Genomic DNA, 228,261 nt, shown 5'->3' with positions numbered 1-228,261 from the left:
CCGGAGGACCTGACGTACGACATCGACGTACTCCCGGGTCGCGGTCAGCGGAGACTTCGGGAACGGACGCCCGTACCAGCCCTCCACGACCTGTGGCCCCGACAGCCCGAGGCCGAGCATCATGCGCCCGCCCGAGAGGTGGTCGAGGGTGAGCGCGTGCATCGCGGTGGTGGTGGGGGAGCGGGCGGCCATCTGCGCGACGGCCGTGCCGAGCCGGATACGGGTCGTGTGCGCGGCGATCCAGGTCAGCGGGGTGAAGACGTCCGAGCCCCAGGACTCGGCGGTCCACACGGAGTGATAGCCGAGCCGCTCCGCCTCCTGGGCGAGCGGCAGATGGTCCGCGGAGGGGCCGCGCCCCCAGTAGCCGAGTGCGAGGCCGAGCCGCATGAACCCTCCTGGTGTGCGGTTCTGACGGGACGTCAGTCACGTTCGGGCCAGGCGACTGTACGGCAACGGCCCCCCGCCCGGAAGGACGAGGGGCCGTCGGAGGCCGTACGGGAGCGGACGAGGCGGTCAGCCGCGCTGGATCCCGGAGGTGTCCTGCAGCACGCCGCGACGGCCGTCCTGCGTCTGGGCCACCAGGTTCGCGCCGCGCTGCTCCACGGCCAGGTACCAGGTACCCGGCGCGAGTTCGGCGATCGGCGTCTGTGAACCGTCCTCCGCGAACAGCGGGCGCGGCACCGGTACGGCGAACCAGAACGGCGAGAAGTCACCGGCGGGCGGCTGCGGTTGCGGGGTCGGCGCCTGCTGCGGCTGGCTGGGCTGACCGCCGAACGCCTGCCCCTGCTGCGGCTGACCGCCGAAGGCCTGACCCGGCTGCTGGGCACCGGGGTAGCCGTAACCCCCGGGCGGCTGGGCGCCGTAGGGCTGGGGCGCGGCGGGCTTGGGGGCGGGGACGAGCGCGGCCTGCAGGGCCGGGACGAGCGGGGTGGCGATGGCGCCGGCGGCCATGATCAGCGTCGCGATGAACGCGAGGATGAGGCCGGTGCCGGCGCTGACGCCCGCGTCCGAGGCGCTGCCGACGTTGTCGACGCCGCCCATCGGGTCGAAGACGTTCCCGAGCGCGCTCCACGCGGCGAAGACCGTGAAGGCGACACCGAACTGGCCGAGGTCGAGTCCGACGATCTTGGGCACCTGCGGCAGGCCGTGGGAGACGACGACCAGCGCGGCCCCGATGATGCCGGCCAGGACCACGCTCAGCAGCAGCGGTCCGCTCGACCAGGCGCTGGGGATGCTGGCACCGCTAGAGGCCCCGTCGATCGAAAAAATGTCGAGGAACGACGCGATGAACAGCAATACCGCTGCTCCGATCACCACGCCGTCGCCTCGAGTGAGGGAGCGGATATTCACTTCAGGTCCTTCGTCAGTCGTCTCGTCGTCGGTGGAGGCGTCGCTGACACCATGTCGCCGTAAGGCCCTGGTGTGAAGCGCGGGGGTGGCCCCTCATCGTAGGGACGACACTATCGCCCGTCCGATCAGGGTGTCCGTCGGGTTCGATCCGCCGATCACTACCCGCGCAGGAAACTCACGATTCCCTCAGAGATCCCACGCGCCGCCTTCTGCCGCCATGCGCCACTGGTCAGCAACGCAGCGTCCTTGCTATCGCGCATGTTGCCGCACTCGATGAACACCTTGGGAACCGTTGACAGATTGAGACCGCCGAGATCACTGCGGACGTCGAGTCCGGTGCCGCCGCCGATGTAGTTGGAGGGCGCGCTGCCGGTGTCGCGGACGAAGTTGCCCGCGATGCGCTCGCCGAGATCGCGGGAGGGGGCGACGATCGCGCGGGTGTCGGCGCCGCCGGAGTGGACGGACGCGGGAAGGATGACGTGGAAGCCGCGGTTGCCGGCCGCGGAGCCGTCCGCGTGGACGGAGACGACCGCGTCGGCGTGCGCGTCGTTGCCGATGCGGGCCCGCTCGTCGACGCACGGGCCCCAGGAACGGTCGCCGTCCTGGGTGAACTTCACCGTGGCGCCCTCCTGTTGCAGGAGCGTACGCAGCCGGCGGGCGACGTCGAGCGTGAACCGGGCTTCCGTGTAACCCGCGTTGGTCGACGTGCCGGTCGTGTCGCACTCCTTCCAGTTGGTGCCGATGTCCACCTTGCGGTTGATGTCGGCCGAGTGCTGGAAGTTGCCGGGGTTGTGGCCCGGGTCGATGACGACGACCTTGCCCTTGAGGGGTCCCGCGGCGGCGGGCAGGTCCGAGGCCGAGGGAGTGGCGGGGCCGGAGAAGGTCGAGCTCGGCGGCTTCCCGTCGTCCGTCCCGGACGCGCTCGGTGTCCGCGCCGCGGCGGAGGCGGATCCGGGTGCCGCGGAGGAAGCCCCGGGTGCGCCGGAGGAGGTCGTCGACGTGGCGGACGTACTGCCCCCGCCGCCCGAGTCACCCACCGCCTGCCACACCAGCCACCCCACCAGCGCACCCGGCACCAGCGCGGCGACCGCCACCGTCATCGGTCCACGCCGGGAGCGGCGAGGGCCGGGAGGATCGAAGTCAGGACCTACGTACGACACGTCAGCGACTCTAACCGCGCGCTCAGATCCCCGCTCCCGTTCGCCGCAGGACGCGCAGTGAGTCGGTCGCCGAGACCTCGGTGAACGCGCCGGACTCCAGGGCCCGGAGGTAGACGCGGTAGGGGGCCTGGCCGGTGAACTCGTCGGCCGGGTCGGGGAACACGTCGTGGATGAGGAGCAGGCCACCCTCGGCGACGTGCGGCGCCCAGCCCTCGTAGTCGCCGGAGGCGTGCTCGTCCGTGTGGCCGCCGTCGATGAAGACGAGACCGAGGGGCGTGCGCCAGAAGGCGGCGATCTGCGGTGAACGGCCGACCATCGCGACCACCTGGTCCTCCAGACCCGCATTGTGGAGGGTGCGGCGGAAGGTGGGAAGGGTGTCCATCCGGCCGATCTCGGGGTCGACCGTGGCCGGGTCGTGGTACTCCCACCCGGGCTGCTGCTCCTCGCTGCCCCGGTGGTGGTCGACGGTGATCGCCGTCACCCCGGCCGCGCGCGCCGCGTCCGCGAGCAGGATCGTGGAGCGCCCGCAGTACGTGCCGACCTCCAGCAGGGGCAGTCCGAGCCGGCCCGCCTCGGCCGCGGCGTCGTACAGCGCGAGTCCCTCACGGAGCGGCATGAACCCCTTCGCGGCCTCGAAGGCGGCCAGGATCTCCGGCTTGGGTGCCGCGGGCGTGGGGTCCTGCATCGGGGGTCCTCCATCGGGTGCGAACGGCAGCCGCACGTCTGCCTGTGCGGGTCCGCGCGTACGTGCCTGTGAGCGCCCCATGGTGCACCACACCCCCGTCGCGTCGGGGACGGGGGTGTGGTGCGGTGGGGCCGGGCCCCAGGAACTGTCGTTCGGGTCAGGCCTGGGCCGGGACGGTCTCGCTCGGCAGTGCGAGGTCCAGCTCCACGGGGCGGTCGTCGCCGGAGTGGGTCGCCGAGGAGGCGAGCGGGCCGTGGCCCGGTGCCCTGGCGGCGAGGACGTACGCGCCCTCGGCGGGCACGGCGAGCACATAGCTGCCGTCCGCCTCGGAGAGCGTGGCGCCCGCCTGGCGACCGCGCCGGTCGATCAGGGTGACCTTGGCGCGGGCGACCGTGCCGCCGTCGGCGTCCAGCACCCGGCCGCGGAAGCCGCGGAGCACCTCCTGGGCGCGCTCCAGGGCCGCGTCCTCCTCGCTGCTCGCGCGCAGCTGCGGCTTGGTCGCCGGGCGCCGGCCCGGCAGCAGCAGGGCGAAGAGCAGACCGATGGCGACCGCGCCGGTGGCGATCAGGAAGGAGACCCGGAAACCGTGCATGGTGGGGACCTCGAGGCCGCCGACGTTGTTCGCGGTGTTGGCGAGCACCATGCCGATGACGGCGCTGGAGACCGACGTGCCGATCGAGCGCATCAGGGTGTTGAGGCCGTTGGCCGCGCCCGTCTCCGAGGCCGGGACGGAGCCGACGATCAGCGCGGGCAGCGAGGAGTAGGCGAGGCCGATGCCCGCGCCCAGGACCACCGAGATCACGATGGTCTGCCAGGCGGCGCTCATCAGACCGAGGCCGGCGCCGTAGCCGATCGCGATGATCAGCATGCCGAGGATCAGGGTGACCTTGGGGCCGTACTTCGCGGAGATCCGGGCGTAGACCGGCGCGGTGAACATCATCGTCAGGCCGAGCGGCGCCACGCACAGACCCGCGACCACCATCGACTGGCCGAGGCCGTAGCCGGTGGCCTTCGGCAGCTGGAGCAGCTGCGGCAGGACGAGCGAGACGACGTAGAAGGAGACGCCGACCATGATCGAGGCGAGGTTGGTGAAGAGCACCGAGCGGCGGGCGGTGGTGCGCAGGTCGACCAGCGGCGCCTTCACGCGCAGTTCCATCACGCCCCACAGGAGCAGGACGACGGCCGACGCGGCGAACAGGCCGAGCGTGGTGGTCGAGGTCCAGCCCCAGTCGCTGCCCTTGGTGATCGGCAGCAGGAAGAGGACGAGGCCCGCGGACAGGCCCGCCGCGCCCAGTCCGTCGAAGGTGCCCTCGGCGCGCATCGGGGACTCCGGGACGGCGACGAGGGTCAGGACGATCGCGACGGCGCCGAGACCGGCGGCGAGGAAGAAGAGGGCGTGCCAGTCGGCGTGCTGCGCGACCAGGGCCGCGACCGGCAGCGCGAGTCCGCCGCCGACGCCGATGGAGGAGCTCATGAGGGCCATCGCCTCGCCGAGCTTCTCGCGGGGCAGCATGTCCCGCATCAGGCCGATGCCGAGCGGGATCGCGCCCATGGCGAAGCCCTGCAGGGCGCGGCCGACGATCATCACCAGCAGTGTGCTGGTGAAACCGGCTATGAGCGAGCCGACGACCATCACGGACAGGCTCGCGAGCAGCATCCGCCGCTTGCCGTAGAGGTCACCGAGCCGACCCATGATCGGCGTGGCCACGGCTCCCGCGAGCAGCGTCGAGGTCATCACCCAGGTGGCGTTGCTGGGTGCGGTGCCCAGCAGCTCCGGCAGGTCCTTGATGACCGGAACGAGCAGGGTCTGCATCACCGCGACAACGATGCCCGCGAAGGCCAGCACCGGCACGATCGCGCCGCCGGGCCTCCGGGTGGGCTGGTCGGTCGTCGTGTGCGTCATTGCGTGAGGCCTCCAGGCCAAAAGAGAGAGGGAGGAAGGAGGAGTGGAGCGGTGGGCGATCCGTGCGGGATTCCGTGCGGGACCGCGCGGGAGTGCGTGCGGGATACGTGCATCAGGAACCCGGTGCGCCTGGGCAACTATTCCGATGCTTCGGCGTACTAACAAAATCTTGACCTTCCCATGAAGAACTGACCCGGCATCAGACCTGGCGGATAAATGGAACGTGTTCTAATCTGACGCGCCATGAAGGCCTATGTCGCCGGGGTCGGGATGACCAGGTTCGAGAAGCCCGAGACCCGTGATTGGCAGTACTGGGACATGGCGAGAGAGGCGGGCGGTGCCGCGCTCGCGGACGCCGGGATCACGTACGCCGAGGTGGAACAGGTTCCTGTCGGCTACTGCTTCCAGCCCTCGACCGCCGGCCAGCGCGCCGCGTACGAACTCGGCCTGACCGGCGTCCCCGTCTACAACGTCAACAACAACTGCGCCACCGGATCGAGCGCGCTGATGCTGGCCCGGCAGTTCGTCGAGGGCGGGGTCGCGGACTGTGTGCTCGCGCTGGGCTTCGAGAAGATGAAGCGCGGGGCGCTGGGGGGCGGTGCGGACGGGGGAGACTTCTCGACGTCTCCGGTGGCCCGCCACTACGGCGTCATGGCCGCCCGGCACGGCTTCGAGATGTCCCCGCCCACCGCGCAGATCTTCGGCGACGCGGCGCGCGAGCACATGGAGAAGTACGGCACCACCGAGGCACAGCTCGCCGCCGTCGGTGCCAAGAACCACCGCCACTCGGCGAACAATCCCTACGCCCAGTTCCAGGACGTGTACGGCGTCGACGAGATCCTCGCCGCCCGGGTCGTGCACCGGCCGCTGACGAAACTCCAGTGCTCGCCCACCTCGGACGGGGCCGCCGCCGCGGTCGTCGTGTCCGAACGGTTCCTGGAGCGGCACGAGCCGGCGCGCCAGGTCGTCGAGATCGTCGCGCAGGCCATGACCACCGACACCGAGGAGTCCTTCGCGTCCGGCTCCTGCGTCGACGTCGTCGGACAGCCGATGTCGCGGGAGGCCGCGCGCCAGGTGTACGAGCGGTCGGGACTCGGCATCGACGACGTGGACGTCGTGGAACTGCACGACTGCTTCTCCATCAACGAGCTGCTGACCTACGAGGCGCTCGGGATGTGCGAGGAGGGGGAGTCCGGCAAACTCGTCGAGTCGGGGGCCACGACGTACGGCGGGCGGTGGGTCGTGAACCCGTCCGGCGGGCTGATCTCCAAGGGGCATCCGCTGGGGGCGACCGGGATCGCCCAAGTGGCCGAGCTGGTGTGGCAGTTGAGGGGCGAGGCGGGGCCCCGGCAGGTGCCGGGCGCGCGGGTCGGGCTCGCCCACAACATCGGGCTGGGCGGCGCGGCGGTGGTCACGCTGCTGCGGGCGGCGGGCTGATCACCAGAGCTCCGCTCGAGGCTGCCGCGATGTTCGGGCTGCCTCGATGTTCGAGGCCGCCTCGATGCCGGGTGCACGGGTGGCCCTAGGACCTGTGGCCCAGGGCGAGTGCGGCGAAATCCCGATGCAAGGACCGTAGGGCGGTTGAGAGCATGACCCTCATGCTTCGAGCCGCGGAAGACACCCGAATATCAGCTCGCGTCGCGCCGCCCACCTGGCTGGTGGTGGCGCTCGCCTGCGCCGGACAGTTCCTCGTCGTGCTCGACGTGTCCGTCGTGAACGTGGCGCTGCCGTCCATGCGGACCGACCTGGGGCTGAGCGCGCCGGGGCTGCAGTGGGTGGTCAACGCGTACGCGATCGCCTTCGCCGGGTTCATGCTGCTCGGCGGGCGGGCCGGTGACCTGTACGGGCGCAAGCGGATGTTCCTGGTGGGGCTCGCGCTGTTCACGGTGGCCTCGCTGGGCGGCGGGCTCGCCCAGGCGGGCTGGCAGTTGCTGGTCGCGCGGGCCGCGCAGGGGCTCGGAGCGGCGGTGCTCGCGCCCTCGACGCTGACGATCCTCACCTCGGCGGTCCCGGAGGGCGCCGCCCGCGCGCGGGCCATCGCGACCTGGACGGCGGTCGGCGCCGGGGGCGGGGCGGCCGGCGGTCTGGTCGGCGGCCTGCTGGTGGACGGGCTGTCGTGGCGGTGGGTGCTGCTGATCAACGTGCCGGTGGGCGCGGTGGTGCTGGCGGGCGCCGCACGGTGGCTCGTGGAGAGCCGGGCCGGGGACGGGCGGCGGCTCGACCTGCCGGGCGCGCTGCTGGTGACGGCGGGGCTCGCGACCCTCGCGTACGGGATCGTGCAGACCGAGGCGGAGGGGTGGGCGGCGGCCGCGACCCTCGTACCGCTGTGTGCCGGGCTCGCGCTGATCGGCCTGTTCCTCCTGGTCGAGGCGCGGACGCGGGTGCCGCTGATGCCGCTGCGCCTGCTCGGTGTGCGGGCGGTGGCGTCGGCGAACGCGGCCATGTTCGTGTGCGGCTCCGCGATGTTCTGCATGTGGTTCTTCATGACGCTGTACGCGCAGAACGTGCTCGGCTACTCGCCGCTGGGTGCCGGGCTCGCGCTGGTGCCGAGCTCACTGGCGGTGGTCCTGGGCTCGAAACTCGCACCGCGGCTCATGCCGGTGGTCGGGGCGCGCAACGTCGCCGTCATCGGGTCGCTGGTCGCCGCGGCGGGCTTCGGCTGGCAGTCGACGATGACGGCCGACGGCTCCTACCTGACGGCGATCATGTTCCCCGGGGTCCTGATGATGGCGGGCGCGGGGCTGGCCGCCACCCCGCTCGCCTCGCTCGCGACCTCGGGGGCGGCGCCGGGGGACGCCGGTCTGGTGTCCGGGCTGGTCAACACCTCCCGCACGATGGGCGGTTCGCTCGGTCTCGCCGTCATGTCGACCATCGCGGCCTCGCGTACGGGGAGCGACTCGTCGGCACAGGCACTGACCGCGGGATACGCGCTGGCCTTCCGTACGGGCGGTTACGTGCTGCTCGGCGGGGCGGTGCTGATGCTGCTGTGGCTGCCCTCGAAGATCTCCGCTCGCTGAGGCCGCCGAAGATCTCCTGCCGTCGGGGCAACGAAATCCGGTCCTCGTGGACTCCTTTGTACATCTAGGAGGTGCCCATGGGGGATCGGAAGCAGGCTCGGGACGAGGAGTTCCAGCGCTTTGTCATCGGCCGCTGGCCGCGGTTGATGCGTACGGCATTTCTCCTTACGGGGGAGCAGCACGCCGCCGAGGACCTGGTCCAGACGACGCTGGAGCAGGTCTATGTGGCCTGGCGCAGGGTCGGCGCGGCCGACGATCCGGAGGCCTACGTACGGCGCGTGATGATCAACGCGCATGCCCGCAAACACCGCAGAAGGCTCAAGGAGTTCCTGGCGCCGAAGGACGACTCGGGGCTCACGCACGAACTGCCGGACCAAGGTGACCGGATCGCCCAGGCCGACGACCGCAGCGCCCTGCTGACGGCGCTCGTCCAACTGCCGCCGCGCCAGCGCGAGGCGGTGGTCCTGCGGTACTGGGAGGACCTGAGCGAGAGCCAGGCGGCGGAGGCGATGGGCTGTTCGGTGGGCGCGGTGAAGAGCAACGCGGCGAAGGGGATCGCGAAGCTGCGCGCCATACCGGGCCTGGCGGACATGGTGACGCACGGAGGGCGGAAGTGATGAGCGCGGACCGGGAGACGAACCACGACATGACACACAGGGACATCGCCTTCCTGCTGGCCGACGCCGCGGACGAGGCGGAGATCGGCACAGCCCCCTACCAGGCGGTGGTCCGTGGTGGCCGCCGCCGCAAGGCCCGCCGCTGGGCACTGGCGGCAGCGGCGGCGCTGGTGATCGCCGGTTCGACGGGGACGCTGGCGCTGGCCGGGGTGACGGGCGGCGACGCGCAGAAGGTCGCGCCGGCGGCGACACGGCCGCCGGTGGGCGACGAGCGGCATGTGTACGAGCCGCAGCGCAGCGATCTGGCCAGGGGAACCGAGCACGGCAAGAAGTGGAAGGTCGTCATCGACGTCTGGGGGGCGCCCCGGAACAAGGCGGAGGCGCAGGGGCAACGGGACGCGATGACCGGGTCCGGGCTCGGCAAGCCGTGGGTGAACGTGCGCGACGCCTCCGAGCTCATCGGCAAGAGCTCGTACTTCGTCCGCCTGACCTTGGACGGCAAGACGTCGATCAAGTTGCTGGGAGCGTTCGAGAAGGGCGACACCATGGCGGGCACGGACCTCACGTCCGGCGCGATGCCGCTGGACACCAGTGGGACGGCGACGAGCAGGACCGACCAGCGGCTCGTGGTCGGTCAGGTCGCCACCACCGCCCAGGAGGTCACCTGCACCTGGGACGACGGCTCGACGACCGAGGCGTCGAGGCCCTCCCCGGGCACGGGCATCGTCGGGGACTTCGAGGATGCGATCCGCCCGGCGGACGGTTCCCGGTCCGACTGGTTCGTCTGCCTGGGACCGGAGGGAAGGACCTACAAGGCGGCGGCGGTGACGAAGTAGGGCCCTCGCGCGCGGTGCGGCGGGCGGCCGGAGGTCAGAGCCAGCCCTGTTGGCGGGCCTCCCGCATCGCCTCCATGCGGTTGCGGGTGCTCGTCTTGCCGATCGCGGAGGAGAGGTAGTTGCGGACGGTCGACTCGGAGAGATGGAGCTTGGAGGCGATGTCGGCGACGGTGGCGCCGTCCGCCGAGGCCTTCAGGACGTCGCACTCACGGGCGGTGAGCGGATTGGGTCCGGCGCTCAACGCGGCGGCGGCGAGCGCCGGGTCGATGACCGTCTCGCCGGTCAGCACCCGCCGGATCGCCTCGGCCAGGTCCTCCACGGGGCCGTCCTTGACCAGGAAACCGGCGGCGCCCGCCTCCATCGCGCGCCGCAGATACCCGGGCCGGCCGAAGGTGGTGAGGATCAACACGCGGCAGTCCGGCGCCTGTTCGCGCAGTACGGCGGCGGCGTCCAGACCGCTCATCCCGGGCAGCTCGATGTCCAGCAGGGCCACGTCCGGGCGGTGGGTCAGCGCCGCGTCCACGATGGCGTCTCCCGCCGCGACCTGGGCGACGACCTCGATGTCCGGCTCCATCCCCAGCAACAGGGCGAGCGCGCCCCGCATCATTCCCTGATCCTCGGCAAGCAGGACACGCACGGACTTCGTGGGCCGGTGGTCCCGGGGCATCTCGTTCACGGGGCCAAGCGTAAGGCGGGGGAGGCGCGTGACCTGTCGTGGTGCGCACTTCGCCGGAAACTAAAAACTCTCCATGGTTCGACTCCGCGCGTCTTGACGGCCCTTGACTCCGGGCAAACAATCGCCTCGACATTCCGTGATCGCCTTTGCCGATCCTGTGCCGAGCCGATATTCGCAAACGTTCGACATTTCGACCGGGAATGGTTCGGCATTTCGATCGAACGATGTCCGGTATTTCGACCAGGTACCCGCACTGTCCTACCAGGAACGGAAGAGGTGCATTGTGTTACCAAGATCGTCGCGCCCGAGAAGCGCCGTGCTGGCCGTGCTGTCGGTGTTGGCGGCCGTCGTCGCGCTCGCCGTCGGCGCCCCGGCGGCCACCGCCGCGGGATCGCTGCCCTGTGACGTCTACGCCGCCGCGGGCACGCCCTGTGTCGCCGCGCACAGCCTCGTCAGAGCGCTCTACTCGTCGTACAACGGCTCGCTCTACCAGGTGCAGCGCGCCTCCGACAGCGCCACCGCGAACATCGGTCTCCTGGCGGCCGGCGGGTACGCGAACGCGGCGGCACAGGACTCCTTCTGCTCCGGTACCACCTGCATCATCACCAAGCTCTACGACCAGTCCGCGCGCCACAACGACCTCACCGTCGAGGGCGCGGGCGGGGCGGGCGCGGCCGACGTCGGGGCGCCCGCGGACGCGCTGCCGGTGACCGTCGGCGGCCACCAGGTCTACGGCCTGGAGATCTCGGCCGGCATGGGCTACCGGGACAACTACACCTCGGGCGTGGCCACCAACGGGGCGGCCGAGGGGATGTACATGGTGACCTCCGGCACTCATGTCAACGGCAGCTGCTGCTTCGACTACGGCAACGCCGAGACCAACAACAAGGACACCGGCAACGGCCACATGGACGCGATCAACTTCGGCACCGAGTGCTGGTTCTCGCCCTGTTACGGCCAGGGCCCCTGGGTGCAGGCCGACCTGGAGAACGGCCTGTTCCAGTCGGACTCCGGCTACAGCAAGAACACGTCGAACACCGGCACCGGATCGATGCCGTTCGTGACCGCTTTGCTGAAGAACAACGGTCAGGACCATTTCGCGCTGAAATACGGCAATGCCCAATCGGGCGGTCTCACGACCACTTATTCCGGAGGTGAACCCACCACCAGTGGTTACTCGCCCATGCATCAGGAGGGCGCGATCGTCCTGGGCACCGGCGGCGACAACAGCAACGGTTCCATCGGGTCCTTCTTCGAGGGCGTCATGACCTCGGGCATCCCGACGGACGCCGCCGACGACTCCGTCCAGGCCAACATCGTCTCCGTCGGCTATGGCGGTGCGACCGGCAGCACCGGCTCGCTGACGGCCGGGTCGGAGATCTCGCTGCGCGCGACCACCTCGTGCTGCACGACCGACTACATCCGCCACCAGAACAACGCGGCGGTCATCTCGGCCATCACGTCGAGCAGTTCGACGCTCGACAAGGGCGACGCCACCTGGGTCGTCCGCAGGGGCCTCGCCGACAGCTCCTGCTACTCCTTCGAGTCACGGAACTACCCGGGCGACTTCCTGCGGCACTTCAACTACCAGCTCTACCGACAACCCATGGTCGGCACCACGCAGTTCAGACAGGACGCCACGTTCTGCGCCGGGACCGGCAAGAGCGGGACGGGGACCTCGTTCGCTTCGTACAACTACCCGACGAGATACCTCCGGCACTACAACTACAACGTCTACATAGCGAGTGACGGCGGCTCGAACACCTTCGACAGCGCCACCTCGTGGACGGACGACGTGAGCTGGGCGGTCACGGCTCCCTGGGCGCCGTAGCCACCGAAGAGGACGCCAAGTCCGCCGCGTCCACCGGAAGTTCGGCGGTCACCGTGAAGCCGCCGCGTGGCGACGGGCCGGCCGTGAGCGACCCGCCCGCCGCCGCGAGGCGTTCCGTCAGGCCCTTCAGACCGGTGCCGCCGATGCCCTCGGCGGGACCGGTCACGAAGGCGCCCGTGCCGGTGCCGTCGTCCGTGACGGTCAGGCGGACATGGCCGCCCGGTACGCCCTCGACGGTGATCTCGCAGCGGGTCGCGCCGCTGTGCCGTACGACGTTCGTCACCGCCTCCCGCACCACCCAGCCCAGCAGGGCCTCGTTCTGCGGGGTCAGCGGGGCGCCGGACTGGCGGACCACGGGGTCGACGCTCGCCGCGGACAGGGCGGAGCGGGCCCGGTCCAGTTCCGTGGTGAGGCTGCCCTCGCGATAGCCGGTCACCGCCTCGCGGATCTCGGTCAGCGCCTGCCGGCCCACGGACTCGATGTCCGTGATCTGCGTGAGGGCCGCGTCCAGGTCGCGCGGGGCCAGCCGGCGGGCCGCCTCCGACTTCACCACGATGACGGAGAGCGTGTGGCCGAGCAGGTCGTGCAGATCGCGGGAGAAGCGCAGGCGCTCCTTCTCCACGGCACGTCGGGCCAGCTCCTCGCGGGCGGCGCGCAGCTCCCGTACGGCCTCGGAGAGGGAGAGGATCGCCGCCGTCACCATGGTGGACAGGAAGGTGCCGTACGCGACGTTCACCGCGTCCCAGCCCGCCCGGACGAAGGAGATCACGGCCGCGAGCGCGGTCAGGCCGAGACCGATCTGACCGAGCCGCGGGCCCCGCAGCACCGCGCCGGTGGCCAGGCCGAGGAGCGGGAAGAAGTACAGCCAGCTGCCGCCGTACCCGAGGGCCAGCGCACAGGTGACCAGGCCCATCAGGACGAGCGCCACCTTGGTGGAGCGGGCCTCGCGCGCCTCCTTCACGAAGGCGCGGAACGTCACGTAGATGTAGAGGGAGTTGAAGGTGAACAGACCCAGGCCACCGATCCAGGGGTTCGCGGTCCTGCCCTGGAGGAGGTTGGAGAAGGCGCCCATCCCCATCAGCAGCCACGGCAGCAGCGCGAAGCCGGTGGGCGGCGGTCCCGGGTCCTCGGGCATCTTCCCGCCGTTCCTGCGGGCGGCCCGCTGCTCGGCCTTGAAGCGCTCCATGTCGGACCGCCAGCGCGCCCGCGCCGCGCGCCACTCCCTCACCTGACAGGCGACCCCTCGCATCCAGGACATGTCCCCGTTCCCCCTTCGGACGGTCCGCTTCAGATGGTCCGCGCGGCCCTGCGGTACGAGACCACAGCGTACGAACCGAAGGCCAGTAGCCAAGCCGTGAGAACCACCACCGCGCCGAGCGCCGGTGCGTCGCCGTCGGCGACGGAGGTGCCGAGCTGGGCGATGCGGTTCGTGGGTGTGAAGCCGGACAGGGACCGGAGCCAGCCCGGGAAGAGCGTGAGCGGGAACCACAGACCGCCGACCACCGAGAGCCCCAGGTTGCACACCATGTTCGCGACCCCGGTCGTCTGCGCGGTGAGCCGGTAGCCGTTGCCGAGGCCGAGCAGGGTGAAGGGTATCGAGCCGAGCCACAGCAGCACCGCGACCGCGGCCCACTGCCAGACCCCCAGCCGTACGCCGTTGACCAGTCCGCCCGCCGCCAGCACCACGGCGATCGCGGGCAGCACCGTCACCGAGCCGGTCAGCGTCCGCCCGAGCACCACCTCGCGCGGGGTCATCGGGGTCACCCGCAGCTGCCGCAACCATCCGGTCACCCTGTCCTCGGCGACCCCGCCACCGGTGTTCAGGGCCGAGCCCACCGCCCCGTACGCGGCCATGCCGATCATCGAGCCGGTCTTCCAGCCGCCGTCACCGCCGTCGCCGAGGTTGGTGAACAGGAGGTACATCATCACGGGCATCGCGATGCCGCCGATGACGAAGCCGGTGTCGCGCAGCGTCCGGCGCACTTCGAGGCGCAGATAGTCCAGCATCACACCGTCTCCAGAACATGCGAGGTGAGCGCCATGAACGCGTCGTCCAGGGACGCGGGAACGACCTCCAGACCGCGGATCGCACCGAGCTCCGCCAGCGCGAGCACCGTCGCGTCCGAGTCGTCCGTGCGCAGCCGGGCCCGGTCCCCGCGCACCTCCACCGACACCACACCGGGCAGCAGGATCAGCCCCTCGGTGCCGCGGCCCGCGAGGTCGAAGGAGACCAGGTTGCCGCCCACCGACCGCTTGAGCTGCTCGCCGGTCCCGTCGGCGACGAGCCGGCCGTGGTCGATGACGAGGATCCGGTCGGCGTGCGCGTCGGCCTCCTCCAGGTAGTGCGTCGAGAACAGGACGGTGTGACCACGCCGCGCGTAGGACCGCATCGAGTCCCAGAACGCGCGCCGCGCCTCCACGTCCAGCGCGGCGGTCGGCTCGTCGAGCACGATCAGGTCGGGGTTCCCGGCGAGCGCCACCGCGAACCGCACCCGCTGCGCCTGTCCGCCGGAGAGCCGGTCGACGCGCCGCCCGGCCAGATCCCCGATCCCCGCGAGCTCCAGCGCGTCGGCGACAGGGAGCGGCGCGGGATAGCGGCCCGCGACGAAGGAGACCAGCTCACGGACGGTCACGCGGGGCACCGGCCGGGTCTCCTGAAGCATCGCGCCGACCCGCCCGGCACGCACCGCCGCCTCCGGGGGGCCGCCGAAGAGCGCGACCGTCCCCTCGTCCGGCTCGTTCAGACCGAGCAGCAGGGAGATCGTGGTCGACTTCCCCGCGCCGTTGCGCCCCAGCAGCGCCACCGTCTCGCCGCGGCCGATCTCCAGATCCACCCCGTCCACCGCGCGCACCGCGCCGAACGCCTTGACCGCCCCCGTGAAGGACACGGCACGCTCTGTCCCACCTGTCTGTGTCATGCCTGAGACGGTACGAATCCGCGGCCCCCGCCCGGCAGATGCGCTTGTACGGACTCCGGCAGGACAAATGTCACGGCCGGACGGACGGACCGTTGACCTGACAGGGCGTCAGGAGCCTTCACAACTGCCGAGTGCTGGGCTATACAAGGGTCGCCGGACTGGAACGCGTTCTAGATCGGCCAGTGTCGACCTCGGTGCGGCCGACGGTGCGGACGGCCGCACCGAGGTCTTTCGCGCTACTGATCAGGAGCCCCATGCCCATCGACGCCGCCAAGGCCCTCGCCGCCGAACCCCGCAGCGGTGAGATCACCTGGGACCGCAAGGACGTCCAGCTCTACCACCTCGGCCTCGGAGCGGGCGTCCCGGCGACGGATCCCGACGAGCTGCGTTACACCCTCGAATCGAAGCTGCACGTCCTGCCGAGCTTCGCCACCGTCGCGGGCGCCGGTTCCCCCGGAGTGATCAGCGGCCTGTCCATGCCCGGCGTCGACGTCGACCTCGCCCGCGTCCTGCACGGCGGCCAGACCATCGCACTGCACCGTCCGATCCCGGTCGAGGGCAAGGCCCTGGCCACCGGGCGGATCGCCGCCGTGTACGACAAGGGCAAGGCGGCCGTCCTGGTCATGCGCACCGAGGTCGCCGACGCCGAGGGACCGTTGTGGACGAACGACGCCCAGATCTTCGTACGGGGAGAGGGCGGCTGGGGCGGCGACCGCGGCCCCGCCACCCGCCTCGAGGAGCCCACCGGTGCGCCGGACCGGACCGTCGAGCGCCCGGTCCGCGAGGAGCAGGCGCTGCTCTACCGGCTCTCCGGCGACTGGAACCCGCTGCACGCCGACCCCGAGTTCGCCAAGCTCGCCGGGTTCGACCGGCCGATCCTGCACGGGCTGTGCACGTACGGGATGACGCTCAAGGCGGTCGTCGACACGCTGCTCGGCGGGGACGTGGCGCGCGTCCGCTCGTACACCACGCGCTTCGCCGGGGTCGTGTACCCGGGGGAGACCCTGCGCATCCGTATGTGGCGGCGGGAAGGCGGCGTCCGGGTGGCCGTGAGCGCCGTCGAGCGTGACGACGCGCCTGTCCTCGCCGACACCGTCGTCACACACTCCTGAGCCCAGCCCGTCAGTGATCAGCCCGTTGTCGAGGGGAGCCGCACCATGCGCGCAGCCGTACAGCACGAGATAGGCCAGGACAAGCTGGAAGTCCTCGACGACATCGAGGCGGTGGGCTTCGGTCCGGGCAAGGTGCGGATCCGGGTACGGGCCACCGGGCTGTGCCACTCCGACCTGTCCGCCATGAGCGGCGTACTGCCGCAGCCCGCGCCGTTCGTGCCCGGCCACGAGGGCGCCGGGGAGATCGTCGAGGTCGGCGAGGGCGTCACCCATCTCAAGCCCGGCGACCGGGTCGTCGTCTGCTGGCTGCCCGCCTGCGGCGTCTGTCCCGCCTGCAAGCGCGGCCAGAGCCAGCTGTGCCTGGCCGGGTTCATGAACGCCGGCACGCCCAACTTCCGGCGGCCCGGCCAAGACGTCTTCGGCTTCGCCGGGACGGGCACCTTCACCGAGGAGGTCGTGGTCGACGCGGGCTCCGCCGTTCCGATCCCGGACGACGTGCCCTTCGACATCGCGGCCCTCATCGGCTGCGGAGTGACGACCGGCCTCGGCGCCGCCCTCAACACCGCGGACGTGGCCGCCGGTTCCTCGGTCGCCGTGATCGGCTGCGGGGGCGTCGGCATCTCCGCGATCCAGGGCGCGCGCCTCAAGGGCGCCGCCGAGATCGTCGCCGTCGACCCGGTCGCCTCGCGCCGGGAGGCCGCGCTGCGGTTCGGCGCGACGAAGGCGGTCTCGCCCGACGAACTCCCGGGCGCGAAGCAGTCGGTGACCGGCGGCGAGGGCTTCGACTACGTCTTCGAGGTCGTCGGCCGCTCCGCCACCGCCCGCACCGCGTACGAGAACACCCGCCGCGGCGGCACCCTCGTCATCGTCGGCGCGGGCGCCATGGACGACTTCCTGCAGCTCAACATGTTCGAGCTGTTCTTCGACGAGAAGCGGATCCTGCCGTCCATGTACGGCGGCGGGGACGTCCTGCGGTCGTACGAGCGGACGGTCGCCCTGTGGCGCGCGGGCCGCATCGACCTGGAGAGCCTGATCACCCACCGGGTGCCGCTGTCCGGGATCAACGAGGCGCTGGACCAGATGCGGACGGGAACCGCGCTGCGTACGTGCATCGAGATCTGACCCCCACGGCTGCCGCCACCCGGCCCCCACGATTGCACCACGACCGCCGCCACGATTGCTGAGGACTTCGATGTCACTGCCACTTGAAGGGCGCGCCGCGATCGTCACCGGCGCGGGGCGCGGGCTCGGCCGGACCGAAGCGCTGGAACTGGCCCGCCTGGGTGCCGCCGTCGTCGTCAACGACTACGGGCAGCCCGGACGGGACGGCTCCGGCGCGGCCTCGGCCACCCCCGCCGAGGAGGTCGCCGCCGAGATCCGCGCCGCGGGCGGCCGCGCCCTCGCCCACACCGGGGACGTCTCCGACCGCGAACGGGCCCGTGAGCTGGTCGACCTGGCGATCGGCGAGTTCGGGAAGCTCGACATCCTCGTCAACAACGCGGGCATCCTGCGCGACCGGATGGTCTTCTCGATGTCCGAGGACGAGTGGGACTCCGTCATCCGCGTGCATCTGAAGGGGCACTTCAACACGACCCACTTCGCGTCCGCGCACTGGCGGGCGCGGTCCAAGGCGGCGAACGGGCCGGTGTACGGGCGGATCGTGAACACCTCCTCGGAGGCGTTCCTCGCGGGCTCGGCGGGACAGCCCAACTACGCGGCGGCCAAGGGCGGCATCGTCGGGCTGACGACCTCGACCGCGCTGGCGCTCGCGAAGTACGGCGCGACGGCCAACGTCATCTGCCCGCGCGCCCGGACCCGGATGACCGAGGACGTGTTCCACGGGTTCGAGGTGCCCGAGCAGGGCCTCGATCCCCTCGCCCCCGAGCATGTCGCGCCCCTCGTCGGCTACTTGGCCTCACCCGCCGCCGCGCACGTCAACGGACAGCTGCTCGTGGTGCACGGCGGCATGGTCGCGGTCGTCGAACGGCCGCGGGTGGCCGCCAAGTTCGACACCAAGCAGGACGCCTTCACCTACGACGAACTCGACGCACTGCTCGGCCCGTACTACGCGCAGCGGCCACCGGGGGAGACGTTCGCGGCGACGGAGGTACTGGGACTCAAGCACACCTAGCTCGCCCGACATCCCCGAGTCCGCCCGGCCGTTCCGCCTAGCCGTCGTGCTCCGGGCCGAGCAGTCGGCCGTCGGTCGACAGGGGCGGGTGTGCCAGCTGGGGCAAGTAGTGCCGGACCGACAAGAGGACGTCACCCACGCGTGGCGCCCGGGGAGCCCCGCATGAAACGGCCCCGCTCGCGCCGAGCACGAGCGGGGCCGTATCGCTGGTCCTGCTTACCGTCAGGCCGACGTGTTCTGCTGGCCGGACGGCTTGCGGTGGCGGCCGTGAGGGGTCGCCTCGTCGTCCCGGCCGGAGACCGGGCCGCGGTGCTTGCCGTGGCCTTCGTCCTGGACCGTCGCCTCGCGGGCGTCGGTGGCCGGCGGTTCCATGGTGCTGGTTTCGCTCATGTGGAAGTGTTCACCCCGTCAACAAGATCCTTCTTTGTAGCCGGGGGATTCTAACCGGTCGCTCACGCGGGAACGGGGGCGGGTGACCTGTTCTCGCCCCCGGGCCCCCCGTCGGTCCGGAAGGCCTCGTCCTCGGGTACCGGGCGGGCGAAGAGGGGCCGCCTCTTCACGGGGGACCGCCCGCTCAGCGGCGCCTGTTGGAGGGGGACCGGGCGCGCCGCGGGCCGTTCCGGCGGAGGGGGCGCCTCCGCCGTCACCGCGACGGCGGGCGCCGTCACCTTCGCCACCCCGCACGGCACCGCCCCCGTCGTGTACGGCAGGTGGAGGACCCCCTCCCTGGTCCACAGGCCCGCGCCCGCCAACCAGCCCTCCGGGGCCGCGAGATGGTGGACCTGGCGTTCGAACGGCCGCCACACGCCCACCCAGCTGCCGGCCGGCCCGTCGATGCGCAGGGCCACCGCGCAGGCCTCCGGCGTCAGTACCTGCCCCGGCTGGATCGCGAACGGCGTCACCGCGCAGTCGGTGGCGCGCAGACAGTCGGGGAAGCGGATCGGCAGGGTGCTGCCGAGGACCCCCCAGCCGAGGCGGTCGTGGCCCGGGGACGGCGCGTCGGAGCGGACCAGCAGCAGTCCGCTGTCGGCGTCCGCGAGCAGCAGCCGGTCGTCGCTGTCCTCGGCGATCTGCAGCAGTGGCGTTACTTCACCGCCGCGCCCCAGGTCGACGACCACCGTCTTGGTGCGGCCGTCCTGGTGGCGGTCCAGGGCCAGCAGGCGCCCCGTGTCGTCCAGCCAGACCCCGCCCGAACAGGGGCCCGGCACCTCGGCCAGGTGCTCGGGCCCGAACGCCCCGCCCGCCACCAGCCACACCGCCGTGGAGTCACGGCCCGCGGCGAGGGCGTACGCGTGCTCCCCGTCCGGCGCGGGCGGCAGCAGCCACAGCCGGGTGTCCTCGTCGTGGCACTCCACCGCGCCGAGAAGCAGTTCCCCGGTGCCGGGCCCGGTCGGGTACAGCAGCGAGAACGTGTGCCGCCCGTCCGCGACGCGGTGGATCAGCACCCGCCCGTCGGACATCGGCAGCACCTCGGTGCCGGGCTCCTCCGGCTGGTGGGACGGCAGCGGTACGGCGTAGGGCTCGGGGCCGTCCAGCGTCCAGCGCTCCGGGAACCAGCACTCGCCGTCGAGGGCGAGGCGGGCCGCGTAGGTTCCGTCCGCGGCGATCACGCAGGTGGGGCGGGCGGTCGTATCCGTGGTGCGGGCGATCGCATCCGTGGTGCGGGCGGTCGTATCCGCGGGGCGAGTGGCCCGCTCGTCCCCGGGTTCCGCCGCAGGCTCGGTTGCACAGGCCGTCATCGTTCGGTCACCTCCGGCGACGAAGCTAGTTTTCGCACGCACAGACGTGGGATCGGCGGGCGGGCGCTTCACACATAAGGGTGGCCGTGCCGCGATTCGCCTGAGGGAACGGGGATGCGTGTGCTGAACGGTGCGGGGAGAAGGGGGTGGGGCCCGGATCATCAAGGGCCGCCCGCGGCCGGGACCCCTGGTCGCGCACCCCGGGACCGGCCCGCGACCGGTGGGGCACCGGCCCAAGCCAGGTAGCCTTTCCCCGTGCCCCGTCTGTCTGAAGTCATCGCCGCGCTCGACACCCTCTGGCCCCCCGAGAGGGCCGAGGGATGGGACGCGGTCGGCACCGTGTGCGGCGAGCCGGACCAGGAGATCACCCGCGTCCTGTTCGCCGTCGACCCCGTTCGGGAAATCGTCGACGAAGCGGTGAAGCTGGGCGCGAACCTGCTGGTCACCCACCATCCGCTCTATCTGCGCGGGACGACGACGGTCGCGGCCGACACCTTCAAGGGCCGGGTCGTGCACACCCTCATCAAGAACGACATCGCGCTGCACGTCGCCCACACCAACGCCGACCGCGCCGACCCGGGAGTCAGCGACGCCCTCGCCGGCGCGCTCGACCTCCGGGTCGTACGGCCACTCGTGCCGGACCCCACCGACCCCGAGGGCCGCCGCGGCCTCGGCCGCGTCTGTGAGCTGGACCACCCGCTGACCGTCCGCGAACTCGCCGCGCGCGCCGCCGGGCGACTGCCCGCCACCGCGCAGGGCATCCGCGTCGCCGGTGACCTGGAGGCGGTCGTACGGACCGTCGCGGTCAGCGGCGGCTCCGGCGACAGCCTCTTCGACGACGTGCGCGCCGCCGGCGTCGACGCCTTCCTCACCGCGGACCTGCGCCACCACCCGGCGTCGGAGGCCCGCGCCCACAGTCCTCTCGCGCTGCTCGACGCGGCGCACTGGGCCACCGAGTGGCCCTGGTGCGAGCTGGCCGCCGCCCAGCTCGACGAGATCTCCGACCGCAAGGGATGGGGCCTGCGGGTCCACGTCTCCAAGACGGTCACCGACCCCTGGACCGCCCACGCGGCGTCCACCGAAACACCTAACGCAATGGGAGCCCCCAACTGAACGCCGCGCCCGCCGACCAGATCCGACTTCTCGACGTCCAGGCCTTCGACGTACGCCTGCAGCAGCTCGCGCACAAGCGCAGGTCCCTTCCCGAGCACGCCGAGATCGAGTCGCTGAACAAGGACCTCACGCAGCTGCGCGACCTGCTCGTCGCCGCGCAGACCGAGGAGAGCGACTGCGCCCGCGAGCAGACCAAGGCCGAGCAGGACGTGGACCAGGTGCGCCAGCGCGCCAACCGCGACCAGCAGCGCCTGGACTCCGGTGCCGTCACCTCCCCCAAGGACCTGGAGAACCTCCAGCGCGAGATCACCTCCCTCGCCAAGCGGCAGGGCGACCTGGAGGACGTCGTCCTCGAGGTCATGGAGCGCCGCGAGTCCGCGCAGGAGCGGGTCGCCGAGCTGACCGAGCGGACCTCCTCCGTGCAGTCGAAGATCGACGACGCGACCAGCCGTCGGGACGCCGCCTTCGAGTCCCTCGACGGCGAGGCCGCCTCGGTGACGAAGGAGCGCGAGGTCGTCGCGGCCTCCGTCCCCGCCGACCTGCTGAAGCTCTACGACAAGCTGCGCCAGCAGCAGGGCGGCGTCGGCGCCGCGCGGCTCTACCAGCGCCGTTGCGAGGGCTGCCGCCTCGAGCTCAACATCACCGAGGTCAACGACGTGAAGGCGGCCTCCCCGGACACCGTGCTGCGCTGCGAGAACTGCCGTCGCATCCTGGTGCGTACGTCCGAGTCCGGTCTGTAAGGGGCGCGGGGCGTGCGGGAGTTCATCGTCGAGGCCGACGGCGGTTCCCGGGGCAACCCGGGACCCGCGGGCTACGGCGCCGTGGTCATCGACGCGGTCACGGGGGAGACGCTGGCGGAGCGTGCCGAGTACATCGGCATCGCCACCAACAACGTCGCCGAGTACCGGGGCCTGGTGGCGGGCCTGCGCGCCGCCCACGAACTGGACCCGGCCGCGCGCGTCCGGGTCCGGATGGACTCCAAGCTCGTCGTCGAGCAGCTGTCCGGCCGCTGGAAGATCAAGCACCCGGACATGAAGCCCCTGGCCGCGGAGGCGGCCCGCGTCTTCCCGCCCGACCGGATCACCTACGAGTGGATGCCGCGCGAACAGAACAAGCACGCGGACCGACTGGCCAACGAGGCGATGGACGCGGGGCGGCGCGGCGAACAGTGGTCCCCGTCCGCATCGACGGCGGAACTGCTGACGCCGGGTTCTGCGGCGCCCCTTCAGGGGCGCGAGGAACTGCGCGACCAGCCCCCACAGCCCCGCACTCCGACGACTCCCGGCTCCGCCCGGTCACCCCGCGGCGAAGCCGCGAAGTCCGAGGACGACGCACGGGCCGCCCGCAACGTGGCCACAACGGCCCCGTCGACCGGCTGGGGCTCGACCCCCGACATGGGTGCCCCCACCACCTTCGTGCTCCTGCGCCACGGTGAGACCCCCCTCACCCCCAGAAGCGTTTCTCCGGCAGCGGCGGCACCGACCCGTCGCTCTCGGACGTGGGCCGGGAGCAGGCCGAGCGCGTCGCCGCCGCGCTGGCCGCACGCGGCACCGTCCAGGCGATCGTGGCGTCGCCACTCACCCGTACCCGCCAGACCGCCGCCGCCGTCGCCGCCCGCCTGGGACTGGACGTCGCCATCGAGGACGGCCTGCGCGAGACGGACTTCGGCGCCTGGGAAGGCCTCACCTTCGCCGAGGTGCAGGAGCGCTACCCCGAGGACCTGAAGACCTGGCTCGCCTCCCCGAAGGCCGAACCGACCGGCGGCGGCGAGAGCTTCGCGGCGACCGCCCGCCGTATCGCCACCACCCGCGACAAGCTCATCGCCTCCTACGCGGGCCGCACCGTCCTGCTCGTCAGCCACGTCACCCCGATCAAGAGCCTCGTACGGCTCGCGATCGGTGCCCCGCCGGAGTCCCTGTACCGGATGGAGCTGTCCGCGGCCTCCCTGTCGGCGGTGGCGTACTACGCGGACGGCAACGCCAGCCTGCGCCTCTTCAACGACACCTCTCACCTGCGCTGAGCGACCCGGGCCCGTAGGTCACCCGCGCCGAGCGGCCCGGGCCCGCAGGAGCTCGGCGGTCTCCCGGTCCGCCGGCAGGAACGCCTCCAGGTGGAGCTCGGCGAGCGTCACGTCGACCGCGGTCGCGAACGACGTCAGCGTGGTGAGCAGTCTCAACTCGCCCTCCGCGCACCGCAGTCGCAGCGGCACGGCGAACCCGAGATAGTCGGCGCCGGGCTCACTCGCCGGTACGTAGTCCGCCAACTCCTCGGCCAGGGAGGCGAGTCGGGGATCGGGACTGCGCACGGCACGGGCCCGCAGGTTCTCCACGATGTGCTGCCCCCACGCGTCCAGGTTCACCACCCGCGAGCCCATCCCGCGCGGATGCAGCGCGAGCCGCAGCACATTGACGGGCGGCGCGAGCAGCGCGGGGTCCGCGCCCTCGGTGAGCACGTCGAACGCCTCGTTCGCCGCGACCAGTTCACCCCGCGGCCCCGCCACCACCGCCGGATACGGCAGATGCCCTTCGAGGATGCTGTCCAACGCCTCCCGTACGGGCTTCAGCGCGACCGCGTCGAGCGGTGACTCCGCGAACGCGGGCGCGTAACCGGCCGCCAGCAGCAGCGAGTTGCGCTCCCTCAACGTCAGGCCGAGCGACTCGGCGAGCCGGATCACGATCTCCCTGCCGGGCACCGACCGTCCGCGCTCGATGAAACTGACGTACCGCTGGGTCGTCCCCGCCCGCGAGGCGAGCTCCAGCTGACTGACCCGGCGGGCGGTGCGCCAGCGCAGCAGCTCCCGGGCGAAGGGCGGGGGTTCGGTCACCGAGGCGGCTGCGGTGCTGAGGGTCATGGCTCAGTTGTACGTCACGGGTACGACAGTCCGGCCATACCTCACGGGGAATTGAGCGGCGTACCCCGTCCGAGCAGCATGGACGCATCCACGGAGCACACCCCAGGGAGCCGACATGCGCGCCTACCACCTCGAAACGCCCGGCACCGTCGACGGCATCGCCCCGCGTCGGACGGACCGCCCCGAGCCCGGCCCCCGCGACATCCTCGTCCGCGTCCGCGCCGTCTCCCTCAACAAGCGCGATCTGCTGATCCTGAACGGTACCTATCCGCTGAAGGCCGTGCCGGACGTGATCCCGCTGAGTGACGGAGCGGGCGAAGTCGTCGCGGTGGGCGCGGAGGTGACCCGGTTCGCGGTCGGGGACCGGGTGGCGAGCACGTACTTCCCGAAGTGGATCGACGGCAGGATCACCCCCGCGCAGATCGACCAGCCCGGCGCCACCCTGCCCGGCATGCTCACCGAGTACGCGCGCCTCGACGAGAACGCGGCGGTGCGGGTGCCCGACCACCTCGGCTGGGAGGAGGCCGCCTGCCTGCCCTGCGCGGGCGTCACGGCCTGGCACGCGCTGACCGGCGGGGAGGCGGTGGCCCCCGGCGAGACGGTGCTGACACTCGGCACGGGCGCGCTCTCGCTGTTCGCCGTGCAGTTCGCGAAGCTGCTGGGCGCCGAGGTCGTCGCCACGACGTCGAGCCCGGAGAAGGCCGAGCGGCTCAAGGCCCTGGGCGCCGACCACATCGTGCGGTACGCCGACCACCCCGCGTGGGCACAGACGGTCCGCGACCTCACGGGCGGGCGTGGCGTGGACCTCGTCGTCGAGACCGTGGGCCCGGAGACGATCGAGCAGTCGGTCCGCGCCTCGGCGCTCTACGGCAGGATCGTCCTGGTCAGTGCCAACAGCCCGCGCAAGGCCTCTCTGGAGATCACGACGGACGCGCTCGCGTCGAGCCTGGTGACGATGCGGCGGCTCTTCGTCGGCAGCCGTACTCACTTCGAGTCCATGAACCGGGCCCTCACCCTGCACGGCACCCGCCCGGTCGTCGACCGGACCTTCGGCTTCGACGAGGTCCACGAGGCGTTCCGCCACTACGAGTCCGGCGTGGCCTTCGGCAAGGTCGTCATCCGCGTGGCCTGAGCGCGGCCGCCTCGCGCGCCAGGCTCTCCACCCGCCCCCAGTCCTTCGCGGCGATCGCGTCCTCGGGAAGCATCCATGTCCCGCCCACGCAGCCGACGTTGGGGAGGGCGAGGTAGTCCGGCGCGTAGGTGGGGCCGATGCCGCCCGTCGGGCAGAACCTGGCCTGCGGCAGCGGTCCGGCGAGCGACCTGAGGTACGCCGTGCCGCCCGCGGCCTGCGCCGGGAAGAACTTCATCTCCCGCACCCCGCGCTCCAGCAGCGCCACCACCTCCGAGGTCGTGGACACCCCCGGCAGGAACGGCACCCCGGACGCCTTCATGGCATCGAGCAGTACGTCGGTCCAGCCGGGGCTGACCAGGAAGCGGGCGCCCGCGGCCACGCACTCCGTCACCTGCGTCGGCGTGATGACGGTGCCCGCGCCGACCACCGCGCCCGGCACCCCGTCCGCGATCGCCCGGATGGCGTCGAGCGCGCACGGCGTCCGCAGGGTCACCTCTATCGCGGGCAGCCCACCCGCGACGAGTGCCGTGGCCAGGGGCACGGCGTCCGCGACCTCGTTCACCACGACGACGGGTACCACGGGGGCGAGATCCAGCACGGAGGCGGCGGGAACCGAGGGCAGCGGTGAGCTCATGGGCTCATCGTGCCCTCGCCGCGCAGCATGCGCAAAGAGCGTTGCATATGCTGCAACGACCCCTGCTCCGGTGCACCGGGCCGCTCCAGTGCACCTCGTGCGGCTCTAGTGCACCTCGTTCACCAGCACATCCAGCGCCCAGGCCGTCCCCGCCCGCGCGGGCGCCTGCACCTCCACCTCGTACCCCAGGTCCCGCAAGGTCTCCACCAGCTCCGCCGGATCGGCGGGCGCGGCCCCGGCCGCCAGCAGACTCCGTACGATCCGCCCCTTCGTCGCCTTGTTGAAGTGGCTGACCACCTTCCGGGTGGGCGCGTGCAGCACCCGTACCGTCGCCGTCCGCCCGGCCACCTCGCCCTTCGGCTTCCACGCGCCCGTGTACGCCGAGGACCGCAGGTCGAGCACCAGCCCGTCGCCGGCCGCCTCGGGGAGCGCGGCGGCCATCGGCGTACGCCAGTGCGCGCCCAGCGCCCCGAGCCCCGGCAGCCTCACCCCCATCGAGCAGCGGTACGACGGGATCCGGTCCGTCACCCGGAGCGCGCCCCACAGCCCGGAGAAGACCAGCAGCGAGCGGCTGGCGCGCCGCTTGGCCGCCGTGTCCAGCGAGGCCAGGTCCAGGGCGTCGTACAGCACCCCCGTGTAGATCTCCCCGGCCGGGCGCGCGCCCGCGCTGCGCAGCTGCGTGTTCTTGGCGATCTCGCCGCGCAGGCCCTCGCTCAGCCCGAGCACCTCGCGGGCCTTCTCCTCGTCGCCGGCGCACAGCTCGGCCAGCTCGTCGAGGACCGCCCGACGCGCCTCGGTGAGCCCGGGCAGGGACAGCGACTCCAGCTTCAGCGCGGTTCCCCGGCCGGAGGGTGCCTTGCCCTCGGAAGGCGGCAGCAGCACGAGCACGGTGGTGTTCTCCTAACGGTGGGTATGGCCCGGCGCCAGCCTAAGGGGTGCGGTCGGGGTGCCCGCCGCGTGCGCGCGACCTACGCTCGACCCATGCCGTGCCGCCACATCCGCGCCATCTGCGCACCGGGGGCTCCTCTGCAGGCCGCCCTGTGCGCCCTGCGGACCGAGCTCGGCGTGCCCGGGAGCTTCCCGCCCGGCGTACTGGAGGAGGCCGCCCGGCCACCCCGCCTGCCTCCCCACGACGCGACGGGCATCCCCTTCCTCACCATCGACCCGCCGACGTCCTCCGACCTCGACCAGGCGATGCACCTGTCCCGCCGCGAGAACGGCCGCGGCTACCGCGTCCGGTACGCGATCGCCGACGTCGCCGCCTTCGTCGCCCCCGGTGGCGCCCTGGACGCCGAGGCGCACCGCCGCGTGACGACCCTCTACTTCCCGGACGAGAAGGTCCCCCTTCATCCGACCCGGCTCTCCGAAGGCACCGCGAGCCTCCTGCCCGACCAGACCTGCCCGGCCGTGCTCTGGACGATCGACCTGGACGCGGACGGCCGCACGGAGGGCGTCGACGTACGCCGTGCCCTCGTCCGCAGCCGCGCCAAGCTCGACTACGCGCACGTACAGAAGTGGATCGACGACGGCACGGCGGAGGAACCGCTCGCCCTCCTCAAGGAGATCGGGACGCTGCGCGAGCGTCTGGAGGTGGAGCGAGGAGGGATCTCCCTCAACGTCCCCGAGCAGGAGATCGTCGAGAAGGACGGGACGTACGAACTCGGCTACCGCGCCCCGCTTCCCGCCGACGCCTGGAACGCGCAGATCTCCCTGCTCACCGGGATGGCGGCGGCCGACCTGATGCTCGCGCACGGCACCGGCGTCCTGCGCACGCTGCCCGCCGCCCCCGACGGCGCCGTCGGCCGCCTTCGCCGCACGGCCAGGGCCCTGCACATCGACTGGCCGCACCACGTCTCGTACGCGCATCTCGTCCGCTCCCTCGACCCGCACCTGCCGCGCCACGCGGCCTTCCTCCAGGAGTGCACGACGCTGCTGCGCGGCGCGGGCTACACGGTGTTCCGGGGCGGCGCCCTCCCGGACGTCACCTCGCACGCCGCCGTGGCCGCGCCCTACGCCCACTGCACGGCCCCCCTGCGCCGTCTCGTCGACCGCTACGCCTCGGAACTCTGCCTGGCCGCCGCCGCGGACGAACCGCCCCCCGACTGGGTCCTCACCGCCCTCGACACCCTCCCCAAGGAGATGGCCGAGGGCTCCCGACGCGCGGGCACCGTGGAACGCGAGTGCGTCGACATCGTGGAGGCCGCGCTCCTCAAGGACCGGGTCGGGGACATCTTCGACGGATGTGTGGTGGACGTGATGGAGCGTCAACCCACGGTCGGCACCGTCCAGTTGGAGTCTCCCGCGGTCGTCGCACGCATCGAGGGCGGCACCCGGACGCTGCCGCTGGGGGAGCGGTTGCGGGTCCGCCTCACCCAGGCCGACCTGGGGACGGCGAAGGTGCGGTTCGCGCCCGCGTGAGGGCCCGTGCGTCCCGCACCTCGGCGAGCCCCAGTCCCAGCTCGGTCGGCCGCCTGGTCCGGGCGAGCCGGACGGCGTGACGTAGCGTGTATTCCCGGCAGCCGTTGGGGCGACGCTCGGGCTCCGGCAACAGCCCGAGATGGTGGTAATGCGGCACCGCCCGCGTGGTGACTCCGACGGTGACGGCGAGTTCTCCGATCCGCATGCCCTCAGGAGAAACGTTGACGCCGCGGCAAGGTCAAGCGAGAAGATCCTTGGCGGCATGGAAACGCGGGCCGCCGGCGTTGCACCCCTGACGAGGCGAGCGGGGAGGCGGCCATGGGTGCACGACGTGAAGAGGCCCGCTGGACCCGGGCCACTCTCGGCCGCGACGGTCCGCCCCTCGACCTCCTGACCGCGCACTTCGACCAGCACCGCTACGCTCCCCACGCCCACGACGAGTTCACCATCGGAGTCTGCGTCGGCGGCTCCGAGATCATCGACTACCGGGGCGGCCGCATCCACACCGGCCCCGGCTCGATCGTCGTCCTGGCTCCGGGCGAGATGCACACCGGCGGCCCGGCCGCTTCCGACGGCTACGCCTACCGGGCCCTGTACGCCGAGCCCTCCCTGCTCACCGAGGGAATTCTGGGCAGCCCCCCGCACTTCCGGGACCCCGTCCTCGACGACCCCGAACTGGCCGCCGCCCTGCGCACCGCCCACACCGACCTGAGCGCCTGCCCCGACCCCCTGGAGGCCGAGTCCCGCCTCCCCTGGCTGCTGGCCGCCCTCGCCCGTCGCCACTCCACGGCCCGCCCGGCGTGCGACACGGTGCCGGGAGCGGCCCACATGGCCCACGCCGTACGCGACCGCCTCGCCGACGAACTCCAGGCACCCCCGTCACTCGCCTCCCTCGCCACCGACCTGGGCCTCTCCCGCTACCAGCTCCTGCGCGCCTTCCGTACGACGATGGGGATACCGCCGTACGCCTGGCTGGCCCAGTACCGGGTGAACCGGGCCCGCGCCCTGCTGGAGAGCGGCCTGCGCCCCGCCGAGGTCGCCCCGCTCGTGGGCTTCGCGGACCAGGCGCACCTGACGCGCTGGTTCCGCAGGGTGCTCGGGGTGACACCGGCGGCGTACCGGACCAGCGTGTCGCCGACGGCGTAGCGCAACAACGTTCAAGACAGCCGACCGCCGGGCAGCCGAGACTCCCCCCATGACTGCACGCGGCTGGTTCCTGTTCTCCCTGATGGGAGTGGTCTGGGGCATCCCCTACCTGATGATCAAAGTGGCGGTGGACGGCGTGTCCCCGTCGACGGTGGTGTTCACGCGCTGCGCGGTGGGCGCGGCGCTGCTGCTCCCCTTCGCGATCCGTCAAGGGGGCCTTGCTCGGACCGTACGAACGTACTGGCGCCCGATGCTGGCCTTCGCGTGCATCGAGATCATGGTCCCGTGGTGGACCCTCACGGACGCCGAGCGCCACCTCTCCAGCTCCACGGCGGGCCTGCTGATCGCCGGGGTGCCGATCGTCGGCGTGGCCGCGGCCCGCCTCTTCGGCGACACCGAACGCCTCGGCGCCCGCAGGATGACCGGGCTGGCCCTCGGCCTGTCCGGCGTCGCGGTCCTCACCGTCCCGCACCTGACCGGCGGCGACGCCCGCTCGCTGGCCGAGGTACTGCTGACGGTGATCGGGTACGCGACCGCCCCCGTCATAGCCGCCCGCCACCTCAAGAACGTCCCCTCGCTCCACCTCACGGCCGCCTGCCTGACCCTGGCGGCCCTGGTCTACGCCCCCGCGGCGGCCGTCACCCACCCCTCCGGGCTCCCCTCCCCGCAGATCCTGGCCGCCCTCGCCGGCCTCGGCGTCATCTGCACCGCGGTCGCCTTCGTGGCCTTCCTGGAACTGATCAAGGAGGCGGGCCCGACGCGGGCGACGGTGATCACGTACGTCAACCCGGCCGTCGCGGTCGCCGCGGGCGCCCTCTTCCTCGACGAACGCCTGACCCCCGGCGTCCTCGCCGCGTTCGCTCTCATCCTGGCCGGCTCTGTGCTCGCCACGGCCGGCCCGAGGCGCACCCCACGCCCGGTACCATGGTCCACACGGCAGACGAGCCGGGCGGACGGCCGCGTGGAGGTCCTTGTGGACCTTCCCGAGGAACGTCCGGGCTCCACAGGGCAAGGTGGTGGCTAACGGCCACCCGGGGTGACCCGCGGGACAGTGCCACAGAAAACAGACCGCCGGGGATCTCGGTCCTCGGTAAGGGTGAAACGGTGGTGTAAGAGACCACCAGCGCCTGAGGTGACTCAGGCGGCTAGGTAAACCCCACCTGGAGCAAGGTCAAAAGGAAACACCTCGGTGTTTCTGCGCGGACGTTCGAGGGCTGCCCGCCCGAGTCCGCGGGTAGACCGCACGAGACCGGCGGCAACGTCGGTCCTAGATGGATGGCCGTCTCCCCGGCCGCCGCGAGGCGACCGGGCGACAGAACCCGGCGTACAGCCCGACTCGTCTGCCGTTTAGGGGCTCTGATCAGCGAACGAGCTGGTCAGGGGCCCTTTTCGGGCTTGAGTTGAGAACGCTGGAGGCGTTCGTATTGGCTGCCGCCCCGTCCCAGTACGCCGCTTCGATCTCCCACCGCACCGGCTCCAACAGTGCGAGCAACTTCTCCTCGGCCCGTGCCCTGCCGAGGCTGCCCAGCCGGTGGCCTGGTCGGTCGAGGATCCGGCGCCGCTGGCCCAACCACCCGGAAGGAAGACATGAACTAGCAAGCAAGAAACGGGAGTTCGATCGTAGGATGTGCCGCGATTGATCCCCGCCCCGGTTGAAGGACGTACACGACTCATGAGTGACCCTGTGACGACGCCCGAGCCGGCGGAGCAGCAGAAGATCGACACGTCGGTGCCGCACTCCGCCCGTATCTGGAACTACTGGCTCGGCGGCAAGGACAACTACCCCGTCGACGAGGCGGCCGGTGACGCGTACACCGAGGTGTTTCCCGGGATCGTCACCATCGCCCGCTCCAGCCGTGGCTTCCTGCGTCGCAACATCGCGTATCTCGTCTCCGAGGCGGGCATCCGGCAGTTCCTGGACGTCGGCACCGGCCTTCCGACCGCCCAGAACACCCACGAGGTCGCCCAAGGGCTCGCTCCCGAGGCGCGAATCGTCTACGTCGACAACGATCCGATGGTGCTCGCCCACGCCCGTGCGCTGCTCTCCTCCACCGAGGAGGGTGCGACCGCCTACATCGACGCGAACGTGACGGACCCGGATCGCATTCTTGAAGTCGCCGCCGAGACGCTGGACTTCGGTCGTCCCACCGCGCTCATCCTCAGCAACATCCTGGGGCACGTCGCCGACTACGATCAGGCCCGTTCCATCGTCACCCGGCTGATGGAAGCCCTGCCCTCGGGCAGTTACCTCTCCATCAACGACGGGTCGCGCGGCATCGACCCTGTCTTCGAGCAGGCCCAGGACGCCTACAACAACAGCGGCGCCGTTCCGTACAACCTGCGCTCCGTTGATGAGATCACCGCGTTCTTCGACGGTCTGGAGCTTGTCGAGCCCGGTGTCGTCTCGGTGACGGAGTGGCGTCCAAACCCCGGTTCGGACGTCCCGGAGGTCGTCGCCGAGCACGGTGGACTTGCGCGTAAGCCGTAACGACAGGAGGGGCGCGGTCAGGCCGACGGTACCGGGTCGGCCTGCCGAAGGCGGTGGCCGATGCGGTCGATGTCGAGCGCACCTCACGCGATGCCCACGCCGAGATAGAACGGCAGGAAGAACAGCACCAGGCGGCGGTGCCCGCGGAGAACGCTGAGGTCTCACGGGGCACCTGGTGCTGGAAGGGCCCCTGCGCCGCAATGGGCTGCTCCACTACGCACAACCTTCCGGAAGGCCGCCGGTCTGAACAGACACACACCTACGCGAGCTACCGGGGGGTAGTCATGCGACGGATAGGTACTGCACTGGCCGCGATGATGCTGGCGGGCGGCGGTCTGTTGGCCGGCACGGTTCCGGCGGTGGCCGCGCCGACGGCCGTGGACTGCGCCGTGACGTGGGGGAGCCTGGACAAGACCGGTGACTCCACTGCCTCCAGGCGACTGGTCGACGTGAGGGCCGGACAGCACGACTGCTTCGACCGTCTGGTCTTCGACGCCCAGGGCACGGCGGCCGACCCCATCGGCTACACGGTCCGCTACGTCGACGTACTGCACCAGGACCCGAGCGACGTCGTGGTTCCGATCAAGGGCGGAGCCATTCTGGAGATCTCGCTGTTCTCCTCGCGCTACGACCCGGCGACCGGACAGCCCTACCCGCCGCTTCCCTCCGTCGACGTCACCGGGTACCGGACCTTCCGGGAGTTCAAGTTCACAGGTGGCTCCGAGGGCTACACCCAGGCCGGACTGGGCGTCCGCGCGAGGCTGCCGTTCCGGGTCTTCCAGACGGCCAACCATCTCGTGGTGGACGTGGCGCACACCTGGTGATCCCGTACGGCCGGGGGTGCGCCCGCCTCCTGTCGAGCGATACGTCGAATACGTCGATGCCCGCGCCTACGCCGACCAGGCCGGGCAGGCGGGGTCCGCGATCGGGGCCTCCCAGCCCCTGGAAGAAGCAGAGGTCAGAGCGCGTCGACCCCGCTCACCCTCCAGCCGTCGGACGTCAGGGCCACCGTCATCCGCACCCGGTTCAGGTCCACGCGGGAGCCCGAGACCTGGGTGCTCGTGGTCACCTGGTTGACGAAGAGGAGGACCACGGCCCGGTCGGCCGAGGCCGAGATCACGGAGGCCGCCGGGGAGCCGCCGGTGGGCTGCGCCACCGTGGCCTTCACCACCCCGTGGTACTTCCTGGCCGTCGGCCCGACCACCGTCGTGGTGGTCTTCCGGTACTCGTCGCGGAAGTGCCCGGTGAGCCGGGCGCGGGCCGCGGCGAAGTCGCGGTCCAGGTGCCTGTAGTCGTACGACAGCACGACCGGCGCCGCCTGGCGTGCGGCCGCGAGTGCCTGACCGCGTGCCTGTTCGGCCCGCACGCCCGCCCGGTAGCGCCACCCGAGCAAGGTGGCCGCGACCAGGCCCGCCAGGAGCAGGACACACAGGGCGGCGATGAGCAGCCGCCGCCGACCGCGCCGCGTAGCCGTACCGGGGCCGGGCTCGCCCTCCTCCTGCGGTGCGTCCTCCTCGAAGCCCTCCGGCGAGGGCTCGGGCGGGTCGTCCCAGCCGTCCTCATCGGGGGCCTCGATGAGCACGGTGCGGCCGGCGGTCGGTGCCCCGGGCCGTCCCGGGGCCACCTCGTCGATGGACGCCGGCTCCGGTTCGAGGTGGCCGCGCTCCGCGCGCTTGGCCGCCGCGCGGGCGGCCGCGGTCATGGTGTGCCGGGTGCCGGATCCGGAACCGGAGCCGCGGCTTCGGGTGGTCGTCTTCGCCACGGTCTTACTCCTCATGTCCTCATGGGTCGTATGGCGGGGAGGGGCGCGGTCAGCCGACGAACTCGACGTCGGAGGTCAGCCAGCGGCCGTTTCGGTGCACCAGGTCGAGCTGGAGGCGGTAGGTGCGCGCCTCGCCCTTGGGGGCGGCCGTGTTGGTCACCGTGCTGTCGGCGACCACCAGGACGCGGGCCGAATGCTCGTCGGAGCGGACGATGCCCGCGTCGAGGATCTGGCCCTCGGACACGGACTCGTTCGCGGCGACGAGCTTGGTCAGCTGCTCGGTCTGCGCGGCGAACTGTTTCTTGAAGTCACCGGTGGCGCCCTGGAGGACGTTCGCGCTGTCCCGGTCGTAGTGCCGGTAGTCGAGCGAGGTGAAGTTCAGCGCCGACTGGCGGGCCGCGGCCAGGATGTCCTGGCGCCGCTGCGCCCTGTCGTGCTGGCCGTAGAGCCCAAGGACCAGCCAGATCGTCAGCGCCGTCGTGAGGACGGTCGCCACGGCGAGCGCCACCGACGACGCCCTGCCCGACCAGGCCCTGCCCGACCAGGCCCTGCCCGACCACGCCCTGCTCGACAGGATCTTGCCCGACACGGTCACGCTCAAGGTCCTGTTCATGGTCTCGCTCATGCCATCGGCCCTACCAGCAGCCATTGCCACGACTCCTTTCCGAACACCGCCTGTTGGCCGCCCGTCGAGCCGATCTCGACCGGTCTGCCGTCCGGGCCGGTCGCGATGCCGGTCTCCGGGTCGTAAGGCGTGACGTACGGCGTCACGTACGCCGCCTGGTTCGCATCGCCGGAAGCGGCCGACGCGCCGGGGGCGTTCTGCGCGCCCCGTACCGAGGTCTTGCTTCCGCGCGGGGCCGTGCAGCGCGCGTCGGTGTTCGCCTCGCGCGGGCTGGTGTCCGAGGGGTCGCGCCGTGCCGTGCCGTACCCCTGGGTGCACGGCGGCGGGTCGTCGGCGTTCACCACCAGGCCGAAGTGGGTGGTGCCGTCGCCCGGGACCACCGTGTAGCTGCCCGCGACCAGCGCCGGGAAGGTGACCAGGGACTGCTCCACGCCGGGCAGGTTGGCCAGCGTGACCTGGCCGCCGCTGATCAGATTGGCCAGCAGGACCGACAGGCGCGGTGAGATGTTCTTCAGCAGCGAGTTCACCTGCTGCGCGGCCGGTGTCGCGTTGCCGATCAGCTTGCGCAGGTCTCCGTCGCTCGACTTCAGCTGCGCGGTGAGAGCCGCCAGGTCGTGCGCGAACGACGTGATGGACGAGCCCTGGTCGGACTGCGTCTTGAGGACCTTTCGCGAGTCCTCGATCAGCGAGATCGTCTGGGGGAGCGACTCGGAGGCCGACTCCACGAGCGCGTTGCCCGAGTCCACCAGTCGGCTCAGATTCGGGCCGGTGCCCGAGAAGGCCTTGCCCAACTCGTCCACGGTGACCCGTAGATCGTCCTTGCCGACCGAGTTCACCAGCCGGTCCAGGCTCAGGACCAGGTCCGTCGTGGGCAGTGGCACGCGCGTGCTGCCGCGCGGGATGGCGCTGCCGTCGAGGAGGTACGGGCCGTGCGATGTCCGCGGCTGCAGGTCGACGTACTGCTCGCCCACCGCCGAGCGGTTCGCCACCACGGCGAGGGTGTCCGCCGGGATGCGTGGCGTGCCGTCCTTGATGTCGAGAGCGACCGAGACGCCGTCGGAGCCGGTCAGCCGCAGCGCGCCGACGCGACCCACCGGCACCCCGCGATAGGTGACCTCGGCACCGGGGAAGATGCCCCCGGAGTCGGCGAAGTCCGCTCGCACGGTGTAACCGCGGCCCAGGACGTCGTCCACCAGACCGGTGTACTCGGCGCCGACGTACGACACCCCGACGGCGGTGACGGTGGCGAAGGCCAGGAGCTGGGCCTTGACCGTACGGGTGATCACGGCTGAACCCCCTTCAGCATCAGCTCCGCGAGCGCGAGGTTGATCCCCTCGGGCAGCCCGCGTTGGGTGGTGTAGCCGCTGGTGCACACCGGCGGGCACAGCGGCCCGCCCCCGCCCGAGGGGGCCGACGGCACCGAGGGGGACGACGGCAGGCTCGGTGTGCTCGGCAGCGCCGTGGGCGTCGGCACGCTCGGCAGATCGGGGAGACCGGGGAGATCCGGTACGTCGGGAGTGCGGGGCTTGTGGGAATCGCCCTTGCCACGGCCGGAGTCGCCGTCCGTCAGGTTTCCGTAGAGGTCGGACAGATCGAGGTCGGCCGTGATGTCGAGGTTGACGTAGTCCCCCTTGACGGCGTCCACCGCGTTGCGCGGGAACGGGTAAGTGGTCAGCAACTCAAGGGAGTTGGGCAGATCGTCGCCCGCCTTGTTCAGCCGCTGCAGGATGGGCCGCAGCTGTTCGAGGTTCGCGACCGTGTCGTCGTGCGAGGCGTTGACCACCTTGGTGCCCGCCTTGCCCAGCTTCGACAGGGCGGTGAGCATCCTCGTCAGATCGCGGCGCTGGTCGGCCAGGACCTTCAGCGCGGGTGGCATCGTGTCGACGGCCTGGGCGATCGTCTTCTTCTCCTTGCCGAGCCGCCCCGCGAGCCGGTCGACGGCCTCGAGGGCGTGGACGATGTCCTTGCGCTGGTCGTCCAGGCCGCCGATGAAGGTGTTCAGCTCCTTGAGCAGCGATCTGACCCGGTTCTCCCGGCCGTCCAGGGCCTTGTTCAGCTCCACGGTGATCGTCTTGAGCTGGGCCACCCCGCCGCCGTTGAGCAGCGCGGACAGTGCGGAGAGCACCTCCTCGATCTCCGGGTCGCGGCCGCTGCGGGACAGCGGGACGCGGTCGCCGTCGCCGAGCCGGCCCATGGGGGCCGTGCCGGTCGGGGCGGAGAGCGCGACGTACTTCTCGCCGAGCATGCTGGTCTGCCGCAGCTCGGCGACCGCGTTGGCGGGCAGCTTCACCGAGTCGGCGACCCGCAGCCGTACGCGCGCGTGCCACCCGTCCAGTTCCACCTTCTCGACCGCGCCCACGGTGACGTCGTTGACCTTCACGGCCGACTGCGGCACCAGGTCGAGGACGTCGCGGAACTCGACGGTGACGTGGTACGCGTGGCCGTCGGCGGCGGCTCCGCCGGGCAGCTGGACGTCGTACCAGCCGTTGAACTCGCAGCCGGACAGCAGCAGCGAGCCGACCGCGGCCCACGCGACCGCCGCGACCTTGCGCAGTGCGCTCATGCGCTCGCCCCCAGAATTCCGCCGAGCGTCCGGTCGACCGTGCCCGTCACCGCGGGGCCCTGAGGCACCTTCGGCAGGGAGTCGAAGAGGCCTTTGAGCTCCTTGCAGTCGGGGTTCTTGCCGCCTTCGTCGCCGGTCGTCCTCAGTACGGAGCACAGCAGTGAGGCCGGATCCTGTGCCTGCTGCGCGTTGTTGCGGGTGTCGAGGGTGCCCGAGGACGGGTTGTAGGCGTTGTTCAGGTTCGACAGACCCGTGGGAGCGACCTCCAACAGCTCGGCCAGCGCGGCTCGCTGGGTGACGAGCACCTTGGTCACCTTGCTGAGGCCCCGCACGTTCGAGGTCAGCGACTTCTTGTTGTTCCTCACGAAGGCGGACACGTCGCCGAGCGCCGTCCCCAGGTTCTTGAGTGCGTCCGCGAGGTCCTTGCGCTCGCCCGCGAGCTGTCCGGCGACCTCGGCGAGGCTGGTGTCGAAGGACCGCACGCTCTTGTCGTCGGCGGCCAGCGCGGCCGTGAACACCTGCAGGTTCCGCACCGTGCCGAACAGGTCCGTGCGGCCGTCGGACAGCGTGGTGACGGCCTGCGAGAGGTCTTCGACCGTCTGGTTGAGGTTCTCGCCCTGGCCGTCGAGGTTGTCCGCGCTCACCCCGAGCAGCCGCGACAGCGAGCCGTCCTTGTTGGCGCCCTGGGGGCCGAGCGCGTCGGCCGTCGTGTGCAGGCTGTCGAAGACGCGGTCCAGCTCGACCGGTACCGCCGTCCGCGTCTCGGGGATGACGGCGCCGTTCCGCAGTACCGGTCCCCTTCGGTACACCGGCAGCAGTTGTACGTAACGGTCGCTGACCACCGAGGAGTTGATGACGGCGGCCTTGGCGTCCGCCGGCACCTTGCGGCCTTCGTCGTACTTCAGTTCCACCCGCACCCGGTCGCCCTCCGGCGTGATCTTCTCGACCTCGCCGATCCGTACGCCGAGGACGCGGACGTCCGAGCCGGGGTAGATGCCGACGGTGCGTGGGAAGTACGCGGTGACGTGCACGGACTCGGAGCGCGGCCACAGCACGTAGGTGAGCGCGGCGACGAGGGCGAGTGCGGTGACCACGGCCACGCGCCTCTTCAGGTTCTTCACCGGGCGCCTCCCGTGCGCGGCACCACTGGAGCGGCGACCAGGTTCTGGACGTAGCTGTCGAACCAGCGGCCGTTGCCGAGGGCGTTGCTGAAGACCCGGACGTAGGGCGCGAGCAGCTTGACGCTCCGGTCGAGGCTGGATTGGTTCCGTTCGAGCATCCGCACCACGGTGTTCAGGCCCTTGAGGGCGGGCCCGATCTCCTTGTCGTTGTCCTCGACCAGGCCGGAGAGCTCGATGCCGAGCGCGGCGGAGGTCTTCAGCAGCTTGTGGATCGCCTCGCGGCGCTTGCTGATCTCCTTGAACAGCTGGTCGCCGTCCTTGACCAGCGCGGTGAAGTCCTCGGAGTGCTCGGCCAGTACGCCCGTGACACCGTTCGCGTGGTCGAGGAGCTCGCCCAGCGCCTTGTCGCGCGAGGCGACCGTACGGGAGATCTTCGACAGGCCCTTGATGGATGCCCGTACCTCGGCGGGCGAGTCCTGGAACGTGGTGGAGATGGTGTCCAGGGCCTTCGCCAACTGGTCGGTGTCGACCTTCTCCGTCGTGGTGGTGAGATCGCTGAACGCCTGCACGACGTCGTACGCCGGAACCGTCCTCTTCAGCGGTATCTCGCTCCCGGGCTTCAGCTGTCCCGGTCCCTTGGGATGCAGCGCGAGGTACTTCGCGCCGAGGATCGTCTTGACCCGGATCGAGGCGCCGGTCTCGGTGCCGAACCCCGGATCGCCCTTGATCTTGAAGGTGACCCTGACGTGGTCGCCGTCCAGATCGACGTCCTCGACCTTGCCGACCTTGACGCCTGCGATCCGCACCTCGTCGCCGGGCTTGAGGCCGCCCGCCTCCGAGAAGGCCGCGCTATACGTCTCGCCGCCACCGATCAGCGGCAGGCTGTCGGCGTTGAACGCGGCCACGGTCAGCAGCGCGAGAAGGGTGAGGCCGACGGCGCCGATCACCACGGGGTTTCGCTCACGGAACGGGGTGAGGCGCGGACGGCGGATCCGTGGAAGCCGTATCCGAGGCGGGTCGATGCGGACTTTCACTAGGGGTTCGGGGCGGCGGGGGCGGGGTGCCCGGCGCGGCAGGAGCCGTATTTTCGGCAGCTTCGGTGGGTCGATGCGGACTTTCACCAGGGGTTCGGGGCGGCGGGGGCGGGGTGCCCGGCGCGGCAGGAGCCGTATTTTCGGCAGCTTCGGCGGGTCGATACGGACCTTGACCAGCGGCTCCGGGCGGCGCTCACGGGTCCTGCGCGGAAGGAAGTGCTTTGTCATGCGCCGCACCTCGCCCTCGCCACGTGCAGTTCGGGAGTGAGCACCTGCTTCGTCTTCGGCAGCACGATCCGGCCGTCGAAGTCGCAGAGGTAGAAGTTGAACCACGAGCCGTAGGACGCCGTCCCCGTCAGCTCGCCCAGCTTGTTCGGCAGCCGCTTCAGCACGCCCTCCACGGTGTTCTCGTTCTTGTTCAGCGTTCCGGTGAGATCGGTCAGCTCGGCGATGTCGTCCTTCAGGGGCGGACGCGCGTCCTTGAGCAGCCCCGAGGTGGCGTCCGTCAGATCGCCGATCCCCACCAGGGACTGCCCGATGGGCTTGCGGTCGGCGGACAGCCCCGAGATCACCCGACGCAGCTGCTTGAGCAGCCCGGAGAAACGGGCGCCGCGCTTGTCCAGCGTCCCCAGCACGGTGTTCAGGTGGTCGATCACCGAGCCGATCAGCTGGTCGCGGCCGGCCAGCGTCGTGGTGAGCGACGCCGTGTGCGCGAGCAGGCTGTTGACGGTGCCGCCCTCGCCCTGGAGGGTCCGGATGATCTCGGTGGCGAGCTGATTGACGTCCTGCGGGCTGAGCGCCGCGAACAGTGGCTTGAAGCCGTTCAGCAGCGCGTTGAGGTCCAGCGCGGGCCGGGTGCGCGACAGCGGGATCGTGGCGCCGGGCTTCAGCCGGGTGCCGTCTCCCGCGCCCTCGGTCAGGGCGACGTAACGCTGTCCGACCAGGTTCCGGTAGCGGATGACCGCGCCGGTGCTGTTCAGCAGCGGGCGGTCCTCACCGACAGTGAAGGTGACCTCCGCCCACGTCCGGTCCTTGATCCGGATGCCCTCGACCTCGCCGACCCGCACCCCGGCCACCCGGATGTCGTCGCCCTTCTCCAGACCCGTCACGTCGCTGAACACCGCGCGATAGGTGTGCTCGGGGGTGAGGGAGATGTTGACGATGGTGGCGGCGAGCAGGGCCGTCGCCAGGATCGTCACCAGGGCGAAGAGGCTGAACTTGATCAGCGGGGCGGCGGCCTGCCGGGCTCCTGACGTCCTCGTGGACCTCGTAGTCTTCGCGGTCTTCATGATCCTCGTGATCCTCATGCGACGCTCACCGCCGTCCCGCGCGCCATCGGCCCGAACAGCAGCGTCGCGACCGGCGGTACCTCGTCGGCGGGCACGCCCATGACGGGCGCGACGAGCGAGCCGACGGCGCGCTGCTCGGCCCGGGTGGCGGAGACGCCGCCCGGCCCGGACGAACCGCCCTTCGCCGAACCGTCGTTGAGGTGGACGCCGGGCGCGGGCACCGGCGGATGGGGCAGATCGCGGCAGTTGGGCCCCGACCGATCGTCGTAGCGCGGATACTCACCGGGTTCGTACGCCCCCTGCGGGCGGACGACTTCGAGCGTGATGTGCATCCTGCCGCCCCGGAAAGCCTGCTCGGATGCCTGCTCCTCGCGCACCAGGCCGGCGAAGAGGCAGGGGTACTCGGGCGAGTAGCGGGCGAAGAGGTCGAGCGTGGGGCGGGAGACCCGGCCCAGGGTGATCAGCCGGTCGCCGTTCGCGTCGAGGAAGTCGTCCGCGGTGCCCGCGGCAGTGGCCGTCGTGGTGAGCGCGGACGCGAGCCGGTCCCGCTGCTCGACCAGGGTGCGGCTGGTGGTGACGGTGTTGCGCAGGATCTCCATCAGGTCGGGAGCCGCGTCGCCGTACACCTCGGCGACGTCGGCCAGGCGGGCGAAGTCCTCGGTGAGGGACGGCAGGTGCGGATCGAGCCGGTGCAGATAGTCCTCCACACGCGTGAGGTTGTCGCCGATCCGGTCGCCGCGCCCCTCGAGGGCGGTGGCGAACGCGGAGAGCGTGGCGTTGAGCTTGCCGGGCTGCACGGTCCGCAGCAGCGGCAGCAGGTCGTTCATCAGCTGCTGGAGCTCGATGCCGACGCGGGTGCGGTCCTGGGTGATGACATCCCCGGCGCGGATGGGCCTGGCCGAGGAGCGCGCGGGCGCGACCAGGTCGACGTACTTCTCGCCGAACAGGGTCTTGGGCAACAGGCGTGCGTGTACGTCGGACGGGATGGACGCGACGTACTCCGGCTTGAGCGCGATGTCGAGTGTCGCCTTCGTCCCGTCGGCGTGGACCGCGCGCACCTCGCCGACCAGCAGTCCGCGCAGCTTGACGTCGGCGCGGGGATCGAGTTGGTTGCCGATGCTGTCGGCCTCCAGCTCGATCCGTACGGCCGGGGTGAACACCTGTTGGTACACGGCGACGGACAGGGACAGCAGCAGCGCGAGCACGGCGAGGAACACGACGCCGTACAACCGCAGTCTCAGCACTCTCATCCGGCTCACCCCGCAATCCGTACGGTCGTGTTGGCGCCCCAGATCGCGAGCGACAGGAAGAAGTCCAGGACGTTGATCGCGACGATCGAGGTGCGCACGGCGCGGCCCACTGCGACGCCGACGCCCGCCGGGCCGCCGCTCGCGTAGTAGCCGTAGAAGCAGTGCACCAGGATGATCAGGACGGCGAAGACGAGCACCTTCCCGAAGGACCACAGCACGTCGACCGGCGGCAGGTACTGCTGGAAGTAGTGGTCGTAGGTGCCCGCCGACTGCCCGTAGTAGCCCGTGGTGATGGTGCGGGCGGCAAAGTACGAGGACAGCAGGCCGACCACGTACAGCGGGATCACCGCGACGAAACCGGCGATCATCCTGGTGGTCACCAGGAACGGCAGCGAGGGCACGCCCATGACTTCCAGGGCGTCCGTCTCCTCGCTGATCCGCATCGCGCCCAGCTGCGCCGTGAACCCGGCCCCCACCGTCGCGGACAGCGCGAGCCCCGCCACCAGTGGCGCGATCTCCCGGGTGTTGAAGTACGCCGAGAGGAACGCCACGAAGTTCGAGGTGCCGAGCTGGTTGAGCGCGGCGTAGCCCTGGAGGCCCACCTCCGTGCCGGTGAAGAACGACAGGAAGGCGATGACGCCGACCGTGCCGCCGACGACGGCGAGGGCGCCGCGTCCGAAGCTCACCTCGGCGAGCAGCCGCAGGATCTCCTTCTTGTAGCGGCGTACGGTGCGGCCCGTCCACGCCAACGAGCGGCCGTAGAAGGACAGCTGGCTGCCCAGTTCCTCCAGACGATTCAGCAGCGCCACGACTCAGCCCCTCTGCGGAACGACTTGGAAGTACACGGCGGTCATCACGAAGTTCGTCACGAACAGCAACATGAAGGTGATCACCACCGACTGGTTCACCGCGTCGCCCACGCCCTTCGGGCCGCCCTTCGCGTTGAGTCCCTTGTACGAGGCGACGATCGCGGCGATCGCGCCGAACACCAGCGCCTTGATCTCCGCCGCCCACAGGTCGGAGAGCTGGGCGAGCGTGGTGAAGGAGGCGAGATACGCGCCCGGCGTGCCGTTCTGCAGGACGACGTTGAAGAAGTAGCCGCCCGCGACGCCCACCACCGACACCAGGCCGTTGAGCAGCACCGCCACCACCATCGACGCCAGGACCCGCGGGACGACCAGCCGGTGGATGGGGTCGATGCCCAGCACCTGCATCGCGTCGATCTCCTCGCGGATCTTCCGCGCCCCGAGATCCGCGCAGATCGCCGTGCCGCCGGCGCCCGCGATCAGCAGCGCGGTGACGATCGGCGAGGCCTCCCGCAGCACCGCGAGGACCGAGGCGGCCCCGGAGAAGGACTGGGCGCCGAGCTGCCGGGTCAGGCTGCCGATCTGCAGCGCGATGACCGCGCCGAAGGGGATGGACACCAGGGCCGTCGGCAGGATGGTGACGCTCGCGACGAACCAGGCCTGCTGGATGAACTCCCGTGCCTGGAACGGCCGTCGGGGGATGGTCCGGACGACGTCCAGCGCCATCGCGAAGAGGTTCCCCGAGTGCCTCAGCGCCCCGGTGGGTGACAGTCTCATGCGCCGGTCACCGCCTTCCGGTGCAGCTCGGCCTCGCGTCTCGCGATCGCCTCCCAGCGGGGCGGACGGGCGATGCCGGGGCCCGGCATCAGGCGCGGCGTCATGTCGTTGCCGACGTGGCGGGGTTTCCGGTCCGCGTCGCCGAGCCGCGCCAGCTCCTGCTCGACCTGCGCGGCGTCCTTCTCTTCCGCCATCCCGATCGGCCCCTGCATCCGGCCGTTCAGAAACTGCCGTACGACGGGCTCATCGCTGGTCAGCAGCTCCTCGCGGGGCCCGAACATGACCAGCTCACGGCGGAACAACAGCCCGATGTTGTCCGGCACCTGGCGGGCCGAGGCGATGTCGTGCGTGACGATCAGGAACGTCGCGTTGATCTGCGCGTTGAGGTCGACGATGAGTTGGTTGAGGTACGCGACGCGCACCGGGTCGAGGCCCGAGTCCGGTTCGTCGAACAGGATGATCTCCGGATCGAGGACCAACGCACGTGCCAGCCCGGCCCGTTTGCGCATCCCACCGGAGATCTCGCCGGGCAGCTTCCCCTCCGAACCGATCAGCCCGACCATGTCCATCTTCTCCAGCACGATGCGCCGGATCTGGCTCTCGGACTTGCGGGTGTGCTCGCGCAGCGGGAAAGCGATGTTGTCGTACAGGCTCATCGAGCCGAACAGCGCGCCGTCCTGGAACAACACCCCGAACAGCTTCCGCACCTCGTACAGCTCGTGCTCGCGCAGCCTGGTGACGTCCCGGCCCGCGACCTTCACGGAACCCCGGTCCGGCTTCAGCAGTCCGACGAGCGTCTTGAGGAACACCGACTTGCCCGTGCCCGAGGGGCCGAGCATGACCGAGACCTCCCCGGCGGGCAGCGTCAGCGAGACGTCCTGCCAGACGACCTGGTGACCGAAGGACTTGGTCAGCCCTTCCACACAGATCTCGACACCCATCCGGTCCACCCTTCGGCCGTGGAGCAGCTCCGACATCTGCTCTACGGGGAGGGGCCGGGCGTCCGTCGCGACGGGGGCGGTTTTTTTTCGGGGGTCTTGCGGCCGGGTTTCCGGCGGCTCGACGGCCGCGCGTTCTCCGCTGGTTCTACGGCAGTCCTTTTCCCGGCGGTTCTGCGGCAGCTTTCCGGCGGTTCTACGGCAGCGCGGTCGGGGTCGGTACGTCGACCGGGGCGGAGGACGTGGCGGAGGCCTCCGGGAGGGCCGGAGGCGTCGTCGGGACCGTGGACGTGGCCGGCAGATCGGGGAGGCCGGGCACGCTCGGCAGGTCGGACACGCCGGGGACGTCGGGGACGGACGGCACGGGTGACAGCGAGGCGTCCGGCAGCGGTGGCACCGACAGAGGCAGCAACGACCGGTCGCCATCGCCGGGCGGCACCGTCGGCGTCGCCGCGTGGGACGCCGAGACGGCCGACAGATCACGGGCGTTCGGGGCGGCCACCCGGCCGACGCCGTCGGGCCGGACGGTCTGCTTGGTCACCTGGGCCATGCGGGACACGGAGGGGCGGGGAGCCGTGCCCTGGCTGTCCCCGCCGTGGACGTACGGCAACACGAACCCCGCCACCACCAGGGTCGCGGCCGTCGAGGTCACCGCCACGGCCTGCGCGTGTCCGCCCGCGCGCAGCTTGCCGCGCCCCCACAGGAACAGGGCGAGGCCCAGCGTTCCGGCCAGCGAGTTGCGCAGCGTGCGCCGGGCCCGGGCGAGCAGCGACTCGACGGTGCGATAGCTCAGCCCCATGCGCACGGCGACCTGTCCGACGTCGAGGCCGTCGGACTTCAGCCGGAGCGCCTCGGCCTGGCGCGCGGGCAGCTCCCCGCTCCGCACGGCCAGCCACTTGGCCTCGGCCCGGTCGCACACCGCCTCCTCGACGGGCACCGGACCCGGCGCGGCGAGCGTCGGGCTGCGGTGTACCTCGGCCTCACGGTTGACCTGGCGATGCCGATCGACGCACAGCCGCATGGTCACGGTCGTCAGCCAGCCGCCGAGGCGCTCGTCGTCCAGGTCGGGGCGCTCCGCGGCGCGCAGCATGGCCTCGTGCACCGCGTCCTCGGCGTCCTCCGGGCTCATCGACCTGCGCCGGGCCACCTTGAGCAGTTGCTCGCGGTGGCTCCACATGCGCTGCCAACGGTCGTGGGCCGCCTGTATCTCCGCAGGCATGTCCGGCATGTGCGTCGCCATGAGGGCCCCTTTGCGCTCACCCGCCGGTCCTGTGCCGTCCGGCGGGTGGTGACATTACCGCCCGGTAGTCGCGGTTGTGGAGGGGGCGGAGGTCGTCGAGTCCCCGCTGTTACTGGTCAGCGGACCGCCGCTGGGCAGCAGGTCGTCGCCGGGCAGTTCGATGTCCGTGCCGGGCGAGGGGAGTTGGGGCTTCTCCGTCGGAGTGGCCCCGCCCGCCGGACGGGACGGGCCGGGGGTCGGCGAGGGACGTGCGGACGGTTTCGGGGAGGGGGCGGCGCCCGGACGGGCGGACGGTGTCGGTGAGGGCTTCGGCGTGGACGGCGGCCGCGACGGCTCCGGGTGCGCCGAGGACTCCGCGGAGCTGTCCGGCACCACCCGGTAGCCTTCCAGGAAGTACGTGTACCAGGCCCTGACCGTGCGCAGATACGCCTCCGCGTGGTTGTAGCCGAGGACCGCCCGGTCCAGCTCGGCCGGGTCGGAGAGGTCTCGTCCGCCCGCACACAGGTAGCGCCCGGCGGCGAGCGCCGCGTCGAAGACGTTGTCCGGGTCGGCCCGCCCGTCGCCATTGCCGTCCGTGCCCCAGCGGGCCCAGGTCGACGGGATGAACTGCATCGGTCCGACCGCCCGGTCGTAGGCCGCGTCCCCGTCGTACGCGCCGCCGTCGGTGTCCCGCACGACGGCGAAGGCGCCGCCGTCCAGCCGCGGCCCGAGGATGGGCGCCACGGTCGTACCGTCCGCCGTCACCCGACCGCCGCGCGCCTGCCCGGACTCGACCTGGCCGATCGCGGCCAGCAACTGCCACCGCAGCCGGCAGCCGGGCGCGGCGCGTGCGAGTTCCGCCTCGGCGTGCCGGTAGGCGGCGAACACGCTCGCCGGCAGCGCGGCGCCCGCCACCGACGCCTCGCCCTCGCGTTCCCGGGTCCGCAGCAGCGGAAGGTCGGTGCGGTACCGCGTGTCGCCCGACACGCTCGGCCCCTGCTCGGCGGGCGCCTGCCGCGGGGGTACGGAAGCCCGTGCCGGGACCGCCCCCGGCGCCTGTGACGCGGTCAGCGCCGCCATGGCCGCCGCCGCGACCGCCGTACCCCTGGCGCCTCTGACTCTGTGCCCTGCCACGTCGCGCTCCCCTCGCTGTGAGCTGATGTCGTCTGCTCTACGGGGCGGGGCGGCGGGTCCGTCGCACGGAGCCGGGCGATTTCGGGAAACGGGGTCCGCACGCGCCTCCGCCAAGATCTCCCCGAGCGGCCGGGGCGGTGCGGTCGCGAGGACCCGGCGGACGCGTGGGTGCCGACGCGAGCGCTTCGCGGTGTCAGGCCAGTGTTTGCGCGGCCCGGCGGAGGACTTGACCCCCGCAAGCCGCACCGAGCCCGGTTTGCTCGATGAGCTCCTCGGCCGCGCGTCCTTGATCGCGGATCCGCCCTCGTCTCGTCGGTGGAACTCGCGGTACGACGGGCCCATGATTCCCGGCGCCGAACAGAAGTAGTTGATACAGCCATCGATCTGCTGCATACCAACTGTTCAGTTTGGCCAGAGCCTGGCGCAGGTCCATACCTGCTGGGTAGCGTGCGCCCACCCCCCGCTTCCCTTCGGTCCCGTATGGGTCCATGAGTCGCATGAGGAGAATCGGGATGCCAGAGCCGTTCCCTTATCCCGCATACCAGCCGCGCCGGTCAGGAGCGCCGTACCGCCCCGCGCCTCATTTCGCCTCTTCCGATGTCATCTACGCGTGGCAGCAGCATCAGGAGTTCGACAGTGGGGCGACGTCGCCCGATACGGGGCTCGGTCACCACAGCGACCTACGTGTGTTGCGCCGCGCCTACCGCACCCAGCGGCGCGTGGCGACGTTCACGGCGCTCGGGTACTTCACGCTCTTTCTTGTGCTGTCCGCGTTCGCGCCGTCGTTGATGACGGGCACTGTCTCGGGCGGCCTGTCCACGGGGCTGCTTCTCGGGCTGCTCCAGGTACCCGTCACCTGCCTGTCGGTCGGGCTCTACGAGCACGCCGCGCGCCGCAGGGTCGACCCGATTGCGGACCGCATTCGCAAGCACGCCGAGCTGGACGTGAAGCGGGGAGCGGCTCGGTGAGCGGCTTCAGCAGTTCCACGCAAGCAATGTCTTTGGTGGCATTCACGGCGGTCGCTACGATCATCCTGCTGCTGTGCGTGATGACAGGACCTGACGGTGACGACCTCGACGAGTTCTACACCGGGTACGGGTCGCTGTCGCCGATGCGCAACGGCCTTGCCATCGCCGGGGATTACATTTCCGCGGCGACGGTCCTGTCCACAGGCGGGGTGATCGCGCTCGACGGGTACGACGGCGTCGTCCTGGCACTGAGCATCGCCCTCTCCCTCATGCTGCTGATGTTCCTGCTGGCCGAACCGTTGCGCAACGCGGGCCGGTTCACCATGGGCGACGTGCTTGCGCGGCGGATGCCCGGCCGCAAGGTGCGCATCGCCGCGTGTGTGGCGACGATCGCGGCCCTGCTGCCGATGATGCTCATCCAGCTCGCCGGCACCGGTGATCTGCTGGCGTTCATCCTTGGCTTTTCCAGTGACTCGCTGAAGACCGGATGCATCGTCGGGATCGGCGCACTGATGATCACTTACGCGGTGATCGGTGGTATGAAGGGCACAGCCCTCATCCAGGTCTTGAAGATCGTGATGCTGTTCGGCTCCGGCGCGGTCGTGGCCGCGCTGATTCTGCGGCAGTTCGACTGGGACCTGGGCAAGCTGTTCTCCGCCGCGGCAGCGCACAGCGGCGTGGGGTCGGCCTTCCTGCACTCCGGTCTCCAGTTCGCCGGTGGCCCCAGCCCTCGGCTCGACATGATCAGCTCGGAGCTCACCGTCATCCTCGGGGGCGCCTGCCTGCCGCACGTCACCATGCGCATGTACACCGCGACCAGTGCCCGTCAGGTGCGCCGGTCGATGTCCTGGGCTGTGTCGTGCGTCGCACTGTTCATGCTGATCTGCACGGTCGTCAGCATCGGGGCAGCGGCGCTGATCGGGCGCACGACGATCGCCGGTGCCGACCCGACGGGCAGGACCGCGTATCTGCTGGGCTCACGGGCCGCGCTCGGAACGAGTGTTTCGACGTCCGAAACGTTCCTGTTCACCATGGTCACAACGGCGCTTTTCCTCACCCTGCTCGCATCGGTCGCCAGCATGATCCTGGCCTGTGCCAACACCCTCGCGCACGACCTGCTCGCGCACCGTGATACGACTCCCCGCCGCGAGATGACCATCGCCCGGGTCTCCGCCCTGGCGGTGGGCGCCCCCACCATCCTGCTGGCCACCCTCGTCCAGCATCACAATCTGCAGCCGTTGGCTCTGCTGTCGGCCTCCATCGGTGCATCCGCACTCGCACCGGCACTGGTCTACAGCCTCTTCTGGCGCCGCTACACCCGCACGGGTCTGCTGTGGACCCTGATCGGCGGCACACTCGCCACCCTCGTCCTCATGACCGGCACCAACCTCGTCTCCGGTTCCCCCTTCTCCGCCTTCCCGCACTCCGACTTCAACTGGTTCCCGTTCACCACCACCGGCCTTGTCTCCATACCCCTGGGCTTCGCTCTCGGCTGGACAGGGACAAAGATCTCCGGGCGGCAGAAGGCGGAGGAACAGCGCCAGCAGTACGAGGCGGTCGAAGCATGGATTCTGGCGGGAGCGGCAAGACGAGGAAGCTGAATTGCGCCTAGGGCTCGTGTCCTGCCCATCCCTGAGCTGACGGCACATCACGTACGTAACCTGGTCAGGGTGGATAGAAGTAGGCGCGGCCTCACCGAGGCGAACCTCAAAGCGCTGGCCGGCGGCCGCTCCTTCGAGCGCGGGCTCGGATACCTCGACGCGGTGTCCATCTCGACGCGTGCCGTGTGGCGCGCCCCGACCCGGAGGAGTTGGCCCGCTGGCTGGTCGGCCGTGTGCTCGGCGAGTGTGACGGCATCACCGATATCGATCCGCTCGACTACGCGGATGTCCTCGGCGAAGGAGGGATGACCGTCCTGCGGGAGCTGGTGACCCGGGCGTGGCGGCGCAAGCGCACCGGCTGGGCGGAGAAGTACCTCATGGAGCGGTTGGCCGAGGCGGGAGGCGACGTCGACGCGGTGATCGCCGTGCACGCGGCCGACCTCGCGGCGAACGGTCACACGCATCTGGTCATCGCCCGCGAGCTGGACGTCGCGGGACGCTCCGACGAGGCGCTGCGCTGGGCGGAACGCGGCATCCAGGAAGTCCGGGACCTCGGCGCCGTCGACACCGCCCTCGTCGACGATCTCTGTGAGCGTTACGCGCGGGCGGCCCGGCTCCCCGACGCCGTCAGCCTGCGCCGCGACCACTTCGGCGCTCGCCACACCCTGCCGGCTTACCAGCAGTTGCGCGCCGCCGCGCGGGCCGCCGACTGCTGGCCGGCCGAACGCGCGGGTGCCCTGGCGCTGTTGCGCGAGGACGCGGGGCGGCGGCACGGGGGCTGGTACGGCGGGCCCGTCCTGGTCGACGCCCTGCTCGACGACAAGGATGTCGAGGCCGCCTGGCAGGCCGCGACCGAAGCCGGTGCTCACGACCGACAGTGGCTCGCACTCGCCGACCAGGCCTGCGCAGCCCGTCCCGCCGACGCACTCGGCGTCTACCTGCGCCTGGCCGAGCCGCTTACGCAGCAGACCGGCAACGCGATATACGAGCAGCTCGTCAGCATGCTGCTCGGCATGCGCGACTGCCACCGCCGTCTGGGCACACCGGACGAGTTCAGCGCGTACGTCACCGCTCTGCGCGCCACCCAGAAACGCAAGCGGAACCTCATGCGCCTGATGGAGCAACACGGTCCGTGAGCAGGGACGGCGGCAGCCACACGCCCCAGCTCACCCATCAGGCCCGGGGTGGTTTCAACCCTAGGTGCCCCGCCCGGCCTCCCGGCCCCCCGCCGCCCACGACGCGAGGAACCGCAGCCCCTCCTGGGTGGGGGTGTCGGGGGCGGCCGTCCAGATGATGAGTTGTTGGTCGGGGTCGGTGGTGGCGGTGAGGGTGTCCCATTCGAGGACGAGGGTGCCGGCGATCGGATGGTTGAGGGTCTTGGTGCCGGTGGTGCGCGCGGCCACGTGGTGGGCGGCCCACCAGCGGCGGAAGTCGGGGTCCTGCTCGGAGAGGTCGTTCACGAGGGTGGTGAGGCGGGGGAGCCGGCGTTGTGGGCGGCCTCCATGCGGAGTTGGGCGACCGTCGTGCGGGCCGTGGTCTCCCAGTCCGCGTACAGCTCGCGCATGGCGGGGGAGAAGACCATCCGGGCGTAGTTGCGTTCCTCCGCCGGGAGCTGGGCGAAGTCGCCCACCAGGGCTGCGGCCAGGGGGTTCCACGCCAGTACGTCCATCTGGCGGCCCAGGACCATGGCGGGGAGGGAGGCGAGGTCGTCGAGCAGCCGCCGCAACTGCGGCTGGACCTTCTGCACGCCTTGCGGGCGCGGGCGCGCGGGCTCCTTGCCGGCCAGCTCGAACACGTAGGCGCGCTGGTCCTCGTCCAGGTCCAGGACGCGGGTGATGGCGTCCAGGACGGGCTCGGACGCCTGGACGCGGCCCTGTTCCAGGCGGGTGTAGTGGTCGGTGCTGATCGCGGCCAGCATGGCCACTTCCTCCCGGCGCAGACCCGGCACCCGCCGCCGGACGGTCCCGCCGGGCAGTCCCACGGAACGGGGGGTGAGCTCCGCGCGCCGGGCCCTGAGGAATTCGCCCAGTTCGGTGGATGCGTTGCGCGTCATGGCCCCTATTTTCGCAACTCTCGCAGGAAACGGGGTGGTTCACCCCGGAGGGGGCTTCAGGAGTGGTGTTCGGACAGCGCGTGTGTCGCGGTGGTCAGGAAGTCGTTCAGGAGTCCGTCGCGGCGGCCCTCGAGTACGGCGAGGCAGATCTCGGTCGGTGGGACGTCGGTCACCGGTCGGTTCACGAGGTCGGGGCGTGAGTAGGAGCGGGCGACGCTGCGTGGCAGAACTGCTATGCCGCGCCCGGCCGCGACCAGTTCGAGTTTCTCCTCCACCGTCGCGGTGCGGCGCGCCTGGAAGTCCAGGATCGTCTCGCCGTCGAGGGCGGCCAGGGTCAGCCGGCGGCGGGACGCCAGGGGGTGCGTGGTGGGGAGGCATACGACCTTCGGTTCGCTGCCCACCGGGATGGTGTGGATCCCCTCCGCGTCGAAGGGGTGGCGCAGGAAGCCGACGTCGGCCCGGCCGTCCCGGAGCGCCTCGCCCTTCTCGTACCAGTTCAGGTGGAGCAGCTCGATCTCGACGTCGGCGTGGGTCCGGGTGAACGCGAGGATCGCGGGGGAGACGCTCAGACCGGGGGCGAAGCCGACGACCAGACGGTCGGCGCGGGCGGCGCCGTGCACCCGGCGGGTGGCGGCCTGCGCGGCGGCGAGTACGCCCGGCGCGTCTTCGTAGAGTTGCCGGCCGGCCGGGGTCAGACGCACGCTGCGGGTCGTGCGCACCAGCAGCGCGCAGCCCAACTCCTGTTCCAGCGCGCGGATCTGACGGCTCAGTACGGGCTGTGCGATGTGCAGTTGCCGGGCGGCGCGGCCGAAGTGCTCGTGCTGCGCGACGGCCGTGAAGTACCGCAGTTTGCGCAGGTCCAGATCCATGCCCTGAGGGTATCAATGTGCCCGAAGAGGTATTGGACGCGTGATGTGCGGCGAGCGCAGAGTGACTGGGTGTGGTGTTCGGGCATCCCGTTCGCCGTTCCTCAGGAGGTTCCTTTTCGTGATCGTCATCACTACGCCCACCGGGCAGATCGGCCGCCAGGTCCTCGACATCGTCCTGGGCGACGTCCTCGACGGCGGGGAGTCGGTTCGGGTGATCGCGCGCGATCCCTCCCGGCTCGCGCCGCGGGTGCGCGAGCGGGTCGAGGTCGTGGTCGGCTCGCACGGCGACCCCGACGTCGTCGACGCGGCGTTCGCCGGAGCGGACAGCGTCTTTTGGCTGGCGCCGCCGAATCCGCGGGCCGCGCGGGTCGAGGACGTCTATGTGGACTTCAGTAGGCCCGCTTGCGACGCCTTCAAGCGGCGGGGGGTTCGGCGGGTCGTGGGGATCTCGGCCCTGGGGCGCGGGGTGCCCGGCAATGCCGGGCTGGTGTCGGCCTCCCTGGCGATGGACGACCTGATCGCGGGGACGGGGGTGGGCTATCGGGCGCTGACGTTGCCCTCGTTCATGGACAACCTGCTGCGCCAGGTCGAGGCGATCGGGAGCGAGGGCGTGTTCTTCCAGCCCGTCGCCGGCGACCTCAAGGCGCCGACCTGTGCCACCCGCGACATCGCCGCCGTGGCCGCCGGGCTGCTGCTCGACCGCTCCTGGAGCGGGCAGGGCGAGGTGCCGGTGCTCGGGCCCGAGGACCTGTCCTTCGAGGACATGGCGCGGATCATGTCCGAGGTGTTGGGGAGGCCGGTGCGGTTCCAGTACGTCCCCGTCGAGTCGTTCAGGGACACGCTGAAGCAGCGGGGGATGTCCGAGGCGATGGCGCAGGGCATGGCGGACATGGCGACGGCCAAGGACCGTGGCCTCGACAACGCCGAGCCGCGCACCCCGGAGGCCACCACCCCCACCACGTTCCGGCAGTGGTGCGAGGAGATCCTCAAGCCGGCTGTTCTCGCCTGACGGCCGCGACGTCTGACGGCCGCACCGCCTGACGGCCGCACCGCACGACGGCCGCGACGCACGAGGGCCCCGGACGGCGGCCCCGGGTCTTCGGGCGCGCCGACCGGCCCCGCCGCGTCCGGCGGTCAGGCCTCGCGTACCTCCTCCAGGCGTACGGGCCGGTGCTCGGCCAGCGAAAGGGCGCAGGCCTCGGCGATCCAGCCGGCCTCGATGGCGTCGGCGACCGTGCACGGCGAGGTGGCGCGGCCCGCGACGACCTCCGTGAAGGCGGTGAGTTCGGCGCGGTAGGCGGGGGCGAACCGGTCCATGAAGAAGTCGTGCGGCGGACCCGCCGGGAAGGTGGCGCCCGGCTCGACGGAACGCAGCGGCAGCTTGTCCTCCAGGCCCACGGCGATGCTGTCGCGCATGCCGTGCAGCTCCAGGCGGACGTCGTAACCCCGCGCGTTGTGGCGGGAGTTGGAGACCAGAGCGATGGTGCCGTCGTCGAGGGTGAGGATCGCGGACGCGGTGTCGACGTCACCCGCCTCGGCGATGTACTCGGCACCCCGGTTGCCACCGGCCGCGTACACCTCGACCACCTCGCGGCCCGTGACCCAGCGCACGATGTCGAAGTCGTGCACGCTGCAGTCGCGGAAGATGCCCCCGGAGACCGCGACGTACGCGGCGGGCGGCGGCGCCGGGTCCAGCGTGGTGGACCGTACGGTGTGCAGCTTGCCGAGTTCGCCGCTCACCACGGCCTTGCGGGCGGCCACACAGCCCGCGTCGAAACGCCGGTTGTAGCCGATCTGCACCTCGACACCGCTGTCCCGGACGCTTTCCAGCACGTCGAGGCTCTCCTCGACGGTCCGCGCCACCGGCTTCTCGCAGAACACCGGGACACCCGCCTTGACCGCGGCGAGGATGAGCGCGGGGTGCGCGTCGGTGGCGGCCGCGATGACGATGCCGTCGACCCCGGCGGCGAGCACCGCCTCGGGGGAGTCCACCGCCGTCGCCCCGAACCGCTCCACCGCGGCCGCGGTGGCCGCCGCCACCGGGTCGCTGACGACCAGGGTGTCCACCGCGTCGAGCCCGGCGAGGGTCGCCGCGTGGAAGGCGCCGATCCGGCCCAGTCCCAGGATGCCGATACGCATGAGATTGCTCCTAAAGCCAGTGAGGGTGTGCCCGCCGAGGGGGGAGGGGCGAGAGGGGAGGAGGGAGAGAGGGAGTGCGGCGAGGGACGGGGGATCAGTCGAGTCCGCCGAAGACGATCTGGTCCCAGTCGATCACCGAGCCCGTGACCACGCCACTGCGGTCGGAGAGCAGGAAGACGACGAAGTCGGCGATCTCGTCGACCTGGCCCAGCTTGCCCATCGGCTGGGTCTTCGCCGCCTTCTCCCGCCAGTCGTCGCCCGCGCCGTGGAAGGCGCGCTGGATCTCCTCCTCGCCCTCGGTGTCCGTCCAGCCGATGTTGAGGCCGTTGATCCGGACCCGGTCCCAGCGGTGCGCGTGGGCGGCGTTGCGGGTGAGGCCCATGAGCCCGGACTTGGCGGCGACGTACGGGGCGAGGAAGGACTGCCCGCCGTGGGCGGAGGACGTGATGATGTTGACGACGGTGCCCGGCGCCCCGCGCTCCACCAGATGCTGGACGGCGGCCTGCATCGCGAAGAACGGCGCCCGCAGATTGATCGCCACGTGCGCGTCGAACAGTTCCGGCGTGGTGTTCAGGAGCGTGCCGCGCGACGTCAGCCCCGCCGCGTTCACCAGGCAGTCGATCCGCCCGTGGGCGGCCACGACCTGCTCGACACTGCCACGCGCCCGCGCGGGATCGGTCAGATCGGCCCGTACGAACGTGGCCCCGGTCTCAGCGGCGAACTTCTCGCCGAGCTCGGTGCGCCGCCCGGTGAAGGCGACCGTGGCGCCCTCGCGCAGCGCCGCACGCACGATGCCCGCGCCGACGCCCTGGCTGCCGCCGTTGACGAGGACGACCTTGTCCTCGAGCAGTTGGTTCATGAGTGTGCTGCCGCCTTCCGGCGCGGTGACATTTCTGCCAGTCTCATGAGGCCGGGACCGTCAATCAATCCGCAGAGAACCATCAAAAACCCCTCATCGATCTCCGCGATCACGGGACGCAGCGAAGGAAGCCATGGGACATCCGTATACGATCCGCGAGATCGCCCGGCAGGCCGGCCTGAGCGAGGCGACGGTCGACCGGGTCCTCAACCATCGCGGCGGCGTGCGCGAGAGCACGGCGCGGGAGGTGCAGCAGGCCATCAAGGACCTGGACCGGCAGCGCACCCAGGTCCGCATCGGCGGCCGCACGTTCATGATCGACATCGTGATGCAGACCCCGGAGCGGTTCTCCTCGGCGGTACGGGACGCCCTGGAGGCCGAACTGCCGTCCCTGCACCCGGCGATCGTCCGCTCACGGTTCCACTTCCGCGAGACGGACCCCGCGGCGGAGCTGGTGAAGGACCTGGACAGGATCGCCGCGCGCGGTTCTCAGGGAGTGATCCTCAAGGCCCCGGAGGTCCCCGAGGTCACCGCCGCGGTCGGCCGGCTGGTGGCGGCCGGCATCCCGGTGGTCACGCTGGTGACGGATCTGCCCAGCAGCCCGCGACTCGCGTACGTCGGCATCGACAACCGGGCCGCCGGAGCCACCGCCGCCTACCTGATACGCCAGTGGCTCGCCGACCGTCCGGGCCATGTGCTCGTCACGATCAGCCGGGGGTCCTTCCGCAACGAGGAGGAGCGCGAGATGGGTTTCCGCAGCGGGATGCGCGGCGGCGGCCCCGTGCGCCGACTGGTCGAGGTCACGGACAGCGACGGGCTGGACTCCACCCAGCGGGCCCTGGTCCTGGCGGCTCTGGAGCGGGATCCGGAGATCAACGCCGTCTACTCCATCGGCGGCGGCAACACCGCGACCATCGACGCCTTCGCGACGCTCGGCCGGGGAGTGCTGGCCTTCGTCGCGCACGACCTGGACCACGACAACACCCGGCTGCTGGCGGAGGGGAAACTGTCCGCGGTACTCCACCACGACCTGCGCCAGGACATGCGGCGCGCCTGCCAGACGATCATGCGAGCCCAGCAGGCGCTGCCGGACGAGGGTCCGTTCCTGCCGTCGGCGATCCAGGTGGTGACGCCGTACAACATGCCGCCGTACAACGTGCCGCCGGTGTGAGAATCCCCTAGCCGCGGGGACGGATCCCGCATCCGCGGCGGACTGATCCCGTACCCGTGGGGCGACGGATCCCGTACCCGCGGGGACCGGCGGACGTCTACGTGGTCGGGTCCAGCGGCTGTCCCGCAGGGCCGCTCTCCCGCGCGTGCGCCGCGCCGCCGATGTCCGTGCCCGCCCAGGACAGCGCCGTCCAGCCCTCCTCGGGGGAGCCTTCCAGGATCACGATGTCGGTGTTGTCCAGCCGGTGTTCGGTCGCGAAGGACATGTCGACGTTGTGCGCCCGAGCCGCCGTCCACACCCGTATCGCGGCGCCGTGGCTGACCATGGCGACACTGCCCACGCCGGTCGCCGCGGCCTCAGCGACCACTGCGTCGAAGCGGCCCAGCGCCTCGATGCCGTTCTCGCCGCCCGGCATCCGCAGCGCGGTGTCCCCGGCCACCCAGGCGAACGCCGTCGTGAAGTACGTCCTGGCCGCCTCGGTGTCGCCGCGCATCATCTCCAGGTCCCCGGCCTCCAGCTCACGGATGCCGTCGCGTACGACCACCTCGAGCCCGCGGGCGGCCGCCAGCGGGGCGGCCGTCAGCTGGGTACGGGTCAGCGTGGAGACGTACAGCAGGTCGATGTCCACGTCCGCGAGCGTATGGGGCAGCGCGGCGGCCTGCTTCTCACCGAGGTCGGTCAGACCCGGGCCGGGGACGGCGGTGTCCAGGAGGAAGGCCACGTTGGACGGGGTCTGGCCGTGGCGGATGAGGATCAGGCGCATACGGTCACCTTCTCAGACGGCGCTACGACGGATGCGGCGACCCGGGCGGACGCGGCGGCCCTGGCGGGTGGGGCCGCCCTGCGGGGCAGAGTCGCCCTGCGGGGCAGAGTCGCCCTGCGGGGCAGAGTCGCCCTGCGGAGCAGAGTCGCCCCGCAGGGAAGAGCAGCCCCCAGGCCGGAGCAGCCCCGTGCCCCGGCCGCCCGCCCCGTGCCTCAGCCGCCGATCGTGAACCAGGTCGCCCGGGACTTCTTCCACTCGGGGTGGGTGAGGTCCTTGGCCTCCGTGCCGTCGCCGTACAGGTCGGCGGAGCCGTCGTCGGTGATCAGCTGGGCGCGGGCGCCGGGAACGGTGAGGTCCGGGACGTCGACGACCGACTCCCAGCCGCCCGGGTCCGAGGTGGGCAGGTCGCCCCGCTTGACCGGGGCGTGCGCCGGGTCGCCGTCCCAGGAGTAGAGGGCGTACGGGTCGGAGTTGTCGTCGGCGGCCCAGGAGCCCGCGACGATCAGGTACTGGTTCGCGGCGTTCTTGCGCAGGTCGCGCACGGAGAGGCCGCCGAGGTCCAGCTCGATCGGCGTCCCGAAGACGGCCGTGGCGCCGCTGCCGACCACCTTGTCCATGTTCGTGACGGGCACGAGGAGCGCCTTGCCGCCGGCGACCGCCGGGGCGAGCGGCGCGCGGAAGCCGAGGTACGCGGTCGTCGTCGACCCGGGCGCGAACTCCAGCCCCTCCACGTTGAACCCGTCGATCTGCTGGGGGACCTGGCCGTCGGCGGTGCCCGCCGCGAAGCCGTAACGGTCGCCGTGGGCCACGTCCCAGGCGACGAGGTCGTCGCGGAGCTTCCCGTACGAGCCGCCGTACGACAGCACGGTCGCCGCGCCCGAACCGCTGACCTTGGTGGTGAAGACGGTGTTGCGGGCGGACTTGTACTCGCCGTCCTTGTTGTTGCCCAGCGAGCCCGTCCAGTAGATCGTGTCGCCGACGCGCGTGGCGCCCTCGATGTCGATCTCCTTCGAGACACCGATGTTCGAGCTGAAGTCCCAGGTCTTCATGGGCGCGCCCGAGGCCGAACGGTCGTACAGGCGAAGGGTGTTGGACTCGTCGTCCGCCACCACCGCATAGCCGCCCCCGACGTCCACGGCGGCGGAGGCGTCGCTGGAACCCGTGAAGTACCTGCTGTCCGCGGCCTGTTGGACGGCGGCCGAGGCGGCGTAGTGCAGGGTCTTGGTGGCGGTGTCGCCGTCCACGCCGGTGACCTTCACGGTCAGGTCGGTGTAGCCCCGGCCGCGCGCGGCGATGGCGACCTGGCGGGTGGCGCCGGTGCCGGTGACCGTGACGTCGGCGGTGGTCGCGACGGAGGTCTTGCTGTTCTTGGTCACCGTGACCGTGAGCGCACCGGCGTCCGCGCCGCTCTGCGCGACCGTCACCTTCACGACCGGATCCCCGCTCGCCCCCACCGCGCCGGACAGATAGGCCGCCGACAGCGACAGTGTCGGCGTCCCGTGACTCGCCGCTCCGGCCTGGCTTCCCAGCCCCGTGACGGCGAGCGCGAGCGCCCCACTGGCAACGGCGAGCGTCCTGCGGCCACGGGGGAGAAGGTAGTCCTGCACGGGGACCCTTTCGTCGGCGTGATGTCGACGAGAAGGCTCGGCCGTCCCCACCAACTGCCGACGGCCCGCACCCGTCCACGGGGTGAACAAGTGCGGGCGCGGCTCACGGAGTTGGATCCGCCCCGAGCGAGCGCTGCGTGACGCCCGCCAGACGGTCCATGAAGACCTCGCGCGCGTCCGGCGTCAGCGTGCGCAGGGCGACCAGGGCCGTGATGACGACGTCGCAGAGCTCGGACCGCACGTCGTCCCAGGTGTGACTGGCGCCCTTGCGCGGGTTCTGGCCGGTCGCGCCGATCACCGCCTCGGCGACCTCGCCGACCTCCTCCGACAGTTTCAGGATGCGCAGCAGCAGGCCCTCCTGACCGCCGTGCGTGCGGTGGGCGTCCAGCCAGGTGCACAGACGGTCGATGGATTCCCAGACGTCGTCATCAGCCATGGGGCAAGCTTCCCGCACCGGCCGCGGGTCCCACGCCATCTGGACGGCCACGGGTACGCCCACGCCCACCCCCTCATGCGCCTACTCCTCGAACTCTTCGAACAGGGCCTCCTGCTTGCCCTCGGCAGTCTCGCGCACCCTCTTGTTCCGGGCGCCCACCACGGCCAGCGTGGCCGCCGCCGTCACGCCGAGCGCCACGGGGACCATCCAGCCGCGGTTCACGGCGTGGCCGAGGGCGTGGTCCAGCGAGAGGCGGCCGGGGCCCGCCACCGCGAGGCCCGCCGCCGTCAGGGCCAGCGACGCCGCGTGCTCGTAGCCGCCGTTCATCGCGAAGAACCCGTTGGGCAGATGGACCGCGGCCGCGCCCACCATCGCCCCGGCCGCCGCCGCGCCCGCCGCGGGGGTCGCGAGGCCCAGCGCCAGCAGGGTGCCCCCGCCGGCCTCGGCCAGCCCCGCCGCCGTCGCGCTCGCCTTCCCGGGCAGGTAGCCCATGGCCTCCATGGCGGTCCCGGTCCCCTCCAGACCGCCCCCGCCGAACCAGCCGAACAGCTTCTGCGCCCCGTGCGCGGCCAGCACTCCGCCCGTGCCCAGACGGAGCAACAGCAGTCCCAGATCACTTCGGTCGTAACAGGTCACGGTGGCTCCCAGAGCAGACGGCCGGCGGCAACGGTGAACGGTCCCTCCCGTGTCTCCACTGTCGCACCGATCACGCGTGACCGACGTGTTCGGGGTGTCGTTCGGGTGGCGGGCGTCCGGGACCGGTGTGAAGGTGACTCCCATGACGATTCAGGTAGCGAAACTCAGCGACCCGGCCGTCCGGGCCTTCGTCACCGCTGTGAACGCCCATGACCGTGCCGCCTTCGAGGCCGTCCTCGCACCCGACGCGACCATGTCCGACGACGGTGCCGACCGCGACCTGGCCGACTGGACCGATCGGGAGATCTTCTCCTCCCGCGGCCACATGGAGGTCGACAACGAGTCGAACGGCGGCCGTGCCCTCATCGCCCGCTACAGCAACGACACTTGGGGCGAGATGAAGACGAGGTGGAGCTTCACCGTCGACGACGGCGGCAGGATCATCCGCTTCGAGACCGGCCAGGCGTAGCCGGAACCGTCCGGGGGTCTTGCCTTCGTGTGCGCTCCAACTCCTAGCGTCCAGGGGCATGGAGAGCATCGGGAACAGGACGCTGGGACGGACCGGTATCGAGGTGAGCGCCCTCGGCTTCGGCTGCTGGGCCATCGGAGGCGAGTGGGCGACGCCCGGCGGGCAGCCGCTCGGCTGGGGCAAGGTCGACGACGAGGAGTCCGTACGAGCCGTCCGGCGGGCCCTCGACCTCGGCGTGACGTTCTTCGACACGGCGGACGCGTACGGGACGGGGCACAGCGAACGCGTCCTCGCGCGGGCACTGGGCAAGCGGCGCGCGGACGTGGTCGTCGCCACCAAGTGGGGCAACGTCATCGACGAGGACCGCCGCCTGTGCACCGGCTCCGACGACTCCCCCGCGTACGTCCGCCGTGCGCTGACCGCCTCACTGCGGCGCCTCGACACCGACCATGTCGACCTCTACCAGCTGCACCTCTCCGACGCCGACCCGGAGCGGGCCGCCCAACTCCGCGACACCTGCGAGGAGTTGGTTCGGGAGGGGCTGATCCGCTCGTACGCCTGGAGCACCGACGACCCGGCGCGGGCCGCCGTGTTCGCGCGGGGCCCGCACTGCGCGGCCGTACAGCACCGTCTCAACGTCCTCCAGGACGCGCCGGAACTCCTCGCGCTCTGCGAGGAGTCGAACCTCGCGAGCATCAACCGCAGCCCGCTCGCCATGGGGCTGCTCACCGGCGGGCGGAGCGCCGGGCGGGCGCTGGAGGCCGGGGACATCCGCAGCGCGCCGCCCGCCTGGCTGCCCGGCTTCCGGCGCGACAGCGGCGCCGACCCGGACTGGCTCGCCCGGGTCGACGCCCTCCGGGACATCCTCACCAGCGGCGGCCGTACCCTCGCGCAGGGCGCCCTCGCCTGGCTGTGGGCCCGCAGCCCGCGCACCGTCCCGATCCCCGGCTTCCGCTCGGTCGCCCAGGCCGAGGAGAACGCCGGCGCGATCGCGCGAGGGCCGCTCACCGCCGCGCAGTTGGCCGAGGCCGACCGCGTGCTGGGACGGTGAGCGGCCCCGGGCCGCGTCTACTGCTGGACGTACTGCTGGGCCAGGGGGCGTCGGCCCCCCTGCTCGGTCAGTGTGATCTGCCCGGCCTCGATGGTCGCGAGGCGCGGCGCCCGGCGGGCGATCGACGAGTCGTGGGTGACCATGATGAAGGTCAGCCCGTACTCGTGCCACAGCCCTTCCAGCAGACCCATGATGTCGTCGCGGGTGCCCTCGTCGAGGTTGCCGGTCGGCTCGTCCGCGAGGAGCACCTTCGGCTTCTTGACCAGCGCGCGGGCGATGGCGACACGCTGCTGCTGGCCGCCCGACAGCTCGGACGGCGCATGCGTCAGCCGCTCGCCGAGACCGACGGAACGCAGCGCCTCGGCGGCCCGCTCGCGCCGCTCCGCGGGCTTCACCCCGAGCGGTACGAGCGCGGTCTCGACGTTCTCCTGCGCGGTCAGCGTCGGGATGAGGTTGAAGGACTGGAAGATGATGCCGATCTTCTCGGCGCGCAGCCGGGTCAGCTTGGCCTCGCTGATGGAGGCGAGGTCGACGCCGTCCAGCTCGACGCTGCCGGCGGAGGGACGGTCCAGGCCGCCGATCATCTGGAGCAGGGTGGACTTGCCGCCGCCCGTGGGGCCCTGGATGACGAGCTGGTCGCCGTCCTCGATGGTGAGGTCGATGCCACGCAGCGCCTCCACCGTGTCCTTGCCCCGTGTGTAGCGCTTGGTGACGCCGGTGAGCTTGTACATGAGGTTCTCCGAAGATGAAGCAGGCGTTGAAGTGGGAGGGGAGAGAGGAGGAGGGGAGAGAGGAGGAGGGGAAGGGGCAGGGCGCGGACGGGATCGCCCGAAGGGGCTAGGCGACGCTGCGCAGCGCGTCCGCCGGGCGCATCCGCGAGGCGCGCCAGCCGCCCATCGCACCGGCGATCAGACCGCCCGCGATGGCCAGGCCCGCGGCGAGCGCGATGGTGGTCACCGAGACCGGCGCGGAGAGCGCGATCTCCATCGTGTTCTTGACCGCCTGCTGCCCGGGACCGCCACCGCCGGGGCCACCGCCCATTCCGCCACCGCCACCACCGGTGTTGCCAAGCTCCGCGGTCAGCTTCGGGCTGATCGCCGTCACCGCGTACGCCGCGCCGAGGCCGATGGCGATGCCGAGCGCGCCGCCGATCAGACCGTTCACGATGGACTCGCCGACGACCTGCCGGGTGACCTTGCGGGAGGGCCAGCCGAGCGCCTTGAGGGTGCCGAACTCACGCACCCGGCGGGACACGGCGGAGGAGGTCAGCAGCGCCGCCACCAGGAACGCGGCCACGAGCACCGCGATGGACAGCCACTTGCCGACGCTGGTCGCCAGGTTCGAGGCGGTCGACAGGGAGCCGGAGACGGTGGAGGCGAGGTCGGCGGAGGTGGTGACCGTCGTACCCGAGATGTTCTTCTGGATGGTCGCCTTGACCGTGGTGATCTGCTTGGAGTCGGTCGCCTTGACGTAGATCGTGGTGACCTTGTTCTTCGCGTCGCCCAGCGTCTGCGCCTGCTTCAGCGGCAGGTAGACGTCGGTCGTCGATTCACTGCTGTCCGGCGTCGCGATCCCGATGACCGTGTACTTGGTGCCGGAGATCTTGAAGGTCTTGCCGACCGTGTACTTGTTCTCCTTGGCGTACGACTTGCTGACCACCGCGACCTTCGCATCGGTCTGCGTCGCCGTGAAGGTCTTGCCCGAGGTGATCTTCGAGGTGGCGAGCGGGCCGAGGCCCTGGTCGGTGACGTCGACGCCTGCGACGGAGTACGAGTTCACGTCGAAGGAGGCGCCGCCGCCCTGCACCTGGGGCGCTCCCGTGCTGCTGCCGCCGGGGCCGCCCTGCCGGGAGGAGCCGCCGGACGTCGAGGACTTCGCGGTGCCCTGGGTGAAGGAGCCGTCGACCTTGGTGACGTTCAGGCTCAGCGCGCCCACCGCGCTCGCCACGCCTTTCTGCGTGGAGACCTTGGTGACCAGGGAGGAGGCCAGGGACTGTCCGCCCTGCGTCATCACGCGGTCCGAACTCTGCTTGGTGGAGCTGCTCGACTTGGCGTTGAAGTCGAACTTCGGTCTGCCGGACGAGGTGCCCGAAGGCGCCGCCTGGGCCTTGGTCACCGTCATGTCGGTGCCGAGCCCGTACAGCGACTTCAGGACCTTGTCCTGAGCCTGCTGCATGCCGGCCGACACCGAGTTGACGGTGATGACCAGCGCGATACCGAGCGCCAGACCCATGGCGATCACCAGGGCCGCTTTCTTGCGCCGGCTCAGCTCACGCTTGAGATAGATGCCAAACATCCCGTTCCCCAAAGGTTCTTGGCGCCCGCTGTGGGCGCGGCCACAAGCTATGGAGAAACCTTTGAGCGGGGCTGAGTAAGAGATGGGTGAGAGCTGAGAAAGTAGGGTCCGGAATCAATATTCCGTAAGACAGCTGATTCCTGAGGTCCGGAGGGGCTGTTGCCAGGAAACCCCTGTGGGGTGGGGTGCTGAGGGCAGGAGTCGGCCGGACGTACGGGCGGGGGGTGTTCCTTCGCCCTGCCTTTGGGTGCGCTGTGCCCTTTCTTCGGGGGCCCGACGCGTGGCGACTTCGAGACCCCGGCGTACGGACCCGCGAACTTCTTTTGTACGGTCCCGGGATGCGTGATTCCTCTCCCGTCCCTCCGCGTGCCGCTCGGCTGTCCCGCCGTGCCGCCCTCGGCCTCGTCGCGGCGCTCCCGCTGGCCGCGGCCTCCCCGGCGTCGGCCGCCACGCCCGTGATCGGCGGTGAGCGGCTCGCTCGCGCCGGCGTCCAGGTGCGCGGTGCCGCGGGACTGCCGAAGCGGCTCACCGCCCGCTCCTGGCTCGTCGCCGACCACCAGAGCGGCGAGGTGCTCGCCTCGTACCACGCGCACACGCACCTGGCGCCCGCCTCCACGCTGAAGATGCTCTTCGCGGACACCGTGCTGAAGAACTTCGAGCGGACCGAGCGGCACCGGGTGACCGACGCCGACCTCGCCGACATCCCCGCGGGCTCGAGCATGGTCGGCGTCAAGCCCGGCATCACCTACACCGTCGAGCAGTTGTGGCTCGGCGTCTTCCTGCGCTCCGGCAACGACGCGGTGCACGTCCTCAGCCACATGAACGGGGGTGTCGCCAGGACGGTCGCCCAGATGCAGGCCAAGGCCCAGGACCTGCAGGCCCTGGACACCCATGTGGTCAGCCCCGACGGCTTCGACCACAAGGGGCAGGTGTCGTCCGCGTACGACCTGACGCTCTTCGCCCGCCACGGCCTCGCCGACGCCGACTTCCGCGCCTACTGCCACACGAAGACCGCGAACTTCCCGGCGGGCGGCAAGAAGACCTTCCAGATCCAGAACACCGACCGCCTGCTGACGGGCGCGTGGGGTGTGCCGACGTACGACGGACTCATCGGCGTGAAGAACGGCTACACCAGCAACGCCGGCAACACCTTCACCGGCGCCGCGACCCGTGGCGGGCGGACCCTCCTCGTCACCGTGATGCACCCCAAGAGCGGCGGCAGCGGCGTCTACGAGGAGACGGCCGCGCTGCTCGACTGGGGGTTCAAGGAGGGCGCGAAGGCCCAGCCCGTGGGCGCCCTCGTCGATCCGCTCAGCGAGGGCGGCGCCTCCGCGGCCCCCACCCGGAAGGCGGCGACGGCGGCGGCCGGAGCTCCCGCGACGGCCGCGGGCGACGGCGGCTCGTCGTCGTGGGGGCTGGTCGGCGGGGCCGGGGGAGCGGTCGCGCTGCTCGCGGGCGGGGCGTACGCGTGGCGCAGGCGGCGGCGTGTGGTGGGGGACGAGGCCCCCGAGGGACGCCAGGACGGTCAGGACGGTCAGCAGGGCTGACCGCGGTGGCCGCTGGGGGGCGGCCGTCATTGGGACAGCCGTTCCGAGGCTCGGAGCTCACCTCGCGGTCCCGCGCGAGGTCCGCCCCCCACCCAGGCCGCGGAACGGCTGCCACCACCCCCCTCGGTGTGGACCGTGGTCGTACCGAAGTCCTCCACTCCAAGTGTGAAGCTCTGGTGGAGAAGGCACGAGCATAAGCCTGCCACCGGCCCGAACGGTACGGAGGTTCAGCTTCCGTTTGTGTAGGTTGAGCCGTTGACGAGCCGTTGACGAGCCGTCGACGAGCTGTCCGGGGCCCGTCAACCGCGCCCGACATACGGCATCGCGGTGGCCAGTACCGTCGCGAACTGCACATTCGCCTCCAACGGCAGCTCGGCCATGTGCCGCACCGTGCGTGCCACGTCCGCCACGTCCATCACCGGCTCGACCGCCGTTTCCCCGTTCGCCTGCAACGCTCCCGTCCGCATGCGCTCGGTCATGTCGGTCGCCGCGTTGCCGATGTCGATCTGACCGCAGGCGATCCGGTACGGACGCCCGTCCAGGGACAGCGACTTGGTCAGCCCCGTCAGCGCGTGCTTGGTCGCCGTGTACGCCACCGACCGTGGGCGGGGCGTGTGCGCCGAGATCGAGCCATTGTTGATGATCCGGCCGCCCTGCGGGTCCTGCTCCTTCATCTGCCGATAAGCGGCCTGCGCGCACAGGAACGCGCCGTTGAGGTTCGTGTTCACGACGTGCAGCCATGCCTCGTACGGCAGTTCCTCGACCGGGACACCGCCGGGTCCGAACGTCCCCGCGTTGTTGAAGAGCAGGTCCAGCCGCCCGAAGCGCTCGCGCGCGGCGTCGAACAGAGCCGCCACGTCGTCGGGGCGCGAGACGTCGGTGCGTACGACGAGGGAGGGCGCCTCAAGGACGAGGGCGGCCGTCTCCTCCAGCGTCTCCGTCTTGCGTCCGGCGAGCGCCACCGACCAGCCGGTGCGCAGCAGTTCGACGGCCACCGCACGGCCGATGCCGGAGCCCGCGCCGGTCACCACCGCGATCTTCGCCTGCGAGGCGGGCAGGGCGTTCGAGTCGTTGAGGGCATTCATGGGCCCGCAGCGTAATCGGGAGGGGCTGCCGTGCGGTGTCGGCGTCCTGGTCGGACCGTCCTGGTGCGATTGTTTTGGTGGGACCGTCCTGGTGGGACCGTCCTAGTCGGTCTCTCCGGGGTAGCGGACGCCGATCTGGGTGCGGATCGTGTCGAGCGTCCGCATCACGGCGAGGCTGCCGTCCAGGGGGACGAGCTGTGACTCCTTCTCGCCGGCCCGCAGGGCGCGCATCACCTCGGCGGCCTCGTGCCTGAGGCTGGTGCGCGGGCCGTGCGCCGGGTCGGCCGTGAACTCCTCGGGGTCGCGGCCGTCGCGGTGCAGCACGAGCCGGTCCGGGAAGAAGAAACCGCCCGGGATGTCGATGCGGCCCTGGGAGCCGGTGACGGAGGCGGAGACGGGGGTGCCCCCGTTGACGGAGCAGTGCACCGAAGCGAGAGCGCCGCTCTCCCAGGTGAGCAGTGCTCCGGTCTGGAGATCGACGCCCTCGTCGGAGAGCACCGCTCTCGCGGTGACGCCCGAGGGCTCCCCCAGCAACAACTGCGCGAACGACACCGGATAGACGCCGAGATCCAGCAGCGCGCCACCGCCCTGGGCGGGGTCCCGCAGCCGGTGCGACGGCGGGAACGGGCCATTGATCCCGAAGTCGGCCTGAATCGTGCGGACTTCACCGATCACGCCGTCGTCGACGAGGCCCTTGAGCCGCCGGACCAGCGGATTGCAGTACATCCACATGGCCTCCATCAGGAAGCGGTCGTGCTCCTTGGCGAGCGCGACCAGTTCCTCCGCCTCGCGCAGGTTCAGTGTGAACGCCTTCTCGCACAGCACATGGCGCCCCGCCTCCAGACACATCCCGGCGGCGGCCCGGTGCGCCGAGTGCGGAGTGGCGACGTACACGACGTCGACGTCCTCGTCCGCAGCGAGCGAGGCCCAGTCCCCGTACGCCCTCGGTATCCCGAACCGCTCGGCGAACGCCTTCGCCGAGGCGTCGGTCCGCGAGGCCACGGCCACGACCTCGGCGTCCGGCATGTCCACCAGATCCGCCGTGAAGGCCGCCGCGATCCCGCCGGTCGCCAGAATCCCCCACCGCACCCGCTCGCCCACGCCCGTCATTCCCGGCCCTTCGCTCTGCCACTCGCTCAGCCACTTGACGTTCTGTGACCCCGAACACTCCGTTCGAACTGAGAGCATAGGTGGCGGATTACTCGAAGAGGGAGGGGCTCATGCCCGAGCGCGGGCACACCAGGCGGGACCCGAAGGGCCCGGAGGCCCCGGAGGGGCACATACCGAACACGGCGGTGGCCGACGGACCGGCGACCCCCGACGCACCGGCGACGCCCGAAGCGCCGGACCGCGGTGCCCTGCGCCGCACCGGACTCCTCGTCACCCTGATCCTCGGCGGACTCACCGCCACGCCCCCGCTGTCGATGGACATGTACCTCCCGGCCCTGCCGGAGGTCACCCGCGCACTGCACGCCCCCGCTGCCACCGTCCAGCTCACGCTGACCGCCTGCCTCGCCGGGATGGCGCTCGGCCAGCTCGTCGTCGGACCGATGAGCGACAAATGGGGCCGCAGACGCCCGCTCCTCGTCGGCCTCGTCGTCTACGTCCTCGCCACCGCCCTGTGCGCCCTCGCCCCGAACGTCGAACTCCTCGTCGCCTTCCGCCTCGCGCAGGGCCTCGCGGGCGCGGCCGGCATCGTGATCGCGCGAGCCGTCGTACGCGACCTGTACGACGGCATGGCGATGGCCCGCTTCTTCTCCACCCTCATGCTGATCTCCGGCGTCGCCCCCGTCGTCGCGCCCCTCATCGGCGGCCAGATCCTGCGCGCCACCGACTGGCGGGGCGTGTTCGTCCTCCTCACGGCGGTCGGCATCGCACTCACCGCGCTCGTCTGGACCAGGCTCCCCGAGACCCTCGAGCCCGCGCAGCGCCACGGCGGCGGCGTCGGTGCGGCGCTGCGCGCCATGCGCGGACTGCTCGCCGACCGCGTCTTCACCGGCTACACGCTGGCGGGCGGCTTCGCCTTCGCGGCACTGTTCGCATACATCAGCGCCTCTCCTTTCGTGATCCAGGAGATCTACGGCGCGTCCCCGCAGACCTTCAGCCTGCTCTTCGGGATCAACTCCGTCGGCCTGGTGATCGTCGGCCAGATCAACGGCAAGATCCTCGTCGGCCGGGTCAGCCTCGACAAGGTCCTCGCCGTCGGCCTCGCCCTCATCGCCCTCGCCGCGACGGCGCTGCTCCTGCTCTCCACCGGAGTCTTCGGCGAGGCAGGCCTCGTCCCGGTGGCCGCGGCCCTCTTCGTCCTCATGTCCGCCATGGGCCTCGCCATGCCCAACACCCAGGCGCTGGCCCTGATGCGGGTACGGCACGCGGCCGGTTCCGCGTCCGCACTGCTCGGCACCTCCTCCTTCCTCATCGGCGCGATCGCCTCCCCGCTCGTCGGCATCGCCGGGGAGCACACCGCGGTCCCGATGGCCGTCGTCCAACTGGCGGCGGTACTGGTGGCCATCGTCTTCTTCGTGGGACTGTGCCGTCCCTGGCAGACGGGACACACCGTGGACGGAAAGGCGGCGGGCAGCTGAGCGCACCGAGACTGCGCGTGGACACCCCGGAACGGGCCGGACTCGACCCGACGGAACTGCGCCACCTCGTACGGGACGTCCGCATCCTCACCCGTGGGCCGCGCCCCTGGGCGGCGGGCGTCGTGCTGGTCGCGGGCCGCGGCCCGGTCATCGCCGTCGAGGAGGCGGCGGGCTGGGCCGTGCGCTACTCCTCGTACGACGAGAAGACCGACGCCGGGGTCGAACTGCCGCCCGGGGACCGGCGGCCGATGACCGTCCACACCCCCTTCGACCTGGCCTCCCTCACCAAGCTGTTCACGGCGGTCGCCGCGGTGCAGCAGCTGGAGCGGGGCACGTTGGGGATCGACGCGCGGGTGGGGGCCTATCTGCCGGAGTTCCGCGCGGCCTGCGCCCACGACATCACCGTACGACAGCTGCTCACGCACACCTCCGGGCTGCGCCCCGAACTCCCGCTGTACGACTGCCCGGACGACGCGGCGCGCCTCGCCCTGCTGCGGGCCGAGGCCCCCTCGTCCCGGCCGGGGGAGTACGTCTACTCCGACCTGAACCTGATCCTCCTCCAACACGTCCTGGAACGCGTCACCGGCCGCACGCTCGACGTCCTCGTCCGCGACGGGATCACCCGGCCGCTCGGGATGACCGCCACGTCCTTCGGGCCGTGCGAGGGGGCGGCGGCGACCGAGGACCAGCGGCGGCCGTGGGGCAAGGTGGACCGGGGGATGCTGCGGGGGGTCGTGCACGACGAGAACGCGTGGGCGCTCGGTGGGGTGGCCGGGCACGCGGGCCTCTTCTCCACGGCCCACGACCTCGCGATCTTCTGCCGGACCCTCCTCGCGGGCGGCTCCTACGGCCCCGCCCGCATCCTCGGCCCCGACTTCGTCGAGCTGATGCTCGCCCCGCCGGGCCTCGGCTTCGCCGTCGACCAGCCCTGGTTCATGGGTGCGCTGGCCGGGCGGGGCGCCGCGGGGCACACCGGTTTCACCGGTACGTCCCTTGTACTGGCCCCCGCGACGGACACGTTCCTGGTGCTCCTCGCGAACACCGTGCATCCCCGCCGACGCCCTCCGGACAGCGCGCCCCGGGCAGAGGCGGCGACGCGGCTCGCGCGGGCGGTACGGGGTGCGTGAGCGGGGGTTCTGTTCGCCTGCGGGTGCGTCGTGGCTGGTCGCGCAGTTCCCCGCGCCCCTACGGGATCGGGGCTGGGCCCCGGATCCCCGGACGCGCGGGGTTCTTCGGCTGCGGCCCGGTGGGGGCTGGTCGCGCAGTTCCCCGCGTTCCTGAAAGCCCTGGGTCGTCCGGCGTTGCAGGGCGAGGTCGGGGGCCGCACCCCACCCACCCCGGCCCGCATCTTCAGCCCGTCCGGCGTGTGAGGACGAGGCCGTTCAGGCCGATCGGGGGTTTGGGGGCGGAGCCCCCATGTGGGGAGGGGACGGGTAGGGGCGGCGGGGGCGAGGAAGCCGGCGCGGCGACCGTAGAATCGGTGGGTGAACGTCCCCGTACCTCCCGCCGAGACCCTGCGTACCGCCCTCGCCGGACTCCTCGACGGCCTCCCGCCGAAGGCGGCCACACAGGCGGTCGACCGGCTGATCGCGAACTACCGGGGAACGACCCCCACCCACACCCCGGTCCTCCGCGACCGCTCGGACGTGGTCGCGTACGCCGCCTACCGCATGCCGGCGACGTTCGAGGCGGTGCGATCGGCGCTGGAGGCGTTCGCGGACGCGGTCCCGCAGTGGACGCCGGCGAGCCACGTGGACGTCGGCGGCGGCACGGGCGCCGCGACCTGGGCGGTGAACGCGACCTGGGCGGGCGCCCGCCCCGTGACCGTCCTCGACTGGGCCGAGCCCGCCCTCGCGCTGGGCCGCGAGATCGCCGCGGCGAACCCGGAACTGAAGTCCGCCGAATGGCACCGCTCTCGTATCGGATCGGCGCTCACCATCGAGAGCACTGATCTCGTCACCGTCTCCTACGTCCTCGGCGAGCTCACCGACGCCGACCGCGCCTCCGTCGTGACCGCCGCCGCGACCGCCGCCCAGGCCGTCGTGATCATCGAGCCCGGTACGCCCGACGGCTACGCGCGCGTCATCGAGGCGCGGGACCGTCTGATCACCGCCGGGTTCCACGTCGCCGCCCCCTGCCCGCACAGCGCGGCCTGCCCGATCGTCCCCGGCGAGGACTGGTGCCACTTCTCCGCCCGGGTCGCGCGTTCCTCCCTGCACCGTCAGGTCAAGGGCGGCTCCCTGCCCTACGAGGACGAGAAGTTCAGCTACGTCGCCGCCACCCGCCTCGCGCCGACCCCGGCCCCCTCCCGCGTCGTACGCAAGCCGCAGATCCGCAAGGGCCAGGTACTCCTGGACCTGTGCGGCCCCGACGAGGCCCTGCACCGCGAGACGGTGACCAAGCGTCACGGGCCGCTGTACCGGGCGGCCCGCGACGCGGACTGGGGCGACGCCTGGCCACCGCCGCCCGCGGAGGACCAGCAGCCGGGGCTCAGCTCCTCGGCACCTCCGCTCCTCAACACCTCAGCTCCTGTGTGCAGCACTTCACGCTGCCGCCGCCCTTGAGAAGCTCGCTCAGGTCGATGCCGACGGGCTCGAAGCCACGTTCCCGCAGCGGACCGAGGAGCCCCGTGGCGGCCTGCGGCAGCAGCACGTGCAGGCCGTCCGAGACCGCGTTGAGGCCGAACGCGGCGGCGTCCTCGGCACCGGCGATCAGCGCGTCGGGGAACAGTCGCCGCAGTACCTCCCGGCTACCGGGGGAGAAGGCGGGCGGGTAGTACATGACCTCGTCCGTCGTGTCGTCGAGGACGGCGAGGGCGGTGTCGAGGTGGTAGTAGCGGGGGTCGACCAGGTCGAGCCCGATCACCGGTCGCGCGAAGAACTCCTGGGCCTCGCCGTGCGAGAGGGGGCTCGCGCGAAAGCCACGGCCGGCGAGTACGTAGGAGGCGGTGACCGCGAAGTCGCCCTCGCCCTCGTTGACGTGGACCGGCTCCTGGACGTGCGGGAAGCCGTGTGCGCGGAACCACTCCAGGTGGGCCGCCGCCTCCGGTTCACGCTCGCGGTGCGCGAACCGGGCGCCCAGCACCCGACCGTCGACGACCGTCGCCCCGTTCGCGGCGAAGACCATGTCCGGCAGGCCGGGGCGCGGGGTGAGTTCCTCGACCGTGTGGCCGAGCGCGAGGTAACGGCTGCGCAGGTCCTCCCACTGGGCGACGGCGAGCGGCACGTCGACCGGCTTGGCGGGGTTCATCCACGGGTTGATGGCGTAGGTGACGTCGAAGTGTGCGGGTGGGCACATCAGATAGCGCCGGGGTGTGGCGCGGCGGGGAGGCTGCAAGGAGGGCTCCTCACGTACCGCAGGGGCAGGTGATGCCCATGGTGCGGTCCGCGGGGCCCGTCGGCCCGCTGGCGAACGGGTGGACTTCGCAGGGCCACGACGGTTCCCGCCCCCGCCGCCCCAACCCTCCCCCAAGCTCTCGACTTCGCTCGAGCAGGGGGGACCCCCGTCATCCCTGGGGGCTACGCCCCCAGACCCCCTGTCGGGCTGAACGGCCTCGTCCTCACACGCCGGACGGGCTGAAAGATGCGCGCCGGCGTCCTTGAGGGGCGCGGGGAACCGCGCGACCAGCCCCCACCGGTCCGCAGCCGGCCACGAGACGCCCCGTCTTGTCATCCTGTTAGATTCGCCCCATGGCTCACACGCCCCGCCCCTCCGCCGAACCCGCCCCTGCCAAACCCACCCCCGACTCCACCCGCCGCAGCGAGAAGTCCCGGCGTGCGATCTTCGACGCCGCTCTCGCCCTCGTCGGCGAGGTCGGCTATCCCAAGACCACGATCGAGGGCATCGCCGCCCGCGCCGGCGTCGGCAAGCAGACGATCTACCGGTGGTGGTCGTCGAAGGCGGACGTCCTGCTGGAGGCGTTCATCGATCTGAGCGCCCAGGCGGCGGAGGCGGCGGACCGGTCGGAGGTGCTGGGGGAGCGCGCGGAGTACGTCATCCCGGACACCGGCGATCTCGCGGCCGACCTCAAGCTGGTCCTGCGCGCCACCGTCGACGAACTCCAGAACCCCACGTTCGAGATCCCCTCGCGCGCCCTGGCCGCGGAGGGCGTCGTGAACGAGGCACTCGGCGTCGAGTTCGTGACCAAGCTCCTCGAACCCCAGCTCCAGCTCTACGTGAAGCGGCTGCGGTCCGCCCAGGACAAGGGCGACCTGCGCCCGGACATCGACCCCCGCATCGCCCTGGAACTCTTCGTCTCCCCGCTCGCGCAGCGCTGGCTCCAGCACACCGGCCCCATCTCGTACGCGTATACGGACACTCTCGTCGACTACGCGTTGTACGGCCTCGCTCCACGGGGATGAATCATGCCAAAGCGCCCCGGATGGGGGGCTCTGTCCATTCGGGGCGCGGGAGGGTGGGACCATAGAGGTTGTTGAAGGCGTTCGTCGGCACGATTGACCGACGTGAACGTGAACCACGTGAACGTGATGGACATGGACGCCGCGACACGACCGCTGTCGGCACAACTGCTTGGCGAGGGGATTGATGAGCGCAGAGTTCGGCCGCCGCTCCGGCGCGCAGGGCAGGATCTCCCAGTGGCTGCGTGGTCGCCGTCCGAAGGGTGCGACAGAGATCGCTGCCGACGGCGGGCGCGAGGCCCTGCTGATCGCCGCTGCCGCCGCGGGGCTGCCGCTCGCGCAGGCCGCGTACCCCTCCGGCTACCGCTGTTCCTGTGACCGCGTCGGCTGCCCCACCCCCGCGCGCCATCCCGTCTCCTTCGCCTGGCAGACCCAGTCGACGACCGACCGCGCCCAGATCGAGCGGTGGGTCCGGCATCAGCCGCAGGCCAACTTCATCACCGCGACCGGCATGGTGCACGACGTCCTCGACGTGCCCGTGGACGCGGGCCGCGAGGCGCTCGAGCGGCTGCTCGCCTCCGGTGTGGAGGTGGGGCCCGTCGCGCAGAGCGGCGACGGCCGCATGTTCTTCTTCACACTCACCCGCGGTACGCCCGAGGACGAGGACGAGTGGTGGCCGTGCGAGCTGGACTCGCACCCCGAGACGACGGACGAGCACCCCGGTCTGCGCTGGCACTGTCGAGGCTCGTACGTCCTGGTGCCGCCGGCCCAGCTCCCCGGTGGCCTGACGGTCGACTGGGTACGGGGCCCGGAACACCCCCTCCCCGACCCCCTGAGCCTGCTCGAGGCGCTGACGGACGCCTGTGCCCGTTACGTGGGCGAGAACGAGTCGGACGACCATCTGGCAGCCTGGCCCCACCGCAACTAGCCCACCGGAACCGGCCGAGCCCCCGGCTAGCCGCCCTTCGCCGCCGTCAGCCCCTCGATCCGCCCCAGCACCGCCACCTGTTGCTTCTGCGCGCTCTTCCCGGGGTCCAGGACCGCCTGGTTGGAGACGAACTCCAGGGTGAGGGACTGCTTGATGTCACCGGTGGTCAGGGCCTTGACGTCCGCACTGAGGGCCGGGATCTCGGTGCCCTGCGCGGCGGTCTGCTTCTCGTAGCGGCGGGTGACGAAGAAGACCAGCGCGCCGCCGTCCGCGGTGCGCAGCCCCACCGGGGCGTAGTCGCCCGAGGTCAGCGGCTCGTCGATGTATTGCCGGGCGAGACCGGGCTTGACGGCGTTCTTGGCGCGCTGGGTCCGCCACTGCGAGGTGTGGAGGCCCGGTGCGAAGGTGTCACCGCCGCTCTTCAGATACGTGGTGTACGACTGGCTCAGTTTGTTCGGCTCGACGGCGAGAGCCGTGTCGTCCCCGGTGACGGGCTGCGCCCAACCGTCCTTGTCCTGCTGGAACTTCGGTACGTCGGTGGCGGCGAGGACGGTCAGGTACGAGGCCTGCCACACGTCGTTCGCGCTGCCCCGGGTGAAGACGAGCAGCCAACGGTAGCCCGCCACGCCCTTGTTGGCCGCGGCGTCGGCCACGAACCAGCGCGGCCAGCCGGCCTTCGCCGGTATCGAGAACTTCGCGTCGGTCAGCGACAGCGGCGAATAGGACGGGTTGCCGCCCGGATTGTTCTTCTGCCCGGCCGTCAGCTTCGCCCCGTCGATGGCGCCCAGGGCGCCGGTGACGCGGTCCGCGTCCAGGGAGCTGTCGTTCGCCTTGTCCGCCTTGTTGTAGGCGGCGGTGAAGTCCTTGAGCGCACGCGCGGCCTCGGTCCGGGTCGCCGTCGGTACGACCTCCCGCTCCCCGTGCACCACCACGCAGCCGCTCGCCGTCAAGGACAGAACGGTCACCGCCCCCGCTGTCAGGGCGAACCGGTTGAGACTACGAAGCCTTCGTGGGCTGCGACCCGCGCGATCCCTGCTCATCAGGTACCTTCACCTTCCCCTTCCCGGAGGCGAACCCTACCGGGGCGAGGAAGATCGCGAGTGTCGGGACCAGGTACAGCGCCCACACCGTGACCTGAAGGACCGTCGGGTCGGGCTGGAAGTTCAACACGCCCTTGAGGAGCGTGCCGTACCAGCTGTCCGGCGGGATCGTGCCACTGATGTCGAAGGCGAGATTCCGCAGCCCCGGGATCCAGTCGGCCTCCTGCAGGTCGTGGACGCCGTACGCGAGCACACCCGCCGCGACCACGACCAGCATGCCGCCGGTCCAGGTGAAGAACTTCGCGAGGTTGATCTTCAGGGCGCCCCGGTAGAAGAGCCAGCCGAGGAAGACCGCGGTGGCCAGGCCCAGGGCGACACCGATCAGCGGGCGCGGGGTGCCGTCGCTCGCCGCGTGCACCGACGCCCACACGAACAGCGCCGTCTCCAGACCCTCCCGGCCGACGGCCAGGAACGCGGTCGCGACCAGCGCGCCCGTGCCCATCGCCAGCGCCGCGTCCAGCCTGCCGTGCAGTTCGGACTTCAGATGCCGGGCGGTGCGCCGCATCCAGAAGACCATCCACGTCACCAGGCCGACCGCGACGATCGACAGCGAACCGCCGAGCGCCTCCTGTGCCTCGAACGTCAGCTCCTGGGAGCCGAACTCGAGCGCGCAGCCGAAGCCGAGCGCGAGCGCGAGCGCGACGCCGATGCCCATCCAGATGGGCTTCAGGGCGTCCTTGCGATCGGTCTTCACCAGGTAGGCGATGAGGATGCAGACGACGAGGCTGGCTTCCAGCCCCTCGCGCAGGCCGATCAGATAGTTGCCGAACACGGGCTACGCCTCCTTGGAGAACAGCGCGCGCCCCCACCAGTCGTCCTTGTCGAGGACGCCGGGCGGGACGGCGAAGACCGCCGAACTCACGTGCTGGATGTACTCGTTGAGCGCGTCGGAGCGCGCCAGACTGCGCTGCACCGGGATGAACCCCTTGCGCACGTCACGCTGGTAGGCGAGGAAGAACAGCCCGGCCTCCAGCCTGCCGAGGCCGTCCGTGCCGTCCGTGAAGGAGTAGCCGCGGCGCAGCAGGGTGACCCCGTCGTTGGAGTCGGGATGCGCGAGCCGTACGTGCGCGTCGGGCTTCATCGCCTTCAGGAACGGCTCGTCGCGCTCCTGGGCCTTGCCGACCGGCGCGCCCTCGCCCTTGTCCCGGCCGAAGACGTCCTCCTGCTCCTGCAGCGAGGTCCGGTCCCAGGTCTCGATGTTCATCCGGATGCGGCGCGCCACGAGGTACGAGCCGCCGGTCATCCAGGCGGGACCCTCGCCCTCGCCCACCCACACGAACTTCTTCAGCCGGTCCGGCTCGGTGCCCGCGATGTTGCGGGTGCCGTCCTTGAACCCCATGAGGTTGCGGGGGGTCTGGGCGTCGGGGGTCGTCGAGGAGGTCTTGCCGAAACCGAGCTGCGACCAGCGGATGGCGACCTTGCCGAAGCCGATCCGGGCCAGGTTGCGGATCGCGTGCACCGCGACCTGCGGGTCGTCCGCGCAGGCCTGGACGCACAGGTCGCCGTCGCTGCGCGTCTTCTCCAGGTTGTCACCGGGGAACGGCGGCAGGTCGACGAGGGCCTCCGGCCGCTGCCCCGTCAGCCCGAACTTCTCGCCGTACTTCTCGAACAGCGAGGGCCCGAAACCGATGGTCAGGGTCAGCCGGGACGGCCTGAGGCCCAGGGCCTCGCCGGTGTCGTCCGGTGGTGCCTCGGCCAGTCCGCCGTACGCGCCCTCACCGACCGCGTGCCCCGCGGTCATCCGGCGCGCGGCGGCCGTCCAGTCCTTCAGCATCTGGACGAACGCGGCGCGGTCGTCCGTCTTCACGTCGAACGAGGCGAAGTGCAGCCGGTCCTGCACCGGCGTCGCGATGCCCGCCTGGTGCGCGCCGTGGAAGGCGACCGCGGCGCCGGTCTCGGCACCCGCCGGGTCCGCGTCGCTGCCGGTACGGGTCATCGCCACCGCGCCGCCGGCCGCGGCGGCCCCGAGCGCGAGCCCGGCACCGCCCCAGCCGATCAGCGAACGCCGGGAGGGCGAAGGTCCGCCCGCTGCCTGTGTGGTGTCGTTCGTCATGACGCGCCCCGCCTACTTCACAACAGCCGCGGCGAGCTTGGACAGCGGCTCGGCGAGCGCGTTGACCGCGTCCGAGAGCTCCTTGCGCTGGTCCTTGGTGACTTTGTCGTACGACACGAAGCCGTTCTGCGCCTTCTCCTGCGGATCGTCCGTGCGGTACTTGTCCAGCAGCGTGTTCAGCGCCGAGAACTGCTTGTCGAGCTCGGTGGTCAGCGTCTTGTCGTTCTGCTGTGCGACCGGCTTGAGCAGCTCGTACGACTTCTGCGCGCCCTCGACGTTGCCCTTGAAGTCGCTGAGGTCGGTGTGCGAGTAACGGTCCTCCTCGCCGGTGACCTTGCCGGTGGCGACCTCGTCGAGCAGTTCCTTGGCGCCGTTGGCCATGGAGGTCGGGGTGATCTCGGCCGTGCCGACCCGCTTCTGCCAGCCCTTCAGGTCGGTGACCAGCTCATCGGCGAGGGCCTTCTGCTCGGCGCCGATCTTCTTGTCCTGCCAGAGGGCCTTCTCCAGCGCGTGCCAGCCGGTCCACTTCTGGCCCTTCTCCAGGTCGTTGACGCGGGTGTCGGTCTTGGGGTCGATGTCCCCGAAGGACTCCGCGATCGGCTCGGTGCTCTCCCAGCCGAAGCGGGAGGGGGCGTAGGCCTGCTTGGCGGCCTCGATGTCGCCGGCCTTGATGGCGTTGGCGAACGTCTCCACCTTCGGGATCGTCGCGTCGGCCTGCTCCTGCGCGTACTCGCGGTAGGCGGCGACGGCCTTGTCGAGGCGCGGGTCGCGCTTGGCGACCGTGCCACCGGTCACGGCGAGCTTCTGGCGGACGCCGAGGCCCTTCATGCCGGGGCGGCAGGCTATCTCGTACGAACCGGCCTTGACCTCGGCGGTCAGCGTGTACTTGGTGCCCGGGCCGATGTTCTCCTTCTCGGAGACGATCCGGTCGTCCGGGAAGAGGATCTCGACCTCGGTGGCCTTCGAGCCCTTGTTCTCGATGTTCAAGGTGACCTGGCCGGCCGGGACGGACTTCGAGGAGGTCTCGCACTTGGAGTCGGCGGCGGTCACCTGAATCGCGTCGCCGGACCCGGCGTCGCTCTTCTCGGTGCAGCCCGTGACGGCGGCCAGAGCGGCCGCGGTCGCGGCGGCGGTGACAACTGAGAGTCGGACGGCTCGCATTCAGGCTCCAAGGGAACGACGGACAGGCCAGGCGGAAGATCCCCGCCGGCATGGTGAGGCTGCCCTAACTTACCTGAGGCTTACCTCACTCTTACCCCTCCCTGCGGTGATTCAGCTCTCACGGTTGGGGCACGGGCACGGCCTGATCGCGGTGACTCAAAATTGGAACCCATGAAAAGGTCAAGCGATGGTCAAGTATCTCGTTCGGTGGTCACGGCGCCCCGTTCGGGAGTCACCAGGACGGCACCCGTCCGGGGGTGCGGGATCACTTCGACGGGCCGGTGGTAGACCTCGCTCAGCAACGCGCCCGTGAAAACCTCGGCCGGCGGTCCCTCGGCGGCGACACGACCGGCGCACAGAATCGCCACCCGGTGCGCGTACGTCGCCGCGAGCCCCGGATCGTGCAACACCACGACCACCGCGTCACCGGCGTGCGCCCTTGGCGTCGGCACGGGGACGAGTGTGGTGGTCGCGGTACGCGGCGGCGCACGGCGTGGAACGGGTGATGTTTGAATGCTCGGGTGACAGATTTCGACGTACTGCGCGTCTTCTGCGGGCCCGGTGGTGACCACGGCAACGAGCTCGGTGTGGTGCGCGAGGGTTCGGTGATGCCGGATCCGGAGGAGCGGCAGGCGTTCGCCGCGAAGCTCGGGTTCAGCGAGACCGTGTTCGTCGACGACCCCGAGCGCGGGGTCGTCGACATCTACACCCCGACCCTGCGGCTGCCGTTCGCCGGGCATCCCTGTGTCGGGGTGGGGTGGCTGCTCGACATTCCCGAACTGGTCACGCCCGCCGGGGTGGTGGGGGTGCGGCTGGACGGGGAGTTCAGCTGGATCGAGGCGCGGGCGGAGTGGGCGCCGGGGCGTACGTTGCGGCAGTACGGGTCCGCCGACGAGGTCGACGCGCTGGCCGTGCCGGAGCCGGGCGAGTGGGTGTACGCCTGGGCCTGGGAGGACGAGTTGGCCGGGCGCGTGCGGGCCCGAGGCTTTCCCGGACGGGACGACGGCATCGTGGAGGACGAGGCGACGGGGGCGGCGGCGCTGCTGCTCACCGACCGGCTGGGCCGCGCCCTGAACATCGTCCAGGGCGCCGGCTCCCAGATCCTCACCGCGCCGCAGCCGGGTGGGTGGGTGGAGGTGGGAGGCCGCGTACGACTGCTCCGAACCTGAACGCCCAGGGGGGTCTGGGGGGCGTAGCCCCCAGGGATGGGGCGGAGGAAGTCGTCGGGTGCCGGCTCAGGCGGTGAGGGGGAACTCCTCGCCCAGGGCGTGGAAGACCGCCGTGTTGAGGGCGAACGCCCGCCTGCACTCGGCGATGATCCGCTGCCGCTCCAACTCGTCCGCCCGCACCCCGTCCAGCAATTCGCGATACCCCCGCTTGAACGCGGCCGGATTACCGATGTCCTCGAAGACGTAGAAGCGGACGCCGTCACCCTTCCGAGCGAAGCCCCAGGTCTGTTCCGCCTTGCCCCGGATGATCTGACCGCCGGAGAGGTCGCCGAGGTAGCGGGTGTAGTGGTGGGCGACGTACCCGCCGGGCCACTCGCGCGCGCACTCGGCGACCCGCGCCGCGTACGCCTCGGTGGCGGGCAGCGCGGTGAGCGTCGCCCGCCAGTCCGCACCCCGCAGATGCGTGAGGTCACGCTCCAGCGCACCGCGACGCAGCAACTCCGGCCGGATGAACGGCCCGGCCACCGGATCGGACGCCAACCGCTCGGCGTCCGCCTCCAGCGCCTCGTACACGAACCACAACTGCTCGGTGTAGCGCCCGTACGCCTCGACACCGAGCCTGCCGCCGAGCAGGTCGCTCATGAACGTCGAGGTCTCAGCCTCCCTGTGCTGCTCGTGCGACGCGGTGCGGATCTGCGTCGAGAACGCCGTGTTCATGGGACCTCCGGTGCCGAAGAGGACGAGAACCAGTCAGAATCTTGTAAGGTTAGGCTTACCTAATTGAACGGCTCTGGATGGGTTCCCGACATCCTGTCGGTAAAAACGTACCCCCCGGGCGACAAAGAAAGCCCGCCCTGTGATCAGGGCGGGCTTTGTGCGACGAGCGATGAACCGCGGGCTACGGGCTATGAACACGCGGCTACGGCAGCGTGAGGATCTCCGTACCGCTCTCCGTGACGACCAGCGTGTGCTCGAACTGCGCCGTCCGCCTGCGGTCCTTCGTCACGACGGTCCACCCGTCGTCCCACATGTCGTAGTCGTGCGTACCGAGCGTGAGCATCGGCTCGATCGTGAAGGTCATCCCGGGCTGGATGACGGTCGTCGCGTGCGGGCTGTCGTAGTGCGGGATGATCAGTCCTGAGTGGAACGAGGAGTTGATCCCGTGCCCCGTGAAGTCCCGCACGACCCCGTATCCGAACCGCTTGGCGTACGACTCGATCACACGGCCGATGACGTTGATCTGGCGGCCCGGCTTGACCGCCTTGATCGCGCGGTCGAGGGATTCACGGGTCCGCTCGACGAGGAGCCTGGACTCGTCGTCCACGTCCCCGACCAGGTACGTCGCGTTGTTGTCGCCGTGGACACCACCGATGTACGCCGTCACGTCGAGGTTGATGATGTCGCCGTCCCGCAGCACCGTGGAGTCGGGGATGCCGTGGCAGATGACCTCGTTGACCGAGGTGCACAGGGACTTGGGGAAACCGCGGTAACCGAGGGTGGACGGGTAGGCGCCGTGGTCGCACATGTACGCGTGCGCGACCCGGTCCAGCTCGTCCGTCGTCACACCCGGCGCGATGAGCTTCGCCGCCTCGGCCATCGCCTGCGCGGCGATCCGCCCGGCGATCCGCATCGCCTCGATGGTCTCGGGGGTCTGCACCTCCGGACCGGTGTACGGCGTGGGGGCGGGCTTGCCCACGTACTCGGGGCGCCTGATGTTTCCCGGAACGGGACGGGTGGGAGAGAGCTCTCCTGGTACGAGCAGCGACTGGCCAGACATGCCAGCGAGTCTAACCAGCGGGCATGGGGGCACTATGTCCGTGGCGAAAGGAGCAGGTCATGGCCCTCTTCAAGAAGCGGACCGCAGGGAAGCCGGGCGAGTGGTACTACTGCCTCGTCCACCAGAAGGTGGAGGAGGGCCCCGAGTGCCCCGCGAAGGACCGCTTCGGCCCGTACACCAGCCGTGAGGAGGCCGAACACGCGATGGAGACCGCCCAGGAGCGCAACCTCGAGTGGGAAACGGACCCCAAGTGGCACGACGCAACGGGCCCGGCCCCAGAAGACGACTGACGAGCCCCGAGCCACTGGCCGGCGTAAGGCCACCGAGCCGCCGGGCGGCATGAGGGCGTTGTGCCAGGGTGGCGCGCGGACCCGCGGGTGCGGACGGTGGCCGGCCCCCGCGGGCGACCCGCACCACCCGGGCGACCGTCACGGGTGGTGCGGGTGGGAAGGCGCAGCCTGGCTCCGAGCGGAGCGCATCCGTAGGGCGTGGTCGTTCGTCCGTACGTCGTACCTCATCAGCTGCGGCAGGCACCACGCCAACACCCCCACCGCTCCCACGCAGACCACACCCCCGGCCCAGATCGACGCCCGCACCCCCGTCCAGGCCGCCGTCCCGCCCGCCCGTACCTGCCCCAGCTGGGGCCCGACGGAGTACGAGAGCAGCTCGATGCCGGCGAGTCGCCCCCGTAGCTCGTCCGGAATCGTCTGGTCCCACATCGCGCCCCGGAAGATCCCGCTCACCATGTCGCAACAGCCGCCGAGGACCAGGAACAGCAGCACCAGCCACACGTCGTGCACGGCCCCCGCCCCCACCATCGCAAGCCCCCAGCATGCCGCCGCGAACGCCACCATCCGCCCGTGCCGGTGCACACGCGAGGTCCACCCGCTGGTCAGCGTCACCAGCATCGCCCCGGCGGGCAGCGCGGCGTACATCAGCCCGAGCGACCACGCGGCGTGGAGCTCGTCGGCGAGGAACGGCAGCACCGCGAGCGGCATCGCGAAGAACATCGCGGCCAGGTCGATCACGTACGTGCCGAGGAGCTCCTTGCGGTTCCACGCGTACCGCGCGCCCTGGGCGATGGAGGCGAGCGACGGCTTCGCGGCCTCGTGCGCGGCCGGTGACGCGGCGAGTCCGACGATCAGTACGACCGACACCACGAAGGTCACCAGGTCCACGGCGTACGCCCAGCCGAGCCCGGCGTACGCCACCACGACGCCCGCGAGCGCCGGCCCCGCGACCCCGCCGACCGACCAGCGCAGGGAGTTGAGGGAGGCTGCGGCGGGCAGGTGCTCGTGCGCCACGATCCGGGGGACGAGCGAGTCGAGCGCGGGCCGCTGCACCGACCCGAGCGCGGAGGACAGCGCCGCGACCAGGTACAGCGGCCACACCGCCGGACGCGGCATCAGCGCGTTGACGAGCAGTCCGCCGCACAGCAGCCCCTGCCCGGCCTCGGTGTAGAGGATCAGCTTCCGTTTGTCGAGGGCGTCGGCGAGCGCCCCGCCGTACAGCCCGAACACGATCAGCGGTACGAGTTCCACGGCCCCGATCGCCCCCACGGCCACCGCCGACCCGGTCAGCACCTTCATCTGCACCGGCAGTGCGACGAAGGTCAGGAAGCTGCCGAAGTTGGTGATCAGTCCGGCCAGCCACAGCCGCCGGAAGTCGGCCGACGCCCGCCAGGGCGCGAGATCGGGCAACAGCGACCGCAGTCGCGCACCGGCACCGGCACCGGTACCGGCCTCGGCACCGGCGGGTTCGGCGTGCGCCGCCGGCAGCGCGGCGGGGGATACGGGGGCGTCGTCGGTCACGACGGCTCATGCTGAGCGGGCGCCCACCACGGCGGCAACTGCTTTTCAGCCGCCCCGCCGCCCCGCTGCCCTGCCGCCCCTCCGCCCGCTGTGTCCTGCCACCGCCCCGCCGCCCGCCGACTCGTCGGCCGCCCTCGTCCTTCCCGTCAGGTCATCGCCCGCCGCGGTCTACCACCGCGCCGCCGGCGGAGCCGTCAGCTGGTCCGCGAGGCGGGAGAGCCGGTCGCGGAACCGGCGCCGCCCCCGCGGTGAGGGCAGGGAGTTCTCCCCGGCCGCCGCGCTGACGAGGTGCTGCACGGTGTCGAGGTCGAGCTCCTGCTCCGGCGGCACGGTCAGCGACTCGTGCGCCATCGCCCCCAGCTCCCGGTCACCGGCGTCGAGCGCGAGCACGGTCGCCCCGGCCCGCCGCGCGTCGTGGACCCGCTCCAGGAGCGGCGCCCCGGGTGCGGCGGGCGACACCACGAGCAGCGTCTCGCCGCGTCGCGCCGCCTCGATACGGCCGAGGCCCACGGCGAGATGGGCCGGGTCCGAGGCCCGCGCCCCGTGCCGCACCAGTGTCGGCGACAGCTCCGGCGTCCCCGACCAGGCCGCCTCGTCCACCAGATGCGCGGCCAGGTGCCACGGCTCGTACTCCGCCGTGCCCACGAGGAGCAGCCCGCCCCCGTACGACACCACGGACCCTCGCAGGCCCTCCGCGAACCGACGCGTGGCACCCAACCACTCGGTCCCGGCGAGGACTTCGCGCAGCAACGCGACCCGTACGGCATCCATGCGCACGCATCCTGCCGCAATCGGCAACTGATCAGGCGGAGTTCACCATGAATTCGCCCAAGTGGGGCAGATCCCGGCGCATGACGGAGACAACCGGAACCACCACGGCAACAACAGTGGTCACCAGTACCCCCTTCCACGCGGGCCGCGAAGGCTACGCGAGCTTCCGCATCCCCGCTGTCGTCACCACCCGTACACCCACCACACCTGTCACCACACCCGCCCCCACCCTGCTCGCCTTCTGCGAGGGCCGGGTCGACTCCGCCGCCGACCACGGCCACATCGACATCGTCCTGAAGCGGTCGACGGACGGCGGCCGCACCTGGGGCCCGCTCCAGGCCGTCGCCCGGAACGGGAACGACCTCGCGGGCAACCCCGCTCCCGTCGTCCTCGACACCGGCCGGATCCTGCTCGTGCACGTCCGCGCCGCCGCCGGCGCGACCGAGGACGCCATCCTGCGCGGCAGGGTGAAGCCCGCCGACGGGCGCCGCGTCTGGGTGCAGCACAGCGACGACGACGGCGTCACCTGGTCCGCCCCGAAGGAGATCACCGGGCAGGTGAAGAAGGCGGGCTGGCGGTGGTACGCGACCGCACCCGGGCACGCCGTCCAGCTCGGCACCGGCCGGGTCGTCGTCCCCGGCAACCACACCCTGCCGCCCACCGGTACGGACACCGGCACCGAGACGAAGTACAACAGCGGCCACTGCCTGCTCAGCGACGACCGCGGCGAGACCTGGTCCCTCGGGTACGTCGACGAGAACACCGACGGACACGTCAACGCCAATGAGACGACCGCCGCCGAACTCCCCGACGGGCGCGTCTACTTCAACACCCGCAACGACTCCCCGTCCCCCGGCAACCGTGCCGACGCCCACTCCGCGGACGGCGGCAGGACCCTGGTCAAACCCTTCCGGCCGCAGGCGGGCCTGGTCACCCCCCGTCGTCCAGGGCAGCCTGCTCCAGCTCCGCGACCCGGACCTGCTGCTGTACTCGGGGCCGGCCGACCCCGCCGCCCGCGCCCTCATGACCGTCCGGGTCTCCGCCGACGGCGGCACCACCTGGCGGCCCGCGTACACGGTCGACGGACTGCCCGCCGCCTACTCCGACCTCGTCCGTGTCGACGGGGCGACGGTGGGGCTCCTCTACGAGACGGGCGACTTCGGGCCGTACGAGACGATCACCTTCCGCCGGATCCCCGTGACGGCCCTCACCTGAGCCCCCGCAGCCCCCGGGGCGGGAACCGCGACACGTAAAGTCGGCCCATGACCTCTACTGACAGTGCACAGAAGGCCCCCGCGAAGGACCCCTGGGACCTTCCCGACGTGTCCGGGCTCGTCGTCGGCGTCCTCGGCGGCACCGGCCCCCAGGGCAAGGGCCTGGCCTACCGGCTCGCCAGGGCCGGCCAGAAGGTGATCATCGGCTCGCGTGCCGCGGAACGCGCGCAGACCGCCGCCGAGGAGCTGGGCCACGGTGTCGAGGGCGCCGACAACGCCGAGTGCGCGCGACGCAGCGACATCGTGATCGTCGCCGTGCCGTGGGAGGGGCACGGCAAGACTCTGGAATCGCTGCGCGAGGAGCTGGCCGGCAAGCTCGTCGTCGACTGTGTCAATCCGCTCGGCTTCGACAAGAAGGGCGCCTACGCCCTGAAGCCGGAGGAGGGCAGCGCCGCCGAGCAGGCCGCCGCCCTGCTGCCGGACTCCCGGGTCGCGGCCGCCTTCCACCACCTGTCGGCCGTCCTCCTCCAGGACCCGGAGGTCGACGAGATCGACACCGACGTGATGGTCCTCGGCGAGGAGCGCGCGGACGTCGAGATCGTGCAGGCGCTGGCCGGCCGCATCCCCGGCATGCGTGGTGTCTTCTCCGGCCGGCTGCGCAACGCCCATCAGGTCGAGGCACTGGTGGCGAACCTGATCTCCGTGAACCGCCGCTACAAGGCCCACGCGGGCCTCCGGGTGACGGACGTATAGCGGTCGCACGGGCATGGGGGACACTGGACGCCGTACGACCTCGTAGACCTCGTACGACCTGGTAGGTCGCGTACGACCTCGTCCGAACCGTCCCGACAGGAGCCGACCCCCATGCCCCGCCTCGCCCTCTACGCCCTCGCCGTCTGCGTCCTGTCCGTCGCCGCGGCCGTCGTCTCTTTCGTCCAGGGCAGCTGGCTGGGGATCGTGTGGGTGCTGCTGGCCGGACTGTCGTCCAACATGACGTGGTACTACGCGCGGCGCGGCAGGTCCGTCAGCTGACCGAGCAGAACTCGTTCGTGCCCTGCCAGAAGCGGTAGAACTCCTGACCGCAGTACGTCTGGATCTCGTTGATCCCCAGGCTGTTCAGGATCGAGTGGATCACGTCGAAGAAAGCCGTGTTCACCGACGGGATCCACAGCACCGCGAACACGAACAGCAGGCCGAACGGGGCGAACGGCTCCACCTGGCGCTTGACGTTGTACGACAGCCAGGGCTCGATCACGCCGTAGCCGTCCAGGCCCGGGACCGGCAGGAAGTTCAGGAGCGCGGCCGTGACCTGGAGCAGCGCGAGGAACGCCAGCGCGAACTGGAAGTCCCGCGGCACGCCGTCCAGGGCGTGCAGCCAGAACGGCGCCGTGCACACGACGGCGAACAGCACGTTCGTCAGCGGACCCGCCGCCGAGATCAGACTGTGCTTCCAGCGGCCCCGGATCCTGTTCCGCTCGATGAAGACCGCCCCGCCCGGCAGACCGATCCCGCCCATGATCACGAAGATCACCGGCAGCACGATGCTCAGCAGCGCATGCGTGTACTTCAGCGGGTTGAGCGTCAGATAGCCCTTCGCGCCGATCGAGATGTCGCCGCTGTGCAGGGCGGTGCGCGCGTGCGCGTACTCGTGCAGGCACAGGGAGACGATCCAGGCGGCCGTCACGAAGAGGAACACGGCCACACCGGGCTGCTCGGCGAACCCGGTCCATGTCGCCCACCCGGTCACCGCCATCACGGCCACGATCCCGACGAAGACGGGGCTGATCCTCCGGTCGCTGCTGCGACGGGAAGCGGCGGTGGTCATGGGGCTCCTCTGACTGGTACGCATGGTGCTGGGCCTGCCCGACCGTACCGGGCTCGCAGGGAAAACGTCTCGCGATCGGTCATTGGTTCCGGAGAGGGTGGGGGCCCGAGAACGTCACACCACCGGAGACAATGGACCCCGTGCGCTACCGGATCCTTGGCACCACCCAGGCACTCCGCCCCGACGGCACGCCCGTCGTGCTCGGCGGGGCGCGGCTGCGCGCCCTCCTGACCGTGCTCGCGCTGCGGCCCGGACGGACCGTGCCCGCGGCCGTTCTGGTGGACGAGGTGTGGGACGGCGATCCGCCCGCCGACGCACCGGGCGCGCTCCAGGCCCTGGTGGGACGGCTGCGCAGGGCGCTCGGGCCGCAGGCGGTGGACTCGGGGGACGGCGGCTACCGGCTGGCCGCGGGCGCCGACGACATCGACCTGCACCGTTTCGAGCGGCTCGCGGGCGAGGGCGTACGCGCGCTCGCCGACCGCGACCCCACGAAGGCGGCCGAGGCCCTCGACGACGCCCTCGCCCTGTGGCGCGGGCCGGCCCTCACGGACCTCCCGGACCGGGCCGCCGAGTCGGCCCGCTGGGAGACCCGCCGCCTCGACGTACGGCGCGCCCGGTTCGCGGCGGCCCTCGCCCTCGGCCACGCCGAACAGTCCCTGCCCGAGCTCACCGCCCTGTGTGACCTCCACCCCCTGGACGAGCCCCTGCACGTCCTGCGTCTGCGCGCCCTGCGCGACGCCGGCCGTCCCGCCGAGGCCCTCGCCGCCTACGAGTCCGTACGGGAGCTGCTGGCCGACCGGCTCGGCTCCGACCCCGGCCCCGAACTGCGCGCCCTGCACGAGGAGTTGCTCAGCCCGGCCGACGACGGCGGCAGGGCGCACGCCCGGCGCCCGCGACCCCGCTCCGCGGACCTGACCGGGGACCGGGCCGCACCGGCCGAACATGGCCGCTCCGCATCGCCGCCCCCCGGCAACCTCCGCGCCCGGCTGACCTCCTTCGTCGGGCGGGCGGCGGACATCGACACGATCCGGGAGGATCTGGCGGCGGCTCGGCTCGTGACGTTGCTCGGGCCCGGTGGGGCCGGCAAGACCCGGCTGTCGCAGGAGGCGGCGGAGACGGTGGCGGACACCGCGCCGGACGGGGTGTGGCTGGCCGAACTCGCGCCGGTCGACGACCCGAAGGCCGTGCCCGAGGCCGTGCTCACCGCCGTCGGAGCCCGCGAGACCGTGCTGCGCGGCGCCGGTGCCGAGGAGATGCGGGCCGCCGCCGAACGGCACGACGACCCCCTCCAGCGGCTCGCCGAGTACTGCGCCAAGCGGTGCATGCTGATCGTCCTCGACAACTGCGAGCACGTCGTGGACGCCGCCGCGCGTCTCGTCGAGGAGCTCCTGGAGCGGTGCCCCGGCCTGACGGTGCTGGCCACCAGCCGCGAACCCCTCGGCGTACCGGGGGAGTTGCTGCGCCCCGTGGAGCCGCTGCCGGAACCGTTCGCGCTGCGGCTGCTGGCCGACCGGGGGGCCGCCGCCCGCCCGGGTTTCCGGGTCGAGGACGACCCCGCGGCCACCGCCGAGATCTGCCGCCGCCTCGACGGACTGCCGCTCGCCATCGAACTCGCCGCCGCCCGGCTGCGGATGCTCACCCCGCGTCAGATCGCCGACCGGCTCGACGACCGGTTCCGTCTGCTGACCTCCGGCAGCCGTACCGTCCTGCCGCGCCAGCAGACCCTGCGCGCCGTGGTCGACTGGTCCTGGGACCTCCTCGACGAGGACGAACGGGACGTGCTGCGGCGGCTGTCCGTCTTCGCGGGCGGCTGCGACCTCGCCGCCGCCGAGGCCGTCTGCGGACCGGCCGCCCTGGAAGCGCTCGGCTCGCTCGTCGACAAGTCCCTCGTCGTGGCCGCTCCTTGGGGGGACGACGAGATGCGCTACCGGCTCCTGGAGACCGTCGGCGAGTACGCGGGCGAGCGACTCGACGAGTCGGGGCAGCGCCCCGCCGCCGAGCGCGCCCACCTCACGCACTACCGCGAAGTGGCCCGCACCACCGACCGCCGGCTGCGCGGCCCGGGCCAGCGCGCCGCCATCGCACGGCTGGAGACCGAGTCGGAGAACATCCGCGCCGCCCTCCAGCACGCCGTCGCCGCCCGCGACGAGCAGGAGGCGCTCTGCCTGGTCCTCTCCCTGACCTGGTACTGGCAGATGCGCGATCTGCGGCTGATGGCCCGCCACTGGTCCCGTGAGGTCATGGCCCTCGGCCCGGACCCCTTCGCCGAGCCCGTGCGGCCGGCCGCCCCGCTGCTGGAGAGCTGCACCGACACCCCGCCGCCGATGCGCCCCGAGGTCCTCGAAGAGGCCCGCCGCGGTGTCCACCTCGTCCATCTCTCCTGCATGGACATGGACATGGCGGCCTGGGACACCCCGCAGGCCAAGCGGAAACTGCGCGTCATCAGCGAGACCTATTGCCCGGGCCAGCCGCAGACCTGCCGCACCCCCGGCAACCTCTGGTTCTACGCCGTGATCCTGACCGCCGACATCGAGCGGATGCGCTCCGTCATCGACGCGACCGTCCAGACCTGTCGCGAACTCGGCTACGAGTGGGAACTCGCCGTCGCCCTCCAGATGCGCGCCAACATCCTCGCCAACCGGGCCACCTGGGCGGGCGACGCGACCCGGGACGCCGACGAGGCACTGGAACTCTTCACCCGGCTCGGGGACGCCTGGGGCGCCGCCGAGGCGCTGTCCGCACGCGGTGAGGCCCACGAGCGCCGGGGCGAGTTCACGCTCGCCGCCGCGGACTACACGGAGGCCATGACCCACGCCGCGGGGCTCGGCGCACACGCCCAGACGGCCGTCCTGAGCACCCGGCTCGGCGGTGTGCTCATCGAGTCCGGTGACACGGAACGCGGCGAGCGGTTGCTGCGGCAGGTCCTGGAGCGCGGCGACGGCGCCTACAACGAGGCCATGCCCGCCTCCCGGCTGTTCCTGGCGATGTGGATGGCCCGCAGCGGCCGGGTCGCCGAGGCACGCGAACACATGCGGGTCCTGCGCGAGAACTTCGAAGCGGTCACCTTCGTGGTCTTCGAGGGGTTCGTGGTGGGCGTCGAGGCCTGGCTGGACGCGCTCGAGGGGCTGCACGAGTCCGCCCTGGAGAAGGTGCGGCAGGCGCTGGCGCGGGCGGGCGACCCGTTGTCGCAGATGATCGCCCCGCACATGCCCTCCGCGCATCTGACCACCGCAGCCATCGCCCTCACCGGTCTGGACGAGGGCCGCCGCGTCCGCGACGCGGCCGTGCTGCTCGGGGCCGCCGACCAGCTGCTGCCGCCCGGGCACTTCGTGGGCCCGATGGAGGACGAGGTGCGCGCACGGGCGGAGGCCGACGTACGGGCCGTGCTGGACGACGCGACGTACGAGGCCGCGTACGCCGAGGGCGGCGGGCTCTCCCTGGAGGAGGCCGCCGCCCTCGTGTGACGCGGACCGGGGGACGCGCACCGGGGTTTTCGTGGTCCTGTGCGCGAACGTCAGCTCTTGGTGCGGAACTTGTGGATCGCGATCGGCGCCATGACCAAGGTGAGCCCTGCCGTCCAGGCGAGGGTCACCCACAGGCTGTGCGTGACCGGGCCGCCGACCATCAGGCCGCGCGTGGTGTCCGCGAGCGCGGACAGCGGGTTGTAGTCGGTGAAGTTCTGCAGCCAGCCGGGCATGGTCCGGGTCGGCGAGAAGATGGACGAGCCGAACTGCAGGGGCATCAGCACCAGGAAACCCATCGCCTGCACGGACTGCGCGTTCTTCATCGTCACCCCGAGGACCAGGAAGATCCACATCAGGGACGAGCCGAAGAGGACGGAGAGCCCCACGGAGGCGAACAGACCCGGCCAGTTCGTGATGTCGAAGCCGACCAGCACGCCGACGATCATGAGGATCGTCGTCGCGACGAGCATCCGCATCAGCTCCACCACGATCTTGGCGAAGAGCACGGAGCCCTGGCCGATCGGCAGGGTGCGGAAGCGGTCCATCACCCCCTTCTGGAAGTCCTCGTTGAAGCCGGTGCCGACGGCCGTGGCGATGTTCATCGCCGTCATGGCCATCAGACCGGGCACCACGTACTGCACGTACCTGTCCTGCCCGCCGCCGAGCGACTGCCCGATGGAGCCGCCGAAGACGTACACGAACAGCAGGGTGAAGACGACCGGCATCAGGACGGCGTCGAACATCGACTCCGGGTCCTGGCGGATCCACAGCAGGTTGCGGCGGACGAGGGCACCGATGTGGCGCGCGTGCGCGCGGGGCGAGATGCGGGGGTCGCCCTTCGCGGCGAGGGGGGCTTCGACAACGGCGGTACTCATGCGGAGACCTCCTCGTAGGCGCGGGCGGGGGCGGCGTCCTGCGGGGCACTGGCCTTGTGGCCGGTGAGGGACAGGAACACCTCGTCCAGGCTGGGCAGTTCGGTGGAGATGGAGCCGATGGTGATGCCGCGCGCGGTGACCGCGCCGACCACGGCGGTGAGCTGTTCGTCGCTGAGGATCGGGACCAGCACGGTGGCGGTCTCGGTGTCCACGACCGAGGCGGCGAGGCCGGTGAGCCCCAGTTCGTCGAAGAGGGAGGCCAGCGGGCGCAGCTCCAGCGGGTCCACCGGGCGGATGCGCAGCGTGCGGCCGCCGACCCGGGCCTTCAGCTCGTCGATCCGGCCGCTGGCGATGACCTTGCCGCGGTCGATGACCGTCAGCTCGGAGGCCAGCTGCTCGGCCTCCTCCATGTACTGGGTGGTGAGCAGCACGGTGGCGCCGTCCGCGACCATCCGCTTGACCTCCTTCCACACCTCGTTGCGGGTGCGCGGGTCGAGCCCGGTGGTCGGCTCGTCCAGATAGAGGACGGACGGGTGGCCGATCATGGAGGCGGCGAGGTCGAGACGGCGGCGCATACCGCCGGAGTACGTCGATGCCGGGCGCTTGGCCGCCTCGGTGAGCGAGAAGCGCTCCAGGAGCTCGTCGGCGCGCCGGCGGGCGTCCTTGCGGGGCAGGTCGAGCAGCCGCCCGATCATGTACAGGTTCTCCCAGCCGGGGAGCTTCTCGTCGACCGAGGCGTACTGACCGGTCAGGCCTATCACGCGGCGCAGCTGGCGGGGCTGCGTGAGCACGTCGTAGCCCGCGACGGTGGCCCGGCCGGCGTCGGGGGTGATGAGGGTGGACAGGATACGGACGAGGGTGGTCTTGCCGGCACCGTTGGGACCGAGCACCCCGAGGACGGTTCCCTCGCGGACGTCCAGGTCCACGCCGTCCAGAGCCTTGGTCTCGCCGTAGTGCTTGACCAGCCCCCGCACGGATACGGCGCTGCGGGCGCCGCTGTCGGGGTTCTTGTCGATTCGCGTCATGCCCATCAAGGTGCCAGCGCCCACCGACAAACCACCTACAGCTCGCCTACAGCGGCAAGGGGCCGACCGACAGCGCCGATATCTGCCCGACAACCACCGCGACCATCGATTGAGGAACCCCCGCGGCGAGCGATTTGGTCCGCGAGAGCGACGCGGGTTCAGGCGCAAAAAGGGGCAACAGCCCGCCGACGGGGGAAATCGGCGGGCTGTCTTGGTGCCGCAGTGGCTCAGTGGGCTTGGTGTTCCTCGGGTGTTCGTGAGCCCCAGGTCCAGGTGCTCAGTGGACCGAGTGCTCCTCGAGAGGGAACGTTCCGCCGACGACGTCGTCCGCGAACGCGCGCGCCGCGTTGCCCATGACCTCGCGCAGATCGGCGTACTTCTTCACGAACTTCGGCATCCTGCCACCGGTGAGGCCGAGCATGTCGGTCCACACCAGGACCTGCGCGTCGGTCTCCGGACCCGCGCCGATGCCGACGGTCGGGATGTGCAGGGTGCGCGTGACCTCGGCGGCGAGTTCCGCCGGGACCAGCTCCAGGACGACCGCGAACGCGCCCGCGTCCTGGACCGCCTTGGCGTCGCGCAGCAGCTGCTGGGCGGCCTCCTCGCCGCGGCCCTGGACGCGGTAGCCCATGGAGTTCACGGACTGCGGGGTCAGGCCGATGTGCGCCATCACGGGGATGCCGGACTCCACGAGCAGCTCGATCTGGCGGTGCGAGCGCTCACCGCCCTCCAGCTTCACCGCGCCGACCCCGGCCTCCTTGACCAGGCGGGTGGCGGAGCGCAGGGCCTGGACGGGGCCCTCCTGGTACGACCCGAAGGGCAGGTCGCCGACGATCAGGGCGCGGCTGGTGCCGCGCACGACCGCGGCGGACAGCATCGTCATCTCGTCGAGGGTGACGGGGACGGTCGTCTCGTACCCCAGGTGGCAGTTGCCCGCCGAGTCGCCGACGAGCATGACCGGGATGCCGGCCTCGTCGAAGACGGACGCGGTCATCGCGTCGTAGGCGGTGAGCATCGGCCACTTCTCGCCGCGCTCCTTGGCTGTGGTGATGTCGCGGACCGTGATGCGGCGGGTGCTCTTGCCTCCGTACAGCGCCTTGCTGCTGTCGGTGGTCGCCCGCGCACCCTCCACGGGCTGCTTCGGGGCAGCCGAAAGCTGCGTCATCGCAACGGCTCCTTCTGTCATCTCGAGGCGCCCTGACGGCGTCCCCGGACCCCCTACATGGTGGCACCTCGTGCCACCGGGGGCCAGACCGGGTCGAGCGATGTACGTCTCCGGTCCACCCGCGATGTGCGTCTCGGGTGGACCGGAGACCCATCTCTTCGTAAGGTCTCTGTAAAGGATTTACGATACGAGACGGTCCCGTATCGAAAATCGCTAGGCTCGGGCCCATGACAACTCCCGCAGTCCACGTCGAACGGCGCGTGCCCGAAGCGGTTCATCGGCGCCGCTGGGCCATTCTCGGCGTGCTCATGCTCAGCCTGTTGATAGTGGTGCTGGACAACTCCATCCTCAACGTCGCGATCAAGACGATCTCGACGCCGGCGCCCACCGGACTCGGCGCCACCCAGAGCGAGCTGGAGTGGGCCATCAACGCCTACACGCTCGTCTTCGCGGGGCTGCTGTTCACCGCGGGCCTCTTCGGCGACCGGTTCGGCCGCAAGAAGGTCCTGCTCGCCGGACTCGCCGTCTTCGGCACCGGCTCCGCGCTGGCCGCGGAGGCCGGCTCACCCGTCCAGCTCATCGTCTTCCGCGCACTGATGGGCTTCGGCGCCGCCTTCGTGATGCCGGCCACCCTCGCCGTCCTCATGAACGTCTTCGAGCGCGAGGAGCAGCCCAAGGCCATCGGCATCTGGGCCGGCGGAGTCGGCATCGCCATCGCCATCGGCCCGATCACCGGCGGCGTGCTCCTCGCCCACTTCTGGTGGGGCTCGGTCTTCCTGATCAACGTGCCGATCGTGCTGCTGGCGCTCGGCCTGATGTTCTGGCTGGTCCCGGACTCCCGCGACCCGAACCCCGGCCGCATCGACCTCGTCGGCGTCGTCCTGTCGGTCATAGGGCTCGTCCTGCTCGTCTACGGCATCATCAAGGGCGGCCAGCTCGCCTCCTTCACCGACGCGGCGGTCCTCGCGACCATCGGCGCCGGAATCGCCGTCCTCGCCTGCTTCGTCATCTACGAGAAGCGCAGCGACCATCCGTCCATCGACATCACCTACTTCAAGAACAAGGTCTTCTCGGCCGCCATCGCCGCCATCGCGCTCGTCTTCTTCGCGATGATGGGCGTGACCTTCTTCTCCGTCTTCTACACCCAGAGCGTGCGGGGCTACTCGCCGCTGAAGACCGGTGTGCTGCTGCTGCCGCTCGCCGCGGCCCAGCTCTTCTTCGCACCGCGCGCCCGCCTCGTCGTCGACCGCTTCGGCAACCGCGCCACCTGCACCGCGGGCCTGGTGCTGCTCGCCGCGATGCTCGGCGCCTTCGCGACCCTGGACGCGGACACGCCGATCTGGCTCCTCGAGGTCATCTTCTTCCTCATGGGCACCGGCATGGCGCACATCATGACCCCGACCAGCGTCGTCATCATGCAGGCCCTGCCGCGGGAGAAGGCCGGCTCCGCCTCCGCCCTGAGCAACGTCTTCCGTCAGGTCGGCGGCGCCCTCGGCATCGCGGTCCTCGGCTCGGTCCTCTCCTCGGCCTACCGCACCGGCATCGAGGACAAACTCACCCTCCTGCCGGCCGGCCTGCGGCACACCGCGGGCGAGTCCATCGAGGCCACCCTCGGCGTCGCCGCGAAGCTCGGCCCCCGGGGCGACGCCCTCATCACCCCGGCCAACGACGCCTTCCTGCACGCCATGCACGTCACCGCCCTGTGCGGTGCGAGCATCGCGCTGGTCGGCGCCGTGATCGTGGCCCTGTTCCTGCCGGGCCGCAGTTCGACCCCGCAACAGGGCAAGGAGGAGACGGAGTTGGTGGCCGCCGAGCGCTGACAGGGCGCGGCAGGGAGAATTGCGCCAGTACCACCAAGGAAAGGAGCGACACGTGAGCCTCGCGGACAGCCCAGCCAGGCAAGAGGGGTCCCCCCGGGGCGTCCCCGCAGCGAGGCCGTGGAGCGCTCCATCATCGAGGGCGCGATAAGACTCCTGGAGGACGGCGTCCCCCTCGCGGAGATCTCCATCGAACGCCTGGCCAGGACCGCGGGCGTCGGCAAGGCGACCATCTACCGCCGTTGGAGCGGCAAGGAGGAACTCTTCGTCGACGTCATGCGCGCCACCGAGCCCCCGGACACCGAACTCCCCGGCACCTCGATGCGCGACGACCTGATAGCCCTTCTGGAGCCGCTGCGCCAGCGGGGCCTGGCCAGCCGCTCCTCGGCGCTCCTGCACAACGTCTACGCCCAGATCAAGTCCAGCCCCAAGATCTGGGCCGCGTACCAGGCGATCGTCATCGAACCGCGGCGTCTGACCACCTTCGAGGTCCTGCGCCGTGGACAGCGGGACGGCGAGCTCCGCGACGACGTGGACATCGAGGTCATCAACGACCTCTTCGTCGGCCCCATGCTGGTACGCGCCGTCATGCGCCCGGACGCCGAACTCCCCGAGGACCTGGCCGAACAGATCGTCGACACGGTACTCGCGGGACTGCGTCCCGACCGGCCCTAGTTCGTCCTCTCGTTCATCCTCGTATTCATCCTCTCGGCCGATGCGCCGAATGTGCGCGTTTCGTCACAGAGGCCGCGCTCCGCCCCGTATTCGGAACTCCGAACGCCGAGTTGTTCGTCCTCGTGCCCGTACGGCCGTCCCCGGACGGCGAGATCGATGCCGATCATCCCCTAGGGTCGTAGCCGAGGGGCTGACGGTGTGCACGGCAGGTTGTGAGGCGACGGTATGGCGCAGGCGTACGTGACCGAGACGGGCAGCGACGGCTCGGGGCCCGAGCGTCGGGGTCCCCGGCTCCGGCGCCTGCTGGACAGACTCAGGCGCTCGCTGGGTTCATGGCGCGGCGACCGCGGCATCTGGCGCCGTGGACTGATCCTGGCCGCGCTCGCCCTGATCCTCGCCCTGGTGATGCTGCTGCACGCGCAGATCCCCAACACGATCGGCAACCTCGGCAGTCTCACCGAGACGTTCCTGCCGTGGCTCGGCATCCTCATCCCGGTCCTGCTGGTCCTCGGCCTCGTACGGAAGTCCGCGACCGCCCTGATCGCCGTCGTGCTGCCCGCGATCGTCTGGCTGAACCTGTTCGGCGGACTGCTCACCGACCGGACCGGTGCCGGAGGCGACCTGACCGTCGCCACGCACAACGTCAACGCGGAGAACCCGGACCCCTCCGGCACCGCCCGTGACGTGGCCGCGTCCGGCGCCGACGTGGTGGCCCTGGAGGAGTTGAAGGCCACAGCGGTCCCCACGTACGAGAAGGCGCTCGCCCCGACGTACAAGTACCACTCCGTGCAGGGCACCGTCGGCCTGTGGAGCAAGTACCCGATGACCGGAGCCAAGCCCGTCGACATCAAGCTCGGCTGGACGCGTGCGATGCGCGCCACGGTGACGACCCCGAACGGCCAGGTCGCGGTGTACGTCGCTCATCTGCCCTCGGTCCGGGTGAAGCTGCAGGCGGGGTTCACCGCCCGTCAGCGCGACCGGAGCGCCGACGCGCTCGGCGAGGCGATCGCCACCGAGTCACTGCAGAAGGTCGTCCTGCTCGGCGACCTCAACGGCACGATGAACGACCGCGCGCTGAACGCCGTCACCTCGCAGATGCGCTCCACCCAGGGCGCGGCGGGCAGCGGCTTCGGGTTCAGCTGGCCCGCGACGTTCCCGATGGCCCGGATCGACCAGATCATGGTCAAGGGCATCGAGCCGGTGACCTCCTGGACCCTGCCCAGGACCGGCAGCGACCACCTCCCGATCGCCGCCAGGGTCAAGCTCGCGGCAGCCGGTTCTTAACCTCCTGGAATACTGGGCCTGCGCGACTTTGTTCCACAGGTGAACTTATGGAGCCCGTGCACACCGGTGTGCACGGGCGCGTCCGTGCGCGCATGCGCCCCCAGACCGCTGGGGCGCACGCCCACGAACCCGGGCAGGTCCCCGCCCGTCCCGTTCTCCTCTTTGCACTCCGCTCCTCTGAAAGGCCCCTCATGCCTCTGGCCCTGCTCGCCCTAGCCGTGGGCGCCTTCGGCATCGGTACCACCGAGTTCGTGATGATGGGCCTGCTGCCCGACGTCGCGGACGACCTCCACATATCCATCCCCAGCGCCGGACACCTCGTCTCGGCCTACGCCCTCGGCGTGGTGATCGGCGCCCCGCTGCTCGCCGCGGCCACCGCCCGGATGTCCCGCCGCAAGGTCCTCATCGCCCTGATGGGGCTCTTCGTGGCCGGCAACGCGCTCTCCGCCTTCGCCCCCGACTACCACTGGCTGCTCGCGGCCCGCTTCGTCAGCGGTCTGCCGCACGGCGCCTTCTTCGGCGTCGGCGCCGTCGTCGCCACCAACCTCGTCGCCCCCGAGCGCAAGGCGCGCTCCGTCTCGCTGATGTTCCTCGGCCTGACCGTCGCGAACATCGCGGGTGTCCCCGTCGCCACCTTCATCGGCCAGCACTTCGGCTGGCGGGCCACCTTCCTCGGCGTGAGCGCGATCGGTCTGGCGGCGATAGCCTCGCTCGCGTTCCTCATCCCGCGCGACCACACGCACGGCCCCACGGGCGGCCTGCGCGGCGAGTTGGCCGCCCTGCGCTCGCTCCCCGTCTGGCTGGCCCTCGGTACGACGGTCGCGGGCTTCGGCGCCCTCTTCTCCGCGTACAGCTACATCACGCCGATGCTCACGGACTCCGCCGGGTACGCCGACTCCAGTGTCACGCTGCTGCTCGCGCTGTTCGGTGTCGGAGCGACGGTCGGCAACCTCGTGGGCGGCCGCCTCGCGGACCACTCCCTGCGCGGCACCCTCTTCGGCGGACTCGTCTCGCTGGTCACGGTCCTCGCCCTCTTCCCCGTCCTCATGAGCGCCCAGTGGAGTGCGGCCGTCGCGGTCACCCTCCTCGGTGCCGCCGCCTTCATCACCGGCTCGCCCCTCCAGCTGATGGTCATGGAGAAGGCCTCCGCGGCGCCGTCCCTGGCGTCCTCCGCCAACCAGGCCGCGTTCAACCTCGCGAACGCCGGTGGTGCGTGGATCGGCGGCATCGCGCTGGCCGCGGGCTTCGGCACGACGTCGCCCGCGCTGGCGGGGGCTCTGCTCGCCGTCCTCGGCCTCGCGGTCGCCGCGACGGCGTACGCCGTGGACCGCCGCCGCGCCGAGGTCTCCGCCCCCACACCGGGCCGCCTGGTCGCGACCCACGTCCCCCCGCACCCGGAACACGCCCATCACTGACGCAAGGACCCGTGCCCAAGGGGCGCGAGGAACTGCGCGCCCAGCCCCCACGGGCCCGTGGCCGAAGAACTCACCCGGGGGCCCGGGGGCGGAGCCCCCAGGGACGGGACGGGCAGGGGCGGCGGGGGTGAGCAGAACTCACCCCCGCCGCCCCTACGGCGTCACGCGTGCTCGCGCCACCGATTGGTGATCGGAAGCCGCCGGTCCTTCCCGAACCCCTTGGCGGAGATCTTCGTGCCCGGCGGATACTGCCGGCGCTTGTACTCCGCCGTGTCCACCATCCGCAGCGTCTTCACCACCAGCTCCCGGTCGAACCCGGCCGCGACGATCCCGTCCGCCCCCTCGTCCCGGTCCACATACCGCTCGAGGATCGCGTCCAGCACGGGATAGTCGGGGAGGGAGTCCGTGTCGACCTGGTCGGGCCGGAGTTCCGCGCTCGGCGGCTTGGTGATCGAGTTCTCGGGGATCGGCGGGGTCTGCCCCCGCTCGGCCGCCGCCCGGTTGCGCCACTCCGCCAGCCGGAAGATCGACGTCTTGTACACGTCCTTGATGGGCCCGTACGCGCCCACGGAGTCGCCGTACAGCGTCGAATACCCCACCGCCAGCTCGGACTTGTTCCCCGGCGCCAGCACGATGTGCCCCTCCTGGTTGGAGATGGCCATCAGCATGGTGCCCCGCAGGCGCGACTGGAGGTTCTCCTCGGCCAGCCCGGTCAGCCCCAGCGACGACATATACGCGTCGAACATCGGCTCGATCGCCACCGTCCGGAAGTTCAGCCCCGTCCGCCGCGCCAGCTCCGCCGCGTCCCCCTTGGAGTGGTCGGAGGAGTACTTCGACGGCATCGACACCCCGTACACGTTCTGCGCGCCCAGCGCGTCGCACGCGATCGCCGCGACCAGCGCCGAGTCGATGCCGCCGGACAGTCCGATCAGCACGGACCGGAACCCGTTCTTCGCGACGTACGCCCGCAGTCCGACGACCAGCGCCGAGTAGACCTCCTCGTCGGCGTCGAGCCGCTCCGCGTACCCGCCGGCGAGCTCCGCCTCGTACGCGGGCAGCGGTTCCTCCGACAGCACCAGCCGCTCGATCCGCAGCCCGTCGTCGACGACACCCGTCACCGGCTCGGCGGCACCCGCCGGCAGTTCCAGGTCCAGTACGACGCACCCCTCCGCGAACTGCGGCGCGCGTGCGACGACCTCCCCGTCCCGGTCGACCACGATGGAGTCGCCGTCGAAGACCAGCTCGTCCTGTCCGCCGATCATGGCGAGGTAGGCGGTGGTGCAGCCGGCCTCCTGGGCCCGCTTGCGCACCAGTTCGAGACGGGTGTCGTCCTTGTCGCGCTCGTACGGCGAGGCGTTGATGGACAGCAGCAGCCCGGCCCCGGCGGACCGGGCCGCCGGCACGCGCCCGCCGTCCTGCCAGAGGTCCTCGCAGATGGCGAGGGCCACGTCGACCCCGTGCACCCGCACGACCGGCATGGTGTCGCCGGGCACGAAGTAGCGGAACTCGTCGAACACGCCGTAGTTCGGGAGGTGGTGCTTGGCGAAGGTCAGCGCCACCCGGCCCCCGTACAGCACGGCGGCGGCGTTCTGCGGGGCGCCGGCCGGCTGCCCGTACTTCGGCTGGGCGGTCTCGGACCGGTCGAGGTAGCCGACGATCACCGGCAGCTCCCCGAAGCCCTCGTCGGCCAGCCGTGCGGCCAGCGCGCGCAGCGCCGCGCGGGAGGCCTCGACGAAGGACGACCGCAGGGCCAGGTCCTCGACGGGATACCCGGTCAGCACCATCTCGGGGAACGCCACCAGATGCGCTCCCTGCTCGGCGGAGTGCCGGGTCCAACGGACGATCGCCTCGGCGTTGGCGGCGAGATCGCCGACGGTCGAGTCGATCTGATTCAGGGCGAGGCGTAGTTGAGGCACGCGCCCAGTGTAATCGTCAGAGCGACACAATGGGGTGTGGGGCGCCCCACGTGGAGGCGCCCGGGCCTCCGGCGCGGCAGTGCGGTGAACGGCGGCGGCCGCCCCCACCGCGCCCGGCTCCCCGTCATCATGGCACCTTACCCCTACGGGGTATGCGGCACCGCCGGGCTGCCCGCCCGGAAACGCCGACGCCCGCCCCTCGACGAGGGGCGGGCGCGGTGGAGATGTGACGGAGGACCGTCAGTGACCGTGCTGGGAGCGGTACGACTCGATGTAGCCCGAGGTGGGCGTGCCCACACCGGTGACGTCGTCGTAGCCGCGCACGGCCTTCAGGGAGCTGTCCTTGCCGAGGCTGCGGACGGAGGTGAGCAGACCGCCCGACGCGTCGAAGGAGTTGGCGAAGTCCACGCGCGCCACGGCGAGTTCGGAGCCCGTGGGGGTGTCCGTCACGTCGTGGTACGCCTTGGAGCCGTACTTCGCGTAGATCGACGGGTTGGCGAAACCGATCGCCTTGCCGCCGCGTGCCTCCTGGGCCAGGGCCTGGACGGCCGCGATCACCGGCGCGGCGAGCGAGGTGCCGCCGATCCGGTACTCGCTGTACTGCTGGGACCCGTCCGGGAAGGTCTGCGTCTGGCCGACCTTGAAACCGGTGTTGGGGTCGGCGACCGCCGCGATGTCCGGCACGGTGCGCATGGCCGTCGTGCCGTTGGCCTTGGCGAGCGCGCCGGGCACGACACCCTTCTGGTAGAAGGGCTGCGCCACGGTCTTGCTGGTGCCGCCGCCCGCGCCCGAGGTGAACGCGCCCGGGAAGCCGGTCCAGCTCTTGCCGTCGGCCGCGAGCGCGGCCTTCTCGGTGCCCCAGCCGGTCTCGAACTGGTACTTGTCGCCCTTGCCGACCGCCAGCGACGTACCGCCGACCGCCGTCACCCACGCCGAGTTGGCCGGGGTGTCGACCTGCTTCGTGCCGGTGTTGGCGACCTCGTCACCGTTGTCACCGGAGGAGAAGTAGAAGCCGATGCCCTCGACCGCGCCGAACTGGAAGGTCTGGTCGTAGGCGGCCGCGAGGTCCGGCGTCTGGTTGGCCTCGATGTCGCCCCACGAGTTGGAGACGATGTCGGCCAGGTGGTTGTCGACGACCTTGTTCAGCGAGTCGAGCAGATCGTTGTCGAAGCAGGACGCGGCACCCACGTAGGTGATGCTCGCGTCCGGCGCGACGGCGTGCACGGCCTCGACGTCGAGGGTCTCCTCGCCGTACCAGCCCGCCGCCCCGCACGCCTCGGTCTGCGTGTAGGTGCCGGGCAGCACCTGACGCAGCTGGCTGCTGCTGTACGCCGAGTCACCATGCTTCTTGGCGTACGTGGCCGCGTCGAACGCGATGGTCGGCGAGGCGTACGCGTCGGTGATGGCGACCCGCACGCCCTTGCCGGTGCGCTTGCCCGCGCCGTAGGCGGCGCGCAGCTGCTTGCCCGTGTAGCCCTCGATCGCGTACGGGATCTTCTTGCCGTACGCGTCCGGCAGGGTGCTCGCGGTGTTCGAGCCGAAGTACGAGGAGAACGGCCCGGAGTTCTTGAACACTGCGTCCGGGGGCGGCAGCGTGTCGTCGTGCGTCGCCTTGTGCGGGGCGTTGTCCAGGCCGGTGACGGTCAGGACGGCGCCGTTGAGGGCGGCCGGCGCGGAGGCTGTCTTCGACGGCGCGCGGTAGGTCTTCTTGCCCTTGGCGTAGTTGTGCAGCTGGGTGCCGAACGCCTTCTCGGCGGCGGCCACGTCACCGGTGACGGAGACGTAGTGCTGCGTGGTGCCGGTGACCTTCAGGCCCGCCGACTTCAGCCACGAGGTCACCGCGGCGACCTGCGCCTTGGTGGCACCGAAGCGGGCCTGCGTCTGCTTGGTGCTGAGGTACTTGCCGTACGAGGCCGAGTTCGGGTCGGACACGGCCTTGGCGTACGCGGCGAGACCGGCGGCGTTCCGGCCGGCCAGGTAGACCCGGGCGGAGACCTGGGAGTTGTCGGACGCGGCCCCCTTGTCCGCCTTCGCCGTGGCCCACGCGGGCTTGGTGCCCGTGAGGGTGTCCCGGCTGGGACCGTCCGCGGCGTTGGCCGTGGGTATACCGAGCGCCAGCGCACCGGCGAGCAGCGGCAGTGTCGCTGCCATGCTCACTCCGGCGCGCATGGTGGCGCGATTGGATCTCATAAAACCCCCTGCGATGCGGTTCGTCGCATGTGTGGTCGTTCGTGATGTTCGAAACCGTGTGCCGGAATTGAGGACGCACGGAATGGATCACGCTGGGGGTCACTCTGGCGATGAACCGTTCATGCCAGGGGAATGAGAAGGCCAAGGAAACACCAAGTGGCCGCGAATGAAGGGTGTTTGGGACGGTATGACGTCACCCTCGCCCCGGATGTAGGGATATCCCTCGTTTCCTTGTAAAGGGGTTCCCAACTTCTGTGAGCGTATTGCGACATCGGCGGGTTCATGATTCGTCCCGGCGACGGTAAGCGCTTCGCGGCCCGGGGCGCGCAGGGGCTTTGAGGCGGCCGGAGTCCGAAGAGTCCCACCGCTGTGGCCACGCCCACCCGCACCCGGCTGACCGGCGTGGTCGGTCACCCGGCGGGAGAGACGGACGGGCCCGGGGTTCGACACCCCGGACCCGTTCACGCACAGCCGCTCACCCCTGGCCGTCCTCGGCCTAGTCGCGGGCCTTCGTGCCCCGCTCCTTGAGCATGTCCGCCATCAGCTGGATCTCCGACTGCTGCGCGTCGACCATGCCCTGCGCGAGCTTCTTCTCCACGCCGACCGTGCACTTCGCGACGCAGCCCTCGGCCATGTGGATGCCGCCCTTGTGGTGGTCGGTCATCAACTGCAGGTAGAAGACCTCCGCCTGCTTGCCGTTCAGCGTGTTCAGCTTCTTCATCTCGGTGTTGGTCGCCATGCCGGGCATCAGCGCGCCGTCCTTGCCGGACGCCATGTCGCCCATGCCCATCCACGTCATGGGCGCGTCCGCCGACACCTTCGGCAGCTCCCACAGGTCGAGCCAGCCCAGCAGCATGCCGCGCTGATTGGCCTGCGTCTGCGCGATGTCGTACGCGAGCCGCCGTACCTCCACGTTGTCCGTACGGTCGCGCACGATGTACGACATCTCGACGGCCTGCTGGTGATGGACCGCCATGTCCCGCGCGAAACCCGCGTCCGCCGAGTCGGCCGGCGGCACCTTCGTCCCCGAGGACCCCGAGCCGTCGCTCTCGGCGACCGCGTACGTGATCGCCCCGGCGGCCACCAGCACCGCCGCCGTGGTCCCCGCGATCCAGCCCACCTGGCGCATCTGGCTCACTGCGACAGGCCGTTGGTGCAGGCGGCGCCCGGCTCGGGCGTCTGCTTGCCCTGCACGAACTCCGAGAAGAACTTGTCGACGTTCGGGTCGCTCGCGCTCGTCACCGTGCGCTGCTTGCCCCACGCGCTCAGCATGATCGGGTCCTTCTGGTCCTCGACGGGGCTCATCAGGGTGTACGGCGTCTTCTTGACCTTCGCTTCGAGCGCCTTCACGTCGGCGTCGGAGGCCTTGCTGTTGTACGTCACCCACACCGCGCCGTGCTCCAGCGAGTGCACGGCGTTCATGTTGTTGATCGCCTTGCCGTAGACGTCGCCGTTGCAGTTCATCCATACCGGGTTGTGGTTGCCGCCGACCGGGGGCTCCATCGGGTACTTCACGGTCTTGGTGACGTGGTTGCGGGACAGCGTCCCCGACCAGGTCTCCACGCCGTCCTTGCCCGTGACGAAGTGCCCCGAGCCACCCTTCGAGTCGCTCGCCGAGGTGCTGCTGCCGTCGGACTGCGACTTGACCAGGACGACACCGCCGACGACAAGACCGGCAACTATGACCGTGCTGGCCGTGATCGTGAGGATCCGGTTACGACGCTCCCGGGCACGCTCGGCCTTGCGCATCTCTTCTATGCGCGCCTTGCGCTGCGCGGAGGTGGTGTTCTTGGCGGAACCCATGGCGAGTCCTTATGGGGATGGGACGGTCGGGTCCGCTGATCGTAATGGGACGAGGGTGCTCAGTACGAAGGGAGGTCACAGAATGTCCAAAGGAGACACCCTGTGGCGCAGCCCCGCAAAGGTGGGAGGCGGTGCTGTTCGGATGATCCGTGGATAATTTGAGCGGCAGATGCGTATTAACTACGCTGGCGGCATGAGGCTGCTGCGCTCCACCGATCTGGCCCTGCGTGTCCTGATGCGGCTCGCCGTCGCCGACGGGTCGACCCCCACCACCCGCGAGGTCGCCGCGGACATGGACGTCCCCTATACCCATGCCGCGAAGGTCGTCGCCGAACTCCAGCACCTCGGACTGCTCGCGGCCCGCCGCGGCCGCGGCGGCGGCCTCGGCCTCACCGAAGCGGGGCGTACGGCCTCGGTCGGCGCGATCGTCCGCACCTTCGAGGGCGACGGTGACGTGGTCGACTGTGAGGGGGCCGCGCCCTGCCCGCTCCACACCGGCTGCCGACTGCGGGGTGCGCTGCGGCGGGCTCAGGAGGCGTTCTTCGCCTCGCTGGACCCGCTGACGGTGGCGGACGTGGTCGCCGCGCCTACGGGGCCGCTGCTGCTGGGGATCTCCGGCAGGCCGACCTCGGGTCTGGCATCCGATGGCGACTGACACCTGACGAAATCTGTCATCTGTCATCTGTCATCTGTCAGCTGACGTCTGATATCTGAGGTCCACCGCCCGCTATCTGCCGTCTGCCATCCGTCATCCGTCATTTGTCATCCGTCATCCGTCATCCGCCTCAGCCCTGCGCAAGCCAGAGATCCGGCCCGAACACCTCGTAGTGAATGTCGGCCGGAGCCACCCCCTTGTCGATGAGTTGTCCCCGCACCGCCCGCATGAAGGGCAGCGGCCCGCACAGGTACGCGCGCGTGCCCGACGCGACGGCCACGGAGGAGAGGTCCGCGCGTCCGGGGCGGCCGGCGCCCTCGGCGTCCTGCTCGTACCAGAAGTGGACGGCGGCGTCCGCGAGCTTCGCCGCGTACGCCTCGTGGTCGGCGCGCAGCGCGTGGTCGGCGGGGGAGCCATCGGCGTGGACGACCGTGACGGGGGCGTGGTGTCCGGTGAGCGCGAGCTGTTCCAGCATCGCGATCATCGGGGTGACGCCGATGCCGGCGGAGGCGAGCAGCACCGGCGCCTCCGTGTCGTCGAGCACCAGATCGCCGTACGGCGCGGAGAGCTCGATCGTGCTGCCGACGTGCACACGCGTGTGGAGGTGGTTGGACACCTCGCCGTCGGGGCCCGAGGCCTCGCCGTGCACCCGCTTGACGCCGATCTGCCGTACCGGGGAGCCGGGGGCGCTGGAGAGGCTGTACTGCCGTATCTGGTGGGCGCCGTCCGGCAGCTCGACGCGTACGGACACGTACTGGCCCGCCCGGAAGTCCGGCAGCGGCCCCCCGTCGGCCGGGCGCAGCCGGAAGGTGGCGACGTCGGCGGTCTCCTCGACGCGTTCCACGACCTCCCAGGGCCGCCACCCGCCCCTCCCGTCGCCGTGCTGTGCGTACAGCCGCCGCTCGATGGCGATGAGGGAGTTCGCCATCAGCCAGTAGACCTCGTCCCAGGCGGCCTCGACCTCGGGCGTGACCGCGTCGCCGAGGACCTCGGCGATCGCCGCGAAGAGGTGCTCGCGCACGGTCGCGTACTGCTCGGGGGCGATCCCCAGGGAGGCGTGTTTGTGCGCGATGCGGTTCAGCAGCACGTCGGGGCGCTCGTCCGGCCGCTCGACGAGGTGGGTGGCGAAGGCCGCGATGGATCCCGCGAGGGCCCGGCGCTGGGTGCCGGAGGCCTGGTTGCCGCGGTTGAAGAGGTCCCGGAGCAGTTCCGGGTGGGCGGCGAAAAGCCTTTCGTAGAAGCGGTCGGCGATCTCGCCGATGGCGGCGCCGACGGCGGGGAGGGTGGCGCGCACCGTGGCGGCGGACGGCTCGGACAGCATGGGGACTCCTCAAGTGCCTGGGGCGGAACGTCAAGTGCCTGGGAAGGAAGGGGGGTTGCGATCCCCGTTTCTGCCCCGCACAGTAATAAAACTTGCATCTAAGATGCAAATTAAAGCTCATGAGGAGAGAGTCTGGGGGTCGGCCATTACAGACAGGCGGATGAGCAGGCAGTATGGGCACCAGAGCAGGACACCTGCCGTACGCGAGGCGTTCAGACCGCGGTCGCCCGGGCGATCATGGTCCGCAACGCGCACGAAATGGTGTTGTGGTGGGATGCTCAGGTGCCCCGACCGTCCCCGAGGCGTGGGAGCAGGCGGCCTGACCAGCAAGGATGGGTGGAAGCGGAAGATGGACAAGCAGCAGGAGTTCGTGCTCCGGACACTGGAGGAGCGGGACATCCGGTTCGTTCGGCTGTGGTTCACGGACGTGCTGGGCTTCCTCAAGTCGGTAGCCGTGGCTCCGGCCGAGCTGGAGCAGGCCTTCGACGAGGGCATCGGCTTCGACGGCTCGGCCATCGAGGGCTTCGCCCGTGTATACGAGTCCGACATGATCGCCAAGCCGGACCCGTCGACGTTCCAGGTGCTGCCGTGGCGCGCGGAGGCCCCCGGCACGGCCCGCATGTTCTGCGACATCCTGATGCCGGACGGCTCCCCGTCCTTCGCGGACCCGCGCTACGTCCTCAAGCGCGCCCTCGCGAAGACCTCCGACCTGGGCTTCACCTTCTACACCCACCCGGAGATCGAGTTCTTCCTGCTGAAGGACCGCCCGCTGGACGGCTCGCGCCCGACCCCGGCCGACAACTCCGGCTACTTCGACCACACCCCGCAGAACGTCGGCATGGACTTCCGCCGCCAGGCGATCACCATGCTGGAGTCGATGGGCATCTCGGTCGAGTTCTCCCACCACGAGGGCGCCCCCGGCCAGCAGGAGATCGACCTGCGCTACGCCGACGCGCTCTCCACGGCCGACAACATCATGACGTTCCGCCTGGTCATGAAGCAGGTCGCGCTGGAGCAGGGCGTCCAGGCGACGTTCATGCCCAAGCCCTTCTCCGAGCACCCCGGCTCCGGCATGCACACGCACCTCTCCCTCTTCGAGGGCGACCGCAACGCGTTCTACGAGTCGGGCTCGGAGTACCAGCTGTCGAAGGTCGGCCGCTCCTTCATCGCGGGCCTGCTGAAGCACGCGGCGGAGATCTCCGCCGTCACCAACCAGTGGGTCAACTCCTACAAGCGCATCTGGGGCGGCTCGGAGCGCACCGCGGGCGCCGGCGGCGAGGCCCCCTCGTACATCTGCTGGGGCCACAACAACCGCTCCGCGCTCGTCCGCGTCCCGATGTACAAGCCCGGCAAGACCGGCTCGGCACGCGTCGAGGTCCGCTCCATCGACTCGGGCGCGAACCCGTACCTGGCCTACGCCCTGCTCCTGGCCGCCGGCCTGAAGGGCATCGAGGAGGGCTACGAGCTCCCGCCCGGCGCCGACGACGACGTCTGGGCCCTCTCCGACGCCGAGCGCCGCGCGATGGGCATCGAGCCCCTGCCCCAGAACCTCGGCGAGGCCCTCACCCTCATGCAGCGCAGCGAACTGGTCGCCGAGACCCTCGGCGAACACGTCTTCGACTTCTTCCTGCGCAACAAGAAGTCGGAGTGGGAGGAGTACCGCTCCGAGGTCACCGCCTTCGAGCTCCGCAAGAACCTGCCGGTGCTGTAGGCGCGGGGCAGAGCGATATCGCTGATCCAAGAGTCTCCGGGGAGACGGCCGCAAGGTTGTCTCCCCGGAGCCGTTCCGCGGCCCAGGGCCGTGTGCGGGCCGTGGTGAGAGAAATGAGCCGGCCTGGGCCGTCGGTCCCGCTGGCTCTTGGTGAGGCGTAGGCCTACGGCGCGTCGCTACTGACGTCGTCGGGCTCCTCACCCCTCACCGCCGTGAAAGAGGTAAAGCCGAGCTCGCGGCCTGGAAAGAGGCGCACAACCGCTCGCACGAGCAAGTCCGCGCCCGTGCCGAGCATGTCTTCGCCCGCATGAAGCACTGGAAGATCCTGCGCGACCGCCGGCGCGAGCCCGGCATCCGGCATGACGGCCAAGACGCTCTGGACGGCACCGGCAAGACGTGCCGGAAAGGCTGCCACAAGGACATGTGTGACGTTCGACGGTCCCGGGCGCAGATTTTGGCTGCGGTGTCGCCCGGGCTGGGCACGGGGAACGCGCTGAGCTGCTGGTGCAGCTCGGGGTGGTGGCGGTGACGGGGCTGCCGAATCTGCGGCCGCCCCGGGTGGTCAGCTGAGACGCGGGTGGTCGGCCGGGAGCGGAGCGGGACCGACCGCGCCCGCTACGGCAGCAGGGCCCCGATACGGCAGCAGGGCCCGGACCGCGCGTCGCGGTCCGGGCCCTGCCCCGTGCGGTGCCGCCCTGCGGCGGCGGTGCGTCAGCTCTGTGCGGTGTTGTCGCCCGCCTGCCCGGCGCCCTCAGCTGCGCCTGTCTTCTCGCGCATCTTGCGCACCAGCTCCGCCTTCTGGTCGGCCGCACCCTGGCGGTCGAGGTTGCGGTACGGACCGTTGTTCTGCCGTTCGGCGCGGGACAGCTTCTTGCGCTGGCCGCCGCCCATGCCCACGGGGTTGTTGATGTTCTTGCTCACGGTCACGGGTTCTCCCGGTGATGATTTGAAGTGATCTACGGATTCATCGGTGGAGGACGGGCGGCGACGTCGAAGGACGTCAGCAGGGGCCCATCACGCTCTCACTCGTAAATCGGCGTCTGGAAGAACATGACAAAGACGTTACCCGCTTCCGTCGGCCCCGCACACCAACCTTTTCGCCGCCCCGTCAACGGCCGGGCCTTCGGCGAGCGCCCGGGGTCAGCCGTTTCCTTCCGGGAATCTCAGCACCGCCGGCACCCGCCGGTGGTCCCCGCCCGCCCGGGCAGGTCCAGATGGGCGTCAAAGCCCGGAACGGTGTGCCCCAGGTACGTGGCGCGTGCCGTCGCGGTCGAGATGCTGCGCTTGCGCACGGTGATGTGGCCCCCACAGAAGAAGCCCGGTGCTCGCCGGCGAGACGAACAGGCCGCACGCCCCTCGCGCACACGGGATACATGGTGGCTGCCCGCTAGGTGGTTATGTAGCTTGCTCCCATGACCGACAACGCAAGGGGCAATGCCGCGTAGGCGCTCGGCCAACGCTCTAGGCCAACAAGGGTGTGGTTTTGGCGGTGACCCGGGCGCGTAGCGTCTCGCGGACGGTGGGCCATTCGTCGGCGAGCAGGCTGTAGTACAGGGAGTCGCGGCGGGTGCCGTCCGGGCGGCGCATATGGCTGCGCAGGGTTCCTTCGTGGACCAGGCCGAGGCGGGCCAGGGCCTGCTGGGACCGCACGTTGAGGTTGTCGGTGCGCAGGGCGAGCCGAGCCAGGCGCAGGTCTTCGAAGGCGTGGGTGAACAGCAGCAGTTTGGACTCGACGTTGTAGGGGCCGCCCCAGCAGGAACGGTCGAACCAGGTCGCGCCGATCTCGGTGCGGCTCTCGGCCAGGTCGAGGTCGTACATGCTGGTCGAACCGATCACGGTGCCGTCGTCACGGCGCTGCACGGCGAAGCAGCGCCGCGTCGGGTCGGCGGTCATCTCGCCGAGCCACTCGCGCAGTTGCTCGACGGTCTCGGGTCGTGCCCGGGGCATCCACCGCCAGACCTCGGGGTCGGACGCCGACGGGAAGAGAGCCTCGGCGTGGTCGGGAGACAGACGGACGAGGCGGACGACAGTGCCCTCAAGCGGCTGGTTGGTCACCGGAGCAGAATAGATCCGGTGACCAGCGGCGATCTTCTTCTTACGGGCCTTCTTGCGGGTCTTCTCACGGGTCTTCTCACAAGCCTCCTCGCTGGAGCGCGGCAGGTGTCGTACGCCGTCAAGCCGACACCTTCGTGAGGAACGCCGTCAGGTTCGTCACCGTTCGTTGGATCTTCTCCTCCAGCGTGAGCGACTCGTGGAGGCGGGCGCCGGCGCCCGCGTCCTTCTTGCCTCGTACGTACAGGGAGCAGGAGAGGTCGCTGCATATGTAGGCGCCGACCGAGTTGCCCTGCTGGCCGGCCTTGCCCGCCTTCGGGGCGACCATCAGGGAGACGCCGCCGGTGTGGGTGGTCAGGCACATTGAGCACATGCTGCGCCGGGTCTGCCAGGAGGTGGGGCTGGGGCTGCGCAGGACCAGGGCCTTCGGGTGGCCGTTCAGTTCGAGGACGAGGTAGGCGCGTTCGGGGGACTGGGGATCTCGCCAGCCGAGGTAGTCCAGGTCGTCCCAGGGGTGGTCGGCCAGGTCGCGCGGGACGGACAGGCGCTTCGCCTCGCCCTTGGTGCAGTTCACGAACGCGGCGCGGATCTCTTGTTCGGTCAGCGGCTTCATGAGGGCCATGGTAAATTGCCTAAAGGTGTTAGGCAAATGAATGAGCTGTTATGGCGAATGGGAGGAAGGTTATGGTGCGTGTCGGGTTGACCACGGAACGTCTGGTTCTTGCCGGGGCCGAGCTGGCCGACGAGGTCGGCTTCGATCAGGTGACCGTCTCGGAGCTCGCCAGGCGCTTCGACGTGAAGGTCGCGAGCCTGTACTCGCACGTGAAGAACTCCCAGGACCTCAAGACCCGGATCGCCCTGCTCGCCCTGGAGGAACTCGCCGACCGGGGCGCCGCCGCGCTGGCCGGACGGGCCGGCAAGGACGCCCTGGCCGCTCTCGCGAACGTCTACCGCGACTACGCCCGGGAGCATCCCGGCCGCTATGCCGCCGCCCAGTTCAGGCTCGATCCGGCAACGGCCGCCGCCAGCGCCGGTGGGCGGCACGCGCAGATGACGCGGGCGATCCTGCGTGGCTACGCGCTGACGGAGCCGGACCAGACACACGCCGTGCGGCTGCTGGGCAGCTTCTTCCACGGCTACGTCAGCCTGGAGATGGGGGAGGGTTCAGCCACAGCGCCCCCGACACGCAGGAGACCTGGGTGCGGATGCTGGACGCCCTCGACGCGCTGCTGCGGAACTGGCCCGCGAGCGCGGCGGCGACATCGGCGACAACAGCGACAGCGACCGAGCCCGCATCCGCCCCCTGATCGTCCCGCCGGAATCGTCCCCTCCTGCCGATTCCGGCACCCGAGAGTTCTGACGGAGACACCGAGGCCATGACCACCGACCACGACTGGATCACCACACCCGTCACCGCCGACCTCCTGCGCGGTGCCCTCGACCTGGAGCCCACCGAACGCGGTGTCCTCCCGCACCGGCTGCCCGCCCGGGCCCGCGGGCAGATCCCCGACGGACAGCTGGCCATGGCCGAGGCCCAGCCCTCCGGTGTACGGCTGGTCTTCCGTACCCGGGCCACCGCCGTCGAGCTGGACACGTTGCCCACCAAGCTCGTCTACGTGGGTGCGCCGACCCGTCCGGACGGGGTGTACGAGTTGGTCGTCGACGGCCGGGCGGCGGGGCGGGCGAGTGTGATCGGCGGCAATACGATGACCGTCGACATGGCCACCGGCGCGGCCTCGACCCGGCCGGGAGCGGTCGGTACCCTCCGTTTCGACGGTCTGTCCGACGGCGTCAAGGACGTCGAGATCTGGCTGCCGTACGACGAGACCACCGAACTCGTCGCCCTGCGCACCGACGCCCCCGTCGAGCCCGCGCCGGACCGGGGACGCAGGGTGTGGCTGCATCACGGCAGCTCGATCAGTCACGGTTCCACCGCCGCCGGGCCCACCTCCACCTGGCCCGCGCTCGCCGCCTCCCTCGCCGGTGTGGAACTGATCAACCTGGGGCTGAGCGGGAGCGCTCTGCTCGATCCGTTCACCGCGCGGGCCATGAGGGACACCGCCGCCGACCTGATCAGCGTCAAGATCGGGATCAATCTGGTCAACGCCGACGCGATGCGGTTGCGTGCCTTCGGCCCGGCGGTGCACGGCTTTCTCGACACCGTCCGTGACGGGCATCCCACCACGCCGCTGCTGGTCGTCTCGCCTCTTCTCTGCCCCATCCATGAGGACACGCCCGGGCCCACCGCCCCGGACCTCTCCGACATCGGGGCGGGGCGGCTGCGGTTCCTGGCCGTGGGGGATCCGGCGGAGCGCGCGAGCGGGAAACTGACGTTGCGTGTCATCCGCGACGAGCTGGCCCGGATCGTGGAGCAGCGGGCGGCCGAGGATCCGAACCTGCACCACCTGGACGGCCTGGACCTCTACGGTGAGGCCGACTTCGCCGAGTTGCCGCTGCCCGACCAGCTCCACCCGGACGCCGCCACCCATCGCCGTATCGGCGAACGCTTCGCCGAGCTGGCCTTCACCGCCCAGGGCGCCTTCGCCTAGTTCACGTACGCCGTCGGCTGGTTCACGTACGCCGTCGGCTAGTTCACGTACGCGGGAGACACCGCCGCGGTGCTGATGCGCCGCGGCGTTCCCGTGCCGTCGGACGGGACGGTGTAGAGGTCGGCTCCGTAGTCGCCGGGGAGGGCGTAGACGATCGTGCGGTCGTCGCGCCAGACCACCTGGTCGTCGACGCTGCGGGACTCGGCCAGCGGGGTTTCGCGCATCGTGCGCAGGTCGAGGACGTACAGGTGCCAGGGGGCGTCCTTCGACAGGCCCGGCACGCGCTTCTTGTAGGCGACGCGCGTGCCGTCGGGGGAGAGCGAGGGGCACTCGACGTTGGTGTGGAGGGTCGTGAGGGTGCGGGCCCGGAGGTCTCCTCGGATCAGATACGTCCTGCCCTTCGTCGCCAGCGTCGCGTAGAACGTGCGGTCGTCGGCCGCGAACGTGACGCCCCAGAAGTTGACGTCCGCCGCGTGGTACGTCCTGCCGTCCTTCACGAGGCGGAACGCCTCCAAGGAGGGGGTCAGTTTCCCCGTTCTCGTGTCCACGATCGCCGCGCGCGTGGAGAAGTTCGTACCCGCGTACGAGTCGCCGCCGACGAAGGCCGTCCACGCGGCGTACCTGCCGCTGGGGGAGACGCGGGCGCGGGACGGGATGCCGGGGACGTCGTAGCGGGCCGTCTCGCGCAGGCGCGTGTCGAGGAGGACGGCCCGGTAGGTGTCCTGGACCGGGCCGTGCACCGACTGGAGGCAGACGCCGGTGCCCGCGGACGCGTAGAAGCGGAGGCATTTGACCTTCGACGCCGTGCGGGGTCCCGAGGGGTTCGATGCCGGGACCGTCGTCAGTTCGTCGCGGTGCGGGCCCCAGGCCATGTTCCGGAAGATCATGCGGCTCCCGGACCCGGTGGCGAGCGCGACCGTGCCCGCGGTGATGCTCGGGCCGCCGGGCTGGGTCTGGTTCTTGCGGTCCGCGCGGGCCGAGGCGTGCAGGACGGAGGCCGTGGCCACGCCCGCCAGGACGACCAGCGCCGAGATCAGGACCAGGATGCGGGTACGGAGGGTCATGCGAGGCCTTCTGAAGGGGCGGAGGGGGTGGGACGGCGGAGTGTGAGCGCGAACAGGGCGCAGAGCGCCAGCGCCACCGTCGACGCCGTGAGCGCCGTACGGTCGCCCCATGCCGTCCATGCCGCGCCGAAGCCGAGCGAGCAGACGAAACGGGCCAGGGCCTGGCCGGTCTGGACGAGGGCGAGACCGGACGAGCGCAGTTCCTCGGGCACGCTCTCCGAGGCCACCGCCATCAGTACGCCGTCGGTGGCGGCGTAGAAGCAGCCGTGCAGGAGCAGGACGGCGTACGGCAGTGCCGTTCCGTGCCAGGAGGCGAGCAGGAGGGCGTACGCGAGGAGCAGGGCGCCGTGGCCGGCCAGGAACACCCGCCAGCGGCCGACCCGGTCCGCGAGGCGGCCGAGCGGGACGGCCAGGAGCAGGAAGGCCGCCGCCGTGCCGAGGGGCAGCAGCGCGAACCAGCGGTCCGGTACGCCCAGGCGCCGCTGGAGAAGCAGGTAGACGAAGGAGTCGCTGACCGTCGCGAGGCCCAGGAGGAGCGCGCAGAGGGTGACGCGGCGCAGGTCGGGGCGGCCGAGGAGGGCGAGGGCCGCGCGCAGGGTGGGACGGGGTGCGGTGTCCCCGGAGATTGCCCGCGGTGCCGTCCCTGTCGCCGGCGAACGAGCGCCGTCGGGAGCGGACTTGGTGCGAGCGCCGTCGGGAGCGGACTTGGTGCGAGCGCCGTCGGGACCGGACTTCGTACGAGCCCCGTCCGGATCGGACTTCGTACGAGCGCCGTTCACACTGTTCGGCACGAACAGCACCAGGACCAGTACGCCCACCACCGCCACGCAGAAGCTCACCGTGAACACCGCGTCGTACCCGTCGACCGTGGCCCGCAGGATCAGGAAGGCCACGAGGGGACCGAACAGCGCGCCCGCCGTGTCCATCGCCCGGTGCACGCCGAACGCGCGCCCCCGTGTCTCCGGCGTGCTCGACAGTGAGATCAGCGCGTCGCGCGGGGCCGTGCGCAGGCCCTTGCCGGTGCGGTCGGCGGCCAGGATCAGGCCGATCGGGGTGAGCGTGTGGGCCAGGAGCAGCAGGGGCTTGCAGGCCGCCGAGAGGGCGTAGCCGAAGCCCGCCACCCCCTTGTGGCGGCCGCCGCCGCGGTCGGCCAGGTGGCCCCCGATCAGCCGGACGAGAGCCGAGAAGCCGTTGTAGATGCCGTCCAGGAGGCCGAAGCCCAGCGGGGACAGGCCGAGGCCCGTCACCAGGTACAGGGGCAGTACCGCCGTGACCATCTCCGAGGAGACGTCGGTGATGAGACTGACCGCGCCGAGCGCCAGCACCGTGGGCGCGACCGCGGCACGGCGCCGTCCGGCACGAGGCCGGACGGCGCCTTCCGCGGACGCCGCACTCGTGGAGGCGCGGCTGTCCGCCACGTACATCTCAGGACGTCCAGATACCGGTGATGTCCTTGCCGGAGGCGGCGTTGCCCGCGTGTGTCGACAGGCCCTGCGAGTCCTCCAGGGTGCGCAGCAGGTCGTAGTGGTTGTAGGTGGTCGAGCTGGTGGATCCCGCGGTCACCTGCTGGCCGTAGAACACGGTCGGGATCTTGTTGCCGCTGAGCCGGTTGTCCTCGTCGAAGGTGACGACGAGCAGGCTGTTGTGGGTCTTGGCCCAGGTCGCGTACGCGCCCAGGTTGTTCTTCAGCCAGGTGTCACCGGTCGACACCGAGCAGTCGTGCATGTCGCTGCACAGGTTGGGGACCACGAAGGAGACCTGCGGAAGCGTCGTGTAGTCCGTCGGGAACTGGGTGAAGGTCTTCGCGGACGACGTCGGTACGTTGCTGAAGCCGAACCACGGGTTGTGCTTCTGCGCGTAGTTGCCGCTGCTGCACGTCGTGGAGCCCTGGCTCGGCAGCGTCTCGTTGTAGCTGGCCCAGGTCCTGCCCGCCGCGATCACCTCGGAGGCGAGGTTCGCGGCGGAGGAGAAGCCGGGGGTGACACAGCTGTCGTCGGTGACGCCCTGGGTGGAGCCGGAGAAGAGGGCGTAGTAGTTGGGCTGGCTCGGGTGCGTCTCGGCGTACGACGAGGTGAGGTTGGCGCCGCCGGTCTTGAGCGAGTTGATGTACGGGGCGCTGGAGGAGCCGATCACCTGGCTGTACGCGTGGTTCTCGAAGACCACGACGACCACGTGATCCGGGGTCGGTACCCCGGCCGCGGCGTGCGCGGTCGTGGAGCCGCCGAGGCCGGTCCACAGACCCACCGCGGCTGCGGTGAAGGCGAGGGCGGACGCCACGACGGCACGACTGCGGCGGTACACGTTTCTGCCGGACACTTCAGACCTCCGGTGGGGGTGGGGGAAGACGACGGTGGCGGTGCGGACAGAGCATGCACACGCCAACATTCCCCTGCGTCAAGCCACCCAACCGGCGGGGTGAAGACCTGATGAACTGCTTACCTCTCGGCCGCGCGGTCGTCGCCACCGCGCTCGCCTTCTTACTTTTCTTGCCTTCCTCGCCGCTCGCGCGGGCCGCATCCAAGCACACCTCCTACGGAAGCCGATTCCGGCGCGGGGCGCCACCGCGGGGACCGGGGTTAGGCTCAGGCTCGTACGACCTTGATCGGACCGGTCGTGCGACCTGATCCGACGGGAGGGCCCAGGATGATGGCGCCGGGGCGCAGGAGCAGTACCTTCACGCGGCTGCTGCGACACGGCTTCACCGATCCGTCGGCCGCCGAGCGGCTCCTGGACGGCGCGGAGCTCGAGCCCGTACGGTCCGATCCGGTGCTCCTCGACGCGCTCGGCGCCACCGCCGATCCCGATCTCGCACTGCTCGGGCTCGTGCGGCTCGTAGAGGCGCAGGACGGTCACATCGCCGAGCGGGAACTCCTCGACACCCTGATCGCGGCCAAGCCGCTGCGCGACCGGCTGCTCGGCGTCCTCGGTGCCTCCGCCGCCCTCGCCGACCACCTCGCCCGGCACCCGCGCGACTGGCATGAGCTCGTGACGTACGAGCCGCAGGACCTCCACCCCGGGGTACGGGATTTCGAGCGGGGGCTCGCGGAGGCGACCGATCCCGTCGCCCTGCGCGTCGCCTACCGGCGCTGCCTGCTGTCCATCGCCGCACGTGACGTGTGCGGCACCACCGACCTCGCCCAGACCGCCGCCGAACTCGCCGACCTCGCCACGGCCACCCTGCGCGCCGCGCTCGCCATCGCCGGCAGGGCCGCGCCCGACGACGCCGCGCTGTGCCGACTCGCGGTGGTCGCGATGGGGAAGTGCGGGGGGCACGAGCTGAACTACGTGTCCGACGTCGACGTCATCTTCGTGGGGGAGGCGGTGGACGGGGCTGACGAGCGCAAGGCGCTGCAGGCCGCCACCCGGCTCGCCTCCCACATGATGCGGATCTGTTCCGAGACCACCGTCGAGGGCAGCATCTGGCCCGTCGACGCGAATCTGCGGCCCGAGGGGCGGAGCGGGCCCCTGGTACGGACCCTGAGCAGTCACCTCGCCTACTACCAGCGGTGGGCCAAGACCTGGGAGTTCCAGGCGCTGTTGAAGGCACGGCCCGTGGCCGGGGACCTCGGACTCGGCGAGGAGTACGTGGCCACGCTGGCGCCCCTGGTGTGGCACGCCGCCGAGCGGGAGAACTTCGTCGCCGACGTACAGAAGATGCGGCGGCGGGTCGTGGAGAACATCCCCGTCGCCGAGATCGAGCGCGAGCTGAAACTCGGACCGGGAGGACTGCGCGATGTCGAATTCGCCGTGCAGCTGCTCCAGTTGGTGCATGGGCGGGCCGACACCTCGTTGCGCAGCGGCACCACACTGGACGCGTTGAAGGCGCTCGCGGCCGGCGGGTATGTCGGGCGGGCCGACGGCGTGCAGCTCGACGAGGCCTATCGGTTCCTGCGGTCCATGGAGCACCGGATACAGCTCTACCGGCTGCGGCGGACCCATCTGGTGCCCGAGGACGATGCCGATCTGCGGCGCATCGGGCGGTCGCTCGGGCTGCGGGCCGATCCCGTCGTCGAGCTGAACCGTGAGTGGAAGCGGCACGCGGCTGTCGTACGGCGGCTGCACGAGAAGTTGTTCTACCGGCCGCTGCTGGATGCCGTGGCCCAACTCGCCCCGGGCGAGAGCCGGCTGAGTCCGAACGCGGCGCGGGAGCGGCTCGTCGCCCTCGGGTACGCCGACCCGGCCGCGGCGTTGCGGCATTTGGAGGCGCTGGCCTCCGGGGTCTCGCGGAAGGCCGCGATCCAGCGGACCCTGCTGCCCGTGCTGTTGGGGTGGTTCGCGGATTCCGCCGACCCCGACGCCGGGTTGCTGAACTTCCGCAAGGTGTCGGACGCCCTGGGCAAGACCCCCTGGTATCTGCGGCTGTTGAGGGACGAAGGTGCCGCGGCGGAGAACCTGGCGCGGGTGTTGTCGGCCGGCCGGCTCGCCCCGGACCTGCTGATGCGGGCGCCGGAGGCCGTCGCGCTGCTCGGCGACGGGGACGGGGGCGGGCTCGAACCGCGCGGCCGTGCCCATCTGGAGCAGGAGATCCTCGCCGCGGTGAGGCGCGCCGACGGGGGCGAGCAGGCGGTGACCGCCGCGCGTGGCGTACGACGGCGGGAGCTGTTCCGCACGGCCGCCGCGGACATCGTCGCCTCGTACGGTACCGAGGAGACGCCGGCCGTCGCCGATCAGGGCGCGCTGGTGGATCAGGTGGGCGGGGCCGTGTCCGACCTGACGGCGGCGACGCTGGCGGGGACCCTGCGGGCCGTGGTGCGGGACAAGTGGGGGGACACGCTGCCCACGCGGTTCGCCGTCATCGGGATGGGGCGGTTCGGGGGGCACGAACTCGGTTACGGGTCCGACGCGGACGTGCTGTTCGTGCATGAGCCCCGCCAGGGTGTCGACGAGCAGGAAGCATCCCGGGCGGCCAACGCGGTTGTCTCGGAGATGCGGCGGTTGCTTCAGGTCTCCAGCGCGGATCCGCCCTTGCTGATCGACGCCGATCTGCGGCCCGAGGGGAAGTCCGGGCCTTTGGTGCGGACGCTGAACTCCTACGCGGCCTACTACCGGCGGTGGTCGTTGGTGTGGGAGTCGCAGGCCCTCTTGCGGGCCGAGATCGTCGCGGGGGACGAGGACCTGGGGCGGCGGTTCATCGAACTGGTCGATCCGTTGCGGTATCCAGCGGAGGGGCTCGGTGACGACGCCGTACGGGAGATCCGGCGGCTGAAGGCCCGGATGGAGTCGGAGCGGATGCCCCGCGGGGCCGATCCGACGCTGCACACCAAGCTGGGGCGGGGCGGGCTGTCCGACGTGGAGTGGACCGTGCAGCTGTTCCAGTTGCAGCACGGGTGGGTGGAGCCGGGGCTGCGGACCACTCGGACACGGGAGGCGCTGGGCGCGGCGTGCGCGGCGGGACTGGTGTCCGGGGAGGACGCGGCGATCCTGGACGAGGCATGGGTGCTGGCCACGCGGGTGCGCAACGCGGTGATGCTGGTGCGGGGGCGGGCCGGGGACACGTTTCCCTCCGACGGGCGTGAACTCGCCGCGGTCGGGCGGTACCTGGGGTACGGGCCCGGTCATGTCGGCGACATGCTCGAGGACTACCGGCGGATCACTCGGCGGGCTCGGGCCGTCGTGGAGGTGCTGTTCTACGGGGCCTGAGCCCCGGCACGGCCCCTTCCGTTCGGGGACGGGTGCGGGTGGCCGCCACTCCGGCCAGGACCACCGCCATGCCCGCCAGGGTGCGGGGGCCGAGCGTCTCGTTCAGGACCAGGGCGCCGAGCGTCACCGAGACCACGGGGAGCAGGTAGCCGACCGTGGCCGCGCTGGTGGGGCCCTCTTCGGCGATCATGCGGTAGTTGAGGTAGAAGGTCAGGCCGGTGGAGAAGACGCCGAGGACGGTGACCGCCAGCAGGGCCGTGCTGTCGGGGTGGGTGGGGGCAGCCGAGGGGAGGGCCAGGGTCGTCCACGCCGTGGCCATGAGGAGTTGGGCCGCCGACACGGCCAGGGGGGCGCCGCGGGGTGTGAGATGGCGGGCCATGTAGGTGAAGGCGATCGCATAGCTCGCCGCGGCGGCCAGGAGGGCTCCGGCGCCCCACCCGGTCAGGCCGTCGTGCTGCCAGGGGGCGAAGATCAGCAGGACGCCCGCGAAGCCGAGGAACAGCCCGGTCAGGCGGCGGGGGTGGAGGGCGCGGTCCGTGCCGAGAACCGCGCCCAGGAGGAGCGACCAGAGGGGAGTGGTCGCGTTCATGACCCCCGCGATCCCCGAGTCGACCGTCTGCTCGCCGAGCGCGAAGAGGGCGAAGGGGACCGCGTTGCAGAACAGCGCCGCGACGGTCACATGGAGCCAGAGTGCGAGGGAGCGGGGGAGGCGCTGGTGCGCCCCGCGGGCCAGGAGCAGGAGGACCGCCGTGCCCAGGACGCAGCGCGTGACGGTGAGGTGGGCGGGGGACAGGCCGTGATCCAGGGCCACCTTGATCCAGAGGAAGCCGGAGCCCCAGAGGAGCGCCAGGGTGGCCATGCGGAGAGAGGAACGGAGGGGGGAGGCGGCTTGGGGGCTTGGCATGCGTCCTACGGTCCTTGGGTTTTGAGTTGAGAACAAGTGAAGTGTTTTGCACGCACTGTTAAGGTGTGCTTCATGCTTGATGTGCGGCGTATGCAGGTGCTGCGGGCTGTGGTCAGCAGCGGGTCGGTGACGGCGGCCGCGGCGGATCTGGGGTACACGCCGTCCGCCGTCAGTCAGCAGATCGGGGCGCTGGAGAAGCAGGCGGGGACCGAGCTCCTGGAGCGGGTCGGGCGCGGGGTGCGGCCCACCGCGGCGGGGCTGCTGCTGACCGAGTACGCGGACGCCATCGGCCGGCAGGTCGCCGAGGCGGAGACCGCCCTCGCGGATCTGCGGGCGGGGCGGACGGGGCGGCTCGCGGTGCGGTACTTCGCCACGGCCGGGGCCGCGCTGGTCGCTCCCGCCGTCGCGCGGTTTCGGCGTGAGCACCCCGGCGTACGGGTGGAGCTGAAGCTGATCGATGTGGAGGATCCGCTGCCCGACGTGAAGGAGGGGCGGGCGGATCTCGCCCTCGTGGTGCGGGCCGACGGAACCGGTCCCGAGGGCATACGGCTCGTACGTCTGCTCGACGATCCGTACCGGGTCGTGCTGCCCAGGGGGCATCGCCTCGCGGGGCGGCGGCTGCTCGAACTGGCGGAGCTGGCGGATGAGGCGTGGGTCGGGAGCGAGTGGCCGGGGCCCTGTCTCGACGCCCAGCTGGACGCCTGTGCGGCTGCCGGGTTCAGGCCCTCGTTCGCGGTGCAGAGCGAGGACTACGCCACCGCTCAGGGATTCGTGGCGGCCGGGCTCGGAGTGAGTCTGGTTCCCCGGCTCGGGCTGGGGAGCCGGCACCCTGGCGTGGTGGTGCGGAAGGTGCGCGCTCCTGAGCCGGTGCGGGTCCTCCACGCGGCGGTGCGGGAGGCGGGTCCCGGCGCGGCCGAACGGCCGGCGTTGCGCGGACTGCTGGACGCGCTCCGTGGCGCGGCCCACCCCGACCGGTGACGGCTCATGCCGACCCCCGGAGGCCGGTGTCGTGGTCGTCCTCGGCGGGCTCCAGGCGCTGGAGGGTCGCGAGACGGGACGTATCGCACCGGCGGACGGCGAACGGGCCCGTCGGTCACCGACGGGCCCGTTCGACGACAGCTCCGGGTGTCAGGTCTCCAGCGGCACCAGGGGCGCGCCACGCGTCCCGGGAACCCAGCGGGGCAGGGCGTAGGGCAGAGCGCCGTACCAGAGGCGGGCGACCGTGAAGCCGAAGGCCAGGCACAGCATGCCGCCCACCGCGTCCAGCCAGAAGTGGTTGGCGGTGGAGACGATGACCAGCAGCGTGGCCGCCGGATAGAGCAGGCCCAGGACGCGCACCCACGGCACCGAGGCCAGGGCGAAGATGGTCAGACCGCACCACAGGGACCAGCCGATGTGCATCGACGGCATCGCGGCGTACTGGTTCGACATGTGCTTGAGGTCCCCGGAGGCCATGGAACCCCACGTGTGGTGGACGACCACCGTGTCGACGAAGTCGCCGCCGTTCATCAGGCGGGGCGGGGCCAGCGGGAAGAAGTAGTAGCCGAGCAGGGCCACCGCAGTGGTGGCGAAGAGCGCGAGGCGCGCCGCCGCGTACCGGCCGGGGTGGCTGCGATAGAGCCACACCAGGACACCGAGCGTCACGACGAAGTGCAGCGTCGCGTAGTAGTAGTTCATCCCGATGATCAGCCATGTCACCGAGTTCACGGCGTGGTTGACCGACTGCTCGACGGCGATTCCGAGATGGTGCTCCACGCGCCACAGCCAGTCGGCGTTGCGCAGCGCCTCCTGCTTCTGCTCGGGCACGGCGTTGCGGATCAGTGAGTACGTCCAGTAACTCACGGCGATGAGCAGGATCTCGAACCAGAAGCGGGGGCGACGCGGGGTGCGCAGCCGGCGCACGAACGCCTTCCCCGCGTTCTCCTCCGCGACGGGGCGTGGAGCGGCCCGGTCCTGGCCTTCCAGTGTCGTCACGGTCGTCTCACCCATAGGCACAAAGTCTGCCAGAAAAGCGTTCCGCGACCGATCATCCCTTGGTTGGGTCCTGGCCGCACGTTCTACGACAGGAGGAGTCCTACGCGCAACGTAGGTGCTCCTCCTTAGGGACGATTCCGGTCCCCAGGGGCCGAAGCGGTCGAACCGCGCACCACCAGCTCCGGCATGAACACGAATTCACTGTGCGGCGCGGGTGTTCCACCGATCTCCTCCAGCAACGTCCGCACGGCTGCCTGCCCCATGGCCGGGACCGGCTTGCGGATCGTCGTCAGGGGTGGGTCGGTGAAGGCGATCAGAGGGGAGTCGTCGAAGCCGACGACCGATATGTCCTTCGGCACCTCCAGGCCCCGCTGCCGCGCCGCCCTTATCGCGCCGAGGGCCATCATGTCGCTCGCGCAGACCACCGCCGTGCACCCCCGGTCCATCAGGGCGGTGGCCGCGGCCTGACCGCCCTCCAGGGTGTACAACGAGTGCTGGACCAGTCGCTCCTCGATGTCGGCCGGGCTCAGCCCCAACTGCTCCTGCATCGTGCGTACGAAGCCCTCGATCTTCCGCTGCACGGGCACGAACCGCTTCGGACCCAGGGCGAGTCCGATGTTGGTGTGCCCGAGCGAGACGAGGTGCGTGACCGCGAGGGCCATCGCCGCGCGGTCGTCCGGGGAGATGAAGGGCGCCTGGACCTTCGGCGAGAAACCGTCGACCAGGACGAACGGGACGCCCTGGGCGCGCAGCTGCTCGTAGCGCTGCATGTCCGCCGAGGTGTCGGCGTGCAGACCGGAGACGAAGATGATGCCGGCGACGCCCCGGTCCACCAGCATCTCCGTCAGCTCGTCCTCGGTGGAGCCGCCCGGCGTCTGGGTGGCGAGGACCGGGGTGTAGCCCTGGCGGGTCAGGGCCTGGCCGATGACCTGCGCCAGGGCCGGGAATATGGGGTTCTCCAGCTCCGGGGTGATCAGGCCCACCAGTCCCTCGCTGCGCTGCCGCAGTCGGACCGGGCGCTCGTAGCCCAGGACGTCGAGCGCGGCCAGAACGGACTGGCGGGTGGTCGCGGCGACGCCCGGCTTCCCGTTCAGGACGCGGCTGACAGTCGCCTCGCTGACCCCCGCCTGGGCTGCGATGTCGGCAAGCCGTGTGGTCACAGGGTTGGACTGTACCGGTCGCATCTCAGACTGCCCACCAGACCGTTGAATCCGCGGGCAGTTCGGTCGTTTCGGTACCCGGCTCGACGTTCGCGCTGGCGAGCAGCAGGGTGCCCGGGGTGGGCAGCGGGAGGGGGGTCGCGGTGAGGTTCACCGTGCAGACGAAGGAGCCCTCGGCGGTGTCCCGGCGGAAGGCGAGGACCCCGTCGGGCGTCGACAGCCAGGTCACCTGGCGGCCCGCGCCGAGCGCCGGGTGCTCGCGGCGCACGGCGAGCGCGCTGCGGTAGAACTCCAGCGTCGAGGTGGGGTCGCCCTCCTGTGCCTCGACCGTGAGGTTCTTCCAGGAGGCCGGCTGCGGCAGCCAGCTCGGGCCGCCCTCGACGGGGCCGAAGCCGAACGGCGCGACCTCGCCGGACCACGGCAGCGGCACCCGGCAGCCGTCGCGGGTGCCGTCCTGGCCCGCGCTGCGGAAGAACGCCGGGTCCTGGCGGACCTCGTCGGGCAGGTCGACGACCTCGGGCAGCCCGAGCTCCTCGCCCTGGTAGAGGTACGCCGAGCCGGGCAGCGCCAGCATGAGCAGGGTCGCCGCCCGGGCCCGGCGCAGACCACGCGCCTCGTTCCCTTCCGCGAGACGCGTGGAGTGCCGTACCACGTCGTGGTTGGAGAGGACCCAGGTCGCGGGCGCGTGTACGGCGTTCATGGCGCCGAGCGAGCGGTCGATGACCTCGCGCAGGTCCGCCGAGTTCCAACCGGTGGTCAGGTAGGAGAAGTTGAAGGCCTGGTGCAGCTCGTCCGGGCGCAGGTACAGCGCGCTGCGCTCGACGGTCGGCGTCCACGCCTCCGCCACCGCGATGCGCTCGCCGGTGTACTCGTCGAGGATCCGCCGCCAGCTGCGGTAGATCTCGTGCACGCCGTCCTGGTCGAAGTACGGCACGGCCTCGGTGCCGAGCAGCTTGACCTGCTCGTCGTGGCCGATGTCGGGCAGACCCGCCGCCTTGACGAGGCCGTGGGCGACGTCGATGCGGAAGCCGTCGATGCCGAGGTCCAGCCAGAAGCGCAGGATGGAGCGGAACTCGTCGTGGACCGCCGGGTGGTCCCAGTTGAAGTCGGGCTGCTCGGGCGCGAACAGGTGCAGGTACCACTCGCCGTCCTCGACGCGCGTCCAGGCAGGCCCGCCGAAGATGGACTCCCAGTCGTTGGGGGGAAGTTCGCCGTTCTTCCCCTTGCCGGGACGGAAGTGGAAGCGCTCCCGGATCGGCGAACCCGGGCCCTCGCGCAGCGCCTGCTTGAACCACTCGTGCTGGTCCGAGCAGTGGTTGGGCACCAGGTCGACGATCACCCGCAGTCCCAGGCCGTGCGCGTCCCGCACCAGGTCGTCGGCGTCCGTGAGGTTGCCGAACATCGGGTCCACCGCGCGGTAGTCGGCCACGTCGTAGCCCGCGTCCGCCTGTGGGGAGGCGTAGAAGGGGGACAGCCACACCGCGTCGACGCCGAGTTCCTTCAGGTACGGGAGCCGGGCCCGGACGCCGGGCAGGTCACCCATGCCGTCGCCGTTGCCGTCCGCGAAGCTGCGCGGATAGACCTGGTAGATGACCGCGTCGCGCCACCACTCCCGACGCCCGGAGGCGGCGGAGGAGGCGTCGGTGGGGAGTGCGTCGGTGACGTGCTGGGTCATGGATTCCCTTAGGGGTGCGGGGGGAACGACGGAGGCGCTTGCTGAGTACGAGGGGTCCGCTAAGTGCGGGCGGGCCGTCAGGATTTCGTGCCTCCGGCCGTCAGACCGGAGACCAGGCTGCGCTGCACCAGCATGAAGACGAGGGCCGCCGGAAGGGTGATGATGATCGCCGTGGCCGAGGTCCACGCCCAGTCGGGCCGCTGGTCCTGCGCGAAGGTGCGGATGCCGACGGCGAGCGTGTAGTGGTCGGACTGCATGAACTGCGTGGCGTACGCGACCTCGCCCCAGGCGGTGAGGAAGCTGTAGAACGCGGTCACGGCGAGGCCCGGCTTGGCCAGCGGCACGATCAGCCGCCAGAACGTGCCGAACGGGGTGAGCCCGTCGACCCGGCCCGCCTCGTCTATCTCCTTGGGGATGGTGTCGAAGTACCCCTTCATCATCCAGGCGCAGAACGGCACCGCCGTCGTCGCGTACGCCAGGATCAGACCGAGGTAGTTGTCCAGCAGGTTCAGCTCGGACATAAGGAGATACAGCGGCACGATCAGCACGATACTGGGGAACATCTGCGTGACCAGGAAGGTCCACATCAGCTGCCGGCTGCCGGGGAACTTCATCCGGGACACCGCGTATCCGGCGGTCGCCGCGAGGAAGACGCCGAGCACGGTGGTGCCGCCCGCCACGACGACGGTGTTCAGGAACCACTTCGGCAGGTCCGTCTGGGACAGCACATCGCTGTAGTTGTGCAGGCTGAGGTGCGAGAACACCTCGCTCGGCTGTTGCCAGGCGTTCTTCGGGCCGAGTGAGATGAACAGGATCCACATCACCGGGAAGGCCGCGATCACCGTGGCGACGATCAGCGTGCCGTGCAGGGCGATCGAGGAGCCGAGGCTGCGCTCCTCGCGGCCGCGCACCTTGCGGGGGGTGGCCACGGCGGACCGGCCGGCGGTGGCGGTCGCGGAGGACTCGTGGGTTGCTGCGGTCATGGCGAGGGCTCCTTACGCCTGCTCGGACTTCAGGGTGCTGCGGCGGTAGAAGGTCGAGAAGGCCAGCAGGAGGGCGAGGATGATGATCCCGTACGTCGCCGCGCCCGCGTAGTCCGAGATGCCGGTGAACGCCTTGCGGAAGGCGAAGGTGACGAGGATGTCGGCGTCGCCGCTCGTGTTGTTGCCCAGCAGCAGATAGATGACGTTGAACATGTTGAACGTCCAGATGCAGCCGAGCAGGATCACGGTGTTCGACACCGGGCGCAGACCGGGCAGCGTCACGTTGACGAAGCGCTGCCAGGGGAGGCGCCGTCCATCTCGGCGGCCTCGTACAGCTCCTTGGGGATGGACTGGAGTCCGCCGAGCACCGCGACCATGTTGAAGGGGATGCCGATCCAGACGTTCACCATGACGACGGCGATCTTCTGGGCGAGTGGGGTGCCGAGCCAGTCCTGGGCCGGCAGGCCGAGCGCGGTGATGATCTCGTTGAAGACGCCGTACTGGGAGTTGAGCATCAGGCGCCAGGCGAAGACGCCGATGAACGAGGGGACGGCCCAGGGCAGGATCAGCATGGCGCGGTAGAAACCGCGGAAGCGGACCTTGCGGTTGAGCAGCACCGCGAGGCCCATGCCGATGCCCACCTGGAGGGTCACGCAGGACACCGTCCAGATGACCGTCCACAGCAGGCGCGGGTAGAAGTCGCTGTCCGCGCCCGACAGCACGTGCCAGTAGTTGTCGAGGCCGACGAACTTGTAGGTGGCCGGGCGGTGGAAGGCGCCGATGGTGGACGCCACGTTCGACTCGTTGGCGTCGGTCAGCGACTGGTAGATGCCGTACCCGAGCGGATACAGGACGAGGACGGTGAGGACGATGGCGACCGGGGTCACCATGGCCCAGGCGTACCAGTACTTGTCCCAGGACCGCCGGAGCGCCGAAACGCGTGGGGGGCGCGCGGCGTTCTTGCCGGGCGCGGGCAGGTCGGTCTTCTCGGTGCTCGCTGCGGTCGTCATCCTCATCGGCTCTTTCGCGGCGGAAATGCGGAGGTCTGGGGCTCGGGAGATCTGGTGACCCGGGGTCCGTGGCCCCGTGGACCCGTGGGTCTGGTGGATCCGGGGTTCGGTGGGCTCGGGGTCCGTGGGCCGGTGGGCCCGGATCCAGGGATCCGGTGGGTGCGGGGTTCAGGGTCCGGTGGACCAGGGATCCGGGACCCGGGATCTGGTCAACCCCTGGGGCCAGTGCCCCGGGGGTCTGGTGGGTCCGGGGTCCGATGGCCAGGGGTCTGGTGGGTCCGGGGTCCGGTGGGTCCGGTGATCCTGGGGGAACCGGTGACCGCAGCCCCGGGGGAGCCCCGTTCGGGGCGGCAGCGGGGAAAACGTTCCCCGGGGCTGCGCGTTCTTCGGTTACCGGTGGATCAGGGGTTGCCCGGTCAGCCGATGGTGTAGCCGGGCAGGAGCTTCTGGAACTCCTTGGCGGTGGCGTCGAGACCGGCCTTGACGTCCTCGCTGCCCTGCAGGATCTTCACGTAGTTCTGCGCGAGCGGCGTGAAGAGCGAGCCGACCTGCGGCAGCGCGACGCGCGGACGGGCGGTCTGCTCCAGGATCGGCTTGAAGCCGGCGATCTTGGCGTCGGACGTGACCTCGGCCGTGTACGCCGACTTGCGGGTCGGTAGCGTGCCGGTGCCCTTGGCGATCTCGACCTGGCTGTCGGTCGAGGTCATGAACTGGGTGAAGAGGTACCCGGCGTCCAGGTTCTTGGAGCCCTGGTAGACCGCGAGGTTGTGACCGCCGGTCGGCGCCTGGGCCTTGCCACCGGGGCCGGCCGGGACGGGCGCGTAGCCGAGGTTGCTCTCCTTGCCCTTGAAGGCGCTGCCGGCCAGGTCCTCGCTGACCGACCAGGGCCCCTGGACCAGCATGGCGACCTTGCCGGTCTTGAACGCCGTCTGCATGTTCTGGTAGGCGTTGGCGTAGTCGACCTTCATCGACGCCTCGTCCTGGATCTTCTTCGCCGTGGTGATCGCGGTGACGGCGTTGGCGTCGGAGATGGTGATCTTCTTGGCCGAGGTGTCGGCCATGTCCGCGTTGTTGCTGTAGAGCAGCGGGAGCAGGAAGTACGAGTCGGGGTTCAGGTAGGTGCCGTACGCCCCGGTCTTCTTCTTGATCGTCTTCGAGTCGGCGATGAACTCGTCCCAGGTGGTCGGCGGCTGCGCGATGCCGGCCTTCTTCAGGAGGTCCTTGTTGTAGAGGAGACCCAGGGTGTCGGTGACCGAGGGGACGCCGTACGTCTTGCCGTTGTACTTGGTGGTGTTCAGCGGGCCCGAGTTGAAGTCCGAGGTGTCCTTCAGCGCGCTCGTGCCGTCGAGGGGGGCGATGTAACCGAGCGAGGCGTACTCGGCCATCAGACCGACGTCGGTGCGGACGACGTCCGGGGCGCCCTTGCCACTCTTCGCCGCCGACTTGAACTTCTGCTCGACGTCGCTGAACGGGACGCTCTGGTAGTTCACCTTGATCTTCGGGTACTTGGCCTCGAACTTCTTGATGAGAGCCTTGTACGTCGGGGCTTCGGTCGCCGCGTCCGATGTGTCCCAGTACGTGATCGTCCCGGAAATGTCGCCGGCGGCCTTCGGCTTGCTCGACGAGTTGCCGTCGGAACCACCACAGGCAGTCGCGCTCAGCGCGATGACGGTCACCGCGGCGGCGATCGATATGCCACGTCGCATATGAACTCCTAGAAGAGGGTTTGCCCGGATCTTCCCTTGGGAGGACCGCGGGTGCCGTCTGTCCCATCGACGGCCGCCGGGCTGGGGAGGAAACTAACAGCGCTGCAAGTCCTTGCGAAAGACGTTGCAAGGAAATTTCCGCAAGATCCCTCAAGCGTGACGTTCCCGTTACCGCAAGGTGTCGCAAAGAGGTCGCAAAAAGGAAAGCGCCGTATCGGGTATGTCCGATACGGCGCTTTCGGTACGGGTTCCCGCGGGGGTCCCACGGACTCCGTACGGCCTTCTGTGCAGGCTTCCGCGCGGCTCGCGGAAGCCGCTCAGCAACTGGTCTTGCCCGCGTACAGCGCCAGCGCCGTGTTCGCGCCGAGGGTCGCCGTGAACTGCCCGGAGCCGTTCACCGTGACGCTGGTGTTGTTCTGGACATTGCAGTACGTCCCCGCCGCGAGGGATGTCTGATAGGTCCGGGTCAGCGAGCCCGACTCGTGGTTGATGGCGACGTACCCCTTGGCGCCGCGGCCGAAGGCGATCGCGTCGTTTCCGTCGTCCCACCAGTCGGTGACCGACTGGCCCCGGGTGGCGTTGCGGAAGGCGACCATCGACTTGATCTCCGGCCAGGCGTGCTGGCACTTCCAGCCGTCCTGCCAGCAGGCGTTGACCGTGCCGCCGCCCGGCGGGCCGGCGTCCACGTCCGACCACTCGTAGCCGGAGTTGATGTCCGGGGCGCCGTACGGGTAGGCGAGCATGAAGACGTTGGCGAGGGTGTAGTTCGCCCCGTCCTTGTAGTTGAGCGTCGAGCCGTTGCGCTCGGTGTCGTGGTTGTCGACGAACACGCCCGCGACGGAGCTGCTCATATAGCCCCAGCCCTCGCCGTAGTTCTTGAGGTAGGCGAGGTTCTCGTTGTTGAAGACCCGCTTGAGGTCGTAGGCGTACCGGAACTCCTGCACGTCGCCGTTGCCGGTGTACTCGGTCGGCTGGACCGCCTCCCCGGCGCCGTAGATGACCTCCTGCTTCCAGTACACCGACGGATTGGTCAGCCGCGACTTGATGTTGGCGAGATCGGTCGCCGGGATGTGCTTGGCCGCGTCGATGCGGAAGCCGTCCACGCCGTACCCGAGCAGGCTGTTCATGTATCCGGCGATGGCCTTGCGGACGTACTCCTCGCCGGTGTCCAGGTCGGCGAGCCCGACGAGCTCGCAGTTCTGCACGTTCGCGCGGTTGGTGTAGTCGCTGACCGTCGCCGTGCAGTCGTCCATGTCGTACGAGGAGTACAGGCCCGGATAGTTGTACTTCGTGTACGAAGAGCCGCCGGTACCGGTGCCGGAACCCGCTGCCATGTGGTTGACGACCGTGTCCGCCACGACCTTCACGCCGGCCGCGTGACAGGTGTTGATCATGTTCTGGAAGGCGGTCGCGTCACCGAGCCGCCCGGCGATCCTGTAACTCACGGGCTGGTACGAGGTCCACCACTGCGAGCCCTGTATGTGCTCGGCGGGTGGCGAGACCTGGACGTAGCCGTAACCGGCCGGGCCCAGCGTGTTGGTGCATTCCTTGGCGACCGAGTCGAACTTCCACTCGAACAGAACGGCGGTGACGTCCTTCGTGCCCGGCGGGGAAGCCGCCGCGACACCCGGGGGGAGGGCCACCGAGACCGCCAGGCCCGCCGCGAGGGCGAACGAGGCGGCAAGTGTCTTCCTGGCCATGTTTCTTGCCATGTGGGTGCTCCTGCACTTCGTCGTGCGGGTGGGGGGAACGGAAGCTATCCGTTGGTTCAGGTTTCAGCAAGATGTCGAAAGAACTTCCAACACGTGTATTGACGGGGCCCCTTGACCGCGCCCACTCTCGCACCGCGGTCAACTTGCCTCCCCAGCAACCCAGTTGACCACGTTCCCGCACCTCCGTCCCCCGCAAGGAGTTGCCGTCATGCGCTGGATCAGATCACGGGTGTTACCCCTGGCCACAGCCGGACTGCTGGCCCTCGGCGGAGCCGCCGCGCTGCCCGCCCCGGCCGCCCACGCCGCCGTCTCCGACACCGGCATCCCCAACGGCGATGTGATCGCCAACCTGTGGGAGTGGAACTGGAAGTCGGTCGCCGCCGAGTGCACGAACGTGCTCGACCCGGCCGGCTACGGGGCGGTCCAGGTCGCCCCGCCCGCGGAGTCGTTGAAACAGACGAACTACTACTGGTGGGACGTCTACCAGCCCTACGCCTACAACCTGAACAGCCGCTTCGGCACCGCGGCCCAGTTCAAGACCATGGTCGACACGTGTCACGCGGCCGGCATCAAAGTCTACACGGACGCCGTGATCAACCACACCGCCGCCCAGACCGGCACCGGCTACAACGGCACGGTCGTCACCAACAAGTACGACACCCCCGACTACGACCCCGCCGACAGCGACGACTGCACGAAGACGATCTCCAACTGGTCCGACCGGTACGAGGTCCAGCACTGCGAACTGCTCGGCCTGCCCGACCTGGACACCGCCGAGAGCGGCGTCCGCACGAAGATCACCGGCTTCCTCAACCAGCAGATCGACCTGGGTGTCGACGGCTTCCGTGTCGACGCGGCCAAGCACATCGACGCCGCCGACCTGAGCGCCATCGTCTCCGGACTGCACACCACGACCTCCGGCGCGGCGCCGTACATCACCCAGGAGATCTACCCCGGCACCCCGCCCGCGCAGGACGAGTACTACGGCACCGGTGACGTCCTCGACTTCACCTTCGCCGCGCAGATGAAGTCCCAGTTCCAGGGCGACATCGCCAACCTGTCGAGTTTCGGCAGCAGTTGGGGTCTGACGGCCGAGGCGAACTCCAACACCTTCGTCACCAACCACGACACCGAGCGCAACGGCTACTCGCTCAGCTACAAGGACGGCGACACCGCGGTCCTCGCCAACGTCTTCCAGCTGGCCCGCGGCTACGGCCGCCCGTCCGTCTACTCCGGCTGGACCTTCAGCCAGAGCGACGAGGCCCCGCCGAACTCCGCCGGTTTCGTCACCGACACCAACTGCGCGAGCGGCTGGTACTGCCTCGACCGCAACACCGCGGTCTCCGGCATGATCGGCTGGCACAACGCGGCGAGCGGCTACGCGGTCGCCAACTGGCAGTCCCCGTCCTCGAACGTCATCGGCTTCGGCAGGGGTGGCGCGGGCTTCGTCGCCCTCAACAACAGCTCCGGCGCCAGCACGCACACGTACACGACGGGCCTGGCCGACGGAACGTACCCGAACGTGATCGACGGTGGCGCGACCACCGTCACCGTCGCGGGCGGCAAGGCCTCCCTGACCGTGCCCGCGAAGTCGGCGGTCGCCTTCTACGACCCGAACTACATCTGCACGGTGAACTGCGGCGGAGGCAGTGGGGGCGCAGGCGGCGGTGGTTCCACCAGCGTCACCGCGACCTTCGACGCGTACGCCTCCACCACCACCGGCTCCGATGTGTACGTGGTCGGTTCGGTCGCCGCGCTCGGCAGCTGGAACACGGCGAACGCGGTGAAGCTGTCGTCGTCGGGCTACCCGATCTGGAAGGCCGACGTCTCCGTCCCGGCGAGCACGAGCATCGAGTACAAGTACATGAAGAAGGACTCGTCCGGAAACGTCACGTGGGAGTCCAACGCCAACCGGTCGCTCACGACGGGTACTTCGGCGGTCGAGGTCGACAACTCCTGGAACGTGGCCGACGCCGACGCGACGGACGTGACCTTCGGAGTCGACGCCACCACCGACTACGGCACCAACGTGTACGTCGTCGGTTCCATCCCCTCTCTCGGCTCCTGGAACACCACCGACGCCGTCCCGCTGTCCTCGGCGTCGTACCCGTACTGGGGCCGACTGGTCATCGTGCCCAAGTCGACGTCGTTCGCGTACAAGTACATCAAGAAGGACTCCTCCGGAAACGTGACGTGGGAGTCCGGCGCCAACCGCGCCTACAGCACCGGCGCGGGAACGGGTTACGGCGTCAGCGACACCTGGCACTGAAAGTTCTTGCTCAGAGTTTCAAGACTCTTGCTGTAAGGCTTGCGTGGGCGATACCGTCGCGCCGGTCGCCCGGCATCGAGGCCGTGTCTCGGCTTGAAGCCGGTCCGGACGAGCTGTTCGAGCCGTAGCCGTACTGAGCCGTATTCACTAGGAGTTCACGCCTGTGGCCCTGATACCGAGATGGCCGGCGCCCGGGGCGCGCCGCCGTACCCCACCCCAGCGAAGAATCGCGGCCGTCGCCGTGGCCGCCCTCGCGGCAGCTTTTCTTCAGCCGATCGCGGCGCGGGCGCAGACCCCGCCCGCGCCGCCTTCGGACGCGAAGCTCGCCGCCGAACCGGCCCGGCACGACGACACGCGCGAGCAGTTCTACTTCGTGATGCCGGATCGTTTCGCCAATGGCGACACGTCCAACGACCGGGGCGGGCTGACCGGTTCGCGCCTCGCCACCGGGTACGACCCCACGGACAAGGGCTTCTACCAGGGCGGCGACCTGAAGGGGCTGACCAACAAGCTCGACTACATCAAGGGGCTCGGCACCACCGCCATCTGGATGGCGCCGATCTTCAAGAACCAGCCCGTGCAGGGCGAGGGCAGCAGCGCCTCGGCCGGGTACCACGGTTACTGGATCACGGACTTCACCCAGGTCGACCCGCACTTCGGCACCAACAAGGACCTCGCGACCCTCATCTCCAAGGCGCACGCCAAGGGCATGAAGGTCTTCTTCGACGTCATCACCAACCACACCGCCGACGTCGTCGACTATGAGCAGAAGTCCTACGACTACCTCTCCAAGGGTGCCTTCCCGTATCTGACCGAGGACGGGAAGCCCTTCGACGACGCCGACTACGCGGCGGGAGGCGCCGGGTTCCCGTCCGTGGGCGCCGGGTCCTTCCCCCGTACGCCCGTCGTGCCCGCCGCCAAGAAGAACGCCAAGGTGCCGTCCTGGCTCAACGACCCGACGATGTACCACAACCGGGGCGATTCCACCTATGCCGGCGAGTCCACCACCTACGGCGACTTCTCCGGCCTCGACGACCTGTGGACCGAGCGTCCCGAGGTCGTCAGCGGCATGGAGAAGATCTACGAGAAGTGGGTCGAGGACTTCGGCGTCGACGGCTTCCGGATCGACACCGTGAAGCACGTGGACATGGAGTTCTGGACGCAGTGGGCCACCGCGCTCGACGCGTACGCCGCCGAGCGGGGCCGGAAGAACTTCTTCATGTTCGGCGAGGTCTACTCCGCCGACACGTCGATCACCTCCCCGTACGTCACCCAGGGCCGACTCGACGCCACCCTCGACTTCCCCTTCCAGGACGCGGCACGCTCGTACGCCTCCCAGGGGGGCAGCGCCAAGAAGCTCGCCTCGGTCTTCGGTGACGACTACAAGTACACGACCGACAAGGCCAACGCGTACGAGCAGGTCACCTTCCTCGGCAACCACGACATGGGCCGCATCGGGTACTTCCTGAACCAGGACAACCCGAAGGCCACCGACGCCGAGCTGGTGAAGAAGGACGAGCTCGCCAACGAGCTGATGTTCCTCAGCCGCGGCAACCCGGTCGTCTACTACGGGGACGAGCAGGGCTTCACCGGCGCGGGCGGCGACAAGGACGCCCGCCAGACGATGTTCGCCTCCAAGGTCGCCGACTACCTCGACGACGACGAGCTCGGCACCGACCGCACACACGCGAGCGACGCCTACGACACGAGCGCACCGCTCTACAAGGAGATCGCCGCTCTCTCGAAGCTCCGCAAGGACAACCCGGCTCTCGCGGACGGGGTGCAGACCGAGCGGTACGCGGCCGACGGGGCGGGCGTCTACGCCTTCTCCCGTACGGGCGGCAACAGGACCGAGTACCTCGTCGCCCTCAACAACGCGGGCGAGGCGAAGACGGCGACCTTCGCGACCGGCTCCGCCGACATGACCTTCCAGGGGATCTACGGGACCTCGTCCCGGCTGACGAGCGACGCCGACAAGAACGTCACCGTCACCGTCCCGGCGGGTTCCGCCGTCGTCCTCAAGGCGGCCCGCCCGCTCGGCACCCCCGCCGCGAAGCCCTCGCTCACCCTGAAGGCGCCGGGCGCGGGCGCCACCGGCACCGTCGAGCTCGGCGCCGACGTCACCGGCGGTCAGCTCGACCGCGTCGTCTTCGCCGCCCAGGTCGGCAACGGGAAGTGGCGGACGCTCGGCTCCGCCGACCACGCCCCGTACAAGGTCACCCAGGTCATCGGCAAGGACGTACCCGCCGGAACCGCCCTGCGCTACAAGGCGGTGGTCGTCGACTCGGCCGGGCGGACCGCGAGTGCGACGGCCACGAGCACCACCGGGACCCCGCCCGCCCCCGAAGTCCCCACCGCCTCCTCGCGCGACTACGCGATCGTCCACTACAAGCGCACCGACGGCGACTACACCGACTGGCGGCTGTACGCCTGGGGCGACCTCGCCGACGGCGAGTCGACGACCTGGCCCGCGGGCCACGACTTCATCGGCCGCGACGCCTACGGGGCCTTCGCCTACGTGAAGTTGAAGCCGGGCGCCTCCAGTGTCGGCTTCCTCGTCATCGACAAGGACGGCAACAAGGACGTCGCCACCGACCGCACGATCGACGTCACCAAGACGGGCGAGGTCTGGGTCGAGCAGGGCAAGGAGGCCGTACAGACCCAGCGGCCCGACTACCCGGCGCAGGACACGACCAAGGCCGTACTGCACTACCACCGCGCCGACGGCGACTACTCCGGCTGGGGACTGCACGTCTGGACCGGGGCCGCGACGCCCACGGACTGGTCCAAGCCCCTGGAGCCGGTCAGGACCGACGCCTATGGCGCCGTCTTCGAGGTGCCGCTCGCCGCGGGTGCCACCAGCCTCAGTTACATCCTCCACAAGGGCGACGAGAAGGACCTCCCGACCGACCAGTCGCTCGACCTCACCGCGAACGGCCACGAGGTGTGGCTGGTGAACGGGCAGGAGAAGTACCTGCTCCCGCAGCCCGCGGGCAGCGCGGCCGCGCTCGACCTGACCACCTCCAAGGCGGTCTGGATCGACCGGAACACGGTTGCCTGGAACGGCTCCGAGGGCGCGGCCTCCACCCAGTTGCTGTACTCCCACGACGGCTCGATCGCCGTCAAGGACGGGACGCTGACCAGCGACGACGAGCGGTGGCTCCGGCTTTCCAGGACCACCCTCACCGACGCCCAGAAGGCCGCCTTCCCGTACCTCAAGGACTACACCGCCTGGTCCGTCGACCCGCGCGACCGGAGCCGGGTGAAGAAGGCCCTGAACGGTCAGGTCGTCGCCTCGCAACGGGCCGCGAACGGCGCCGTGCTCGCGGCGACCGGCGTCCAGATCGCCGGCGTACTGGACGATCTGTACGACGCGACCAAGGCACAGCTGGGTCCGACGTTCCGTGACGGTCGTCCCACGTTGGCCGTGTGGGCGCCGACCGCGCAGAGCGTGGCACTGGAACTCGACGGCTCCACGGTCGCCATGAAGAGGAACGACACCACCGGCGTGTGGTCCGTCACCGGCGCGAAGTCCTGGCGGAACAAGCCCTACCGGTACGTCGTGAAGGTGTGGGCGCCCACCGTCCGCAAGGTCGTCACCAACAAGGTCACCGACCCGTACTCGCTCGCCCTCACCGCCGACTCCGAGCGCAGTCTCGTCGTCGACCTGAAGGACAGGTCCCTCGCCCCGAGCGGCTGGTCCTCCCTGAAGAAGCCCAAGGCCGTGCCACTGCGGGACGCCCAGATCCAGGAGCTGCACATCCGGGACTTCTCGGTGGCGGACAAGACCGTCCCCGCGAAGGACCGGGGCACCTACCTCGCCTTCACCGACAAGAACAGCGACGGGTCCAGGCACCTGCGGGCCCTCGCCGCGGCGGGCACCTCGTACGTCCACCTCCTGCCCGCCTTCGACATCGCCACCATCCCCGAGAAGAAGTCCGAGCAGGCCACCACCGGCTGCGACCTCGCCTCCTACCCCGCCGACTCCCAGAAGCAGCAGGAGTGCGTCGCCGCGATCGCCGCGAAGGACGCCTACAACTGGGGCTACGACCCGTACCACTACACGGTCCCGGAGGGCTCGTACGCGAGCGACCCGGACGGCACCGGCCGAACGGTCGAGTTCCGCCGCATGGTCAAGTCGCTGAACGAGGACGGCCTGCGGGTCGTCATGGACGTGGTCTACAACCACACGGCCGCCAGTGGCCAGGCGGACACCTCCGTGCTCGACAGGATCGTGCCCGGCTACTACCAGCGGCTCCTCGCCGACGGGTCCGTCGCCACCTCCACCTGCTGCGCGAACACGGCCACCGAGAACGCCATGATGGGCAAGCTGGTGGTGGACTCGATCGTCACCTGGGCCAAGGAGTACAAGGTCGACGGCTTCCGCTTCGACCTCATGGGACACCACCCCAAGGCCAACATCCTGGCCGTTCGCAAGGCCCTCGACGCGCTGACCCCGGCGAAGGACGGGGTCGACGGAAAGAAGATCATCCTGTACGGGGAGGGCTGGAACTTCGGTGAGGTCGCCGACGACGCCCGTTTCGTCCAGGCCACCCAGAAGAACATGGCGGGGACCGGCGTCGCGACCTTCTCCGACCGGGCGCGCGACGCGGTGCGCGGCGGCAGCCCCTTCGACTCCGACCCCGGCGTCCAGGGCTTCGCCTCGGGGCTGTACACCGACCCCAACTCCTCGACCGCCAACGGCACTTCGGCCGAGCAGAAGGCCCGGCTGCTGCACTACCAGGACCTCATCAAGATCGGGCTCAGCGGCAACCTCGCCACCTACCGCTTCACCGACACCGACGGCAAGGAGGTCAAGGGCTCCGAGGTCGACTACAACGGTCAGCCCGCCGGATACGCGGCGGCACCGGGCGACGCCCTCGCGTACGCCGACGCGCACGACAACGAGTCCCTGTACGACGCCCTCACCTACAAGCTGCCCGCCACGACCGGCGCGGACGACCGGGCGCGGATGCAGGTCCTCGCCATGGCGACCGCCGCCCTCTCCCAGGGCCCGTCGCTCTCCCAGGCGGGCTCCGACCTGCTGCGCTCCAAGTCCCTCGACCGCAACTCCTTCGACAGCGGCGACTGGTTCAACGCCATCCACTGGGACTGCCGGGACGGCAACGGCTTCGGACGCGGACTGCCGATGGCGACCGACAACGCGTCCAAGTGGCCCTACGCCACGCCCCTGTTGAGCACCGTCAAGGTGGGATGCCCGCAGATCGAGGGCAGCTCGGCCGCGTACCAGGACCTGGAGCGGATCCGTACGACCGAGAGCGTCTTCTCGCTGTCCACCGCCGGGCAGGTGCAGTCGAAGCTCTCCTTCCCGCTGTCCGGCAAGGACGAGACGCCCGGCGTGATCACGATGGAGCTCGGCGACCTCGTCGTCGTCTTCAACGCGACACCCAAGGCACAGGAGCAGACGGTCGGCGCCCTGGCCGGGACGGCGTACGCGCTGCACCCGGTGCAGGCGGCGGGCGCCGACCCTATCGTCAAATCCTCCTCTTACGAGGCGAAAACGGGCACGTTCGCCGTTCCGGGGCGCACTGTGGCGGTATTCTCCCGGATCTCCTGAAAGGGCATTACCTTGGTGGGGCAGACCTCGAACCCGGTCTGCCCCACCGGTGTGTCCAAAGGCTGGTAGATGGACGTCAACGGCAAGCGGACAGACACGACCGTGCTGGTCGTGGACGATGTGACGGCCAGTCGGTACGCCATGAGCGCCGTGCTGCGCCGCGCCGGTCACCAGGTCGTCCCGGTCGCCAGCGGCTCCGAGGCGCTCGTCGAACTCGACGTACGGCTGCGCAAGGGCGCCCTGCCCGACGTGGCGCTCATCGATGTGGACCTGCCGGACATGAGCGGCTTCGAACTGTGCCGTCGGCTCAAGGCCCGGCCCCACATGGCCGGCCTGCCCGTCGTGCACTTCTCGGCCGCCGCCGTGGACGCGGGTGACCGCTGCCGAGGCCTCGACGTGGGCGGCGAGGCGTATCTGACGGTGCCCGCCGAGCCGGAGGAGATCGACGCGGTGGTCCGGGCCGCGGTGCGCGCCGCCCGGCTCAGGGCCGACGACCAGGCGCTGGCACGGCGGCTGACCCGGCTGGCGGAGACGGTCGTCGCCATCCAGACGGCGCGCTCCCCGCAGGAACTCGCCGGCGCCGCCGCCGACGGCGCCGCCCGGCTCACCGGCTCTCCCGCCGCCGTCTTCGTCCTCGGCCCGGACGACGAGCTCTACCGCGGCACCTCACGGGACCGTACCTCGCTCGCGATGCCCGACGAGGGCGCCCACCAGGCCGTGGCCGGACTGCTCCGACGGCTCACCCGGGGGCAGTCGGGCGTCCAGATCACCACGGTGCCCGCGCCGCTGTGGCCGGCCGGGTTCTTCCGGCCGGGCGTGCAGCACGACGCCCGCCTGGCGCTGATCCCCATCCAGGAAGGCCGGGCCTCGGTGTGCCTCGCCACGCCCACCCGCGGGGTGCGCCGGGTCAGTCCCGAGGACGAGGCCCTGCTGGCCCGGCTCGCCGAGGCCACCGGGCTCGCCGCCGAACCGCTGCTCATGTACCAGGTCGAACGGCACGTCGCCCTCACCCTCCAGCACAGCTTCCTGCCCCAGCCGCACCGGCTGCCCGAACTGCCGGGCGTCGACGTCGTGGTCCGGTACGTGCCCGCGTCCGCGGAGACCGAGATCGGCGGCGACTTCTACGCGGCCCTGCGCACCGGCGAGGGCGTGCTCACCGCGGTCGGCGACGTCGTCGGGCACTCGCTGGAGGCGGCCACCGTCATGGTCGAGATCAGGCACGCGCTGCGCGCCTACAGCGTCGAGGAGAGCGACCCGGCCGTGCTCGCCGAGCGCCTCGACCGGATGCTCCAGCGCTACCACCCCGGCATCACCACGACCGTCTGCCTGGTCCTGGTCGACCCCGCCACCGGACGCACCCGTATCGCCAACGCCGGCCACATCCCGCCGCTGATCATCCGGGACACCGGGGGCGCCGACTACTCCAAGGCCGCCGGCCCGCTGCTCGGTGTGGGTCTGCCCCACCCGCGGCCCACGGAGCTGTTCCTCGAACCCACCGACCGACTCCTCATGGTCACCGATGGCCTGATCGAGACCCGGGGCACCGATCTGGCCGTCTCGATGGAGCACCTCCGCGCCGCCGCCGGCGGTGCCCTCCCCGGCCTGGACGCCCTCTGCGACACCCTGCTCGACTGCTTCGGCCGGGACCGCGAGGACGACATCGCACTGCTGGCGCTGCGGCTAGGGTGACCGGGAATCCCTAGAACAGGAGTGCCCATGCCGAACATCACCGTCGAGCATTCCCCGGCTCTCGACCACGTCGACTGGCGCGCCTTCGCCCTCGCGCTGCACCCGGTGGTCGTCGAGACCGCCGCCGCGAAGATCGAGGCGTGCAAGACGCGGACGCTGCGCACCGAGGACGAGGTGGTGGGAGCGGAGACGGACCCGGACGCGCACGCCATCGTGCATGTCACGCTCGCCCTGCTGGCCGGCCGCACCGAGGAGACCAAGGCGAAGCTCACCGAGGCCACCCTCGAGCTGCTGCGCAAGCACGTCGAGCCCACCGAAGGGCGCACGCTGCACATCTCCGCCGAAGTGCGCGAGCTCGACCCGTCGTACCGGAAGTACGTGCAGTAACCGCTATGAGGCGGCCGGGGGCGAGGCCAGCGCGATCAACCGGACGGCGAGGTCGGTGAACGGCCCGTCGCCCGGGTCGCCCTTGAGCGCCCGGCGCAGCAGCGCGCCCAGTTCCTCGTCGTGCGTGGCGCTCACCGCCGCCAGCGCCGCGAAGTCCTGCACGAGCTGCACCTCCAGCTCGCCGCGCGGAATCCGCCGCCCGTCCAGCCAGATCAGCGCCGTCGACTCGACGAGCGAGATCCAGGAGCGGATCACCAGCTCCAGGCGGGCGGGCGGGTCCTCGACCTTCAGATGCGACAGGATCTGGACATAGGCGGCCTGCCGCACCGCGTCGACGAGCGCGTTGGTCTTCGAGGAGCCGACCGCGGGACCGCCGCGCATCAACGCCGAGAAACCGGGGCCGTGGTCGTCCACGAAGTCGAAGAAGCGGCGCATGACCCGCAGCAGCCGCGAGCCCAGCGGGCCCTCGTGCGGCTCCACGAAGCGGCCCGCGAGATCGTCCGAGGCGCGCTGCAACGCCGCCTCGTACAGGCTGATTTTGCCGGGGAAGTAGTGGTAGACCAACGGCCGTGAGATACCCGCGGCCGAGGCTATCTCGTCGATCGAGACCTCGTCGGGTGAGCGTCGGCTGAAGAGGTCGAGGGCGACGCCGATCAACTGTTGCCGCCGCTCCTCGACACCCATCCTGCGGCGTACCCCGGTTGTCATACGAACACCTTACCGATCGGATCCGGCCCCGAATGGGCCGGTCCGGCCATGGTCGTTCACATGTCCAACACGATGCGATCACCGAGCGCCCGCGAAACACAGATCAGCATCGAGTCACCACGCTCCGTGTCGGTGAGCAGTTCGTCGCGGTGCTCGATCTCCCCTTCCAGCACCCGCTGTTGGCAGGTTCCGCAGAATCCCTGCTCGCAGGAGTAGGCGGTGTCGGGCAGTTCGGTGCGTACGGCGGCGAGCACGGTGGTGTCGGCGGCGACGCTCACCGTACGTCCGCTGCGGCGCAGTTCGACCTCGAAGGCACCGTTGCCCTCGGCGGAGGTGCTCGGCGTGAACCGCTCCAGGTGCAGCGCCGCACCGTCGGGGAGTCGGCGTCCGACCGCCTCCATCAGCCCCTCGGGACCACAGCAGTGGACGGCCGCGCCCGCCGGCACGTCCGCGAACAGCGCGTCGAGATCGGGCCGTCCGTCCTCGTCCTCGGCCACGACGGTGACCCGGCCGCCGCGCAGCTTCCCGATCTCCTCCAGGAACGGCATCGACGCGCGCGTCCGGCCGCCGTACAGCAGCCGCCATTCCGCGCGGTCCTGGACCGCCCGCAGCATCGGCAGGATCGGTGTGATCCCGATGCCGCCCGCGACGAAGACATACGCGGGCGCCGGTGCGAGGGGGAACCGGTTGCGCGGCCCCCGCACCTCGACCTCCATGCCCTCCCGGAGCTGTTCGTGGACCTCGCGCGACCCGCCCCGCCCGTCCTCGACCAGCCGGGTCGCGACGGTGTACGACGAGGTGTCCTCCGGGTCCCCGCACAGCGAGTACTGCCGTACGAGACCCGAGGGCAGGACGAGGTCGAGGTGGGCGCCGGGCTCCCAGCGCGGCAGGCCGTGTCCCTCCAGACGCAGTTGTACGACCCCGTCGGCGACCCGCTCGTGCCGGGTGACCAGCAGTCGCAGCGCCCGGGAGCGCGGCCGGCCGGAGATCGGCTCCTCGAGGGCGGGCAGCGGCCACAGCGGCGAGACCTCGATCCGGCGGCGCAGCGCCCGCCGGGCGAGCAGGGCCGCACCGGCGACGGCGACGACGGTCCGCAGCCGGGGCGTCACCCGGCTCTCCTCTCGGCAGCCGTCGCCGCCGGTGACGAGGCGAGATAGGCGACCGCCTGCTCGGTCGACCCCTCCTGGGAGGGGTGGTAGGTGCGGCTGAGATAGCGGGGAATGGACTTGAGCATGTCCCCGGTCGACGGCAGTACACCCCGCTTCCCGCTCAGGTAGAAGTCCTTGAAGCTCGCCCTGCCCGCCGTGAGGGTCGGGTCGTTCTCCATGAAGAACCGCGCCCCGCGCTGCCACAGGAAGACCAGGGCGGTGAAGGCCGTGGCCCAGGTCCGGGCGCGGCGCCGGTAGCTCCCGTCGACGTGGAGGAAGAGTTCGAAGGCCACGGACCGGTGCTCGACCTCCTCCGCGCCGTGCCAGCGCATCAGGTCCAGCATGGTGGGATCGGCGCCGCGCCGGTCCAACTCCTCGGCGTTCAGGATCCAGTCGCCGAGGAAGGCGGTGTAGTGCTCGATCGCCGCGATGATCGCGACCCGCTCCATCAGCCACCACCTGCGGGCCCTGCCCGGCGGCAGGGTGCGGTCGCCGAGCAGCTTCTCGAAGAACCAGTCGACCTGGGCGGTGTACGGCGTCGGGTCGAGCCCGAGTTCCCTGAGGTGGGGGAGTACCTCGTCGTGGGCCTGCGCATGGATCGCCTCCTGCCCGATGAACCCGATGACGTCCGCGCGCAACCGCTCGTCCCGGATGTAGGGCAGTACCTGCTTGTACACGTGCACGAACCAGCGCTCACCGGCCGGCAGCAACAGGTGCAGCACGTTCATCGTGTGGGTGGCGAACGGCTCCCCCGGTACCCAGTGCAGCGGTGTGTCCTCCCAGGAGAACGACACCTTCCGCGCCTTGAGCGGTATCCGCTCGGACTCGACCGGCCGGGGCAGCCGGGCGGCATGCTTGTTAGACATGCCGTCAATGTACTGACGGGTAGGTGCCGGGAGAACCCCCGTGCGCCCACTTGTTGACGCGAAGGCCGGTCGTGCCACCCGAGGCCGGGCCGGGCAGGACCTAGCGCAGCCCGTCGACCGTTCGTCCGTCCGTCAGGGTGCCCTTCAACCCGGCCTGATCCCCCTGCTTCGTCCGTACGGCGAGCAGCGCGCCCCGGGCCGACCCGCTCACCCTGCCCGTCGTACTGATCGAGGCGGTGTCCTTGCTGCCCGCCGCGAGCAGGTACCAGTCGCCCGTGCTCGACTTCCACAGCACGCCCGCGAGCACATGGGGGTCACGGCTGCCGCACGCGGGCGAGTTCTCGGCCTTCGCCGCGATGGCACCGTACGCTCCGCCCGGGGTGTGGAACTGGGCCAGGACCCGGGTGCCGTAGCCCCGCCAGGTGTCGGCCCGGGTGCACACCCAGACGGCCTGCCCGCTCGCGTCGGGCAGCGGCTGCTGCGCGTACTGCCAGGCGTTCACGGACCGCACGCCCTGGGAGCGCACGGCGGCCAGGGAGCAGGCGAACGGCGCCCAGTTCCGCAGCGCCGCCGGGCCCGCGGCCTCGTGGGGTGCCGCGGGCGGCCCCGAGGTGAGATGGGCCGGGATCAGCTCGCCGAGATCGGTCAGCAGGTGCGGGCCCGAGGTGTCGGTCACCTCCATGACGTTCCACGAGGTGCAGGTGCCGGTCGGGGCGGGGCCAGCCAGTGGCGTGCTGACACCCTCGGCCGAGAGGGTGAGGGGCGTCGGGCCCGCGGCCGGCTTCATCAGGTCGCGCTCGGCGGCCCTGGTCACCCAGGGGGCGGTCAGATAGCGGACGTTGCCGTCGGCCCGGTCCAGGACCAGCGCTTCCGCCTCGGCCCCGGTCGCGCCGTCGACCCGGGCGAAGTCGAGGGCCGCGCCGCCCGCGCCGGCGCGCGGCTCGGCGTACCGGGCGATGCGCAGTCCGTCGTAGAAGAGCACCACGCGCGCCTGGTCCACGTCACCGGCGTACAGCAGCTGCGGCGGTCCGGCCGGGGCACCCGAGGGGGTGCCGGGCGTCGCCGAGACCTGCACGGACTCGCCGGGCCGGGCCCAGACGGCGAGCGCGCGGCGCAGCAGCGCGCTGTCCCCGGCGAGGTTGCCGCGCGCGGGCCACACGGAGAAGTCGGTGCGCGCGGACGACCGCCACGTCGTCGGGGCGACCCGCGTCACCTTCCCGGGGTCGAGGGCGGCCTCGGCGGCCGGGTTCTGCGCGTACGACGGGGCGGCGGCGCCGTCGGGTCCCCAGCCGCCGTTGGGCAGGGCGAGCAGCGCGCCGCAGACGGCCGCCGCGACGCCCGCGGCGAGCGCGGCCTTCATGTGCTGTCTGCGCCGCATCAGGTCGGTGGGCCGGGCGTGCAGCGAACAGGGGTCGAACTCGGGGGACAGGAGCAGGGCGTCCCTGGCCTCGACACCGCCCGCCTCCTTGAGCGCCGCGCCCGGGTCGTCGACGCCCGCCGCCGTCAGCACCTTGCGTACGTCGGGGTCGGGCAGCTTCTCCAGGCCGCGCAGGACGTACGCCGCGCGGGCGGGACCGGACAGGGCCGACAGCCGCTGGTCCAGGGCGAGTTCGTCGGCTCCGCCCGAGTGCGGGAAGAGCCTCAGGCCCCACACCTGGGGCAGGAACGGGGGCAGTTGGGACCGCCTGGGCCAGGCCGCGCGCCGCAGCGGCACCCCGGCCTCCAGCGCCGTACGCACGACCTTGAGGCGTACGAGGGCGTAGCCGGGGTCGCCGTCGCGGCCGGTGGCCTGGGCCGGGATCAGGGTGGCGGTCGTGCGTCCCCGGGGCAGGGCGCGCTGGGTGAGGGCGTGCGCGGTCAGTACTCGTCGGTTGCGGCCGAGACTCGGCGGCAGTACCAGATAGGCGAGCCGGACGAGCCGCGGGTAGTGCTCGACGAGAGCGGCCTCGGCCTGCTCGACGTCGACGACCGGTCCTGGGGAGGCTGCGGAGCGCTGGGCTACATCCTGTGACTGCACGTTCAGCAAAACGAGCGAATCGGTGGATGGTCACCCCGGGGGCCGGAAGCCCGGAGGGGGCGTGTTCCGCCTCGGGGTCCGGCACAGGCATGACTTTCCGCCCGTCCGGCGGTAGGTCCGCCGGCTGTGCTGATCGGACAACGTGACCGTAGCGCGAGTGGATCGACTCCGGAGCCTACGGGCCTACGCGTGTGCCGGGTTCCGCTCCAGGGCGTGACGCGGTGGGTTTACGTTCGACTGAACTGTCCGTCCGTGACGGGGGAGATTGAGCACTGGGCGCGCCGCAGCCGTATCGGAGGCCAGGGCCCTCGCCGGGGCTCTCGACGGCGTGGGCGCCGACAGGCACCGGAGGAACGTATGAGGTTGACACGCGAAACGCTGAGCGGGCACGGCCTTGCGGTCGTCGCGGCCGCGGCCCTGCTGGCGCTGACCGGCTGCGGCGGGTCGGGCGGGGGAGGAACCAAGAGCGACTCGGCCGACCGGGTCCCGGCCACCGCGACCGGCAGTCTGGAGGATCTGGCGGCCGAGGTGAAGTGCAAGCCGGACATCCAGACGGATGCCGACGAGATCCGTCAGGCGATCTGCAAGAACACCGACGGCAAGTTCGTCCTCGCGACCTTCGCCACCGACCGCGGCCAGCGTGAATGGATCAACGACGCGAAGGACTACGGGGGGTTCTACCTCGTCGGCGCGAAGTGGGTCGCCGTCGCCGACCAGAAGGTGGTCACGGCGCTGCGCGGCACGCTCGGCGGTGACATGGAGGTCGGGACCGACCACCACCAGCATTCCCACAGCGGCTGAGCCGCACGTACGGCACACACGCAGAAGGCCGGTGGCGGGATCTCCCGCCACCGGCCTTCTCAGTGCCTTGCTAGTTCTTCGGTGAAGCGACTACTGCCTTCGGCGAAGGGGCTGTTACCTGCACTGCTGACCGGTGTTGATGCAGTTGGCGATCTTGTTCGCCAGGCCACCGGTGGTGACGCTGATGAAGTCGTCGTGGTCGGTCGCCGACTTGTGGAGCTGCTCCGGGAAGCCGTCCACCGCGTACGCGTTCTTCACCACGCCGTTCTGGAGGACCGGCGGCGCGATCTTGTAGACCAGGCGCATCGTCAGCTGCGGGATCGCCTTGAAGCCGTTGCCGCAGACGCCGCTCGCCGGATCGGCGAAGGCCACGTGCGTGCGGTGGTTGGCGCTGTCGATGTTCTGGCCGTCCCAGCAGCTCTGGAAGGCGAACGTGCGGACCACGTTGCTGCCCTGCGGGCAGATCGGGTACTGCGTCGTCAGCTGGACCTTGTTCTCGAAGCCGGTGCAGCTCCAGTGCGCGTTGGCGTTCGCCAGACCGTTGGTGGTGGTCTTGGCGTCACCGGTGATGATGCGCAGGAACTGCGGCATCGCGACGACCTTGCTGGCCGGGCTGCCGACGTACTTGATCTGCGCCTGTACGGGCGTCAGGATCTTGCCGACGTTGCCTTCCTTGCCACCACCGTCCGCGTTCTGGTCGAAGTCCTGCGTGCCGTTCTGGAGACGGACCACCGGCCAGTAGTACGAGGACAGGTCGTTCTTGTTCTGGCAGCTGGTCCCGCCCTGCAGGAACGTCTGGTTGCTGGAGAACGCGTTGACCTTCTGGTTGCCGACGTAGTCGTGCAGGTGGTGCGCGCCGTTGGTCACACCGGGCGCCACGATCACGTTGTCGGTGTTGTGGTTCTTGTTCGCGTTCACGCCGCACTGGGTGGTGAACGTACCCCGAGAGGCGTTGGCGCCCTTCTGCGGCTTGCCCTGGACGTTCGCCGCGACCTTCGTGATGTCGACGAAGTCGGCGGCGACGGGACCGTTTCCGGCCTGGCCACCGATGTTGGCCGGCGCGCTCGCGCTCGGAGCCGCGCTGGCCGAGGCACCGCCGTTGTTCTGCTGGCCACCGTTGTTCTGCTGGCCGTTGTTCTGACCCCCGTTGTTCTGCTGGCCGTTGTTCTGGCCACCGGCGGTGGTCTGGGCCTGGTCGGCGGTGGTGCCGGTGCAGGTGGCGAGACCGTCCAGCGTGGTCGGCGCGGCGGCGCCCACCCGGGTGAAGTCGATCTTGATTCGGCCGATGACCGCGGTCCGCTTGTCCTTGAGCGGCGACAGGATCGCGTTCTGGACGAAGCCCGCGTCATTGGCCTGAGCCTGACGCGACGAGGCCAGCCGGGCGTAAGCCTCGGTGATCTGCTTGTCGAGCGTGGCCAGCTCCGTGTCGATGTTCGACTTGGCGTTGGCGGGCACACTGGTCAGTTTCTGCCCGACATCGGGGCAGGAGATGGTGGCGACCTGGGCGGCGGCGGCCTTGGTGGTGTTCGGGCTCGAGTTGGTCTCGTGCGCCGAGGCGTAGAAATTCGCCCAGATCAATCCGCCCCCACCGATCGCGAGCGCCGCGGATGCGGCAACGGCGCGAACAGCCAGCGGCGAACGTCGTTTGCGAGTGTTGCGTCCCATGGAACTCCTCTGACTTCCTTGCGGGGCAGCGAGGCGCCCGACAGGAGTGAAGCGGCGTCCATCAGTACGCAGGTGACTCCTGAGGCGTTCAGAAACCCTGGAAAATCTTAGAAGTTCGTGAGGTCATTTCCGGCGCAATGGGCTCAGAAGCGCATGTTTTTCGAGGAGTTGATCTCGGAAAACAGGTTTGAATGATATTCAACGGCGCCGGCGGGTCCTTCTTCCTCAGTGGCTGCCGTGATCCAAATAGGCCAGTACGGCGAGTACGCGCCGGTTGTCGTCGTCGGAGACCTCCAGCCCCAGTTTGGTGAAGATGTTGGAGGTGTGTTTGGCGATCGCCCGTTCTGTGACCACGAGTTGGGCCGCGATCGCCGCGTTCGAGCGTCCCTGCGCCATCAGTTCGAGCACCTCCAGCTCACGTGGTGTCAGCCGCCCGAGGGGCTGCGCGGTGTGTGAACGCCGCGCCAGCAACTGCTGAATGACCTGCGGATCCATCGCGGTCCCGCCCGCGGCGACCCGCCGTACGGCGTCGATGAACTGCTCCGCGTCGAACACCCGGTCCTTGAGCAGATAACCGACCCCGCCCGTGCCGTCCGCGAGCAACTCCCGTGCGTACAGCTGCTCCACGTGCTGGGAGAGCACGAGCACCGGCAGCCCCGGCCGCTCCCGACGGGCCTGGAGCGCGCACTGCAGCCCCTCGTCCGTGTGCGAGGGCGGCAGCCGTACGTCGACCACGGCGACGTCCGGCGCCAACTCGGCCAGCGCCCTGGCGAGTTCGGGCCCGCTCTCGACGGCGGCGGCGATCTCGAAGTCGTACGCCTCGAGCATCCGGACCAGTCCGTCGCGCAGCAGGAACAGGTCTTCGGCTAGGACAACGCGCAAGGGATCTCCATGGTGACCATGGTGGGACCGCCCGCGGGGCTGCTGACGGCCAGGACGCCGTCGAATGTACCGAGCCGCCGCTCGACGCCGGTGAGGCCCGAGCCCGCGCCGACCCGGGCGCCGCCCTCTCCGTCGTCGGTGACGGTGATGCGGAGCGTTCCGTCCCTGTGCTGGAGGTCGACCCAGAGGCGCTCGGCGCCGGAGTGCTTGACCGCGTTGGTCAGTACCTCGCTGACGGCGAAGTACGCGGCGGACTCGACGGGCGCGTCGGCACGGCCGTCCATGTCGACGTCCACCTCGCTCACGAGAGGCAGCCGCAGCGCCAACGCCCTTACCGCGTCGCCGAGTCCACGCTCGGCGAGCACGGGGGGATGAATGCCCCGTACGAGGTCGCGCAGCTCGGTGAGTGCCTCGGCGGAGGACCGGCGGGCCTGGGCGAGCAGCTGTCGGGCCTTGGCCGGGTCCTTCTCGATGAGGACGTCGACGGTCCTCAGGTCCATCCCCATGGCGACCAGTCGCGCCTGCGCCCCGTCGTGCAAGTCCCTCTCGATACGCCGGAGTTCGGCCGCCGAGGTGTCCACGGCGGTGCGCCGGGTCTCGGTGAGGACGCGGACCCGCTCGGCGAGTTCGCCGTCGCCGGGGGCGAGGACGGCGCGGGTGAGGAGGAAATGGACCCGAAGGAGGGCGGGGGAGAGGGCGTAGGAGGCGACGAGGAGCGCCGCGCCCAGTGCCCCCGCGAGGAGGGCGGTGCCCTGCCCCGACACCGGCACGAAGCCGTACCACCACCCCACGTGCGTGCCGTCCGTGAAGACCCGCCACAGGCCGGCCGCCAGGGCGAAGCCCTCCAGGGGGTAGAAGAGGAGGGCGGCGGGCAGCAGCGCGGTCACGAACCCGGCGGTCATGTCGACCACCAGCCAGCCGAGGTCACGCCAGGTCGCCGGATCCCCCAGCATGCGGAAGCAGCGCGTCCACGGGGGCGTGCCCGTGGGCAGGCTCCGGTACGTGGACGGAATCCGTATCCCGCACCACTCGGCGGCGACGATCCGTCGCCGGTCCGCGAAGGCCCGTACGCCGGTCAGGACCCACGGAGTCGTGACGATCCCCACCCCCACCGGGACGAGCAGGATCGACACGACGGACAGTACGAGGAGGACAACCGCGCCGGTGTACCCCCCGACGGCCAGCATCAGCCCTCGTCTCCCGGCGACCAGTACCTCCGGCCCGCGCGTCCGTATGCCCCTGCCGCTCCACATCTCCATACCGCCAGTCTCACCGACCCGCCCCGCGGGGTCACTGGGCCGAGCACCAGGACGGGGGTGGTGCCAGGTGCACCCCGGGGCGGGCCTTTCCTCGCCCCGCCGCCCCTTGCCCGTCCCCTCCTCCCGGGGCTCCGCCCAGTGAGCCCGCGGGGTGGTCTTTCGGCTGCGGCCGGTGGGGGCTGGTCGCGCAGTTCCCCGCGCCCCTGAGAGCCTCAGCCCGTCCGGCGTTCGAGGACGGGGTCGTTCAGGCCGAACGGGGGTTCGGGGGGCGGAGCCCCCATGTGCGGAGGGGACGGGCAGGGGCGGCGGGGGCGGGGACAAGGGCGCTACTGGGTGAGTACCTTTGTCTCCAGGTGTGGTGGGAGGCCCACCGGGGGGCGGTCCGGGCGTTGGGGGGCCACCCCGCCGATGCCCTGGAGCCAGGTCCACGTGTCCGCGACCGTTTCCGAGACGGGTCGGCACCGCAGTCCCGCCGCCACCGCCCGGGACACGTCCGCCCGATGAAGAGCGTCATGCATGTCGGATCCCACCGGCACCCACACCGGCAACTGCGTCCACGGCTGAATCCCGGCGTCGAGGACCACGGAAGGCTCGGTCCAACGCAGTTCCGCCCGCGCCCCGGTGACCTGGACGCACGCGTCGAGCAGCTCGCCCATCGTCGTATGCCCCTGCGGACTCATCAAGTTGTACGCCCCGCTCACCCCCGCATCCGCCGCCCCGAGGATCCACTCCGCGAGATCACGCACATCGACGTACTGGAGGGGAAGGGACCGCGGGCCGGGCGCGAGTACGGGACCGCCCCGGGCGATCCGGGCCAACCACCACGGCAGGCGCCCGATGTTCTCGTACGGTCCGAGGATCAGCCCGGACCGCACCAGCAACGAGCGCTCCGCGCCGAACGCGGACACGGCGGCCAGCTCGCCGCCCAGTTTGTCCTGCGCGTAGTCGGTCTGTTCCGCGTCCTCGGACGCCCCATCCACGAGCGGCGCGTCCTCGGCGTAGTCGGCGGGCGGAGCCCACGCGTAGACCGAGCAGCTCGACACGTACACATACCGCCCGGCCCGGTCGGCCAACAGCCGTGCCGTGTCGCGAACGGCCCGCGGCGCCGCCGACCAGGTGTCGACGACGACATCCCACGCACCATCGGTGGACGCGTCGGCGAGCGCCGCGAGCCCGTCGGGGGCGGTGCGGTCACCCAGCAAGGACCGCGCCCCGGCGGGCGGCTCGCGCCGCCCGCGGTGGAAGACGGTCACCTCCCAGTCACGGCCGAGCGCCGCCTCCACCACGGCCCGCCCCGCGAAGTCCGTACCGCCCAGCATCAGCAGTTTCTTGGGTGTCATACGGAGGACTCTGCCCGCACGGTCCGCCGGACGGAACGGGAATCTGCTGACAGAAGAGTTCCTGAGCTGCGAGGCGGGTCAACGCCCCGTCGGAGGTGCGTACTTGTACCCCACCCGCCGTACCGTCTGGATCGCCTGCCGGTGCCGCGCGCCCAGCTTGCGCCGCAACCGCGCGACGTGGACGTCGACGGTCCGCCCGTCGCCCACGTGCCCGTAGCCCCACACGGTGGTGACCAACTGGTCGCGGGTGTGCACCCGGTGCGGATGCGAGACGAGGTGGGCGAGCAGCTCGAACTCCAGGTAGGTGAGGTCGAGCGGCCGCCCGTCGACCTCGGCGGTGCGCTGCACGGCGTCGATGCGGACGAGCGGGTCGTCCCCCACGGCGGCATCGGTGGGGGCCGGGGAGTCCGGGACGGCGACCGGCAGCAGGGGCTGCTGGTCGGCCGGTACGAGGACCAGGTAGCCGATCATCGGCGGCTGGCCGGGGAGTACGGGCAGGGTGTGCGGGGGAGCGGGCAGCCAGGTGGCGCCCGGCGGCAGGAAGTCCGCGACGTCGACCACCTCGTCCCGGTGGACGGCACGGAGTCGGTGCCGCGCGGGGACGGGGGCGGGTGCCGGTGCGGAGGTGGTCGCGACGGACGAGAAGGAACGAGTGGTCGCCATGAGGGGTCAGCTCTTTCGCGCGAGAAGTTCGTCGGGAAGGTCGACGACCGCGAGTTCGTGGTCGGGGCCGTCGAGGACGTACGTCGTGCGCGCTGGCCGAAGGCCGGGGTGTACGGCTTTAGAGGGCCGGCGCGTTCGTCGCGCGGCAACACACCCGGTCGAAGTCGTGATGCTGACGGGAAGGCCAGAAGGGCTCCAGGTCGGGGCGACCCGTCGCGGTGTACTTCTGGAAGCTGGCCATGCCCCCATTGAAGCAGAAGCCGGAGCCGGGCAGGAGACTCCTCTCACAGGTCGGACGCGTCCTTGGCGTGAACTTGACGCCGTACGACGGGCTGACCTCGTACGACGAGGTCGACCGCGTCGTACGAGGCCGACGTCGCGCAACGCGAGGAGGCGCCCACCATGACGGTGGGCGCCTCCTCGCGTTGTGTGCGGGGCGGATCAGACCTGACCGGCCTTCTCCAGGGCGGAGCAGCAGGTGTCGACGAGCAGGCGCGTGACGACGTACGGGTCGACGTTGGCGTTCGGGCGGCGGTCCTCGATGTAACCCTTGCCGTCCTTCTCGACCTGCCACGGGATGCGGACCGAGGCGCCGCGGTTGGAGACGCCGTAGGAGTACTCGTTCCACGGGGCGGTCTCGTGCAGACCGGTCAGGCGGTCGTCGATGCCGGCGCCGTAGTTCTTGACGTGGTCGAGCGGCTTCGAGCCCTCGCCCAGCGACTCGCACGCGGTGATGATCGCGTCGTAGCCCTCGCGCATCGCCTTGGTGGAGAAGTTGGTGTGCGCGCCGGCGCCGTTCCAGTCGCCCTTGACCGGCTTGGGGTCGAGGGTCGCGGAGATGTTGAAGTCCTCGGCGGTGCGGTAGAGCAGCCAGCGGGCCACCCACAGCTGGTCGGAGACCTCCAGCGGCGCCAGCGGGCCGACCTGGAACTCCCACTGGCCGGGCATGACCTCGGCGTTGATGCCGGAGATGCCGAGCCCCGCCTTGAGGCAGTTCTCGAGGTGCGCCTCGACGACGTCACGGCCGAAGATCTCGTCCGCGCCGACACCGCAGTAGTAGCCGCCCTGGGGGGCCGGAAAGCCGCCGACGGGGAAGCCGAGCGGGCGCTCCCCGTCGAAGAAGGTGTACTCCTGCTCGATGCCGAAGATCGGCTCCTGCGCGGCGAACTTCTCCGCCACCTCGGCCAGCGCGGCACGGGTGTTGGACTCGTGCGGCGTCATGTCGATGTTCAGGACCTCGCACATCACGAGGACGTCGTCGCCGCCGCGGATCGGGTCCGGGAACGTGGCGACGGGCTTGAGTACGCGGTCCGAGGCGTGCCCCTCGGCCTGGTTCGTGGAAGACCCGTCGAAGCCCCAGATCGGCAGCTCGACGCCCTTGGCGTCGTCGCCCAGTATCTTCGTCTTGGAACGGAGCTTGGCCGTCGGCTCGGTGCCGTCGATCCAGATGTACTCAGCCTTGAAGGTCACGGGCCACATCCTTCGGGGTGTGTCTTGGGGCGCACTGCGGGTGCTGCGGCGCTGCGGCACTGGGGCGCCGCGGTACTGCCCGGCAGCCTGTCAACAGGCGATTTCCCGATCATTGCTCGAATGTGAACCCCGTGTTACCGGGTGTCTCCGTGCTGCGACTCACTCGCCGAGAGCGATGCGCGTCCGCATCGCCGACCCGCTCGCGAAGGCCGCGTGCACACGCGTCGGGCCACCGTGGTCCTCCCGGTCCCGGTGGCGGCGGCTCGTATGCGATGGGTTTGCGGGCGCGCACCGGGCTCTGCGCCCGGTGAACGCGCTCTACGTGTCGGTCCTGGTCTACGTGCCGGTCCTGCTGTTCGTGGCCGCGAACAGCAGGACGCACGACCCGCACCGGGCGGCGGTCCGGGCCGCGGGGCTGCTGCCGCACGCGGCCCGGCCGGTACCGCCGTCCGATCGGCGGACTTCCTCAGTCGTCAGGTGCAGGCGCTCACCCCACCTTCTCGATCCGGGCCCGGCGGATCAGGAACTTGCCCGGCTCCCGGACCTGCTCGAACGCCGCGTTGTTGAGCAGTACGCAGCTGCCCGACACCGAGGTGACCTGCACGGTCGTGGACTTGTTGTTGTCCAGGTTCGTGACCTTGAGCTTGGTCCCGGCCGGGAACTGGTTGCTGGAAGCCGCCGGGGCGCCCGCCTCGCCCGAGAGGGTGACGGTCGAACCGTTGCAGACCTGCTGGCCTGTGGCGGCGCCACCACCACCCGTCCCCTGCGCGGGTGCGGTGGTCTGCTGCTGCGCGGGTGTGGTCGTCGCCGGCTGGGCGGACTGCGCGGGCTGCGTGGTCTGGGAGCCCTGAGCCGACTCCCCAACCGCGCAACCGGACGCCTTCTGCTGCACCTTGATCTGTGCGATGACCGCCTCGCGGTTGGCGATCCGCGCCGCCGACTGTGCGTCGGGATTGGCCCGTTGGCCGTCGATGAACTTCTGGTTGTTGCCGAGGGCGGTGGCGAGCCCCTGGCAGACCGTCGAGTTCCCGGCGGACAGGGTCCGGCCGTTCTCGGTCGGCGCCGCGTTCGAGGTGGACGCCATGGCGAAGGCGCCACCTCCGGCCACGGCGGCCGCACCGACCAGCAGCGCGAGCTTCTTCTTGGGACTGAGAGTCCTTCTACGCGACATGCGCGCCTCCTGTCCCCGGCCGCCTCGTGCGGCGGCCGGATGCGATCCGTGTGCCGCTATGTACGAGATGCCGAACAGGGTTACTCAACGGTTAACACGAGTCAGTGCAGTGGCTTGGGTCACATGCGAGTCAAGGCGTCCCGCACCGCTTCCTCCGTACGGGCCACGACTGCCGTCCCGTCCTCCGCCGTGATGATCGGGCGCTGGATGAGCTTCGGGTGCTCGGCCAGCGCCTTGATCCACTGCCCGCGCGAACTGTGGTCGCGAGCCCACGACTTCAGGTCGAGCTCCTTCGCGAGGGCCTCCTGCGTCCGGGTGATGTCCCACGGTTCGAGGCCCAGCCGCTCCAGTACGTCCCGGATCTCGTCCTCCGTGGGGACGTCCTCCAGGTAGCGGCGGACGGTGTACTGCGCACCCTCCGCGTCGAGCAGGCTGATGGCGCTGCGGCACTTCGAACAGGCGGGATTGATCCAGATCTCCATGCCACACACGGTACGCGAGCCGTTCATCACAAGATCATCACTCCATTCCTCCTGTTCGGTCCGGGAGCCATGAGCGGCACCCAGGGCGCGCAGGACGAGGTGAACGCGGCGAAGGGTGCGGCTGCCGGCCGCGTCCGACGATCACGATGACCGCCACCGCCACCGTCACCGCGACGCCGAAGCCGCGAGCTACCGTCACCAAGACGGTGCGGACGCCGGGCCCGACCGAAACGGTCGCCGAGGCCGCGCGGGACGCCGCGACGGACACGAGCGGGAGCAGCGACACCGGCACCTGCTCGATCGTCTCCGACTCGGGCAACTGCTATGAGGCGGGGCAGTACTGGGAGGGTCTGTTCGAATGTGCCGCCGCCTCACGCACCTCTCGGGGAACTGCTGTGACACGGCGGCAATTCCCTTGCTCACCTGGATGTTTGCTGGACTCTGCGGACTCCCTGGATGTCAGTGCCGGGCAGTAAACTGGAGGCAGTGTTCGAGGGTGTCGCCGGGGGGTCCGGATGGCGCCCTGACCGCGACAGGAGGATGCCTGTGCCCGCTGCCGCACTGAAGCCGCTGCCCACTCAGTCCACGTCCAAGAGGGCGGTCCTGATGGACCTGCCGTACGAGCCCGTGGCGAAGCGCCCGTTGCCGCCGGGGCGGCCTCGCGAGTGGTACGTCACGCACAACCGCCGGCTCAAGGCGATGCGTCTCGCGATCGCTCTGCTCGACTCCGGTGTGTACGTTCCGAATCAGGCCCGCAACGAGAAGATCCGCAGTACCGCGGAGGCGATCGGTGTTCATCCGCCGTCGGACACCACGTGCCACATGGTGCGCGCGCTGATGCGCTACGCGCGCTGAGCGCGGGGACGGCGGGGACGGCGGGGACGACGTACCTCGCCCCCGCCGCCCCTACCCGTCCCATCCCTACCTGGGGGCTCAGCCCCCAGACCCCCATCGGCCTGAACGGCCTCGTCCTCAATCGCCGGACGGGCTGGAGACGCGGGCCGGGGTGGGTGGTGCGCGGCCCCCGGCCTCGTCCTGGAACGCTGGACGACCCCGGGCTTTTAGGGGCGCGGGGAACTGCGCGGCCGGCCCCACCGGCCGTCAGCCAAAGAACTTCGGGCGGACGGGGGCGCGGAGAGTGGGGCGCGGTCCGCCCACACCGGGCCCGCAGCCGGACGGCACACCCGGGGGCTGGGGCCGAGCCCGTTCCCTCCGTCACCTCCCCGTCGTCAGTTCCTTCTCCAGAGGGGTCCGGAAGCGCGGTGTGATCCGGGTCGGGCCCAGCCAGGCCCGTAGGCGGGCGGCCTCCGTCTCGATGGCGGCCAGTGCCTCCCGCCCCACCCCGGCAGGGTCCAGCACCCGCCACACCAGAGCCCCATCGGCCCGCTGCGCCCACCCCCCGACCACCCGTCCGTCCCACCACACCGTCGGCCCGACATTCCCACTGCCGTCGAAGAGCGCGGGGCGGAGGGAGGGGGACAGGTACCACTCCCGTTCCTGCCATCCCATGGCCGTGGGATCGAGCCCGGGGAGGAGCGCGGCCCACGGCGCGGCGGGGCCGGGGACGGGGGCGATGTCGTCGGCGGTCACATATCCGGTGGCTCCGTCGTCGAGCGACACGGCCACCGCCCCGATCGCGGCCAGCGCCCGCCGCACATCGGTGACCTTCCACCCCGTCCACCACTTGAGGTCGGCCTCGGTGGCGGGCCCGCACACCGCGAGCCAGCGGCGCAGCAACTCGGGCTGGGCCTCGGAGGGCGGGAGTTCGGGATGCGGCGGCGCCACGGCCCAGCGGAACTGGGTCGACGTCCAGGACCCCAGCGGGCGCCCACGCACCACCCGCCCCTCGACCCCGAGCACCCGCATCAGCCGGGACGACACGGTCTGCGCGCTCTCGTAACTCCGTCCCGCGCCGTACGTGAACTGCTCCCTCAACCGCGGCTCGTCCTGGACGAGTTCGTTCACCGTGGCCTGCCCGCGCCGCTCCAGCGCGGCGAGCGCGGACGCCTCCACCTCGGCGAGCCACTCCTCGGTCAGCCGCCCGCCACTGCCGCTCACCATGTCCTTGACCAGCCCGGCCCGGGCCTTCGCGGCGATCGCGAGCCCCGTCGAGGCGTGCACCACCGCGGCCAGCTCGGTGCGGAACACGAACACGGTGTGCCGCATGCCGTGCATCCGTACCAGCGTCCGGTCCTCGTACAGCGCCCGGTCGAGCTCCGCCACCGTCTTCCCGGCGTCCGCGAGCCGCGCGCCCACCGCCAGGTACACCGTCGCCGGATCGGTCCCGTGCAGTGCGACCAGGGACCCGGCGACCTCCTCGGGGCTCGCCGCGCGCGCCGTCCCCGCGAGCCGGTGCCGCAGGGCGAGCCGGGCCCGCCGCTCCGCCACTGCGATGTGCCGTCGTTCCTCGCCCACGCCGCCTCCCTCTCGTAGCTGCCGTCCCGCATCCTCTCGCGCCTCACCCGATCGGCGCCCCCACCATGCGTACGCCCTGCTCACGGCCTTGACTGAAGCGGGAATCCGCAGCGGAACGTCGGGAGACGACATGGCGCGGCACGCTGGGCAAGGGATACGCGGGACAGGCGGGGTGCACGGGGTGCACGGGATACGAGCGCCCGGCGTACGACGGGCCGGCCCGGGTCCGTGGCCGTCGTGCTCCTGCTGGCCCTCGGCGCCTGCCTGGCCGGCTGTTCCAACGGCACCGGTCCGTCCGACGTGGCCTCCGCCGCCTCCTCCCTCGCGTCCGAGGCCGGCGACTCGCTCGCCTCCGCGACCGCCGAGGCCGGGCGGAAGTTCGACGAGTTCAAGAACGGCCTGGACGCCAAGGACGAGGTGAAGCTCGGCGACCGGGTGACCATCGACTCCGCGGGCCGGGCCACCGTCAAGGCGACCGCCACCAACCCGACGTCCGCGGCGAAGACGTACGCGATCCAGGTCGACTTCCGCGACAAGGGCGGCAACCTCCTCGACACGGTCGTCGTCACCCTGAAGGACGTCCCGGCGGGCGCCGCCAAGGACGCCACCGCCCGCAGCACCCGCACCCTCTCCGGAGACGTCACCGCCGACGTGGCCCGCGCCGTACGGACCTGACACCCGCGAACGCGCCTCCCGCTCCGGCGACCGTCTTGTGGTTATCGCCGTCGCCGATGCCTCAGCCGTACAGCTCGAACAGCCCGGTCACATACGCCGTCAGCCGTTCGCCCAGTAGTTCGGGGATCAGGTCCGCGCGCCCCAGTTCCCGCCACGGCACCGCGAGCTTCTCGGCGTCGGGGGAGTAGGCCAGCGCGTCCAGCAGCCGCCAGTACAAGTGCTCCTCGGCGTCGGCCGGTCGGCGTCCGCCGTGTGCCTCGTACCGCGCGCGGAACCCCAGGCCGTACGCCTCCCCGTGGAGCAGCGCGAGAGCCGTGGAGCAGTGGGCCACGTCCAGGTCGGCGGGCCCCCACGAGGTCTCCACCCAGTCGACCACCCCGCTGATCCGCAGTGTGTCGCCCGCGCCGGTGAAGAGCACGTTGCCGGGATGGAAGTCCCGGTGCAGGAAACATCCTTCGTACGTCGGGGGTTCGCGCCGGATCACGTCCACGGCCCGCTCCCACAGCGCGCCCCGGGGCGCACGGACGCGTTCGGGCGAGGTCCATGCCTGGTAGGGGCGCGGGCGGTCGGCCGGAACCACCGCGTGGATACGGGCCAGTTGGCGGGCCAGCAGGTCGACGCGCCGGTCCAGGTCCTCCTCGTCGACCCGTACGCCGCCCGGCAGCGAGGACATCAACAGCGAGGGGTGGTCGCAGTGTTCGGCGGCGGCGTCGACGGCGTGGAGCTCGGGCGTGGGTAGGTCCTCGTACGGGGCGAGCAGGGTGAGGACGGATGCCTCGCGGGCCAGCAGGCCGGCCGCGTGACGGCGGTAGAAGGGCTTCACGAACGATCGCAGCACCAGACCCGTGCCGTCGTCGAGGGTGAGCCGGCGCATCTGGGAGCTCCAGCCGCCGCGCAGGGCCGTGGACTCCCGTACGCTCCTGTCGGCCGGAAGCTGTTTGGCCACCCAGCCGCGGGTCGCGGTCCACCCCCGCTCGCCCAGTCCCACGAGTACGGCGTCGACGAACCGCGCCCGGTCGGCGGGATTTTCGCGCAGCCACAGCCCCAGCATGTGGTCGGCGTCGGGGAATTCGAGCCGGGTGAACTGGGCGCGGGCGGTGAGCGCGTCCGTGACGGCCTCGGTGACGGCGGGCGGGATGACGGCGTCCGTACCGGGTACGGCGAGGACCGCACGGCCGTCGTACCCGCGCAGCACGTCGAGCGCGGGGGCCTGCCGCCAGCTGTCCGGCGCCCGGATGATCTCGCTGAAGCGCCCGTCGCCCTCGCCGAACGGAACCCGCCAGGCCTCGGCGCCGTACACAGCGGGCGCGCACAGGCCCAGCGCCACCACGCGCCGCCCGTAGTGCCCGGCGAGATCGGCCACCGTCTGGCCACTCATGCTGAACCCGACGAGGATCAGCGGACCGTCCGCCGGCACCGACGCGTCGATGACGGAGACGGCTTGCTCGAAGCGTCGGCGCAGGCTCAGCTCCTTGAGTTCGCCCGAGCTCTCACCGTGTCCGGAGAAGTCGAGGGCGAGGCCCCGGCAGCCGCGTGCCACGAACTCCTCCAGCAGCGGGAGCAGTCGCTCCTTGTCGCCGAGGCCCGCTCCGTGCAGCAGGACGGCGGTGGCCGCGGCGCCAGGGCCGTCGTCACCGCCGCCGCTGACGCAGCTCAGTCGTTCACCGTCATGATCGTGTGCGAAGGAGGCGAGCATCCCCCATTTACCCACGCCCGCTTTTCCACTCTCCACGTACCGACGGCCCCGGCCGGGTCACAGACCCGGGGCGCCCCAGATCGGGAACCAGCGGCTGAGGTCCTGTTCGATCCGCAGATCGTCCGCGAGCGCGGCCTTGACCTGCAGTTCCAGCGCGTTGTCGCGCCGTTGGGCCTCACCGGCCAGCGGTGCGAAGGGATAGAAGGTGCCGCGCTTGTAGAGGTAGACGAGTCCGAGCCGTCGTTGCCCGGTGTCCTGGAAGCCGGCCACGGAGCAGAGCAGCTGCGGTCCGAAGCCGCTGCCCTCCAGTGCGCTGTTCACCGCGTGCAGATCACTGACCAGCGCGGGCAGATCGTCCGGGTCCCGCCGCGAGACCAGCCACGAGTACCCGTACTCGTCCCGGCTGACCTCCACCGGCGGACCCGTGCGTTCGGCATCCGCGTCGAGCAGTTCCTGCACCTCCTGGTGCGCCTGGGCGAAGGCTCCGCCCTCGACGCTCGCGAAACACACCGCTCCCGTCCCGGTCGGGGTGAACCCGGCGGCGGCCTGCAGGGTCAGGGCCGCCGACGGCAGCCCGAAGAGCTGGTCGAGATCGGGCGCGACGGCCTTGGTACGCCCGAGCAGGATGTCCAGGAACCCCATGCAGTCGGCCGCCTTTCCGGAAGGGACGAAGGGCCATGGCCCAGGACGAGCAGGGTGGGTCGGGAAGGGGCGGGCAGGAGAGTCAGGCGGTGTTTTCCGGAGTCGCCGCCTCACCCAGCTCCGCCGAGATCCTGCCCAGTTGTTCGAGCCGCTGCTCCAGGCTGGGGTGGGTCGAGAAGAGCTTCGCGATCCCGGGTTCGGCACCGAAGGCGGGCGTGAAGTAGAACGCGTTGAACGCCTGGGCCGTCCGCAGGTCCTTGGTCGGGATCCGCGCGATGTCCCCGGAGACCTTCGTCAGCGCGGACGCCAGAGCCGAGGGCCGGCCGGTGAGCAGGGCGGCGGACCGGTCGGCGGCCAGCTCGCGGTACCGGGACAGGGCCCGGATCAGCAGGAAGCTGATCGCGTACACGGCCGCGGAGACGGCCATCACCGCCATGAAGATCGCCACGGTGTTCTGGTCCTTGCGGCCGCGCCCGCCGAAGAGCTGGGAGTAGAAGGCGAACCGCACGATCAGCCCGGCGATCACCCCGAGGAACGAGGCCACGGTGATCACGGCGACGTCCTTGTGCGCCACGTGCGACAGCTCGTGCGCGAGCACGCCCTCCAGTTCGTCGGGCTCCAGGCGCCGCAGCAGCCCGGTGGTCACGCACAGGACCGCGTGATCGGCGTTCCGCCCGGTCGCGAACGCGTTCGGCATGTCGATGTCCGACACGGCGACCAGCGGCTTCGGCATGTCCGCGACGGCGCACAGCCGGTCGACGACCCCGTGCAGCTGCGGATACTCCTCGCGCTCCACGATCCGGCCGTGCATCGCGTAGAGCGCGATCCGGTCCGAGAACCAGTACTGAGCGCCGAGAACCAGGGCCGCGACGACCACGACCAGCACCCAGGACTTCAGCAGCACGATCAACGCGGCGACGAAGGCCACGTACAGCAATCCGAGCAGGAACAGCGTGACCGTCATGCGTACGGTCAACCGCGGATCGCTCCGGAACCGGCTCTGCATCTGCATCACCCCCGCAGTAAGGCACTCGTCCCGCTGTCCAGTGTGCACCTGCGGATGCCCATGAAGCGGTTCCGAACAGCCCTAGGAGGTGCAAAGGCATCCTGTGGGATTCCGGGCGGGATCTGGGGGATTCCGCCCAAGATGCTGAGTGGTCGATCGCCGACTAGCCTTTATTCGCGAGCAGCTCTTAATGAAAAGAGCCGCCATCGGAGTACGCCCGCTGCACGCGTCGGCGGTTTGAACGTACTCCCCGTACTCGGGCGAGAATCGCGCCGGACCCGCTCCGCCGCGGTCACGGCCATCTGCCATCCGTCTCGTGCCTCCGAAAGACCGCACGAGGGGTGCAAGGAGGATTCATCCATGAAGGCACAACGTGCGAGGCGCTTCTTCGCGGTATCCGCCATCGGCGTTCTGATGGCCGGAGGCGCCGCGATCGGCGCAGCAGGTACGGCCTCGGCGGCTGCCCCGGCCAAGGCCCCGACCCAAGTCTCCACCTTCGGCTGTTCCAACTGGGGTGGCCGTGGATTCGGGAACTGCGGCTTCGGCTTCAACAACGGCTTCAACGCCGGCTTCAACCGTTTCGGCTTCAACAACGGCTTCGGCTTCAACAACGGCTTCGGCTTCAACAACGGCTTCAACAACGGCTTCGGCGGTGGAGTCGTAGTCGTCGTGGTGCCCTGACGGACCACGGCTGAGGGCCGCCACCTGCAAGGTGGCGGCCCTCAGTATTTCAGGCGTCGTGATCTTCAGACGTCGATCTTCAGACGTCGATCTTTTTTAGACATCGTAGTACAGCTCGAACTCGTGCGGGTGCGGACGCAGCTGCAGCGGCGCGATCTCGTTCGTGCGCTTGTAGTCGATCCACGTCTCGATCAGGTCGGACGTGAAGACGTCGCCCGCGAGCAGGAACTCGTGGTCGGCCTCGAGGCGGTCGAGGACGGCCGGGAGGGAGGTCGGGACCTGGGCGACGCCCGCGTGCTCCTCGGGGGCGAGCTCGTAGAGGTCCTTGTCGATCGGCTCGGCCGGCTCGACCTTGTTCTTGATGCCGTCGAGGCCCGCGAGCAGCAGGGCCGAGAAGGCCAGGTACGGGTTGCCGGAGGAGTCGGGCGCACGGAACTCGACGCGCTTGGCCTTCGGGTTCGAACCGGTGATCGGGATACGCATGGCCGCGGAGCGGTTGCGCTGCGAGTACACCAGGTTGACCGGGGCCTCGAAGCCGGGGACCAGACGGTGGTACGAGTTCACCGTCGGGTTCGTGAAGGCGAGGAGCGACGGGGCGTGCTTGAGGATGCCGCCGATGTAGTAGCGGGCGGTGTCCGAGAGGCCCGCGTAACCGGCCTCGTCGTAGAACAGCGGGTCGCCGTTGGCCCACAGAGACTGGTGGACGTGCATGCCCGAACCGTTGTCGCCGAAGATCGGCTTCGGCATGAAGGTCGCGGTCTTGCCGTTGCGCCAGGCGACGTTCTTCACGATGTACTTGAAGAGCTGGAGGTCGTCGGCCGCGGCGAGCAGCGTGTTGAACTTGTAGTTGATCTCGGCCTGGCCGGCGGTGCCCACCTCGTGGTGCTGGCGCTCGACCTGGAGGCCGGACTTGGCCAGCTCCAGGGAGATCTCGGCACGCAGGTCGGCGAAGTGGTCGACCGGCGGGGTCGGGAAGTAGCCGCCCTTGTAGCGGACCTTGTAACCACGGTTGTCCTCGATGGCGCCGGTGTTCCAGGCGCCGGCCTCGGAGTCGATGTGGTAGAAGGCCTCGTTCGACTTGGTGTCGAAGCGCACGCTGTCGAAGACGTAGAACTCGGCCTCGGGGCCGAAGAACGCGGTGTCGGCGATGCCGGTGGAGGCGAGGTAGGCCTCGGCCTTCTTCGCCACGTTGCGCGGGTCACGGGAGTACTGCTCGCCCGTGATCGGGTCGTGGATGAAGAAGTTGATGTTGACCGTCTTGTCGCGGCGGAAGGGGTCGACGCGCGCGGTGGACAGGTCGGCGCGGAGCGCCATGTCGGACTCGTGGATGGCCTGGAAACCGCGGATCGAGGAACCGTCGAACGCGAGCTCCTCGGCCGGGTCGAAGGCCTCGGCCGGGATCGTGAAGTGCTGCATCACGCCCGGCAGGTCGCAGAAGCGGACGTCGACGAACTTGACGTCCTCGTCCGCGATGAACTTCTTGGCCTCGTCGGCGTTCTGGAACATCCAGCTCCTCCTACTCCCGCCCACAGTGGACCGGGGTGGTAGTTCGTTCGTGCGGCCAGTGCGGTGGCACACGCTGCAGCCGACCATAGGGATGGGGGATTTCTCCAGCGTGACCCATTTGTTTCGCCCAAGTTAACCGACCCGGGGTCGCCAGGCCCCTCCTGTCCGCATGGCAAAACGGGCGCAGTACCGTGGACGGGTGGACAACAGGCAAGCAATCGGATCGTGGCTCTCCGGACCCCGCGCGGCCCTGGAGGACGCCGGTGCCGACCTCGGATACCGGGGCGAACAGCTGGGTCTGCCGGAACAGGGCCCCGGCTCCATCGCCCGCCCCGGCCGCAGGCTGGGCGCCCTCGCCATCGACTGGGCCCTGTGCCTGTTGATCGCATACGGACTGCTCACCCACGGCTACAAGCCGGGGGCGACGGGCAACTGGGCCCTGCTCGTCTTCTTCGTCCTGGGCGTCCTGACCGTCGGCACGGTCGGCTTCACCCCGGGCAAGCGCCTCCTGGGCCTGCGGATCGTCCCCGAGGGCGGTGGCCGTCTCAACCCGCTCCGCGTCCTGCTGCGCACCGCCCTGCTGTGCGTGGCCATCCCCGCCCTGATCTGGGACCGCGACGGCCGCGGCCTGCACGACCGCATGGCCCGCACGATCGAGGTCCGGGCCTAGCGACCGGGCACGACGCCGTACGAGGACATCAGGCCGTACGGCGAGGAGTACGACGATGGGGGCGCCCGGAGTGATCCGGGCGCCCCCATCGTCGTAACGCTGCTCAGAGGAGTGTCAGCGGGCCTTCGGTCCGCCGCGCGGCATCCGCATGCCCTTGGGCATCGGACCCTTCGGAAGAGGCATGTTGCTCATCAGGTCGCCCATCGCGCGCAGCCGGTCGTTGGTGGCCGTCACCTGCGGGCCGGTCAGGACGCGGGGGAACTTCAGCATCGTCGTGCGGAGCTTCTTGAGCTCCACCTGACCCTCGCCGGAGCCCACGAGCACGTCGTGCACGGGCACATCGGCGACGATCCGCGCCATCTTCTTCTTCTCGGCCGCCAGCAGGCTCTTCACCCGGTTCGGGTTGCCCTCGGCCACCAGCACGATGCCGGCCTTGCCGACCGCGCGGTGCACCACGTCCTGGCTGCGGTTCATCGCCACCGCCGGAGTCGTGGTCCAGCCCCGGCCGATGTTGTCCAGCACGGCCGCTGCTGCGCCGGGCTGGCCCTCCATCTGTCCGAACGCGGCTCGCTCGGCCCTGCGCCCGAAGACGATCGCCGTCGCGAGGAAGGCGAGCAGGAGGCCGAGAATGCCCAGGTAGTACGGGTGGTCGATCAAGAGGCCGATCGCGAGGAAGACACCGAAGGTGACGATTCCGACTGCCGCGAGTACAAGACCGATCTTGGAGTCGGCCTTGCGAGTCATCTTGTAGGTCAGGGCGATCTGCTTGAGTCGCCCGGGGTTAGCAGCGTCCGCTGCAGTTTCCTTCCTCGCCATGCCACGAAGTCTACGTGGCCCGACAAGCGCCGACGACGGCAGTGTCCGGGCAGGCGGCGGCAGCGCCCGCACGGGGGGTCCGGCGACGGCTACGAACGCGGCGCCACGGACTCCAGCACGCGCTGCGCCTCGACCCGGTCCTTGGCGCGGCGGCGATCCTCCAGGACGGAGGCCCAGGCGTTGCGGCGGGCGGTGCGCTGACCGCTGCTCATGAGCAGCGACTCGACGGCACGGAGTGCATCGGTGAACGACGGGATGGCTGTGGCGCGTACGGGCGCGGCCTGCATGATGGAGGTCCCCCCTCGGGATGGCGGCTCTGGACGGGGCGGTACGTGGCGTAAGACCAGGGTCACTGATTGGTGTTACCAGGGCGTGACCGACCGGTCAAACACCAATGAAGCCTTGATGCGGCGGGCCTCCAGCATGACGCCGTCCTGACGCCTGTCCCCATCTGCGCGGACGGTCCGCAGCGCGGTGAATTGGCCACATTGTGAGGGGAGTTGCTTGTGCGCCGATTCACACGCGAGCGGTGGCACTGAGTGCCACCGCTCGGGTTGTACGGCGTTTTAAATTGTGTCGCCCGCACTACTCCGTACGGGTGTTCAGACCGCCTGTGAGGCGACGTACGCGCCCCGCTTCTCGATGGCCATCTGGTACAGCCGGCCGGCGCGGTACGAGGAGCGCACCAGCGGGCCCGACATGACACCGGAGAAGCCGATCTGCTCGGCCTCCTCCTTCAGCTCCACGAACTCGTGCGGCTTGACCCAGCGCTCGACGGGGTGGTGGCGCACGGAGGGACGCAGGTACTGCGTGATGGTCACCAGCTCGCAGCCCGCCTCGTGCAGCTGCGTGAGAGCCTCGCTGACCTCCTCGCGGGTCTCGCCCATGCCGAGGATGAGGTTCGACTTCGTGACCAGACCGTAGTCGCGCGCCTCGGTGATGACCTTCAGCGAGCGCTCGTAGCGGAAGCCCGGACGGATGCGCTTGAAGATCCGGGGGACCGTCTCGACGTTGTGCGCGAAGACCTCGGGGCGCGACGAGAAGACCTCGGCGAGCTGGGCGGGCTCGGCGTTGAAGTCGGGGGCGAGGAGTTCGACCTTGGTGCGGCCGGCCTCGCGCTCCGCCGTCTGCCGGTGGATCTGGCGGACCGTCTCGGCGTACAGCCACGCTCCGCCGTCCTCCAGGTCGTCGCGGGCGACGCCGGTGATGGTGGCGTAGTTCAGGTCCATCGTGACCACGGACTCGCCCACGCGACGAGGCTCGTCGCGGTCGAGTGCCTCCGGCTTGCCCGTGTCGATCTGGCAGAAGTCACAGCGCCGGGTGCACTGGTCGCCGCCGATGAGGAACGTGGCCTCGCGGTCTTCCCAGCACTCGTAGATGTTGGGGCAGCCCGCCTCCTGGCAGACCGTGTGCAGGCCCTCGCTCTTCACGAGGTTCTGCATCTTCGTGTACTCGGGGCCCATTTTCGCCCGGGTCTTGATCCACTCGGGCTTGCGCTCGATGGGGGTCTGGGCGTTCCGGACCTCCAGGCGCAGCATTTTGCGTCCGTCGGGTGCGACTGCGGACACATCGGCTCCCTGTAGCTTCGATTCTTCGGCGTACACCAGGGTACGCCCGTACGGTTCTCGGCCCCCGGGGTGGGCAACCTTGCGGACCGGGGGTGCATTCCCGGGGGTTTTCTCGCCCCCGCCGCCCCTGCCCGTCCCCTCCCCACTCGGGGGCTCCGCCCCCGAGTGCCCGACCGGCCTGAACGGCCTCGTCCGCAAACGCCGGACGGGCTGAAGGCTCTCAGGGGCGCGGAGAACTGTGCGAGCAACCCCCACTCACCCGGATTCGACCTCTGTCAGGCCGAGGCCCGTTCGACCTCGCGGGGGCGCAGGTCGGCGTTCTCCAGGACGTCGCGGAGGTGCTTCTCCGCGACCGGCAGGACCTCGGCGATGGTGACGTCGCGCCCCAGCTCGTACGCCAGGGACGTCACCCCCGCGTCCCTGATCCCGCACGGGATGATCTTGTCGAAAGAGGATGTGTCCGGATTCACGTTCAGGGCGAAGCCGTGCATCGTGACGCCCTTGGCGACCCGGATCCCCATGGCGCAGATCTTCCGGTCCTCGCGCCGCTGCCCGGCGTTGGAGGGCGCGTACTCGGGCCCGTTCAGACGGGGGTCGAACTCCTCGTCCGTCAGCCGCGGGTCGAAGTCGAGGGAGAGCCCGCCGAGGGAGGGGCGCGCGGCGACGGGATCGCCCAGGACCCAGACGCCCGCCCGGCCCTCCACCCGGCTGGTCTCGACGCCGAACTCGGCGCAGACCCGGATCATGACCTCTTCGAGCCGCCGCAGGTGCGCCACCACGTCCACCGGGCGCGGCAGCTTCTGGATCGGGTAGCCCACGAGCTGCCCGGGCCCGTGCCAGGTGATCTTGCCGCCGCGGTCCACGTCGACCACGGGCGTGCCGTCGAGGGGTCGTTCGCTGTCCGCCGTACGCCGGCCCGCCGTGTAGACCGGCGGGTGCTCCAGGAGCAGACAGGTGTCGGGGACCTCGTCCAGGAAACGGGCGGCATGCACGCGGCGCTGCTCGTCCCAGGCCTCTTGGTACTCCACGGCCTCGGCACCGAATCCCATGCGGACGAACCGCAACTCACTCACGGCAAGCGCCTCCCTAGAAGCCTCAGAACCTTCAGAACCTGTGGTGTGGCAACCGGCGGGCCCGTTGCGCGGCAGGCGAAAGAACCTTTCGTCAGGTACGTAACGCGCCCACGCCACTGTACGTCCGGGCCGTGCGCGTCAGCCCAGCGGTCAATCCTCACACGATCGGATGAATGTATGCCGATGCGTGCGATCAGGTGCTTACTCTCCGCTACATTCGCGCCGTCCATGAGGCCATAAGGGCTGCTCACAGGCAATCCGGGCACCCAGTGATGCCCGGAAGGCAGGAGACCGCACCGCAGATGACGGAACGACCCGCGCAGCGCACTCCCAATCGCCAGCTCGCCGCGCTCATCGCAGAAGCGGGGTTCTCCAACGCAGGTCTCGCCCGTCGCGTGGACCAGCTCGGACTCGAACACGGACTTGACCTGAGATATGACAAGACATCGGTGACGCGGTGGCTGCGCGGGCAGCAGCCCCGCGGCACCACGCCCGCCCTCATCGCCGAGGTGTTCACACGGCGCCTCGGCCGTCGCCTCACCGCGCAGGACCTCGGGCTCGACGCCTGCGCGCCGGTCTACGCGGGCCTCGAGTTCGCCGCGACCCCCGAGGAGGCCGTCGACATCGTCAGCGGCCTGTGGCGCAAGGACTCCGGCAGCCACGCCGAGCTCCGCAAGATCGCCTTCACCCCGGCGGGACTCGTCGTCCCCAGCCGCGACTGGCTGATCGGACGGGCCGACGACCGGGTGAGCCGCGGTGACCAGGCCGCCGCGCGCATCCCCGCCCAGGGGCGGCCCGCGGTCCCCCGCCAACGCAGCCAGACCGAACGCGGCCCCGGCCAGAAGGTCACCGGCGGGGACATCGCCGCCCTGCGCTCGGTGGGCGAGCTGTTCCGCGCCCTCGACCACGCCTACGGCGGCGGCCACGCCCGCCAGGCCCTGGTCCGCTACCTGGAGCACGAGGCCGAGCCCATGCTGCGCGGCGCGTACGGCGAGCAGACCGGCCGCCGCCTGTTCGCGGCCGCCGCCGACCTCACCCGCCTCGCCGGCTGGACCTCGTACGACATCGGCGCGCACGGGCTCGCGCAGCGCTACTTCGTGCAGGCGCTGCGGCTGTCGCAGGCGGCCGGCGACCGGGCGTACGGCTCCTACGTCCTGGTCACCATGAGCCGGCAGGCGGTCTACCTCGGCCACGGGCGCGAGGCCGTGCAGCTCGCCCGGGTCGCGCAGCAGGGCGTCGGCTCGTCCGTGCCGCCCGTCGTCCAGGCGCTGCTGCACTCCGTGGAGGCGCGCGGGCACGGCGTACTCGGCGAGGTGCGGGCCTGCACGGCGTCGCTGGTGCGCGCCGAGCGGGCCCTCGAATCCGCTCGGCCGGGGGACGAGGCCCCGCACTGGGCACGGTTCTTCGACGAGGCGCAGCTCGCCGACGAGTTCGGGCACTGCCACCGGGATCTGCAGCAGTACCGGGCCGCGGCGCAGCACGCCGAGCGCTCGCTGCAGTTGCGGGCGCCCGGCTTCGCGCGCAGCCGGCTGTTCTGCCGGGTGGTGCTCGCCTCGGCACGGCTCGGGCTCGGGGAGCTCGACCAGGCCTGCCTGTTGGGTGCCGAGGCCGCGGGGCAGGCGGCGGAGATGCGGTCGGTCCGAGCCGTCGAGTACGTACGGGACTTCGAGCGGCGGCTCGAACCGTACCGGGACGCGGCACCCGTACGGGGCTACCGGGATCGGGTGGCGGCCCTGGGCTGACTCAGGCCGCCGTTTCCAGAGGCTCCTCCGTCGCGGCCGGACGGGCGTCCAGGTCCATCAGGAGGGCGTGGGCGGCCCGGCGGCCCGAATGCAGGGCGCCCTGGACCGTGCCGGTGTCCCGGTGGTCCCCGCAGACGTACAGGCCCGCCAGGAGGCGCACAGGACGGCGCAGGTCGTGCGGCGGGGGCATCGCGGGGACCGCGTCACGGGTGTGGTGGACCGCGAGGAGTTCCCAGCGGGTCGTCGACGTGCCGTAGAGACGGGCCAGTTGGGCGCGGACCGCGGTGTCCAGATGGGCGGCGGCCGGGGGAGTGCCCAGCACCGTCGAGGAGACGAGCGCCCGTCCGGCGGGGGCGCGGGAAGGGTCGACCTGGCTGATGACCGCGGTCTGCGCCACCGGGCCGCTCCGGTCGGCGTCCAGCAGCAGGGCCGGGTCGGTCAACGGCGGCTCGTCCGTGGTGTGGTGCAGGACCGTCACCGGATGGAAGGCCGGGACGCGCAGACCGGGCAGCAGCCGGGCCGCGGCGCGGGCTCCGGTCGCCAGCAGGATGGCCCGGCAGCTGAGTTCGCCGTGGTCCTTCGTCGTCACGGTGGTCGTGGAGACCGCAGTGACCTCGACGCCGGTGTGGACGGTGCCCGGGGGCAGGGAGGCCGCCAGGAGCTCCGGCAGGGTGTCCGCGCCGCCCTCCGGCAGACACAGCCGCCCCGACGCGAACGAATGCAGGGCCAGGTCGGCGGCGCGGCTGGAGGTGGTGAGGGCCGGGTCGCACAGGAGTGCGGCGAGCAGGGGGCGCAGAAAACCGTCGACCGCGCGGGGCGGCAGACCACGGGTGGTCAGCGCCTGTGCGGTGGGGAGGTCGGGGCGGGTGAGGAGGCGTTCGGGTGGTGTGACGGCGAGGCGGGCGAGGGCGGTGGCCAGCCGGGTCTGGTCGAGGTGGCCGCCGAGGGGGCCGGGGCGGGAGGACTGGCTCCGGGGGAGACGGGGGGCGCTCGCGAGGGCGCGTGCTGCGGTGAGTGCGCCCCTTGCGCTCCGGGGGGTGGTGGGGGCGGCGGCTCGGTGGTGACGGCCGTCGCTGTGCAGCAGCACGCCCGGGGAGAACGGGCGCAGGGCCAGGGTGTTCAGGCCCGGGGTGCGGTGCAGTTCGGGGTACGACGTGGACAGGAGCCGACCGATGCGGTCGAGCCGGAAGCCGTCCACCTTCTCCGTCGTCATGCGGCCGCCCACGGTGGGGGCGACCTCCAGAACCTTCGTCGTGAGGCCTGCCCTGGCCAGGTGCTGGGCGGCCGCGAGTCCCGCGGCTCCGGCCCCGACGATGACGACGTCCACGTCCGCCTTGCTTACGGGCTCTAGCACGTACCCCTCCTCGAGGTTGCGCGGCCGGTGGGAACGTCATGCCCCCAACCTGCCCTGGGGATACCCGAGTTCGGGTCGAGGGTAGGTGCGTCCGGGGCCGTGGACAGTCGCGCGTCGGGCGTGCACGGTCGCATGGGGGTGCACGGATTCTTCGTCCGCGGGTGAGCGGGGGCCGTTCGCGCAGCTCCCCGCGCCCCTGGGGCGGGGCCCCGCCCCGCATCCCCGGGCGCCCGGACTGGTTCGACTGCGGGCCGGTGGGGGTTGCTCGAGCAGTTCCCCGTGCCCCTGAGAGCCTTCAGCCCGTCCGGCGTTTGAGGATGAGGCCGGTCGGGGGTTCAGGGGCGGAGCCCCCATGGGGGGAAGGGACGGGCAGGGGCGGCGGCGAGGAACGTTCTTCAGTGCAGCGCCGCTCGCAACGCTCCCTCGATCGACGGGAAGGCGAAGGTGAAGCCGGAGGACAGCAGGCGGGTGGGGCGGACGCGTTGGCTGCCCAGGATGTCGCCGGACATGCCGCCGAGGGCGAGGCGCAGGAGAGGAGCCGGGGTGGGGAAGACGGTGGGCCGATGCAGGACGCGCCCCATCGCCTCGGTGATCTCCCGGTTGGTGAGGGGCGTCGGCGCGGTGAGGTTCACCGGCCCGGACAGCGACGACGTGTCGATGAGATGCCGGATCGCGGCCACCTCGTCATGCAGGGAGATGTAGCTCCAGTACTGGCGGCCGTCCCCCATCCGCCCACCGAGCCCCGCTTTGAAGAGCGGAAAGAGCTTCCCCCACGCCCCGCCCTCACGGGCCACCACCAGCCCCGTACGGGCGAAGACGGTACGGACACCCGCCTCCCGCGCCGGTGCCGCCGCCCCCTCCCACGCCACGCACACGGAGGGAAGGAATCCCTCCCCGGGCGGTGCCGACTCGTCCACCACCCGGTCGCCCGTCTCGCCGTAGAACCCGATCGCACTCCCGTTGACGAACACCCGTGGCCGCTCGTCGAGGGAGGCCACCGCCGTGGCCAGCGTCGCCGTCCCGCGCACCCGGCTGTCCAGGATCTTCCGCTTGTACGCCTCCGTCCACCGCTGCGAAGCGACCCCCGCCCCCGCGAGATTGACGACCGCCGCGCACCCGGCGAGCCCCGCGGCGTCCATCCGTTGCCCGTCCGGATCCCACCGCACCTCGTCCTTCCCGCGGGGCGCACGCCGTACGAGGCGGACCACCTCGTGTCCGTCCGCGGTCAGGGAGCGCGTCAGTGCCGAACCGATCAGGCCGGACGCGCCGGCGATCGCGACACGGGACCTACGGGAATCCGGGGCGAGCGGTGAGTCGTTCATGCGCCCATCCTGCCGCGCGCGCCGGGAAAGTACCGGACGGAACTGCGCGGGGCCGCCGTAAAGTGACCTTCATGCCGGTACCGCACATACGCATCGCCACCCTCGACGACGAGGACGCGCTCGGCCGTCTCGACCGTGTCACCTGGTCGACCCAGCACGCCGTCATGCCGCGCCCCCAGCCGCCGTACGAACCCTTCTACAACGAGCGGTTCGGCCCCCGGGACCACCACGTCGCCGAACTCGACGGCGTCCTCGTCGGCTACATCCGGCTGGGCTATCCCACGCCCCTCGCCTGCAACTCCCACGTCCGGCAGATCCAGGGACTTGTCGTCGCCGAGGAGGCGCGCCGCGCGGGCGTAGGACGAGAGCTGCTGCGGGCCGTGATGGACGGGGCCCGACGGCAGGGCGCCCGACGGATCACGCTGCGCGTCCTCGGGCACAACGCCCCGGCACGGAAGCTGTACGAGTCCGAGGGCTTCCAGGTGGAGGGCGTCCTGCCCGAGGAGTTCCTGCTCGACGGCCAGTACGTCGACGACGTGTTCATGGGCCGCTTTCTCTGAGCTACGAGGTGATCAGGTCACCCGTGTCCACCGGTGTCGTCGCGGCCGCCGCGCGCTGGGCGTCGCCCGCGACCTCGTCGGCCGTCAGGACGTAACCCGTCTCGTTGTCCGAGGTCGAGCGGGCGAACACGACGCCGTACACCCTGCCGCCGGTGGTGAGGAGCGGGCCGCCGGAGTTGCCGGGGCGGACGGTGGAGCGGACCGAGTAGATCTCCCGGGTGACCATGCTCGAGTTGTAGATGTTCTGGCCCCGCGCGTTGATCCGGCCTGCGACCGTGGCCGCCTGGAGATCCAGACCACCGTCCTGCGGATAGCCCGCGACGACCGCCGAGTCGCCGCGCTTGGCGCTGTCGTCGAAACGCAGGAGGGGGACCCTGAGGTCCGGCACGTACAGGACCGCGACGTCCTTGCGCGGGTCGAAGAACACCACCCGCGCCGAGTACACACGGCCCACACCGCCCACCCGCACGGTCGGGTTGTCGATGCCCGCCACCACGTGGGCGTTGGTCATCACGTGCTGCGCCGCGTACGCGAACCCGCTGCCCTCCCGGCCCTGGTTGCCCGCGGCGCCCTCGATCTTCACCGTGCTGCGCTTGGCGGCGCTCGTCGCCGCCGCGGTGACGCTGTCGCCGGAGGGCTTCGCGACACCCGCCGTCGGCTCGTTCTCGAACGGGTTGAAGACCTGCGGGAAGCCCGCCTCCGTCAGCGCCGAGGTGGCCCGCGAGAACCAGGTGGGCGTGGTGTCCGGCATCGCCGTCTGTACGGCGCCCAGCAGCGCGGAGTTGCGGATCGACTGGGTGATGAGGGTGGACGAGGAGGCTCCCAGGACGCTCGCGGCGACCCAGGCCACCAGCAGCACCGCCACCGTGTTCGCCGCCGCTCCGCCGACCCCGTCGGCCACCCGCAGCGGCCCCTGGTCCAGTTCGCGGCGCAGCTTCAGCGCCAGCCGGCCCGCCAGCTCGTGGCCCACCACGGCGGGTACCAGCACCGTCAGCACGGCCGTCACCGTCGCCGCCGACGTCCCCGCCGTCACCAGGTCCATCATCCACGGCAGCACCCATACGCCGATGACGGCGCCGCCCACGAACCCGGCGAGCGAGACACAGCCGGCTACCAGCCCGCGCCGGTAGCCGGACGCCGCGTAAGCAAGGATCACCAGCAACAGCAGGATGTCGAGCAGGTCCACGGAGCCGCCTTTCTCTTGGGCCCCTTAGTACGCGTGGGGCAGGCCCAGTGATCAGGCACGCGCGCGTGGAGCCGGGAAACGGCCACGCGTGCGTGGACCTGTAAAAACGTCCCGGACCAGGACGATGGTTCCACCAGGTGGCACAGCACACATCGCGGGGGGATCGGAACCGGGTCAGGGTGGCTCCATGCGTGTCTTCCGAAAGGCGCGGGGGGTCCGGACGCGGCTCGCGCGGAGGGTGTGGGCGCGGCGTGCCACCGTCGTCGCGCTCGGGTGCGTGCCCGGTCTGCTCGCCGTGCTCGCGCTGGTGGTGTGTGCGGTGGGGGGCGACCGGAGGGTCGTCGGGCGCGAGCGGTCGGTGGCCGCGCCGCTACCCGCGGGTCCGCATCGCGCGGCGCGACCGGTCATCGTGCCTCGGTCGCGGTGGCTGGACGCCGGGAGCACGCACGCGCAGCCGCCCGCCCGCTACGACGACCACGTCGTCGCGGTCTTCGTGCACCACACCGACTCGCCGAACGCGTACGAGTGCGCCGACGTGCCCCGCATCATCCGCTCCCTGTACGCCGGTCAGACCGGCATCCGGCGGTGGGACGACATCGGGTACAACTTCCTCGTCGACCGCTGCGGCACGATCTACGAGGGGCGGGCGGGCGGGGTCGACCGGGCCGTCACCGGAGCGCATACGCAGGGGTTCAACCATGGCACCGCGGGGATCGCGGCCATCGGTACGTTCGGGGCGGGGACGCCGGTGCCGCGGGCGATGACCGAGGCGATCGCTTCGTTGGCGGCGTGGAAGCTGGGGCTGTCCGACGTGGATCCCCGTGCCACGGTGCGGCTCGTCTCCAGCAACGACCTCAGCCGTTACACCGCCGGTACGAGTGCGGTGCTGCCCACGCTGGCCGGCCACGACGCGGGCTTCATGACCAACTGTCCGGGCGCCGCGCTGGCGTCCCAACTCCCCCGAATCCGCTCCCGAGCCGCCCACCTCCAGGGCCGCTGACCCCGCCGGCGCACTTCGCCCGCCGGCCGACGGGCGCCGCTCGCACAGTTCCCCCGGCCCCTGGGGCGGGGGCCGCGCCCCGCATTCCCCGCCCACCCGGATTCGTTTGGCTGCGGGCCCGGTGGGGGCTGGTCGCGCAGTTCCCCGCTCCCCTAGAACGGGGCTGCGCCCCGCATCCCCGGCCGCCGGCAGTTCTTCGACCGCGGCCCGGCGGGCGCCGTTCGCGCAGTTCCCCGCGCCCCTGGGGCGGGGGCTTCGCTCCGCATCCCGTGCCCGCCCGACGGCCCGTGGAGGCTGGGCGCGCAGTTCCCCGCGACCCTCGAGGGCGCTGGCGCGCATCTCTAGCCTGTCCGGCGATTGAGGACGAGGCCGTTCAGTCCGATGGGGGGCTGGGGGCGGAGCCCCCAGGTTGAGGATGGGACGGGTAGGGGCGGCGGGGGCGAGAAACGTGTTCACAGACAGGGCACAGTCGAGGCAACGGTGTCTCAGATTGGCCCTCCCTAGCGTTCTTCCCGTAGCAGCCGACCGGAGGTGGGGAAGATGAGCAGCAGGCGTACCGAGAAGACGGGCAAGACGAACAAGGCGGCCGGCGCGCGGGGTTGGAACACCGCTTTGCGGACCCCGTGGGCCGTGGCCTGCGCCGTGGTGACGGTCCTCGTGGGACCCGCCGCGGCCACCGCCTCGGCACTGGACCGAGCCAACGCCGCACCCCCGCACCACGTCCACGAGAACCACGAAGACCACGAAAGCCACAAGAACCACGAGACACGCCTCCCGTACGTCACCCCGTACGCCACGTTGCCTCAGTCCCTGAAGCGCTCCCACAGCTTGGGATAGCGCTCGGCCAGCACGGACTCGTTCTCGAAGTCGAGCGGCGTACCCTCCGGCTCGGGCGACGCGGGCGGAAGGCCCAGGTCGGGCGCGACGACCCCGGTCAGCTGCTCGTACGCCTCGTCCGCGGCGTACCCGAGCTCCTCACCGTCCCCGTCGAGGTCCTCGTCGAAGTCGTCGAGGAGGTCGGCGAGCGAGTCGGGATCGTGCATCGCGCCCTCGAAGACCTCCCGGCCCTGGCCGATCAGCCAGCACCGGAAGAAGTCGAAGGCGTCGTCGCTCACCCCGTCGAGCAGGACCCACGCCGCGCCCCACAGATCCCAGCGGTAGGCGCGGTTGTAGCGGGCCTCGAAGTGACGGGCGAAGTCGAGCACGGCGTCCGGGTCCAGCTGGACGAGCCGTTCGACGAGCAGGTCGGCGTGGTCCTCGGGGTCGCCCTCGACGGCCTCGCGGGTCGTGTCCACCAGCTCCCAGAACTCCGTCTCGTCCATCACGGGTCCAGCATCGGGCCTGAACGGGAGTGACGCACGCGGAGTGCCGCAGATTGTTATGCACGCACATGCCGACGGTAAAACCGCGGGCTACGAGGCGTTTTCCCGGTACAGCGCCGCCAGCCGCACCGCGTCCCCCGCGAATCGCTCCCGCAGCGCCGCCGGCGAGAGCACCTCCACCTCCGGCCCGAGCCCCGTCAGTTGCCCATGGGCGACCTCCTCGGACTCGACGGGGAGAGTGACCGTCACCCAGCCCCGCCCGTCGGGGTCACCGCACCCGTCCAGCGCCTGTCTGGCGGACGCGGGGTCGACGACGTACGCGAGTCTCCGCACGCCCTCCGGAGACAGCCGTACGACGGCCTCCGCCCGCAGGATGGACCGTGCGAACTGCCCGGCCCGCTCCGCCCAGAACCCGGGCAGGTCGAACCCGTCCTCCCGGGTGAAGCACTCCGGGGCGGCCCTCACCTCCGTGAAGCGGTCGATCCGGTAGACCCGGAAGGGGCCGGACCCGGCCGGCCCGGGCTCGGGCACCCGCGCGCACAGGTACCAGACGCCCGCCTTCAGTACGAGCCCGTACGGTTCGAGGACCCGCTCGACCTCGGCGGTCCCGCGCCGGTACCCCGCGGTGATCCGACGGTCGTCCCAGACCGCCTCCGCGACCACGGGCAGCAGCTCGGGCGTCTCGGGCTCGTCGAACCACGCGGGCGCGTCCAGATGGAACCGCTGTCCCGCCGCCCGCGAGGCGTCCCGCAGGGAGGGGAGCAGGGCGGCGGACACCTTCAGGCGCGCGGCGGAGGCGGCGTCCTCCAGACCCATGTCCCGCAGGGCCCCCGGCACCCCGCTCAGGAACAGCGCCTCCGCCTCCGTGCGCGCCAGGCCCGTCAGGCGGGTGCGGTAGCCGCCGATCAGGCGGTAGCCCCCGGCCCTGCCCCGGTCCGCGTACACCGGAACGCCCGCCTCCGACAGCGCCTGGGCGTCCCGCGTGATCGTCCGTTCGGACACCTCGAGCTCCCGCGCCAGCTCGCCGGCGGTCATCGACGGCCGTGACTGGAGCAGCAGCACCATCTTGATCAGGCGGGCAGCACGCATACGGCCATGATGCCGGGCCCCACCGACAGCGAAGCGGCACGCGGGAACGCCGAAGGGCGCGGCGGCCGTAGCCACCGCGCCCCTCGCGAAACACCGGGAACAGGCGGACCCTCAGAGTCCGTAGCGCTCCCGCGCTTCCTTCACCGCGGACGCCTTGACCTCGCCCCGTCGTGCCAGCTGGGCCAGCGCCGCGACGACGATCGACTGCGCGTCGACGCCGAAGTGGCGACGGGCCGCCTCACGGGTGTCGGAGAGGCCGAAGCCGTCGGCACCGAGCGAGGAGTAGTCCTGCTCGACCCACTGCGCGATCTGGTCCGGGACCTGGCGCATGTAGTCGGAGACCGCGAGCACCGGGCCCTCGGCGCCGTGCAGCGCCTGGCGGACGAACGGCATCCGCTCCTCGCCGCGCAGCAGGGCCGCGTCGGCCTCCAGCGCGTCGCGCCGCAGCTCCGTCCAGGAGGTCGCGGACCACACGTCGGCGGCCACGCCCCACTCCTCGGCGAGCAGCTTCTGTGCCTGAAGGGTCCAGTGGATCGCCGTGCCGGAGCCCAGCAGCTGGATGCGCGGGGCGTTGGCGACGGGGGACAGGCCCGCCGACTCGGCCGTGTTGAAGCGGTAGAGGCCCTTGACGATGCCCTCGTCGATACCGAGGCCGGCCGGCTTGGCGGGCTGCGGCATCGGCTCGTTGTAGACCGTCAGGTAGTAGAAGACGTTCGAGTCCTCGCCCGGGGCCGCCTCGCCGTACATCCGGCGCAGACCGTCCTTGACGATCGTCGCGATCTCGTACGCGAACGCCGGGTCGTAGGACAGGGCGGCCGGGTTGGTCGCGGCGATGACCGGGGAGTGGCCGTCGGCGTGCTGGAGGCCCTCGCCCGTCAGCGTCGTACGGCCGGCCGTGGCGCCGACGAGGAAGCCGCGGCCGAGCTGGTCGCCGAGCTGCCACATCTGGTCGGCCGTGCGCTGCCAGCCGAACATCGAGTAGAAGATGTAGAAGGGGATCATCGCCTCGCCGTGCGTGGCGTACGCGGTGGACGCGGCGATGAAGTCCGCCATGGAGCCGGCCTCGGTGATCCCCTCGTTGAGGATCTGGCCGTCCTTGGCCTCCTTGTAGTACATCAGCTGGTCGCGGTCGACCGGCTCGTACGTCTGGCCCTTGGGCGAGTAGATGCCGAGGGAGGGGAAGAGGCTCTCCATGCCGAAGGTGCGCGCCTCGTCGGGGACGATCGGCACCCAGCGCTTCCCGGTCTCCTTGTCGCGGACGAGGTCCTTGATCAGGCGGACGAAGGCCATGGTCGTCGCCACGTTCTGCGAGCCGGAGCCCTTGTCGAAGGACGCGAACGCCTTGTCGGCGGGGGCGGGCAGCGGGGCGAGAGCGTGGGTACGGCGGGCCGGGGCCGGGCCGCCGAGGGCCGCGCGGCGCTCCTGGAGGTAACGGACCTCGGGGGAGTCGGCGCCCGGGTGGCCGTAGGGAACCACGCCGTCGACGAACAGGCTGTCGGCGATGGGCAGCTCGAGCAGGTCACGCATCTGCTTGAACTCGTCCGTCGACAGCTTCTTCATCTGGTGGTTGGCGTTCTTGGACGCGAAGCCCTCGCCGAGCGTGAAGCCCTTGACCGTCTGGGCCAGGATCACCGTCGGCGCGCCCTTGTGGGCGAGGGCGGCGCGGTAGGCCGCGTACACCTTGCGGGACTCGTGGCCGCCGCGGGAGAGGTGGAAGCACTCGGCGATCTTGTCGTCGCTCAGCAGCTTCGCCATCTCGACGAGCGCCGGGTCGGCGCCGAAGAAGTCCTGGCGGATGTAGGCGGCGTCGCGGGTCTGGTACGTCTGCACCTGCGCGTCGGGTACCTCGCGCAGGCGGCGTACGAGCGCGCCCGTGGTGTCGAGCTGGAACAGCTCGTCCCAGGCCGAGCCCCACAGCGACTTCACGACGTTCCAGCCGGCGCCGCGGAACTGGGCCTCCAGCTCCTGCACGATCTTGAAGTTGGCGCGGACCGGGCCGTCGAGGCGCTGCAGGTTGCAGTTGATGACGAAGGTCAGGTTGTCCAGGCCCTCGCGGGAGGCGAGTGCGAGTGCCGCGGTCGACTCGGGCTCGTCCATCTCACCGTCGCCGAGGAACGCCCACACGTGGGACTGCGAGACGTCCTTGATGCCGCGGCTGGTCAGATAGCGGTTGAAGCGCGCCTGGTAGATCGCCGACAGCGGGCCGAGGCCCATGGAGACGGTCGGGAACTCCCAGAGCCAGGGCAGGCGCCGCGGGTGCGGGTAGGACGGGAGGCCGTTGCCGCCCGCCTCCTGGCGGAAGTTGTCGAGGTGCTGCTCGGTGAGCCGGCCGTCGAGGAAGGCGCGGGCGTAGATGCCGGGGGAGGCGTGGCCCTGGATGTAGAGCTGGTCGCCGGACCCGTCACCCTCCTTGCCCTTGAAGAAGTGGTTGAAGCCGGTCTCGTAGAGCCAGGCCGCGGAGGCGAAGGTGGCGATGTGGCCGCCGACGCCGTGTTTCGCGCCCCGGGTCACCATCGCGGCCGCGTTCCAGCGGTTCCAGGCGGTGATCCGGGCTTCCATCGCCTCGTCGCCGTCCACGACGGGCTCGGCGGCGGTGGGGATGGTGTTGACGTAGTCGGTCTCCAGCAGCTTGGGCAGCGCGAGACCGTTGCCCTCGGCGCGCTCCAGCGTGCGGCGCATCAGGTACGCGGCACGGTGCGGCCCGGCCGCCTGGGTGACGGCGTCCAGGGAGGCCTGCCATTCGGCGGTCTCCTCGGGGTCGCGGTCCGGGAGCTGATCGAGCTCGCTCGGCTGGATTGCGGTGGGGTCGGTCATTGCGCCGCCTTCCGGATGCGGAGGGGGGTTCCCTCATCGGCAAGGGGTTTTCGGGGGTGCCCTTATGTCTTTGGCAGGACAGGGCGGCGGGCTCTGGTGGGAGCCCAGCGCTGACTGTAACTCCCTGATCGATGATCGATCAAAGGGGTGAAGGCGAAAACCTCTTCGTATCGCAAAAGTCGGCACGGGGTGCCTTGACAATAGGCACGGGGTGCCTTGGATTCCCAGGGTTTCCCCAGGTGAGCGTGGGTGCGCTCGGCTGTGTCACGGGCGCGGCGCGCAGCCCAGCACATGCGCCTTCACCAGGTCGGCGATCAGCGGATCCCGGCGCCGGAAGGCGTCCACGAGCGCCTCGTGCTCCTCCGCGTACGACTGCTGGACGGTTCCCAGCCAGCGGATGGACAGGGCGGTGAAGACCTCGATGCCCAGGCCCTCCCAGGTGTGCAGGAGGACGGAGTTGCCGGCGGCGCGCACGAGTTCGCGGTGGAAGGCGACGGTGTGGCGGACCTGGCCGGTGCCGTCCGACAGCCGGTCGGCCTCGTACAGCGCCGTGACGTGCGGCTCCAGGGCCGAGCAGTCCTGGGCGAGCCGCTCGGCCGCCAGCTCGGCCGCGATGGCCTCCAGACCGGCCCGTACGGGGTAGCTCTCCTCCAGGTCGGCGGCCGTCAGGTTGCGCACGCGCACACCCTTGTTGGGCGCCGACTCGATCAGCCGCAGCGACTCCAGTTCGCGCAGTGCCTCCCGCACCGGGGTCTGGCTGACCTCCAGCTCGGTCGCGATCCGCCGCTCCACGATCCGCTCGCCCGGCTTCCAGCGCCCGCTGACGATCCCCTCCACGATGTGCTCGCGGATCTGTTCGCGCAGCGAGTGGACGACGGGCGCGGTCATGAGGGGCTCCTTCGCTGGGGGCGGGCCGGCCCCAGGGGCGTTTGACCTTTAGACAATAAGGCCGCAGCCCCGTCGGAGAGAGGCGTACGGGGGCGCTTTCATGCAGGTGAGACGAGACTTACACGCTGTCAGAGCGGCCGCGGCTGTAAAGACCCGTACCGGGTGGAGTCCGGAGGCGTCACGTCCGTGTCACTCCGAGAACCCGCAGGCCCCGCACGGTGTGGAGGTCTGCACAGGGGTTCGGCGCGGGGGTTTCCACGGAGGGCTCCCGCGAGCGCCAGGGGGTCGGCAGGGGCGGATGGGGACGCAAGCGGGGGTTGCGCTGGGCTGCGGCGGCCGGGGCGGTCGCGGCCGTGGCGGCGTGCGGGCCCGTGGACACGGGGGCGGCCGTGCGGCCGAGTGCGGCGCGGGCCCACGGCACCTCGGCTTCGCTCGAGCAGGGCCCCTCCCGGGGAAGTCCACGCACCCGTACAGCCGCTACCGCTGCACGGACTCGTCGACCAGTGACGTGAGCTCCGCCCGCGCCATGATCCGTACGGTCGAGAAGCGGGGCTTCCTCGTCGGCGTCGACCCGGCGACGGGGGGCCTCGGCTCGCGCGACTGCCTGGACGCCACGTACGACGTCCTCAGGGCGTACCGGACGCGGCACCTGGCACCCGCGTACCCGACGAAGATCCCGAACCTCTGGGTGGAGACGCTGGTGCTGTGGTCGGACAGCGCGCTGAAGCCGCGGTGACCCGCGGCGCGAACGCGAAGCCCCTTGTGGGCGGAAACGCGAAGCCCCCGTCCGGAAGGTCCCGGACGGGGGCAGCGCGCGTGCGGGGGTGGTTACAGGCCGAGCTCGACCTCGAACTCGCCCGCCTCCAGGATCGCCTTGACCGCGGTCAGGTAACGGGCCGCGTCGGCGCCGTCCACCAGACGGTGGTCGTAGGAGAGCGTCAGGTAGGTCATGTCGCGGACGCCGATGACCGTACCCTCCTCCGTCTCGATGACGGCCGGACGCTTGACCGTGGCACCGATGCCGAGGATCGCGACCTGGTTCGGCGGCACGATGATCGTGTCGAAGAGCGCGCCGCGCGAGCCGGTGTTGGAGATGGTGAAGGTGCCGCCGGACAGCTCGTCCGGAGTGATCTTGTTCGCCCGGACCTTGCCCGCCAGTTCGGCGGTGGCCTTGGCGATGCCGGCGATGTTCAGGTCGCCCGCGTGCTTGATGACCGGGGTCATCAGGCCCTTCTCCGAGTCCACCGCGATACCGATGTTCTCGGTGTCGAAGTAGGTGATCGTGCCCTCGTCCACGTTGATCCGGGCGTTGACGGCCGGGTGGGCCTTCAGCGCCTGGGCCGCGGCCTTCACGAAGAACGGCATCGGGGAGAGCTTGACGCCCTCGCGGGCCGCGAAGGAGTCCTTCGCCTGCGCGCGCAGCCGCATCAGGCGGGTGACGTCGACCTCGACGACCGAGGACAGCTGGGCCTGCTCGTGCAGGGCCTTCACCATGTTGTCGCCGATGACCTTGCGGATGCGGGGCATCTTGACGGTCTGGCCGCGCAGCGGGGAGACCTCCAGGGCCGGCGCCTTCTTGGCCGCATGGCCACCGGCAGCCACAGCGGCCGGAGCCGGGGCAGCGGCGGCGGCCTTCGCGGCCTCGGCGGCGGCGAGGACGTCCTGCTTGCGGATACGGCCGCCGACGCCGGTGCCCTTGACGGAGGCCAGGTCGACGTAGTTCTCCGCGGCGAGCTTGCGCACCAGCGGGGTCACGTACGCGCCGTCGTCAACGGCGAGCGCGGCGGGCGCGGGAGCCGGGGTGACGGGAGCGGCAACCGGCGCGGGGGTCGGAGCAGGCGCGGCGGGCGCGACCGGGGCGGCGGCCTGGACCGGAGCCGGGGGCGCGACCGGGGCGGCCGGCGCCACCGGGGCCGGGGCGGGCGCCGGAGCCGCGGGGGCGGCCGGGGCCGGAGCCGGGGCGGCAGCGGCCGGGGCCGGAGCCGGGGCGGCAGCGGCGGGGGCCGGAGCCGCGGGAGCCGGGGCGGCGGCCGGAGCCGAGCCCGGGGCACCGATGACGGCGAGCTTCGCGCCGACCTCGGCGGTCTCGTCCTCGCCGACCACGATCTCCAGCAGCACGCCGGCGACCGGCGCGGGGATCTCGGTGTCGACCTTGTCCGTGGAGACCTCGAGCAGCGGCTCGTCCTCCGCGACCTCCTCGCCGACCTCCTTCAGCCAGCGGGTGACGGTGCCCTCGGTGACCGACTCGCCCAGCGCGGGCAGCACGACGTCGGTACCGGAGGCGCCACCGGCCGGAGCGGCGGCGGGGGCCGGGGCGGCGGCGGGGGCCGGGGCCGCGGGGGCCTCGGCGACCGGGGCGGGAGCGGCCGGAGCCGGGGCCGGGGCGGCCACGGGCTCGGCGGCCGGAGCGGGGGCGGCGGCGGGCGCGCCCGTGCCGTCGTCGATGACGGCCAGCTCGGCGCCGACCTCGACCGTCTCGTCCTCGGCGACCTTGATGGAGGCGAGGACACCGGCGGCGGGGGAGGGGATCTCGGTGTCGACCTTGTCGGTCGACACCTCGAGCAGCGGCTCGTCGGCCTCGACGCGCTCGCCCTCGGCCTTCAGCCAGCGAGTGACAGTGCCCTCGGTGACGCTCTCACCGAGCGCCGGAAGGGTTACGGAAACCGCCATGGTTTCTGTTGCTCCTTACGAATGGTGCGGAAGTCTGTGGTCGTCGTCGCGCCCAGGGGCGACGCGATGACTGAAATCAGCCGGGGACTGGATCAGTCGTGCGAGTGCAGCGGCTTGCCCGCGAGGGCCAGGTGGGCCTCGCCCATTGCCTCGTTCTGCGTCGGGTGGGCGTGGATGAGCTGGGCGACCTCGGCAGGCAGCGCCTCCCAGTTGTAGATCAACTGGGCTTCGCCGACCTGCTCGCCCATGCGGTCGCCGACCATGTGGACGCCGACCACGGCACCGTCCTTCACCTGGACGAGCTTGATCTCGCCCGCGGTGTTGAGAATCTTGCTCTTGCCGTTGCCCGCGAGGTTGTACTTCAGGGCGACGACCTTGTCCGCGCCGTAGATCTCCTTGGCCTTGGCCTCGGTGATGCCCACGGAGGCGACCTCGGGGTGGCAGTACGTCACCCGGGGCACGCCGTCGTAGTCGATCGGAACGGTCTTGAGGCCGGCCAGACGCTCCGCCACCAGGATGCCCTCGGCGAAGCCGACGTGCGCGAGCTGGAGCGTCGGGACCAGGTCACCGACGGCGGAGATGGTCGGGACGTTCGTCCGCATGTACTCGTCGACCAGGACATAGCCGCGGTCCATCGCGACGCCCTGCTCCTCGTAGCCGAGACCGGCCGAGACCGGGCCGCGGCCGACGGCGACGAGCAGGACCTCGGCCTCGAACTCCTTGCCGTCGGCGAGGGTGACCTTGACACCGTCCTGGGTGTACTCGGCCTTCGAGAAGAAGGTGCCCAGGTTGAACTTGATGCCGCGCTTGCGGAACGCGCGCTCAAGAAGCTTGGAGGAGTTCTCGTCCTCGACCGGGACGAGGTGCTTGAGGCCCTCGATCACCGTCACGTCGGTGCCGAAGGACTTCCACGCGGAGGCGAACTCGACGCCGATGACGCCGCCGCCGAGCACGATCGCGGACTGCGGGACGCGGTCCAGGACCAGCGCGTGGTCGGAGGAGATGATCCGGTTGCCGTCGATCACCAGGCCCGGCAGCGACTTCGGCACGGAGCCGGTCGCGAGCAGCACGTGGCGGCCCTGGACGCGCTGGCCGTTCACGTCGACCGAGGTGGGGGAGGACAGTCGGCCCTCACCCTCGATGTACGTCACCTTGCGGGACGCGATGAGACCCTGCAGGCCCTTGTACAGGCCCGAGATGACCCCGTCCTTGTACTTGTGGACGGCCGGGACGTCGATGCCCTCGAAGGTGGCCTTGACGCCGAACTGCTCGCTCTCGCGGGCCTGGTCGGCGATCTCGCCCGCGTGCAGCAGGGCCTTGGTGGGGATGCATCCCCGGTGCAGGCAGGTGCCTCCGACCTTGTCCTTCTCGATCAGGGCGACGTCCAGGCCCAGCTGCGCCCCGCGGAGCGCCGCGGCGTAACCGCCACTGCCACCGCCGAGGATCACTAGGTCGAAAACGGTGCTGGCGTCGTTCGCCACGTCACGTCCTCCATGCATGTGCGCCACGCCGGTCTCCAGTGACCGGTCGGCGGCTGGTGTCCGGCCGCTCTTCTTCGGCCCTGTGGTGGGGGCCCTGTCCTGCCGAGAACCCATCTTCGCACTTGTCCGGAGCGTTCGAGACGCCGGGCCGGTGTGTGAGAAGTCGCACTGTCCGAATACGGGGGTACCTCCGCGCCCCGACAGGGGGCACGGAGGTACCGTGCGACCGGCCGCGCTTCACCCGCGGCCGTGAAGCGCCTCTAGCCGAGATCGCCCGCGGCGGTCAGCTCGGCGAGTCGCACCAGCGTCCGCACCGCCGACCCCGTGCCACCCTTCGGCGTGTAGCCGAACGGGCCGGACTCGTTGAACGCGGGCCCGGCGATGTCCAGGTGCGCCCACGTGATGCCCTCGCCCACGAACTCCTTCAGGAAGAGACCGGCGACCAGCCCGCCGCCCATCCGCTCACCCATGTTGGCGATGTCGGCGGTCGGCGAGTCCATCCCCTTGCGCAGGTGCTCCGGCAGCGGCATCGGCCAGGACTCCTCGCCGACCTCCTCCGCGGCCTCGACGACCGCCGTACGGAACGCGTCGTCGTTGGCCATCACGCCGAAGGTGCGGTTGCCGAGCGCGAGCACCATCGCACCGGTCAGCGTCGCCACGTCGATGATCGCGTCCGGCTTCTCCTCGGACGCCTTCCACAGCGCGTCGGCGAGCACGAGACGGCCCTCGGCGTCGGTGTTGAGGACCTCGACGGTCTTGCCGCTGTACATGCGCAGCACGTCACCGGGGCGGGTGGCGGAACCGGAGGGCATGTTCTCGGCGAGCGCCAGCCAGCCGGTGACGTTGACCTCGAGGCCGAGGCGCGCCGCGGCGACCACGGCGGCGAAGACCGCCGCCGCGCCGCTCATGTCGCACTTCATCGTCTCGTTGTGCCCGGCGGGCTTGAGCGAGATGCCGCCCGAGTCGTAAGTGATGCCCTTGCCGACGAACGCGAGGTGCTTGGTCGCCTTCGGTGAGGTGTACGACAGCTTCACCAGGCGGGGAGCGGCGGCCGAGCCCGCGCCGACGCCGAGGATGCCGCCGTAGCCGCCCTTCGCCAGGGCCTTCTCGTCCAGCACCTGCACCTTGATGCCGTGCTCCTTGCCGGCGGCGGTGGCGACGGCGGCGAAGGCCTCGGGGTAGAGGTCGTTCGGCGGGGTGTTGATGAGGTCGCGGGCGCGGTTGAGCTCCTCGGTCACGGCGGTGGCGCGCGCGAGGGCCGCCTTGTACGCCGCGTCGCGGGGCTTGCCGCCGAGCAGGGTGACCTCGGCGAGCGGGGCCTTGCCGTTCTTCGCGTCCTTGCCGTTCTTGCCGTTCTCCTTGTAGGCGTCGAAGGCGTACGCGCCGAGCGCCGCGCCCTCCGCCAGGACGCCCGCGTCGGCGGCGTCGGTGATCGGCAGGGCGAAGACGGCCTTCTTGGCACCGGCGAGCGCGCGGGCCGCGGCACCGGCCGCGCGGCGCAGCGCCTCGGCGCTGAACGTGTCGTCCTTCTCCGGGACGGCTCCCAGTCCGACGGCCACGACGACGGGCGCCTTGAAGCCGGTCGGCGCGGGCAGCTTCGTCACCTCGCCCTCGCCGCCGGATGCGCCGAGGGTCTCCAGGATCCCGGCGAGTGCGCCGTCGTACGCCTTGTCCACGGCCTCGGCACCCGGTGCGACGACCGGGCCCTTGGCGCCCTTCGCGACACCGACGACGATCGCGTCGGCCCGCAGGCCGGACGCCGCGGCGGTGCTGAGAGTCAGAGCAGTCACTGTGGTGAGATCTCGCTTCCATTGTTTTGCTGCGGCCGAGTAGGGATGGGTCGACCGGGCCCTGACGAATGACCCTAGATCCGGCCTCAGGGAGTGTCTTTACCTGGGTGGCACATACTCGGGACGAGCCTACGCGCGCCGCCGGGTTTCGCTCATTCCTACGCTCGCTGGAAGTTCAGCCGAGGGAGAGCGCCACGAGTGCGGTGGTCGCCGCCGTCTCGGCGAGGCCGCCGAAGACGTCGCCCGTGATGCCGCCGAAGCGGCGGGTGCAGTGGCGCAGGAGCAGTTCGGCGCTCGCGCAGGCCGCGACGACGGCCAGGGGGGCGCGTACGAGGTCGTACCTGCCGAGGAGCGCGCCGGCGCCGGCCGCCGCGACGGTGACGGCGAGGGCCACCAGCAGGGCGCCGCGCACGGGCACCGTGCCCGCGACCGCGGCACCCAGGCCCTCGGGGCGGGCCGGGGGCACCCCGGTGCGCGCGGCCAGGGTGAGGACGAGACGGGCCGCGGTCGCCGAGACGACGGCCGCGAGCACACCCCGCGCCCACGAGGCCTCGTAGGCCTGGAAGAGCGCGGCGACCTGCGCCAGCAGCACGAAGAGCAGGGTGATCACGCCGAACGGGCCGATGTCGGACTGCTTCATGACGCGCAGCGCGTCCTCGGCGGGCTTGCCGCTGCCGAGGCCGTCCGCGGTGTCGGCGAGTCCGTCGAGATGCAGACCGCGGGTGAGCGCGGCCGGTACGGCGGCGGTGGCGACGGCGGCCAGCAGAGGGCCCGCGCCCATCGCGAGCAGTGTCACGCCCACCAGCGCCGCGCCCGCCCCGACGACCAGCCCGGCGACGGGGGCGCACAGCATTCCGCCGCGCGCCGCCTCACGGTCCCAGCGGGTGACCGTGACCGGGAGCACGGTCAGGGTGCCGAAGGCGAAGCGGAGGCCGTGGGGGAGAGGGGTCCTGGACACCGGCGCAGGGTACCCGGGGAGGTGGCGGCCCGACCGAGGACGGGTGCGGCGGCCGGGCGTGAGAGCCGCGGATAAAGTGCGCAATATGGGTCATTGGTTGCAGAGGAACATCATCGAACCGGGAAAGCTGCCGCTCCTGCTGGCACTCGCCTCCTTCGTGCTGACCTTTGTGATCACCCGTGTCATCGTCCGCCTGATCCGCGCGGGCAAGGGTCCGTTCGGCAACGTCAAGGCGGGCGGTCTGCACATCCACCACGTCGTGCCCGGTGTCGTCCTGACGGTGATCGGCGGCTTCGGCGCGGTGGCCAGTTCCCGGCACGGCTTCGGCGCCGCCCTGTTCGCGGTGGTGTTCGGGGCGGGCGCGGGACTGGTGCTCGACGAGTTCGCGCTGATCCTGCACCTGGACGACGTGTACTGGAGCGAGGAGGGCCGCAAGAGCGTCGAGGTCGTCCTGGTCACGGCGGCCCTCGTCGGCCTGGTGCTCGCCGGGTTCCTGCCGTTCGGGGTCAACGACATTTCCCAGGAGGAACTCCAGGACCGGGGCGGGGTCATCCTGAGCGTCGCCGTGAACTTCCTCTTCGCCCTGCTCGCCCTGAGCAAGGGCAAGGCCCGCATGGCGATCTTCGGCGTGATCGTCCCGTTCGTCGCCCTCATCGGCGCCGTCCGGCTGGCCCGCCCGGTCTCCCCGTGGGCCAAGCGCTTCTACCGTCGCAGGCCGCGCGCCCGGGCCAGGTCGATGCTGCGCGCCTACCACCACGACCGCCGCTGGTTCGGCCCGCGCCGCAGGCTTCAGGACTGGATCGGCGGAAAACCGGATCCCGTCCGGCCCCTGCCCGGCCGCCGGTGAAGGCGACGGCGACGGTAGCGGTGGCGGTGACGCAGGATCGAGATGCCGTACAGCATGAAGACCGCGGCGAGCGCGGCGATGTGCTCCTTGCCCGCGAGGTTCCCCTTGAACGCCACCTCGATCACCATCGCCGCGACCACCCCCCACCCCGTCCAGTAGGCGCGGTAGCGCCAGGCGACGAAGATGGCGAGGCCGACCACGGCCGCCGAGGGCCCGGTGTCCACGACCTGCGCGTCCGTCACGGGCAGCCCCAGCGGGTTGCCCGGGCTCAGCGAGATCGCCACGCGCGCGTAGAGCGTGCCGGCCAGCGTGGTGGCGTACGCGATGACGAGCATCCGCCACCAGCCCAGACAGATCTCGGCGATCCCGAACACGACGAGAAGTTGCAGCAGCGCGCCCCACACCGGCAGGTCGAGGGCCGGCACGAACAGGGAGAGCGGGGTGCGCAGCAGGGCGAGCCAGAGTGGCTCCTCGGCCCGCACGGAGCCGATGTCCTGCACGAACTGGAAGCCCCAGGGCTGGTTCTGCACGAACTGGAGGATGGCCGTCAGACAGACGGCCCCGAGCGTCACCGGCATCGCCCGCCATCGCTGTCCGGCGAGTGCCTCGCGCACGGTGACGTACAGCAGTCCCCATTCGGCGCGGGCGAGGCGGGCGAGGGTGTTCATGCAGTGGTCCCCATCCGTCCTGCTGTCCAGGTCCCCGTCCGGCAGGCTCTTCCCGTCTGTCCGGCCACCCTCATCGGTGCGACTCCAGGTGCCTGCGGTGCAGCCACTTCGGCAGTCCGGGTGCTTCGAGAAACCCCTCGGCGCGCGCGGCCGCGAGGCCGATGCGCAGCAGGTCCGCGCTCTTCTCGAAGAGCAGGAACCGGGGTTCCCAGATCGGCCGGTACTTGGCGTTGGCCCGGTAGAGCGACTCGATCTGCCACCAGCGTGAGAAGAAGCTGAGCAGGGAACGCCACAGTCGCAGGACCGGTCCGGCACCGAGGCGTCCACCTCTTTCGAAGACGGAACGGAACATGGCGAAGTTGAGCGAGACCTGGGTGATCCCGATCTCCTGGGCGCGGCGCAGGAGTTCGATCACCATGAACTCCATCAGCCCGTTCTCGGCGTCCCGGTCACGCCGCATGAGATCGAGCGAGAGCCCCCGCGGCCCCCACGGCACGAAGGACAGCAGCGCCCGCAACTCCCCCTCTCCGTCCGTGCATTCCAGCATCACGCACTGCCCGTCGCTCGGGTCGCCGAGTCGTCCGAGCGCCATGCTGAACCCGCGCTCGGTGGCCCCGTCCCGCCAGTCGTCGGCGCGCCGCAGGAGGTACGCCATCTCGTCGGCCGGGATGTCCTCGTGCCGCCGGATGCGCACCTCGTAGCCGGCCCGCTTGACGCGGTTGTAGGCCTGGCGGACCGTGCGCATGGCGCGTCCCTCGAGGGTGAACTCGGCCGTCTCGACGATCGCCTCGTCACCGAGTTCGAGGGCGTCGAGCCCGTGCCGTGAGTAGACGGTCCCCGCCTCCTCGCTCGCTCCCATCACCGCCGGGATCCAGCCGTGCGCGCGGGCCTCGGCGAGCCAGGGCTCGATGGCGCCGGGCCACGCCTCCGGGTCGCCGATCGGGTCGCCGGAGGCCAGCGAGACCCCGCCGACGACGCGGTACGCGACCGCGGCCTTGCCGGTCGGCGACCAGATCACGCTCTTCTCCTGGCGCAGCGCGAAGTAGCCCAGCGAGTCGCGGTCGCCGTGCCGGTCGAGCAGGGTGCGCAGCCGTTTCTCGTCGTCCTCGGTGAGCGGGTCGACGGCGCGGCGGGAGCGGAAGGCGGCGTAGAACACGGCGAGGACCAGCAGGGTGCTGAGCACGTTGATGGTGACGTTGACCCAGTTGGCGATCTCCAGGCCGCGGAAGCGGGAGTCGTCGGCGGCGACGGAGACCAGTCGCAGGGCGCCGTAGCGCCAGCGGTCCCAGAAGGTCGAACGGTAGGCGTCCTGCGCGCTGTTGGTGACCGTCACCAGCAGCGCGGCGAGCAGGGAGGCGACGAGCAGTCCGCCGACGGCGACGGCCGCGGCGAGCTTGGGGTTCGACCGGTCGCCCTTCGCGTAGAACTCCCGGCGGCCGACGACGAGCGAGACGACGAAGGCGGCGGTCAGGGCGATGGAGACCCAGTTCTGGGCGTACTGGCGGATCTCCGGGAACGTCATCGCGACGGCGAACAGCATCAGGAACAGTCCGCTGAGCACGAAGTTCAGGATCCACGCGGCCCGTTTGCGGCGACGCATCGTGATGGCCAGGAACATGGTGAACACACCCGAGGCGAATCCCGCCGTCAGCAGGTACGGGGTGAAGAGGTTCTCGGTGTTGTGGCGCCGTACGTCCTGCCCGAGCGACACCCACGCGGCGCTCAGGAAGTTGATGAACGCGACGGCCCGCAAGTACCAGACCGCGAAGGCCGCGGCTCTGCGCGACGCGCCCGTGGACAGGTGGTCCCCTTCACCCTGACGGGCCGGGACCCGCTCCTGGTCAGCGGCAATTCGGGCATCTCCCATAAAGGGCGATGATATGGGGCGGGGTGCGTCGTGCGGGGGAGGGGCGGTACGGGTGATGCGGGCCGGGGATTTGTTGCGGGGTGGGTTTCGCCAGTTCTTCGGCTGCGGGCCGGTGGGGGCTGTTCGCGCAGTTCCCCGCACCCCCGAAAGCCTCGGGGTGGACGGCGTTCGAGGGCGAGGCCGGAGGCTGCCCCATCCACCCCGGCCCGCGTCCTTCAGCCCGTCCGGCGTTCGAGGGAGAGGCGGTTCACTCGTTCTGGTCGGAGACCTCGGGCTCGGGCTCGGGAGTCGGAGATTCCGGGAGCTCGGCCGAGAGGGCGGCGGCGGCCTGGACGAGCGGGAGGGCGAGGAGGGCTCCCGCGCCCTCGCCGACCGTGACGCCGTGGTCGAGGAGGGGTTCGAGGGCCATGCGGTCCAGGGCCTTCGCCTGGGCCGGCTCGCCGCTGTTCTGGCCGGCCAGCCACCAGTCCGGCGCCCGGAAGGCGACCCGCTGCCCCACGAGGGCACACGCGGCCGAGACGACCCCGTCGAGGATCACCGGCATCTTCCGCACCGCGCTCTGCAGCAAGAACCCCGTCATCGCCGCGAGATCGGCGCCGCCCACCACGGCGAGCAGCTGCAGCTGATCCCCGAGCACCGGCCGAGCCCGCCGCAGGGCGTCCCGCACGGCCGCGCACTTGCGCATCCACGCGAGGTCGTCGATGGGCCGCCCGCCCCGCCCGGTGACCACCGACGCGTCGGTCCCGCACAGCGCCGCGACCAGCACGGCCGCCGCGGTGGTCCCGCCGACGCTCACATCGCCGAGCACCACCAGATCCGTACCGGAGTCCGCCTCCTCGTCCGCGACCGCGACCCCCGCCCGGAACGCGGCCTCGGCCTCCTCCGGAGTCAGCGCGTCCTCGACGTCGATCCGCCCCGACCCGCGCCGTACCCGATGCCGTACGACCTCCGCGGGCAGCTCCTGCGGATCGCAGTCCAGCGCCATGTCGACGAGCCGTACCGGCACGCCGAGCCGGCGCGCCAGCACCGCCGCGGGGCTCGCGCCCTCCAGGACCGCCCGCACCAACTGGTCGGCGGTGCCCGCGGGCCGCGCCGACACACCGAGTCCGGCGACCCCGTGGTCGCCCGCGAACAGCACCACGCGCGGGTGCTCGATCGGCCGCACCGGCACCGCGGACTGCGCCGCCGCCAGCCACTCACCCAGTTCGTCGAGGCGGCCCAGCGCCCCGGGCGGCACGATCTGACGCTCCCGGCGCGCCTCGGCGTCCCGGCGCACGCCTCCGTCGGGGCGCTCGATCAGATCGGTGAAGTCGTCGAGATTAAGCGAGCTCATTCGCCGAACAGTACCGGCAGCGATCGAACACGTCCGCGCCACGTCGGTGCACCTCGGATCACGATCCGCTACGTACCGTTTGTGTCGGATTGTCGTACGGCTCGTTCGCGTGCCCCGCCGTCCCCCCACCCTGCCGTCCCCAGGAGCGTCCATGCCCCCCACGCCACCCCCGAGCGCCGATCGCCGCGCCGCCTACGCGGCCGAACTCGCCCAAGGCACCGACCGGTTCCACGAACCGCGCCGGGAGGACTGTCCCTGGTGCGGCTCGAAGCGGCTGCGCACCCGGCTGCGGACGCCGGACCAGGTGCAGCGCAAGCCCGGCACGTTCGTCGTCGACGAGTGCGCGGAGTGCTCCCACGCCTTCCAGAACCCCCGGCTCAGCGCGGAGGGGCTGGCCTTCTACCACCGGGACTTCCACGAGGGCCTCGACGGCCTCAGCGACCGGCTCCTGGGCGCCCGCGGCAGCAGAGGGCGCCACCGGGCCGCCGCCCGCGCGCTGCTCCGCCACGCCGAGCCGGAGAGCTGGCTCGACGTCGGCACCGGGCACGGGCACTTCCCGGCCGTCGCCCGGGAGGTCCACCCGTACACGTCCTTCGACGGCCTCGACCCCACCCGGCGGGTCGAGAAGGCACGGGCGGCCGGGCACATCGAGGAGGCCCACCGCGGCCGGCTCACCGACCCGCGGATCATCGGGCGGCTGAGCGCCCGCTACGACGTCGTGAGCATGTTCCACCATCTGGAGCACACCCGCGACCCGCGCGAGGAACTGCGCGCCGCCCTGACGGTCCTGCGGCCCGGCGGTCACCTCCTCGTCGAAGTGCCGGACCCCGACTGCGCGTTCGGCGCGCTGCTGGGCAGATGGTGGGTGTCGTACGGCCAGCCGCGCCATCTGCACCTGATGCCGCTGTCCAACCTGCTCGGCGAACTGGAGTCCCTCGGCTGCGAGATCGTCGCGACGGACCGCCGCGAACCGCACATCCCGTACGACCTCGCCGGCGCCCTCGCGCTGGCCCTCGGCCGGGTCCTGCCGGATCTCGACGCCCCCTGGCGCCCCACCCCGCCGACCCAGTTCCAGCGCGCCCTGCACACGGTCCTGGCCCGGGCGAGCGTTCCGCTGCTCGCCTCGGCCTCCGCCCTGGACCACGCGATGGCCCCGGTCTTCCGCCGCACCCGCTTCTCGAACGCCTTCCGGATCATCGCCCGCAGACAAGCCTGAGCCCTGGTCAGCCCTGGTCAGCCCTGGTCAGCCCAGGTCGGCCTCGGTCGGCTCCGGTCAGCCCCGCAAGGCCAGCGCCTGCCCCGCCACCACCAGCAGCACGTGCTCGCACTCCGCCGCGAACCCCGCGTTCAGGCGGCCGAGTTCGTCGCGGTAGCGGCGTCCGGAGGCGGTGGCGGGGACGATGCCGGAGCCGACCTCGTTGGAGACGGCGACGAGGGTGCGGCGCGTGTTGCGGACGGCGGAGGTGAGTTCCTCGACGCGGGCGCGCAGCGCGCGTTCGCCGCCGCCGGCCCACTCCGCGTCGTCCCACGCGTTCACGGAGTCCATCGCGTCCGTGAGCCAGAGGGACAGACAGTCGACGAGGAGGGGAGGCCCGGAGCCCTCCAGGAGCGGCACCAGGTCGCAGGTCTCCACCGTGCGCCACGAGCCGGGCCGCCGCTCACGGTGGGCGTGCACGCGCGACGCCCACTCGTTGTCCCCCTTGCGGGACCCGCCCGTCGCCACGTACAGCACCCCGGGGAAGGACTCCAGACGCCGTTCCGCCTCCACCGACTTGCCCGAGCGCGCCCCGCCGAGCACGAGGGTGCGGCGCGGTACGTCGGGTACGTCCTCGTAGACGCCCACGTCCAGCGTCGTCCCGTCCGGCACCGCCCGCGCGCCCGCCGCCGCGAGCCGCCGCCGCAGTTCCGGGCCCGGCGGCACGTCGTGGTCGAGGTGGACCGCGATCACGTCCGTCGTCGGCCCGACGGCCCCGACCGCGCGCAGCTTCGCCAGGGCGTCCGGCCGCCCCACCACATCGGCGACCACCATGGCGTACGAGTCGCCGTTCTCCTCAAGTCCCGCGGGCGCCGCGCCCGGCGGCAGATACAGCAGCCGCTGTCCGTCCGGTCCGGTCACCGCGTACCCCGTGCCGGGCGAGTCCATCGGCACCGCCCGCACCCGGTGTCCGGTCAGCAGCGCCAGCTCGCTGCCGTCGGGAACCCGTACGGGCTGCGGGAGCCCGGCCGGCACCTCGACGGCGGGCCCGTCGTGCGGATGCGAGAGCAGCACCTGCCGTACACCGCCCAGCGAGTGCCCGGCGCGGGCCGCGGCGAACGCGGCGCCGGGCGTGAGGTCGAGCAGCAGCGTGCCGTCCACGAGCAGCGCGGTGGCCGCCCGCGCGTTCCCGCCGAGCGCACTGGCACAGGCCGCGCAGGGACAGTCGGGACGGGGCAGGCCCTCGGGGGCGCCGGTGCCGAGCAGAGTGAGTTCCACGCCCTGATCTTCCCGTGTCACCGTGGGTGGCGCGCGTTCGGGTGCAGCGCCCGTAGACGCGCGGGGCCGTTCACGACCCGCGGCGCGTGCCGCGACTCGCGATCTTCCGTTCCGCACCCGGCGCAGCGCCTAGGGCCTGTCCGACCGATCATGCCTCAGGCGCGGGGTCTGGCACGCACTCCTCCCAGCTCTTCGAGCAGGGGGTCCGGCGGCGTTGTCGTCGGTCAACGACTCCCCCAAGTTCTCGGCTTCGCTCGAACAGGGGGACCCCCCTCGCGTCGCTTCCCTCCTCCGCCTGGCAGCTGCACGCACCGGACCCCGCTCACCGGCACTGCCGAGGCCCCGTCACTTTTCTGCGACTTGATCGGCCGGACAGGCCCTAGGCTTCGGACGGGAGCCGGATCTTGTGCGGCTTCCGCTGTGCAGTGTGCTCACACCTGGGAGGCGTACATGGCGGCATGGACGTGGCGGTTCGAGAAGTCCGACGGGACAGAGGTCCAACCCGCGGTACAGCCCGAGGAGTTCACCACACAGGGGGATGCGGAGTCCTGGATCGGCGAGGTCTGGAAGGACCTCCTGGAGGGCGGCGCGGACCAGGTGTTCCTCTTCGAGGACAGTACGAAGATCTACGGGCCGATGAGCCTGCACGCCGAACCGGAGTAGGCCGGCCGGGGTTGCCGGGACCGCTCCCGGCAACCCCGTTCGCCGTGCGTCAGTCCCTCGCCGCCGCCTTCACCCCGTACCTACTGCTCACCGAGCCGCACGCCGACCGTCCGCTCGGCCGCGCCCCGGACGAACGTCACCCGCGTCCGCTGGCCCGGCTTGTCGGCCGCGAGCGCCTCGGCGAGCGAGGTGAGGGTGGTGATGTCGTTCGTGCCGATCCGGGTGATGATGTCGCCGGGCCGGATGCCCGCCGTGTCGGCCGCGCCGCCGGGCTTCACCTCGACCACGGCGACACCCGCGGGCGCGTAGGTCTCGTCGAGCACGGTGCGGCCGGTGATGCCGAGCGCGGCCCGTCCCGAGTCGGTGACCTTGCCGGTCCTGATGATCTGGTCGGCGATCGTCCGCACCATCGAGGCCGGGATCGCGAATCCGATACCGGGCGCCGTGCCGCCCCCGAGGCTCGGGTCCGTCGCGGCCAGCGTGGGAATGCCGATGACCTGCCCGTTCAGGTCGACGAGCGCGCCGCCGCTGTTGCCCGGGTTGATCGCGGCCGACGTCTGCACCATGTTGGCGATGGTGGCCCCCGTCCCGCCGCCGGTGCTGTCCTCGCTGACGGTGCGCCCGGTCGCCGACACGATGCCCTGGGTCACGCTGGACGACAGCCCGAGCGGCGAGCCCATCGCCAGCACGATCTGGCCGACCTCGACCTTCTCCGAGTTCCCGATGGTGGCCGCCTTCAGCCCGCTCGGCACCTTGTCGAGCTTGATGACGGCGAGGTCCTGGGCCGGGTAGGTGTACACGAGCCTGGCCGTCAGCACGTTCTGGCTGTTGGCCGTCGTCACCCTGAACGTCTTCTCGCTCCCGACCACGTGCGCGTTGGTGACGATGTGTCCCTGGCCGTCGTAGACCACCCCCGAGCCCAGTTCGTCGCTCGCCTGGATCTGCACCACCGAGGGCAGGACGTTCTTGATCACCTTCAGGTACGCGTTCTGCAGGTCGTCGGCCGCGAGCGGGACGACGGCCTGCGTCGTCCCGTCCTTCGTCCCGTCCTTCTTGGCGGGCGACCCGGCGTCGGAACAGCCGGAGAGCAGGGCGGCGGCGCAGGCGAGGGTGGTGATGACGAGGGCGGGTATGGGGAGCAGCGGACGCGACACGGGGGCACGGGTGGCAGCCATGTCCAGAGTGTCCCTTTCGCGGCTCTGCCACGGCTCGCGATGCAGGGCCGAACAGGGGGGATCAGGCAGCGATCAGGCAACGATCGGTCCTGTACGCCGCAGGGATCGATCAGCCGCGTACGCCGCAGAGATGCAGCAGGGCCGCCACCTGGCGATAGGGGTCCGTCCGCCCGGCCCGCTCCTCCGCGGCCAGGAGAGTCGCCACGTCCTCGGGGACGGGGGTCCCGTCGGGCGCCGTGTCCGTGAAGACCCGCACGCCGTACCAGGCGTGCAACGCCGCCCCGATCCCCGCGAGCGTCGACGTCAGCGTGGCGAGCCGGTCCGCGCGGACGGCGAGACCGAGCCGATTGACGTAGGCGTCCGTGTCGAACGCGGCCAGGGTCGCCGTCCAGTCGCCGGACAGGCCCGGCCGCATGGCCAGCGCGTCGGCATTGCGTACCAGCAGCGAGAGCAGCCCGCCCGGGGCCAGCATCCGCGCCAGCCCCGCGAGGAGCGGGTCCGGCTCCTCGATGTACATGAGTACGCCGTGGCACAGCACCACGTCGAAGCTGCCGGGCAGGAAGTGCACGCCCGTCTCGCGGCCGTCGCCCTCGAGGAGCCGCACCCGGCTCCGGATGCCCTCGGGCTCGGCGGCCAGCGCCTCCCGGGCCACGGCGAGCATCTTCGCGTCCTGCTCGAGGCCGGTCACCTGATGCCCGGCCCTGGCCAGCCGCAGCGCCTGCGTGCCCTGTCCCATCCCGACGTCGAGCACCCGCAATCGCTGCCCGACCGGGAAACGGCCGGCTATCTGCTCGTCGAGCTGCCGGGCCACCAGCTCCTGTCGTACGACATCACGCAGCCCGCCCAGCTTGCTCAGCCAGGCATCCGCCGCGCCTCCGGAGAACGATGTCGTGCTCAGGGCCGCTCTCCGCGCTTGACCTGCGGCTTCGGCAGCCGGAGGCGTCGCATCTGGAGAGTACGCATCAGCGCGTAGGCGACCGCGCCCTTCTTGGGCACGTCGGGGAAGCGGGCGGCCAGCTGCTTCTTCAGGCGGATCGCGATGCCGATCGAGTCGACCACGATCATCACGATCACCACGAGCCACAGCAGCAGCGCGATGTTCTGCAGCGAGCCCACCCGCACCATGCTCAGCACGAGGATGACCACGGCCATCGGCAGGAAGAACTCCGCGACACAGAAGCGCGAGTCCACGAAGTCGCGGGCGAACTTGCGCACCGGCCCCTTGTCACGGGCGGGCAGATAGCGCTCGTCGCCGTTGGCCAGGGCCTGGCGCTGCTTCTCCATCTGGACACGGCGCTCGTCGCGCTGCCGCTTGGCCGCCTCCTTGCGCGTCGTCGGCGTCTGGGCGACGCTACGACGCTGGGTCTGGGCCTCACTGCGCTTGGGCGTGGGGCGGCCCTTGGGGGCCTGCGGGTCACGGGTCTGCTTGGAGTCGGTCACCGGCGCCTTGTCGGCGGGGGCCTTCTCTTCCTTGGCACGGCTACGGAACACAAAACCCAAGGGTACGGGGTGCGGCGGCATGGACGTCGTTCGAGTGGGGAACGATCCGGCAACACCGTACGTCTGTACTGGGACAGAGGGGACGTTGTGTACGGGTGGACCCCGAGTCCCACCTACTCCCTACGCCGGAGCGGTGCCGTACGCAGTCGTCCTTGGGGATGAGCGCATCCGTCCCCGAACAGTGCGGTAATGGATGCAGGGCCCGTACTGTGGGTTCTGTTGCAGTACCTGGAGCTGGAGTCCGTCAGAAGGGGGCGCGCGAAGCCCATGAGCGGTGTCATGAAGCGTATGGGGATGATCTTCCGCGCGAAGGCGAACAAGGCCCTTGACCGGGCCGAGGACCCGCGCGAAACCCTCGATTACTCGTACCAGAAGCAGCTGGAGCTGTTGCAGAAGGTGCGCCGCGGCGTCGCGGATGTGGCGACCAGCCGCAAGCGCCTCGAACTTCAGCTGAACCAGCTCCAGAACCAGTCCACCAAGCTGGAGGACCAGGGCCGCAAGGCGCTCGCGCTCGGCCGCGAGGACCTGGCCCGCGAGGCGCTCTCCCGCCGTGCGGCGCTCCAGCAGCAGGTGACGGATCTGGAGACGCAGCACCAGACCCTCCAGGGCGAGGAGGAGAAGCTCACCCTCGCGGCGCAGCGGCTCCAGGCCAAGGTGGACGCCTTCCGCACCAAGAAGGAGACCATCAAGGCGACCTACACGGCGGCCCAGGCGCAGACCCGCATCGGAGAGGCCTTCTCCGGCATCTCCGAGGAGATGGGCGACGTCGGCATGGCGATCCAGCGCGCCGAGGACAAGACCGCGCAGCTGCAGGCCCGCGCCGGCGCGATCGACGAGCTGCTCGCCTCCGGTGCGCTCGACGACCAGTCCGGTCTGGCCAAGGACGACATCCAGAGCGAGCTGGACCGGCTCTCCGGTGGTACGGATGTAGAGCTGGAACTGCAGCGCATGAAGGCCGAGCTCGCCGGTGGTTCGCCGCAGCAGGCGATCGAGGGCGGCACGGGACAGTCCACGTCGCAGTCCCAGCCGCGGGACACCCCGCGCTTCGACAAGCAGTGACCCACACCTAGGGCGCCTGAGGAGGGCGACATGATCGTACGGATCATGGGGGAGGGGCAGGTGAGGTTGGACGACAGCCACCTCACCGAGCTGAACAAGCTGGACGACGAGCTGCTCGCCGAGATGGAGAGCGGTGACGAGGCCGGCTTCCGTCGCACCCTGACCACTCTTCTGGACCAGGTCCGCCACCTCGGCGTTTCGCTTCCCGACGACGCCCTCGAACCCTCCGACCTCATCCTGCCCTCCCCCGACGCGACCCTCGAAGAGGTCCGCGCCATGCTGACCGACGAGGGCCTGATCCCCGGCTGACGGTTCCCTCCGGGGGGTGAGCGGGGGGCGAAGCCGAGAGCTTGGGGGAGGGCAGGGGCGGTGGGGGCGAGAACCCGCGGCGCCCAGCAGCCCCGTTCCGCCCCCTGCAAGGGCCCCGTACCGTAAAACGGGTGAGCACTCTAGAGCGCACGAAGTGCAGACTCCGCGCGCACCCGATGGCACTGGACGCGACCCTGGCGGCCGGCGTACTCGTGGCGATGCTGGCCAGCTCCTTCATCGACCCCCACGGGGAGAACGGAGCGACCTGGGGCACGCACACCCCGAACGTCCTCAGCCTCACCCTCATGGTGCTCAGCGCCGCCGCCCTCGTGTTCCGCCGCCGCGCCCCCAGATCCATCCTCGCCACGACCGGCGCCTTCTCCGCCGTGGAACTGGTCGCCAGCGACCCCAGAGCCCCGGTGGTGATGTCCGCCGTCGTCGCCCTCTACACCGTCGCCTCGACCACGGACCGCCCCACCACCTGGCGCGTCGGCCTGCTCACGATGACGGTGCTGACGGCCTGCGCGATGCTGGTCGGCCCCCTGCCCTGGTACGCGCAGGAGAACCTCGCGATCTTCGCCTGGACGGGCATGGCCGCCGCCGCGGGCGACGCCGTACGCAGCCGCCGCGCCTTCGTGCACGCCATCCGCGAACGCGCCGACCGCGCCGAGCGCACCCGCGACGAGGAGGCCCGCCGCCGCGTCGCCGAGGAGCGGTTGCGTATCGCCCGCGACCTGCACGACGTCGTCGCCCACCACATCGCCCTCGTCAACGTGCAGGCCGGAGTCGCGGCCCATGTGATGGACAAGCGCCCCGACCAGGCCAAGGAAGCCCTCGCGCACGTCCGCGAGGCCAGCCGCTCGGCCCTCAACGAACTGCGCGCCACCGTCGGCCTGCTGCGCCAGTCCGGCGACCCCGAGGCCCCCACGGAACCCGCCCCGGGCCTCGCCCGCCTCGACGAACTCGCCGACACCTTCCGCAACGCCGGACTCCCCGTGGAAGTCGCCCGCGCCGACCACGGCACCACCCTCCCCGCCGCCGTCGACCTCGCCGCGTACCGCGTCATCCAGGAAGCCCTCACCAATGTGCAGAAACACGCGGGCCCGCAGGCGAAGGCCGAGATCAGCGTCGTACGCGTGGGACCGAACGTGGAAGTGACCGTCCTCGACAACGGACCCGGGCAGGACGACGGCCCGGAGGAGGGCGGTGGGCACGGGCTGCTCGGGATGCGCGAGCGGGTCACCGCGCTCGGCGGCACCTGCACGACCGGTCCCCGCTACGGAGGCGGCTTCCGGGTCCATGCGATCCTTCCGGTCAAGAACCGCACCGCGCCGGCCCTGGGGGACTCCGCATGACCATCCGTGTCCTGCTCGCCGACGACCAGGCGCTGCTGCGCAGCGCGTTCCGTGTCCTCGTCGACTCCGAGCCCGACATGGAGGTGGTCGGCGAGGCGTCCGACGGCGCGGAGGCGCTGCGGCTCACCCGGGAGGTCCGCGCCGACGTGGTGTTGATGGACATCCGGATGCCGGGCACCGACGGCCTCGCCGCCACCCGGCTGATCAGCGCCGACCCGGGACTCGCGCACGTACGGGTGGTCATGCTGACGACCTTCGAGGTCGACGAGTACGTGGTGCAGTCGCTGCGGGCCGGCGCCTCCGGCTTCCTCGGCAAGGGCGCGGAGCCGGAGGAGCTGCTGAACGCCATCCGGATCGCGGCGGGCGGCGAGGCGCTGCTGTCCCCGGCGGCCACCAAGGGACTGATCGCCAAGTTCCTCGCCCAGGGGGACGGTTCGGACGAGGGCCGGGACTCCGCCCGGGCCGAGCGGCTCGAGGCGCTCACCGGGCGCGAGCGCGAGGTGCTCGTCCAGGTCGCGGGAGGACACTCCAACGACGAGATCGCCGAGCGGCTGGAGGTCAGCCCGCTCACCGTGAAGACCCATGTCAACCGGGCCATGGCCAAGCTCGGTGCCCGCGACCGGGCCCAACTCGTCGTCATCGCCTACGAGTCGGGCCTGGTACGCCCGAGGGTGGAGTGATCCTGGTACGCCCGAGGGCGCAATGGTCTCCGCGTTACGGCAGCGCCAGCATCCGCTCCAGTGCCAGCTTGGCGAACGCCTCCGTCTCCTTGTCCACCTCGATGCGGTTGACCAGGTTGCCCTCGGCGAGGGACTCCAGGGTCCACACCAGGTGGGGGAGGTCGATGCGGTTCATGGTGGAGCAGAAGCAGACCGTCTTGTCGAGGAAGACGATCTCCTTGTCCTCGGCCGCGAAACGGTTCGCCAGGCGGCGGACCAGGTTCAGCTCCGTGCCGATCGCCCACTTGGAGCCCGCCGGGGCGGCCTCCAGGGCCTTGATGATGTACTCCGTGGAGCCGACGTAGTCCGCCGCCGACACGACCTCGTGCTTGCACTCGGGGTGGACGAGGACGTTCACGCCGGGGATGCGCTCGCGGACGTCGTTCACCGAGTCCAGCGAGAAGCGGCCGTGGACCGAGCAGTGGCCGCGCCACAGGATCATCCTGGCGTCGCGCAGCTGCTGCGCGGTGAGGCCGCCGTTCGGCTTGTGGGGGTTGTAGAGGACGCAGTCCTCCAGGCTCATCCCCATGTCGCGGACGGCGGTGTTGCGGCCGAGGTGCTGGTCGGGGAGGAAGAGGACCTTCTCACCCTGCTCGAACGCCCACTCCAGGGCCCGCTGGGCGTTGGAGGAGGTGCAGATCGTGCCGCCGTGCTTGCCGGTGAACGCCTTGATGTCGGCGGACGAGTTCATGTAGGAGACGGGTACGACCTGCTCGGCGATCCCGGCCTCGGTCAGCACGTCCCAGCACTCGGCGACCTGCTCGGCCGTCGCCATGTCGGCCATGGAGCAGCCGGCGGCGAGGTCGGGGAGGACCACCTTCTGGTCGTCGGACGTCAGGATGTCCGCGGACTCGGCCATGAAGTGCACACCGCAGAAGACGATGTACTCGGCCTCCGGGCGCGCGGCGGCGTCGCGGGCCAGCTTGAAGGAGTCGCCCGTGACGTCGGCGAACTGGATGACCTCGTCGCGCTGGTAGTGGTGGCCGAGCACGAAGACCTTGTCCCCGAGTTTCTCCTTGGCCGCGCGGGCCCGCTCCACGAGGTCCGGGTCGGACGGCGAGGGCAGGTCTCCGGGACACTCCACGCCGCGCTCGCTCCTCGGGTCGGCCTCGCGGCCGAGCAGCAGTAGGGCGAGGGGCGTCGGCTGTACGTCGAGCTCCTGGGTCTGGGCGGTGGTCACGACACGCACCCTTTCTGTTCTGCGGCTCGCTTGGATCACGGGGGGCGACCCAGCGGGACATTCGGACTAGCCTTTTCGTCGAAATGACGCTATCTATCATAACCGCTTCATGTCATGTTGACGATGTCCATAGTGTCGATGTGACGTGAATCCCGGAGGTTGTCCACAGGCCGCTGTCCGCTCTCCGGCGCGTGTGCGAGCATGGGAGGCGAGAACGGAAAGCCCACGGAAAGGCAGACTCTCGGCCCGGAATGAATCCGCGGCCCCGGCGGTTGCAATCGTCGGCAAGCAGTCTCCGTACAACCCGGGAGAGAAGCAGATGTCCGTATCGGACGAGAAGACCACCGTGAGCGACGGCATCATGCTGTCCGACGCCGCCGCGGGCAAGGTCAAGGCCCTGCTCGACCAGGAAGGCCGCGACGATCTGGCGCTGCGCGTCGCCGTTCAGCCCGGTGGCTGCTCCGGTCTGCGCTACCAGCTCTTCTTCGACGAGCGCTCCCTCGACGGCGATGTCGTCAAGGACTTCGGTGGCGTCAAGGTCGTCACCGACCGCATGAGCGCTCCGTACCTGGGCGGCGCCTCCATCGACTTCGTGGACACCATCGAGAAGCAGGGCTTCACGATCGACAACCCGAACGCGACGGGCTCCTGCGCCTGCGGCGACTCCTTCAGCTGAGCCCCGGCCAACTGGCGAACGCGTAACGCGTACGAAGGCGGCGTCCCCCTCCGACAGGGACGCCGCCTTCGCGCATCCGGGGCCATGCCTGAGCCGCCCCGACCACTCCCGTGGCTACCGTGCCCGGGGCGTCTTCACCGAGGCGCCGGCCGGCTTGCCCTCCGGGATCGGCGTGCCGTCGGACCCGACGACCTTCCGGTCGCCGAGCGGCTGGTCGAGGTGCACCGTCTTCTCGTACACCTTGGCGATGAGGATGCAGATCTTGCCCTGCCACGGTGTCTCGGTCACCTTGACGATCACCTTGTCCGCGCTCTCGCTCGCGGAGGCGGAGTAGTCCGCGCACACCCCGCCCGTGAAGCTCACGGTCAGGTCCTTGCCGTCGGCCGTGTAGCCCTGCACCTTGACGTCACGGGACGTCGGCGCGGCGGTCGGCCGCGGGCTGGGGGTGGCGGTCGGCGTCGGTGCCGCGGTCGGCTCCGGCGAGGTCAGGTACTTCGGGGCGACCGCCGGATGCGTCACCGTGAAGGCGGAGTCCGTGCCCGTCGGCCGTACCTCGAACAGCCAGGACGGCACCAGTGTCTGGTGCCCGGACACGAAGTGCGAGGCCAGCCCGAAGACGGCCTTCTCGACGGCCACCGACTCCCGCTTCGGCACCGCCGTCGACGCACGGCACGGCGTCTCGTCACGGTCCTTCAGCGGTACGGCACTGGCGCAGCCGCCGGGTCCCACGCGCCCGCCGCCCGGCGTCGCGAGAGAGGCCTTGCCGTTCATCAGATCCAGGGTCCTGCTCGCGCTGATCACGGGATACGTGTCTCCCTCGACCGGCGTCTTCAACTGGCCGTTGCCGCCCACCACCTGGCCGTCCGGGCCGACCTGGACGCCGGTCGTCCAGCCGTACGTGGGCAGGCCCCCGACCTTCGGGTCCGCGTTCACCACCCGTACGGCGCCCATGAGCTCGCTCGCGTCCAGCTTGGCGTCGTCCTGGCCCAGCGCCTTCAGCACGGGCACGGCGGCCTTCTTCGCGGCGGTCTCGGTCACCGCGTGGCTGCTCGGGGAGCCGGGGTCGCTCGTGCACACGGCGCCCTTGCAGTTGTCGGTGCCGGGCGCGTACCGGCTGAACGTCCAGGTCCCGGGGGCCCGCTGGTTCACCTGGAGGCTGGGTCCCGAACCGTCCTTGTCCTGGCCGACCTTCCAGGTCTCGCCGGTGAGCTTCGGGGTGCCAGCGATGTCCAGGGCCTTTGCGAGGCGGGCCACCTCGGCCGCCGTGACCTCGCCCTTCGCCGCGTAGACGGGCGCGGAGTCCGGGCCGGCGGGCAGGGTGCCGTTCGCGTGGTAGGCCGCGCCGTAGGGGTTGGGCTCACCGGGCGCGATATCGCCGCCCGTGCCACCCGTGCCGCCCTCGGTGTAGCCGTCGAGGACCAGCGGCGGGGGAGTGCCGTCGGCGCCGGGGCTCGCGGAGTGGTCGCGGTCGCTCCCGCCGCCGGACGCGGTCGCGGCGAGATAGGCCCCGCCGCCCCCGACGAGCAGCACCGCGGCCGCGACGGAGGCGACGGCCGCCGGGGAATGGCGGCGGCGCGGCTTCGCCGACTCGCCGCCGTCCTCGGGGGGCTCGGGCGCTTCGGTCTCGGGTCGCTCGGTGCTCACCGCATCGCTCCTTCTGGTCGTACACCGCATCCCCTTTACGGGGGACAGCGATGGGACGCAGCGGGGGAGCGCACGGTTCCCTGCGGGCGCCGCTCGGGGCCGCCCTTTTCGAGGACCTTCCGGGTCCTGTCAGTCGCCGTAGTCGGACATCGCGTCCAGCAGGCGGGCGGACGCGGGAGGCACGGTCACCCCGTGGATGCGCGACGGGGACACGGGAAGGTCGGCGCGGGGGATGATCGGGTCCGGTGCCGCCCAGTCCCGGGCCAAGGCGCCGTCGCCGCGCAGCGACGCCAGATCTCCTTCGAGGTCGTGCGGAACGGAGCCGTGGACCTTGCGGTTCGTCATGACGGAACCGTATGCACGCCGAGCGTTACGAAGAAAGACCTACTATCGGGTAGTTTTGACCGCTTCAGACGGCACGGGTCGACCGGGTAGCGTGAACTGTCAATCCCCTTCCGTCGCAGGAGCGTGTCCTCGCCGTGCGTATCGCAGTCACCGGCTCCATCGCCACTGACCACCTCATGACCTTCCCCGGCCGTTTCGCCGACCAGTTCGTCGCGGACCAGCTGCACACGGTCTCCCTGTCCTTCCTGGTCGACAACCTCGACGTACGCCGGGGTGGCGTCGGCGCGAACATCGCCTTCGGCATGGGACAGCTGGGCACCCGGCCGATCCTGGTCGGGGCCGCGGGCTCCGACTTCGACGAGTACCGGGCGTGGCTCGACCGCCACGGCGTCGACACCGACTCGGTCCGGATCTCCGAGGTGCTGCACACCGCGCGCTTCGTGTGCACCACGGACTCCGACCACAACCAGATCGGCTCCTTCTACACGGGCGCGATGAGCGAGGCCCGGCTGATCGAGCTCAAGTCGGTCGCGGACCGGGTCGGCGGCCTCGACCTCGTCCTGATCGGCGCCGACGACCCGGAGGCGATGCTCCGCCACACGGAGGAGTGCCGCTCCCGCGCGATCGCCTTCGCCGCCGACTTCTCGCAGCAGATCGCCCGTATGAACGGCGACGAGATCCGGATACTGCTGGACGGGGCGACCTACCTCTTCTCCAACGAGTACGAGAAGGGGCTCATCGAGTCCAAGACCGGCTGGAGCGACGAGGAGATCCTGTCGAAGGTCGGTCACCGGGTGACGACCCTCGGCGCCCGGGGCGTGCGCATCGAGCGGGCCGGTGAGGACCCGATCGAGGTCGGCTGCCCGGACGAGGAGCGCAAGACGGACCCGACGGGCGTCGGCGACGCGTTCCGCGCCGGTTTCCTCTCCGGCCTCGCCTGGGGAGTCTCCCTGGAGCGCGCCGCCCAGGTCGGCTGCATGCTCGCGACGCTGGTCATCGAGACGGTCGGCACCCAGGAGTACCAGCTCCGCCGCGCCCACTTCATGGACCGCTTCACCAAGGCGTACGGCGACGACGCGGCCATCGAGGTCCGGGCCCACCTGGCCTGATCACCCAGGTCCGGGCCCACCTGGCCTGATCGGGACACTCCTTCGGCCGACCGTCTAGGACACCCGGCGGACCACATAGGCGAAGCCGTGGTCCGCCGGCTCCTCCCCGACGTACTCATGCCCCCGCATCTCGCACCACGCCGGGATGTCCAGCCGGGCGGCCTCGTCGTCCGAGAGGACGCGGACCGTGCCGCCCACCGGCACGTCCCCGATGACCTTGGCCAGTTCGATGACCGGGATGGGGCAGAGCTTGCCGAGGGAGTCCACCACGAGCGCGTCGGAGTCGGAGGGGGACGGGGAGGGCGGCGCCGACGCCGTCGGGGCGCCGAGCTTCTCGCGTACGTCCGCGACCGCGTCCGGCAGCACCGACAGGAACCGGTCGACGTCCTCGGACGGCGTACCCGGTGGCAGCGAGACCCGGACGTTGCCCTCGCTCAGGACGCCCATCGCCTTCAGGACATGGCTCGGGGTCAGCGTGCTGCTCGTGCAGGAGGAGCCGGAGGAGACGGAGAAGCCCGCCCGGTCCAGTTCGTGCAGGAGCGTCTCCCCGTCGACGTACAGGCAGGAGAAGGTGACGATCCCCGGCAGACGGTGAACCGCGTCCCCGACCACCTCGACGTCCGGGACCAGTTCGGGCACCCGTACGCGGATCCGTTCCGTCAGTTCCCGCAGGCGGGCCGCCTCCGCGACCGCCTCCGCCCGTACCGCGCGCAGCGACGCCGCCGCGGCCACGACGGCAGGGATGTTCTCGAAGCCCGCCGCCCGCCCCGACTCCCGCTCGTCCACGGGCCCTTGGGGAGCGAACCGCACCCCCTTGCGCACGACGAGCAGTCCGACTCCCGAAGGCCCGCCCCATTTGTGGGCACTTGCCGTCAGCAGGGACCAGTCGCCCTCCACCCGGCGCCAGGGCAGTGACTGCGCCGCGTCCACCAACAGCGGCACCCCCGCCGCCCGGCACGCCTCCGCGACCTCCCGCACCGGCTGCTCCGTGCCCACCTCGTGGTTGGCGGACTGGAGGCACGCGAGCGCGGTGTCGGGGCGCAGGGCGGCGGCGTAGGAAGAAGGGGAGACGGTGCCCGCGCGGTCGACGGGCACCGTCGTCACCGAGCCGCCGGCCGCCTCGTGGACCTCTGCCGAATGGAGTACCGACGAGTGTTCGACAGCTGACACGATCAGGTGGCGTCCGACCCGTCGGCGGCCCGCCAGCGCACCCTCGATCCCCGAGTGCACCGCCCGGGTGCCCGACGAGGTGAAGGTCAGCTCGTCCGGGCGGCACCCCACCGCCTCGGCCGCCGCCTCGCGCGCCGCGTCGAGCAACAGCCGGGCCCGCCGCCCCTCCCGGTAGAGCCGCGAGGGATCGGCCCACCCCTCGTCGAGCGAGGCCTGCAGGGCCTGCCGGGCGACGGGATGGAGAGGAGCAGCGGAAGCAGCATCGAAGTAGGCCACACCCCAACGCTAAGGCCCCGGTCAGGGCAGCGCCCCAAAGGGGCGCGAGGAACGGCGCGACAAGCCACAACGAGCCCGCAGCCGCTGTGATGTCCTCCCGCTCCGAGCTCCTGGGCGCCCCAAACCTCCGTCAGAAGTAGCCCGGAGCAGGGCAACCCACCCCCTTCGGCTGACCCAGCGGCGCGTTGGGCACCCTCCCCGCGCGACCCCAAATAGCGTCCAGTAGGGTTTGGTCCGCATAAACATCCAAACCCCTGCCCGACGCAGGGCGGCGACCGACCAGCGAGAAGGCCGCAGCCGACCGCGCGGGCGAGACTCTCGGGAAGGCGCTACGTGAGTCCCAACGGCTCCGACCGCTCGCCGCGGCGCCCGATGCGGCGGAAGCTGCTGCAGGCACTGACTGCGGGCCTGGTCCTGGCGACCGCCACCGGTTGCACATACAAGGACTTCCCCCGCCTTGGTATGCCCACCCCGACCACAGAAGAGGGTCCGCGGATCCTCTCCCTGTGGCAGGGGTCCTGGGCGGCCGCGCTCGCCGTTGGCGTGCTGGTGTGGGGCCTGATCCTGTGGAGTGTGTTCTTCCACCGGCGCAGCCGCACCAAGGTCGAAGTTCCTCCGCAGACCCGGTACAACATGCCCATCGAGGCGCTGTACACGGTAGTCCCGCTGATCATCGTCTCGGTGCTGTTCTACTTCACCGCCCGCGACGAGACGAAGCTCCTCAGCCTCAAGCAGAAGCCCGACGTCACGGTCAACGTGGTCGGCTATCAGTGGAGCTGGGGCTTCAACTACATCGAGGACGTTCCCGGTGTCACCGGCAACGCCAAGATCGACCCGAACCTGGCCGCCATTCCGGACCGGTTCAAGAAGGACTTCCCGGCGAACGCCGGCGGTGTCTACGAGGTCGGTACGCCGGGTGAGCGGAACCCGCAGACGGGCAACCCCGGTCCGACCCTCTGGCTGCCCAAGGGCAAGACGGTCCGCTTCGTCCTCACTTCGCGTGACGTCATCCACTCCTTCTGGGTGGTGCCGTTCCTGATGAAGATGGACGTCATCCCGGGCCACACCAACTCCTTCCAGGTGACCCCCAACAGGGAGGGCACCTTCCTGGGCAAGTGCGCCGAGCTGTGCGGCGTCGACCACTCCCGGATGCTCTTCAACGTGAAGGTCGTCTCCCCCGAGCGCTATGAGGCCCACCTCAAGCAGCTCGCGGCGCAGGGACAGACCGGTTACGTCCCGGCCGGCATTGAGCAGACGGGCCACGAGAAGAACCGGGAGACGAACAACCTGTGAGCATCCTCAACGAACCTCAGGGTGCCGGGGCAGCCGAAGACTCGTACGAGAACGAGCTGCCGGTGCGGCGCAAGCAGCCGGGCAACGTCGTGATCAAGTGGCTCACCACCACTGACCACAAGACGATCGGCACGCTCTACCTCGTCACGTCGTTCGCGTTCTTCTGCATCGGTGGCGTCATGGCGCTGCTGATGCGCGCCGAACTGGCTCGCCCCGGCACGCAGATCATGTCGAACGAGCAGTTCAACCAGGCGTTCACGATGCACGGCACGATCATGCTGCTGATGTTCGCGACGCCGCTGTTCGCCGGCTTCACGAACTGGATCATGCCGCTGCAGATCGGCGCGCCCGACGTGGCGTTCCCGCGGCTGAACATGTTCGCCTACTGGCTCTACCTGTTCGGCTCGCTCATCGCGGTCGGTGGCTTCCTCACCCCGCAGGGCGCGGCCGACTTCGGCTGGTTCGCCTACAGCCCGCTGTCGGACGCGGTCCGCTCGCCGGGTGTCGGCGCCGACATGTGGATCATGGGTCTGGCCTTCTCCGGCTTCGGCACGATCCTCGGTGCGGTCAACTTCATCACGACCATCATCTGCATGCGCGCTCCCGGCATGACGATGTTCCGCATGCCGATCTTCGTGTGGAACGTACTGCTCACCGCGGTGCTGGTGCTGCTGGCCTTCCCCGTGCTCGCGGCGGCGCTGTTCGCGCTGGAGGCGGACCGAAAATTCGGTGCGCATGTGTTTGACGCCGCCAATGGCGGAGCCTTGCTATGGCAACACCTCTTCTGGTTCTTCGGCCATCCAGAGGTGTACATCATCGCTCTACCATTCTTCGGCATCATCTCCGAAGTCATCCCGGTGTTCTCCCGCAAGCCGATGTTCGGCTACATGGGCCTGATCGCCGCGACGATCTCCATCGCCGGTCTGTCCGTGACCGTGTGGGCGCACCACATGTACGTCACCGGTGGTGTCCTGCTCCCGTTCTTCTCCTTCATGACGTTCCTCATCGCCGTACCGACAGGCGTGAAGTTCTTCAACTGGATCGGAACGATGTGGAAGGGGTCCTTGAGTTTCGAGACCCCGATGCTCTGGGCGGTCGGCTTCCTGATCACCTTCACCTTCGGTGGTCTGACCGGTGTCATCCTGGCCTCGCCGCCGATGGACTTCCACGTCTCGGACTCGTACTTCGTGGTGGCGCACTTCCACTACGTGATCTTCGGTACGGTCGTGTTCGCGATGTTCTCCGGATTCCACTTCTGGTGGCCGAAGTTCACCGGCAAGATGCTCGACGAGCGCCTCGGAAAGATCACCTTCTGGACGCTGTTCGTGGGCTTCCACGGCACGTTCCTGGTGCAGCACTGGCTGGGTGTCGAGGGCATGCCGCGTCGCTACGCGGACTACCTCGCCGCCGACGGCTTCACCGCGCTGAACACGATCTCGACGATCAGCTCGTTCCTGCTCGGCCTGTCGATCCTGCCGTTCTTCTACAACGTGTGGAAGACCGCCAAGTACGGCAAGAAGGTCGAGGTCGACGACCCGTGGGGCTACGGCCGCTCGCTGGAGTGGGCCACGTCCTGCCCGCCGCCGCGCCACAACTTCCTCACGTTGCCGCGGATCCGTTCCGAATCCCCGGCCTTCGACCTGCACCACCCGGAGATCGCCGCTCTCGACCAGCTCGAGAACGCTGGTCACGGTGAGAAGGCCCTCGCTGGTGGCAAGGAGGCCGGCAAGTGAAGGTCCAAGGCAAGATGTTCCTCTGGCTGGCTGCCTTCATCCTCGTCATCGCGATCGTCTATGGCGTGTGGTCGAAGGAGCCGGCCGGCACCACGGCGCTCTTCCTGGCTTTCGGTCTGAGCGTGATGATCGGCTACTACCTGGCCTTCACGGCCCGGCGGGTCGACCAGCTGGCGCAGGACAACGACGAGGCCGATGTCGCGGACGAGGCCGGCGAGGTGGGCTTCTTCAGCCCGCACAGCTGGCAGCCGCTCGCGCTCGGCGTCGGCGGTGCGATCGCCTTCATGGCCGTCGTCTTCGGCTGGTGGCTGCTGTACTTCGGGTTCCCGCTCATCCTGATCGGTCTGTGGGGCTGGGTCTTCGAGTACTACCACGGTGAGAACCGCACCCAGTAGCACGCACGCGGTCCCGTAGTGATCGCTGGACACCCCGGAAGCCCGGACTCTCCTGATGGAGAGTCCGGGCTTCCTCTTTTGCCGCACGTCACATCCCCCACACGGCTCACTCGCCGCGCCATGGTCGGCGGGTGTTCATAGCGTGAGTCCATGAATCACGCACCGCGAATCCGCACGGTCGTCAGCCGCACCACGCTGGTGGTCGCCCTCGGCGCGGCCGCCGCTGCCTGCGGCGGAAGCGGCCACCCGCTCTCCGCCAGGCCGTACGACGCGGCGGGTCAGCTCTCCTTCACCGACGTGGTCGGCGACAGCCGCAAGGTCGACCCGGACAAGCCCCTGGAAATCACCTCCAAGGGCGACGACGAGCGCATCACCGATGTGACGGCCTTCGACGCGTCGGGGCGCTATGTGGCGGGCGAACTCGCCGCCGACGGCTCCCGATGGCACAGCACCTCACCACTGGCCGCGGGCGCCCACTACACGGTGCACGTGAGCACGGAGGACGAGGACGGCGCCCCCGGCCGCCAGATCGTCGACTTCGAGACCACCGCGCCCACCACGAACAAGCCCCTGGGCGTGACCCTGGGGCCCGCCTCGGGCGAGTACGGCGTCGGTCAGCCCATCACCGCCGAACTCAGTGCCCCGGTCAAGGACAAGGCCGCTCGCGCGATCGTCGAAGGAGCCCTGAAGGTCGACTCCGTGCCCGCCGTGGAGGGCGCCTGGCACTGGGTGGACGACAAGACGCTGCACTACCGTCCCAAGGAGTACTGGCCCATCCACGCCACCATCCAGGCCCACAGCAACCTGAAGGGCATCAAGGTCGCCGACCGGCTCTGGGGCGGCGACGCGAAGCCCCTGACGCTCACCACCGGGGACCGCTTCGTCGCCGTCACGGACGCCGCCGCGCACTCCATGACGATCTACAAGAACGACCAGGTGATCAACCAGATCCCCGTGACCACCGGCAAGCCGGGCTACGAGACCCGCAACGGTGTCAAGGTCGTACTGAGCAAGGAGCCCTACGTACGCATGCGCGGTACCACCGTCGGTATCGCCGAGGGCAGCGCGGACTCCTACGACCTGCCCGTCTACTGGGCGACCCGGGTCACCTGGAGCGGCGAGTACGTGCACGCCGCGCCCTGGTCGGTGGGGGAGCAGGGGTCCGCCAACGTCAGCCACGGCTGCACCGGGATGAGCACCAGCAACGCGGAGTGGTTCTTCAAGAACGTCCGACCGGGCGACATCGTGAAGGTCCAGAACTCCAACGGCGACGCGATGACCCCGTTCAACAACGGCTTCGGCGACTGGAACGTCGCCTGGAAGGACTGGCGCAACGGCAGCGCCCTGACGGCGGGCACCCCGGAGGGCCCGAAGCTGACGGACCGGGCCCGCCTGCGCCCCGAGTCCGTGTGACCCAGACCCTCGCCACCGCGCCCCGAAAGGGGCGCGGGGCTGTGTTCTTCCGCCGCTCCGCGCTCTCAGGCGCCCAGAAGGGCCTTGCGGCGGAGCAGCGAGGCCAACGCGGAGGCGAACTCGACCGGGTCCACCGGAAGGGTCACCGCCGCGTCCGCACGGCTCCACGTGGCCAGCCAGGCGTCCTGAGGACGCCCGATGAGCACCAGCACGGGCGGGCAGTTGAAGATCTCGTCCTTGATCTGCCGGCAGACGCCCATGCCGCCCATCGGAACCGCCTCGCCGTCCAGCACACAGACGTCGATCCCGCCCTTGTCCAGCTCCGTCAGGACGGCGGCGGGCGTGGCGCACTCGACGAACTCGACCTGGGGGACGTCGGGGGCCGGTCTGCGGCCGGTCGCCAGCCGCACCTGCCCCCGGGTGTTGGAGTCGTCGCTGTAGACCAGCACCGTGGCGGTCGGCTGCATTGTTCCTCCACGCATCTAAGAAGCACGGCATTGCTCGGGAACTCCTGGTACCGATGGCGCGGATGCTACCCCCTCGAACACCCCGTCAACACCGGTTCGGACAGGGCTTCGATGGGCCATACGGGCTGGACACACCCCATCAACACCCCGAACGGCACCCCCGGGCGTGAGGGCGGGATAAGCGACCGACATAATGTCGGTCGTGGCGACAGCAACGACAGTAGAAACCGGGCACGCGCACCCGTCGGTCAATCGGCCGAACCTCACCAGCGTCGGAACCATCATCTGGCTGAGTTCCGAGCTGATGTTCTTCGCGGCCCTCTTCGCGATGTACTTCACCCTGCGATCAGTGACCGGACCGGATCACTGGAAGGAGATGGCGAGCCATCTCAACTTCCCGTTCTCGGCCTCGAACACCACGATCCTGGTGCTCTCCTCCCTGACCTGCCAGCTCGGCGTGTTCGCCGCCGAGCGCGGGGACGTGAAGAAGCTCCGGATGTGGTTCACCGTCACGTTCGTGATGGGTGCGATCTTCATCGGCGGTCAGATCTTCGAGTACACCGAGCTGGTCAAGAAGGACGGGCTCTCGCTCTCCTCCGACCCGTACGGCTCGGTGTTCTACCTGACCACCGGTTTCCACGGCATGCACGTGACGGGTGGACTCATCGCCTTCCTGTTTGTCCTCGGTCGTACCTACGCGGCCAAGAGGTTCACTCACGAGCAGGCAACCGCAGCCATCGTCGTGTCCTACTACTGGCACTTCGTCGATGTCGTCTGGATCGGCCTCTTCGCCACGATCTACATGATCAAGTAACCGGGCGGCGTCCGCGGCGAACCGATCGCACGCGACGAACCGATCCATTTCCAGAAGCATCGACGCAGAAGATCCTGACACCGGGGTAATCCGTGAAAAAGCTCTCCGCACGACGACGCCATCCGCTGGCGGCGGTCGTCGTCCTACTCCTCGCGCTGGCGGCCACCGGGGGGCTGTACGCCGCGTTCGCACCCGCGAGCAAGGCGCAGGCCGATACGACCGCCCAGTCCCTTGCCATCGACGAGGGCAAGAAGCTCTACTCCGTGGGCTGCGCCAGCTGCCACGGAACCGGCGGTCAGGGGTCCTCCGACGGGCCGAGCCTGGTGGGTGTGGGCGCCGCGGCGGTCGACTTCCAGGTCGGCACCGGCCGTATGCCGGCCCAGCAGCCGGGTGCTCAGATCCCGCGCAAGAAGGTCATCTACTCGCAGGCCGAGATCGACCAGCTCGCGGCGTACGTCGCCTCGCTCGGCGCCGGTCCCACGATTCCGACGAAGAGCCAGGTCAGCCCCGAGGGCGCGGACATCGCCAAGGGCGGCGAGCTCTTCCGTACGAACTGCGCGCAGTGCCACAACTTCACCGGCAAGGGCGGCGCGCTGACGCACGGCAAGTACGCGCCGAGTCTTGAGGGTGTCGACCCCAAGCACATCTACGAGGCCATGCAGACCGGCCCGCAGAACATGCCGTCCTTCCCCGACACCACGCTGTCGGAGAAGAACAAGAAGGACATCATCGCGTACCTCAACGCGGTCAACGGTGACGACACCGAGAGCCCCGGCGGTCTGGAGCTGGGCGGCCTCGGGCCGGTCAGTGAAGGCCTCTTCGGCTGGATCTTCGGTCTTGGCGCCCTGGTCGCCGTCGCCGTCTGGGTCGCCGCTCGGACCGCAAAGGCCAAGAAGTCATGAGTAGCCAAGACATTCCAGAAGAGAACCTGCCCGCTGAGCAGGTCGACGAGCACGGTCACGGTGCGGTAGCCCTCGCGGACGAGACCAACCCGTTCGCGGACCCGGGCCTGCCGCCCCACGAGCCCCGCATCCAGGACATCGACGAGCGGGCCGCCAAGCGGTCCGAGCGCGCCGTCGCCATGCTGTTCACGTTGTCGATGCTGGCCACTGTCGGCTTCATCGCCTCGTACGTGGCGATCCCGAGGGACAAGTCGATCTTCGTCTTCCCGCTCGGGCACATCAGCGCGCTGAACTTCGCGCTGGGGATGACCCTCGGTGTGGCGCTGTTCGCGATCGGTGCCGGCGCGGTCCACTGGGCCCGCACCCTGATGTCCGACGTGGAGATCGCCGACCAGCGTCACCCGATCGAGGCGGAGCCCGAGGTCAAGGCCAAGGTCCTGGCCGATTTCAAGCAGGGCGCCAAGGAGTCCGCGCTCGGCCGCCGCAAGCTGATCCGCAACACGATGTTCGGCGCGCTGGCCCTGTTCCCGCTCTCCGGCGTCATGCTGCTGCGCGACCTGGGTCCGCTGCCCGGCACCAAGCTGCGCCACACGCTCTGGTCCAAGGGCAAGCTGCTCGTCAACATGAACACGAACGAGCCGCTGCGCGCCTCCGACGTCGCCGTCGGCTCGCTCACCTTCGCCAAGCCCGAGGGCCTGGAGGAGCACGACGAGGACTTCCAGCTCCAGATCGCCAAGGCGGCCCTGATGATCGTCCGGCTCCAGCCGGAGAACATCAAGGACAAGCGTGAGCTCGCCTGGTCGCACGAGGGCATCGTGGCGTACTCGAAGATCTGCACCCACGTCGGTTGCCCGATCTCTCTGTACGAGCAGCAGACGCACCACGTGCTCTGCCCCTGCCACCAGTCCACCTTCGACCTCTCCGACGGTGCCCGAGTGATCTTCGGCCCGGCCGGTCACGCCCTGCCGCAGCTGCGCATCGGTGTGAACGAACAGGGCTACCTCGAAGCGCTCGGCGACTTCGAAGAGCCCGTCGGTCCTGCCTTCTGGGAGCGCGGATGAGCACTACCACCACTTCCGACTCGCGCCCCTCGCGCGAGAAGGCTCCGGCCGGCGAGAAAGTCGCCGACTGGGCCGATGGACGGCTCGGGATCTACTCCCTGGCCAAGTCCAACATGCGCAAGATCTTCCCCGACCACTGGTCGTTCATGTTGGGTGAGATCTGCCTCTACAGCTTCATCATCATCATCCTCACGGGTGTGTACCTGACGCTGTTCTTCCACCCGTCGATGAACGAGGTCACGTACCACGGCAGCTACGTCCCCCTGCAGGGACAGCTGATGTCCGAGGCGTTCAACTCGACCATGCACATCTCCTTCGAGGTGCGCGGTGGTCTGCTGGTCCGGCAGATCCACCACTGGGCGGCGCTGATCTTCCTCGCCGGCATGTTCGTGCACATGATGCGTGTGTTCTTCACGGGTGCGTTCCGCAAGCCGCGTGAGGTCAACTGGCTGTTCGGCTTCCTGCTGTTCGTCCTGGGCATGTTCACCGGCTTCACCGGTTACTCGCTCCCGGACGACCTGCTCTCCGGCACCGGTGTCCGCTTCATGGAGGGCGCGGTCCTGTCCGTGCCCGTCGTCGGCACGTACCTGGCGTTCTTCCTCTTCGGCGGGCAGTTCCCGGGCGGCGACTTCGTCGCGCGGTTCTACTCGGTCCACATCCTGCTGCTGCCGGGCATCATGCTCGGCCTGGTGGTCGGCCACCTGATCCTGGTCTTCTACCACAAGCACACGCAGTTCGCGGGCCCCGGAAAGACGAACAACAACGTCGTCGGAATGCCGCTGCTGCCGGTGTACATGGCCAAGGCGGGAGGCTTCTTCTTCCTGGTCTTCGGTGTCATCGCGGCCATCGCGGCGATCGCCTCGATCAACCCGATCTGGTCCATGGGCCCCTACCGTCCGGACATGGTGTCCACGGGCGCCCAGCCCGACTGGTACATGGGCTTCTCCGAGGGCCTGATCCGTGTCATGCCGGGCTGGGAGATCAACGTCTGGGGTCACACGCTCGTGCTGGGCGTGTTCATCCCGCTGGTGATCTTCCCGCTGGTCCTGGTCGCGATCGCGGTCTACCCGTTCATCGAGTCCTGGGTCACCGGCGACAAGCGCGAGCACCACATCCTGGACCGCCCGCGCAACGTCCCGACCCGGACCGCGTTCGGCGCCGCCTGGATCAGCTGGTACTTCGTCCTGCTCGTCGGTGGCGGCAACGACATCTGGGCCACGCACTTCCACCTGTCGATCAACTCGATCACCTGGTTCGTGCGCATCGGCTTCTTCGTCGTGCCGGTCATCGTGTTCGTCATCACCAAGCGGGTCTGCCTCGGCCTCCAGCGCCGCGACAGGGACAAGGTGCTGCACGGCCGCGAGTCGGGCATCATCAAGCGCCTGCCGCACGGTGAGTTCATCGAGGTGCACGAGCCGCTCAGCCAGGACGCCCTGCACACGCTCACCGCGCACGAGCAGTACCAGCCGGCCGTGATCGGCGCGACGGTCGACGAGAACGGTGTCGAGCGCAAGGTGAAGGGCTCGGAGAGGCTGCGCTCCAAGCTCAGCGAGGGCTTCTACGGGGAGGACAGCCAGATCCCGAAGCCCACGGTCGAGGAGTACAAGGAGATCACGAGCGGCCACGGCCACCACTGATCCTCCGACCGGTTGACCGGTCTTCACTGATCGCCACGGCGAGAGCCTCCGTCCATTGCCTGGACGGGGGCTCTTTGCCGTCTCCGGGCCTGGATAGGGTGTTCCCATCTACACGAGGCGTCCCTCTGCCGGGACGACGGACCCAGGAGCGGCTTATGAGCGCTGTGAACCCCGCTGGAGGCAACACCGCGGCGGGCCGTTCCTGGCCCGTGGTGCTGAACGGCCTGCTCGAGGGCCGCGACCAGAGCGCGGACGACACGGCCTGGGCGATGGACCGGATCATGAGCGGCGAGGCGACGGACGCGCAGATCGCCGGGTTCGCGGTGGCGCTGCGGGCCAAGGGCGAGACGGTCGAGGAGATCTCCGGTCTCGTCCGGACGATGTACGAACACGCCAATGTGATCGAGGTGCCGGGGGACACCGTCGACATCGTCGGTACGGGCGGTGACGGCGCGAAGACGGTGAACATCTCCACGATGTCGTCGATCGTCGTCGCCGGGACCGGCGCCAAGGTCGTCAAGCACGGCAACCGGGCCGCGTCCTCCGCGTCCGGCGCCTCGGACGTCCTCGAGAAGCTCGGCGTCAATCTGGACCTGACGACGAAGCGGGTGGCCGAGGTCGCGGAGGAGGCCGGGATCACCTTCTGCTTCGCGGTGAAGTTCCACCCGGCGCTGCGTCATGTCGCGGCGGCGCGGGGGCAGTTGGGGATCCGGACCACGTTCAACGTGCTGGGTCCGCTGACGAACCCGGCGCGGGTGAGGGCACAGGCCGTCGGAGTCGCGGACCTGCGCATGGCACCGATCGTGGCGGGCGTGTTCGCCGAGCGCGGCAACTCCTCGCTCGTCTTCCGCGGCGACGACGGCCTGGACGAGCTGACCACCACCGCGACGTCCCGGGTCTGGATCGTCCGCGACGGCAAGGTCACCGAGGAGCGGTTCGACCCGCGTGACGTCGGCCTCGAACTCGTCCCCGTGGAGGCCCTGCGCGGCGCCGACGCGTCCTACAACGCGGACGTCGCCCGTCGCCTGCTCAACGGTGAGACGGGGCCCGTACGGGACGCCGTGCTGCTGAACTCCGCGGCGGCCCTCGTCGCCCTGTCCCCGACCGACGCACCGCTCGCGGACCAGCTCCGCGCCGGGATGGCGAAGGCGGCGGAGGCGATCGACTCGGGGGCGGCGAAGCGGACGCTGGAACGCTGGGTGGCTGCGAGCCAGTCGTAGCCTGGTTGTTCGTCTGCGGACCGGTGGGGGTTGCCCGCGCCGTTCCCCGCGCCCCCGGGGCGGGGCGATCTTTTGGGGGTCTGGGTGCGGAGTCCCCAGGTAGTGGCGCTGCCTCTCACCCGGCGTCCCGGTATGCGGACGCCGGGTTGCGGGTGGAAGATCTTGTGGCAGGATGCCGTATCAGGTCATGAGCGACAGCCATCAGGCCCCGGCCGGCTGTCCGGCAACCCTCCGTCCGTGGCGGGGTGCCCCGGGTGAAGACCAGGCCGCAGGCAGCGAGGTCTGCGGCAAGCGCGGACCCCTCGAGAATCCCAGGGGTCCTGGTCGTTCGAGGGAGCCTTCTGTGAGCAAGCGAATGCGATAGGGCGTAGAGCCCCGCCTCCGCACACCCTTTTGCCTTTCCTCCCTGCGCCGAGCCGTGCAGCCGCACACCCGTACCCCCGTGCACCCGGCCCGCGCAGCGATTCCGCCTGCCTCTCACAGGAGCTCGCCATGTCTGTCTCCACCACTGCCGCCGACCAGGCCGTTTGTGCCCCTCTGCCCGTTCTGGGGCGAGATGTCACCGTCCCGCTCGTGACCGGCGGTGAGGTCACCTACGCCGCGCTCGACTACGCCGCCAGCGCCCCCGCCCTCCAGCGGGTGTGGGACGACGTCGCCGCGTACGCCCCGTACTACGGCAGCGTGCACCGCGGCGCCGGGTACCTCTCCCAGCTGTCCACCGACCTCTTCGAGAACGCCCGCAGGACCGTCGCGGAATTCCTCGACTGCCGGGGCGACGACCAGGTCGTCTTCACCCGCTCCACGACCGACTCCCTCAACCTGCTCGCCGCCACCCTCCCGGCCGGCTGCCAGGTGTTCGTCTTCGAGACGGAACACCACGCCTCGCTGCTGCCGTGGAAGGACGCCCAGGTCACCTACCTCGACGCGCCCCGCACCCCGCAGGAGGCCGTCACGGCTCTGGAGCGGGCCCTCGCCGCCCGCGACCCCCACGGCCCGGCCCTCGTCTGCGTCACCGGGGCCTCGAACGTCACCGGCGAGCTGTGGCCGGTGCGCGAGCTGGCCGCCGCCGCGCACGCGCACGGTGCCCGGATCGTCCTGGACGCCGCCCAGCTCGCCCCGCACCACCCGGTGTCCGTGCGGGACCTCGACGTCGACTGGGTCGCCTTCTCCGGGCACAAGCTGTACGCGCCGTTCGGTTCCGGCGTGCTCGCGGGCCGCGCCGACTGGCTGCGCGAGGCCGAGCCGTATCTCGCGGGCGGCGGCGCCAGCCGCAAGGTCACGCGGCGGGTGGACGGCGGCGTGGACGTGGAGTGGCACGAGAGCGCGGCCCGGCACGAGGCCGGTTCGCCGAACGTGATCGGCGCCTACTCCATCGCCTCCGCCTGCAAGGCGCTGACCGAGGCCGGTTTCGACACGCTCGTCGCCCGCGAGGAGCAGCTGATCGGGGCCGTCCGCGCCGGTCTGGCCGAGGTGCCCGAGGTCCGCGTCCTGTCGCTCTTCGGCGACGACGCCCCGCGCGTCGGCGTCATCTCGTTCGTCGTCGAGGGCTGGAACAGCTCGCACTTCGCGGCTGCGCTGTCCGCCGAATACGGGATCGGGGTGCGGGACGGTCTCTTCTGCGCGCACCCGCTGGTGCGGACGCTGCTCGGCAGCGATCCGCAGACGCAGGGGGAGTGCGGGGCGCCCGAGGCGGCGCCCGGGGAGAAGTCCCTCAACGCGATCCGCGTCAGCTTCGGGGCCGGTACGCCCGACGAGCATGTGGAGCGGTTCGTGCGCGCGGTGAAGGAACTGGTGCGGGACGGGGCGAAGTGGAACTACCGCACGGAGGACGGCCGCTGCGTCCCGGCGGTCTGAGAGCGGCTTGGGGGTGTGTGGGGGCTCCGCCCCCACATCCCCGATGGGGCCGCGCGGCTGTGCCTAGCTGTCGAGGCCGATGGCGAACGCCGCCTCCAGGTCGTGCTGGGAGTACGTGCGGAACGCGACGTGGGTGTCCGTCCCCTCGACGCCGGGGATCTTGCTGATCTTGCCGGGGATGACGTCCGCCAGGTCGTCGTGGGCCTTCACCCGGACCATGGCGATCAGGTCGTACGTACCGGTGACGGAGAAGACCTCGCTGACACTGTCCAGCGCGGCGATCGACTCGGCGATCTCGGGGATCCGGTCCACGCTGGTCTTGATGAGCACGATCGCGGTGATCACGGCTGGTTTTCTCCCTCGGGGGCTGCTGCTGGGGTTTTCACTCTAGTCGGCCGCCCGAACCGCACCCACGCGTAGACGAACCCCAGCGAGAAGCCCACCAGGTGGGCCAGATAGGCGACCCCGGGGCCCGAGGGGCTGCGGCCCGCCGCCAGCCATTGCAGGGTCACCCAGAAGGGCAGCACGACCCAGGCGGGGAAGCGCAGCGGCAGGAAGAAGAGGAACGGGAAGAGACTGGTCACCCGGGCCCTGGGGAACAGGTACAGGAACGCTCCGAGGACCGCGGAGATCGCCCCCGAGGCGCCGACCAGGGACTGCTCGGAGCCGGAATTGGCGATCGCGTAACCCAGCAGAGCGAGGTAGCCGCAGACCACGTAGAAGACGGCGAACTGGATGTGGCCCATGCGTTCCTCGGTCATCGCTCCGAAGACGTAGAAGAAGAGCATGTTGCCCAGGAGGTGGAGCCAGCTGCCATGGATGAACAGGGCCGTGGCCGGGGTGAGCCAGGCGCTCGGGGTCCCGTCGAAGAGCTCGGCGGGGATCACGCCCCAGCGCCGGAAGTAGGCCCGCTGGGCGACCACCAGCGCGTCCCCGCTGCCGAACGACGGATTGAGTCCCGAGGCGGGACCGATCAGGAAGATCAGGCAGCACAGGAAGATCAGCCCGTACGTCACCGGCGCGGACTGACCGCGCATCGTCCTGCCGACCGCCGTACCCCAGGTGCTGATCATGGGACAGAGCATGACGTAACCGCACCGATACACGCAGAATGCCTCGCCGCCATGGACGGCCGAGCGTCGAGTACCCGCCAGGCCGTAGGGTAACGAGCCACACGCGCCGGAGACCGGCGCTGGACGGACACTAGAAGGAAAGCGACTGCCACATGACGGTTCCCCTCCCGACCGCCGAGACGCGCTGGCGCTGCACACTCTGCGGCAACCTCACGCGATTCGACGTGACCCGCTCGTCCAAGGTCGTCGAGTATGTGCACCTGGACCTGGCCGGTGAGCCGAACGTCGAGGAGCGCAAGGTGGTCAGTGAGACCATCGAGTCGGTGCGCTGCCGGTGGTGCAACGCGGTGGACCAGGTGGAACTGGTGGACAGGCCGGGCGCCGGCTCCTGAGGGAGCGGGCCCCGCACAGACATTGGGGTGACGGATGGTGGAGACCACAGGCGGGGAGCCGGACGACGGCGCCGCTGAGGTGCTCGACCGTCCGCTGCCCGACGGGGTGCGCCGGCGGGTCGTACAGATCGTGTCGGACGGCTTCGGCGGGCTGACCGTTGCCGAACTCCCCGCCCAATTGCGGCAGTATGCGCGGTTCGCCCCCAATCGGCGCGCGAAGTTCGCCGGCAACGCCATGGCCGCCGCGCTGGAGACCGATCCGCTGTTCCGGCAGCGTATCGCCGAGAAGCTCAGAGAGGCGCAGCCGGAGCTCGCCGGCGCCCTCGACTCGGGCGCGCCACCGCCGGCCGCGGATCCGCTGGACGTGGCGGCCGCGGCCTATGTGCTGCGCCCCACGGGCTGGGTGAAGCTGGTGACCGCCGCGGGCGAGGAGGCCCTGCGGGCGGACGCCGAGCGCGCGGACGAGGAGAGCCGGGCGGAGCTGGAGCGGCTGCGCGAGGAGCTCGCGCAGGCACGTGGTCAGACCAAGGCCGAAACCGAGCGGTTGCGCACGGAGTTGGAGTCCGCGAAGAGGGAAGCGGAATCGCTTCACCGCAAGTTGCGCGGCGCCCTCAGCGACGTCAAGCGGGGCGAGGCCGCGCTGCGCAAGCTGCAGGGCGAGATGGACACCGCGCGGGCGGACGGGCAGGCCCAGGTGTCGGCCGCCGAGAGCGAGACCCGGCGGCTCAAGGCGCGGCTCTCGGAGGCCGAGGCGGCCCTGGAGGCCACCCGCAAGGCGGCGCGCGAGGGTCGCAGCGTCGAGGACATGCGCGTACGGCTGTTGCTCGACACCGTGCTGGAGGCGACCCAGGGGCTGCGCCGGGAGCTCGCGCTGCCGCCCGTGTCCGTACGGCCGGCGGAGACCGTCGACGCGGTCGAACCGGGGCGCATGACGCCCAAGGACATCGCGGCCCGAGCCCTGTCCGAAAATGATCCCGCGATCCTCGACCAGCTGCTCGCGCTGCCGCAGGCGCATCTGGTCGTCGACGGCTACAACGTCACCAAGACCGGCTATCCGCAGATGCCGCTGGAGAAGCAGCGGCTCAGGCTGCTGGGGCAGCTCTCGCAGCTCGCCGCGCAGACCGGGGCCGAGGTGACGTGTGTCTTCGACGGGGCCGAGCTGGCGGCGCCCGTGCTGCTCGCGCCGCCGCGCGGGGTGCGGGTGCTGTTCTCCAAGGCGGGTGTCACGGCGGACGAGTTGATCCGTCAGCTGGTGCGCGCCGAGCCGCCCGGGCGGCCCGTCATCGTGGTCTCCACCGACCGTGAGGTGGCCGACGGGATCGCGAAGGCCGGCGCTCGCCCGGTGGCCTCCGTGGTGCTCCTCAAGCGCTTTTCGCGCGGCTGAAACAGTCGTCGGCGATCTGCGTCGTACGCCCCAAAAGGCCCGTACGCCCCATCCGTAACATCCAGGCGTTGTGCCCGAATTGGCGAAACCTTCACGCAACGTAGCGTCAGTCCCACATCACTGCACGTGAGTTGAGTGCAAAGAATCCGCTGGGTGACTAAGAATTTTCAGGTTTGGATTTGAACTGATCACAGGAAGGTCACTAGGGTCTGGGCTCGAACCTCCACTCGGGTGATCACTCATTGGGAGTGACGGTGGGGGGACACCGCCCGTCGGCGTCTCGGCAGGCGGCTGGAGGAAGAAGGAGCTCGCCTTCGTGGCGTCCCACCGTCGACCCAAGCAGCCGAGCCGCACCCGTGTGACCGTGCTCACCACCGCCGCAGCCGCTGCCGTTGTCCTCAGCGCCAACGCCGCCAACGCCGCGCCCAGCGAGAAGCCGAGCAAGGACGAGGTCAAGAGCAAGGTCGACAAGCTTTACGAGGAGACCGAGCAGGCCACCGAGAAGCTCGACGGGGCCAAGGAGAAGCAGGACAAGCTGGAGAAGGAAATCAGCACCCTGCAGGACAACGTGGCCCGCGGCCAGGACGAGCTCAACGCCCTGCGTGACGGACTCGGTTCGATGGCCAGCGCCCAGTACCGCACCGGCGGCATCGACCCCTCCGTGGCGCTGTTCCTCTCCTCGAACCCGGACGACTACCTGGACAAGGCGTCCGCGATGGACCAGCTGAGCAGTCAGCAGGTCGAGGCGCTGAAGAAGGTCCAGGAGAAGCAGCGTTCGCTCGCCCAGCAGCGGCAGGAAGCCTCCGCGAAGCTCAAGGACCTCGCCGACACCCGTACGGAACTGGCCAAGCAGAAGAAGACGGTCCAGACCAAGCTCGCCGCGGCGCAGAAGCTCCTCAACTCCCTGACGGCCAAGGAGAAGGCGGCTCTCGACGCGCAGCAGTCCCGCGCCACCCGTGCCAGCGAGCGCACCGTTCTCAGCGACCCCGGTACACCCGCGTCCGGGCGCGCCGGTGCCGCGTTCTCCGCCGGACAGACCAAGATCGGCTCGCCGTACGTCTACGGCGCCTCCGGCCCAGCTCCTTCGACTGCTCGGGCTTCACCTCGTGGGCGTACGCCCAGGCCGGTGTCTCCATCCCGCGCACCTCGGAGTCGCAGGCGACCATCGGCACCCGCATCTACTCGCAGAGCGATCTGCAGGTCGGCGACCTGGTCTTCTTCTTCGGCGACCTGCACCACGTCGGCCTCTACGCGGGCAACGGCCAGGTGCTGCACGCCCCGCGCACCGGAACCGTCGTGCGCTACGAGTCGATGAGCACCATCGGTGGAGCGTTCCAGTTCGGCGTCCGGGTCTGATCCGGCTCCCCGAACCCTCCGAGAGCCTTTCGAGGCCCCCTCGCCATACCGCCCGAACGGGCGAATCGCGGTAACTCCCGCTGACCCCACGCCCCGTCGGTGACCTGCGTCTCCGGCGGGGCGCCGCGTTGTGCGCCCCCGGAGGTTTTTGGCCGGTGCGTAGTCGCACGGCTACTGTCTGGCGCGTTTCCCCCAACTCCGGGGGACCGTCAGCGGAAGGGAGAGCGGCTACTCGTGGGGTCCCATCGCCGCCGTCCACCGTCCGGGTTCGACCGGGGCGCCAGCGCCGCGGGCATCGCCGGCATCGCCGTGACCGTGGTGTCCGTCGCGGCCGCCGCCCTCGGGGCCGTACCGGCCGCCGCAGCACCGAAGGACGACACCCGGGCCGAGGTGGACCGCCTGTACATCCAGGCGGAGAAGGCAACCGAGGCGTTCAACAAGGCCGACGAGCGCACGGGAGTCCTGCGCGAAGAGGTGAGCACGGCACAGGACCGCATCGCCCGGCAGCAGGAGCGCATCAACACCATGCGGGACGCGCTCGGTTCGCTCGCCGGGGCCCAGTACCGCGCGGGCGGCCTCGACCCCTCCCTGGCGCTGCTCTTCTCCGACAGCCCCGCCGAGTACCTCGACAAGGCCGCCGCGCTCGACCGGATCAACGCCCACCAGGCGGGCGAACTCAAGGACCTCCAGCTCGCCATGCGCGACCTCGCCCAGGAGCGCGAGGAGGCGACCGCCGAACTCGCCGAGCTGGAGAAGAGCACCAAGGCCGTCGCCCAGCACAAGCGGACCGTCGAAAAGAAACTCGCCAAGGCGCGCATACTGCTCAACTCGCTGCCGTCCGCCGAGCGCGCCGCCTACGACCGGGCCTCTCGCTCCGGACGCTCCGACCTGCCCGAACCCGGCGGTGTCACGCCCGCCTCGGGGCGCGCCGCCGCCGCCCTCGCCGCGGCCCGCTCCGCACTCGGCCGCCCCTACATGTGGGGCGCCAACGGGCCCGGCGGATTCGACTGTTCCGGCCTCATGCAGTGGTCGTACCGGCAGGCGGGCGTCGGTCTGCCGCGCACCTCCCAGGAACAGCGCTACGCCGGACGGCAGGTGTCGCTCTCCCAGGCGCAGCCCGGCGACCTCATCACCTACCGCTCCGACGCGAGCCATGTCGCGATGTACGTGGGCAACGGCCAGGTGATCCATGCGCCCTATCCGGGTGCGCCGGTGCGCTACGACCCGGTGGGCATGATGCCCATCTCGTCCGTCACGCGGGTCTGACCCCCGCGCCCGGGCGCCGTACGATCGGGAACGTGGCTGGTCGAAGGCGTGCGTCGCGGGCGGGGTGCTCCCTGGTACTGCTGCTCGCCGTGCTGGTGGGCTGCGGCGGCAGGCCCACCCCGGACACCGCGTCCGCCGATGTGCAGCGGGTCCTCGACCGGCGGGCGGCCGCGGTCCTGGACCGGAACGAGTCGGCGTACCGGGCCACGGAGGAACCGTCCGGCTCGACCGCGGAGTTCACCCGGCTGCGCGCGGTCCCGCTGGCCGCCTGGTCGTACCGCCTGACGGACCTGCACCGCTCCGGCGACCGCGCCATCGCGGGCGCCGAGCTGCGCTACCGCATCGAGGGCTACGACAGGGCGCCCGTCACGGCGGCCCGCACCCTGCGCCTGGTCCGCGAGGGCGGGACCTGGCGAATCGCCTCCGACGTGCCCGCCGAGCGGGCCAGCCAGCAGCTGTGGGAGCAGGGGGCGGTGACGGTGGTACGGGGCGCGCACAGCCTCGTCCTGGGGGTCGGGCAGTCCGGTGAGCGGCTGCGGGCGTACGCCGGCCTCGCGGACCGCGCCGTGCCCGCCGTGACGGACGCCTGGGGCGCCGACTGGACGGGGCACGTCGTCGTCCTCGTACCGAAGTCGCTGGAGGGCATGGCGGGGCTGCTCGGGGCGCCCGCGTCCGGGTACCGGGGGATCGCGGCGGTCACCACGGGCGAGGCGGGTGGGACGGCCAGGGCGCCCGCGGACCGGATCATCGTCAACCCCGATGCGTACGGCCTCCTCGGTGACTTCGGCAAGCAGGTCGTGCTCACCCACGAGACGACGCACGTGGCCACCCGCGCCCACACCACCGCCGCCACACCCCTGTGGCTCTCCGAGGGCTTCGCGGACTGGGTCGGCTACCGCGGCAGCGGCCGTACGGCGACGCAGGCGGCGCCGGAGCTGGGGCGGGCGGTGCTGGACGGGCACGTACCGGCCGCGCTGCCGGACGACAAGGACTTCGGGTTCGCCGGGGACGCGGCGCGGCTGGCGCGGGCGTACGAGGGCGGCTGGATGGCCTGCAGGCTGATCGCCGACCACTGGGGCGAGGTCCGGCTGAACGAGTTCTACCGGGCCGTCGGCGACCACGAGAAGCGGGCGGGGGCCGTCGAGGGCGCGCTGCGGGACGTACTGCACACGACGCCGGAGAAGTTCACCCAGCAGTGGCAGGCGTACCTGAAGGCGCAGCTCGCCTGAATCGGCTCGGCTGCATCAGCCCGTCGCCGTGTCCAGTCGGGCGATGGCCTCGGCGAGCCACTCCCGCTCCGCCTCGCCCGTCGCCCGCGCCACCCGCAGCATCCCCTGCCGGAACAGGTCGCCGGCCTCCTCCGCCCGTACGGGCTCGCCGTCCCGGTAGAAGAAGCTCGCGGGCGTCAGAAGGAACTCCTGGCGGCGGCGCAGGACCGCGGCCTGCTCCCGCGGGTCCGGGAGGTGGCGCAGGAACGCCAGCAGGGTGTTGAAGCGGACGTGGTCGGTGATCTCGGCCTGCTTGGGGTGGCGCAGCCGCTCCAGGAGGTCCGCACGGCCCTTCTCGGTGAGCGACAGGATGCGACGCGGGGCGGCGCCGCTGCCGGGCTCCGTGTGCTGGTCCAGCTGTCCTGCGGCCACCAGGCGGGTGATCGCCGGGTAGAGCGCGCCGTCGCTGACCGGGCGGACATGGCTGCTGAGCGCCTTGATGCGCTCCTTCAACTCATAGCCGTGCAAGGGCTCTTCGAACAGAAATCCGAGGATCGACAGCTCCAGCATGCGGGGCGCTCCTTGCTTGCGGGTGCCGGACGTCCATGATACCTCTTATCGAGCTACCTCTAAACGAGGTAGCTCGATAAGAGGTAATCAAGGGAATTCAAGGGAATCGAGGGACTCGTCGGTGAACGCCCACCGGAAGCAGCTCATATCGCTCGCCCACCCCGTGTACCTCTCCCTGCTCGCCTCCGTCGCCGCCGGGATCATCAACACCGTCT

At 70.7% G+C, this 228,261-nt stretch carries 194 protein-coding genes, 1 other RNA gene, 13 pseudogenes and 1 riboswitch (2 of these 209 only partly in view); of the genes and pseudogenes, 87 read left to right on the top strand and 121 right to left on the bottom strand.

Annotated elements, in window-relative coordinates; all coding sequences use genetic code 11:
* The 5 genes from AAFF41_RS16160 to AAFF41_RS16140 all read right to left on the bottom strand — a co-directional run.
* Positions 1-387 carry the 5' end (the start) of an LLM class F420-dependent oxidoreductase gene (locus AAFF41_RS16160; protein WP_319743783.1) on the bottom strand. Its footprint begins 624 nt before the window's first position, so 387 of the gene's 1,011 nt are visible here — the first part of the coding sequence; the start codon lies at positions 385-387; its stop codon lies beyond the left edge, outside the window.
* Between the two features lie 126 nt (positions 388-513).
* Positions 514-1,350 (bottom strand): hypothetical protein, encoded by an 837-nt coding sequence (locus AAFF41_RS16155; RefSeq protein WP_319743780.1) that lies wholly within the window; start codon positions 1,348-1,350, stop codon positions 514-516.
* 158 nt (positions 1,351-1,508) lie between these two features.
* Positions 1,509-2,510: an N-acetylmuramoyl-L-alanine amidase gene (locus AAFF41_RS16150; protein ID WP_319743778.1), complete on the bottom strand. Its 1,002-nt coding sequence runs from the start codon at positions 2,508-2,510 to the stop codon at positions 1,509-1,511.
* A 22-nt stretch (positions 2,511-2,532) separates the two neighbouring features.
* A complete protein-coding gene (locus AAFF41_RS16145; RefSeq protein WP_319743723.1) occupies positions 2,533-3,195 on the bottom strand; it encodes a class I SAM-dependent methyltransferase in 663 nt (220 codons plus the stop codon).
* Between the two features lie 157 nt (positions 3,196-3,352).
* Positions 3,353-5,098: an MFS transporter gene (locus tag AAFF41_RS16140; RefSeq protein ID WP_144315383.1), complete on the bottom strand. Its 1,746-nt coding sequence runs from the start codon at positions 5,096-5,098 to the stop codon at positions 3,353-3,355.
* Positions 5,099-5,341: 243 nt separating this feature from the next.
* Here AAFF41_RS16140 and AAFF41_RS16135 point away from each other — a divergent pair, with 243 nt between their 5' ends.
* The 4 genes from AAFF41_RS16135 (at position 5,342) to AAFF41_RS16120 (ending at position 9,568) form a co-directional block, all read left to right on the top strand.
* Positions 5,342-6,535, top strand: coding sequence for a lipid-transfer protein (locus tag AAFF41_RS16135; protein ID WP_343324114.1), 1,194 nt, complete (start codon positions 5,342-5,344; stop codon positions 6,533-6,535).
* 152 nt (positions 6,536-6,687) lie between these two features.
* Positions 6,688-8,115: an MFS transporter gene (locus AAFF41_RS16130; RefSeq protein WP_388405600.1), complete on the top strand. Its 1,428-nt coding sequence runs from the start codon at positions 6,688-6,690 to the stop codon at positions 8,113-8,115.
* A 77-nt stretch (positions 8,116-8,192) separates the two neighbouring features.
* Complete coding sequence (locus AAFF41_RS16125; RefSeq protein ID WP_054230928.1) at positions 8,193-8,732, top strand: SigE family RNA polymerase sigma factor; 540 nt, start codon at positions 8,193-8,195, stop codon at positions 8,730-8,732.
* A complete protein-coding gene (locus AAFF41_RS16120; protein ID WP_343324113.1) occupies positions 8,732-9,568 on the top strand; it encodes a hypothetical protein in 837 nt (278 codons plus the stop codon). The genes AAFF41_RS16125 and AAFF41_RS16120 overlap by 1 nt, the downstream gene beginning before the upstream one ends.
* Positions 9,569-9,602: 34 nt before the next feature.
* Here AAFF41_RS16120 and AAFF41_RS16115 read toward each other — a convergent pair whose 3' ends face one another.
* The gene (locus tag AAFF41_RS16115) at positions 9,603-10,235 is read right to left on the bottom strand and encodes a response regulator transcription factor (RefSeq protein ID WP_319744497.1); all 633 of its coding nucleotides are present in this window, start codon (positions 10,233-10,235) and stop codon (positions 9,603-9,605) included.
* 325 nt (positions 10,236-10,560) lie between these two features.
* Here AAFF41_RS16115 and AAFF41_RS16110 point away from each other — a divergent pair, with 325 nt between their 5' ends.
* A complete protein-coding gene (locus AAFF41_RS16110) occupies positions 10,561-12,075 on the top strand; it encodes an alpha-L-arabinofuranosidase B (RefSeq protein WP_343324112.1) in 1,515 nt (504 codons plus the stop codon).
* Here the strand turns inward: AAFF41_RS16110 and AAFF41_RS16105 are convergent.
* Genes AAFF41_RS16105 through AAFF41_RS16095 form a run of 3 tightly spaced genes read right to left on the bottom strand, consistent with a single transcriptional unit; the run spans position 12,053 to position 14,993 of the window.
* Positions 12,053-13,333 (bottom strand): sensor histidine kinase, encoded by a 1,281-nt coding sequence (locus AAFF41_RS16105; RefSeq protein ID WP_343324111.1) that lies wholly within the window; start codon positions 13,331-13,333, stop codon positions 12,053-12,055. The genes AAFF41_RS16110 and AAFF41_RS16105 overlap by 23 nt on opposite strands.
* A 29-nt stretch (positions 13,334-13,362) precedes the next feature.
* Positions 13,363-14,082, bottom strand: coding sequence for an ABC transporter permease (locus AAFF41_RS16100; protein WP_319743711.1), 720 nt, complete (start codon positions 14,080-14,082; stop codon positions 13,363-13,365).
* Positions 14,082-14,993, bottom strand: a complete 912-nt coding sequence (locus tag AAFF41_RS16095) for an ABC transporter ATP-binding protein (RefSeq protein WP_319743709.1) — start codon at positions 14,991-14,993, stop codon at positions 14,082-14,084. The genes AAFF41_RS16100 and AAFF41_RS16095 overlap by 1 nt, the downstream gene beginning before the upstream one ends.
* Positions 14,994-15,247: 254 nt before the next feature.
* Here AAFF41_RS16095 and AAFF41_RS16090 point away from each other — a divergent pair, with 254 nt between their 5' ends.
* From AAFF41_RS16090 to AAFF41_RS16080, 3 genes are all read left to right on the top strand, one after another.
* Positions 15,248-16,105, top strand: coding sequence for a MaoC/PaaZ C-terminal domain-containing protein (locus tag AAFF41_RS16090; protein ID WP_319743707.1), 858 nt, complete (start codon positions 15,248-15,250; stop codon positions 16,103-16,105).
* 45 nt (positions 16,106-16,150) lie between these two features.
* Complete coding sequence (locus tag AAFF41_RS16085) at positions 16,151-17,227, top strand: Zn-dependent alcohol dehydrogenase (RefSeq protein WP_060897708.1); 1,077 nt, start codon at positions 16,151-16,153, stop codon at positions 17,225-17,227.
* A 70-nt stretch (positions 17,228-17,297) separates the two neighbouring features.
* The gene (locus AAFF41_RS16080; RefSeq protein ID WP_319743703.1) at positions 17,298-18,236 is read left to right on the top strand and encodes a 3-oxoacyl-ACP reductase; all 939 of its coding nucleotides are present in this window, start codon (positions 17,298-17,300) and stop codon (positions 18,234-18,236) included.
* A 222-nt stretch (positions 18,237-18,458) separates the two neighbouring features.
* Here AAFF41_RS16080 and AAFF41_RS16075 read toward each other — a convergent pair whose 3' ends face one another.
* Together AAFF41_RS16075 and AAFF41_RS16070 are read right to left on the bottom strand one after the other, a co-directional pair.
* Positions 18,459-18,626 (bottom strand): hypothetical protein, encoded by a 168-nt coding sequence (locus AAFF41_RS16075; RefSeq protein ID WP_319743701.1) that lies wholly within the window; start codon positions 18,624-18,626, stop codon positions 18,459-18,461.
* A 62-nt stretch (positions 18,627-18,688) separates the two neighbouring features.
* Positions 18,689-19,975 carry a hypothetical protein gene (locus AAFF41_RS16070; protein ID WP_319743699.1) on the bottom strand — a complete coding sequence of 429 codons (1,287 nt, stop codon included), beginning with the start codon at positions 19,973-19,975 and terminating at the stop codon, positions 18,689-18,691.
* A 255-nt stretch (positions 19,976-20,230) separates the two neighbouring features.
* On the opposite strand from AAFF41_RS16070, the gene AAFF41_RS16065 reads away from it, so the two are divergent.
* The 3 genes and pseudogenes from AAFF41_RS16065 to AAFF41_RS16055 all read left to right on the top strand — a co-directional run bounded on the left by AAFF41_RS16065 (position 20,231) and on the right by AAFF41_RS16055 (position 23,108).
* A complete protein-coding gene (locus AAFF41_RS16065) occupies positions 20,231-21,088 on the top strand; it encodes a Nif3-like dinuclear metal center hexameric protein (RefSeq protein WP_097284459.1) in 858 nt (285 codons plus the stop codon).
* Complete coding sequence (locus tag AAFF41_RS16060) at positions 21,085-21,828, top strand: zinc ribbon domain-containing protein (RefSeq protein WP_319744495.1); 744 nt, start codon at positions 21,085-21,087, stop codon at positions 21,826-21,828. Before AAFF41_RS16065 ends, AAFF41_RS16060 begins: the two co-directional genes overlap by 4 nt.
* 12 nt (positions 21,829-21,840) lie before the next feature.
* A pseudogene (locus AAFF41_RS16055) lies at positions 21,841-23,108 on the top strand (bifunctional RNase H/acid phosphatase).
* A gap of 18 nt (positions 23,109-23,126) precedes the next feature.
* Here the strand turns inward: AAFF41_RS16055 and AAFF41_RS16050 are convergent.
* Positions 23,127-23,939: a helix-turn-helix domain-containing protein gene (locus AAFF41_RS16050; RefSeq protein ID WP_319743695.1), complete on the bottom strand. Its 813-nt coding sequence runs from the start codon at positions 23,937-23,939 to the stop codon at positions 23,127-23,129.
* Between the two features lie 115 nt (positions 23,940-24,054).
* Between AAFF41_RS16050 and AAFF41_RS16045 the strand changes: the two genes are divergently transcribed.
* The gene (locus tag AAFF41_RS16045; protein ID WP_343324110.1) at positions 24,055-25,071 is read left to right on the top strand and encodes a zinc-dependent alcohol dehydrogenase family protein; all 1,017 of its coding nucleotides are present in this window, start codon (positions 24,055-24,057) and stop codon (positions 25,069-25,071) included.
* Here the strand turns inward: AAFF41_RS16045 and eda are convergent.
* Both eda and yaaA read right to left on the bottom strand, forming a co-directional pair.
* On the bottom strand, positions 25,055-25,705 hold the full coding sequence (gene eda, locus AAFF41_RS16040; RefSeq protein ID WP_181651526.1) for a bifunctional 4-hydroxy-2-oxoglutarate aldolase/2-dehydro-3-deoxy-phosphogluconate aldolase: 651 nt from the start codon (positions 25,703-25,705) through the stop codon (positions 25,055-25,057). The two genes, AAFF41_RS16045 and eda, sit on opposite strands and share 17 nt — an antisense overlap.
* Positions 25,706-25,810: 105 nt before the next feature.
* Positions 25,811-26,593 (bottom strand): peroxide stress protein YaaA, encoded by a 783-nt coding sequence (gene yaaA / locus AAFF41_RS16035; protein ID WP_319743691.1) that lies wholly within the window; start codon positions 26,591-26,593, stop codon positions 25,811-25,813.
* 93 nt (positions 26,594-26,686) lie between these two features.
* Here yaaA and AAFF41_RS16030 point away from each other — a divergent pair, with 93 nt between their 5' ends.
* Positions 26,687-28,123 (top strand): RNB domain-containing ribonuclease, encoded by a 1,437-nt coding sequence (locus AAFF41_RS16030; RefSeq protein WP_319743689.1) that lies wholly within the window; start codon positions 26,687-26,689, stop codon positions 28,121-28,123.
* A gap of 1 nt (position 28,124) precedes the next feature.
* Here the strand turns inward: AAFF41_RS16030 and AAFF41_RS16025 are convergent.
* A pseudogene (locus AAFF41_RS16025) lies at positions 28,125-28,328 on the bottom strand (MerR family transcriptional regulator); the annotation flags it as partial.
* A 113-nt stretch (positions 28,329-28,441) separates the two neighbouring features.
* On the opposite strand from AAFF41_RS16025, the gene AAFF41_RS16020 reads away from it, so the two are divergent.
* The 5 genes and pseudogenes from AAFF41_RS16020 (at position 28,442) to AAFF41_RS16005 (ending at position 32,581) form a co-directional block, all read left to right on the top strand.
* Entirely contained in the window at positions 28,442-29,269 is an 828-nt protein-coding gene (locus AAFF41_RS16020) for an AraC family ligand binding domain-containing protein (RefSeq protein ID WP_101405467.1), read from the top strand.
* Between the two features lie 49 nt (positions 29,270-29,318).
* Positions 29,319-30,146, top strand: a pseudogene (locus AAFF41_RS51585) (DMT family transporter); the annotation flags it as partial.
* Between the two features lie 64 nt (positions 30,147-30,210).
* An RNA gene (gene rnpB / locus AAFF41_RS16015) (RNase P RNA component class A) lies at positions 30,211-30,612 on the top strand.
* A gap of 329 nt (positions 30,613-30,941) precedes the next feature.
* Complete coding sequence (locus AAFF41_RS16010; RefSeq protein ID WP_343324109.1) at positions 30,942-31,757, top strand: SAM-dependent methyltransferase; 816 nt, start codon at positions 30,942-30,944, stop codon at positions 31,755-31,757.
* Between the two features lie 284 nt (positions 31,758-32,041).
* Positions 32,042-32,581 carry an AMIN-like domain-containing (lipo)protein gene (locus AAFF41_RS16005; protein ID WP_343324108.1) on the top strand — a complete coding sequence of 180 codons (540 nt, stop codon included), beginning with the start codon at positions 32,042-32,044 and terminating at the stop codon, positions 32,579-32,581.
* Positions 32,582-32,715: 134 nt separating this feature from the next.
* Here the strand turns inward: AAFF41_RS16005 and AAFF41_RS16000 are convergent, their stop codons facing one another.
* The 13 genes from AAFF41_RS16000 to AAFF41_RS15940 all read right to left on the bottom strand — a co-directional run bounded on the left by AAFF41_RS16000 (position 32,716) and on the right by AAFF41_RS15940 (position 46,275).
* On the bottom strand, positions 32,716-33,519 hold the full coding sequence (locus AAFF41_RS16000; protein WP_425526130.1) for a hypothetical protein: 804 nt from the start codon (positions 33,517-33,519) through the stop codon (positions 32,716-32,718).
* Between the two features lie 49 nt (positions 33,520-33,568).
* The gene (locus AAFF41_RS15995; RefSeq protein WP_343324106.1) at positions 33,569-34,144 is read right to left on the bottom strand and encodes a hypothetical protein; all 576 of its coding nucleotides are present in this window, start codon (positions 34,142-34,144) and stop codon (positions 33,569-33,571) included.
* Positions 34,141-35,430 (bottom strand): MCE family protein, encoded by a 1,290-nt coding sequence (locus tag AAFF41_RS15990; protein WP_343324105.1) that lies wholly within the window; start codon positions 35,428-35,430, stop codon positions 34,141-34,143. Before AAFF41_RS15990 ends, AAFF41_RS15995 begins: the two co-directional genes overlap by 4 nt.
* A complete protein-coding gene (locus AAFF41_RS15985) occupies positions 35,427-36,707 on the bottom strand; it encodes an MCE family protein (protein WP_343324104.1) in 1,281 nt (426 codons plus the stop codon). Before AAFF41_RS15985 ends, AAFF41_RS15990 begins: the two co-directional genes overlap by 4 nt.
* Positions 36,704-37,828: an MCE family protein gene (locus AAFF41_RS15980; protein WP_319743674.1), complete on the bottom strand. Its 1,125-nt coding sequence runs from the start codon at positions 37,826-37,828 to the stop codon at positions 36,704-36,706. Before AAFF41_RS15980 ends, AAFF41_RS15985 begins: the two co-directional genes overlap by 4 nt.
* On the bottom strand, positions 37,825-38,850 hold the full coding sequence (locus tag AAFF41_RS15975; protein WP_319744492.1) for an MCE family protein: 1,026 nt from the start codon (positions 38,848-38,850) through the stop codon (positions 37,825-37,827). The genes AAFF41_RS15980 and AAFF41_RS15975 overlap by 4 nt, the downstream gene beginning before the upstream one ends.
* A 236-nt stretch (positions 38,851-39,086) precedes the next feature.
* Positions 39,087-40,151 (bottom strand): MCE family protein, encoded by a 1,065-nt coding sequence (locus tag AAFF41_RS15970; RefSeq protein ID WP_343324103.1) that lies wholly within the window; start codon positions 40,149-40,151, stop codon positions 39,087-39,089.
* 14 nt (positions 40,152-40,165) lie between these two features.
* A complete protein-coding gene (locus AAFF41_RS15965) occupies positions 40,166-41,401 on the bottom strand; it encodes an MCE family protein (RefSeq protein ID WP_319743670.1) in 1,236 nt (411 codons plus the stop codon).
* Between the two features lie 5 nt (positions 41,402-41,406).
* Complete coding sequence (locus tag AAFF41_RS15960; protein ID WP_054230890.1) at positions 41,407-42,210, bottom strand: MlaE family ABC transporter permease; 804 nt, start codon at positions 42,208-42,210, stop codon at positions 41,407-41,409.
* A gap of 3 nt (positions 42,211-42,213) precedes the next feature.
* Positions 42,214-42,984, bottom strand: a complete 771-nt coding sequence (locus AAFF41_RS15955; protein ID WP_097226103.1) for an MlaE family ABC transporter permease — start codon at positions 42,982-42,984, stop codon at positions 42,214-42,216.
* A complete protein-coding gene (locus tag AAFF41_RS15950; protein ID WP_343326298.1) occupies positions 42,981-43,925 on the bottom strand; it encodes an ABC transporter ATP-binding protein in 945 nt (314 codons plus the stop codon). Before AAFF41_RS15950 ends, AAFF41_RS15955 begins: the two co-directional genes overlap by 4 nt.
* Positions 43,926-44,118: 193 nt before the next feature.
* The gene (locus tag AAFF41_RS15945) at positions 44,119-45,162 is read right to left on the bottom strand and encodes an RNA polymerase sigma factor (protein WP_343324102.1); all 1,044 of its coding nucleotides are present in this window, start codon (positions 45,160-45,162) and stop codon (positions 44,119-44,121) included.
* Positions 45,163-45,216: 54 nt separating this feature from the next.
* Entirely contained in the window at positions 45,217-46,275 is a 1,059-nt protein-coding gene (locus AAFF41_RS15940) for a lytic transglycosylase domain-containing protein (protein ID WP_425526129.1), read from the bottom strand.
* A 512-nt stretch (positions 46,276-46,787) separates the two neighbouring features.
* Between AAFF41_RS15940 and AAFF41_RS15935 the strand changes: the two genes are divergently transcribed.
* The 3 genes and pseudogenes from AAFF41_RS15935 to AAFF41_RS15925 form a co-directional block, all read left to right on the top strand.
* Complete coding sequence (locus AAFF41_RS15935) at positions 46,788-47,243, top strand: DUF485 domain-containing protein (RefSeq protein WP_319743664.1); 456 nt, start codon at positions 46,788-46,790, stop codon at positions 47,241-47,243.
* Between the two features lie 26 nt (positions 47,244-47,269).
* A complete protein-coding gene (locus tag AAFF41_RS15930) occupies positions 47,270-48,844 on the top strand; it encodes a sodium/solute symporter (RefSeq protein WP_319743662.1) in 1,575 nt (524 codons plus the stop codon).
* Positions 48,845-49,011: 167 nt separating this feature from the next.
* Positions 49,012-49,980 (top strand): annotated as a pseudogene (locus AAFF41_RS15925) (SWIM zinc finger family protein); the annotation flags it as partial.
* A 60-nt stretch (positions 49,981-50,040) separates the two neighbouring features.
* On the opposite strand, the pseudogene AAFF41_RS15920 reads toward AAFF41_RS15925, so the two are convergent.
* Together AAFF41_RS15920 and AAFF41_RS15915 are read right to left on the bottom strand one after the other, a co-directional pair.
* Positions 50,041-50,897 (bottom strand): annotated as a pseudogene (locus tag AAFF41_RS15920) (helix-turn-helix domain-containing protein).
* 56 nt (positions 50,898-50,953) lie between these two features.
* Positions 50,954-51,766 carry a LysR family transcriptional regulator gene (locus tag AAFF41_RS15915; protein WP_319743658.1) on the bottom strand — a complete coding sequence of 271 codons (813 nt, stop codon included), beginning with the start codon at positions 51,764-51,766 and terminating at the stop codon, positions 50,954-50,956.
* A 118-nt stretch (positions 51,767-51,884) separates the two neighbouring features.
* Here AAFF41_RS15915 and AAFF41_RS15910 point away from each other — a divergent pair, with 118 nt between their 5' ends.
* Positions 51,885-52,775 (top strand): NmrA family NAD(P)-binding protein, encoded by an 891-nt coding sequence (locus AAFF41_RS15910; RefSeq protein WP_343324101.1) that lies wholly within the window; start codon positions 51,885-51,887, stop codon positions 52,773-52,775.
* A 125-nt stretch (positions 52,776-52,900) separates the two neighbouring features.
* Here AAFF41_RS15910 and AAFF41_RS15905 read toward each other — a convergent pair whose 3' ends face one another.
* Entirely contained in the window at positions 52,901-53,905 is a 1,005-nt protein-coding gene (locus tag AAFF41_RS15905) for a Gfo/Idh/MocA family protein (protein ID WP_143607908.1), read from the bottom strand.
* Between the two features lie 94 nt (positions 53,906-53,999).
* Positions 54,000-54,764, bottom strand: a complete 765-nt coding sequence (locus AAFF41_RS15900) for an SDR family oxidoreductase (protein ID WP_343324100.1) — start codon at positions 54,762-54,764, stop codon at positions 54,000-54,002.
* 133 nt (positions 54,765-54,897) lie between these two features.
* On the opposite strand from AAFF41_RS15900, the gene AAFF41_RS15895 reads away from it, so the two are divergent.
* A complete protein-coding gene (locus AAFF41_RS15895) occupies positions 54,898-55,935 on the top strand; it encodes a LacI family DNA-binding transcriptional regulator (protein ID WP_319743650.1) in 1,038 nt (345 codons plus the stop codon).
* 97 nt (positions 55,936-56,032) lie between these two features.
* Here AAFF41_RS15895 and AAFF41_RS15890 read toward each other — a convergent pair whose 3' ends face one another.
* The 4 genes from AAFF41_RS15890 to AAFF41_RS15875 all read right to left on the bottom strand — a co-directional run bounded on the left by AAFF41_RS15890 (position 56,033) and on the right by AAFF41_RS15875 (position 59,377).
* Entirely contained in the window at positions 56,033-56,698 is a 666-nt protein-coding gene (locus AAFF41_RS15890; RefSeq protein WP_319743648.1) for a histidine phosphatase family protein, read from the bottom strand.
* A 212-nt stretch (positions 56,699-56,910) separates the two neighbouring features.
* Positions 56,911-58,305, bottom strand: coding sequence for a hypothetical protein (locus AAFF41_RS15885; RefSeq protein WP_388405709.1), 1,395 nt, complete (start codon positions 58,303-58,305; stop codon positions 56,911-56,913).
* A gap of 103 nt (positions 58,306-58,408) precedes the next feature.
* The gene (locus AAFF41_RS15880) at positions 58,409-58,741 is read right to left on the bottom strand and encodes a MazG-like family protein (RefSeq protein ID WP_181651543.1); all 333 of its coding nucleotides are present in this window, start codon (positions 58,739-58,741) and stop codon (positions 58,409-58,411) included.
* A gap of 81 nt (positions 58,742-58,822) precedes the next feature.
* Positions 58,823-59,377: a DoxX family protein gene (locus AAFF41_RS15875; RefSeq protein ID WP_319743646.1), complete on the bottom strand. Its 555-nt coding sequence runs from the start codon at positions 59,375-59,377 to the stop codon at positions 58,823-58,825.
* 142 nt (positions 59,378-59,519) lie between these two features.
* Between AAFF41_RS15875 and AAFF41_RS15870 the strand changes: the two genes are divergently transcribed.
* Positions 59,520-59,846, top strand: coding sequence for a nuclear transport factor 2 family protein (locus AAFF41_RS15870; RefSeq protein WP_054231034.1), 327 nt, complete (start codon positions 59,520-59,522; stop codon positions 59,844-59,846).
* A 58-nt stretch (positions 59,847-59,904) separates the two neighbouring features.
* Positions 59,905-60,897, top strand: coding sequence for an aldo/keto reductase (locus tag AAFF41_RS15865; RefSeq protein WP_319743644.1), 993 nt, complete (start codon positions 59,905-59,907; stop codon positions 60,895-60,897).
* A 17-nt stretch (positions 60,898-60,914) separates the two neighbouring features.
* Here AAFF41_RS15865 and AAFF41_RS15860 read toward each other — a convergent pair whose 3' ends face one another.
* The gene (locus tag AAFF41_RS15860) at positions 60,915-61,628 is read right to left on the bottom strand and encodes an ABC transporter ATP-binding protein (RefSeq protein WP_319743642.1); all 714 of its coding nucleotides are present in this window, start codon (positions 61,626-61,628) and stop codon (positions 60,915-60,917) included.
* Between the two features lie 106 nt (positions 61,629-61,734).
* Positions 61,735-63,192, bottom strand: a complete 1,458-nt coding sequence (locus tag AAFF41_RS15855) for an ABC transporter permease (protein WP_343324099.1) — start codon at positions 63,190-63,192, stop codon at positions 61,735-61,737.
* Positions 63,193-63,530: 338 nt separating this feature from the next.
* Between AAFF41_RS15855 and AAFF41_RS15850 the strand changes: the two genes are divergently transcribed.
* Positions 63,531-64,739 carry a D-alanyl-D-alanine carboxypeptidase family protein gene (locus AAFF41_RS15850; RefSeq protein ID WP_343324098.1) on the top strand — a complete coding sequence of 403 codons (1,209 nt, stop codon included), beginning with the start codon at positions 63,531-63,533 and terminating at the stop codon, positions 64,737-64,739.
* Positions 64,740-65,038: 299 nt separating this feature from the next.
* Here the strand turns inward: AAFF41_RS15850 and AAFF41_RS15845 are convergent, their stop codons facing one another.
* A complete protein-coding gene (locus AAFF41_RS15845; protein ID WP_319743636.1) occupies positions 65,039-65,824 on the bottom strand; it encodes an SDR family oxidoreductase in 786 nt (261 codons plus the stop codon).
* A 102-nt stretch (positions 65,825-65,926) separates the two neighbouring features.
* Positions 65,927-66,934 (bottom strand): Gfo/Idh/MocA family protein, encoded by a 1,008-nt coding sequence (locus AAFF41_RS15840; RefSeq protein WP_319743633.1) that lies wholly within the window; start codon positions 66,932-66,934, stop codon positions 65,927-65,929.
* A gap of 110 nt (positions 66,935-67,044) precedes the next feature.
* On the opposite strand from AAFF41_RS15840, the gene AAFF41_RS15835 reads away from it, so the two are divergent.
* The 3 genes from AAFF41_RS15835 (at position 67,045) to AAFF41_RS15825 (ending at position 70,973) form a co-directional block, all read left to right on the top strand.
* Complete coding sequence (locus AAFF41_RS15835; protein ID WP_343324097.1) at positions 67,045-68,409, top strand: multidrug effflux MFS transporter; 1,365 nt, start codon at positions 67,045-67,047, stop codon at positions 68,407-68,409.
* 17 nt (positions 68,410-68,426) lie between these two features.
* Positions 68,427-69,536, top strand: coding sequence for a serine hydrolase domain-containing protein (locus tag AAFF41_RS15830; RefSeq protein WP_425526128.1), 1,110 nt, complete (start codon positions 68,427-68,429; stop codon positions 69,534-69,536).
* A 357-nt stretch (positions 69,537-69,893) separates the two neighbouring features.
* Positions 69,894-70,973: a small ribosomal subunit Rsm22 family protein gene (locus AAFF41_RS15825; RefSeq protein ID WP_319743626.1), complete on the top strand. Its 1,080-nt coding sequence runs from the start codon at positions 69,894-69,896 to the stop codon at positions 70,971-70,973.
* Here the strand turns inward: AAFF41_RS15825 and ddaH are convergent.
* Positions 70,924-71,706, bottom strand: coding sequence for a dimethylargininase (ddaH, locus tag AAFF41_RS15820; RefSeq protein WP_060896287.1), 783 nt, complete (start codon positions 71,704-71,706; stop codon positions 70,924-70,926). The genes AAFF41_RS15825 and ddaH overlap by 50 nt on opposite strands.
* A 392-nt stretch (positions 71,707-72,098) precedes the next feature.
* Here ddaH and AAFF41_RS15815 point away from each other — a divergent pair, with 392 nt between their 5' ends.
* Complete coding sequence (locus AAFF41_RS15815; RefSeq protein WP_319743624.1) at positions 72,099-72,770, top strand: TetR/AcrR family transcriptional regulator; 672 nt, start codon at positions 72,099-72,101, stop codon at positions 72,768-72,770.
* Positions 72,771-72,954: 184 nt separating this feature from the next.
* On the top strand, positions 72,955-73,695 hold the full coding sequence (locus AAFF41_RS15810; protein ID WP_319743622.1) for a bifunctional DNA primase/polymerase: 741 nt from the start codon (positions 72,955-72,957) through the stop codon (positions 73,693-73,695).
* A 26-nt stretch (positions 73,696-73,721) separates the two neighbouring features.
* Here AAFF41_RS15810 and AAFF41_RS15805 read toward each other — a convergent pair whose 3' ends face one another.
* The 5 genes and pseudogenes from AAFF41_RS15805 to AAFF41_RS15785 all read right to left on the bottom strand — a co-directional run.
* On the bottom strand, positions 73,722-74,735 hold the full coding sequence (locus tag AAFF41_RS15805) for an SCO2278 family lipoprotein (protein ID WP_319743621.1): 1,014 nt from the start codon (positions 74,733-74,735) through the stop codon (positions 73,722-73,724).
* Positions 74,692-75,567, bottom strand: coding sequence for an iron uptake transporter permease EfeU (gene efeU / locus AAFF41_RS15800; RefSeq protein WP_319743619.1), 876 nt, complete (start codon positions 75,565-75,567; stop codon positions 74,692-74,694). The genes AAFF41_RS15805 and efeU overlap by 44 nt, the downstream gene beginning before the upstream one ends.
* 3 nt (positions 75,568-75,570) lie before the next feature.
* Positions 75,571-76,848 carry an iron uptake transporter deferrochelatase/peroxidase subunit gene (gene efeB, locus AAFF41_RS15795; protein ID WP_319743617.1) on the bottom strand — a complete coding sequence of 426 codons (1,278 nt, stop codon included), beginning with the start codon at positions 76,846-76,848 and terminating at the stop codon, positions 75,571-75,573.
* Positions 76,849-76,860: 12 nt separating this feature from the next.
* Positions 76,861-78,009 (bottom strand): iron uptake system protein EfeO, encoded by a 1,149-nt coding sequence (efeO, locus tag AAFF41_RS15790; RefSeq protein ID WP_319743615.1) that lies wholly within the window; start codon positions 78,007-78,009, stop codon positions 76,861-76,863.
* Between the two features lie 191 nt (positions 78,010-78,200).
* A pseudogene (locus AAFF41_RS15785) lies at positions 78,201-78,449 on the bottom strand (hemin ABC transporter ATP-binding protein); the annotation flags it as partial.
* Between the two features lie 81 nt (positions 78,450-78,530).
* Here AAFF41_RS15785 and AAFF41_RS15780 point away from each other — a divergent pair.
* Positions 78,531-79,178, top strand: coding sequence for a PhzF family phenazine biosynthesis protein (locus tag AAFF41_RS15780; RefSeq protein WP_319743613.1), 648 nt, complete (start codon positions 78,531-78,533; stop codon positions 79,176-79,178).
* Positions 79,179-79,244: 66 nt separating this feature from the next.
* On the opposite strand, the gene AAFF41_RS15775 is transcribed toward AAFF41_RS15780, so the two are convergent.
* Together AAFF41_RS15775 and map are read right to left on the bottom strand one after the other, a co-directional pair.
* Positions 79,245-79,895, bottom strand: a complete 651-nt coding sequence (locus AAFF41_RS15775; protein WP_319743611.1) for a biliverdin-producing heme oxygenase — start codon at positions 79,893-79,895, stop codon at positions 79,245-79,247.
* A gap of 202 nt (positions 79,896-80,097) precedes the next feature.
* Positions 80,098-80,955 carry a type I methionyl aminopeptidase gene (map, locus tag AAFF41_RS15770; protein ID WP_054230856.1) on the bottom strand — a complete coding sequence of 286 codons (858 nt, stop codon included), beginning with the start codon at positions 80,953-80,955 and terminating at the stop codon, positions 80,098-80,100.
* 59 nt (positions 80,956-81,014) lie between these two features.
* Here map and AAFF41_RS15765 point away from each other — a divergent pair, with 59 nt between their 5' ends.
* Complete coding sequence (locus AAFF41_RS15765; RefSeq protein ID WP_319743609.1) at positions 81,015-81,245, top strand: hypothetical protein; 231 nt, start codon at positions 81,015-81,017, stop codon at positions 81,243-81,245.
* A 138-nt stretch (positions 81,246-81,383) separates the two neighbouring features.
* Here AAFF41_RS15765 and AAFF41_RS15760 read toward each other — a convergent pair whose 3' ends face one another.
* Positions 81,384-82,766: an MFS transporter gene (locus tag AAFF41_RS15760; RefSeq protein WP_425526127.1), complete on the bottom strand. Its 1,383-nt coding sequence runs from the start codon at positions 82,764-82,766 to the stop codon at positions 81,384-81,386.
* A 168-nt stretch (positions 82,767-82,934) separates the two neighbouring features.
* Positions 82,935-83,537 carry a hypothetical protein gene (locus AAFF41_RS15755; protein WP_054230854.1) on the bottom strand — a complete coding sequence of 201 codons (603 nt, stop codon included), beginning with the start codon at positions 83,535-83,537 and terminating at the stop codon, positions 82,935-82,937.
* A gap of 80 nt (positions 83,538-83,617) precedes the next feature.
* Here AAFF41_RS15755 and AAFF41_RS15750 point away from each other — a divergent pair.
* From AAFF41_RS15750 to AAFF41_RS15740, 3 genes and pseudogenes are all read left to right on the top strand, one after another.
* Positions 83,618-84,752 (top strand): annotated as a pseudogene (locus AAFF41_RS15750) (sialidase family protein).
* A gap of 47 nt (positions 84,753-84,799) precedes the next feature.
* Positions 84,800-85,504: an NADPH-dependent F420 reductase gene (npdG, locus tag AAFF41_RS15745; protein WP_143601440.1), complete on the top strand. Its 705-nt coding sequence runs from the start codon at positions 84,800-84,802 to the stop codon at positions 85,502-85,504.
* A 111-nt stretch (positions 85,505-85,615) separates the two neighbouring features.
* Complete coding sequence (locus AAFF41_RS15740) at positions 85,616-85,783, top strand: hypothetical protein (protein WP_165854110.1); 168 nt, start codon at positions 85,616-85,618, stop codon at positions 85,781-85,783.
* Here AAFF41_RS15740 and AAFF41_RS15735 read toward each other — a convergent pair.
* Complete coding sequence (locus AAFF41_RS15735; protein ID WP_343324095.1) at positions 85,776-86,576, bottom strand: site-2 protease family protein; 801 nt, start codon at positions 86,574-86,576, stop codon at positions 85,776-85,778. The genes AAFF41_RS15740 and AAFF41_RS15735 overlap by 8 nt on opposite strands.
* Before the next feature lie 131 nt (positions 86,577-86,707).
* Here AAFF41_RS15735 and AAFF41_RS15730 point away from each other — a divergent pair, with 131 nt between their 5' ends.
* Positions 86,708-90,040 carry an AfsR/SARP family transcriptional regulator gene (locus tag AAFF41_RS15730; protein WP_343324094.1) on the top strand — a complete coding sequence of 1,111 codons (3,333 nt, stop codon included), beginning with the start codon at positions 86,708-86,710 and terminating at the stop codon, positions 90,038-90,040.
* A gap of 50 nt (positions 90,041-90,090) precedes the next feature.
* Here the strand turns inward: AAFF41_RS15730 and AAFF41_RS15725 are convergent, their stop codons facing one another.
* The 3 genes from AAFF41_RS15725 to panB form a co-directional block, all read right to left on the bottom strand.
* Positions 90,091-90,915: an ABC transporter permease gene (locus tag AAFF41_RS15725; protein WP_054230848.1), complete on the bottom strand. Its 825-nt coding sequence runs from the start codon at positions 90,913-90,915 to the stop codon at positions 90,091-90,093.
* Positions 90,912-91,940, bottom strand: a complete 1,029-nt coding sequence (locus AAFF41_RS15720; RefSeq protein WP_319743601.1) for an ATP-binding cassette domain-containing protein — start codon at positions 91,938-91,940, stop codon at positions 90,912-90,914. The genes AAFF41_RS15725 and AAFF41_RS15720 overlap by 4 nt, the downstream gene beginning before the upstream one ends.
* Positions 91,941-92,217: 277 nt before the next feature.
* A complete protein-coding gene (gene panB / locus AAFF41_RS15715; RefSeq protein WP_060902016.1) occupies positions 92,218-93,105 on the bottom strand; it encodes a 3-methyl-2-oxobutanoate hydroxymethyltransferase in 888 nt (295 codons plus the stop codon).
* 227 nt (positions 93,106-93,332) lie between these two features.
* Here panB and AAFF41_RS15710 point away from each other — a divergent pair, with 227 nt between their 5' ends.
* The 4 genes and pseudogenes from AAFF41_RS15710 (at position 93,333) to AAFF41_RS15695 (ending at position 98,296) form a co-directional block, all read left to right on the top strand.
* A complete protein-coding gene (locus AAFF41_RS15710; protein WP_319743599.1) occupies positions 93,333-94,925 on the top strand; it encodes an MFS transporter in 1,593 nt (530 codons plus the stop codon).
* Between the two features lie 52 nt (positions 94,926-94,977).
* Positions 94,978-95,597, top strand: a pseudogene (locus AAFF41_RS15705) (TetR/AcrR family transcriptional regulator).
* A 225-nt stretch (positions 95,598-95,822) separates the two neighbouring features.
* Positions 95,823-96,881: an endonuclease/exonuclease/phosphatase family protein gene (locus AAFF41_RS15700; RefSeq protein WP_343324093.1), complete on the top strand. Its 1,059-nt coding sequence runs from the start codon at positions 95,823-95,825 to the stop codon at positions 96,879-96,881.
* 191 nt (positions 96,882-97,072) lie between these two features.
* Positions 97,073-98,296, top strand: a complete 1,224-nt coding sequence (locus AAFF41_RS15695) for an MFS transporter (RefSeq protein WP_319743593.1) — start codon at positions 97,073-97,075, stop codon at positions 98,294-98,296.
* Between the two features lie 161 nt (positions 98,297-98,457).
* Here the strand turns inward: AAFF41_RS15695 and AAFF41_RS15690 are convergent, their stop codons facing one another.
* The 4 genes from AAFF41_RS15690 to AAFF41_RS15675 all read right to left on the bottom strand — a co-directional run bounded on the left by AAFF41_RS15690 (position 98,458) and on the right by AAFF41_RS15675 (position 104,205).
* Positions 98,458-100,212, bottom strand: a complete 1,755-nt coding sequence (locus tag AAFF41_RS15690) for an NAD+ synthase (RefSeq protein ID WP_143607892.1) — start codon at positions 100,210-100,212, stop codon at positions 98,458-98,460.
* Positions 100,213-100,452: 240 nt separating this feature from the next.
* A complete protein-coding gene (locus AAFF41_RS15685; protein ID WP_319743590.1) occupies positions 100,453-102,363 on the bottom strand; it encodes a S53 family peptidase in 1,911 nt (636 codons plus the stop codon).
* 535 nt (positions 102,364-102,898) lie between these two features.
* Positions 102,899-103,531 (bottom strand): DUF305 domain-containing protein, encoded by a 633-nt coding sequence (locus AAFF41_RS15680; protein WP_343326293.1) that lies wholly within the window; start codon positions 103,529-103,531, stop codon positions 102,899-102,901.
* A gap of 5 nt (positions 103,532-103,536) precedes the next feature.
* Positions 103,537-104,205, bottom strand: a complete 669-nt coding sequence (locus AAFF41_RS15675; protein ID WP_054230837.1) for a thioredoxin-like domain-containing protein — start codon at positions 104,203-104,205, stop codon at positions 103,537-103,539.
* A gap of 193 nt (positions 104,206-104,398) precedes the next feature.
* Between AAFF41_RS15675 and AAFF41_RS15670 the strand changes: the two genes are divergently transcribed.
* On the top strand, positions 104,399-104,860 hold the full coding sequence (locus AAFF41_RS15670) for an Rrf2 family transcriptional regulator (RefSeq protein WP_319743588.1): 462 nt from the start codon (positions 104,399-104,401) through the stop codon (positions 104,858-104,860).
* Positions 104,861-104,990: 130 nt separating this feature from the next.
* Here the strand turns inward: AAFF41_RS15670 and AAFF41_RS15665 are convergent, their stop codons facing one another.
* A complete protein-coding gene (locus AAFF41_RS15665) occupies positions 104,991-106,181 on the bottom strand; it encodes a globin domain-containing protein (RefSeq protein WP_343324092.1) in 1,191 nt (396 codons plus the stop codon).
* A gap of 349 nt (positions 106,182-106,530) precedes the next feature.
* Between AAFF41_RS15665 and glnA (AAFF41_RS15660) the strand changes: the two genes are divergently transcribed.
* Together glnA (AAFF41_RS15660) and AAFF41_RS15655 are read left to right on the top strand one after the other, a co-directional pair.
* A complete protein-coding gene (glnA, locus tag AAFF41_RS15660) occupies positions 106,531-107,892 on the top strand; it encodes a type I glutamate--ammonia ligase (RefSeq protein ID WP_054230834.1) in 1,362 nt (453 codons plus the stop codon).
* Positions 107,893-108,082: 190 nt separating this feature from the next.
* Positions 108,083-108,253, top strand: a pseudogene (locus AAFF41_RS15655) (transposase family protein); the annotation flags it as partial.
* A gap of 350 nt (positions 108,254-108,603) precedes the next feature.
* On the opposite strand, the gene AAFF41_RS15650 reads toward AAFF41_RS15655, so the two are convergent.
* The 3 genes from AAFF41_RS15650 to AAFF41_RS15640 all read right to left on the bottom strand — a co-directional run bounded on the left by AAFF41_RS15650 (position 108,604) and on the right by AAFF41_RS15640 (position 110,557).
* Positions 108,604-108,819, bottom strand: coding sequence for a DUF6243 family protein (locus tag AAFF41_RS15650; protein WP_319743584.1), 216 nt, complete (start codon positions 108,817-108,819; stop codon positions 108,604-108,606).
* Between the two features lie 534 nt (positions 108,820-109,353).
* Entirely contained in the window at positions 109,354-109,947 is a 594-nt protein-coding gene (locus AAFF41_RS15645; protein WP_319743582.1) for a GNAT family N-acetyltransferase, read from the bottom strand.
* Between the two features lie 118 nt (positions 109,948-110,065).
* Complete coding sequence (locus tag AAFF41_RS15640) at positions 110,066-110,557, bottom strand: FBP domain-containing protein (RefSeq protein WP_319743580.1); 492 nt, start codon at positions 110,555-110,557, stop codon at positions 110,066-110,068.
* A 71-nt stretch (positions 110,558-110,628) separates the two neighbouring features.
* Between AAFF41_RS15640 and AAFF41_RS15635 the strand changes: the two are divergent.
* Positions 110,629-111,251, top strand: a pseudogene (locus AAFF41_RS15635) (TetR/AcrR family transcriptional regulator).
* A 69-nt stretch (positions 111,252-111,320) separates the two neighbouring features.
* A complete protein-coding gene (locus tag AAFF41_RS15630) occupies positions 111,321-112,493 on the top strand; it encodes a GDSL-type esterase/lipase family protein (RefSeq protein ID WP_319743576.1) in 1,173 nt (390 codons plus the stop codon).
* A 38-nt stretch (positions 112,494-112,531) separates the two neighbouring features.
* On the opposite strand, the gene AAFF41_RS15625 is transcribed toward AAFF41_RS15630, so the two are convergent.
* The 3 genes from AAFF41_RS15625 to AAFF41_RS15615 are packed head-to-tail and all read right to left on the bottom strand — an operon-like array spanning position 112,532 to position 115,873.
* Entirely contained in the window at positions 112,532-113,557 is a 1,026-nt protein-coding gene (locus AAFF41_RS15625; RefSeq protein ID WP_319743575.1) for a TolB family protein, read from the bottom strand.
* Positions 113,554-114,981: an MFS transporter gene (locus AAFF41_RS15620; protein ID WP_319743574.1), complete on the bottom strand. Its 1,428-nt coding sequence runs from the start codon at positions 114,979-114,981 to the stop codon at positions 113,554-113,556. Before AAFF41_RS15620 ends, AAFF41_RS15625 begins: the two co-directional genes overlap by 4 nt.
* Position 114,982: 1 nt before the next feature.
* On the bottom strand, positions 114,983-115,873 hold the full coding sequence (locus tag AAFF41_RS15615) for an alkaline phosphatase family protein (protein ID WP_319743573.1): 891 nt from the start codon (positions 115,871-115,873) through the stop codon (positions 114,983-114,985).
* Positions 115,874-116,200: 327 nt separating this feature from the next.
* Between AAFF41_RS15615 and AAFF41_RS15610 the strand changes: the two genes are divergently transcribed.
* Positions 116,201-119,197, top strand: coding sequence for a bifunctional [glutamine synthetase] adenylyltransferase/[glutamine synthetase]-adenylyl-L-tyrosine phosphorylase (locus AAFF41_RS15610; RefSeq protein ID WP_343324091.1), 2,997 nt, complete (start codon positions 116,201-116,203; stop codon positions 119,195-119,197).
* Here AAFF41_RS15610 and AAFF41_RS15605 read toward each other — a convergent pair.
* Positions 119,148-120,056, bottom strand: a complete 909-nt coding sequence (locus AAFF41_RS15605) for a DMT family transporter (protein ID WP_319743571.1) — start codon at positions 120,054-120,056, stop codon at positions 119,148-119,150. The genes AAFF41_RS15610 and AAFF41_RS15605 overlap by 50 nt on opposite strands.
* Positions 120,057-120,173: 117 nt before the next feature.
* Here AAFF41_RS15605 and AAFF41_RS15600 point away from each other — a divergent pair, with 117 nt between their 5' ends.
* Positions 120,174-121,079 carry a LysR family transcriptional regulator gene (locus tag AAFF41_RS15600; RefSeq protein WP_319743570.1) on the top strand — a complete coding sequence of 302 codons (906 nt, stop codon included), beginning with the start codon at positions 120,174-120,176 and terminating at the stop codon, positions 121,077-121,079.
* A 150-nt stretch (positions 121,080-121,229) separates the two neighbouring features.
* On the opposite strand, the gene AAFF41_RS15595 is transcribed toward AAFF41_RS15600, so the two are convergent.
* The 7 genes and pseudogenes from AAFF41_RS15595 to AAFF41_RS15565 form a co-directional block, all read right to left on the bottom strand.
* On the bottom strand, positions 121,230-122,090 hold the full coding sequence (locus AAFF41_RS15595; RefSeq protein ID WP_319743569.1) for a phosphatase PAP2 family protein: 861 nt from the start codon (positions 122,088-122,090) through the stop codon (positions 121,230-121,232).
* 110 nt (positions 122,091-122,200) lie between these two features.
* Complete coding sequence (locus AAFF41_RS15590) at positions 122,201-123,235, bottom strand: LacI family DNA-binding transcriptional regulator (protein WP_054230823.1); 1,035 nt, start codon at positions 123,233-123,235, stop codon at positions 122,201-122,203.
* A gap of 25 nt (positions 123,236-123,260) precedes the next feature.
* A complete protein-coding gene (locus tag AAFF41_RS15585; protein ID WP_343324090.1) occupies positions 123,261-124,910 on the bottom strand; it encodes a glycoside hydrolase family 13 protein in 1,650 nt (549 codons plus the stop codon).
* Between the two features lie 77 nt (positions 124,911-124,987).
* Positions 124,988-125,893: a sugar ABC transporter permease gene (locus AAFF41_RS15580; RefSeq protein ID WP_054230821.1), complete on the bottom strand. Its 906-nt coding sequence runs from the start codon at positions 125,891-125,893 to the stop codon at positions 124,988-124,990.
* Positions 125,894-125,905: 12 nt separating this feature from the next.
* Positions 125,906-126,903 (bottom strand): annotated as a pseudogene (locus tag AAFF41_RS15575) (carbohydrate ABC transporter permease).
* Positions 126,904-127,319: 416 nt separating this feature from the next.
* A complete protein-coding gene (locus AAFF41_RS15570) occupies positions 127,320-128,609 on the bottom strand; it encodes an extracellular solute-binding protein (RefSeq protein ID WP_319743565.1) in 1,290 nt (429 codons plus the stop codon).
* A gap of 317 nt (positions 128,610-128,926) precedes the next feature.
* Positions 128,927-130,309 carry an alpha-amylase gene (locus AAFF41_RS15565; RefSeq protein WP_343326292.1) on the bottom strand — a complete coding sequence of 461 codons (1,383 nt, stop codon included), beginning with the start codon at positions 130,307-130,309 and terminating at the stop codon, positions 128,927-128,929.
* Between the two features lie 220 nt (positions 130,310-130,529).
* On the opposite strand from AAFF41_RS15565, the gene AAFF41_RS15560 reads away from it, so the two are divergent.
* From AAFF41_RS15560 to AAFF41_RS15545, 4 genes are all read left to right on the top strand, one after another.
* A complete protein-coding gene (locus AAFF41_RS15560) occupies positions 130,530-132,590 on the top strand; it encodes a carbohydrate-binding module family 20 domain-containing protein (protein ID WP_343324089.1) in 2,061 nt (686 codons plus the stop codon).
* Positions 132,591-132,759: 169 nt separating this feature from the next.
* The gene (gene pulA / locus AAFF41_RS15555; protein WP_319744483.1) at positions 132,760-138,168 is read left to right on the top strand and encodes a pullulanase-type alpha-1,6-glucosidase; all 5,409 of its coding nucleotides are present in this window, start codon (positions 132,760-132,762) and stop codon (positions 138,166-138,168) included.
* A gap of 69 nt (positions 138,169-138,237) precedes the next feature.
* Entirely contained in the window at positions 138,238-139,857 is a 1,620-nt protein-coding gene (locus AAFF41_RS15550; RefSeq protein WP_343324088.1) for a SpoIIE family protein phosphatase, read from the top strand.
* A 27-nt stretch (positions 139,858-139,884) separates the two neighbouring features.
* Positions 139,885-140,244, top strand: a complete 360-nt coding sequence (locus AAFF41_RS15545) for a 5-carboxymethyl-2-hydroxymuconate Delta-isomerase (protein ID WP_319743558.1) — start codon at positions 139,885-139,887, stop codon at positions 140,242-140,244.
* Between the two features lie 3 nt (positions 140,245-140,247).
* Here the strand turns inward: AAFF41_RS15545 and AAFF41_RS15540 are convergent, their stop codons facing one another.
* From AAFF41_RS15540 to AAFF41_RS15525, 4 genes are all read right to left on the bottom strand, one after another.
* Positions 140,248-140,952, bottom strand: a complete 705-nt coding sequence (locus AAFF41_RS15540) for a TetR/AcrR family transcriptional regulator (protein WP_319743556.1) — start codon at positions 140,950-140,952, stop codon at positions 140,248-140,250.
* A 56-nt stretch (positions 140,953-141,008) separates the two neighbouring features.
* Positions 141,009-142,061 (bottom strand): PDR/VanB family oxidoreductase, encoded by a 1,053-nt coding sequence (locus AAFF41_RS15535; RefSeq protein WP_343324087.1) that lies wholly within the window; start codon positions 142,059-142,061, stop codon positions 141,009-141,011.
* Complete coding sequence (locus tag AAFF41_RS15530; protein ID WP_343324086.1) at positions 142,058-142,966, bottom strand: metal-dependent hydrolase; 909 nt, start codon at positions 142,964-142,966, stop codon at positions 142,058-142,060. The genes AAFF41_RS15535 and AAFF41_RS15530 overlap by 4 nt, the downstream gene beginning before the upstream one ends.
* 100 nt (positions 142,967-143,066) lie before the next feature.
* Entirely contained in the window at positions 143,067-144,983 is a 1,917-nt protein-coding gene (locus tag AAFF41_RS15525) for a hypothetical protein (RefSeq protein ID WP_343324085.1), read from the bottom strand.
* A gap of 357 nt (positions 144,984-145,340) precedes the next feature.
* On the opposite strand from AAFF41_RS15525, the gene AAFF41_RS15520 reads away from it, so the two are divergent.
* Entirely contained in the window at positions 145,341-145,784 is a 444-nt protein-coding gene (locus AAFF41_RS15520; protein ID WP_343324084.1) for a hypothetical protein, read from the top strand.
* 114 nt (positions 145,785-145,898) lie between these two features.
* Here AAFF41_RS15520 and AAFF41_RS15515 read toward each other — a convergent pair whose 3' ends face one another.
* From AAFF41_RS15515 to AAFF41_RS15475, 9 genes are all read right to left on the bottom strand, one after another.
* Entirely contained in the window at positions 145,899-147,449 is a 1,551-nt protein-coding gene (locus AAFF41_RS15515) for a DUF1996 domain-containing protein (protein ID WP_319743544.1), read from the bottom strand.
* 225 nt (positions 147,450-147,674) lie between these two features.
* Positions 147,675-148,331, bottom strand: coding sequence for a response regulator transcription factor (locus AAFF41_RS15510; protein WP_319743542.1), 657 nt, complete (start codon positions 148,329-148,331; stop codon positions 147,675-147,677).
* A complete protein-coding gene (locus AAFF41_RS15505; RefSeq protein ID WP_425526126.1) occupies positions 148,316-149,590 on the bottom strand; it encodes a sensor histidine kinase in 1,275 nt (424 codons plus the stop codon). Before AAFF41_RS15505 ends, AAFF41_RS15510 begins: the two co-directional genes overlap by 16 nt.
* A 326-nt stretch (positions 149,591-149,916) precedes the next feature.
* Positions 149,917-150,909 (bottom strand): NAD-dependent epimerase/dehydratase family protein, encoded by a 993-nt coding sequence (locus tag AAFF41_RS15500; RefSeq protein ID WP_319744479.1) that lies wholly within the window; start codon positions 150,907-150,909, stop codon positions 149,917-149,919.
* 99 nt (positions 150,910-151,008) lie between these two features.
* Complete coding sequence (locus tag AAFF41_RS15495) at positions 151,009-151,593, bottom strand: winged helix-turn-helix domain-containing protein (protein WP_319743540.1); 585 nt, start codon at positions 151,591-151,593, stop codon at positions 151,009-151,011.
* A gap of 118 nt (positions 151,594-151,711) precedes the next feature.
* Positions 151,712-151,834 (bottom strand): hypothetical protein, encoded by a 123-nt coding sequence (locus tag AAFF41_RS15490; RefSeq protein ID WP_095858130.1) that lies wholly within the window; start codon positions 151,832-151,834, stop codon positions 151,712-151,714.
* Positions 151,835-152,034: 200 nt separating this feature from the next.
* Positions 152,035-153,063, bottom strand: a complete 1,029-nt coding sequence (gene glnII / locus AAFF41_RS15485) for a glutamine synthetase (protein ID WP_319743538.1) — start codon at positions 153,061-153,063, stop codon at positions 152,035-152,037.
* 487 nt (positions 153,064-153,550) lie between these two features.
* On the bottom strand, positions 153,551-154,234 hold the full coding sequence (locus tag AAFF41_RS15480; RefSeq protein WP_343324083.1) for a hypothetical protein: 684 nt from the start codon (positions 154,232-154,234) through the stop codon (positions 153,551-153,553).
* Positions 154,235-154,353: 119 nt separating this feature from the next.
* Positions 154,354-154,716 carry an arsenate reductase family protein gene (locus AAFF41_RS15475; RefSeq protein ID WP_318273460.1) on the bottom strand — a complete coding sequence of 121 codons (363 nt, stop codon included), beginning with the start codon at positions 154,714-154,716 and terminating at the stop codon, positions 154,354-154,356.
* A 546-nt stretch (positions 154,717-155,262) separates the two neighbouring features.
* Between AAFF41_RS15475 and AAFF41_RS15470 the strand changes: the two genes are divergently transcribed.
* Positions 155,263-155,571 carry a hypothetical protein gene (locus AAFF41_RS15470; RefSeq protein ID WP_054230803.1) on the top strand — a complete coding sequence of 103 codons (309 nt, stop codon included), beginning with the start codon at positions 155,263-155,265 and terminating at the stop codon, positions 155,569-155,571.
* 360 nt (positions 155,572-155,931) lie between these two features.
* Here the strand turns inward: AAFF41_RS15470 and AAFF41_RS15465 are convergent, their stop codons facing one another.
* Positions 155,932-157,131 carry a winged helix DNA-binding domain-containing protein gene (locus AAFF41_RS15465; protein WP_319743534.1) on the bottom strand — a complete coding sequence of 400 codons (1,200 nt, stop codon included), beginning with the start codon at positions 157,129-157,131 and terminating at the stop codon, positions 155,932-155,934.
* Between the two features lie 228 nt (positions 157,132-157,359).
* On the opposite strand from AAFF41_RS15465, the gene AAFF41_RS15460 reads away from it, so the two are divergent.
* Positions 157,360-157,806, top strand: a complete 447-nt coding sequence (locus AAFF41_RS15460; RefSeq protein WP_343324082.1) for an FxLYD domain-containing protein — start codon at positions 157,360-157,362, stop codon at positions 157,804-157,806.
* Positions 157,807-157,867: 61 nt separating this feature from the next.
* Here the strand turns inward: AAFF41_RS15460 and AAFF41_RS15455 are convergent, their stop codons facing one another.
* The 3 genes from AAFF41_RS15455 to htpX form a co-directional block, all read right to left on the bottom strand.
* The gene (locus AAFF41_RS15455; protein ID WP_319743531.1) at positions 157,868-159,502 is read right to left on the bottom strand and encodes a phosphotransferase; all 1,635 of its coding nucleotides are present in this window, start codon (positions 159,500-159,502) and stop codon (positions 157,868-157,870) included.
* Positions 159,503-159,559: 57 nt separating this feature from the next.
* Positions 159,560-160,144, bottom strand: a complete 585-nt coding sequence (gene pspAB / locus AAFF41_RS15450) for a PspA-associated protein PspAB (RefSeq protein ID WP_054229274.1) — start codon at positions 160,142-160,144, stop codon at positions 159,560-159,562.
* A gap of 82 nt (positions 160,145-160,226) precedes the next feature.
* On the bottom strand, positions 160,227-161,150 hold the full coding sequence (gene htpX / locus AAFF41_RS15445; RefSeq protein WP_054229287.1) for a zinc metalloprotease HtpX: 924 nt from the start codon (positions 161,148-161,150) through the stop codon (positions 160,227-160,229).
* A 360-nt stretch (positions 161,151-161,510) separates the two neighbouring features.
* On the opposite strand from htpX, the gene AAFF41_RS15440 reads away from it, so the two are divergent.
* Positions 161,511-161,831: a hypothetical protein gene (locus AAFF41_RS15440; RefSeq protein ID WP_319743529.1), complete on the top strand. Its 321-nt coding sequence runs from the start codon at positions 161,511-161,513 to the stop codon at positions 161,829-161,831.
* A gap of 96 nt (positions 161,832-161,927) precedes the next feature.
* On the opposite strand, the gene glnA (AAFF41_RS15435) is transcribed toward AAFF41_RS15440, so the two are convergent.
* Positions 161,928-163,337 carry a type I glutamate--ammonia ligase gene (glnA, locus tag AAFF41_RS15435; RefSeq protein ID WP_319743527.1) on the bottom strand — a complete coding sequence of 470 codons (1,410 nt, stop codon included), beginning with the start codon at positions 163,335-163,337 and terminating at the stop codon, positions 161,928-161,930.
* A gap of 199 nt (positions 163,338-163,536) precedes the next feature.
* On the opposite strand from glnA (AAFF41_RS15435), the gene AAFF41_RS15430 reads away from it, so the two are divergent.
* The gene (locus AAFF41_RS15430; protein WP_319743525.1) at positions 163,537-164,007 is read left to right on the top strand and encodes an RDD family protein; all 471 of its coding nucleotides are present in this window, start codon (positions 163,537-163,539) and stop codon (positions 164,005-164,007) included.
* Positions 164,008-164,121: 114 nt separating this feature from the next.
* Here the strand turns inward: AAFF41_RS15430 and AAFF41_RS15425 are convergent, their stop codons facing one another.
* The 4 genes from AAFF41_RS15425 to lipB form a co-directional block, all read right to left on the bottom strand.
* On the bottom strand, positions 164,122-164,823 hold the full coding sequence (locus AAFF41_RS15425) for a DUF4191 domain-containing protein (RefSeq protein WP_067363458.1): 702 nt from the start codon (positions 164,821-164,823) through the stop codon (positions 164,122-164,124).
* An 89-nt stretch (positions 164,824-164,912) separates the two neighbouring features.
* On the bottom strand, positions 164,913-165,110 hold the full coding sequence (locus AAFF41_RS15420) for an SCO2195 family GlnR-regulated protein (RefSeq protein WP_343324081.1): 198 nt from the start codon (positions 165,108-165,110) through the stop codon (positions 164,913-164,915).
* A gap of 315 nt (positions 165,111-165,425) precedes the next feature.
* A complete protein-coding gene (gene lipA, locus AAFF41_RS15415; protein ID WP_054229279.1) occupies positions 165,426-166,391 on the bottom strand; it encodes a lipoyl synthase in 966 nt (321 codons plus the stop codon).
* Between the two features lie 275 nt (positions 166,392-166,666).
* Positions 166,667-167,464, bottom strand: coding sequence for a lipoyl(octanoyl) transferase LipB (gene lipB / locus AAFF41_RS15410; RefSeq protein ID WP_054229280.1), 798 nt, complete (start codon positions 167,462-167,464; stop codon positions 166,667-166,669).
* A 302-nt stretch (positions 167,465-167,766) separates the two neighbouring features.
* On the opposite strand from lipB, the gene AAFF41_RS15405 reads away from it, so the two are divergent.
* Positions 167,767-169,206: an NsdA family TPR-like regulatory protein gene (locus tag AAFF41_RS15405; protein WP_054229281.1), complete on the top strand. Its 1,440-nt coding sequence runs from the start codon at positions 167,767-167,769 to the stop codon at positions 169,204-169,206.
* A 1-nt stretch (position 169,207) separates the two neighbouring features.
* Here the strand turns inward: AAFF41_RS15405 and AAFF41_RS15400 are convergent.
* Positions 169,208-170,566 (bottom strand): annotated as a pseudogene (locus AAFF41_RS15400) (NAD(P)/FAD-dependent oxidoreductase); the annotation flags it as partial.
* A gap of 389 nt (positions 170,567-170,955) precedes the next feature.
* On the bottom strand, positions 170,956-171,882 hold the full coding sequence (locus tag AAFF41_RS15395; protein WP_319743521.1) for a TIGR01777 family oxidoreductase: 927 nt from the start codon (positions 171,880-171,882) through the stop codon (positions 170,956-170,958).
* Between the two features lie 71 nt (positions 171,883-171,953).
* On the opposite strand from AAFF41_RS15395, the gene AAFF41_RS15390 reads away from it, so the two are divergent.
* The gene (locus AAFF41_RS15390; protein WP_181360876.1) at positions 171,954-172,442 is read left to right on the top strand and encodes a GNAT family N-acetyltransferase; all 489 of its coding nucleotides are present in this window, start codon (positions 171,954-171,956) and stop codon (positions 172,440-172,442) included.
* A 1-nt stretch (position 172,443) separates the two neighbouring features.
* Here the strand turns inward: AAFF41_RS15390 and AAFF41_RS15385 are convergent, their stop codons facing one another.
* On the bottom strand, positions 172,444-173,628 hold the full coding sequence (locus tag AAFF41_RS15385; protein WP_319743519.1) for a MarP family serine protease: 1,185 nt from the start codon (positions 173,626-173,628) through the stop codon (positions 172,444-172,446).
* A gap of 187 nt (positions 173,629-173,815) precedes the next feature.
* On the opposite strand from AAFF41_RS15385, the gene AAFF41_RS15380 reads away from it, so the two are divergent.
* Complete coding sequence (locus AAFF41_RS15380; RefSeq protein ID WP_343324080.1) at positions 173,816-174,628, top strand: peptidoglycan recognition protein family protein; 813 nt, start codon at positions 173,816-173,818, stop codon at positions 174,626-174,628.
* A gap of 540 nt (positions 174,629-175,168) precedes the next feature.
* Complete coding sequence (locus AAFF41_RS15375; RefSeq protein WP_319743515.1) at positions 175,169-175,465, top strand: hypothetical protein; 297 nt, start codon at positions 175,169-175,171, stop codon at positions 175,463-175,465.
* Here the strand turns inward: AAFF41_RS15375 and AAFF41_RS15370 are convergent.
* The 4 genes from AAFF41_RS15370 to AAFF41_RS15355 form a co-directional block, all read right to left on the bottom strand.
* Positions 175,432-175,950 carry a DUF4240 domain-containing protein gene (locus AAFF41_RS15370; RefSeq protein WP_319744477.1) on the bottom strand — a complete coding sequence of 173 codons (519 nt, stop codon included), beginning with the start codon at positions 175,948-175,950 and terminating at the stop codon, positions 175,432-175,434. The two genes, AAFF41_RS15375 and AAFF41_RS15370, sit on opposite strands and share 34 nt — an antisense overlap.
* A 90-nt stretch (positions 175,951-176,040) precedes the next feature.
* The gene (locus tag AAFF41_RS15365) at positions 176,041-177,039 is read right to left on the bottom strand and encodes a helix-turn-helix transcriptional regulator (RefSeq protein ID WP_319743513.1); all 999 of its coding nucleotides are present in this window, start codon (positions 177,037-177,039) and stop codon (positions 176,041-176,043) included.
* 111 nt (positions 177,040-177,150) lie between these two features.
* Positions 177,151-179,853: a pyruvate dehydrogenase (acetyl-transferring), homodimeric type gene (gene aceE, locus AAFF41_RS15360; RefSeq protein ID WP_319743510.1), complete on the bottom strand. Its 2,703-nt coding sequence runs from the start codon at positions 179,851-179,853 to the stop codon at positions 177,151-177,153.
* Positions 179,854-180,117: 264 nt separating this feature from the next.
* On the bottom strand, positions 180,118-180,741 hold the full coding sequence (locus tag AAFF41_RS15355; RefSeq protein WP_054230749.1) for a GntR family transcriptional regulator: 624 nt from the start codon (positions 180,739-180,741) through the stop codon (positions 180,118-180,120).
* Between the two features lie 508 nt (positions 180,742-181,249).
* On the opposite strand from AAFF41_RS15355, the gene AAFF41_RS15350 reads away from it, so the two are divergent.
* A complete protein-coding gene (locus AAFF41_RS15350; RefSeq protein WP_319743507.1) occupies positions 181,250-181,477 on the top strand; it encodes a hypothetical protein in 228 nt (75 codons plus the stop codon).
* A gap of 92 nt (positions 181,478-181,569) precedes the next feature.
* Here AAFF41_RS15350 and sucB read toward each other — a convergent pair whose 3' ends face one another.
* The 4 genes from sucB to AAFF41_RS15330 form a co-directional block, all read right to left on the bottom strand.
* Positions 181,570-183,411 carry a 2-oxoglutarate dehydrogenase, E2 component, dihydrolipoamide succinyltransferase gene (gene sucB / locus AAFF41_RS15345; protein ID WP_343324079.1) on the bottom strand — a complete coding sequence of 614 codons (1,842 nt, stop codon included), beginning with the start codon at positions 183,409-183,411 and terminating at the stop codon, positions 181,570-181,572.
* 92 nt (positions 183,412-183,503) lie between these two features.
* Positions 183,504-184,892, bottom strand: a complete 1,389-nt coding sequence (gene lpdA / locus AAFF41_RS15340; RefSeq protein ID WP_319752517.1) for a dihydrolipoyl dehydrogenase — start codon at positions 184,890-184,892, stop codon at positions 183,504-183,506.
* Between the two features lie 260 nt (positions 184,893-185,152).
* A complete protein-coding gene (locus AAFF41_RS15335) occupies positions 185,153-186,682 on the bottom strand; it encodes a leucyl aminopeptidase (protein ID WP_319752516.1) in 1,530 nt (509 codons plus the stop codon).
* A gap of 175 nt (positions 186,683-186,857) precedes the next feature.
* A complete protein-coding gene (locus AAFF41_RS15330; protein ID WP_319752515.1) occupies positions 186,858-187,640 on the bottom strand; it encodes an adenosylcobinamide-GDP ribazoletransferase in 783 nt (260 codons plus the stop codon).
* An 85-nt stretch (positions 187,641-187,725) separates the two neighbouring features.
* On the opposite strand from AAFF41_RS15330, the gene AAFF41_RS15325 reads away from it, so the two are divergent.
* A complete protein-coding gene (locus tag AAFF41_RS15325) occupies positions 187,726-188,487 on the top strand; it encodes a hypothetical protein (RefSeq protein ID WP_319752514.1) in 762 nt (253 codons plus the stop codon).
* Here the strand turns inward: AAFF41_RS15325 and AAFF41_RS15320 are convergent.
* From AAFF41_RS15320 to cobT, 3 genes are all read right to left on the bottom strand, one after another.
* Entirely contained in the window at positions 188,430-189,155 is a 726-nt protein-coding gene (locus AAFF41_RS15320) for a hypothetical protein (protein WP_319752513.1), read from the bottom strand. The genes AAFF41_RS15325 and AAFF41_RS15320 overlap by 58 nt on opposite strands.
* Before the next feature lie 70 nt (positions 189,156-189,225).
* Entirely contained in the window at positions 189,226-191,022 is a 1,797-nt protein-coding gene (locus tag AAFF41_RS15315) for a phosphatidylglycerol lysyltransferase domain-containing protein (RefSeq protein WP_319752512.1), read from the bottom strand.
* 247 nt (positions 191,023-191,269) lie between these two features.
* Positions 191,270-192,355, bottom strand: a complete 1,086-nt coding sequence (gene cobT, locus AAFF41_RS15310) for a nicotinate-nucleotide--dimethylbenzimidazole phosphoribosyltransferase (RefSeq protein ID WP_343324078.1) — start codon at positions 192,353-192,355, stop codon at positions 191,270-191,272.
* A gap of 151 nt (positions 192,356-192,506) precedes the next feature.
* Here cobT and AAFF41_RS15305 point away from each other — a divergent pair, with 151 nt between their 5' ends.
* Positions 192,507-193,571, top strand: coding sequence for a class I SAM-dependent methyltransferase (locus tag AAFF41_RS15305; RefSeq protein ID WP_319752510.1), 1,065 nt, complete (start codon positions 192,507-192,509; stop codon positions 193,569-193,571).
* Between the two features lie 57 nt (positions 193,572-193,628).
* Here the strand turns inward: AAFF41_RS15305 and AAFF41_RS15300 are convergent, their stop codons facing one another.
* Positions 193,629-194,828: a bifunctional adenosylcobinamide kinase/adenosylcobinamide-phosphate guanylyltransferase gene (locus AAFF41_RS15300; RefSeq protein WP_343324077.1), complete on the bottom strand. Its 1,200-nt coding sequence runs from the start codon at positions 194,826-194,828 to the stop codon at positions 193,629-193,631.
* 450 nt (positions 194,829-195,278) lie between these two features.
* On the opposite strand from AAFF41_RS15300, the gene AAFF41_RS15295 reads away from it, so the two are divergent.
* Positions 195,279-195,491 carry a hypothetical protein gene (locus AAFF41_RS15295; protein WP_054231569.1) on the top strand — a complete coding sequence of 71 codons (213 nt, stop codon included), beginning with the start codon at positions 195,279-195,281 and terminating at the stop codon, positions 195,489-195,491.
* Positions 195,492-195,571: 80 nt separating this feature from the next.
* On the opposite strand, the gene AAFF41_RS15290 is transcribed toward AAFF41_RS15295, so the two are convergent.
* The 3 genes from AAFF41_RS15290 to AAFF41_RS15280 form a co-directional block, all read right to left on the bottom strand.
* Complete coding sequence (locus tag AAFF41_RS15290) at positions 195,572-196,666, bottom strand: S1C family serine protease (RefSeq protein ID WP_319752508.1); 1,095 nt, start codon at positions 196,664-196,666, stop codon at positions 195,572-195,574.
* Between the two features lie 109 nt (positions 196,667-196,775).
* Entirely contained in the window at positions 196,776-197,477 is a 702-nt protein-coding gene (locus tag AAFF41_RS15285) for a class I SAM-dependent methyltransferase (RefSeq protein ID WP_319752507.1), read from the bottom strand.
* 83 nt (positions 197,478-197,560) lie between these two features.
* Positions 197,561-198,187: a DUF3043 domain-containing protein gene (locus tag AAFF41_RS15280; protein ID WP_075026446.1), complete on the bottom strand. Its 627-nt coding sequence runs from the start codon at positions 198,185-198,187 to the stop codon at positions 197,561-197,563.
* 246 nt (positions 198,188-198,433) lie between these two features.
* Between AAFF41_RS15280 and AAFF41_RS15275 the strand changes: the two genes are divergently transcribed.
* The 4 genes from AAFF41_RS15275 to AAFF41_RS15260 all read left to right on the top strand — a co-directional run bounded on the left by AAFF41_RS15275 (position 198,434) and on the right by AAFF41_RS15260 (position 201,569).
* Complete coding sequence (locus tag AAFF41_RS15275; protein ID WP_067363540.1) at positions 198,434-199,225, top strand: PspA/IM30 family protein; 792 nt, start codon at positions 198,434-198,436, stop codon at positions 199,223-199,225.
* Positions 199,226-199,255: 30 nt separating this feature from the next.
* Positions 199,256-199,534: a PspA-associated protein PspAA gene (gene pspAA / locus AAFF41_RS15270; RefSeq protein WP_319752506.1), complete on the top strand. Its 279-nt coding sequence runs from the start codon at positions 199,256-199,258 to the stop codon at positions 199,532-199,534.
* 131 nt (positions 199,535-199,665) lie between these two features.
* The gene (locus AAFF41_RS15265) at positions 199,666-200,889 is read left to right on the top strand and encodes a sensor histidine kinase (protein ID WP_319752505.1); all 1,224 of its coding nucleotides are present in this window, start codon (positions 199,666-199,668) and stop codon (positions 200,887-200,889) included.
* Positions 200,886-201,569 carry a response regulator gene (locus tag AAFF41_RS15260; RefSeq protein ID WP_060895957.1) on the top strand — a complete coding sequence of 228 codons (684 nt, stop codon included), beginning with the start codon at positions 200,886-200,888 and terminating at the stop codon, positions 201,567-201,569. The genes AAFF41_RS15265 and AAFF41_RS15260 overlap by 4 nt, the downstream gene beginning before the upstream one ends.
* Positions 201,570-201,603: 34 nt before the next feature.
* Here AAFF41_RS15260 and nadA read toward each other — a convergent pair whose 3' ends face one another.
* A complete protein-coding gene (gene nadA / locus AAFF41_RS15255) occupies positions 201,604-202,788 on the bottom strand; it encodes a quinolinate synthase NadA (protein WP_319752504.1) in 1,185 nt (394 codons plus the stop codon).
* A gap of 319 nt (positions 202,789-203,107) precedes the next feature.
* On the opposite strand from nadA, the gene AAFF41_RS15250 reads away from it, so the two are divergent.
* Complete coding sequence (locus AAFF41_RS15250; RefSeq protein WP_054231562.1) at positions 203,108-203,464, top strand: HesB/IscA family protein; 357 nt, start codon at positions 203,108-203,110, stop codon at positions 203,462-203,464.
* A 114-nt stretch (positions 203,465-203,578) separates the two neighbouring features.
* Here the strand turns inward: AAFF41_RS15250 and AAFF41_RS15245 are convergent, their stop codons facing one another.
* A complete protein-coding gene (locus tag AAFF41_RS15245) occupies positions 203,579-205,138 on the bottom strand; it encodes a hypothetical protein (RefSeq protein WP_319752503.1) in 1,560 nt (519 codons plus the stop codon).
* A 99-nt stretch (positions 205,139-205,237) separates the two neighbouring features.
* Entirely contained in the window at positions 205,238-205,453 is a 216-nt protein-coding gene (locus tag AAFF41_RS15240) for a hypothetical protein (RefSeq protein WP_319752502.1), read from the bottom strand.
* 134 nt (positions 205,454-205,587) lie between these two features.
* On the opposite strand from AAFF41_RS15240, the gene AAFF41_RS15235 reads away from it, so the two are divergent.
* Positions 205,588-206,562: a carbohydrate kinase family protein gene (locus AAFF41_RS15235; protein ID WP_319752501.1), complete on the top strand. Its 975-nt coding sequence runs from the start codon at positions 205,588-205,590 to the stop codon at positions 206,560-206,562.
* 54 nt (positions 206,563-206,616) lie between these two features.
* Here AAFF41_RS15235 and AAFF41_RS15230 read toward each other — a convergent pair whose 3' ends face one another.
* Positions 206,617-208,008, bottom strand: a complete 1,392-nt coding sequence (locus AAFF41_RS15230) for a cysteine desulfurase/sulfurtransferase TusA family protein (RefSeq protein ID WP_319752500.1) — start codon at positions 208,006-208,008, stop codon at positions 206,617-206,619.
* A gap of 333 nt (positions 208,009-208,341) precedes the next feature.
* On the opposite strand from AAFF41_RS15230, the gene ctaC reads away from it, so the two are divergent.
* The 4 genes from ctaC (at position 208,342) to AAFF41_RS15210 (ending at position 212,842) form a co-directional block, all read left to right on the top strand.
* On the top strand, positions 208,342-209,301 hold the full coding sequence (ctaC, locus tag AAFF41_RS15225) for an aa3-type cytochrome oxidase subunit II (RefSeq protein ID WP_319752499.1): 960 nt from the start codon (positions 208,342-208,344) through the stop codon (positions 209,299-209,301).
* Positions 209,298-211,034, top strand: a complete 1,737-nt coding sequence (gene ctaD, locus AAFF41_RS15220; protein ID WP_054231556.1) for an aa3-type cytochrome oxidase subunit I — start codon at positions 209,298-209,300, stop codon at positions 211,032-211,034. The genes ctaC and ctaD overlap by 4 nt, the downstream gene beginning before the upstream one ends.
* A complete protein-coding gene (locus tag AAFF41_RS15215; protein ID WP_054231555.1) occupies positions 211,031-211,429 on the top strand; it encodes a cytochrome c oxidase subunit 4 in 399 nt (132 codons plus the stop codon). Before ctaD ends, AAFF41_RS15215 begins: the two co-directional genes overlap by 4 nt.
* Before the next feature lie 150 nt (positions 211,430-211,579).
* The gene (locus tag AAFF41_RS15210; protein ID WP_143601406.1) at positions 211,580-212,842 is read left to right on the top strand and encodes a L,D-transpeptidase; all 1,263 of its coding nucleotides are present in this window, start codon (positions 211,580-211,582) and stop codon (positions 212,840-212,842) included.
* Between the two features lie 65 nt (positions 212,843-212,907).
* Here AAFF41_RS15210 and AAFF41_RS15205 read toward each other — a convergent pair whose 3' ends face one another.
* The gene (locus AAFF41_RS15205) at positions 212,908-213,309 is read right to left on the bottom strand and encodes a response regulator (RefSeq protein ID WP_054231553.1); all 402 of its coding nucleotides are present in this window, start codon (positions 213,307-213,309) and stop codon (positions 212,908-212,910) included.
* A gap of 193 nt (positions 213,310-213,502) precedes the next feature.
* On the opposite strand from AAFF41_RS15205, the gene ctaE reads away from it, so the two are divergent.
* The 6 genes from ctaE to AAFF41_RS15175 all read left to right on the top strand — a co-directional run bounded on the left by ctaE (position 213,503) and on the right by AAFF41_RS15175 (position 220,797).
* Positions 213,503-214,123, top strand: a complete 621-nt coding sequence (ctaE, locus tag AAFF41_RS15200; RefSeq protein WP_054231552.1) for an aa3-type cytochrome oxidase subunit III — start codon at positions 213,503-213,505, stop codon at positions 214,121-214,123.
* 92 nt (positions 214,124-214,215) lie between these two features.
* Positions 214,216-215,025, top strand: coding sequence for a cytochrome bc1 complex diheme cytochrome c subunit (qcrC, locus tag AAFF41_RS15195; protein ID WP_319752498.1), 810 nt, complete (start codon positions 214,216-214,218; stop codon positions 215,023-215,025).
* Positions 215,022-216,086, top strand: coding sequence for a cytochrome bc1 complex Rieske iron-sulfur subunit (qcrA, locus tag AAFF41_RS15190; RefSeq protein WP_319752497.1), 1,065 nt, complete (start codon positions 215,022-215,024; stop codon positions 216,084-216,086). Before qcrC ends, qcrA begins: the two co-directional genes overlap by 4 nt.
* Positions 216,083-217,723, top strand: coding sequence for a cytochrome bc1 complex cytochrome b subunit (gene qcrB / locus AAFF41_RS15185; RefSeq protein ID WP_319752496.1), 1,641 nt, complete (start codon positions 216,083-216,085; stop codon positions 217,721-217,723). The genes qcrA and qcrB overlap by 4 nt, the downstream gene beginning before the upstream one ends.
* Before the next feature lie 155 nt (positions 217,724-217,878).
* A complete protein-coding gene (gene trpD, locus AAFF41_RS15180) occupies positions 217,879-218,943 on the top strand; it encodes an anthranilate phosphoribosyltransferase (RefSeq protein ID WP_319752495.1) in 1,065 nt (354 codons plus the stop codon).
* A 183-nt stretch (positions 218,944-219,126) separates the two neighbouring features.
* Positions 219,127-219,243, top strand: a riboswitch (SAM riboswitch).
* A gap of 192 nt (positions 219,244-219,435) precedes the next feature.
* Positions 219,436-220,797, top strand: a complete 1,362-nt coding sequence (locus AAFF41_RS15175; RefSeq protein WP_343324076.1) for an aminotransferase class V-fold PLP-dependent enzyme — start codon at positions 219,436-219,438, stop codon at positions 220,795-220,797.
* A gap of 63 nt (positions 220,798-220,860) precedes the next feature.
* Here AAFF41_RS15175 and AAFF41_RS15170 read toward each other — a convergent pair whose 3' ends face one another.
* The gene (locus AAFF41_RS15170; protein ID WP_054231546.1) at positions 220,861-221,142 is read right to left on the bottom strand and encodes an Lrp/AsnC family transcriptional regulator; all 282 of its coding nucleotides are present in this window, start codon (positions 221,140-221,142) and stop codon (positions 220,861-220,863) included.
* Positions 221,139-221,870, bottom strand: coding sequence for a rhomboid family intramembrane serine protease (locus AAFF41_RS15165; protein WP_319752493.1), 732 nt, complete (start codon positions 221,868-221,870; stop codon positions 221,139-221,141). Before AAFF41_RS15165 ends, AAFF41_RS15170 begins: the two co-directional genes overlap by 4 nt.
* Before the next feature lie 152 nt (positions 221,871-222,022).
* On the opposite strand from AAFF41_RS15165, the gene AAFF41_RS15160 reads away from it, so the two are divergent.
* From AAFF41_RS15160 to AAFF41_RS15140, 5 genes and pseudogenes are all read left to right on the top strand, one after another.
* A complete protein-coding gene (locus AAFF41_RS15160; protein ID WP_054231545.1) occupies positions 222,023-222,262 on the top strand; it encodes a hypothetical protein in 240 nt (79 codons plus the stop codon).
* A gap of 34 nt (positions 222,263-222,296) precedes the next feature.
* Entirely contained in the window at positions 222,297-223,646 is a 1,350-nt protein-coding gene (locus AAFF41_RS15155) for an NYN domain-containing protein (RefSeq protein ID WP_319752492.1), read from the top strand.
* Positions 223,647-223,962: 316 nt separating this feature from the next.
* Positions 223,963-225,002: pseudogene (locus tag AAFF41_RS15150) on the top strand (C40 family peptidase).
* Between the two features lie 234 nt (positions 225,003-225,236).
* Entirely contained in the window at positions 225,237-226,268 is a 1,032-nt protein-coding gene (locus AAFF41_RS15145; RefSeq protein ID WP_319752490.1) for a C40 family peptidase, read from the top strand.
* A gap of 32 nt (positions 226,269-226,300) precedes the next feature.
* A complete protein-coding gene (locus AAFF41_RS15140) occupies positions 226,301-227,497 on the top strand; it encodes a hypothetical protein (protein ID WP_319752489.1) in 1,197 nt (398 codons plus the stop codon).
* A 15-nt stretch (positions 227,498-227,512) separates the two neighbouring features.
* Here AAFF41_RS15140 and AAFF41_RS15135 read toward each other — a convergent pair whose 3' ends face one another.
* Positions 227,513-228,046 carry a PadR family transcriptional regulator gene (locus AAFF41_RS15135; protein ID WP_343324075.1) on the bottom strand — a complete coding sequence of 178 codons (534 nt, stop codon included), beginning with the start codon at positions 228,044-228,046 and terminating at the stop codon, positions 227,513-227,515.
* A gap of 121 nt (positions 228,047-228,167) precedes the next feature.
* On the opposite strand from AAFF41_RS15135, the gene AAFF41_RS15130 reads away from it, so the two are divergent.
* Positions 228,168-228,261, top strand: partial view of an MATE family efflux transporter gene (locus tag AAFF41_RS15130; protein WP_343324074.1) — the beginning only. It continues 1,229 nt past the right edge of the window; only the first 94 of its 1,323 coding nucleotides appear in the window; the start codon lies at positions 228,168-228,170; its stop codon lies beyond the right edge, outside the window.

It is taken from the genome of Streptomyces mirabilis, assembly GCF_039503195.1.
In the GTDB taxonomy this organism is placed as follows: domain Bacteria; phylum Actinomycetota; class Actinomycetes; order Streptomycetales; family Streptomycetaceae; genus Streptomyces; species Streptomyces mirabilis_D.
The sequence above is the reverse complement of the archived record's forward strand: the minus strand, read 5'-3'. Positions and strand labels throughout refer to the sequence as shown.

Bases quoted from the DNA above. Each gene is read 5' to 3' on its own strand.
- AAFF41_RS16145 (WP_319743723.1), bottom strand. From the start codon at position 3,195: ATGCAGGACCCCACGCCCGCGGCACCCAAGCCGGAGATCCTGGCCGCC.
- AAFF41_RS16140 (WP_144315383.1), bottom strand. From the start codon at position 5,098: ATGACGCACACGACGACCGACCAGCCCACCCGGAGGCCCGGCGGCGCG.
- AAFF41_RS16135 (WP_343324114.1), top strand. From the start codon at position 5,342: ATGAAGGCCTATGTCGCCGGGGTCGGGATGACCAGGTTCGAGAAGCCC.
- AAFF41_RS16130 (WP_388405600.1), top strand. From the start codon at position 6,688: ATGACCCTCATGCTTCGAGCCGCGGAAGACACCCGAATATCAGCTCGC.
- AAFF41_RS16125 (WP_054230928.1), top strand. From the start codon at position 8,193: ATGGGGGATCGGAAGCAGGCTCGGGACGAGGAGTTCCAGCGCTTTGTC.
- AAFF41_RS16120 (WP_343324113.1), top strand. From the start codon at position 8,732: ATGAGCGCGGACCGGGAGACGAACCACGACATGACACACAGGGACATC.
- AAFF41_RS16115 (WP_319744497.1), bottom strand. From the start codon at position 10,235: ATGCCCCGGGACCACCGGCCCACGAAGTCCGTGCGTGTCCTGCTTGCC.
- AAFF41_RS16105 (WP_343324111.1), bottom strand. From the start codon at position 13,333: ATGTCCTGGATGCGAGGGGTCGCCTGTCAGGTGAGGGAGTGGCGCGCG.
- AAFF41_RS16100 (WP_319743711.1), bottom strand. From the start codon at position 14,082: ATGCTGGACTATCTGCGCCTCGAAGTGCGCCGGACGCTGCGCGACACC.
- AAFF41_RS16095 (WP_319743709.1), bottom strand. From the start codon at position 14,993: ATGACACAGACAGGTGGGACAGAGCGTGCCGTGTCCTTCACGGGGGCG.
- AAFF41_RS16090 (WP_319743707.1), top strand. From the start codon at position 15,248: ATGCCCATCGACGCCGCCAAGGCCCTCGCCGCCGAACCCCGCAGCGGT.
- AAFF41_RS16085 (WP_060897708.1), top strand. From the start codon at position 16,151: ATGCGCGCAGCCGTACAGCACGAGATAGGCCAGGACAAGCTGGAAGTC.
- AAFF41_RS16080 (WP_319743703.1), top strand. From the start codon at position 17,298: ATGTCACTGCCACTTGAAGGGCGCGCCGCGATCGTCACCGGCGCGGGG.
- AAFF41_RS16075 (WP_319743701.1), bottom strand. From the start codon at position 18,626: ATGAGCGAAACCAGCACCATGGAACCGCCGGCCACCGACGCCCGCGAG.
- AAFF41_RS16070 (WP_319743699.1), bottom strand. From the start codon at position 19,975: ATGACGGCCTGTGCAACCGAGCCTGCGGCGGAACCCGGGGACGAGCGG.
- AAFF41_RS16050 (WP_319743695.1), bottom strand. From the start codon at position 23,939: ATGACCCTCAGCACCGCAGCCGCCTCGGTGACCGAACCCCCGCCCTTC.
- AAFF41_RS16045 (WP_343324110.1), top strand. From the start codon at position 24,055: ATGCGCGCCTACCACCTCGAAACGCCCGGCACCGTCGACGGCATCGCC.
- eda (WP_181651526.1), bottom strand. From the start codon at position 25,705: ATGAGCTCACCGCTGCCCTCGGTTCCCGCCGCCTCCGTGCTGGATCTC.
- AAFF41_RS16030 (WP_319743689.1), top strand. From the start codon at position 26,687: ATGCCGTGCCGCCACATCCGCGCCATCTGCGCACCGGGGGCTCCTCTG.
- AAFF41_RS16020 (WP_101405467.1), top strand. From the start codon at position 28,442: ATGGGTGCACGACGTGAAGAGGCCCGCTGGACCCGGGCCACTCTCGGC.
- AAFF41_RS16010 (WP_343324109.1), top strand. From the start codon at position 30,942: ATGAGTGACCCTGTGACGACGCCCGAGCCGGCGGAGCAGCAGAAGATC.
- AAFF41_RS16005 (WP_343324108.1), top strand. From the start codon at position 32,042: ATGCGACGGATAGGTACTGCACTGGCCGCGATGATGCTGGCGGGCGGC.
- AAFF41_RS15995 (WP_343324106.1), bottom strand. From the start codon at position 34,144: ATGAGCGAGACCATGAACAGGACCTTGAGCGTGACCGTGTCGGGCAAG.
- AAFF41_RS15985 (WP_343324104.1), bottom strand. From the start codon at position 36,707: ATGAGCGCACTGCGCAAGGTCGCGGCGGTCGCGTGGGCCGCGGTCGGC.
- AAFF41_RS15970 (WP_343324103.1), bottom strand. From the start codon at position 40,151: ATGAAGACCGCGAAGACTACGAGGTCCACGAGGACGTCAGGAGCCCGG.
- AAFF41_RS15965 (WP_319743670.1), bottom strand. From the start codon at position 41,401: ATGAGAGTGCTGAGACTGCGGTTGTACGGCGTCGTGTTCCTCGCCGTG.
- AAFF41_RS15955 (WP_097226103.1), bottom strand. From the start codon at position 42,984: ATGAGACTGTCACCCACCGGGGCGCTGAGGCACTCGGGGAACCTCTTC.
- AAFF41_RS15950 (WP_343326298.1), bottom strand. From the start codon at position 43,925: ATGGGTGTCGAGATCTGTGTGGAAGGGCTGACCAAGTCCTTCGGTCAC.
- AAFF41_RS15945 (WP_343324102.1), bottom strand. From the start codon at position 45,162: ATGGCGACGCACATGCCGGACATGCCTGCGGAGATACAGGCGGCCCAC.
- AAFF41_RS15935 (WP_319743664.1), top strand. From the start codon at position 46,788: ATGCCAGAGCCGTTCCCTTATCCCGCATACCAGCCGCGCCGGTCAGGA.
- AAFF41_RS15930 (WP_319743662.1), top strand. From the start codon at position 47,270: ATGTCTTTGGTGGCATTCACGGCGGTCGCTACGATCATCCTGCTGCTG.
- AAFF41_RS15915 (WP_319743658.1), bottom strand. From the start codon at position 51,766: ATGGATCTGGACCTGCGCAAACTGCGGTACTTCACGGCCGTCGCGCAG.
- AAFF41_RS15905 (WP_143607908.1), bottom strand. From the start codon at position 53,905: ATGCGTATCGGCATCCTGGGACTGGGCCGGATCGGCGCCTTCCACGCG.
- AAFF41_RS15900 (WP_343324100.1), bottom strand. From the start codon at position 54,764: ATGAACCAACTGCTCGAGGACAAGGTCGTCCTCGTCAACGGCGGCAGC.
- AAFF41_RS15895 (WP_319743650.1), top strand. From the start codon at position 54,898: ATGGGACATCCGTATACGATCCGCGAGATCGCCCGGCAGGCCGGCCTG.
- AAFF41_RS15890 (WP_319743648.1), bottom strand. From the start codon at position 56,698: ATGCGCCTGATCCTCATCCGCCACGGCCAGACCCCGTCCAACGTGGCC.
- AAFF41_RS15880 (WP_181651543.1), bottom strand. From the start codon at position 58,741: ATGGCTGATGACGACGTCTGGGAATCCATCGACCGTCTGTGCACCTGG.
- AAFF41_RS15870 (WP_054231034.1), top strand. From the start codon at position 59,520: ATGACGATTCAGGTAGCGAAACTCAGCGACCCGGCCGTCCGGGCCTTC.
- AAFF41_RS15865 (WP_319743644.1), top strand. From the start codon at position 59,905: ATGGAGAGCATCGGGAACAGGACGCTGGGACGGACCGGTATCGAGGTG.
- AAFF41_RS15860 (WP_319743642.1), bottom strand. From the start codon at position 61,628: ATGTACAAGCTCACCGGCGTCACCAAGCGCTACACACGGGGCAAGGAC.
- AAFF41_RS15855 (WP_343324099.1), bottom strand. From the start codon at position 63,192: ATGTTTGGCATCTATCTCAAGCGTGAGCTGAGCCGGCGCAAGAAAGCG.
- AAFF41_RS15850 (WP_343324098.1), top strand. From the start codon at position 63,531: ATGCGTGATTCCTCTCCCGTCCCTCCGCGTGCCGCTCGGCTGTCCCGC.
- AAFF41_RS15845 (WP_319743636.1), bottom strand. From the start codon at position 65,824: ATGAATGCCCTCAACGACTCGAACGCCCTGCCCGCCTCGCAGGCGAAG.
- AAFF41_RS15840 (WP_319743633.1), bottom strand. From the start codon at position 66,934: ATGACGGGCGTGGGCGAGCGGGTGCGGTGGGGGATTCTGGCGACCGGC.
- AAFF41_RS15835 (WP_343324097.1), top strand. From the start codon at position 67,045: ATGCCCGAGCGCGGGCACACCAGGCGGGACCCGAAGGGCCCGGAGGCC.
- ddaH (WP_060896287.1), bottom strand. From the start codon at position 71,706: ATGTGCCCACCCGCACACTTCGACGTCACCTACGCCATCAACCCGTGG.
- AAFF41_RS15815 (WP_319743624.1), top strand. From the start codon at position 72,099: ATGGCTCACACGCCCCGCCCCTCCGCCGAACCCGCCCCTGCCAAACCC.
- AAFF41_RS15810 (WP_319743622.1), top strand. From the start codon at position 72,955: ATGAGCGCAGAGTTCGGCCGCCGCTCCGGCGCGCAGGGCAGGATCTCC.
- AAFF41_RS15805 (WP_319743621.1), bottom strand. From the start codon at position 74,735: ATGAGCAGGGATCGCGCGGGTCGCAGCCCACGAAGGCTTCGTAGTCTC.
- efeB (WP_319743617.1), bottom strand. From the start codon at position 76,848: ATGACGAACGACACCACACAGGCAGCGGGCGGACCTTCGCCCTCCCGG.
- efeO (WP_319743615.1), bottom strand. From the start codon at position 78,009: ATGCGAGCCGTCCGACTCTCAGTTGTCACCGCCGCCGCGACCGCGGCC.
- AAFF41_RS15775 (WP_319743611.1), bottom strand. From the start codon at position 79,895: ATGAACACGGCGTTCTCGACGCAGATCCGCACCGCGTCGCACGAGCAG.
- map (WP_054230856.1), bottom strand. From the start codon at position 80,955: ATGTCTGGCCAGTCGCTGCTCGTACCAGGAGAGCTCTCTCCCACCCGT.
- AAFF41_RS15765 (WP_319743609.1), top strand. From the start codon at position 81,015: ATGGCCCTCTTCAAGAAGCGGACCGCAGGGAAGCCGGGCGAGTGGTAC.
- AAFF41_RS15755 (WP_054230854.1), bottom strand. From the start codon at position 83,537: ATGGATGCCGTACGGGTCGCGTTGCTGCGCGAAGTCCTCGCCGGGACC.
- npdG (WP_143601440.1), top strand. From the start codon at position 84,800: ATGACCTCTACTGACAGTGCACAGAAGGCCCCCGCGAAGGACCCCTGG.
- AAFF41_RS15740 (WP_165854110.1), top strand. From the start codon at position 85,616: ATGCCCCGCCTCGCCCTCTACGCCCTCGCCGTCTGCGTCCTGTCCGTC.
- AAFF41_RS15735 (WP_343324095.1), bottom strand. From the start codon at position 86,576: ATGACCACCGCCGCTTCCCGTCGCAGCAGCGACCGGAGGATCAGCCCC.
- AAFF41_RS15730 (WP_343324094.1), top strand. From the start codon at position 86,708: ATGGACCCCGTGCGCTACCGGATCCTTGGCACCACCCAGGCACTCCGC.
- AAFF41_RS15725 (WP_054230848.1), bottom strand. From the start codon at position 90,915: ATGAGTACCGCCGTTGTCGAAGCCCCCCTCGCCGCGAAGGGCGACCCC.
- AAFF41_RS15720 (WP_319743601.1), bottom strand. From the start codon at position 91,940: ATGACGCGAATCGACAAGAACCCCGACAGCGGCGCCCGCAGCGCCGTA.
- panB (WP_060902016.1), bottom strand. From the start codon at position 93,105: ATGACGCAGCTTTCGGCTGCCCCGAAGCAGCCCGTGGAGGGTGCGCGG.
- AAFF41_RS15710 (WP_319743599.1), top strand. From the start codon at position 93,333: ATGACAACTCCCGCAGTCCACGTCGAACGGCGCGTGCCCGAAGCGGTT.
- AAFF41_RS15700 (WP_343324093.1), top strand. From the start codon at position 95,823: ATGGCGCAGGCGTACGTGACCGAGACGGGCAGCGACGGCTCGGGGCCC.
- AAFF41_RS15695 (WP_319743593.1), top strand. From the start codon at position 97,073: ATGCCTCTGGCCCTGCTCGCCCTAGCCGTGGGCGCCTTCGGCATCGGT.
- AAFF41_RS15685 (WP_319743590.1), bottom strand. From the start codon at position 102,363: ATGGCAGCGACACTGCCGCTGCTCGCCGGTGCGCTGGCGCTCGGTATA.
- AAFF41_RS15680 (WP_343326293.1), bottom strand. From the start codon at position 103,531: ATGCGCCAGGTGGGCTGGATCGCGGGGACCACGGCGGCGGTGCTGGTG.
- AAFF41_RS15675 (WP_054230837.1), bottom strand. From the start codon at position 104,205: ATGGGTTCCGCCAAGAACACCACCTCCGCGCAGCGCAAGGCGCGCATA.
- AAFF41_RS15670 (WP_319743588.1), top strand. From the start codon at position 104,399: ATGAGGCTGCTGCGCTCCACCGATCTGGCCCTGCGTGTCCTGATGCGG.
- AAFF41_RS15665 (WP_343324092.1), bottom strand. From the start codon at position 106,181: ATGCTGTCCGAGCCGTCCGCCGCCACGGTGCGCGCCACCCTCCCCGCC.
- glnA (WP_054230834.1), top strand. From the start codon at position 106,531: ATGGACAAGCAGCAGGAGTTCGTGCTCCGGACACTGGAGGAGCGGGAC.
- AAFF41_RS15640 (WP_319743580.1), bottom strand. From the start codon at position 110,557: ATGAAGCCGCTGACCGAACAAGAGATCCGCGCCGCGTTCGTGAACTGC.
- AAFF41_RS15630 (WP_319743576.1), top strand. From the start codon at position 111,321: ATGACCACCGACCACGACTGGATCACCACACCCGTCACCGCCGACCTC.
- AAFF41_RS15625 (WP_319743575.1), bottom strand. From the start codon at position 113,557: ATGACCCTCCGTACCCGCATCCTGGTCCTGATCTCGGCGCTGGTCGTC.
- AAFF41_RS15620 (WP_319743574.1), bottom strand. From the start codon at position 114,981: ATGTACGTGGCGGACAGCCGCGCCTCCACGAGTGCGGCGTCCGCGGAA.
- AAFF41_RS15610 (WP_343324091.1), top strand. From the start codon at position 116,201: ATGATGGCGCCGGGGCGCAGGAGCAGTACCTTCACGCGGCTGCTGCGA.
- AAFF41_RS15605 (WP_319743571.1), bottom strand. From the start codon at position 120,056: ATGGCCACCCTGGCGCTCCTCTGGGGCTCCGGCTTCCTCTGGATCAAG.
- AAFF41_RS15600 (WP_319743570.1), top strand. From the start codon at position 120,174: ATGCTTGATGTGCGGCGTATGCAGGTGCTGCGGGCTGTGGTCAGCAGC.
- AAFF41_RS15595 (WP_319743569.1), bottom strand. From the start codon at position 122,090: ATGGGTGAGACGACCGTGACGACACTGGAAGGCCAGGACCGGGCCGCT.
- AAFF41_RS15585 (WP_343324090.1), bottom strand. From the start codon at position 124,910: ATGACCCAGCACGTCACCGACGCACTCCCCACCGACGCCTCCTCCGCC.
- AAFF41_RS15580 (WP_054230821.1), bottom strand. From the start codon at position 125,893: ATGACCGCAGCAACCCACGAGTCCTCCGCGACCGCCACCGCCGGCCGG.
- AAFF41_RS15570 (WP_319743565.1), bottom strand. From the start codon at position 128,609: ATGCGACGTGGCATATCGATCGCCGCCGCGGTGACCGTCATCGCGCTG.
- AAFF41_RS15565 (WP_343326292.1), bottom strand. From the start codon at position 130,309: ATGGCCAGGAAGACACTTGCCGCCTCGTTCGCCCTCGCGGCGGGCCTG.
- AAFF41_RS15560 (WP_343324089.1), top strand. From the start codon at position 130,530: ATGCGCTGGATCAGATCACGGGTGTTACCCCTGGCCACAGCCGGACTG.
- AAFF41_RS15550 (WP_343324088.1), top strand. From the start codon at position 138,238: ATGGACGTCAACGGCAAGCGGACAGACACGACCGTGCTGGTCGTGGAC.
- AAFF41_RS15545 (WP_319743558.1), top strand. From the start codon at position 139,885: ATGCCGAACATCACCGTCGAGCATTCCCCGGCTCTCGACCACGTCGAC.
- AAFF41_RS15540 (WP_319743556.1), bottom strand. From the start codon at position 140,952: ATGACAACCGGGGTACGCCGCAGGATGGGTGTCGAGGAGCGGCGGCAA.
- AAFF41_RS15530 (WP_343324086.1), bottom strand. From the start codon at position 142,966: ATGTCTAACAAGCATGCCGCCCGGCTGCCCCGGCCGGTCGAGTCCGAG.
- AAFF41_RS15520 (WP_343324084.1), top strand. From the start codon at position 145,341: ATGAGGTTGACACGCGAAACGCTGAGCGGGCACGGCCTTGCGGTCGTC.
- AAFF41_RS15515 (WP_319743544.1), bottom strand. From the start codon at position 147,449: ATGGGACGCAACACTCGCAAACGACGTTCGCCGCTGGCTGTTCGCGCC.
- AAFF41_RS15505 (WP_425526126.1), bottom strand. From the start codon at position 149,590: ATGGAGATGTGGAGCGGCAGGGGCATACGGACGCGCGGGCCGGAGGTA.
- AAFF41_RS15500 (WP_319744479.1), bottom strand. From the start codon at position 150,909: ATGCTGGGCGGTACGGACTTCGCGGGGCGGGCCGTGGTGGAGGCGGCG.
- AAFF41_RS15495 (WP_319743540.1), bottom strand. From the start codon at position 151,593: ATGGCGACCACTCGTTCCTTCTCGTCCGTCGCGACCACCTCCGCACCG.
- AAFF41_RS15490 (WP_095858130.1), bottom strand. From the start codon at position 151,834: ATGGCCAGCTTCCAGAAGTACACCGCGACGGGTCGCCCCGACCTGGAG.
- AAFF41_RS15480 (WP_343324083.1), bottom strand. From the start codon at position 154,234: ATGTCGCGTAGAAGGACTCTCAGTCCCAAGAAGAAGCTCGCGCTGCTG.
- AAFF41_RS15475 (WP_318273460.1), bottom strand. From the start codon at position 154,716: ATGGAGATCTGGATCAATCCCGCCTGTTCGAAGTGCCGCAGCGCCATC.
- AAFF41_RS15455 (WP_319743531.1), bottom strand. From the start codon at position 159,502: ATGCTCGCCTCCTTCGCACACGATCATGACGGTGAACGACTGAGCTGC.
- pspAB (WP_054229274.1), bottom strand. From the start codon at position 160,144: ATGGGGTTCCTGGACATCCTGCTCGGGCGTACCAAGGCCGTCGCGCCC.
- htpX (WP_054229287.1), bottom strand. From the start codon at position 161,150: ATGCAGAGCCGGTTCCGGAGCGATCCGCGGTTGACCGTACGCATGACG.
- AAFF41_RS15440 (WP_319743529.1), top strand. From the start codon at position 161,511: ATGAAGGCACAACGTGCGAGGCGCTTCTTCGCGGTATCCGCCATCGGC.
- glnA (WP_319743527.1), bottom strand. From the start codon at position 163,337: ATGTTCCAGAACGCCGACGAGGCCAAGAAGTTCATCGCGGACGAGGAC.
- AAFF41_RS15425 (WP_067363458.1), bottom strand. From the start codon at position 164,823: ATGGCGAGGAAGGAAACTGCAGCGGACGCTGCTAACCCCGGGCGACTC.
- AAFF41_RS15420 (WP_343324081.1), bottom strand. From the start codon at position 165,110: ATGCAGGCCGCGCCCGTACGCGCCACAGCCATCCCGTCGTTCACCGAT.
- AAFF41_RS15405 (WP_054229281.1), top strand. From the start codon at position 167,767: ATGACGGAACGACCCGCGCAGCGCACTCCCAATCGCCAGCTCGCCGCG.
- AAFF41_RS15395 (WP_319743521.1), bottom strand. From the start codon at position 171,882: ATGAACGACTCACCGCTCGCCCCGGATTCCCGTAGGTCCCGTGTCGCG.
- AAFF41_RS15390 (WP_181360876.1), top strand. From the start codon at position 171,954: ATGCCGGTACCGCACATACGCATCGCCACCCTCGACGACGAGGACGCG.
- AAFF41_RS15380 (WP_343324080.1), top strand. From the start codon at position 173,816: ATGCGTGTCTTCCGAAAGGCGCGGGGGGTCCGGACGCGGCTCGCGCGG.
- AAFF41_RS15375 (WP_319743515.1), top strand. From the start codon at position 175,169: ATGAGCAGCAGGCGTACCGAGAAGACGGGCAAGACGAACAAGGCGGCC.
- AAFF41_RS15370 (WP_319744477.1), bottom strand. From the start codon at position 175,950: ATGGACGAGACGGAGTTCTGGGAGCTGGTGGACACGACCCGCGAGGCC.
- AAFF41_RS15365 (WP_319743513.1), bottom strand. From the start codon at position 177,039: ATGCGTGCTGCCCGCCTGATCAAGATGGTGCTGCTGCTCCAGTCACGG.
- aceE (WP_319743510.1), bottom strand. From the start codon at position 179,853: ATGACCGACCCCACCGCAATCCAGCCGAGCGAGCTCGATCAGCTCCCG.
- AAFF41_RS15355 (WP_054230749.1), bottom strand. From the start codon at position 180,741: ATGACCGCGCCCGTCGTCCACTCGCTGCGCGAACAGATCCGCGAGCAC.
- sucB (WP_343324079.1), bottom strand. From the start codon at position 183,411: ATGGCGGTTTCCGTAACCCTTCCGGCGCTCGGTGAGAGCGTCACCGAG.
- AAFF41_RS15325 (WP_319752514.1), top strand. From the start codon at position 187,726: ATGGGTCATTGGTTGCAGAGGAACATCATCGAACCGGGAAAGCTGCCG.
- AAFF41_RS15320 (WP_319752513.1), bottom strand. From the start codon at position 189,155: ATGAACACCCTCGCCCGCCTCGCCCGCGCCGAATGGGGACTGCTGTAC.
- AAFF41_RS15315 (WP_319752512.1), bottom strand. From the start codon at position 191,022: ATGGGAGATGCCCGAATTGCCGCTGACCAGGAGCGGGTCCCGGCCCGT.
- cobT (WP_343324078.1), bottom strand. From the start codon at position 192,355: ATGAGCTCGCTTAATCTCGACGACTTCACCGATCTGATCGAGCGCCCC.
- AAFF41_RS15305 (WP_319752510.1), top strand. From the start codon at position 192,507: ATGCCCCCCACGCCACCCCCGAGCGCCGATCGCCGCGCCGCCTACGCG.
- AAFF41_RS15295 (WP_054231569.1), top strand. From the start codon at position 195,279: ATGGCGGCATGGACGTGGCGGTTCGAGAAGTCCGACGGGACAGAGGTC.
- AAFF41_RS15290 (WP_319752508.1), bottom strand. From the start codon at position 196,666: ATGGCTGCCACCCGTGCCCCCGTGTCGCGTCCGCTGCTCCCCATACCC.
- AAFF41_RS15280 (WP_075026446.1), bottom strand. From the start codon at position 198,187: ATGCCGCCGCACCCCGTACCCTTGGGTTTTGTGTTCCGTAGCCGTGCC.
- AAFF41_RS15275 (WP_067363540.1), top strand. From the start codon at position 198,434: ATGAGCGGTGTCATGAAGCGTATGGGGATGATCTTCCGCGCGAAGGCG.
- pspAA (WP_319752506.1), top strand. From the start codon at position 199,256: ATGATCGTACGGATCATGGGGGAGGGGCAGGTGAGGTTGGACGACAGC.
- AAFF41_RS15260 (WP_060895957.1), top strand. From the start codon at position 200,886: ATGACCATCCGTGTCCTGCTCGCCGACGACCAGGCGCTGCTGCGCAGC.
- AAFF41_RS15250 (WP_054231562.1), top strand. From the start codon at position 203,108: ATGTCCGTATCGGACGAGAAGACCACCGTGAGCGACGGCATCATGCTG.
- AAFF41_RS15245 (WP_319752503.1), bottom strand. From the start codon at position 205,138: ATGCGGTGTACGACCAGAAGGAGCGATGCGGTGAGCACCGAGCGACCC.
- AAFF41_RS15240 (WP_319752502.1), bottom strand. From the start codon at position 205,453: ATGACGAACCGCAAGGTCCACGGCTCCGTTCCGCACGACCTCGAAGGA.
- AAFF41_RS15210 (WP_143601406.1), top strand. From the start codon at position 211,580: ATGAATCACGCACCGCGAATCCGCACGGTCGTCAGCCGCACCACGCTG.
- AAFF41_RS15205 (WP_054231553.1), bottom strand. From the start codon at position 213,309: ATGCAGCCGACCGCCACGGTGCTGGTCTACAGCGACGACTCCAACACC.
- ctaE (WP_054231552.1), top strand. From the start codon at position 213,503: ATGTCGGTCGTGGCGACAGCAACGACAGTAGAAACCGGGCACGCGCAC.
- qcrA (WP_319752497.1), top strand. From the start codon at position 215,022: ATGAGTAGCCAAGACATTCCAGAAGAGAACCTGCCCGCTGAGCAGGTC.
- qcrB (WP_319752496.1), top strand. From the start codon at position 216,083: ATGAGCACTACCACCACTTCCGACTCGCGCCCCTCGCGCGAGAAGGCT.
- trpD (WP_319752495.1), top strand. From the start codon at position 217,879: ATGAGCGCTGTGAACCCCGCTGGAGGCAACACCGCGGCGGGCCGTTCC.
- AAFF41_RS15175 (WP_343324076.1), top strand. From the start codon at position 219,436: ATGTCTGTCTCCACCACTGCCGCCGACCAGGCCGTTTGTGCCCCTCTG.
- AAFF41_RS15165 (WP_319752493.1), bottom strand. From the start codon at position 221,870: ATGATCAGCACCTGGGGTACGGCGGTCGGCAGGACGATGCGCGGTCAG.
- AAFF41_RS15160 (WP_054231545.1), top strand. From the start codon at position 222,023: ATGACGGTTCCCCTCCCGACCGCCGAGACGCGCTGGCGCTGCACACTC.
- AAFF41_RS15155 (WP_319752492.1), top strand. From the start codon at position 222,297: ATGGTGGAGACCACAGGCGGGGAGCCGGACGACGGCGCCGCTGAGGTG.
- AAFF41_RS15135 (WP_343324075.1), bottom strand. From the start codon at position 228,046: ATGCTGGAGCTGTCGATCCTCGGATTTCTGTTCGAAGAGCCCTTGCAC.